This window comes from Flagellimonas algarum (assembly GCF_040513375.1).
In the GTDB taxonomy this organism is placed as follows: Bacteria; Bacteroidota; Bacteroidia; order Flavobacteriales; family Flavobacteriaceae; genus Flagellimonas_B; species Flagellimonas_B algarum.
The window spans coordinates 1,036,517-1,267,202 of the sequence record NZ_JBEVTG010000002.1 but is presented as its reverse complement, the minus strand read 5'-3'; the positions used below and the strand labels follow the sequence as shown (position 1 = coordinate 1,267,202).

The window sequence follows — 230,686 nt, the reverse complement described above, 5'->3', positions numbered from 1 at the left end:
TGATGGCCGAGGTGTTTTTACCCCGCTGATCCTATTCCTCAGCGACCGTAAACTCCCGAATGGTCTGATTGGGCTCCATAATGGTATAACCCTTCCAAAATTCCGGGTCATAACTGGGCATGTACGTAGCCTCGATCGACTTGTCGATTTTAGCCGCTTTATACTGTTCGGCATCGATCAAGGTATTTTCGTATACCACCAATTCCCATTTGTTCGTATTGGCCATGCGAAAATCGATATTCAATGAAAGTTCGTTCTGTTTGCGGCGTCCTTTGACGTTTTTGTTTTTCTCGATGACTTTCAAGGGCCGATCGAGACGGAACCAGCGACCAAAATTGAAGTCGGCGAATTTGATGGCATAGCGTCCATTTCCGAGCTTGGCGAACTGCATGCTGCCCTTGTACAAGGTTTCGCGATAGAAGATCCCCAACAATCGAAAATTGCGGAGGTTTTTCAAGTTTTCGAAATCAATTCGCATAACCGCAAAATCTTCGATGTTGATAAACAACCTTCCTTTGAAATCGGCCCCTCCCTTTGGTTCGAAATCCACCACATAAACCCCTGAATCATCGATTTCGGCATAACCTTTCAGTTCGAATCGGTATTTACGGGATTTATCGACCACATCCATTTTGGTGTCCTCTTCATAAAACACCTCGCCCAATAATTCCTTGAAGATCCATTTTTGGGAGTCTGCTAATCCAGAGGTGGTGTCCCGTTGTATCTCCTTTTCAACGATCTCTGCCTGTTCTTGGGTCGCTTCATCGGTTTCCATGTCTTCCAAAATCTCATCGACCTGGACTTTTTGACTGAAGATTCCCGATTTGATCTTCAAATAAGAATCGGGCTTGATGTTCTTTTTGAAAACGGTCTCCATGCGTTCACCGAGTTCTTCGAAAGAGCCAATGTCTTTTTTGTCATAAAGTTCGGCTGCCCTAAGCACGTTTACTTTATACTCGTTGTCGTTTTGGTAGAAATCCCCAAAGGTTTCGGTATAGTGGTGCGAGTTTTTTGGGATGGCACCGGCAATACTGTCGATCAAGGCTTTGTCTATTTCCTCAATAGTCGATTTCTCGAAACCGAAATCGACCTTTTGAATGTTCCCGAAAACCGATTGCCTTAGAAAATACCGTTGTTTTATCGGCTCATTATTAATGTTGCCAGGAAGTCGCTCCTTCATTTTGGTGACGATATCGTCGACTGAAAGTTCTTTGTCGAAAAGGTAGACCCCGCTCAATTCAATGGCCCTCGGACGTAATAAAACGATACTATCTTGCAATTGTTCAAGTGTAAACCCTTGCTTGGCATAACCCATACTGGAAATGTAAACCGAATCAAGCGCCGTCGGACTTGCGTCAAGTGAGAAGCTGAACCGTCCTTCCTCATTGGTAATCACCCCTTTGTTTTCACCATATTGAATGGTCGCATACGGTATCCCCTTTTTCGTTTTGGCATCAAGCAATTGACTGCTGAATTCTTGTGCTGCCAAGAAAAATGGGAAAAGACCCAAACATAAGGTGCATAGGTGACGGTAAATGTTTTGCATGTATTCTGATTTACTTATTTGTATTAGTGACGTTTTTTTTTGGTGAATGGTTGCTCGATAAGACGAATTATTGACGGTTTTGTTTCAACAGTCATGCCATGATCTAGGTTTCGGCGATGTTTTTGATCATTCCTCCGAAAATGAAATAATGAAAGGGGAGCACACTATACCAATAAAGTCTTCCTTTAAGTCCCCTTGGGCGAAAAGTAGCGGTTTGGTGTAAAACACCTTGTCTGTCGATCCTGAACTCTAGCCAGGCTTCACCTGGCAACCGCATTTCTGCGAAGAGAAGGAGTCGTTTGGCTTTTTTATCGGCCAGTAGTACCCGCCAAAAATCTAAGGAATCCCCTGCAAAAATCTTATCTGGGTGGGTACGCCCCCGACGAAGGCCCGGACCTCCGTTCAATTTGTCGAGTACCCCTCTTATTTTCCAAAGGAAACTACCGTAATACCATCCGGTTTCACCTCCGATTTTCCAAATGTTGTCCAGTGCGCGTTGTTCATCGGTCAAGCGGATTCTTTGTTTGTCTTTCAATACCCCATATCGCGGTACTTGGATGTAGCGCTCGAGGTTGTTGTTGAAATGTCCGCTGACCATGCTATCTTTCCAACTACTGATTACCGAATTCTGTGCGATTTTCTTGAAGGCCATTTGAATAGCTTCACGGTAAGAGTGGGGTTGTAAATCGAGCAATCGCTGCAGGCGGTCGTCTTCGGCTACGACTTCTATCTTCATGCTGTCGACCAAATTCAAGGCCAGTTTGTATGAAGTGGACGTTACGAAGTAGAGCCAGTAGGAAGATAGTTTGGGTGTCATCACCGGAACCGTGAAAATCCAGTTCTTGAAACCCCTTACTTCGGCATATTGTTGTAACATTTGTTTATAGGTCAAGACATCCGTGCCTGCGATATCGTAGGTTTCGTCAAAAGTGGCTTTATTGCCGATGACGCCCAACAGATAGTTAATGACATCGCGGATAGCAATGGGTTGGGATCGGGTCAATACCCACTTTGGGGTGACCATGACCGGAAGTTTTTCACAGAGATCCCTGATGATTTCGAAAGACGAACTCCCGGATCCGACAATGATCCCCGCTCGAAGGCTAGTCAAGGCAAAATCGCCCTTTGAAAGGATTTGCTCGACGTTTTTGCGCGACCAGAGGTGTTTTGAAAGATTCTTATCGTTAACGATGCCTCCCAAATAAACTACTTGCTTGATTTGGGTCCCATTCAAATGGGTGATGAAGTTTTGGGCAGCTTGGGCTTCCAGCGCATCGAAATCCTGGGTTGAGACGGTCATCAAATGGATTAAGAAAAAGGCGACTTCGATATCCTTTGGCAGGCTATCCGGTTTTGGGGGCTCCAAAAAGTCGATTTCTATGATGCTGACCTTTTTCTTCGTTTCCGGGTCAATGGACAGTCGTTTTTCATCACGTACCACACACACCACTTCGTGACCTTGATCTAAAAGTTTGGGCAGCAAACGCATCCCGATATACCCGTTGGCCCCTGTCAGTGCGATTTTCATGCTTTGCTGAGTTGGTGCATTTTATAAGTATACCATAGTGGAATGGTAATGATCAAGACGACCAAGGGTATGAAAAGCCATCCAATTCCCCAACCGTCATAGTCCATTGCCTTAATGATGACTTGAATGGATATTACCGTGAACAATAGGGCGACCCCGATGTTCAGCCATGCCATCATCCGAAACGACATGGCATATAATACCGGGGCATTTTGTTCGGTGACCTTGGTCGGATAGTTGTAGTTCCATGGAGGTACCTTTGTGGCGACCAATACCAAAATGGCATAGGTGAGCAAGTTGATCATCGGCAAAAACAAAAGAGTGGAACGACTCCCAAACCCGTCTGCTTCTCCATTGATATTGAAATGGATGGGCACGGTATCGGGTAATCGAACGTAGGCCGCCATCACAATAACGAAATTGGCGGCAACCAATACCCAACCAAAAAAACGTAGTTTACGATCGGTGGCCGTCGGTTTGATTTCTATTTTCGGTTGGTTTTTGAACATGGGTCATAAATCTTCGATAGCGGTCGGTGTGTTGTCGGCTTTGAGATCCAGCAACTTCTTGAAAAACTTTTGGATGGCTTTGGTGTCGGAACGCACTTTCACGAAATAGTGGTCTCGATAAACCGAGTAAACGGCCAAATCCCCTTTGTATATCGTGAGCTTGTAATAGGGGATGACCAGTGCATACGACTCCAGCAAGGAGCGGAACCCCAGTATGATGCCGTTCGGTCGAAGTTCGATATTGCAACAATCCGCGTTGTTATCGAGAATTAGCAGGTTCCTGATTTCGACACTTGCCTCGGTGATTTCAAGTTTAGGAGACCCCACACCGCCCATCTTCCACCGCTCTTTGAGGGTAAAAGGCCTGCCGACTTCGGCATCGATTTTTTGGGTAATCGCCTTGTCGGTATAGGAAACGTTCAGTAGCATGTTTAAAATTAATGAAATGCCACGGCTACATTCTTAAATCTACGCTAAAAGACTAAAAATACCGTAGTTTTGCAGCTTGAAAACCACTTTGAAATGGAGTTAAAACCCGTATTGGAAGCTAAGATCAAGGGCATCGCCCAAGAATTGTTCGAAGTCGCACTGCCCCATGTGGAGTTCCAGCCTACGCGGAAGGATTTCGAGGGGGACATTACGGTAGTGGTTTTTCCGATGTTACGCCACATCAAAGGAAATCCGGTGGCAATAGGAACCCGATTCGGGGAAGCCCTGGTCGCCGAATTGGATGCGATTGTGGCCTTTAACGTAGTGAAAGGGTTTTTGAACCTCGTTGTTTCCGATTCCTACTATATCGAATTCTTCAATGGAATCAGGGAAGATTCGGAATACGGTTATCAGACCCCGGGATCAAAACCGGCCATCATGGTCGAGTATTCATCGCCGAATACGAACAAGCCTTTGCATCTCGGTCATATTCGAAACAACTTGTTGGGCTACTCCGTGGCTGAGATTTTGAAAGCTGCGGGGCATAAGGTCTATAAGACGCAGATCATCAATGATCGCGGGATCCATATCTGTAAAAGCATGTTGGCTTGGCAACGTTTCGGAGACGGTGAGACCCCTTCGTCTACCGGTATGAAGGGCGACCATCTGGTCGGAAAGTATTATGTGGTCTTCGACCAAAAATACAAGGCGGAAATCGAGGCTATGACCGCAAAAGGCATCGACCCGAAAGAAGCCGGGAAAAAAGCGCCGATCCTATTGGAAGCCCAAGAAATGCTTCGAAAATGGGAAAGCGGCGACCCGGATACCGTTTCGCTATGGAAACAGATGAACGGATGGGTCTATGACGGCTTTGCCACGACCTATAAGAACCTTGGGGTCGATTTCGATACGCTCTACTACGAGAGCGACACCTATCTCTTAGGCCGTGATGTGGTTAAAAACGGTCTGGACAAAGGCGTGTTTTTTAAGAAAGCGGATGGCAGTGTATGGATCGACCTCACTGATGACGGCCTTGATGAGAAAATCGTATTGCGTTCGGATGGTACCGCCGTTTACATGACACAAGATATCGGTACGGCCATTCAACGGGTCACCGATTTCAGTGACATCAACGGCATGGTCTACACAGTAGGAAATGAGCAAGACTATCATTTTAAGGTCCTTTTCCTGATTTTGAAAAAGCTAGGGTATGCATGGGCCGAAAAGCTATACCATTTGAGCTACGGTATGGTCGATCTACCTTCGGGAAAGATGAAGAGTCGTGAAGGAACCGTGGTCGATGCTGACGATTTGATCGTTAATATGGAGCAAACCGCTGAGACGATATCACAAGAACTGGGAAAACTCGAAGGATATACGGAGAACGAAAAGCATCAACTTTATCGCACGATCGGTCTGGGTGCCTTGAAATATTATATCCTTAAAGTCGATCCTAAAAAACGGATTTTGTTCAATCCGGAGGAGTCGGTGGATTTTCAAGGAAATACGGGTCCCTTTATCCAATATACCTTTGCCCGGATCCAAAGTATATTGCGCAAGGCCGGGGCGTTGGCTTCGGAAGATGTCGACCTAAGCTTGGACTTGCATGTTAAGGAAAAGGAATTGTTGAAACAGATTCAGCAATTTCCAGAAAAAATCCTTGAAGCCGCTGACAGTCACAGTCCGGCATTGATCGCCAACTACACCTATGATTTGGTCAAAGAGTTCAATTCTTTCTACCAACAAGTTTCTATTTTAGGTGAAGAAGACGGTACGAAACGCATGTTCAGGATACTATTGGCCCAAAAGGTGGGTGAGGTCATCCGCTCGGCGTTTTTGGTGTTGGGTATCCATGTTCCTGAACGTATGTAATGGCCGGTCTCACGCCCACCGACATTTTTGCGTTCACCTGTCTATTTTGCATCGCGGCGTATTTGCTCTACATCGTTTACTATGCCATAGGGCTTTACGATTTCAATCCGCTCAAAAAAAAGATGCGGTTGACACCTTCCGATATAGCGTATGTAAAGACCCACGTGCCCGGTTTTAATGAACTTGGTCCGGAAGCTTCCGAGAAGTTCTTGGCCAGACTCACTTGGTTCGTGTTTAAAAAGCCGGTTGCATACAAAGGTCAAGTGGCCAACAAAAGAACCTTGAAGTTGCTTCTCGGAGCTGCCGCGATTTTCCTGAGCATGGGTATGCGACGGTTTAAGTACATTCGCTCCATCCGCCGCGTGATCATCTATCCGACCGCATATATCTCTGTTTTGAATAGAAGGCGTCATGTGGGGGAATACAATCCACGGTTACGGGCCATAGTATTTTCTGCGGATCGCTTACTGGCGGGATTCGAAGACGGTTCGGATAATATCAACTTAGCCATTCACGAATTCGCCCATGCGTTGTATTTCGAAACCAAAGGAAGACGGAACTGGGAGGCTAAGAGGTTTCAATGGGGATTTAGGAAACTGGAACGCTTTCATTCAGGACGGGAACTCCCCTTGGCTGAATTGGACCATTTGCGGGAGTATGCGAAGACGAACGTTTTTGAACTGTTCGCGGTTTTGGCCGAGCATTATTTCGAGAATCCTTCAGCGATGCAAACGAAGGCACCGACCTTATATAGCGTACTTCGTAAAATGCTTGGGTTTGAAGGTGCCTAAATGTAAAGCCCCGCGAATTGCGGGGCTTTACGTAACCAACTAAAAATAAACCTAAGACTTAGTCGTTGCCTTGAGATGCAACTGCGGCCGCATAAACGACCAAACCAAATCCTATTTTGTTAATGGCATCACCGATGTTGTAGATAACGTCCATAGCGAGACCACCAAACATGCCTTCGTACCATCCTGGTGTTCCGGCCATGTATCCGATAGGATAGATTGCCCAACCGACCAAAACGAACCAGCAAAGGGTCTTATGCGCCTTCAAAATGGAACCCCCTGCTTCTTGCGCCAATTTCTTGGCACCACCCAGCCAGATTTCATAGACGATGGCGAAATAAGCGACCCCTGAAATCAGACCCCAAATTTGGGCTTGGTCGCGATACACCGCTTCACCAAGGTATCCTGTGACCAACATGATCACGGAAAGGACGATCAAGCGCCACATCAACGATTTTTTGGCTCCGGCCACTTTCAAGATCAGGTAGAACTCAACGCACATCAGCGGTACGGTCAAGATCCAATCAACATACCTAAAGAAGGTCGGTGACTCTCCAACACCTGCCCAGTAATCGCGCATGTACCAGTAGTGTACTGCAGCGATGAAGGTAATCAAACCCGATACAAGGATGGAAGTTTTCCATTTCCTGTCGAAATTGTTCATCGATAGGAAGAAAAAGGCTGAAGCGGCCATCATGGCCATACAACCCACAAAAAAAGTGAAGCCCACGTAATCATCCGTGGCAATCTTCGAAACATCCGCCAATAAAGGCAAACCTAAGATTAAAGATTTCATATAAATAGAGTTAATTAATTTTGTTCAATGTAAATATAGATAAGTTAAACAGAATATCATAATATTTGTTTATTTATTTTATCATATCTTTAAACAGAATAAGTTTTTTTGCGAATATGAAAAATTGGATTATTGTAGCGACTTTCTTTAGCTTGTGGCTTAGTACCCAGTTCGATGTGCGCATTCAAGACTATCTTGCCTACGGCTTGATCCTGACCTTTGGGGTGCTTCATGGGGCCAATGACCTGGCCATAATTGGAAAATTAAGCGCTGAAAAACAAGGATATAGAAAGAAGTTGATGCGATACCTATTGGTGATTGCCCTGGTAACGGTGGTATTTCTCGTATCGAAACCTATGGCATTGCTGCTTTTTGTAGGATGTAGTGCTTATCATTTCGGTGAGCAGCATTATGGGCACGGTTTTAAGGTTTCATCCAATTGGAATCCCATACTGTACGTCAGTTACGGATTAGTGGTATTGTTTATGATATTTGTATTGCAGATAAACAAAGTTATATCTATAATCAACGAGGTAAGTGGATTTGCCATCCAAAGTCAGGAGTTGGTAACCGGGCTTTTTGTTTCGATTGGATGTTATATGCTAAGTCTGGGTCTCCTATATAAAAAGGGCGTGTTGGAAGTCAACTTGGTCAAAGAGGTATTTATGTTACTTGTTTTGGCCGTGGTGTTTTACCATGCGTCTTTGGCATGGGCGTTCTGCATTTATTTCATATTCTGGCACAGTTTGCCTTCGCTAATCGATCAGCTTGGGTATTTATATGGTGAAATTTCTTGGCGGAGTTTTCGTACCTATCTGCGCTCGTCGATACTCTATTGGTCGCTTTCCTTGGTGAGCATGGGACTGTTGTATGTTTTTTTGAAGGACGATTTGGATAGTTTTATCTCCCTTATCCTGTATTTGTTGGCTGCGATAACTTTTCCGCATGTTTTGGTCATGCGTAAATTGGAAACTTCTAAAAGCGCACCCTAAAACTGATGTTCGGGGTCAATCCCAGCGAAAAATTCTCGATCAGTTCAAGCTCGTCCATTTCATTGATTTGGTAATATCGGTTGAGGATGTTCCTGCGATCGGTGACGTTCAATACCGAGATACCTAAGGTAGCCTTGCCATTGTTTCCCAAATCGAATCCGTAGGTTGCCGAGGCATCCACGCGCAAGTACTCAGGTAACCTGCTGCTATTCGGTGCCTCATAATTGATCCGTGCCGGAAAAATGGTACGGTTCAGCGCAGCATCACCGGCCAGGGGTTCAGTGAATGGTTTGCCGGTTCTATAATTCAACCCGAGTCCGATTTTGAGCTTGCCGATATCATAAGTCGTAGCCACGGTTACGGTATGGCGTATATCAAGATTGTTGGGAAAGGTGCTGGGCACGATACTATCATAGGTGTAGTCGTTTTTATTATAGGTATAACTCAACCATGTGCTGTAGTTCTTTCCCTTTTGGTTGATCAAGAATTCAACCCCTTTGACTTCATAGCTCCCAAGTTCACCGTTGAATTGATTTTCACTTTGAAATCCCTGGGTCCGGGTACTGACCCCATCGACTTGCTTGTAAAAGGCCTCTAGCCCTAGATATAAAGCATTCTTTTCATAGTTCAGCCCAAAGGAGCCCTGCTTACTTTTGGTAATCGGTAACTGGTCTTCATCGGAAATCGTCCACCGTCGCTTTTCAATGCCCAAGAAATTCTGTTCCAAGTCAATGACCTGATTGGTCGATTGGCTTTTGAATTCACCTAAAATATTACCCCTGAGGTGTTTGGCCAACCTAAAATTCAAACTCAATCTGGGTTCCAACAAAAATTTTGTAAAGGTGCCGATGTTTTGGATCAGGTTCGCTCGTAGTCCGGCCTTTGCTATAAAACCTTTATCGTAGGATTGATAGCCCACTTCGGAATATGGGGCATGGATGCGCAAAACCCCTTTGACCTCACTTTGAAAATCAGGTTGGGTGACCAGGGTGAGGTTTTGTATGCCGGTCTCGATGAATTGGTACCCATTGCTCCAATACAACCGATCGGAAACGGTGTAGCGGGTATCCAATTTCAAGGCACTTTCCAATACCCGGTTGTTCTGTGTCAGTTCTTGGGCCGGATTGGCTGAAATACCCAAGGCTTCCAGATCATATCGAGTGACGTAAACGTTCAGGTTTGACGCGAAATCAGGGGTCCATTGACTTTGCAATTGAAGTCCGGCCGAAAGATTGGTCTGGTTGAGTTCACTCCTGGTGGTCTCATCGATATCGATTTGGGTTTCCCGGAAGTCGAGATCGTTGTCCATCCCTATAAAACTGAAACGCAATTTGTGGTCGTCATTGATGTTGTACAGTACCTTTCCGGTAAAATCATAAAAGAAGAAGTTCACCTCATTCTCAATGGCACGATCGACCAATTGGTTCTGTTGGTTGCTGATTTGGGAATCTTGAAAAACCCTTCGCGTAAAATTCTCATAAGTCGGAGTGTTCAAAAAGTCGGTGGTCGAGCGCCTTGCCGAGAACTGAAAAGCCAAATCTTCGCGAATCGGTATCTGGCCAAAAACATCGCCGCTGATGAAGTTGATGCCTGCACCTCCATGAAAATCGCCATCAATCGTGTTTTTGGTCTCCATACTGATCACACCGCTGACCCCGTCACCGAACTTGGGTGGGGTGCCGTTTTTGTATACGGTAACCTTATCGGTCAGATACGGATTGAAGGCCGAAATCAAACCGAAAAAATGCCCGGATTGGTACATTTTGATTCCGTTCCATAAAATGAGGTTTTGATCATTGGTGCCGCCCCTGATGTTGATGTCGGATACGGTTTCGTCGATACTCTTGATCCCTGGCAAGGCCTGAACGGTCTGCAACACATCGGGTTCTATGAGTCCGGGTAGGGTACCCAATTCCCCAGTGTTCAAACTGATGCTTCCATCTTCCTGCTTAACAATGCCCGAAGTCAAGAATTCGTAGACGATGACCTCTTCGAGTTTTTCGACATTCTGGGCTAAAAGCACGTTCGGACATCCGTTTTGGGAGAGCAGACGTTCGGCTTCGATGATTTTAGTAGCGTACCCCAAATAGCGTACCCGAAGTGCTGCTTTTCGAGGGATTTGGGATAGCCTAAAGGAACCGTCCATATCAGTGACGATGGCAATGTCACTCCCTAAAACCTCTACAGTGGCCGCAGGGATGTTGTTTTCGGCGAAGTTGTCGAGGACCCGCCCGCAAATATCGATCAATGTGCGTTGTACGAGGGCATAGTAGCGCTCGTTCAGTTTGTTGATCTTGATTTGGGTCTGACCTTCTATGGCTTGGATGAATCGGGCCAATCCATCAAAATCACCGACCTCCACCTCAAGGCCTTCAATGTCAGCATCGACATAAGAGAACTTGACGTCGAAACGACGTTCCAATTCAGACAAAACTACCGAAAGGGGTACGGCCTTGCCGACTTCCTGACTGAAAACACCCAGACTTGGCAAGAGGGTAAGACAGGAAAAAAGAAAAATTAAAAGGCTATGGTCGGTTCTCGGCATAGAAAAGCACGTTTTCTCCCTCCAAGGTATAACGAATTTGTGAAGGAGTACTTATACTTTCTAACGCTAAAGTTAAATCACTGTTACTGAAGGTGCCGGTAAAAAGCTGGTCGGTATCAACGTTTTCAACCTTGACCTTAACATCGAATTGACGTTCGAGTTCTTCAAAGACATAGTGTAACGGGATACTTTTGAACGAACTCTCATCATCCATCCATGAAGGGTTGACGGCGACGACCTGGTCTGAATGTCGTATCTCTCCTGCCACGGCGACAAAAGAACTTCCTGCGGGTAAGCGCTGCTCGGTACCGTTGAACGATACGCTTACCAATCCTTCATAACAGGTAACCTCGAAGAAACCATCGCGGTTCTCGACATTGAATTGGGTCCCTAACACGCTTACGGAACCTTGGGTGGTCGCTACCGTGAATTTCTTTCCTTTGGCGACTTTGAAAAACGCTTCCCCATCAAGGGTGATCCTCCGTTCGTTCTCCCAATTATCGGCACTGAACGATACTTTCGAATCGGCATTCAACAATACCTCCGATGCATCCGGCAATAACACTTGGGTGCGCTCGGCCAGCTGTGTCCTGTAGGTGTCGTCTAACGATTCCATATAAAAATAAGAACCGATCATCATAATGGCGATAACCGCCGCGATGCGTAAAAATTGTCTATAAGGTCGTAAAGGCACTACTTTAGGAGTGTCGGTCGAACGCTGTCCTTTCAATCGCTCCCATGCCTGGGTTTCGTCAAAATCAGGAGCCTCCAAGTTTTCGGAAGCCTTGCGGATCTTCGCATACGAAGCATACGCATCAGACTTCTTGAAGTCTGCCAGCTCTTCTTCGGAGAGTTCACCGTTGAGCCATTTTGCTAGGTAATTTTCTTGCATGATCCTATCATTTACGTATTTAAAACAACCATCGGATAAAAAACCCTACTTTTTTCCTAATAGGAATTCAAATGTCCCATGATATTAGATGCCATCGATTTGTTCCCTAAGGGTTTTCAAAGCCAAATGCATGCGCTTTTCAATGGCCTTCACACTTACTCCTTCCATTTCCGCGATTTCGGCATACTTCTTCCCATCGATGCGGTTCAATAAGAAGGTCGTGCGTTGGTTTTCCGGGAGGGCATCCAAAGCGTCATCCAATTTCTTTTGGAATTCCTTTTCTTCCAACACGTACTCGGGAGATTCGTTGGAAACGGAACTGGCATGTTTATCGGCGTGTTTCAGTCGGACCTTTTCGGCCTTGATTACATTCAAATAGGTGTTATTGGCGACGGTATATAAAAAGGACTTCGCTTTTTCAGGGGTCACCTTGGCACAATTTTCCCAAAGCTTTACAAATGCTTCTTGAACGGCGTCTTGCGCTTTTTCCTCATTACCGAACTTATAATATATGTAATTGAAGATCGTTTTTGAATTGGTCTTGAAGATCGTGCTGTACACTTCTTCTTCACAAACATCGGCCATGGAACATGCGCTTAGGTAGACCAAAGATATTTTAAAAAAATTAAGATTTCCAGTAGGGTATTTCCCAAATCGATTGTTTTAGGGTTGTACAACAACAAAAAAATCCAAATCGTTATGAAAAAGTTGATTAAAAACGTAGTGCTAGCGGGCTTGTTCGTTGCGGCACTTTCCTTTACTTCTTGCCAAGAAGAATTTGAAGAGATCAATGGGGGAACCGATGAGCAGGAGAATTTCGAGGCTGGTTCGAATACCGCCGAACTGATCATCAATACCACATCGAATGACGGCTCATTCGACAATATCGTCGATGGCGCCAGTTGTGTGGCGATCCAGTTTCCGTACACCGTAGATGTCGGAGGGATCCAAATTACCATTGATGCTCGTGAAGACCTGCATTTGATCGAAGAGATTTTCGATGAGTTCGATGACGACCTTGATGAGTTGGAAATCTTATTCCCGATTACCATTACGTTGGCCGATTTTACCGAAATCGTCATTGAGAACAAGGAACAACTGCGTGAACTTGCCGAACAATGTCTTGAAGGTGGGGGCGATGATGACATCGAATGTATTGATTTCGTTTATCCGTTGACCCTGTTCACTTTCGATATCAACGACCAACAGACCGGAACGGTAGAAGTAAATAGCGATAGGGAATTGCGTCACTTTTTCAATGGTCTTGAAGATGATCAAATCGTTAGTCTTGATTATCCGGTTACCTTGAAAAAATATGATGGTACTGAAATCGTTGTCAACAGTAATGCCGAATTGGCGGCTGCTTTGGAGCGTGCCAAGACCGAATGTGATGAAGACGACGATGATGATTTCAATGATGATGATTTTGATGAAGAGCGCTTCGATTTCTGTTTGACCGAATGTCCTTGGAAGATCGTTGAGGTCCGCAGGAATGCCATCGATCAAACCCCGCAATACGTAGGTTATGTTCTTGATTTCTTCGAGAATGGTGAAGTGAACGTAATCATCGAGGGTGATATGGTCGTTAGCGGTACTTGGTCAGTGACCTTTACCGATAGAGGGCCGTTGATGACCTTGGAAATCCCTGATTTGGTTGATTTCAATTTGGAGTGGTTGGTTTACGAAATCGGCGACCATACGATCAAACTGTACTCCGATGACGGAAACAAAATCATCTTGCGTCAGCTTTGTGACGATGATGAGAGCGGAACCGAACCCGATACCTTGAGGGAAATCCTAAAGGAATGTGAGTGGATCATCAAGCGCGTGAAACTTCAAGATGAGCCGATCCGCAGATTGCTAGGGTATGAATTCAAGTTCTTACCTGAAGGTGTTGCCACCTTGAGTAATGGCGATGTGGTTTCTGAAGGAACTTGGGAAATCGGTTATAATGAAGAACAAGTATTGGCTTTGCTGATCACTTTCGGAGATGAACCGGCAGTCAATTTCAACTGGCCTTTGCGCGAATTGAAAGACGATCGCTTGAAATTCGCCGTCGAGGAAATCGATTACGAATTGATCTTACAACGGGTTTGTGATGACAATAGTGACGATGGTGATGTGGTCGAGATTAGAAATATCATGATGGGCGGCGCATGGAATGTCGCCATGTTGGAAACGGTAACCAATGATGGAAGCACTGCCGTTGGTACCATGGAGTATACTGGTTACGATTTCTACTTCAACATGATGCACCAGGTCCAAGTTGACGAGAATGACAATCCGATCATTACCGGATTGTGGAGAGTGATACGCAACCATGACGGACATTTGGTCTTTTACCTCAATTTCGGTGACGATTCAGCACCCTTTGATGATTTGACCGAACCATGGTATGTCACTGAGGTTTCCGCAGACCGCATTGAATTGGTCTACGAAGATGAGAATATCCCTTCTAAGGTATTGGTCTTCGAAAGAAACAACGGATAAGCTTTTTTGCCCCAAGTTTTAGTTCAGGGACGGTGTTGTGGTAGACACCGTCCCTTTTTTTGTTCCCGTTCCGGTGCTTCCCAAGCGAACGGATGTTCGGTTTTTTCCTTCCTGGGCGATTGTAGGGGCGCATCCATCAGTATTTGCTAAATTTGTCCTTTCAAAATCCTACATCGCATGTTCGATAATTTAAGTGAGAAGTTAGATAAAGCGTTACACGTTTTAAAGGGACGTGGACAAATTACCGAAATCAATGTCGCCGAGACCCTCAAAGAGGTTCGCCGGGCCTTGCTCGATGCCGATGTCAATTTCAAGATCGCCAAGGAATTCACCAATAAGGTCAAAGAACAGGCCTTGGGTCAAAACGTATTGACGACCTTACAACCTGGCCAGTTAATGGTCAAGATCGTCAAAGACGAATTGACTTCGTTGATGGGAGGTGAAGCCGAAGGCATTGAACTTTCAGCCAACCCCGCTGTGGTTTTGATGTCTGGTTTGCAAGGTTCGGGTAAAACCACCTTTTCGGGCAAACTCGCCAATTACCTCAAAAAGAAGAAAACAAAGAAACCGCTTTTGGTGGCTTGTGATGTGTATCGTCCGGCTGCGATCGATCAGCTCCACATCGTGGGTGAGCAAATCGGGGTCGAAGTCTATTCGGATCGGGATAATAATGACCCCGTTGCCATTGCAAAAGCAGGTATCGCCCACGCCAAACAGCAAGGGTGTAATGTCGTCATTATCGATACCGCGGGTCGTTTGGCTGTCGATCAAGAAATGATGGATGAGATTTCAAACATCCATAAAGCGGTCAGCCCCCAAGAAACCTTGTTCGTGGTCGATTCGATGACCGGACAAGATGCGGTAAATACCGCAAAAGCTTTTAACGATATCTTGAACTTCGACGGGGTGATCTTGACGAAATTGGATGGTGATACCCGTGGTGGTGCGGCCATTTCGATCAAATCAGTGGTCGATAAACCCATTAAGTTCATCGGTACCGGTGAGAAAATGGAGGCTATCGACGTTTTCCATCCGGCTCGTATGGCCGATCGGATTTTGGGTATGGGAGACGTAGTTTCCTTGGTCGAACGTGCGCAAGAACAGTTCGATGAAGAACAAGCACGAAAGATCCAAAAGAAAATCGCCAAAAACCGCTTTGGCTTCGACGATTTCCTCAGTCAGATCCAGCAGATCAAAAAAATGGGGAATATGAAAGACCTCATGGGAATGATCCCGGGAATGGGCAAGGCCATTAAGGGATTGGATATCGATGACGATGCCTTCAAGCATATTGAGGCGATCATCCATTCGATGACACCCGATGAAAGGGCGAACCCCTCTAAACTCAATGCCAGTCGTAAAAAACGAATTGCCATGGGCAGTGGTCGTAGCATCCAAGATGTCAACCAGCTGTTAAAGCAATTCGACCAGATGAGCAAGATGATGAAGATGATGCAAGGGGGTCGAGGCAAACAAATGATGCAAATGATGCAAAACATGCGCTAATGGAAGTATTGGACGGAAAGAAAGTATCGAATCAAATCAAGGATGAAATCGCCCAAGAAGTCGCCCAGATGAAGGAGCGGGGAGAGAAAGTGCCCCATTTAGCGGCGGTTTTGGTCGGTAATGACGGTGCCAGCTTGACCTATGTAGGCAGCAAAGTACGCTCCTGTAAGAAAATTGGCTTCGAGTCCACTTTGATCCATTTACCGGAAGAAACCAGTGAGGAAACCTTGTTGGAACAGGTGCAAGCCTTGAACGCAGACCCAGAGATCGACGGGTATATCGTACAACTGCCTTTACCAAAACACATCGATGAAGAAAAGGTTTTGATGAGCGTTCACCCCGATAAGGATGTCGATGGATTTCACCCAACGAATTTCGGTAAGATGGCGCTCGATATGGAAACCTTCATTCCGGCCACCCCTTTCGGTATTATGGAATTATTGCGCCGGTACGAGGTGCCGACCGAAGGAAAACACACCGTGGTCATCGGAAGAAGCCATATCGTAGGTAGGCCGATCAGTATATTGATGAGCCAGAAGGGCAAGGCCGCCAATGCGACCGTAACCCTAACACATAGTAGGACCAAAGATCTAAAAAGCTTCACTAAAGAGGCGGATATCATTGTTTCGGCCTTGGGATCACCTGATTTCCTTAAAGCCGATATGGTAAAGGAAGGCGTTGTGATCATCGATGTGGGGATCACCCGGGTTCCTGATGCTTCAAAGGAAAAAGGGTATTACATCACCGGAGATGTTGATTTTGATGAGGTGGCACCCAAAGCATCGCATATTACCCCAGTACCAGGTGGTGTCGGCCCTATGACAATCGCCATGCTTTTGAAAAATACCTTGTTGGCCCGTAGTAGGCACAATGCCCGATAATCCTTCTTCGAAATCCCGCATATGGGGGATTTCACATTAAGTCCAAACCCTTAACTTTGAAGGAGTTGTCTCCCTTTATAGTTGTTGGATGTCAAGATTGAAAATTCGGATGCCGGGCAAGGTTTATTGTCGGTGTCTTCTCATGCTCACCCTGCTGCTGCAGGCCGGATGGTTATCGGCCCAAAGTTATGAGGTCACGCGGTATGCCGATGATAACGGGCTACCCTCCCGCATCGTTCTTGATGTTATCCAAGACTCGAAAGGATTTATTTGGGTCGGGGGTAACAATGGCCTGTATCGCTTCGACGGCCAACATTTCATTCCGTATCTGTCGGCCTTGAAAGATACCATCGGTTTACGGGATAATAAGATCAATACGCTCTTGGAAACATCGGATGGTAACCTTTATATCGGCACTCCAAAGGGTTTGCATGTGATGCGTTCCGGCACCATCAATTACATTCCCCTGAAGGCCCATGCGAATGACAGCGAGGAGTTCATCATCAATATATTTGAAGATCGGTCGAGCGGAATTTGGATTTCTACCTATGGCGGGATTTTTCAAATAGGTCATTCCGAACAACCGTTGCAATTGCTGCCAGACGAAAATTCAAAAGAGTCGGTGACCAAAGGAACGGTTTGGTCGATTACACAAGACGACCAAGGGGTGCTTTGGGCGGCAACCAACGATGGGCTATACAAAAATACCGTGGCCGCTGAGTTGGACTTCAAGAAGGCTGAGGTCATTTTGGATGTCGATTTGATCGGATACGACATCGGTTATTACAAAATACAGCAAATTAGGCCCGATCTTTTCATGATCGATACCAGTCATGGGTTGTTGAAAGGTACTATCAATGACGGCAAACTCTTGGTATCGAAGTTCAAAAATGCCGAAGGGGAGGTCACTGCCTTTGGGTATTCCATACAAAAGTCCATACAAGATGCGAAGGGTGATATCTGGTTGGCTACATGGAAAGCGTCGATTAAAAAGTTCAAACTGACCGATGATCGCTTGACCTCCCTTGACATCATCACCAAAAACGGATTTCAGGAACTTTCCGGAATCGACCACTCGGTTTTTGAAGACCGGCAAGGGAATATTTGGTTCGCCAATACCAATGGCCTTTATAAGTTCAGTGTCAACAAGACTGAAATCTCAAATTTCCCACCGTTTGATTGCTTGGTCGATTTTAAAGGGATCTATGCTATGGTCCTTGATCCATATGATCAAGTCTGGGTGACCACTCCTACAGCTTTGTATCGTTTTGATAAGAAAGATCTACTAGAGAACAATTGTCCTGGTGACTATTTAAAATTAGAAGTACCCGGAATGGAGCAGGTGCGAAATCTTTTCATCGACACCGAAAATCGATTGTGGCTAGGGTCTGATGGTGGTCTTTTCATAACCCAATTGAACGGCATGCAACACCCAGGTCCCTTCATTCGATATACTACGGCAGAAGGTTTACCCCATAACCACTGCTATGAGATACATCAAGAATCGGAAGATTCGTTTTGGATCGGAAACGATCATGGTTTGATACGAATGACACTCGAATCCGGAAACCTGAACAAGCCTTCCTTCGAAGTCTTGGCCGCTGATGAAAAAAGGGCCAATGGCTTGGTAAATTCCCAGGCTATGGAGATCGAAGAAGACACCAAAGGTGCACTTTGGGTAGGAACGTTCAGTGGTTTGAGTCGCATGCTGGATCCTAGCGGTACCGGTCGTTTTGCGAATTATAGCAGTAGCTTTGGCGAGCCGCTGGCCCTCAGTAACAATTCGATAAAAAAAGTATTGAAAGATAGTCGGGGCAACCTATGGGTAGCCACCCAACGCGGCCTTAATCTCTATCGGCCTGATTCCGACGATTTCCTGCAATTCGGTCACGATGAAGGACTACCCTCTGAATACGTACTTGGTTTAGCTGAAGACAGTAAAGAACAGCTTTGGATCGGAACGACCAATGGTGTATTGAAGGCGAAATTCGATGTTCCCGAACAACGACTTATTCCGTTAAACCACTACACCGTTCAAGACGGGTTGAAAGACAATATTCCTTATCGCAATGCGATGTTCATTGACAAGGGTGACAATGTGTTCATAGGAAGCAGGGACGGCATCAGTATGTTCTCAGGCTATGAACGGGCCAACCCCGATGAGCATGCCGTAGCGATTACCCTGACCGATGTTCAAGTCTTGCAAGATAAGAACGAAGGTTTCGTTTCCATATCGGAACGCCTCGACAACCATGAAATCAGCTTGTCTTACCTTTCTAATTCATTGAAAATCAATTATGTAATCCTGGATTTCACTAATCCGGACAACAACAAATACCGGCATAAACTACTGCCGGTCAATGAAAGTTGGATCGAAACCGGGACGAATTCCGAATTGTCGTATTACAACCTATCCCCGGGCGATTATGAATTCGTGCTCGACGCCAGCAATACGGGTGATCGGTGGACCGAGAACCCTATCCACCTCAAACTGACCATACGGCCGCCATTTTGGAAAAGTCGTTGGGCGTTTATACTCTATATCTTGTTGTTTGCCGCGCTGTTGCGTTTGTCCTACCTCATGCGGGTTAGAAAGAAAGAACATGAAATGCGACAAAAACTGCAGCTCGAACGAAAAATCGTCGAGGAACGTGAACTATTGCGACGCGAAAATGCAGCTGACTTCCATGATGAGTTGGGTTCGATGGTCACTAAGATCTCTATGTTCTTGACCATGGCCGAAAGACAATTCGAAAACCGGGAAGACCCCAGGCCGTTTTTAGAAAAAATAAGGACCAATGTCAAAGGGCTTTCCAATGGGTTTAGGGATTTACTTTGGGTGATAGACCCCCAGAAAGATAGTTTGGCGGATACGTTTCTTCGGTTGAAGGATTTTGGTGAGGATATGTTCGAAAAAGGACCGGTGGATTTCAGAACGACGAAGTTCGACCAAAAATTCGCATCGATTCGGTTAAACCCCAAAACAAAGAAACAGGTGATGATGATTTTCAAGGAAGCCATGACCAATTGTTTGAAATATGCCAAGGCCGATATGGTAACCTTCGATTTAAGGGTCGTTGGTGATAGTGTGCGCTTTGAATTGAAGGATAATGGCAAGGGCTTCGAATTGGAAGGCGTCGATAAGGGTAGGGGGCTCAATAACATGGAACGACGGGCTGCGAAAATCGGGGCAGGATTCACTATGATTTCAAATTCAGGCGGTACAACCGTCGTTTTAAGCAAAATACCCCATATGGTTGATGGCGGTTAGTAGCGAGTTGATTACCTTGTAATACAATGCAAACCAGCAATATACATATTGCAATTGTCGAAGACGACGACGAAATCAGACAAACCATGCAGTTGATCATCGACGGTACGCCTGGGTTTTTCTGCAAACAATCCTTCCCTGATGGTGAATCGGCCTTATCGACCTTATGCGAGGTGGATGTGGATATCGTTTTGATGGACATCAACCTACCCGGTAAATCAGGTATTGAGGTCACTCGGATCTTGAAGTCAAGAAAACCGAAACTCGATATCATTATGTTGACCGTTCAATCAGATGATGATTCCATATTTGAATCGCTTTGTGCCGGAGCTTCGGGGTATCTTTTAAAAGATACCAGCCCTGCCGACCTATTGGTCCATATAAGGGAAGTCCATGAAGGCGGTGCCCCAATGAGCGGTCAAATTGCCCGAAGGATCATCAATTCCTTTCGTATTATTGAAAACCCCCTTTCAACCCGAGAGACCGAAATATTGAAAATGCTAAGTAAGGGGATGAATTACAAAGAGATCGCAGAAGAAATTTTTCTTAGTCCCCACACCATTAAAACGCATATCAAGAACATCTACTCCAAGCTCCATGTCAACAATCGTGCAGAGGCCATTTACAAGGCCATAAAGCAGAAGTTGATTTAAAACTTCATTCCGACTTGAGAAATACCACGTATGGGTGATTGACGCAAAATGTTCTAAACCAGACATTTGGGTCGAATCAAAAATTTACAAACGATGGGAACACAAAGAATCTTACGAACGGCGGGCGCGGTGGCCATACTGTTCGTATTCGCAAATGTCAATGGTCAAAACGTTTTCAAACGTGTTAAAAAGAAGGTAGAGGATAAAGCCGTAGATATCGTCGATAATGAATTGAACGGCAACAAAAAGGAAGGGGAAAACCAAAAAAAGGAGGGCGATGGCGATACAATGACCTTGGGTAAAGCACAGGCGAATAAAATCGATCGCAATTTCATTGATCGGTCCAATTTGATCTTTTATGATGATTTCGATAAAGAACGGGTCGGTGAATTTCCCAAGAAATGGAAGCAAATCAGCGGCACGGTCGCCTGTGCGGGATTTTCAGTGAACAACAGCAACGAAGGGGTCGTTCAAATGGTATCGAACAAAAGCGCCATCAAACCGAACTTTGATACCGATGATTATTTAGGGGATTCGTTTAAAATCGAATTGGAACATTTCTTTTGGCAAAAAGGCAATGAAGCCTATATCATCGAATTATATGGATCGGCAAGTCCAAGACCTGCCTATTCTATCTATTTACGGAGTACCAATGTAGCTCCGGGTTCAGACAATGTGGTCTATATGGCCGGCAAACAATCCCCTGGTTGGTATACCTCCCAGATTTCCTTCAATCAAGGTAACCTTAAGGTAATCGTTAACGGGCAGCAATTGGTCAACAATCCAGATATCAAAATCCGTGAGCTAACCCATTTGGCCCTACGAACCCTTTCTCCTGGTTCTTCCAGTGGTGATGGATATACCAAGGCAAGGGTCAATCATTTCATGATTTCCAAAGGAGGTTTACCCCTTTATGATCGTATCGTAATGAGTGGCAGGGTGGTCGTGCGCGATATCTATTTTGATACGGACAAGTACGTATTAAAACCCCAGTCGAATGAGGCTTTGGATAAGATTGTAGCCATGCTTAAGGAGCATGAAGAAATGGAAGTGACCATTGAGGGGCATACCGATAGGAATGGCAGTGAGGCCTCCAACCTTATTTTATCAGAGAATAGAGCCAATGCCGTGCGTGATTATTTGGTACGGTCGGGGATCAAAAGGTCGCGGTTATCCACGGTGGGTTATGGCGAAGAAAAACCCATCGACCCCAACGACAATGAAAAAGCATGGGCCTTGAACCGTCGGGTCGAGTTTGTGTTGCGTTGATGGTTTTCTTTACTACTAAAGGAAGTTGGGAGGGGCGACCCTCCCTATCTTTATAGCATTAAAACATAGTAAATCATGAATTATCGTAAAACCATAACCATTGTCATCGCAATCGTCTTGTTCGCATTGGTGCCATGGGCATGTAAGGAAAAATCGACCAGTGAGCCCAAAGTCGAGGTCGAACAAAGTGATATTACAGATGCCGATACCGATTCCTTTGGATCCGAGTCGGTAGCGGATTGTGATGCGTTTTTAGAGCAGTACGAGGCTTGGTCGAAAGACTACATCGCGTTTTTAGGAAAATACAAGGACAACCCCATAAAGGCGGTTACTTCACCGGAATATTCTGAAATGATGTTGCAGGCGTCGTCTTGGTCTCAGGATTGGCTCGAACTTTCGGTATCCTGCGCCCAGAACAGCTCTTACAACGATCGGGTCAATGAAATTTCGGATAGGATGCAAAAAATGGCCGAAGAACTGGGATATTAGTCCTTTTTCGCGTCAAACTCCTGGCCATTGAGCAGCAGCTCATCTTCATCGGAAGGTGTCAACACGTCGAGGTCCTCGCCCTCGTCGTTGGTACAACTTCCAATGGCCATTCCCATAAATATCAAGGAAAGCAAGAGTAAAATAGTCTTCATTGTTCGGTAAAACTTGGGGTTCATACCTCAACTAACGTCAAATGCGGTATGAATAGTACCTTTTAAGCCGGGTTTTGGACGAAGTGCACCAGATAAGGACTTGATCGCCATGCTTTAACCCTATGGTATTCCTATAAGGCGTTTCGAATTTACGTATCTTCAAGAACCAATCCGAAATCATGAAAAACAGACTCTTACTTTTCGTTGTGGCCTTGGGCCTCATGGCTTGCAATTCGAAAACGAAAAATCCGCAGGTTACGATCTCTTTTGCCGATTCCCTTGATATGGAATCCCTCGATGGACGATTACTGCTCATGTTCGCTGATAATGACTTGAAGGAACCCAGGTTCCAGATCAATGCCGGGTTGAATGCCCAGCCAATATTCGGTAAGGATGTCAACGGCCTTCGGGCGGGTCAAGAAGTCCGATTCGATCGTACGGTCTTCGGATTTCCTTATGAAGGTTTAGATCGGTTGCCCCCAGGGGAATATTGGGTACAAGCCCTTCTACATACGTATGAAACCTTTAATTTGGCTACCGGTCATACGGTTCAATTGCCAATGGACAATGGCGAAGGACAACAGTGGAACCGTTCTCCAGGAAATCTGTATAGCACCCCGGTGAAGGTGACGATCGATGAAGAAGGCCCCCATGACCTCCATATCGTAATGGATCAAGTGATTCCGCCGATTCCGGAGCCTGAGGATACCGATTGGATCAAGCACATCAAGATCAAGTCGGAACGCCTGTCCGAATTTTATGGAAGGGACATGTACTTAGGAGCCCATGTATTGCTTCCTAAGGGTTTCGAATCCCACCCCGAAGCACAGTATCCGTTGATGATTTTCCATGGCCATTTTCCCAGCGATTTCGGTGGTTTTCGAACCGTACCCCCCGATGCCGATATGGAACCGGAATATTCGGCACGATTCAACGTAGAAGGCTATAATATCATCCAACAACAGGAAGCTTATGATTTTTATAGCCGCTGGAACGAACCGGATTTTCCACGCTTTTTGATCATCGAAATCCAACACCCCACACCTTACTATGACGATTCCTATGCCGTGAATTCAGCCAGCCAGGGTCCATATGGGGACGCCATTACATATGAATTGATGCCATATATTGAAAAAGAGTTCAGGGGTATTGGCGAAGGATGGGCCCGTTTTTTATATGGTGGATCGACCGGCGGATGGGAAGCCCTGGCCGTGCAGGTCAAGTATCCCGAAGCCTACAACGGATGCTTTGCCGCTTGTCCGGATCCCATTGATTTCAGGGCGTATTGTCTAACCAATATCTATGAAGACCGGAATGCCTATTACTACGACAGCGCCCACAAACGTATAGAGGTGCCCGCGCATCGCGATTACCTAGGCCAAGTACATACAACAATCAAAGAATACAACCATTTGGAACTTGTCTTGGGATCGAAATCGAGATCAGGACAACAATGGGATATTTGGGAAGCTACCTACTCGCCTCAAGGTGCCGATGGCTACCCCCAACGACTCTGGAACAAGATGAGCGGTGAAATCAACCCGGAAGTGGCTACCTATTGGAAAGAAAACTACGATCTCAAACACATTTTGGAACGTGATTGGGATGCATTGGGCCCTCAATTGAAAGGAAAAATCCATATCTATTGTGGTGATATGGACAATTACTATCTCAACAATGCGGTCTACCTTATGGAAGACTTTCTCGAAAGTACCACCGATCCGTATTATGAAGGTGAGGTCTTATATGGCGATCGGGCCGAACATTGTTGGAACGGTGATCCCGAGCTTCCGAACCATCTCAGCCGCTTGCGTTACAATAGCATGTACGTCCCAAAAATCATGGAACGAATCGCAAAATCAGCCCCGGCAGGGGCCGATTTGACCAGTTGGCGCTATCGATAAGAAAAACCCTAATCCCTTCATTTTCAATATACATCGGGAGCAAAACGTTCCAAGATGTAGCTTAAAAAGCGACCCAATACCTGTTTTGGGTCGACCGGCATCCCCGTTTTTGTGAAGTTTGATCCCATAAAATAAAAATCATGAAACAAGTATGCTGGTCATTATTGATGTTTGGTTTCCTGGGATGGGGACAGCAAGCATGGACCGATCGAAACAGGATCTATCCCGATAAATTGAAACAGCTCCCAGTAGCTTTAACCTTGTACCACACGCCCAACCCAGACCATCCGGAACCTTCCGACAGCGATGGCGTGGCCTATGAATGGGTGCACGAAACCTGTATCACTCCACTACGCTCCGATCTGCAAATCGTTGAAGTCGGCAGTTTCATTTGGACCAAGGCCAACGGCTGGATCCAAAATATGGAATTAGGAAAACGGGAATTCAAAAAAAGGTTCGGGGCTACGGCTTCTAAATTGATAAAAGGGAAAACGTATTGCTATCCGAAGAACACCCGACTGGGCAACGAATTGTTCGCCGGTGATGCCCTGTGGTATGTGCTGGCCGAAGACCAAGAAGGACAACGCTATAAAGGCGTGGGTATTATTGAAACGGAAGCCACATTGAAAATAGACGAACCATGAAGAAGCGCTATTGGATAACGGCACTTTGTTTGATGCTGACCTTGGTTTCAAAAGCACAATTCGAAGTAGTGGCCAAAAACAGTACGATACAATGGACCGGTTATGGAGCAATTGGCAACTACAGCCTCTCAGGGGATCTCATGATAAAAAGTGGTGCTTTTGAAACTTCAGAAGCTGGTGTGTTGAAACAAGGTTCGGTGGTTTTCGATATGAAAACCATTTCCCATGACAATAAGACCTTGGTCAAACACTTGAAGAGCGATGATTTTTTTGCGGTCAAACAATACCCAACGGCCCGTTTCGAAATAGATTCCGTAAATTCCCAAAACCTGATCGGGCGATTGACGATGCGGGGTATTACCAAGAACATCGAGGTTCCATATACTTTGGTGGGTGCTGGTGAAACGCTACTACTGAAGGGCAAGGTACTGGTCGACCGTACGGGTTTCGGCATTCGCTATAATTCATCAAGTTTTTTTAAGAACTTGGGGTCGAATGCCATAAAGAATGATTTCGAAGTGATCTTTGAATTGGAATTGACAGCGCGCTAACGGATGCAAATCGGCTTTGATTTTTTCGTGGTTTTTCTGGGGATGATCATTTCCTCCGGTATTTTTGCCGGTTCCCTGTTATTGATCAGTAAGACCAACGCCCTAGCCAATCGGTTTTTGGGATTGTTGGTCTTCGGATTCTCCTTATGGCTATGCGATTCTTTTTTTTCCTTGGCGGGGATCTATCGCCAGAATCCGAACTACTATTTTCTACCCATTTATTTTTCTTTGGGGTTCGGTCCGCTCATCTACTTTTATACCCGTTCGTTGGTCTTTGAAAGGCCGCCGTTTTCCCGTGTTGACCTGCTACATTTCGTTCCGGTATTCTTGCAGTTGCTTTTGTATTTGGTCTTACAAACGGGTGACTATGGCTTTCGAAGGTGGTTTTGGATGGAGGTCCACGAGCCCTATACGTACAACCTTGAGTTCAATCTCTCTTTGCTATCGTTGGTCATATATCTTTTCAAGTCGTATCGTTTGCTGGGCGGCTATCAAACCTGGATCAAAGACCAGTTTTCGGAAATTTCGAAAATCAACCTGGACTGGTTACGGAAGTTCTTTGTTGCGATGATCATTTTGAGCTTTTTCTGGTTTTTGGAAGCCTTTTTGCGCACCCTGTTCGATTACTTCCCGGATGCTATTTTTACGGCATTCCCGATGGGGATCCTGGTCTTGTTCCTCGCTGCCGGTGGCTTGCGGCAGCATCAGGTAGGCGGTACCTCAAAGATGGCCATAGATCCCGGAAGACCAATGACACCCCCCATCGATCAGCAGGTTTTGCAGTCGATAGTCGAAGCCATGGAAAAGCGCCGATATTTTCTAGATCCGGAGCTAAGCTTAAAGACCTTCTCGCAACAGGTCGGTCTGAATGACCGCGTGGTTTCGAATACCATAAATGGCGGATTGAAAATGCCCTTTATCGATTTTGTGAACAAGCATCGCATCGACACTTTTATGCAACTGTCGAAAACCGAAGAGGTCAATCGCTTGTCTTTGTTGGGGATGGCCCTCGAATCGGGGTTCAATTCGAAGTCGACTTTCAATCGGGTCTTCAAGAAAATGACCGGTGAGAGTCCATCACAACACCTGCGACGTCAAGCAGGTCAATCTAGGTAGCGAATAATTGGCCGATATCTTTGAAGGCCTTGAATTCCAGTGCATTTCCGGCGGGATCCAAAAAGAACATGGTCGCCTGCTCTCCAACTTCACCTTCGAAACGGACGTAGGGTTCGATCACAAACCCGACGCCTTTCGATTGCAACCGTTGGGCAAAACTTTCAAAGGTCTCCCAGGGCAATACGACCCCATAGTGGGGTACCGGCACGGCCTTGCCGTCGACAGCATTGGTATGCAGCGCTTCTTCTGATTTCGGTTTGTAATGGATGACCACTTGGTGGCCGAACAAATTGAAGTCGACCCAATGATCACTGCTACGGCCTTCGGAACATCCTAGGACCTCACGGTAAAAAATCCGGCATTCCTCCAGGTTGTGGACCGGTATGGCAACGTGGAACGGGGCTATTGTACTCATGCCCTAAAAATAAGCAATTTACCGCCTAGATGGCTTTCAAAGGTGCCGTCTCGTTCTGGGTCTTGAAACTGCCTTGTAAAAAAGAGACGATTTGATCATTGACTGCGGGTTGGTGCATCGAATGGCCGAGGCCTTTGGTCAAGACCAATTGGCTTCCTTTCCAATGTTCATGCACCTTTATAGATGCTCCTACAGGAACTTGCAGGTCGTCTTCATCGTGGAATAACAAGCCTTCTTTGGTGTTTTTCAACACGAAACGTGCACAAGAGAATTCGTTGAAATAAAACCCCAACCACTCCTTTAACCGTTTATTCATGGCTGCACGCACCCGGTCGTTGAAACCGAGTAAGGCTTGATAGTGTTCCATGAACTGCTCGAATTCACAGGGGGCACCCACAGTGACGATACGTTTTAGTGTCGATTCAGGGTCTAAAAAATGAGTGTAATGTATGGTCATGCCTCCCACCGAATGTGCCACGGCATGATCCGGTCGGTAGCGATCAAGGATCACACGGGTGACCTCGGCATATAGCGGAACATGGAGCCGTTTTCCACTAGAATATCCATGGCCTGGGGCATCAAAGGCATATATGGAAAAGTCGTGTTCCTGAAGTTTTTGAATGAGGTTGCGCCAGCGAAAAGTGTTGCTTTCCCAACCGTGCATCAATAGTATGGTTGGTCCGTTACCAGGCCAATGGTAGGTTTGGATCTCATGTCCGGCAGCCGAAATCCGCTCCAATTTCGCGGCGTCGAGATACGGGGCTTGTTTGGGTAGAATCCGTCCCTTGCGGATCGTACAAAAAACATCGAACGATTTCTTGGCGGCTCCTGTAGGGTCGATCAACACCCAGACGTTGAAGAGTTTACCATACGCCAATGGAAGATAGCGTGCTATGAATTTTTTCATTTTGGTAACTTTTAGTAACTTACTCTTTAATTGAAACTAAAAATACACCATTATTGGGTAACAAAAAAGAGGTGAATCGTTGAAAACCAAGTGCGCTTATGGAAACTGTTGTTGAAAATCAGAAACTTAGGACCGTAAAAAAGTTGGAAAAAATGTTTGGGCATATTGATTACAAGCATCCACCAGAACTGTGTCCGGTACGTGACGTCATGTCGGTCGCTTCCGATCAATGGAGCACCCTGATCTTACTTTGGTTGGGCTATTTCCCTGTATTGCGTTTCAACAAACTCAAAAAATACGTGTATGGCATATCGAACAAAGTGTTGAGCCAGCGCCTAAAGGTGCTTGAAGCCGATGGGTATATCCAACGTAAGGCTTATGCCGAAGTACCGATACGGGTCGAATACCGCCTGACCGAATTCGGACAGAGCTACGTGGAGCGTTTGTTGGAGCTCACCGAGTGGATGCAAAAGAACAGCCCCAAGGTTTTGGCCAATAGGGAGCGTTATGGTTTGGATTGAGGGGGATTGCGGTTCCAAATGTCCAAGAACATCTTCCATTGCCCATCTTCCTTTCGCCAAACGACTACGTACTTTCCTTTCCAACTATTGGTCGATCCGTCCGAAATTTTTGTTTTCCCCTCAAAATACCCATAGTCGTGGGCGTAGTTTCCGAAAAACTTAATGTATTCCGAAGTGATCTTATGATGGGTTACGGAGCCTCCGTTTTCCCGAGGCGTCCAATACAACTTGAGTTCCGCTCCACTTAAGATATCCCGGTTGTTGGGGAAGATTTTGGCGTCAGCGGTATACATGGCCATCATGCCTTCGACGTCTTTACTTAAGTAGGCTTTTGAAAAAGCGTCCGAGGCGGCCTGGATCGCTTCTTTTTCCGCGGCTATGTTTGTGGGGATCTTGCCATTGCTGCAATCGATCTTCCAGGTCGGGAAGACTACCGATTCCGTCTTGTCGACCCATTCACCTACCCACTTGAATCCGGTATCGGCGATATCGTAAAAACTCAATCGAAAATACCCTTCCATACCATTGGGAGCGGTCTGGTCGCGATACAATACGATTTTTCCATCAGCCCTCTTGGTTCCTTCCCAAGCGGGCAAGGTCGTACTCGGCGACCCTGAACTATAGTAATGCACGTACCATCGCGTACTGTCTGCGATAAACTGTCTGATGCTCCCCGAATGCCGACCGTCGGACTTCAAGGTTTCGTCTTGCACCCCCATACCGTTCATAATGTACTTGAAACGCCATTTCATTTTTTCTGGAGCGGCCCAGGTCTGATCGGGGTTTCGGGTCTCTGAAATACAATCGCATTCACCGATCATCGGTGCGAAATCCAAAAGTTCCTTTGGAGCTTCCGGATTGGGAAGTCCATAGGGGTGTTCGGAAGAAGGCTCATAGGGGTATTGGGCGAAAAGGCCAATGCTGCAAAGACAGCAGACCAAGGTGGTCATCTTATTCATTGGAGGTTGATTTTACCAAAAAATAAGGAAAGCGGACCGACCTAAGGTACTCCTTGGGAAGAAATTAACACGGCTTAGTCCCAGCCCACCATCAAAAATTTGATCTTGGCGGTTTCCGGTACCTGAACCGCTTCGATACGGCTGTTTGAATAGCGTAGATTCGCAGGTAATTGGTCTTTGTCAATGGTAAAATACAGTGGGCCGTTTTTTGGAAATACGACGATGCTATTGAAGGTGGTCACGATTTTTTTGATACCCAAGGTGGATTGTATGTCACCGAAAGTACTGCCCAAACCGATGCCGGATGCCGTTTGATAACGCTCGTCGTGGATTTGGATATTGCCAATGGTCAAGCTGCTATCTTGTTTTGGCGTAAGGGAAAGCAGCTTGTTGCCCCCTGTTTCGAATATCTGGATTTTCTTGGAAGCGATCAGTTTGGATGATGAGGTGTCGCGTACGATCGAATCGCCGACGAATAGCTGTGCTAATGCTTCGCTTGCCGAATTCGTTTGAAGCGGACCAACACTGGTTTCGGTAATCAAAAAAGTGGTGTCTTTTTCGGCACAGGCCGCAAGAAGTAGGAAGATGGCAAAAGCCATCGAAAATTTGGATTTTATCATGGATTAGGTTGTGTGTTAACGGATGACTTTCTTCAGGACCCCAAGTACCCCCCGGATAAAGGTGGCGCTGGTCAGAACCTTGACCACTGGATTCATTCGGGTGCTTCGGCTTCTACTCGAAGAGCGACTGCGGCTGCTGGCTTTTCTGGCAACTTCTTTCTCTGCCTCTTTTTCGGCCTTTTCGATTTTTTCGTTCAAAATTTCATACGCGCTCTCGCGATCGATGTCCTCGTTGTATTTTTTGACCAGTTTCGATTTACCGATGGCTGTTTTCAGTTCGGCGTCGGTCAAAACATCCATGCGGCTCATGGGCGCACGCAAAAGCGTAGCGGCTAAGGGGGTAGGCCGCCCTTTTTCATCCAAGGCCGAAATCAAAGCCTCGCCGATCCCTAAAGAGGTCAGCACCTCTTTGGTGTCATAAAATTCCGAATCGGGATAGTTCTCGGCGGTCAATTTAATGGCTTTGCGATCCTTGGCGGTGAACGCCCTTAGCGCATGCTGGACCTTTAGTCCCAATTGTGCTAGTACGGCGTCAGGCACATCGGTCGGGTTTTGGGTCACGAAATACAGTCCTATACCTTTGGAACGGATCAGTTTAACGATGCTCTCGATTTGATCGAGCAACGCTTTTGAAGCTTCTTTGAAGATCAAATGGGCTTCATCGATAAATAAAATCAACTCCGGACGGTCACTATCGCCCTGTTCTGGGAAGGTCGCATAGATTTCAGCCAATAAACTCAACATAAAGGTCGAGAACAGCTTGGGTCGGTCTTGGATGTCGGTCAATCGGATGATATTGATATAACCTCGGCCCTGGTCATCGATCCGGACCAAATCTTCCACATCGAATGATTTTTCGCCAAAAAACAGGTCGGCCCCTTGTTGTTCGAGTTCGATGATCTTTCGGAGGATGGTTCCCGTTGAACTGGTCGAAATCCTTCCGTATTCGGATTGAAATTCCTTTTTTCCTTCGCCGGTCGCGTATTGCAATACCTTTTTGAAGTCCTTCAAGTCGAGTAGGGGGAGTTTTTTATCATCGCAATACTTGAAAACAACGGCGACGATTCCTTCTTGCGTCACGGTCAAATCAAGGATCCGCGATAGCAAGGTCGGTCCGAATTCGGACACGGTGGCCCTCAGACGTACCCCATCTTGTTCGGAAAGGGTCAACATTTCGACCGGAAAACCCTTAGCTTCAAAAGGAAGGCCGATGGCCGCATGACGTTCATCGATTTTTGGATGACCGGGACTCGGCTGGGCAATACCACTCAAATCCCCTTTAAGGTCCATTAACAAGACTGGAATCCCCTTTTCGGATAAGTTCTCGGCAATGACTTGAAGGGTTTTCGTTTTTCCGGTACCTGTGGCCCCCGCGATCAAACCGTGTCTGTTCAAGGTCTTTAAAGGAACCTTGATGTACGCATTGGTCACTGCTTCCCCATCGAGCATCCCAGCACCCATGGTCAAAAATTCGCCTTTGGTGGCATACCCGGTTTCGATGTGTTCCATGAACCGTTCCTTGTCGCCCATACTACGTAGTTTGGGTTAAAAATAGGCAAATTCCCGAATCCGAAGTAACCGCCACCTATTGATTTCCGTTCATCTCTAGCGGTCGGTTCGATTGAATTGATGAACTTAGTGCTATAAAAACCCGAGTATGCAAACGAAACTTTCATTCCGATTTGTGGTGACCCTGATAACGCTGCTATGTTTGAGTAATTTATCCGCACAACAAGATTCCATTATTTTTCATGCCCCAGCAGATCCGGCTAGGGCCTCAGCACCCTTTAGCGAAGCCGTACAGGTTGGTAACCTCTTCTTTTTAGCCGGGCAGATCGGTATGGACCGCAGTGTCGGTAAATTGGCCGAAGGAGGTATCAAGGGGCAGACCGAACAGGCGATTCGTAACATTAAGGGCGTACTTGAACATCACGGCCTGAGTTTGGATCATGTGGTCAAGTGTACCGTTATCTTGGCCGACATTAACGATTTTAGGGCGTTCAATGAAGTCTATGTAAAGTACTTTCCCAAGAAACCGGCACGCACTACCTATGCAGCGGCGGGTCTGGCCGTAGGCGCCCAAATAGAAATCGACGTGATCGCTGTACAATGATCGATTCGATCGGTATTCGGATAATCTTCGAATCCGAACTATCTTTGCCGCATGGCAACGGAAGCAGTAATGGATTTGGTCGATAAAGGGTTGATGTTACCCTTAATGGAAGAGTTCTACACCATCCAAGGTGAGGGCTATCACAAAGGCACCGCCGCTTATTTTATCCGGGTCGGCGGTTGTGATGTGGGCTGCCATTGGTGTGATGTCAAGGAAAGTTGGAATGCCGAAAGCCATCCACCCACTGATATCGAACAGATCGTTTCCAATGCGGCCCGATATTCCGATACCATTGTTGTGACCGGAGGTGAACCCCTCACTTGGGATATGGGTCCTTTGACTTCGGGTTTAAAACAACAACGACTTCAGACCCATATCGAAACCTCAGGGGCCTATGCGTTGACCGGTACTTGGGACTGGATTTGCCTTTCACCCAAGAAGAACAAACTTCCTGTCGGTGACATCTACCAGAAAGCCCATGAACTCAAGGTCATCGTGTATAACAAACACGATCTGATCTTTGCCGAAGAACAGGCCGCTCAAGTTGGGGAAGACTGTATCTGTTATTTACAACCCGAATGGAGCGTTCGCGAAAAAGTCATTCCGATGATCGTCGACTATGTCATGCAGCACCCCAATTGGAAAGTTTCGTTGCAGACCCATAAATACCTGAACATCCCCTAATCCAAGAAATGGAGGTTGCCCGGTGTGTAGGGTGCTCCAGCACTTTTTAAGCGTTTTCTAAAAGCCTCGAATTTTTGGTTGACCAATACCTTGGTACGCTCATAGACCGGTGCGAATTCCTCTTTGGCTATGGCGAAGGTCTGGCGATGGGTCGCTGTCGGACTTCCGGTAGAGTTCGATTGTTCGTATAACAAATACCCGATCCGGCTGCCAATCGAAGGCGGGGTGCCACGATCAAGGCGGCTGGCGATGCGATCGCCGTTGATTTTTTTACGGATTTCGAAAATCTCCTTTTCCAACGCCTTCCAAGCTTTCAAAAGATCCCCATGTTCTTTTGGGGTCTGTTTTATCGCCGCTTTCATGTATTTCAGTTCGTTCGAAAGTTCGCCCAAGGTCGTCTGGACGCTTTCCACTTTTCCGGCCATTTCATTCACTTCTTGCTGGAAAAGGGCCAACGCTTCGCGATCTTCTGCCGGAAGTACGGTGTTGTTCAAGGCTACGACCTCAAAGCTAACCGGCCCACCGAGTGGCGTCTCGACTTGGTCTACTATTTTCGACATGCGAAGCGAATACCTACCGGGAGGTACTTTTGCTCCTTTGCTACCTCCACCAAAGGGATTATAAAACGGTGGTTTGCTGAAATCAATGGGCTCTTTTGAGGCATACCTAAGGTCCCAGTGCATCCGCTGTACTCCGGCTTTTGGGGTCGTAAATAGTTTTCGGACAAGGATGTCGTTGGCATCCGTAATGGTCAAGACCAATTGCGGGCCGGTTTCATTGGCCTCGGCCTCAAGGGTCTCATAAGAGGGATACGGATTGTCGCCCCCATCTTTTAACCGCTTATTTTCCGCTTCACGTCGCTGGTCTTTTTTGGTCTTGATTCCTTCTTTTAAGTGCCATGTCAAAATCGCCTCGGCCCCTAAGTTGTCACCGATGAAAAAGTTATCACCCATAAAGGCTTTATCGGGTAACCCAAGGGGATAGGCATCTTCGAACTGTAATGCATCACGGATCGGGAATAGTGTGGCCTGGTCTTCCATCGATGACGTGATATTCCTTAAGCTAGAATAGTCGTCCAAAACGTAGAACCCTCGGCCAAACGTGCCCAACACCAAATCGGTCTGATCTTCTTGGATTGCAATGTCACGCACGGCGATGGGGGGCAATCCACTTTTAAGCTGTTTCCACTCGTCCCCTTGGTTTGGTGAAAAGAACACCCCGAATTCGGTGCCGACGAATAACAGATCGGCATCGATATGGTCTTGCTCGAAGGCATAGGCCGATCCGCGTTCAGGCAGATTGTTCGCAATCGATTTCCAGCTTCGTCCTTTGTCGCTGCTTTTATAGACATAGGGTTTAAAATCCCCTTTTTTATGGTTGTTGAAACAAGCATACACCACATTTTCATCGTGCTTTGATGCAAATACAGCATTGACATAAGTGTCTTTCGGAACTCCGCTAAAGCCAGCCACTTTGCGCCAATTGGCACCACCGTCTTCGGTAATTTGGATCAAACCATCATCGGTTCCAACAAACAACAAATCCGGATTCAAAGGGGATTCCGAAAAAGAGACTATGGTACCGTAGGGTGATGTCGATTGGTTCTTCATAACGGCTTCGACACCCCAAACCCGGCCCATGACCGGAATGGTGTTTCGATCGATGTTTTGCGACAGGTCTTCACTGATCACCTGCCAGCTGTTTCCGTAATCATCACTTTTGAATAATTTGTTCGCGGCGAAATACAGCCGTCCCTGGGCATGGTGACTAACGGCCAATGGGGCGTCCCAGTTCCATCGATAGCTGTTTTCGCCTTTTCGTTCTTTGGGTTGGATGCCCTTTTCCTCACCGCTGCGTTTGTCATAGCGCACCAAATTGCCATATTGTGATTGGGCATAGACGATATCAGGATTATCGGGGTCGATCTGTGATTCGAATCCGTCACCGCCATGGGTGATGAACCAATCGAAATTATTGGGTCCGTTCGCACTGACCGTGCGCGAGGGTCCGCCCAGGCTGAAATTGTCTTGGGTACCCCCGTAAATGTTGTAAAACGGTTTGGCATTGTCAACGGCCACCTTATAAAATTGGGTGACTGGCAAATTGGGTTTGAACGTCCAGTGTTTGCCATTATCCCAGGATTCGTAGATGCCCCCATCATTGCCCGACAACAAGTGGGCCGTATTGTTCGGATTGATCCAAATCACATGGTTATCGATGTGTTTGAAGTCCTCCCCGACATAATCGAAGGTTTTACCACCATCATAGGTCACCCGCATCCAATTGTTCATGGCGAAGACCCGATTCGGATCGACGGGATCCGCAAAAATCTCTTGGTAGTAGTTTCCGCTAGTGGCATATCCTCCGCGTTTCTCCCACGAAGCACCGCGATTGGTAGATCGAAAAAAGCCGCCCTTGCCTTGTGCCGCTTCCACAATGGCATATAGATATTCGGGATCAGCCGGTGAAATCGCAAGGCCTATTCGCCCCAAAGTGGTTTTGGGCAGTCCTTTGTTGATTTTTTTCCAAGTGCTTCCACCATCCGTCGATTTGTGGATTCCCGAACCAGGTCCGCCACCGATATAGGTAAACACATGACGTCTTCGTTGAAAGGTCGAAGCATAGAGCACATCGGGGTTTCTTGGGTCCATGACCACATCGTTTACCCCGGTATGGGTATCGACCGTCAAAACGGCTTCCCAAGTAGACCCACCATCCACGGTTTTATAAAGCCCTCGTTCCCCACCAGCACTCCAAAGGGGGCCTATGGCGGCAACATAGACGATTTCAGGGTGTTCCGGATGTACGATGATCTTTCCGATATGTTCCGAAGTCTTGAGTCCTAAATGTTGCCAACTCTTTCCGCCGTCATCCGAACGGTATACACCGTCCCCGTATGAAACACTACGCTGGTTATTATTCTCACCCGTACCGACCCAAATGACGTTCGGATTGTTTGGGTCTAAGGTTACACAGCCAATGGAGTAACTTCCTTGACCATCGAAAATGGGTTGAAAGGTGTTCCCCGCATTCACCGTTTTCCATACCCCACCGGCCGAAGTGGCCACGTAATACTCGTTGAAGTTGTCGGGGTTGACGGCAATATCCGAAATGCGACCCGAGGTGAGGGCAGGACCCAAACTCCTGAATTTGAGACCGCTTAACCCGACTTCCGATAGGGGTGTGTCTTGGTCTTTGTCAGTTGGCTTTTTGTTGCGTTGGGCTTGACTGGTAAGCGTTGCTAAAATCAGTAAAAAAAGTAAGGGCTTTTTCATGGAAACAGGAATATTGATAGGCTGTAAGATAGCGAATATTCCTGTGCTCCTCCTTGGTCGCCGAATGAATTTACCTTCTCACGACCGGCCTAATTCTTGCAAAAGATATTGTAATTACCCATAGCTATCGCCCCCCGTTATTTTGCAAATCAAGAATACATTCTGGATCCAAATCTGGAACTACGGCCAGACCCCTTGCCGCATGCGATTCGAGGATGTTCATGATATGAAGGCCTGAAAGGGAGCAGGCGGATTGGATTTTCTGGGTGCCAAAGCCAATGGCTTGTCTTGACGATGGGGACCCGAACGTTAGTTCGGCCTGCATGAGGCAACCGTCGATCACACAATGGTTCAAGGCATTAGGGTCTTCGTGGTCATTGACCGGTACCGTACCCAAGTTGACCAAACCGAATAAATGGCCGAATTCGTGATTCAAGGTTGCGGTTTCAACATCGGCATCGGTAATGGTCAGACTTCGTCCGGCCAACGCTTGTACGGTTCGTTCGTAAATGACCATTGAGGTGTTGCGGTATACTGCACCTAGGGTGACTACACCTGAATCGAGATTGTCGCCCTCTGCCGAAGCGTCAGCGAAAAAGATATAGATCGCAATGGTGTTGCCATTGTTGTACGCTGTGCGGTTTTCAGTTTCAAGATTCGCGATTTCCTGTAGGGTGATTTCGGTACTACCCACACTTGGAATTTCAAGGAAATCGATATCGACCTGTTGTTTGAAGGTACGTTCCCGTAAGAAATTCTCGAAGTTCGTCATCGCCTCTGCCGTAGGACGAAAACCTTCCACAAAAGCGATTTCGACCTGAATCCGATCAAAGTTCGTATTGGAGAGGATGTCATTGGCCGAAGCGCCGGTCGCCAATAGGTTTTGGGAACGGTCTACCTGATCTGGGCCATCATCGACCGGATCCACATCATCGTTGCTGCTCGATCCAGAAGAACAAGCGGTAAGGCATATCAAAAACAGGGTGAACAGGAGGAAATTTATCTTTTTCATAGTTAGCAAACGTTTAATCGCGATGGTCTAGTATGGTTTTTCGGTCAATCTAGCTAAATAGTCGTAGTGTTCGCCTTCGCTTACAAGTTCGCAGTGCAAATCCACTTTTTGGCATGCTTCCGCCAAGGTATCGAAATCGACGTACAACCATGGAAACCAAGGACCACTTTCGTCATTATAGGTCATCTGGAATTCGACTTCCCCATAATAAGCCGGGCTTCCGGGTATCCAATATCCGCCATCGTCGTCTTGTTCGAACATGTAAATGATGTTACTTGAGTCCAACAAAATTTGACCATGGGGCCGCAACAATTTTCTAAAATGGTCCAAATAGACCGGCAATTTTTCCAATGTACCCACAATACCTATGCCATTCATGAGCAATAAAAGGGTATCAAAGGTGTTTTTTTCATATTCCAATACCTTACGGTGTTCCGTTCGTTCGATACCGCGTTGGCGACAACTTTCGATAGCACCCGCCGAACTGTCAAGTGCGGTCACTTCATGACCTTGTTCTTGAAGGTAAAGACTATGGCTTCCGGCGCCGCAGCCGATATCGAGAATGTGACCATGGCATTGATTAAGTGCCTTTTGCTCCAATTTTGGCATTTGCCCGTAGTTCCTGAACAAATAGGGCACTGGGATCTCATCTTCCTCATCCAAAGAAGAGCAAGTGGTGATTTTTCCGTCGGTTTTTCCGGCAAGATAGTCAAGCATCGCGGTTCCGAATATGTCGGGATGTGTTTGTTCCACCCCGCAAAAATGGGACTTTATTTTTAGTAAATGGTTTAAGCTTTTAAGTTTGTATTTATGAACGACCAGCTTCACGACCTTCCGGAACGTGCCCGGCAGAAAGCCCAAGAGAACAAGAAATTCTTCGCTAAATTGAAGAAACGCCCGCCCAAAAAATTAGACTATTTGATGGTCGAATTGCATGAGGCGGAGTTTGACCGTACCGATTGCCTTAGCTGTGCGAACTGCTGCAAGACGACGGGCCCCTTGTTCACGGATGCCGATATCGAGCGTATCGCAAAGCATTTTCGAATGAAACCCAAAGCTTTCATTGCCCAATACCTGCGGCTTGATGAAGATCGTGACTATGTGTTGCAAGAGGTGCCCTGTACCTTTCTGGGGGCTGACAACTATTGTTCCATTTACGAGGTACGGCCGAAGGCTTGTCGTGAATACCCCCATACCGATCGAAAGAAATTCCACCAAATTACCGATCTGACCCTAAAAAACCTTTCGATATGCCCAGCCGCATATAACATCGTCGAAGCGATGAAGCAGCGGTTGAAAAGTTGATGATTTCGTATTTTTGGGACTATGGAGCAACTTATTGATTACTTCGAACATATTCCCGCTTTGCACCGCAGTTTGATATTGGTGGGTGGGATCACGTTTTTTTGGATTCTGGAAGGGATCGTTCCCTTATTCAATGTCCGCTATCCGAAATGGCGTCATGCCATGCCGAATATCTTCTTTACGATAACAACGATTATCGTGAATTTTCCGCTGGCTTTTTTGCTGTTGCAAACTTCGGATTGGACGGTAACCAACGATTTCGGGATCATCAATTGGTTGCCCCAAATGCCGTTGTGGTTATATGTGCTTTTGGGAGTGTTGCTGCTCGATCTCATTGGGGCCTATACCGCCCATTTGGTCGAACACAAGGTAAAACCATTATGGATGGTGCATTTGGTACATCATACCGATCATAACGTCGATACGACCACTGCCAACAGACATCATCCGTTAGAAAGTATGATCCGCTATGCTTTTACTTTGATCGGGGTCTTTATAGTCGGTGCGCCCATCGGTATCATCATGCTATACCAAAGCCTTTCCGTTGTACTATCGCAATTCAACCATGCCAATATCAGCTTGCCCAAAAAAGTCGACAAAGCCCTAAGTTGGGTGATTGTGTCGCCTGACATGCACAAGGTACACCATCATTATGTGCTGCCGTACACGGATTCAAATTATGGGAATATCTTTTCAATTTGGGACCGTCTATTCGGAACCTATCAATATTTGGCACCCGAAAAAATAGTGTATGGGGTCGATACCTTTCCTGATGAAAAGGAAAATGCCAGTATCATGGGCCTTTTAAAGCAACCCTTCCACAAGTATCGAAAGCCTACGACCATGGCTACGGAAAGCGATGGTTAAGGCGCTGGACTCCCTTCATTCGTAAAGCAGATACTTGCTTCGAATTTTTTTGAAATCCTCTAGGTCTTGTTGCCAAGACGCCCTGATTTCTTTTTCTGGCATGCCCGACTCGATTTGTTGTTGTAAACGTGTGGTGCCCGCGTGTTTCGTGAACCCTTCTGTTTTGAAGACCTTCTCATGATCCGTACTGTGGGTGTAGGCCTCAATCAGCCAGGTTAAGGATACCGACTGCATTTTCGGATGCTTGGAAAGGTCTTTCCCAAAACAGGTATTCGCTTCTTCTTTGGGGTATTTCGCACCGAAATTCGGATGGGGTACATATCGGAAATCAAAATGGGTGCTGTCTAAAAAAGATGCCCCAAAGCGTTGGAATTGCCATTCGGTACCTCGACCGGCGTTGACGGCCGTTCCTTCGAACAATCCAAGGCTAGGATAGAGGTTGATCGCCTTGTCGTTGGGTAGGTTCGGTGAGGGTCGAACGGGTAGGGCGTATTCCATATCATGATCGTAATGAAGCAATGGAACGACCTTTAGGTCGACCGCTAGCCCTTTCGACAGCCAACCTTCACCATTGACCATGGCAGCATATTCACCGATGGTCATTCCATAGACCAGTGGAATGGGGTTCATGCCCAGAAAGGAACGGTGTTCCTTCTCCATAGTGGGGCCGTCGATATAGTGGCCATTCGGATTCGGGCGGTCCAGAACGATGACCGGTATCCCGATTTCGGCACAGGCCTCCATAACCAATTGCAGGGTCGCGATATAGGTATAAAACCGGACACCTACGTCTTGGATGTCGAAAACCACCACATCGATTTCGGTCAATTGTTCTTTGGTCGGTTTCCGATTTTTGCCATACAAGGAAATAATAGGCAGCCCCGTTGCGGTATCAACCCCGTCGCTGACTTTTTCACCAGCATCAGACTGGCCGCGAAAACCATGTTCAGGAGCAAAAACGGAAATAATATCCACCTCAAGGGAGAGTAAGGAATCGACGAGATGAATTTGGTGATCGTTTTTTGGGATTATGCTGGTCTGGTTCGCCACCACCGCCACCCGTTTCCCTTTCAGCCAGGGTAGGTAGACTTCGGTCCGTTCGGCACCGAGTAAGACCAGCTCATCCGTTTCGACCACTTTCGGCCTTGGGGTTTGTGCACAGGCCAATAAGATGCAGCTAAGCCATAAAACTGTACTTTTGAATTGAAAGAAAAAGGGCATCCGTTGAATTTAGAACTATTTATTGCCAAGCGCCTGATTACAGGGAAGGAACATAAAATTAGCATTTCCGCCCCGATAATTAAAATTGCCATTGCCGCCATCGCGATCGGAATCGTCATGATGCTCATAGCCATTGCAACCGGTGTCGGTTTACAACTAAAGATCCGGGAGAAGGTAGCGGCCTTTAATGGGCATGTTCAGATCTTCAATTATGACAACAATGCCTCTGAGGTTTCCTTGATACCGGTTTCCTTGAACCAGGATTTTTATCCGGAATTCACGAACATTTCAGGCATTGCACACGTTCAAGGGGTAGCGGTCAAAGGAGGGATCATTCGTACCGAAAAGACCTTCGAGGGCATTCTGGCCAAGGGGGTGGGCACCGATTTTAGATGGGATGCGTTCAATGAATTTCTGGTTGATGGGCGATTGCCCGATTTTACCGGGAATTTGAATGAGGAAGCCTTGATTTCGCGGATTTTGGCCAATCGGCTCGAATTGGCGGTAGGAGATGGGTTTTTTACGATTTTCCTGAAGGATGGCGACCCGTCTAAGACCCCGAACAATCGGAAGTTTACGGTAACCGGTATTTACGATAGTGGGTTTGAGGAACTGGATGCGAATTACCTTTTCGTCGATTTGCGCCATATTCAGCGCATGAACAAATGGGAAGTGGATGAAGTGGGCAATTTCGAGGTGTTCTTAGATGATTTTGACGAGCTCGAAACAAAAACGAATGAAATCTACGGCAAGACCCTATCCGACCTTGATACCCGGAACTTGAAGAACAAATACCTGAAGATTTTCGATTGGTTGGGCCTCTTCGATTTCAATATCGCTTTGATCATCGGGATCATGATCATTGTCGGCGGAATCAATATGATTACGGCCCTTTTGGTCTTGATTTTGGAACGGACCCCTATGATCGGTACCCTGAAAGCCTTGGGGTCATCGGATTGGACGATTCGAAAAGTCTTTTTGTACAATGCGGGTTATCTGATCTGTGTGGGCCTCTTTTGGGGCAATTTGATCGGATTGGGGCTTTTGGCGCTGCAGGAGCGCTTTCGTTTCCTGAAATTTCCCAACCCTGAAGAATATTATATCGACTACATTCCGGTGCATATCGAGCTATGGCATATATTGGCTTTGAACGTCGGGGTTCTGGTGCTCTGTCTTTTGATGCTGCTGGTTCCGTCTTATGCCATTTCGAAAATCTCACCGGTCAAGGCCATGAAATTTGAGTAGCGACTTCAGGGGTCGCTGCCGGGAATAAGCTTGTATTTTCTTTCCACTTCTGCTGCCATAAGGCTATTTTTGCAAGGTCTATGGAATACGCAAAAAACATACTCGAAACCATTGGGAATACCCCTTTGGTGAAACTAAATACCCTCACGGCCCAGCTACCCTGTTTGGTATTGGCCAAATACGAGACCTTCAACCCGGGCAACTCAGTCAAAGACCGTATGGCCCTGCAAATGATCGAAGATGCCGAGGCTGATGGTCGTTTGCAACCTGGGGGCACCATCATTGAGGGCACTTCGGGCAATACCGGAATGGGACTTGCCCTTGCGGCCATCGTGAAAGGGTATCGGATGATCTGTGTGATGAGTGATAAACAGTCTAAGGAGAAGATGGATATTCTAAGGGCGGTGGGTAGTGAAGTTCACGTATGCCCTACGGATGTTGCTCCTGAAGACCCCCAAAGTTACTATTCGACCGCACGACGCTTGGCTACTGAAATCCCGAATTCGTGGTATGTGAACCAATACGACAATCCGTCGAACGCCAAAGCCCATTATTTGAGTACGGGACCTGAAATTTGGGAACAGACCCAAGGAAAAATCACCCATTTCGTGGTCGGTGTAGGTACAGGAGGTACGATTTCAGGAGTGGGTAAATTTTTGAAGGAACAAAATCCCGAGGTCAAGGTCTGGGGTGTCGATACCTATGGTTCGGTCTTTAAAAAATACCATGAAACCGGAATTTTCGACGAGAATGAGATTTATCCCTATGTGACTGAAGGAATCGGGGAAGATATTTTACCTGAGAATGTCGATTTTGACATCATTGACGGATTTACCAAAGTAACCGATAAGGACGCCGCGGTCTACACCCAACGTTTGGCCAAGGAAGAAGGCATGTTTTTAGGGAACTCCGCCGGCGCCGCTATCAAAGGGGTGTTGCAACTCGAACAGCACTTTACCGAAGACGACGTCGTAGTTGTCCTTTTCCATGATCATGGCAGCCGATATGTAGGTAAAATGTTCAACGACGATTGGATGCGTGAGATGGGCTATATCGATTGACAAACCGCTTTTCGAAAGCATAACGAATAAACCGAACAGAAATGACCCGATTGCAGCTACAAAATCAAACGGTTACCATTGACCAAGGTGAATTGGTAGGCTATGTAGTGGCCGGACACCAGTTTATTCATCAAAAAGGCAGTCCTGGTTGGGGCAGTAGCGATACGGAAATGTTCCCGATCATCGGACCGGTCAATGAAGCGGGCTTTCAAGTACAGGTTCCTAAAGGGAGTGCGATTCAAGACCAACACGGTTTGTTGCGCCAATTCGGGTATACCTTGAAGGAAGCATCCGAAACTATGGCCGTGTTTACAAAATCCTACCGCGCGGGTACGCCGATAGCGAATTCGAAATATCCTGAAAAATCACCGAAGCAATGGATGGTTTGGCCCTATTCTTTTGAATTTGAAAAACACTTTCAGTTGACCACCAATGGATTGGAAATCACGTTTCTTATCAACGGTGAACGAGACATGCCTTTTATGCTTGGGTATCACCCCGCATTCAAATTGCATACCGATAGCCCTGTAATCCAGGCTGGGGAGCGACACATTACTTTGGATGAGGTATTGGCGGTCGGGAGCCGCGCCCTTGAGGTTTCCGATTGTTCGGAAATCACCTTGACCGATGGCGATCAACACCTGAAAGTGATCACCGAAGGGTTCGGCCACTTCATGTGTTGGACCGAGGTACCCAATATGGTCTGCATCGAACCCATTTCCTTTTATCCCTATGCGGTCCCGCAAAAACAACTTCATGAAGGCTTCGAATATCTAGCGGATGCCGTTCGATGTTCCGTTCGCATACAGCCGTATCGTTAAACAAAAATGTTAAGAAAATCACAATATTTTTAACATTTGAGCCGTTTTATTTCTTAAATTGGTAGTAATAATCGTACTAGTACGCAAGAATGTTTAAGGATTTTATTAAAAAGGTAGGCGTGATGAACTGCATTATGCTCCTTGTGGTGATATCCATCATAATTGTTTCAGAGACCCTTTTTCTCAGTGGGAAAAAGTTGGATGCTATTTTTATCGCATTTTGGGCGCCCACCATTTTGGGCTTTATGAATTATTTCAAACACAGAGAGTAATGGACTTTATATTGGTTTATTCCATAATCATAGCGGTGATCTTCATCGTGTGGTTCGTGTTTGTGGCCAAGATGTATAGGAAAATGCGTAAAAAGTCCTAGCTCACTCCCTTCAACCAGTTTTTGAATTCCTTTACCCGGTTTCGACTTACGATCAGATCGTTGCTCGATTTATGGGTGAGTTTGATCTTAAGGCGGTTGTTGAAGTAGTCTTCGATCGATTTCAAGAAGTTGATCGAGATGATCATTTTTCTGTTGATCCTAAAGAACTGACCGGGGTCAAGCATTTCTTCCAAGCGTTCTAGGGTAAAGTCGACGTGATGCTCGTTTTCCGATTCCTCGATCAAATACGTTTGCCCTTCTTCTGAGTAAAAACCCACCACTTGATCGATATGGATCAAGGTCAGTTTGTGGTTCTTTCGAACCAAGAAGCGCTTTTTGTAATTGGTGCCGATAAAGGAGGTCATCATTTTATCGATTCGAAGGAGGTAGTCTTCTTCTTCGACTTTTTGGAGCGAGCGGTATTTTTGGATCGCCTTCTCTATGTCAACCGGTTTGGCAGGTTTCAAGATGTAATCGATACTGTTGTATTTGAATGCCTGTACCGCATACATATCGAAAGTAGTACAGAAAATGATCGGTTTATCGACATCGACCGCATTTAGAATGTCGAAACAAGTTCCGTCGCCCAAATGGATATCCATGAAAATCAAATCGAAATCTACCTTTTGGGCAAAAAACGCCATGGCATCGGAAACCGAGTCTAGATTTTGTACGATATGATGGTCGACCCCGGTATCGCGGATCAATTTTTTCAAATATTCGCTAGAAATCGGCTCGTCTTCGACGATAACGATTCCCAGATTGTTTTCGTTTTTCATAGTTGGCTCCATTTACCGATAACATCACTGCTATCGTAATATGTCCTAAGACACCTTTTATTCGTACAGGTCACCTGTTCAACAGCGGTAGTTTCAAAATGAAATCCGAACTGTTGGTCTCGACTACGACTTCCCTATTGGTCAGCAAGGAATAGCGGTTCACGATATTCTTGAGTCCCAGACCCAAATGAGGTTCTCTGACCTCCCTTTTTTGCAGGTTGTTCTTGATGATCAAATAGTCGTTGGCCGTCGCAATGGCGATATTCAAGGGCTTTTTAATCGAAATGATATTGTGCTTGACCGCATTTTCGATACCCAATTGCATGGCCAAGGGTACGATTTTTTTCTTTCTTTCATTGGGAGCGATCTCGAAATCAACGGTCAAATTGGTCCCGAAGCGTTCAATGAGCAATTCGGTATAGGCATTGATGTAATTCAGTTCTTCCTTGAGCGTGACGAACTCCTTTTCGGACGATTCCAACACGCACTTATAGATATACGCTAGTTTATGTACGAATTCGATACCCTTATCCTTATCGGTATCGATAAGGTATACTAGGGTATTCAAGCTGTTGAAGAGGAAATGGGGACTGATCTGGTTTTGCAGACTGGCCAATTTGCTGGTCAGGTGTTCTTTTTTAAGCGTCTCTTCCTTGATTTTTGAATTTTTCAATTCGGTATACATATGGATGCCTTCGTATACCCCTATATCGAGCATGGTGATAATGCTTCCGGTAATCAATTCGATACTGATATGGGGCTCGGGATAACCGGGTACCATGATATTGAACAGCGGTCTGATGTAATACACGAACAATAAGGAGATACCTGCAAAAGGAATTAGGAAAAAAGGGATACGTACCCAACGTTTAACGCGATTGGAAGAACCGGGAAAACGTTTTACCAAAGCTAAGTACATGGCCCTCGTTACCAACCAAAGCACGGTTACGATCAATAAGAATTCGGACCATTTAAGGCAGTAGGTGAAAAAATCGGTCGTGAAAATGGAACCGGTATAGTATATCGCCATAGCACCGTGCGTGTTCAGTACGATACCGATGATGCAGATGATCCGGTCATCAAATCCGAGAATTTCCTTCGATGGGTTGAGCAACAACTTGATGCGTTTTTTGGTCCTTCTAAAACGAAAGTTAAGCAATTGAACTTAATCTTTTGTGTTTCAGGCCCCTTTTCAATGATGCGTGTATGATGCGCCGCGCTTCAATGGTGTTTTTTTGGGGGATGATATGGGCTTCCATGGCTTCGATCGAGTTGAGTTGCTCCGACTGGTCGATAAAGCCAAAACCACGGTAGGCCCCGTTTTGCACCAAAATCACCGCTTTTTCATGGGGATAACGTCCTTTTTCCTCAATGAACAGGTCTTCTTCACGCTGGTTTTTGAGGGTTTCGAGCGCCCGGTCGACCTTGCCATTATACGCGCCCGTGGTTTCGGTACCCTTGCAAATGCCTTCACAACATTGGGCCCTGTAGTGCGAACACGGACCTTGGGTCTGTTGCAAATGACAATATTTGGGACATAGGTTGTAGCGAGTACAGAGGTCTTCCAAAAACAATTGTGCTTCCGTACGGTTGGGAAAGGTCTCGATGGGATCCAAAACCGATTTGGCCGCTTCGATGGCCAGATGTTTGATTCCACCACGATCGGTGTAACTGAACAGCGCGTATTGTCGAATGGTCTTTTTTTGTGCCCTATTGAAAGGAGGGTAATGTTTTTTTATGGCCGCCGACTCCATAAGCAAGGCTACCAGTTCACTGCCTGACAATTCATGGTCGATGTCGGCCACCTCTTTGCAGAGTTTGATCTCGTGGTTGCTTTTGTGGTAAAAATGGCCAAGAACCCGTTTCTTCAAGTTGATGGCCTTGCCCACATAGATGATCTCGCCTTTGGCGTTCTTGAAATAGTACACGCCAGGTGCATTGGGCAAACCTGCTACTTTTTCACGGGACAACAATGGGGGTAGGGTGGCCTCTTGACTTCGGGCATTCAAGCTTTTTTCGATCAAGGCCTCAGCCTCCGGTTTCTGAAGAAGCATTTCGAACAGCCTTACCGTGGCTTCCGCATCACCCCGGGCACGGTGCCGATCACTGATGCCGATACCGAGACTGGAGCACAATTTGCCCAAGCTATAGGATTGCAGCCCCGGGATCAGTTTGCGCGAGAGCCGTACGGTGCACAATTTTTTACGGGAGAAGGTCTTGCCCAGTTGGCGGAATTCCTCTTTGATGACCCCATAATCAAAGTTCACGGCATGGGCGACGAAGGTGCAGTCTTTGGTTATCGCCTCGACCTTTTCGGCGATTTCGGCAAAGATCGGCGCATCACGTACCGTATCGTCATCGATGCCCGTCAACCGGGTGATGAAAAAAGGGATGGGGCATTCAGGGTTGACGAGGGAAGTGAACTCGTCGACGACCCGGTTTCCGTCATATTTGAAAACGGCGATTTCGGTGATTTTGTTCCCTTTGAGTCCGTTGCCGGTGGTCTCGATATCGATGATGGTGTAAAGCACACCGAAAATTACAAAAAAACCAAGCCCTTTAGGTTCATCGTTTTGACGCCTCCCCCAAGACATCGCCACGATTACTGATAAAGGGCGGGGAATGAAATTAGATTCGAATTCCGCTACTAACTAACTCAACACGGTGAAATTAGCTTAGGGGGTGGTAAGAAAATATCCCTACCAATAGGTATTTTGGAGGTTATCCCTAGTTTTTTTGCGGTTTTTCTGTAATGGCGAATGAAGATGAAAAAGTAATTTTCAATGCTTCAAGTCCCGAAAACTCTACTTAGCTGCTGCCTTTTTGGTAAAAATCCCTATGGGAGGGGATATCATTGATTAGGCTTTTAATTCACATTTGAAGAAACCAAATTCACTATAACAATGAAAAACTCAAAACAATTAAAAACAAATGCAAATTTTGAACCGCTTTATTTGAATCTTGATGTTACCAAAAAGGTTGATGCATATCAAATAATTTATGCTAGCCAACTTTATGGTACATTTTTCGCAATTGGGGCAAGATTCGAACTCAATGACGATTGTTCCGAAATTGAAGGAATCGAATTGACGCTGAACAATTATCGCGGGTTATATAATATCGGGATGCATTACAATACTGCAAATAACTGGGAAACGAAAGGGGATATTGGTGTTTTGAAATTACAATTGATGGCGTATAATGGCACCGATAATGATGATTTGGTAAAAAAATTGACAATGAACCTGAGTGAAAATATTCCTTTGTCCGATATCAAAGGCATATTTACCACAAGGGATTTGATTTCTTTTACCAAGGCAGACCCAATAGAGGACCATCTGGATGAACCGACATTTGATTCGGAATATTTCGAAAGAAACGGGAGATACATCAAAAGGAAGAAACGACTTGATAGTGTGCTGCCGGACGATCCCGATCAAATTGATTTGAAGAATGTTCCTGAGATTGCCGACCCTCAAGGAAATTGTATGAATACCTTAGCCATTTTGATTAAATAGTATTCAATTGAAACAACGGATTACTCGAATAGCAATTTTACTGGTATCCTTATGGGGTAATGTGTTTGATCTCGTTGCCGGTTCAGTGGATTTCTATTCGAGTGATCTTCAGCAGTATTTTTATCACTTAAAATCGTTCGACCTTGAAAAAGCAAGAGGAACGATAAATGAAGATTTGTCTCCTTTCAAATATGAATTGGCAGAATCCCTGTTGGACGTGTTGGCATATGATGGCTCCGATATAACAGTTGGGCAAAGTCAATTGGAATCGGTGGACGAACAAATTTTGTTTCACCTTCTCCAAGGCTATCACGCTTTCCAAAATAACGAAAACGCCTTACTCGCATATCAAAATTTTTCTGAGGCGATTACTTTGGCAGATGGCAAAAGAAAGATAGATGCCTTGAAATTTTCCTTGGTGAGTATGCTGAATTTGCTAAGAAAACAAAGCTTTTTTGGTGAAGAAAAGTTTTTGTTCTATTTGAACCGTTTTAGGGATATTGCGTCTGATGAAGATGACAAACGGATATGGTTGTTGTATGATATTGGTCTGAAATCCAATGAGGATGATGAGATGCAAAGTCAATTTCAAGGGTTTGAGAAGGTTTTACAATTGGATTCGCTATTTATGGATGTACCCGATGTTAGGCCGATCAAATCAAATTACTTATTTGAGACTGCCATTCAATTTAAGTTGGCAAAAAATTATGTGCAGGCCATGAAAAGATTGCATAAGGCATTTTATTATTCTAAGGATCAACCAACCAATAGGTATGTCATGGAAGCAGCTACATGGCATTTGTCAACCCTACACCTTTTACTGGGGAATAGGGATTCTGCTTTTGCGAAATGGCGTGAATCAAAACAATTGTCCAATAAATTGAGCAATCAATGGTACAATCAAAGACTGGCAGCATGGTTATATAATGACTCCAAAAAATATGATTCCGCCTACTATTACTTAAATCAATCCGTGAATACTGAATTTTTGATCGATGGCCGAGATGAACGTATTCAGTCAACTTTGTTGTCTATTGAAAACCAAACAGAAAAATTAAAGCAGGATAACCTAGAAAGCGAGAATCAAAGAAAAGCCAATCGCAATTGGTTGATTGCCGCAACCCTTGCCTTACTGCTGGGTTCAGGAATTGCCGTCCTCCTTCAAAAAAACAGCACCAAAAAGCGCCAATTGGCCGAGCAAGAGGCCCTACTCAAACAGCAACGGGTCGACAACCTCTTAAAGGAGCAGGAATTGATCAGCATCGACGCCATGATCGCCGGTCAAGAAAAAGAACGACAACGGGTGGCCGGTGAGTTGCATGATGATCTGGGCAGCCTCATGGCGACCATTAAATTGCATTTCGATAATGCCCAGGTCGATAAAAAAGATCCGGCCATGAAAAACGCCCAAAACCTCTTGGAAAAGGCCTATCAAAAAGTGCGCGGTATCGCCCATAGCAAGAATTCAGGGGTGATGAGCGATCAAGGGTTGCTGCCGGCCATCAAGAAAATGGCAAAGACCATTTCCGAAACCGACGCCCTAGAGGTCACGGTCGAAGATTTCGGTTTGGGGGAACGCATGGAGAATTCCTTGGAGCTCTCCATTTTTAGGATGATACAGGAGTTGGTGGCCAATGCCATCAAACATGCCGATGCCAGTAGCTTGAGCATCCAATTGACCCAGCACCAAGATAACCTGAACATCATTGTCGAAGACGATGGGAAAGGATTCGATCGATCACAAATGGGTAAGGCGTCATCCGGTATCGGGCTGGCCAACATCGAAAAACGCGTTGAACATTTGGAAGGCAATTTTACCATCGACAGCATAGCGGGTAAAGGCACTTCCATCTTAATCGATATCCCCGTATGATAACAATCGCCATAGCCGAAGACCACCAAGCCTTAATCGATGGGATGCTATCTTACGTGCGGTATGAAGACGATATTCAGGTATTGGGCCACGCCAATGATGGGGAAGCACTTTTGAAACTGGTGCGTTTGAAACAACCCAAAGTGGTGCTTTGCGACATCCGAATGCCTAAAATGGATGGTATCGAGGCGACCCGAGCCATATTAAAGGAGTTTCCCCATACCAAGGTCGTGGCCTTTACGATGTTCGACCAGACCGAGGCCGTACAGCAAATGCTCAAGGCAGGTGCCCAGGGGTATATTTTAAAGAACAGCAGCCTTGACATCGTGCTCGAGGCGATACGCACCGTGGCCAGGGGCAAAACGTATTACGACAAAAAAATCGTGTTGGAGCGATCCGATAAGAACAGTTCGAAAAGTGTGCTGTCGAAACGTGAACGTGAAATCTTGCAACACATCGCCAAGGGCCTTACCTCACATCAGATCGCCGATACCTTGTTTATCGGCAAGAGCACCGTTGACACCCATCGCAAGAACATGATCCGCAAATTGGGTTTGAGTGGTCCGGGGGAATTGTTGCGCTATGCGGTAGAGAAGAAATATGAGTTTTAACCATCAAATACGACCTGATGAATTTACAGCAGATTGAAAACCAAAGTTCGGCCTTTTTCGAAAAGGTGAACCACCTGGCGAAATTGGAACGATTGATCGCCATCTTGTTGATTTTCACCCCGTTGATCCTATTTCTTGGGGATATGGAACACCAAACGGAATTTCGTGATAGCATCAGCAATTATTTCTTCATGCAGGACAGCTACTGGTTCGGTAGCTTGCTTACCTTGGCCGCGGCCCTTTTCATTTACAACGGGGTCCAGCATATCAGTTATCAAAAGGATGTCGAATTGGCTTCGGTGGAAAATCGTTTCGGACGCGGGTATAACGTCATTTTCGGACTCGCGCTGTTTGGGGTTCTATTCTTTAACCACATCGATTACGTCTGGTTGCATTATTTCTTTGCCATTGCATTCTTTGGGGGCTGTGCCCTGGCCATGTTATTGACCAAGAAAACCGGATTAAAGCGGATCGGCGATGTATTGGGGTTATTGACCCTCGTGGTCTTGGGCGTCCATTTCCTATTGGAGTACTTCCTCATGAAAGGGGCCAATCCGTTTACCCTGTTGTGGGCCGAATGGGTCGGTCTGATCTTTATCGCGATTTACTTCGTGCTGGAGTCTTTCGAGCGGAATATCCGGGAAGTTCGGTATCAAGAACAAAAGCGCGCCGATAGGGGTGGGGGTGCCTCCCAGCCGTAAACCCAAGCGCTACTCCCCATAAGAGATACGCTCACGTATGCCACCACTGGCTCGATGGATGATCACATCGGACTTATACCGTTTGGCCAAGGTCTTCGCTTTGCGAATAGCGGTACTTTGCTTGCGGTGCTTGCTGGTGACCCGCTTGTTGCCTTCACGTCGAACCGCCCAACCGTCGTCATAAGGAACAACGTGTTGGTGCCACGTACGGCCTTTTTTACTGCGATTGGTGCTATCCAGAAAGACTTCTATAAGTTCGATAAGGGTGCGTAACCAAGACTTGCCTGTTGCCATGGAATGGGATTGATCGGTGGAAAGATACTAGGTTTCTTGGACTTCCCCGATAGCGGGGTTCAACTTGTCAGAAAAGCAAAAAAAAGCCACCCAAATTGGATGGCTTTCTGGGTATCGTGGAGCCGGAGGGATTAGAACCTATACTTTCAAATCCTAATTAATAAAGGATTTTAGCTTATTAAGAATTTATGCTCACCGAATAGGTGACTTTTCAGAAAAATTAATCAAAACTATAGGAAATCCGTAGTTTTTTTAAGGTTTTTGTGTAATTGTTTTTTTGTTTTTTTTGATAGCTTTCATCACTTATTCCCCTCCCCATATTATCAGGCTTATTAATACAAAAGGATTTATCCATTTATCGTCTAACTACGATTGCCTTGTGATTATTATAACCAAAACCAAGCTTAATGAAAAGAATCATATTTATTCCGTGCTTTTTGTTTTTGTTTTCTATCTCTAACCCTTTATTAGCGCAATTCCATGTAATGTTGGAGGTGCCGGAATTGAGGACTCCTGAGAAATTATTAGATAAAAACATTAAGGAAATTATAATAGTTGAGCAAGGCGATGAAAAATTTGAGACCATTAATTCTTCACAGGACGTTGCCAAAATTATTCAAATGCTTAGGGCCAACGAAAAAAATCTTACTTCTGAAGGTCAATTACTCTCAAAGTCCCTTGAATTTCATGAAAAATTTGATTTAGAATACGAGTTCTTACCTGCTATTCTGAATGAACCAGAAATCATTACTCAAGTTCAGAAATATAACGAAGAATTTAAGGTGACCAATGAAATTGTGCAATACTATATTTCAGAACATGCTATTAACGAATCTGCCTACGTGGACTTTCAAAACATGTTTTATGAATATCCATTTGAAGAGAATGTTTCTAGATATGAGTATGGAGGTATAAAATTACATATACCAAACCCCTTGATTTTATCGGATAATACAAGGATAGATCTCGAATTTAAGCGAACGACTTGTGATAATAGAAGAGCGAATCAACCTGTTGCCGATATATTAATTGAAACTTTAAGGGATTGTTTAAAACAAGCAAATGACAACCTTACAAGACTTGGCTTTGAAAGAATAAACAATATTACCATAACAAGCACAACTAATGGCCATTGTTCGCCAAAGCAAAGAAAGAGTAACCATCACAGTGGTACGGCTATTGATATATCAGCTATTAATGGCATAAGCATTAATTACACAGCAAAAAAGAACACTCGTCGGTATATTTTTGAACTTCAAAATGCTTTTAACCTTCACAAATATATTCGTGAATGTTATGGACCTTCATTTAATGACAAAACTGATTTTAAGACAAAGATTACTACTTCTATGGTCGATTCCTATTCGAGAATAATTAGACCTCATTACAACCACTTACACATTTCTGTAAGAAACGAATAGCTAAGAATAAACCTTTTGAGTTCCAGCAATTCAGGATTCTTTATGATAAAAATGGCCATTATTTCTGTAACCAATTTTAAACCAAACATTATGTTAACCAATAACTACAGAGCGTTTGCAATCATAATAATAAGCTGCTTTTCATTAAACTTGATTTGGGCGCAAAAGTCGGCTCCTGTTGCTGGTGACGCCGCTACTTTAATTGATTTGCTAAAAAAGGATTACACTACTTTAGATCCAGAAAATAGAGAACAAGATCTTAATAGAGATCGCGCAATTGTTATTTCTATTTTTAAGTCTTATTTGTCCAATACTTCAGTTATAGGTTCTTTGGCGGACCAAACAACTTTGTTAGATTCCATAATATCCGCTCAAACAGAGATTAAAACATTAGAAAATGAACTTAACAGTTTATTGCTAATAAACTCTAAAACATCTTCTTCCTCTTCAACTATTAAGAATAATAACAATAGAATAAACGATATATACCTTCAAATATCTAAACTTAAAAAGATTATCAGTCACAATAGTTATCTAATACATACTTCTGAATTAAATATTGTTGAAAACCAATATAAGGACAATGATTATTTAAAATATGTTCTTAAAGCTTTTAAGGACAAATATGAAAAACTTAACAAGGACCAAACTGACTTACTTGCGGAAATAAACTATCAATCTAGTATACAAAAATCTATTCCATTTTTCGGCGGTGATTTGGCTTTTGAAACCTTAATTGACGGACTAAGTAAGTTTCTTGCCAAACGAATTAAGGAAGAGTTGACCAATTATGTTATGGAAAATTTAAAGGAGCAACTCGAGAACCCCAAAGAAACAAGTTTATTAAATGAGCTTTTGGTACTCATGCCAAAAACGACGGATTATGTAAAACAGTTTAATGCAGATGAGATTTTAAACTTCACTAATGAATTTAAGCAGTACATAGAAAAAGATTTTAACAATTTGCTTGTTAATGCGGCTAACTTAAAATCAACACCACGTTTTAAAACATTAATAGATAATAATCCAGATTTAAACTTTGCATTTGAAGCACTTGAACTTATTCCAAGACTTTCAAAGGTAAAACGTCCGATAGACTATTTCGATATGCTAGAAAACAGTAAAACCTTAGCAACGTGGGATGATGAAAGTGCTAACGAACCAAGAAAATTTAACATAGTAAATTTTGTCAAACTGGCAACTATGTTAGCACATAGTATGATGGTTTTGGACAATAATGAATTAAGGTTCGCTTCCACTGACTTCATGTCTAATTATGGTTCCGAACCGGAGTTTATGCTTTTGTATCTGGGGTTTTTAAGTCAACAAAATTTGAAATATTATAACATAAAATTTCAAAACCAATCTAATACTGTAAAATCTATAGATTTTAAAGAGTTCATGACAAATGGTGTTACTCCAGATCAATTAATAAATGGAAATGCAGCAATTAAATCCATTCAAAGTTCGATAACCGCAATTACGAATAATGCTGAAAAACTATATCAGGAAGCTTTAGAAATAAAAAAAGCGAGCAAAGAAGATGGCAAGAAAGTCGATGCAGAAGTAGCTCATAATTTTGTATCTAGTTTTATTGCTCTTTTAGAAGAGGTGTTAAATTCTTCAGATAATTTTATAAGAATAGGTAAAAACAATGAATTAATAGATAGCTCATTAAGTCTTGATTTAAAAGATAAATTATTTCCTTTTATAAGTGTTGCAACAAGTGCTAACAATATTGTTTTAGATCTACATAAAAAAAGATATAGTAGTGCTTTGATTACCGCCATAGAAATACCCGCTAACTTTACAAACAAAGAGTTATCGGTAACAAAAATCTTAAGTTTAGAAAACACACTTAGTAACAGCCATGATATTAAACTTTTAAGGGAATTGTTAAACTTTAAAAAATCACCAAGTGAGAATGAAAGTTTAAAAAATTTACTTAGCAGTATTCATATATCATTATTAAGACAAGTTCAGAATCCAAATTTTATTTCAAAACGCGAGCTGAATAATATAATATCTGCAGTCGCAAGTATTAAAGCGTATGTAGAGGGCTCAAATCCAACTAAAAAACTTTTTAATGTCAAAATAAAAGCACTAACTAATGCTATTCAAAACTCTAATGCTTCTATCTTGGAATTGGCTGTGCCTAAAGAAAATTATAGGAACAAGATAGAGAGTATCATTAATAAAAAACCTGCCTTTTTAGGTTATAAAGCAACTATTTTGAAATACTATGATTCCTTTCATGAAGCAACCGTTAACAAAGTGCTTCTTGGAAAAGATGATAAGTATTTAGAGGTCAAGAATGACTTGGAAAGAAATTTAAGATCTTATTTACCTGAGTTGTTGGAAAATGTTTTCGTAATCAAAGATAGAAATGCTCTAAAAATTATTCACTTTGTTAATGACTTAGCTCTTTCAGAAAATGGCGAAGATGTTGAAAAAGCTTTAGATGCTTTCGCTTTACCAACAGGAAGTTATTCTGTCAAAAGAAAAGCGCGACAAAATGTTTCTGTTAATTCATACCCAGGCATATTAGGTGGTGTTGATTTTAGCAAGTTTAATAATGAAAAAGGCAGTTTTGGCCTTGGCTTTACAGCTCCTGTAGGCATATCTATTAATATTGCCTCGTGGGATGCATGGATACAAGGTTTACATTTATTTGTTCCAATTATAGATATTGCTGCTCCTGTTAGACTAAGGTTAGATGGAGAGAACGATACAAAGGCCCTACCTGAACTCAGTTTTAGAAATATTTTTACACCTGGGGTTTATCTAAGTTTTCCAATAAGAAAATCTCCGTTCGCATTTAATTTAGGAGCCCAATATGGTCCTCAATTGAGCTTTGAAGACAATGATAGTGATGGTAGTCCAATTGCCAATTTAAGTGAGGATTCATTTAGTATAAATCTTGGTTTCGTTATTGACATTCCATTATTCACTATCTACAATAAACCTAGAAAGAACTGATGTATTTCTTAAAAAAGAACATATGTTGCTTACTAACTTTTGGTATTTGTTTTTTACATGCCCAGGAAGGGAATGTTTTAAAAGATTCTATAAGTATTGAATTGCCATCAAACACATTGGATAAAGCAAAAGAGTTAATTGAAAAACAGTACAATGTCCAAGCCATAAAACGGAATATCTACGGGGAAATAGAATTGAACCAAAAGAATTATGATGCTGCCATAAATAAATTTATTCTAGAACAAGAGTTATTAAAAAAAGAAGATCAGGTTCAGGAATATAAGGAAGAGGATAAGTTTAGAATTCTTTTGGAAGAACGTATGATTTTTGATTTGAAAGAACAAAAGTCATTTTCTTCCCAAGACTTTAAAATCATTCAAGAAAAAAATCAATTTCAGGCGCAAGAAGTTTTTGTTGATGAACAAGAAGAACAGAAAACAGAGTCTAAAAGACCTACAATAGTTTTTAAGCCCAAAATTTTTGCAGACGAATTAGAAAAGGACAATCAGATAGATTCGTTATTCTTTGATGAATTTGAAGAGACTATTAATGTTGAGAGAAGGTTTAGAGGTCCTTCACAGTTTGATAGCAGATTGGAAATTGCAGACTTAAATCCAGAAAGGAATTTAGAGCTATTGATGTTAATTACTAGTAATTCGGTAGGAATGATTGTTGAAAAAGAAAAGCTTAATAAAATTTCCAGTGATTTTTATCAGATAGATATAGGCAATACATTACAATCACAGCTCAACCTTTGTGATAATGTGTCGTTTGGTACTCAGCCAAAAGTAGGGATAGGGTCTGCATTTGTCATAAATGATGATACTATGTTAACTGCAGCTCATGTCTTTCAGAGACCGATAGAAGAATACGTAGTTGTTTTTGGTTTTGAAATAAGTACAAAAGGGGGGGCAGTAAATCGAACCATTCATAAGTCGAATATTTTTTATCCTTCTCAGGACTATAAAAGAGTGAATGATTTAGATATAGTATTATTTAGAGTCTCCAAAATTATTAATAAACCCCGTCTGAGTTTAGGAGATTCAAGATCTCTGAAAGTCGGACATAAGATATATATGATAGGACACCCTTCGGGTTTGCCAAAAAAAATTGCTCTCAATGCCAGCATTTTGGATAATACACACCCGCAATACTTCTATACCAGTTTAGATGGTTTTCAAGGTAATTCCGGTTCACCCGTTTTGAATTTTAATACGAATCAAGTAATTGGAATATTGGTGTCCGGCGAAACAGATTATGTTTTTAATGGGAGTTGTTATACGGACAATATTTGTAGAGAACCTTATTGCAAAGGAGAAAAAGTAATACGAATAGAAAATATTTTAAAAGGCTTTTAGAGATTAAGTTCTTCAAAAAAAGAATATGAAAACAAAGCTCAAAATCTACATAGCACTTTTTTTTCTTTCTGTTAGCGGTTTGTCAGCTCAATATTTTGGCCCTAAAGTTTCCATTGATTCTTTGGTCAATTTCTCAAGACAGGATTCGCTACGTTTAAATGAGGAAATTGAGTTATTGGAAAACTTGGTACTGCAAAATCCAAATTTTTGGAATGATCTCAGACAGTGTGATTTCAAGTGCTCCAATCAATTGGTAATCAGAAAAAGGAGTGTCAACAAAAAGGGAACTTATCCTAAAAAAAATAAAAAACAAAGGTTTGTTAAGGACTATACCAACGATGAAATTTTTGATATGCTTTTTTTGGGTAATGATTTAATTGGTAATGCAAATGATAGTATTCTAAACCTAAACCTTAAACTGTATGAACGTGATACCAAATCAGATACTAAAGGAAGAACAAACGGATTCTATCAAATAATTAAATCTTACAGAAACAAAACCATTAACCAGGAAAAGGGGACTTATGCCGCTCATCTTTTACATGAGTACCTGCATTTGTTAGGTTTTGTTCATATTAGTCAAAGTGCTAAGAGGAATAAAAGAAAATGTAGAGGTTACGATGTCCCATATTCGATTGGGAAACTAGCTCAAAAGTATTTAAATCTTGAGGTTATTGGTGAAGAAGATTTGTGTGTTGATTAAAGACTTTTAGATGTTAATGATTCCTACTGACAGAAATAAATTGTAATACCGGATAACTAATTATTATGCTTCATTATAATCCTTCATATACAACATATCAAACGAACAATATGTAAAAGATGGACTTAAATCAAGATATTCTGCGGGTGCGCATTTGATTGATTTAGGTTTAAAAACAGTTGTAATTATCCATCATTAAATCTTAGAAACTATAAACTTTTATGGGAAAAGTTGAAGTTATAAAACTGTTCAACGAGTATATCGGTATAGCAGATGTTCAGAGTTGTATAGGACAAATAGAATCTTGTTTACGTCAAAATCAAGAAATTAAAGAAGAGAAGGAGAAGATAAAATCTTTTACAATTCTTGTAGAAAAAAAAATTCGCGAGTTCGATCCTCTCCTAATAGGCTATTTGACATTGTTTCTACAACGTGAAAAAGACATCCACATTACCATTAATTTTTCTAAAAATCCTAATTATAGAATCAAGGACGAAAATAGCTTCATATTCCAAATGCGACAATATCGGGTATATGCCTATATCAGCACGGGAGTCTATCCAGAACTGCAGTTTGCTGGTCAACCCGTTGGCTTGATATGGGGAGGGAAGTTCGTTAATAACACTTACGTTGCCTCTAGGAGCATTTTCCCACTTCTCTTTATATATAGCACAAGAGACAACGGGAGGGTTCTTGATTTTGAACTGCTCTTTACAAAAAGCTTGGAAGCACTTATTGATGGCCCTGACAATTTCAAAAAATTGGGAATAAAAAAGTTGAACGAATTGCCCACAGATGTCCCCTGGTATCGAAGTAACGAGAAAATGATGAAAGCGTACAATCGTAGCATTATTTCAAAAGTCAATCCTACGGACAGAAAAGCTTCAATGATTGGCTTAGCCAGGATGTATTTTAATTATGCCTTGGAAGAAGCAAAGATTGCACACCTTTACTTTAAGCGGGATTGGAATGACAAAAATTATAAAGCTAATTTGAAAGGCCTGCAAGCCGGGAACATAAAAAAATCAGAGGAGATAAAGGACTATTATGATAATATAAAAGGAGTTTTCGACGAGTTAGCCAAAAGTTCTATTCTACATCAGATTATTTATAGTACAGTTCTAAGCACTGTAATGTTGAAATCAAAAGGAGGCCGGGATGCGCTTACCAAAGACACAAAAAAAGACTATATAGATAAAATTATCGGTTTGTGGAAGTATACCACGGATGTTTGTGTTTGTTTAAAGGAGATGGCAAAAAACATTTCGGAGCATAGTACGAATGCCTCTGGAAATACGGCAAGACCCGGTGCACTGTCCATTAGGAGGTATAGTAAAGACGATTGGAAGCAACTTAGAAGCGCTGATAAGTTTTATGAGAATTACACATTAACATTCGGATCTGAGGTCAAGGGCATTCTGGAGGTCAACGCCTTCGATTTAGGTGAAATAGGAGTAATGAAGAAACTCATCACTGATACCCAGAGACTATATAAAAAGTACGAATCCAACTCTGTATTGAGAGCGCCTTTGCAGAAAGATCGAAATAGACTCGAACGAGGCGAAGTAAATTTGAAAGACTTGATAGATATGCGTTCTAACCATCTCAATTTTCAAGTCAAAAGGTCGATGGCCCATCTTGGTTTGTTGATTTTGTCAAAATTGGTTGAAGAAAATCAGGGTATGCTCTCTGTTGCTTCCTACGATCATAATGACTCAAAAGATAGAAGGACGGCCAGTACTGCCGCTACTGCGGACGATGTAGAATTTCCGATCAAAAAAGGAACTATTTTCAATATAAGCTTACCCATTAAGACAGGAGAAACTTTAAAGTCGGACTTACCAACAAGATTGAAAGTACCATCTGAAACCACGGCAATGGAAATTAAAGGGATTGAAGCTTTATTTAAATATAAAATAATTCAACCTGAAGAATTTGTAAAAGACTACAAAGCAGACCCCGATAAGATTTATGTTATTCGAATTTCCACAAAATTTCGCCAAGCCATTAGTGGGAGAGAGGATGAAGAGCTTTGGTTTAAAGAGATTCAAAACCAAATTGATTTATTGCCGGCACTAAAAATTTCAGGAAAATTTGTATTTCTCCTAAATTTTGAGGAATCAAAAGATTTGGATGAAAGCCATTTGTTTCGACTTTTGGGTAAAATGAGTCTTATCTATTCATCAGTTCCTCTAATAGTCTGCGGGCTTACAAATCAATTGTTTAGAAAGTTAATTAGGGTTAATGAGGTGTTTAACTCGGAAAAACCAAACAGCATATCATTTTGGAATGAAAATATGGCTACCCTGGTTTACAGTAGTACAAAAATAAATGAGGATACTTTTTACTTAATTGATGTGCTATGGGGAAAGGAAGAAAAAGACTTTATAGCCATCAATAAGATGGCCGATCAAGTATCTTTTAATTCTCTATTTCTTGGAAGTAACCCCGATTGGATACAAAGTAAAGATAAAGAATTACAGGAAAAGAGTTTAGAACGCCTAAATCCTGATAACCCACTTTTGTTTTACAACAAGAACCTACCACTTCCTTTTGACCTTATCCTTAAAGATGATGACGGGCGCACCTATTTTGAAAAAAACGCAACTGTGCTCCTTCAAAACCGCTTAAAAGCTTAGTAATGACTGTTCTAGAAGACAACATACAAAATATCCCAGGGTATAAGATTGAAGATTCTCATTTTAAAATTGGTTCCAAGATCCATGTGTCGCACTTTTATTACGCCAAGCGATTTTTTCAGAATGGCTTTTTCTCAAGTAGAATGGCATTTCTTCTTGCACAGGAGATTTGCGAGGCAATTGACGAAGACCTTTTAATTAGAATTAAGGAAAAAGGACTTACCATTCTTGGCTATGAAATGTATTCCGAAGTATTACTGAGTATGCTTAAAGGAATGCTCCGAAAGTTATGGGATTTGGATGAGGAAAAACTCAATCACAATTTATATGAAGATGCTCCTGAACTTCGGCTTATTAAAAAAGCCGAAATCCATCCCTATGTAATCATTGTTGTGCCAATTGCCACAACGTTTGGGACCGCACCAAAAATAGAGAATCAACTTAGAATTGAAGCCTCTGACAAATATGAAGTGCTGAGTCCTTTATTCAATGTTTTATACGTATCTGATGGCCCTATTGTGGATACAATGAGCGATTTGGAAAATAAGTTTGGCTGGGAAGAAAAAAGAACCAGTGCCAGACTTATAAGAATGAAGAGCATCTACGATTACGATGGTGAAGGTCGAAATCAAAAGTATCTTTTGTCCATACCATCTCAGTGGCATGATATCAAGAGTTGTAAGTTATGCTACCCTGGGGATAAAGAAGAACTTAGCTTAGAGAAACCCCTTTTTGATACTGATAAAACTAATGTGACACCAGCGGTGATTTTTGGATTCCCCAAGGGTAGAAAGTTTGATGAGGATGAAGTGGGAAGAATCTACGGGCTCTCGGAGGACATGATTTATTATGGCTACCATAAGCGCAATCATGCTCATTTTCTATCCTCAATTGATTCTGAGTATTTTCTTCAAGCTAATCAGAAAGAGGTGGGTAAATGGTTAGATGATTTAAAAGATCAGCTTGCCACGAATAAGGGCTATAAGGAAACAGATAAGGTAATTTTGATTTCTCCTAGTCACTATTCAAATGCAAAATTTATTGGAATGGTGAATGAGACACTTTTCAACGGATCGGGCAATATTTTGCATTATGACTCTACCAACGAGTACATCCAAAATTTTGATTTGATTTATGGAAAGGAAATCAAAGAAGCTCAATGGGTATTCTTTGTTGATGATTCACTCAAATCAGGAAGTGCTTTTTATAAAATTTTCAGGTTTATAGAGTCTGTAATGCCCAGAGGTACAACAAACTATCCGGTCAGTGGGGTAATTGTTCTATTAAATAAATCACAGCCCCATGTCTGGAACCATATAAATAACTTGTTACCCAAGGAATTTGACTTTGCAAAAGATTCAGGAACTAGAAAAACCATATTTTCTGGATTTGCCAACCTGCACTTTTACAATGCAATCAAAGATTATGAACATCCTCCAATTTTGCTAGAAAAGGAAAGGTACAAGGAGTTGCGGAAAAGTTCGAGCCTAGATGTTCTTAAAATACGTTTTGCTGAAAAAGTCAATAAAATTAGAGCGGTCGACCTGAGTAAGGAAGATAAGGAAAGAGATAAAAAAAAGAAGAAAAAACAACGGTTGTTGGTGATTGCATCACACAAAATTGTAGAATATTTTACAAGGGTGGATGAGCCACGTCTTACGGGATTTTATGATTTTATGAACCATCTCATTGAAAATCAAGAAAACCGGATTGAAGATTATCCCGTGCCATCTGAAATAGACAGTATAGAAGATGACTTTCCCAAATCCTTCCTCAAAGCCTTGACGCAGTTGCCATTTAATCAGTATAAGCCCCTTAGAGATGTGGTTTTTAGATGGACACTCGAATTACTTGATAATTCGATGGATGAAATAACAGCGACTTTGAGAAATAATGTACTCAGTTATGAACAGTTTGATACCCTGAGGTTCTTGATGCGAAGAGCCTGTTTGCTCAATTCCAATGCTTTAATATCTTCTAAATTTTTGAAGTTCGTGGCAAGATTGTATGGCACGCATGGTATTCCAGATATGGTGGCAATAACAGAGAACTTACTTGAGACCTTAGGGGAAGCGGAGAACCGGGAGAAGTTGGAAGAGATAAACACGCTTAAAACCTTCTTTATCTACTATGTTCTGCAAGTAAAAGAGCTTTTAAACAAAAATGAATATCGGAGTTTGGTGTTGGAAACCAACTTGAGTGAGATAAAGACCAGTAACAATCCATTTATTCAACAGCTCGTAAGGGTTTTGATAGAGGAAAATGTTTCCTTTATACAAGCCTATAAATATTTGGGACAGTTACAAAGCTGGAAAAGTGTTTGGAGAGAAGATAATGCAGATGATAATTATTATTCCAATGATAAGATTGAAAAAATACTGGATAGTGAAATTGTAAAGAACCATCCCCGATTCGTAGCATTAAATGAATACTTTCAAGTTACCAATCAAAAAACGATACCTAAAAATGAGACACTTAAAAATTTTTTATGGTTAGAGAATTTTTTCGAATATGAGCATAAAAAACCTCTTCAGCTCATAGAGAAAACGGAATATATTTTCTCCAAGTTCTTTGACATGTTCAAGGGGAACAATATTGATAAGATAGGTGCTTTTTTCGTGATTTTAAACAATAAAGAGCGCGGCTCTAATGACCTTTCACCATTGTCGGAAAAAAGTGAGCCATTTGTTGCATTTAACAAAGATTGTAATGGGTTTAAGGGAATTGACCTTTATAGCTTCAGGAAAGAGGGTAATCGGTTTTTAGACAGTTTTTTGTCAGGAAATCATTTTAGGAATCAAAATGATGAATTAAATAATGTTACTTACCGAAAAACAATTGCAGAACTGGAGCTGACCGATAAGGGATGGGAGAATTTATACAAAACACCATTTACCAAGGAAGATATTTTATTAGAAAAAAGTGAGCTCCCCGAAATAACAGGCGAGGATTTTAATCGCTTACTTTTAATTCAGATTGCCAAACCCAACAATCCAGAGGACGTTGCCCTAAGATCCCAAGGTTTATTGGGTTTTTATTATCGATTGGATGGTGAAGAGTTACTAAACCCATATTTAATACAGTATCTCCTTTTGCTTCGAAACTCCTTGAGCGCATTTATATCTAGGCATCACGAAAATGACGAATTCAGGGATTGGCAAATTGCAAGTATCAAACAGCGAACCTCGCTACTGACAGGACATGGCAGGGAGATGTTAATGCGCCTGGCACCAAGTAAACCGGAATTCAGGGGAATCATAGAAACTCTGCTACTGGTTCAGAGGTTTGTTATCGATAAAAAAGACGAAACCAAAATAGTAGATGGTAGCCAAAGTCAAGTTTCAAAGATTTTTGCCGAACACTTTGGTACTCGCTTGAATAAAGGTTCTCGGATTGATAAAACTTTTATCACAAAGGATTTGAAGAGAATGGCAAAATCGATTTATAAACTGGACAAGATTGAGAACAAGGAAAAAGTTAAGGTGCTAACGCCACAAAAGGATCTTGACAACCTAGATTTCAGATTTAATCGGAAAATATTAAAGATGATCTGCTTTGAACTTTTTTTAAACGCTAAAAAGAACCGCTGGATTTTTTTGAAGAATGGGAATGGGCAATGGTGCAAGGAAGAGGTATTCACTAAAAATAAGTTATGGATTGAAGCAAAACCAGTTGACCAAAATTTGAAATTGGTAATTCGGAATACCGGGCCCTGCTTTGATTTCAATGAGGAAAAATTAAATAATTGGCAAATAAAAGATTTTCAGAGCGCTTCGGGTATTGAACTGATAAAAGAACTATTAAAAGTGTTTAATTTAGGAAAGCTCCGATTTTTGAAGCCGGAGACCATGAACGATAATCATTTTGGAAAAATTTCGGTAGAACTAACCCTGTATCCGAATAAAGATAGAAGCCATTAAAATGACCGACGCCCAAAAAAATATTGATGGTAAAAGAGTTTTTGTTATAGAAAATCAGTACTACCATTTTAAGGAGATTTGGCAACGATTAAATGAAGAGGAATATGACATTTACCCTACTTGGAGTACTAATAGGAAACATGAAACATTTAAGGAGGTAATAGATTTGGTAAGGGTATATCTAAATCCGAGGTATATCAAAAGTATAAGGAAAAATGCTCTAGAGCAGTTAGAAACTACAATAAAAGATTTCAATCCTAACCTTTTTATCATTGATTACATACTTGTGGGCAATTATTATGGAGAGACCGGTTTGGATTTAGCATTAAAACTTAGAGAACTTGGGTTTCAACAACCAATTGTTTTTTTGAGCAATAGCGAAATGAAAAGTGCCAAAGTAATCGGAGATTATCCAAAAATTTCTGGTTCCAAAGATTGGATTTACAAAGGATTTGCTGGAAAAGTTGTACTTGAAAAAGAGTATTTTGAAAAGGAAATAATCCCAAGATTAAACGAGCTATTAAAGTTGGATGCTGCAAAGAGTGTTAATAGTGAAGTACCTGAATTAATTCAAAAGTTCGTTGGTGAATATGAGTTTTATTCTCAACTCTCAACAGAGTCACATACCGATGCCGCAAAGGGACTGAAGAGGTTAGGAATACTTATAGACTGGTTAAAAACCAATAAGGAAGAAGTTAAGAATGTAGATGATTTTAATGAGCTAATTGAAGTTTTAAATCGGGAAGGAATTACTTCCAATAAATTTATAAGACTATCCAATGAAAAACTTAATTAACCTAACCTCCAAAATTGGAAAGAAACTTAGTTGGATCCAAAACTTTTTATACGCCTTGTTTGGTACAGGTATAGTAGCATTAATTGGCCACATAAAAGATGGAACATTCACTGTTAATTTTGTTTTATTTTTTTTAAATACCATCTTTTTAATTTTGGGATTAATTTCTGTGACAAAGCTGATAGATAGGCATAGTTATTATTTAGCGGAGTTTCAAAAAAAGAGTAGTGTAAGCGGTGATTTCCGGGTTTTTTACGCTGAAAGACAAAATTTTTGGGATAAGATTTACCAGATATTGTTTTATATCTTTTTGTTGTTGTCTACAGCAATTTTCGCTATCACCCTTCTCAACGATTTGAAAAATCCAGATAAAGCTGAGGAGTTGAGTAAAGCTCTAAACAGGATTGAAAAGGATACGAAGTTATTATTGGATAAATCAGACGAAATAAAACTTCTGGTGAATGAAAAAGAGGGTTTGAATGATTCCATTTCTTCATTAATTGTTATCCTCAAAGAACAAAAATCTGTTATAGATTCCCTACAGAGGACAAAATAGCTGATTTTGTATAGTCCATTTTTTGTTTAATCTGGCGCTGAAAAGGATGATAAACTGATTGTGAAGGATGTATATAGACCAGAACCTAAATTTTAAATAGTATTATTTATTGGTGTTTCGGTATATTCGAAATTTGATACTCACCGAATAGGTCACTTTTGTTTGCAGATGGCAATTCTATCACTGAAACGTATTATTATGAACCTTCTGTTATGTTTTGAATACGCTGTTGTATAATTTCCATTCGTTCATCAGCTTGGTCGTAATATAAACTTCCTCGTATGGCGGTTAAGATAGTATTGTCATTTTTGAAGATTTTCAGTTTTTCCATCAAGAAGTCTTTTACTTCTTTTTCAGAGGCTAGAATCTGTTCGTCAATATCTGTGGTGTAATTGAATAAATAAACAATATCTTCCAAATCGTGACTGGCATACACATCTTTCATGCCCCTATCAAAAAAGGCTTCCATTTTGGTGGCTAAAAAATAGGGTAGTGGTAACACTTTGATGGTTACTTCATCCAAAATTGTGGAAATTGCTTTTTTAAAACCTTTAGCAAACCACAGGTTCGAAGGTGCCCAGCCCACGCTTTGAGTGGACATCACATCGACTTTTAAGTCTTCATATCTAAACCTGCAATTGACTGTGTCTTCTGCGTTTTGGGTAAATCCTTTTTCAATTAGCTTTTCTCGTAAGTCCTCTAATTCGGCAAAGGTGGCCACCTGAAAAGTGAGATCAAGATCTTTGGTAGGCCTAACATCTTCAGCAGCTGTGTCATCTATATAAAGGCTGACCATGGCCCCACCTACATAGACCACTTCTTTATTCAAATTTCCTAAAGCCAAGGCCACTTTTTTTGTGGCTGCTCTATTAATCAAAGTATTCTTTAACATATTTGTTTTTCCAAGAGTTCCAGTGCCAAGTTTTTTTCTCTTGCCCTCCCTACTCGTACTGCATCCATTAGAGCTAGTAACTCATATAGGTAATTATCCAGTATTACGGCTTTTGGTACTGTTGGATATAAAGGAGCAATAGTTTGGCCACGAGCTTTGCCTTTAGCATAAGGCCAAACATATTTTTCTTCGCTGACAATTTCTATATCCAAAGGCGGTGCACTATGGGCTGTTACCGTACCTCTTACTATGGCACCCGGATGTTGGGGGAATACTACTGCTAAGCCATATTTAATGAAATCAAAAAATAATTTTCGGTTCACTTCCCTACCCTTGTTCATAAGAAGCCCTGCGTATGTAGACCGGGATATTGAACTACTAATCTCTGACTGACTCATGTAAAGCATTTGAGACAACGACATCTGAGTGTATTCTGGGTCATTTATTGCAATTAGTTTTGTCAACACCACCAAATCCTGAGGTTTCATTTGTGGGATACTACTTTTCTTCATTATTATTGAATATCGCGATATGCAATAATAAAACATAAAACATTGTAAAACAAAATTATGAAAACAAATATCGCATATTGCGATACAAGATATTGAAAATTTTGATAATGCGCTTTACGCCAATTAGATTGCTTTTAGTGTAAAGCCCAAGATGAAAAGAACTGGACTTAACCCAAGTTTCGTTGAAATTGGGTTAAGTCCTACTGCCGTGCAGATAATCTACCTCACGAACCATTTTGAAGTTATCTGTTGGCATAACACAACATATGAAATGATAACAAAAAGATTTTTCATAGAATTTATGATTTCGTAAAATCTGGTTTGATTTGGTTGAATTTAATGGATTCAAAAAGCACGTAGTGTTTACATTTTTTGTCCTCTAGCGAGACCGGAAAGGTCAAACAAATAGCTGACGACAACCCTTCAATCAATATCTGATATAGAAGTGAAAAACAAAAAAAGCCACCGCAACGGTAGCTTTACCAGTGATGCCGGAGGGATTGTCTTGCGCCCGCCCATATACTCCAATGCTGCAAATAGACAGCCATTGTCTTTGCCTTTTCATTTTGCTCTAAACGTTGAGAAAGCCCAGTTTATCACCAAATAAAAAAGCCATCCATTTTGGATGGCTTTCTGGGTGTCGTGGAGCCGGAGGGATTCGAACCCTCGTCCAAACAAGCAATAACAATGCTTTCTACATGCTTAGTCCTGGTTTGGTTTTAGACATTCGACCGACCCAAGACGGCCTATCGAACGCTTAGCTTCTTTAGTTTAAAATCGCTAGCGAAGCCCTAACGATCCGGTGTTGACTTTTATGGTGCTCCAAAACGAATCGCCGTCAACAAGGGCTATTCAGGAACATTCAGCTTTCGCGCCTGGCGCGACTAGGCTAGGACTTACTATAATTCAGTCGATTAAGCAGCTAAAGCGTAGTTAGACTCGCCATTTAAAGGTGTGGGATATTGAATTAACGAGCATCAGTCCCATAGCTCGACATGCTTACACCGCCATTGGTCTCGCTGTCAAAACCGGTCGGCCCCAAATTTTTCAATGAACTTTTTCAGGGGGGTAAAGTTAATCAAATATCCGCCCTTGGCAGAAAAGTTTGTTTACCCCTTCCGATCCCCTTATTTTCGGCAAGAATTATACCATTATTTCATGAAGTTCGGAATCATAAGAGAACGGAAGAACCCTCCTGATAAACGCGTAGTGCTTTCCCCATCACTTTGCCAGACGGTCATGCAAAATCATCCTAGGGCACAAATTATCGTTGAACCTTCGCCCATTCGGGTTTTTTCCGACGATGAATATCGCGATGCAGGAATCGAGGTAGCGTCGAAAATGGAGGAATGTGATGTGCTGCTTGGTGTGAAGGAGGTACCTATCGATGCGTTGATTCCCAATAAGAAGTACTTTTTCTTTTCGCATACGATCAAAAAGCAGCCCTACAATCGCGATTTGCTTCGAGCCATTTTAGAGAAAAATATCGAACTCTATGACCACGAGGTCATTACCAACCCGAAAGGCCAACGATTGGTGGCTTTTGGCCGGTACGCCGGTATCGTCGGGGCATACAACGGCGTGCGGGCCTATGGTATGAAGTACGATACCTTTCAATTGCCCAAAGCCGAAACCTTGAAAGACCAACAGGCCTTGATCGATGCCTTGAACGGCATTCGATTGCCCGCAATCAAAGTCTTATTGACCGGTCGCGGTCGCGTGGGCAATGGCGCCCGTGAGATGATCGATGCCATGGGCATGAAGAGGGTGGGTGTAACCGACTTTCTAAACGAAACCTATGACGAGCCGGTGTATTGCCAAATCGATGCATCGGAATACAACAAGCGCAAAGACGGGGTACGTGGCAACAAGGCGGACTTTTTCGCCCGCCCTGAGGAATACCGTTCGAACTTCTTCCGTTTTGCCGAAGTGACCGATTTTTACATCGCAGGGCACTTTTACGGCGATGGTGCGCCGTATTTGTATACCCGGGAAGATGCCAAACATGCCGACTTCAACATCAAGGTCGTTGCCGATATCAGTTGTGACATCGATGGCCCGGTCGCGACTACGATTCGCCCCTCGACCATCGCGGATCCCATATATGGGTATGATCCGGAAACGGAAAAGGAAATCGATTTCAAGGCCCTGAACGCCGTAGCCGTTATGGCGGTCGACAACCTACCTGCCGAGTTACCACGTGATGCCAGTGATGGTTTTGGGGATGCCTTCGCCAAATATGTGATTCCGGCTTTCTTTAATCGGGATATGGACGGCATACTCGAGCGGGCCAAAATGACCGCCGATGGCCGATTGACCCAACCCTATGCCTACCTGCAAGACTATGTAGACGGCGAAGAATGAGGTTGTTCGTCCATTTTGTTTAAGCGGAAGCACTACATATTCATGAAATTGTATATATTGAAAGGCTTTTGTCCTTAAACAAAATGAAGTTTAACTGGAAGTTCCCTGGAAATCAAATGAGCGACGCGCTCAAAAAAGCCTGTATCGAGTTCGAATACGAACTCAGGCCCAAAATCACCAAATTCCTTATCGAACGGTTGGATTCCGAATCTTGTGAAGACCTGGGTTGCTTTTATTTTGATGTCGATCTCGATACCAAACATATTGGCATCGGGGCGAAGACCCCTGCCGCTTATGCCACTTTGATCCAAAGGGATTTTGATGCCGAATTCAACGGTACACTGAATTCCTCGGCCTACGCCTCCTAAAGTTTTTTCTACTGTACGCCTTTATTTTAAACGCCCTATAAGGGCATGGTCTACGATTAGCCTCCTTGTTTGACCCAATGTAAGGCGCGAACCACCAACCAGAGAAAAGTGCCGAAAGCCAGCGACAACATCCAAACCTTTGGGTGACCAAGCGCCGAGAGCGCATGGATCGCGACTTGCTTGGGTTTCAAAAGCGCATCCCAAGAATTGAATCTCAAGAATCGCCCTAAATACATGCCGTAACCGGTCAATAAACATATCGTAAACGTTAGGGCCCGCGCTACCTTTCCCCCGAAGCGGAGCCATAGGATGCCTTGCATATCGAGAATGGAAAGTGCTCCAAAGAAGAGTCCGGCGAGACCGAAAACGAAAACAGTAAAGAGATCAAACCATTTCCAATTCGAATGCGGGCTGTGCAGGTGTACCAAGTCGGTCATCAAATAAGGGGCATTGGGCAATAACAATAGCCAAATTATGAACAAAGGCATGCCAAAGCGTAATCTGCCATGCACCAGTCCGTTGCGCTTGATGATTTGACCCAGGGCATAGGGAAGCACGGCCAAAAAGAGGTTCCAGAGTAAAAAGGTATAGAACATGGTCGAAGTGATACAGACGCGCAAAAGGATGAGCACAACGGCGAAGGCCGTGAGCGCTAACAGTGGACCGTACCGATGGTATACAAAGTGCAAAAGTCGTTTCATGGTATGTATTAGAAAAGGCCCCATCCATCGAAAGATGGGGCCGGATCTTTTATGCGGTCAGGGGCCCTTTTTGGCCCGACCAGTCGATTTTTTTCGAGGTGAACATGATGATCGCCAAAATGACGAACAATCCGATGCTACCCACCAGAAGCGCATAATTTTCAAGCTGTATGATGACGAATATGAACCCATAAAGCGCGGTCATCGATCCGAAAATGAAAAGGGGGAATTTTCTGTTTTTCAATATGGTACGTGAATACAGACTGATGAGCAGCACCACCGAAATACCGGCGATCACATAGGCGATCAGGTAATTTTGGTGCTCCGAAATCGACAGTAGCAGGGTGTAGAACATCACCAAAGCCAGCCCGATCATCAAGTATTGGAAGGGGTGGATGTCTATTTTGCTGATGATTTGGATCATTAGGAACACGAACAGGGTCAAACCGATGATCATCAAGCCGTACTTGCTGGTTCGTTCCGTTTTTTGGTAATCGTCGATCGGTATGATCAGATCTGTGCCGAAGGCATATGAAGTGAGTTCGGGCAGCTCATCGAAAAACTGTTGCCCGTATTGCCGGTTGATCTCCAACACTTTCCAATCAGCCTTGAACCCGTCCGGACCGATACGTTTTGAACGGTCGTTGGGGAGGTAGTTACCCGTAAAACTTGGGGAATGCCAGTTCGAGGCCATCTGGGCCGTGGTTTCCTTACCGATCGGTACGAAACGCAAGCTTTCACTGCCGTTCACGCGCAAAGAGAGTGTGAAATCCATGGCCTTGCCTTCGGTTTTCGATAGCTGGTTGAGATACCCGCTTTCCAGCACACTGAGGTACTGCTTGTCGAATTTCGGTTTTAACGCCAAGGCTTGATTTCCGATAGCGATCTCTACCTCATCGTTGATGCCTTTGAGATTGGATGTTTTGAATTGCACAGTGGCCTTTTCCCAAAGAATGTCCTCAGCTGGGATTTCCTTACTGCTAAAATCAAAGGAAGAAAAACGGCCATCGATATCGATTTGGGAGGTAAAGACCACCGACTCGTAAATGCCACGTTCCAAAGGTTTGGTGTCGACGTCTGCCCTGATGCCCAGGGCATCCGGAAAGAAATAGGCCTCGTGCGGTATTTCCTCATAGGTCTTGATGTAGGTTTTGGTCTTGTCGTCAAAAGTGTGCTGTTCTTTATAGGTTTTATAAGGGATCTTGATGATGGGCCCGTAAAGCACCACCTCATTGCCCCACTTTTGATTGATTTCATGAATGACTTCGGCCTGGCGATGGCCACGTTCCCGAATGAGGTCTTTGACGAATCCCAAGGGAATCAACAGCACGATTAAAATAAACCCAACGACCAACATCCTTGCGGTGATCGATGTCCTGAACCAATTTCCGAATTTTTGTTTTTTAATGACTTCCATAATAATAGTTTAAAAGTACTTTGAAATACAAAGTAAAATGATAAAAAAATTTAACCTGATTTGATCAAGGCCTCCAGCGCCTCGATGTGTTTTTTGAACGCCGCTTTACCGATTTTGGTCGCTTTGTACTTGGTGTTGGGTTTGCGTCCGACGAAGGATTTTTCGATGACGATATAACTGGCGTTCTCGAGGGTCTTGGTATGGCTGGCAAGATTGCCGTCGGTCACTCCCAAGAGTTCCTTCAACCGATTGAAATCGACCGACTCATTGACCATCAGAATCGACATGATCCCCAATCGGATGCGATGGTCGAAAATTTTATTGATATTGTCTATGAGTCCCATTAACCCTTATTTCCTTCGCCAAAATAGATCAAACTTCCGTAAACGATGTGCAATATCCCAAAACCGATGACCCAAAACCAAAATCCATAGCCTGGTAAGGCGGCACAAAGCAATCCCAGAACGATTTCTGCCAGCCCCAGATACCGTACGTTACCGAGGGTGTATTTTGAAGCATTGACCAAGGCCATCCCATAAAAAATCAACATCAAGGAGGCGGTTAAGCCATAGTGCTGGCTTTTCAACTTGATCAAGATATAAATGCCCCCAGTAACCAAAGGAATCAAAAAATGGAACAACAAACGTCGCGTCGTGGCGCCCCAAACCTTTTCGTTGTTCTGCCGGGCCTTACGACGGGTCAAAATAAAAGCGGTCAAGGTGCTCAAAATAGCCACGGATAGCAATACGAAGACCGTCAACCTGAAATTCCAGCTGTCCAGCACCAAATACTCGCCCGTTTTGGGGAAAAGGAATACATAGGCGCCCCAGGCGCCGGCCAAGGCATAGATGCCGGCCAAAATCCCAGAAAGGCCACTCAATGACAAAAACCGCGAAGAACGGTTCATTAGTTCCTTGATTTCCGAGATATCGTCGATATACTTATTTGAGTCCATTTAAAAGTACTTTGAAATGCAAAGTAAATGAAAAATTTGATTGCCAGCTCGTTTTCATTGGATATTTTCGTGCTATGAATCCTGCAGAAACCTATATCATGCAATTGCCTGAAGCGTTGCGTGCGATCGTGTTACACGTAAAATCGACCATTGAAGCGGTCATTCCCGAAGTCAACATGAAGTACAAATGGGGCATTCCGTGTTTTTATGCGGGCAAACAACCGATCTGCTATGTCAACGTACCCAAAAACAAGGACTATGTCGATGTCGCTTTTTGGAATTCGGCCCACTTGACCAAACATATCGAATTGATGGTCTCCAAAGATCGGAAGGTGGTAAAATCGCTACGCTATAGCGCACTCGAAGCTATTGACGATACCGTTTTGGTCGATGTTCTCGAAGAAGCGTATGCCCTTCGGGCAAAAGGTTTTTACAAGCGTTGATTTGATCTCAAATCCTGCGAAATCGCAACAGCGTATTTTTTTGCAGGGAAACCGCCTGGGAATAGAGTTCTTTTAGAAGGGGGTAATGTTCCACTTCATGGTATACACGGTTAATCACCAAAAGATAGCGCACATTAACGGTTCCATTTCCCGCAGCACATTGGAATTCCAATGAACCACCATTGTTGGGCAAAACTATCTTCCGTCCTTCGGGTAATTCCTCTAAAGCGTAGTTCTCTGGTACTTTGAATGTCATGCCATACTCATACGTCCGGGCATAACCGAAGTCGACGGGAAAGCTTCTTTGTTGTTTGAGAAAAGGGTTTTTTTCAAAAAAGGGGACCAAAAAGGGGTTTAGATAAAGCTTGTCACCCGCGGTTTGGTTTTCTATAGTGAAGGAATACGATTGAACACTACGTTTGTCATTGCTTCGGTTGAGTTCAAAAACATAATTGTCAATACTGACGTCGGCACCCGAATTCGATTCCATGGCTTCTAGGTATTGCGATTCCTCCAAGGAAGCCAGATGACGGTATTTACCAATGGCCATATACCCTTCGTTGATTTCACGGAACTTACCTGAGACCGTTCCATTGGCTACATCGATTTCCGCATTCCCGCGTATCAATATCTTATTTTTTTTCTCCGCCTTGATATCGTACCAATAGCTATCTTCTTTAAAGTCCATCACCCGTCCATAATGGTTCAAACACCGGAAAGGGAGTATGCCAAAGGGCATTCGTTTATCCGTGGCGTCGAGTAAGTAGTCCTTACCATCGATGTTGACCTTGGCAATTACATAGTTGAAATCTGAGATAACCGGTTGGCTTTTTTTGGCCAGCCCATTCTTGCGAGTTGAAAGCAGCATCAAATTGGTCGAAATTCCGGCAGCTTTAAGCAGGTTGATCAATGAAATGTTGATCTCGCCGATGTTGCCGGTACCTTCATTAAAGGCCTGTTTGACCCTAATGTCTTTGTAGATGCCGAATTTGCCGTTCCAGGTAAAATGGTCTTTGACGAAGGCATAGATATTTTTGGCCTTGGTCAATGCATCCCCCTCGGTGAAAAGATGCTCTGGTAATTGTTTCGAAAAGAAGTAATTTTTGGCCAGTTGCCTACCGATATCCTTGTCTTTCTTGAACTCACGATCAACTGCATCCCATGACTTGGTATATTGTTTTTTTGTGCCATCATACCGGTAATGGGTAGCCAATTCGAATTCCAATCGAGCCATGTAGTTGGACGGGGCCAGCATGTAGGATTCGCTTTTGTCGAATGCGGGTACGTCTTTCATGGCATAGGTAATCACTTCGCAATCGACAACAGGATAACCGTACCCAACATTAAAGCATCGATTTTTTATTTCATTCACTTTGGTCGATAAAGGCAAGGAACCGAAAAGGCTTCGATTGTAGTAATAATTACCAGGAATCTCGGCGTTGAATTCGCTATATAACTTCGGAATTTCCGATTGGAAGTTCCATCCGTCAAGATTGAAAAAAAACGGGGATTTGATTTTATAGGTGTATTGTATGATCGCTCCTTCCTTTACGTTCGGTAAGGTGAACTTTTTGTACGACCAGTTCTCGTTCTCATCGGTGGTAAAAATTTCACTGGCCAAAAGTCCCGTTTTGGAAACGCCGTTATGCGTCATTCCCTTGATATCGTAGACTTTTTCAGTCCGATCTTCAGTGTGGTAATATGGTATGGAGACCGTAGCGTGTTCAAAACCTTGCTCGTTCAAAATTTTTAGTTCAACCTGATATTCTTTGATCAAATAGATATTTCGGTTGAACAGTTGGAATTTGAAATCCCCCTTTTCATAAAGTACCACGGCATTGGCTGTGGTATCTTTATCATAGCGTTCCATGTGGCGATGGTGCTCGTTAAGGAAACCGAATTTGAACTGTGAAAAGAGGGCCATTGGTACGAAGAATATGGCCAACGAGGTCAAAATAAACTTCATATTCAAGGTGCAAGATCAGCGATCACTTTTCGTATGGCGACCAAATCGGACAGCAGCTTTTCCAACAAACTTAGATCAAGCATATTCGCCCCATCACTTTTGGCATTGGCCGGATCAAAGTGCGTTTCCATGAACAGACCATCGACTCCGGCGGCGATTCCTGCCCGGGCCATGGTGCCGATCAAGGCGGGTCGACCTCCGGTCACCCCTGAAGTTTGATTTGGTTGCTGTAGGCTGTGGGTGACATCCAAGACGACTGGGGCAAACGCTTTCATGGTCGGTACCCCCCTAAAATCGACCACCATATCTTGGTAGCCGAACATGGTGCCCCTATCGGTTATCCACGCATGGTCATTGCCCGAGTCGGTGACTTTACGCACGGCATGTTGCATGCTTTCGGGACTCATGAACTGCCCTTTTTTCAAATTCACTAATTTACCGGTTTTGGCCGCGGCGACCACCAAATCGGTCTGCCGTACCAAAAAAGCCGGAATTTGCAACACGTCGACATATGCGGCGGCCATGGCGGCATCTTCCACCTGGTGGATATCGGTAATGGTGGGTACATCAAAGGTTTCCGAAACTTTCCTAAGGATCTTCAGGGCCTTTTCATCGCCGATACCGGTAAAGGAATCGATTCGGCTTCGGTTCGCTTTTTTGAAACTCCCCTTAAAGACGTAAGGGATGGCCAATTTGGTGGTGATCTCAACCACTTTTTCGGCGATTCGAAGGGCCATATCTTCCCCTTCAATCGCACAAGGGCCGGCCAGTAAGAAGAAATTGTCGCCGTCAGCGTGTTTTATTTTAGGTATCCCGGATAATGCCATGACTAAATTTTCGACAAAAATACTATTTTGAAATAGGATCGTTATAGATATACCCAAAGAACCTACGATGCATCGCCTTATACCCATTGCCTTTTTGCTGCATACCTTCTTGGCGTCGGCCCAATTCGGCAAGAATTGTGAATTGCGTCAATTCAAGATCAATGCGATCAGTCCGGGTTTTGAATACGAAATGGCCCTTGGGGTCAATTCAACCCTCGATTTCAGGGTGGCCCTAAAACCGTCTTTGGACCCTTTCACCGAGAACCCACTTGAGAATTATGAGCTGTTTCCGGCGATAACCGTACAAAACCGGTATTACTACAACTTTGGGAGCCGCGGGAGTCGCGGACACCAGATTTATGGCAATTCGGCCAATTATGTGGCCCCATCCGTCTCGATTTTGGAATCGGGCAGCCGTATCGTTGAAGGAGCCATGGCCGAGGGATTTTTCGCAACGGCAGGTTTGGTGACCGGCCTGCAGCGCAGTTACAATTCAGGCCTAAGTTTTTCTATTGACGTCGGGGCGGCTTATTTTCTAGGGTCCTTCGATGGTGGCATTTACCCAGTGGCCAATATCAGTCTCGGGTGGATCATCAGCGAAAAGCGCTGGTGTGTGGGCCGATAGTCTTTTCTGCTAAATTTTTGATAAAAGGACCCCTTAGCCAACGGGAAGGTGCTAGTTTTAGAAGAACAAACCTGACCAATGGGCCGTTACCTTTTTTTCGTATTCCCGCTATTTTTTTTAATGGGTACCCTATCGCAAGCGCAGTATATCCAAGAAAAGGGGGTGGGCATCATCAATTTGGAACGGCATCAACTGACCATTAACCTTTTAGGGCCTGGGTTGCGCTATGAATTGGGGCTGATCCGTAACGTCACTGTATCGACCAGTTTCACGCCCGGTCTGGCAAGCTATAACGAAGGCTATACCTTTGGGTATGCTTGGCACACCCGCATCCGGTACTATCACAATATCAAGACCCGATTGGATATCAACAAGAACATCGTCGGTAATTCGGCCGACTACGTGGCACCGGCGCGAAGCATTTTCTGGGGTCCGCTACAGTTGACCGACAATCTGGAGGGGCCTGATGATTTCGCAGTGGCCTTTTACGGAGGGGTCTATGGCATTCAACGCACCTACCGCAAGGGATTTAATTTCAATTTGGAACTGGGTTTCGGATACTATCGCGGTGATGGGGTGCCCAACGGGTACGGCCCACTATTCAATTTTACCTTCGGATGGGTGGCTACCAAGCGAAAAGTGCGGGACCTTTTCAAGAAATAAGCCCTAAGCCGTTATAACATGATTTTCTTTAAGGCATCCATATAGCCTCGACTCACTCGGACTACCTCACCGTTCAACAAGGTCACATCATAGCTTTTGCCATATTTGTTCAATTCTTTCACCTTATCCAAATTGATGATCGAAGAGCGGTGTACCCTTAGGAATTTTTTGGGGTCCAACTTTTCCTCTAAGGCCGAAATCCCAAAATTACTGAGGCATTGTTGGTCTCCGATATGCAGTTTTGAATAGTCTCCGAAGGCTTCCACCCATTCGATATCCTGCACCGATATGGTAATCAACTTCCGATTTTGTTGTACCAATACCCGCTCAGGGTAATCGGCTTTTTCCATGAGCAGGCTTTCGGTCAGATTGCCCAATTTTTCATGGGCGCCACCCAAACGTTGCACCGCTTGTTTGAACCGTTCCTTGGTGTAGGGTTTGAGCAAGTAATCGACGGCATGTACTTCAAAGGCCTTAAGCGCGAACTCATCATAGGCCGTTGAGAAGATGATATCCGGTATCTCTTCAAGGTAGGTCAATACCTCGAATCCGGTTTTACCGGGCATTTGAATGTCGAGAAATACCAAATCGGGTTTAAAACGATTGATTTCGGTAATGGCATCGACCCCGTTGTTCACTTCGGCGACGAGCACCAATTCCGGGTAGTCTTCCAAATATTCCTTGATCAAGATGCGACCCGCTTTCTCGTCATCGGCGATGAGTACTTTTTTCATAGGGTAAAACAAATTTTCAATCCTTGGGGATCGTTGTCCAAAATCTGCAGTTTGCTTTGATACATTTTTTGAAGGCGCAATTGGGTGTTGGTCAGACCGACACCTTTTCCGAGAAGTCCCTCCTTATCGTTAACGCCTTTCCCGGTATCGGCGATTTCGAATTTTAGCTTCCCGTTTTCCTTGAAAATGGAAATGGAGATCTTGCCCCCGTGCATGGAATTGGAAATGCCGTGTTTTACCGAATTTTCGACCAAAGGCTGCAGCAGCATGGGCGGGATTTTTTCCGATTTCAAGCTTTCGGCAACATCCACTTCGATTTCAAGTCGATCTTCAAAACGTGCTTTTTCAAGGTCGAGGTATTTTTGAACGAATTCAAGTTCCTCGGCCAGACTGACCACATCTTTCTTACTGGCCTTGAGTTGGTAGCGGAACAGATCGGCCAATGTGGCGATCAATTGTCTCGTTTGCTCTTGCTGGGGCGGTACGGAGGCGTTGATGGTATTGAAGACGTTGTATAGGAAATGGGGGTTGAGCTGGGCTTTGATGGCTGCGAGTTCGCTCTTTAAGGCCGCTTGCCGCAATTCCCCTTCGATGCGCAACTTTTGTTGGGCCATGCGATAATATTCATACGAATGGAAGATACCGAATTGAATGAGGTAGAACAGTCCGGGAATATACAGGTCCCAAACTTGGCCGGATCCCCGCAGGTGCACCCAGCCCATGGCCTCGCAAATGGTGTAGTAGCCTTCTTGGGCCAAAATGATGAAAATCGGTAATAAGAAGACATGCAAAAGGATGCGTTTGACCAAAGACCAGTGCTTCAATTTTTTGAATACCAACCACCAGATAGGTACGGTGAACAAGAAAAAAATCGAATATTGCAATCCACCCCCATCGATAATCGCTTTTAACCCCAGAAGCTGGGTGCGTCGTTCGGCGAAATCAGCCATACTATACCAGACGGTCAAGTGATAGAAGAAGGCCGAAACGGCATAGAACCCCAAGACCAAGAGCAGTTCCTTGACGGTGATTCCCCAAATGATTTTTTTGTCCATAGCGCATGACTTTAGTGAAAAATACGGCCAATTGCCACCATTCTAAAGCAATTCAAGTCGAAATGGCCTATAGATCGACGGATGGCCCTTCTCAAATCCATTACATTGCGAAACGGGCCTGTAGGTGTAACCATTTCATCGAATTCGAGTATATAAGAGGGATGGATACCCGGTACGATCCAGCGGCCTATAGGACCACTCATCGATAGCCGTTTTGAGGAGGTCATCCAAAATCGGAATTTCGGGTATCTATTAAAAACGAACATCATGAGAATCACAGCAGTCCTTTTCTTTTTATTCCTAGGCACCTTCGGTTTTGCACAAAGCATCACGGGTGAGTTGAAAACCGAATCCGGAGAAGCCATACCCTATGCGGCCATCACCTTGAACTCCCCCCTCGATTCAAGCCTAGTGAAGGCCACTATCAGTAGCGAAGAAGGTTTATTCGTATTAAAAGGGATGCCTTCAAGCGAATACCTATTGACGGTAAAGGCTTTGGGTTTTTCCGATTACCGAAAGAAAATCGAATTCTATGTCGAAAGTAATTTGGTATTGGGTGAATTGATCTTGACCTCCAATACCGAAAACCTGGAAGAGGTCACCGTAACGGCCGAAAAACCCATGGTACAGGTTTTGGCCGATAAAACGGTTTTCAATGTAGAGAATACGATCAATGCTACAGGTACCAGCGCTTTCGAATTGCTCCGCAAAGCCCCCGGGGTCATTGTTGACAACAATGGGGGTATTATCGTCGAAGGCAAGTCCGGTGTCCAAATTTTTATCGACGGAAAATTATCCGTCCTGCAAGGCGAAGACCTTACCAACTATCTCGAAAGCCTTCAGGCTACCGATGTCGAGGCCGTTGAGATCATTACCCAACCTTCATCAAAGTACGATGCGGCGGGCAATGCCGGAATCATCAACATCAAATTGAAAAAAGATAAAAGCCTAGGAACCAACGGCACCTTTACATCGGGCCTGACCGTTGGCGATTTCGGACGAAGCAATGCCAGCGTAAATTTCAATAACCGGGGCAAGAAGGGTAATTTCTACGGCACCTACAGCAATCGATTCGGGAAAAGTACCGGATTCATCAATTTATTGCGGACCCAATCCGAGACCCAGTTCGATGCGCGTACCTCGAGCATCTATGATCGAAACAGCAACAACGTCAAGCTAGGGTACGACTATTATGTCAACGAGAAACATACCATTGGGGCGATCGTCAACGGGAATTTCAACAACAGTTTTGCGTCGAACAATACGACCACCCCAATCCGTCCGGTCGCGGTTTCGGTATTGGACAGTATTTTGGTCGCCCAGAACGAGACCAACAACACCTCGTACAATATCAATGCGAACGTGAATTACCGCTATGCCGATACCTTGGGGTATTCGGTCAATGTCGATTTGGATTACGGACGCTATAATAGTGAACGCGATGCCTTTCAACCCAATACCTATTTGACGGGCGATGGGGACGCCGTTCTAAATGAGCGCATCACCTTTCAAGATACCCCGATCGATATCGATATCGCAACCATCAAATCCGACTATGAGCAGAATTTCCTTAAAGGGAAGTTGGGGCTGGGGTTCAAGGTCTCTTTGATCAATACCGACAACACCTTTGATTTTTTCAACCAAGAAAACGGGCAGAACATCCTTGACCCGACCCAAAGCAATCAATTCGAGTATCAGGAGAACATCAATGCCGCTTATGTGAACTTCAATCGCAAATGGGGCAAATGGAACTTGCAATTCGGGCTTCGGGTCGAAAATACCGATTCAGATGGGCAGCTCACCAGCCAACAACAGAATGACAACGAACGGGTGCAACGTAACTATACCGACTATTTTCCTTCTGGCGGTCTGACGTATCAGATGAACCGTAAAAACCAGTTTGCCTTGACGTACAGCCGACGGATCCAACGGCCCAATTACCAATCGCTCAACCCTTTTGAGTATAAACTTGACGAACTTTCGTTTAGCAAGGGGAATCCCTTTCTGCAGCCCCAGTATACCAACAACATCAAACTGTCACATACCTTCAACTACAGGTTGACCACTTCGATCAGTTACAGCTATGTTTCCGATTTTTTCGCCAGGGTTACGGTAGCCGAAGGGCAGAGTACCAACTTTTTGACCACCTTGAACGTGGCAGATCAAGAAGTGATCAATTTGGGTATTTCCTATCCTAAGAAAATTTACAATTGGTGGAACGTCTATTTCAGTCTTAATGCCTACATCAGTGACTTTAAGGCCACTAGTACGGAGTTTTTACCCATCCGCCAAGAAACCTTGAGCCTGTATGCCCAAAATACCTTCAACGTGACCAAGGGGCTGCGTATGGAAATATCGGGTTGGTATAGCTCCCCTTCGATTTGGGGCGGTACCTATCGCACCCAATCTTTAGGTTCTTTGAACCTGGCTTTCCAGCAAAAGTTCTTCGACGATCGATTTACCGGACGACTCTCGTTCAACGATATCCTGTACACGGTACCTTGGCGTGGAACTACCCAATTCGGTAATCTGTTTATTGATGGAAGTGGGGGTAGCGACAGCCGTCAGGTGGCCTTTTCGTTGACCTATGACTTCGGTCGCAATGAGATTAAAAAAGCGCGCAAGCGCAAAACCGGACTGGAAGACGAGAACAATCGAATCGGGAGTTAGTGTGGTCGGGTCGCTGATAAATACCACAATTCTGGCATGATCCTTGTTAGAATTTGTGGAAAAATCACTGACCATGAACGTAAAAACCATCGCCCTTTGCGCGATACTCCTAGCAGGGGTCGTTTCCGCCAATGCACAACAGACCGAAGACCATCAATTGACCGCGAATTTTTTGCTGCCCGGACTGATTTATGAAAAGGGGATTTCCGAAAATTCGACCTTGGCCGCTGAAGCGACCATTGGGTTCGCTTTGATCGACTGTTCGGGATGTGACGCCCAATTCGGTATATATCCGATCGGTAGGTTGCAATACCGACATTACTACAATTTTGACCGGCGTAATGATCGCGGCAAAAGGACCGCGGGAAATACCGGCAATTATATAGCCCCTACCTTCGCCGTTCAAGGAGGCGATGCCGTTATCGGCAACCTCGACTACGCTTCGAACCTTTTGGCCGGTGCTGGGGTGGTCTATGGCCTGCAACGAACCGCTCCACGTGGACTGCAGTTCCGGTTTGAAGTCGGCCCCGGTTATTTTTTCGACGAGTTCGATGAAGGTTTCAGCCTCTTTTTGGCGTTGAAATTGGGTTGGGTCGTTTCTAAAAGGAAAAAATAGGGCCTAAAAGGGAAATTACGCGTACCTTTGCAGCCTCAAAATCAGGCTCATGTCGAAAATCAAGAATATCGCGATCATTGCCCACGTCGACCACGGAAAAACCACCTTGGTCGATAAGATTATGTATCACTGTCGTTTGTTCCGTGAAAACGAGAATAAAGGCGACTTGATTCTCGACAATAACGACCTCGAACGCGAACGGGGCATTACCATTGTCTCAAAGAACGTTTCGGTACGCTACAAGGAAACCAAAATCAATATCATCGATACTCCGGGTCACGCCGATTTCGGGGGTGAGGTAGAACGGGTGTTGAACATGGCCGATGGTGTCTTGTTGTTGGTCGACGCTTTCGAAGGCCCTATGCCACAGACGCGTTTTGTTTTGCAAAAAGCCATCGATTTAGGCTTGAAACCCTGTGTCGTCATCAACAAGGTCGATAAAGAAAACTGTGATCCCGAAGCCGTTCATGAAAAAGTATTTGACTTGATGTTCGAATTGGGAGCCGAAGAATGGCAATTGGATTTCCCGACGGTCTATGGATCGGCCAAGCAAGGTTGGATGTCGGAAGACTGGCAACAGCCGACCGAGAACATCGCCCCATTGCTTGATATGGTCATTGACCATGTACCTGAGTTCAAAGCGGAAGAAGGATCTACCCAGATGTTGATCACCTCCTTGGATTTTTCATCCTTTACAGGACGGATCGCTATCGGGCGCTTGCAGCGAGGGACCCTAAAGTCAGGACAACAGGTGTCTTTGGTCAAACGTGACGGATCGGTTGCTAAAAGTAGGATCAAAGAACTGTTCACCTTCGAAGGATTGGGCCGCCAGAAAGTAGACGAGGTCACCGTTGGTGATATCTGTGCTATAGTAGGGATGGATGGGTTCGAAATCGGGGATACGATCGCAGACTTCGAAAATCCGGAGCAGCTGAAGACCATCGCCATCGATGAGCCGACCATGAGCATGCTCTTTACCATAAACGATAGTCCTTTTTTCGGGAAGGATGGAAAATTCGTCACTTCACGCCACATTAAGGAGCGTCTTGAAAAAGAATTGGAGAAAAACTTGGCCTTGCGCGTTGAGCCGACCGATAGCGCTGATAAATTCATGGTATTCGGACGGGGGGTATTGCACCTTTCGGTGTTGATCGAGACCATGCGTCGCGAAGGTTACGAATTACAGATCGGCCAACCCCAGGTGATCATCAAGGAAATCGACGGGGTTCAATGCGAACCGATCGAACAATTGACCATCGATCTTCCAGAGGAAGTTTCCGGAAAGGCTGTTGAAATGGTGTCCATTCGAAAAGGGGAAATGACCAGTATGGAAGCCAAAGGTGACCGTATGACCTGTGAATTCCTGATTCCTTCTCGCGGCATCATCGGACTGCGAAACCAATTGTTGACCGCCACTGCAGGTGAGGCCATCATGGCACACCGCTTTTTGGAATACCAACCCTTAAAGGGCGATATCGCCGGGCGGATCAACGGGTCTTTGGTGTCCATGGAAAATGGGACGGCTATTCCTTATTCGATCGACAAACTGCAAGAACGGGGTAAGTTTTTCATCGATCCAGGGGAAGATATTTACGAAGGTCAGGTCATCGGTGAAAACTCGCGCCAAGACGATATGACCGTGAACGTGACCAAGACCAAGAAATTGAGTAACGTGCGGGCAGCAGGTTCCGATGACAAAGCGAAGATCGTTCCTGCCATTAAATTCTCATTGGAAGAAGCTTTGGAGTACATCCAAAAAGATGAGTATGTCGAAGTCACGCCGAACCATTTGCGGTTGCGCAAGATCTACCTCAAGGAAGTCGATAGAAAGCGGAATAAAATCACTTAAGCTTTGCTGGTGAGCTGACCGTGGTGTTGCTCGCGCAAGCAGGCGATGGCTGCTCCGATAATACCGGCATGGTTCATCAACTCGGCTTTCACCACATCGGTCTCGATATCGATCAAGTGGCCGTACTGCGCCCATTTTTTTGAAATACCCCCACCTACGATGATGAGGTCCGGTGCGACCAAGATTTCAACATACTTCAAGAACTTGTTGAAACGCTTTGCCCATTTTTCATACGAAAGGTCTTCGCGTTCCTTGGCAGAAGAAGCCGCCCATTGTTCGATTTTATCGTATTTCTTATAGGGAATCTGACCCAACTCGAAATTCGGTAGCAATTGGCCGTTGTAAAACGCACCGCTACCCAGTCCGGTCCCCACGGTGATCATGACGACCAGGCCGTCCTTACCACGACCGACGCCATAATTCATGGAAGCATAGCCGGCTGCATCGGCATCGTTCAATACCGTGAACTCCTGGCCGGTCACCTCGGTGAACAGCTCATCGATATTGACACCTACCCAGCTTTCGTGCAGGTTGCCGGGAGAAATACAAACACCTTTCTTGACGATGGTCGGGAAACCACATCCGACAGGGCCCTTGTAGTCGAAATGATCGACGATTTGTTTGATAACCTGGGCCATATCATCCGGTTTGCGATCTGGAGGTGTCGGAATGCGGAATCGTTCGGTAAGCATCTCGCCGGTTTCGGCGTTGACCAATGCCCCTTTGATTCCTGATCCCCCAATATCTATCCCAAGTAGTTCCATAAACGGTCGTATTTGTGTTTTGGCAAAGAAACAAAATTCTTTTTGCGCTTGTCCATTGTAAAATGAACAATATCAACCAATTGTTAACGATTGGAATATGAACGAAAAAACCTACAATTTATTTTTGTTGTCCCGGGTCAGACGGCTTTTTGGATGACTTCGAACATTTTGTTGCCATCGCATTTGAGCGTTTTGTGGGGGTATTTCAGGATTAAGGCGTAGTCGTGTGTGGCCATGATGATGGTGCGCCCACTTTCATTGATTTCCTGCAGTACCTTCATGACTTCAACGCTGGTTTGCGGGTCGAGGTTTCCGGTCGGCTCATCCGCCAAAATGAGCTCGGGATCGTTCAATAGCGCCCTGGCAATGGCGATCCGTTGTTGTTCGCCCCCCGAAAGTTCATGGGGAAACTTAAATCCTTTGGTCTTCATTCCGACCTTATCAAGGACCTCCTCGATTTTACTGTCCATCTTGGCTGCATCGGTCCAACCAGTCGCTTTGAGGACAAACCGGAGGTTGTTGTTGATGTTTCGGTCTGAGAGCAACTTGAAATCCTGGAATACGATGCCTAGTTTTCGGCGTAGAAACGGGATTTCCTTTTCTTGGAGTGATTTCAGGTTGAAATCCACCACGGTGCCATACCCCTGTCTGAGGGCGAGGTCACCATAAAGGGTTTTCATAAAGCTGCTTTTACCGCTTCCGGTCTTACCGATAATGTAGACGAATTCGCCTTTTTTGACTTCCATGGTGACATGGTTGAGGATCAAGTTTTCGTTTTGGAAAACGGCTACATCTTGGAGTTTTACAATGATTTCGGCCAACTGATGGGTGCTATGGGTTCGTAACTTCGATTTTGGACTTCTTTACCCAAAAATACACAAGTTCATGCAGACCGATACCGCCAATGCCAAAAGCATTCGTGGAACCGAAATATACTTTGGCGCGAATTTTGACGTTATGGTATCATCAATCGAGAACCACGTAGAGCACTATGAATCGAAAGACCTTCGCCATTTTGGCCCTGATCTTCTTTGGCCTGGCACGAATCTCCGCACAGGAAACCCAAGTTTTTTTACACGACCAAAAGCAATATCAAGATGCGTTGACCCTGTATAACAATCAACAGTATCAAGCTTCACAAGCCCTATTCGATCGCATTAAGGAAACGACCACCGATGGCGAGATCGAAGCGAACGCCGCCTACTATTCAGCCAATGCGGCGATCCGTTTGAACCAACGCGGGGCGGATCAACGCATGGAAGCTTTTGTTGAACGGTATCCGACTTCAACCAAAAGGAATTCAGCCTTTTTAGACGTGGCCGATTATTACTTCGTTACCGGAAAATACCCCTACGCTTTGAAGTGGTATAAGAAGGTAGATCGCAGCTCCATGTCGCGAAAAGATGAGGAACGCTTTAATTTCAATAACGGATACGCACTTTACGCCTCCAAACGTCCCGGCGAGGCTGAACGTTATTTGAACAAAGTGACCAATTCGTCGACCTACGGGGCCCAAGCAAAATATTACCTGGGGTACATCGCTTATGAACAAGATGATTATGATGAGGCGAATGCCCGTTTTGATCGCATTGCGGATCCCACGGTCCTTGAAGAGAAATTATCGTACTATCAAGCCGACCTTAACTTCAAGTTGGGCAATTTTGAAAAGGCGATTGCCATGGCTGAAAAGCAATTACCCAAAGCGGATCGTCGCGAAGTTTCCGAATTGAATAAGATCATCGGAGAAAGTCATTTTAACTTGGAACGCTATGATGCCGCCATCCCGTATTTGAAAAAGTATCGTGGCAAGCGAGGCAAATGGAGCAATACCGATTTTTACCTGTTGGGATACAGTTATTACCAAACCGGTGATTTCGAAGCGGCCATTGGCCAATTCAACAAAATCATAGGCGGCACCAATGGTGTTGCCCAAAACGCCTATTACCACTTGGCCGAATGTTATTTGAAACTTGACAAGAAACCGGAAGCCTTGAACGCTTTTCGAAATGCTTCCGAAATGAACTTCAATGACGCCATAGAAAAGGATGCACTTTTGAACTATGCCCGACTGAGTTATGAGATCGGCAATCCCTATGAACCGGTTCCACAAGTCATGACCAGCTATTTGGAGCGGTATCCGAAAGACGAGCACCAAGAAGAGATCCAAGATCTTTTGGTCGACTCATTCATTACATCCAAGAATTTTGATGGAGCGATGAAGTTGTTGGAGGAGAATGCAGGCTATGCTACCCCTGAAACCTATCAAAAAGTGGCATTTTACAGTGGCATCGACCGGTTTGTAAATGCTGATTTCGAACTGGCTATCGACCGTTTTGAAAAGGCGATCCGAAAAAGTGGCGATCCGGCCATCAAGGCAAGGGCGATTTACTGGCAGGCCGAATCGGCCTACCGACTAAACCGTTTTGAAGAGGCCCTTTCGGGCTTTGAAACCTTTAAAGCCGATGCCAATGCGTCTCGTTTGGATGAAGCACGGGAACTCGATTACAATTTGGGTTATGCACGCTTCAAATTAAAAGACTACGATCGGGCGATAGCTTATTTTAACGCCGCTTCCACAGCAGGTGGTTTGGATGCCGAACGAAGGAACGACGCTTTGATGCGGTTGGGTGATGTGTATTTCGTGACCAGCAACTACAAGAATGCCATTTCAGCCTATGACAAAGCTTCAAAAATCAATGGCCCCGAACGGGATTATGCGACCTTCCAAAAGGCGATGTCGAACGGATTTTTAGGGAACAATAGTGCCAAAATCAGCGCCTTATCGAACTTCGTGGAGCGCTATCCCCGTTCGGCATTGCGTGACGACGCCCTTTACGAATTGGGCAACACCTACGTGAAGACCGGTGAAGCGACCCAAGGGTTACAGGTCTACGATCGCTTGATCGATCGGTTCCAACGAAGCAAATTCGCCCCACAGGCGATGCTGCGGCAAGGTTTGGTGCATTATAACGCCAATCGCAATGAAGCGGCCATTTCGAAATTGAAAGCTGTGGTCAGTTCGTATCCCAATTCCCCTGAGGCCCGTCAGGCCGTTGCTACGGCCAAATTGGTGTATGTCGATATGGGGCGGGTGGATGCCTACGCTGCCTGGGCCAAGGGCTTGGATTTCGTAGAGGTTTCCGATACCGAATTGGATGAGGCTAGTTTTGAAGCGGCCGATCGAAAAAATGCCGAGGGGCGCACCGAAGCGGCGATCAAAGGGTTTGAAGGGTATCTCAAACAATTCCCGAACGGCCTCCATGCCACCCAGGCCAATTTTACCTTGGCCCAATTGTATTTTTCGAAAGGGGAAAAAGACCGAGCGTTACCCTTTTACCAGACCGTAGCCGATAATGGGATCAATGAATACAGCGAACAGGCCTTGACCCGGGTTTGCGAAATATATGTGGGAAAACAGGATTATGCCAGTGCGATCACTTTTTTGGAACGCCTGGAAAGTACCGCGGAAATCGATCAGAACCGCACCTTCGCCCAATCGAATTTGATGAAAGGGTATTACGATCGCGAAGACTATACCCGAACCTTGGACTATGCCAAAAAAGTGCTGGCCGCGCCTAAGATCGACAATCGGATCAAAAGCGATGCGCAACTGATGATCGCGCGTTCGGCCATCGCATTGGGTGATGAGGCCTTGGCCGAAACGGCCTTTGGTGAAGTGAAGTCCATCGCCACCGGAGCCATAGCCGCCGAAGCATGGTATTACGATGCTTACTTCAAACAAAAGAACGGTGATTACGAAAGTTCGAACGTTTCGGTCCAAAAGTTGGCCAAGGACTTTTCGGCCTACAAAGAATGGGGTGGAAAAGGACTGGTTATCATGGCTAAGAATTTTTATGCCTTGGACGATGCTTTCCAAGCGACCTACATTTTGGAAAGCGTTATCGAGAACTTTGCCGAATATGACGATATCGTTGCACAGGCCAAAGGAGAACTAACCCTGATCAAACGCAAGGAAGCGGAAAGCAATTCATCAATCGACACCAATAAATAATAGCGAACACTGTTATGAAAAAAAGTTTTTTCACGGTCACTTGTACCTTTTTGAGCCTAATTGGGGGAATTCGGGCCCAGGAATCCGAAGATATAGGCACCGAAACGGTTACGGTGGTCAAGCCATATGCCCCAACCGTTTCGGATGCTTTTAAATTGAAATCGGTTCCACAATTGAACGATTCCATCGCTTTAAGTAAAAAGGCGGTCTCCTACACGATCAATTCCGTTCCCGTGGCTTCGACCTTTAGCCCGGCCAAAGCAAAAGCGGCCCGGGTCGAGAAAGTACCGCCACCCACCTTGTACAATTCCTATGCTTCGGTAGGTCTCGGAAATTTCAACAACGCCATGGTCGATTTCTATACCAGTCGGGAAATCGGGCGCGAAGAACATTTATTCGATGTCGGCCTCAGCCATCATTCGTCACGGGGTGATATCGATAGTACCCCGTTGGATGCGGATTTCTACAATACCGACCTCGATGTTTCGCTCTCGAAGAAAGACCGTGAAATGGATTGGGGCGTCAGTCTCGGATTGGACCATAGCCTTTACAATTGGTATGGATTGGAATCCGGTGCGTTTACCGATACCCAGGTGGCGGCCATCGATCCAAGTCAGAACTATTTCAATGCCCAATTGGAGGGCCGCCTTGAGTTAAAGGAGTCCTTTTTTAAACAAGGAAAAATAAAACTGCAACGGTTTTGGGATGGGTTGGATTCCGGTGAGAACCGGGCCGTACTTACTACGGCGTTTGAGGTGCCGTTGACAACCGAAACGATACAGGTCAAGACCAATATCGACTATTTGGGAGGAAGCTTTGGGAATTCCTCTTTGAATGCGACCACGAACACCACGGGGATCGACTATGGGCAGTTGATTTTGGGGGTCAATCCCGGTTTTGTAGTCCTTCGTGATGAGCTGACGCTGAACCTCGGGGCCAACTTCGTTTATGGTACCGATTTGGAACGGAGTAACGGGAGTTTTTTCATTTATCCGGCAGTCACGGCCTCCTATCGATTGAAGGGTGACGAAGTGATAGCGTATGGTGGTATCGAAGGTGATTTGCGTCAGAACAGTTACCATAGTCTGTTCCATACCAACAATTTCGTTTCCCCGACACTTGAACTGCAGCCTACGGATCAGCAATACGAAGGGTATCTCGGACTTAAAGGACAATTAGGCACCAACGTCGGATACAACATCAAAGGTTCGTACACCGCCGAAAATAGGAAACCACTCTTTCTGTTGAACCCGCAAAACCTTTTTAGGGGCGATGAGGGCTATGCTTATGGCAATTCATTCCAGGTATTCTATGACGACCTAAAGACCTTGGGCATCTTTGGTGAGATCAATGTAAACCTAAATAGGAATTTCACGCTTGGATTGAATGCGGAATACTTTAACTACAGCACCGAAACGGACAATCCTGCATGGAACCTGCCTGAGATCAAGGGATCTCTGTTTTTGGACTATCAAATCAACGCCCAATGGTATGCTGGGGCGAATTTGTTCTATATCGGAGAGCGTCAGGATCTGCAATCACAGGCGGTGCCCAACACACCGGCGAACTTGTTTCCTTCTACCATCGTGACCATCGATGGATTCTTTGATGCCAACGCCCATTTGGGATACCGTTTCAATGAGCAATTGTCTGTTTTTGCAAGGCTTTCGAACATCGCCAACAACAACTACGAGCGATGGTTCAATTTTAGGGTACAGGGCTTTCAAGCCTTGGCCGGTGTGGCCTACAAGTTTGATTTCTAAAGGCTCGATTTTGGCCTCACGCCCGAGGTTTGTTACATTAGGCCCGAATGAAACCGGTGCTGAACATCCTATTTTCGTTGATCGTCGGGGTAGTGGGAGCCCAAAACTTGGTGAAGAATCCCAGTTTTGAGGACTATAACGATTGCCCACAGACCTTAGGTGCTTTGCAAGATTTGGCCATACATTGGTCGATTCCCACGGAAGGCTCTACCGACTATTTCAACAGTTGTAGTACGGTCATGGGGGCGCCTGAAAATTTCAATGGGGTACAACAACCAAAGTTTGGCAACGCCTATGCCGGGCTCTACTTTTATGCTCCCGCCGATTACCGGGAATATGTGCAAGTCCGATTGACTCGAAAATTGGTCAAAGACCGGAAGTATGAGTTGTCGTTTTATATCAGTTTGGCCGAAGGGTCCGATTTTGCCGTCAAGGATTTCGGAACCGTTTTGAGTTATCGGCCAGTTGCGGTAGCGACTCGAAAGAACCTTTCTAGAAACAAGTTGTACGCCCAAAAAGGCAATAGGGTACACGCGTTCGAAATCAACCATCCCGAATTCCATGAGAACAAGACCGACTGGGTCAAAGTCACGGAGACCTTTACCGCCAAGGGTTTCGAAAATTATTTGATCATTGGAAACCTTCGTGACAACAAAGCGACTAGAACCGTTCAAACCCGGAGGAAAAAGTTGAAAAAGGGGGCGTACTATTATATCGACATGGTTCAATTGCACCAAGCGGGGGTATGGGGCGAGTCCTTGGAAGAAGCATATAGCGTTTCCAAAAACATCCATTTTGATTTTGATAGCTACCAATTGAGCAAGCGGAGTAATGAGGCCTTGAAACCGATTTATGAAACCCTGTTGGCCAAGCCTACTTATGTGGTCGAAATACATGGGCATACCGATGGCAAGGGCAAAGCCTCCTATAACCAAAGTCTCTCTGAGCAGCGGGCCCGTCATATTGCCACATTTTTGGTCGAGCAAGGAATTTCATCGGATCGTATCGCGATCTTCGGTCATGGTAGCCAAAAACCAGTGGCTGAAAATAATACGGAATCCGGAAGGGCTTCGAACCGAAGGGTAGAATTCGTATTTAAAAAGGGAACGGAATGAACTTACTGTTTCTTTGGCACCTGGGGTAAAGGTTTTTTGGGCCGATCCGTTGCATCGGTTTCGTGCAATACCTCGATCAATCCATCACCATATTCAAGAATGACATCACCGGCATTGCCCCCTTCGAGAACAAAATAAGTTTCGGGTTTGTATCCAGATGAAGCGATGTTGATTTTCCAATGGAAGTTTTTGGCACTGACCAATTCGAACATCCCCTCGAAGTCGGAATAAGTGACTTCCTTGGTTTGGTCGAGTTCTATGGTCGCCCGGTAAACCGGTAGGCCGAGTTCATCAACGATCCTTCCTGAAACCTTTTGCTGCGCCACAGTTGCCATGGGCACAACAACCAGTAAAAATACTGTGGTCAAGATGCGCATTCTAGTAAGATTTGGACTATTCTAACGAAAAAGGTTTCCGATTAGTATGTCGTTTTCAAACGGATGGTGTTAAAATAAGTGCGCTGAAGTACCATAAAACGTACAATAATCGATGAACTTCATCGTTTTTAAGCAGAGCGAGAACCATAAATCATTTCTAATGAATCGAATTGTTTCTCGCGTTGTATGCCTTGCTGTCTTGTCGACTTCCAGTCTTGTCTTCGGACAGAATCTGATCGTAAACCCAAGTTTTGAAGCGCACAAGGCCTGTCCAACCAACTTTGCCAGTGTCAATGCCATCTTAACGGATGTTTCACTTCCGACCGCCAGTTCGGGTGATTATTTCAATAGCTGTAGTGCGGAGGATTTCGGGGTACCCTTTAACTTCAAAGGCATTCAGGAAGCTTCGAGTGGAAATGGATATCTAGGGCTGTACTTTTACGCCTTGAATGATTATCGCGAGTATGCCCAATTGAATACCACCAAGACCCTAAGGGAGAAATACCCCTATAAATTGTCGTTCAAAGTGAGTTTGGCCGAAGCGTCGACCTTGGCACTTAAGCAGATGTCCATCGTAATGACCAATACCAAAGTACGCATGCCGAATAGTGCTACTTTGACTACTTCGAGAATGGATTTGGTCGAAGGACTTATGGTCCATGAAATACCGTTGAAGGCCGATCGATCGATGGCCGATAAAGACGGATGGATTACGTTGACCGCTGAGTTTGAGGCCAAAGGTTTTGAAAATCAGCTGCTCATCGGTAACTTCAACACCAACAACGACACCCAATTGTTGAGTAAAGGTTCAGCAGTGTTGTCTTCCGATTTCTCTTATTATTTCGTTGATGACCTCGCATTGGAGGAATTGCCTCGAATCAACTATGAAAAAGACAAGATCTATGTTTTGGAAAGTGATCCTTTTCAACCCAAAGGCTATGAATTGGATGCCAAAGCCATAGCTAGTGTCAAAAAGATCTTCAAATTCCTGAAAGAGAATGCCGAAGTGCAGATGAAAATTACCGGCCATTCCGATGATTCGGGTACGCCCGAGTACAACAAGTTCATCTCCTCGCTGCGTGCAAGGGCCGTTGCCATTTACCTTAAGAAGTTGGGTATCGATGACAATCGCTTGGTGTGGGAAGGCGTAGGTGATTCAAAACCTTTGCGAAATGGAAGGATCAAAGACCAATTGGCCAACCGAAGGGTCGAATTCGTCATGACCGAATTCGAAGATCAATAGGCAATGGTGTTCTCCGAACTTCCATCTTCTTGAAATACAATAATTTGCGATTTTAGACGTTCTTGGATTTAGGCTTTTGCCCAAACCAACATCAAAATTTTTATATGGCGTGTCCCAAACTAAAAATTTTGAGCACTATAGTATTTCTAAGCTTTCAAATGCCCTTGACCGCCCAGAACCTGATCAAGAACGGCAGTTTTGAAGAGACTTCGTATTGTCCGAACGCATTGAGTGAGTTGGCCAATACCGCATTGGGTATCAGTTCGCCTACCGCGGGTACTACCGATCTGTTTAGCAGGTGTGGAAAAGGCAAGGTCGCGGTTCCAAAAAACTTTAAGGGTAAACAAGATCCCCAAGACGGCGATTCCTATGCCGGGCTTTATCTGATGGCACCGAACGACTATCGGGAATATATCCAGTTCGAATTGTTGCAAACACTGGAGAAAGGAAGGTATTACGACTTTGAATTTTACCTCAACCTTGCCGAAACTTCCGAAGTGTACATCCAGCATCTCCAATTGTTATTGGTAGGAGGGCACGTGCAATGTGCCACGAGTAAGAACCTTTCTGCCGCCCGGGTAAGTCTTGAGGGGCTTGAAAAATTCAGCTTTATCAAATTACAACCCCGCGGCCTATTGAACGATCGATCGAATTGGGTGAAGGTCGTCGCAACCTTTAAGGCTGAGGGCTTTGAAAATCGACTGATCATCGGCAACTTTTCGAGCAATAAAGGGACGAAATTTTATCACTTGATGGGTGAAGTACCACGGCACAAACAATTTGCCTACTACTACGTCGATCATGCCCAATTGTATGGATCGGATCAGCAAGATTTCAAACTTGACCGGCCTTATGTACTCGAAGGGGTGAACTTCGCACTCGACGACCATAGGCTTGATGAATATTCGAAAAAGCAAATTCAAAAAGTGTATGCCCAATTACGCCAATTGCCGAATATCAAGGTGACCATTAATGGACATACCGATGATCAGGGTTCGAAAACCCACAATGATTTCCTCTCCTCACGCCGGGCAAGATCGGTCGCCAATTACCTCATTTCCCTCGGTTTTCCTGAAGAACGGATCATTTCAAAAGGGCATGGCGATACCCTGCCCTTGATCGAAAAAACCTCCGATAAGGCGCGTAGGGCGAATCGAAGGGTCGATTTTGTGATTACCGAGTTCGTGGATGAGTAATATGGAAGAACCCTTGCGTTTTCGTTATTTTTGGGAAAAGGCAAAAAAATGTTCAGAATATTCTTTGGGTTCCTGCTCCTCTCTTTAGCTGCTTGTTCAAGCAAACAACAGGCCGATTTGATCGTGGTCAATGCTAAAATTTACACTGTGGATTCCGAATTTTCAACGGCTTCGGCCTTAGCCGTCAAAGACGGATTGTTCATTGGAATCGACGATGACGCGGAAATCAAAAACGCCTTTGACGCTAAACGTGTGATCGATGCCCAAGGGCAGACCGTGGTGCCAGGTTTAATTGATGCCCATTGCCACTTTTACGGACTCGGTTTGACACAGCAAATCGTTGATTTGGTCGGTACGACGAGTTATCAAAACGTCTTGCAAAAGGTAAGCGAATTCCAGAACGAAAAACAGCTTGGTTTTATCGAAGGACGGGGCTGGGACCAAAATGATTGGGACATCAAAAAATTCCCGACCAAGCAGGCCCTTGATAGCCTCTTTCCGAAAACCCCGGTCGCGCTTGAACGTGTCGACGGCCATGCGTATTTGGTGAACCAGGCAGCCCTTGACCTGGCCGGGATCGACAGGGATACCCGAATCCAAGGAGGTGAGATCGTCAAGGATGCCAACGGTGACCTTACCGGTGTTTTGGTCGACAATCCGATGTGGTTGATCGATGCCGTCAAACCACAGCCGGATCTGGCCACCCAGATCAACGCACTCAAAGATGCCGAGACCATTTGTTTCGATTATGGGTTGACCACCGTTAATGACGCCGGACTGCACCAACCCACGATTGAATTGATCGATAGCTTGCAGCAAGCCGGTACGTTGCGTATGCGCATGTACGCCATGGTCAGTAATACTCCTGAAAATCTAGATCACTTTTTGGCCAAAGGCCCCTTGAAGACGGATCGATTGAACGTTCGTTCGATCAAAGTATACGCCGACGGGGCACTAGGTTCCCGTGGGGCGGCCTTGAGGACGCCTTACTCCGATAAAAAAGGGCATTTCGGTGCTTTGGTGACCCCCGCTGATGAAATCGAGGCTTTGGCTGGCCGTATCGCAGCCTCAGGGTATCAAATGAATACGCATGCCATAGGTGATTCAGCGAATATCGTCGTGCTACGGGCCTATAAAAAGGCTTTGGCCGATACTGCCGACAACCGATGGAAAATAGAGCATGCACAGGTGGTGACCGAATCCGATTTCGATTACTTCAGTGCAGGGATCATCCCTTCCGTACAACCGACCCATGCGACCAGCGATATGTATTGGGCCGAAAACCGTTTGGGCAAGGTGCGGATCAAGGGCGCCTACGCTTTTAAGACCCTTTTGGATAAGGCCGGACTCGTTGCCTTGGGTACTGATTTTCCGGTAGAACGGGTAAGTCCGTTCTTGACCTTTTATGCGGCCGTTGCCCGACAAGACCTAGATCGCTATCCGGAAGGTGGGTTTCAAATGAAAGATGCCCTCACACGGGAGGAAACCTTAAAAGGGATGACCATTTGGGCAGCCTATTCCAACTTCGAAGAGGAAGAGAAAGGGAGTATTGAAGTGGGTAAAATGGCTGATTTCGTATTTCTCAGTGATGATATCATGAACATGCCCGTTCATGACATTCCGGAACTACAGGCAGACAAGGTGTTTGTAGGGGGCGAACAGGTCAAATAAAAAAGCCCCGAAACCGGGGCTTATACTGTTTTGATCGTATGCTTCCTTACATGGTGATCGGAGTGGCTACACGGGTAGTACCCCATCCCATGACCAAGTGTGCACCACCATCGACCTCTTTGAAAGCGATGGAGAAGGCTTCAAGGCTATCACTATCGGTACTTGCAGTCGCGCTGACGCGTACGACATCGGCCCCTTGGTCGTATGAATAGGCACCCCATTGGTTGAGGTTGCTGTTCAAGATCACCGTCCATTCCCCATCACCGGGAATGGTAAATAAGGAGTACGTACCTGCCTTTACACTTTGTCCACCAAAATTGGCGTCTTTGTAAAAGGTGATTTCAGCACATTCATTGGCACCGGTTCGCCACACTTTGCCGTCAGGGGCAAGGTCTGATAGCGAACGGCCTTTGAGTTGCGGACGGCTATAGACGACCTTGACCGTTTTATCGGCCACGCGATAGCTGGTCGGGAATGATGCGATATCGGCTGGACTCTTGTCCAATCCACTGAATTTCTGGGCTTGGGTTTCTTGGGTGAAGACCAAAGCGAACATGAAGCATGTCAATACTAGGAGTTGTTTCATAACATTTGTTTTAGTTAACCCTCAAAACTACCTACTTAATCAATCTTTATTTGATAAAAATGAGTTAAAGTTTACAGGCTTTCATATTGTTTCCAGCATTGGGCATTCTTAGGTTGTTTTCTTATTTATAAGTAGTAAATGAAAAAAAAAAGTTTTTAATTGAAAGCATAATAGCATTTACTATTTAATATTTGAAATAATAAGAACAGATTTGTCCTATAATTTTAATGTTACCATTATGTGCGGAATCGTATGTGCGTTTGATTTAAAGGAAAGTAGTGAGGTGCTGCGCCCCCAATTGCTCGAAATGTCGAAAAAAGTACGACATCGAGGGCCCGATTGGAGTGGGATTTATGCGGATGGAAAGGCGATACTGGCCCATGAGCGATTGGCTATTGTCGACCCTGCATCAGGAAAGCAACCGTTGTTCAGTGCCGATGGCAAGTTGGTTTTGGCCGCCAATGGCGAAATATACAACCACCGTGAATTGCGGAAGCAGTTCGAAGGACGTTATGGGTTCAAGACCCAGTCGGATTGTGAAGTGATCTTGGCCCTATATCAGGAGAAAGGAGCTGATTTCGTTGACGAGCTCAATGGAATTTTCGGCTTTGCCATTTATGATTCCGAAAAGGATGACTATTTCATAGCACGTGATCATATGGGCATCATCCCACTGTATATCGGTTGGGATGCCAACGGTACTTTTTATGTGGCCTCCGAATTAAAGGCCCTTGAAGGTACCTGTACCAAAATAGAACTATTCCCTCCCGGGCATTACCTGCATAGTTCGACAGGGGAATTCGTACAATGGTACCAACGGGATTGGATGGATTACGAGGCTGTCAAAGAGAACGAAACCAGCATTCGCGAAGTAAGGGAAGCCCTTGAGGCCGCCGTACACCGCCAATTGATGTCGGATGTACCGTATGGCGTCTTGTTGTCAGGTGGATTGGATTCATCGGTCACCTCGGCCATTGCCAAGAAATATTCACAGAAACGCATTGAATCGGACGATACCAAGGAGGCTTGGTGGCCCCAATTGCATTCGTTTTCGGTCGGTCTCGAAGGCTCGCCCGATTTGGCCGCTGCCCGGCTGGTCGCCGATCATATCGGTACGGTGCACCACGAGATCAAGTTCACCATTCAGGAAGGGCTCGATGCGATACGTGATGTGATCCATAACCTCGAAACCTACGATATCACCACGATACGCGCTTCGACGCCAATGTATTTAATGGCCAGGGTCATCAAATCGATGGGCATCAAGATGGTCCTATCCGGTGAGGGGGCCGACGAATTGTTCGGGGGGTACCTGTATTTCCATAAAGCGCCGAGTCCGAAGGATTTTCATGAAGAAACCGTGCGCAAACTCGATAAGTTGCACATGTACGATTGTTTAAGGGCCAACAAATCATTGGCGGCCTGGGGTATTGAAGGAAGGGTTCCGTTTTTGGACAAGGAATTCATGGATGTCGCCATGCGCATCAACCCCAAAGACAAGATGATCAATGGGGAGCGTATGGAAAAGTGGGTGGTTCGCAAGGCCTTTGAGTCCTACCTGCCCGAGAGCGTCGCTTGGCGTCAAAAAGAGCAGTTTTCGGACGGGGTCGGATACAGCTGGATCGACACCTTGAAAGCATTGGTCGAGCAAGAGGTCAGCGATACCCAATTGAAGAACGCCAACTACAGGTTTCCGTTGCAGACCCCGACCTCCAAAGAAGAATATTATTACCGTTCGATTTTCGAATCGCATTTCCCATCCGATGCGGCCGCTTTGAGCGTCCCACAGGAACCGTCGGTCGCGTGCAGCACCAAGATCGCATTGGAGTGGGATGAAGCCTTCAAAAATATGAACGATCCATCAGGCAGGGCCGTGGCAAACGTGCACGAAGATGCCTATGTAAAGTAAACTTGTTTTCATTTTAGGTAGGAAAGCAGTTTTTTATTCATTTTAATTAGTCCAGAGGAGCACCGTGATCGCGGTGCTTCTTTTGTTGCTGTCGTTTTCTTCAAAAAAAGAGGGTGTTTTCCCGCGATCTCCAAGGCCGAAAACCCCCTATAATTTTCCACAGTCCTTTGTTAATAACTCAAGGGTGTGAAGACAGGGTTAGGCCTTAATTCCACTGGGTATTTCGTATATTTGTAAGATTTGAAATTTGCCAAAATAATTACTAGAAATATATGAGCGAGGAAGCCAAAAAAAACCAATATTCAGCCGATAGTATCCAGGCGCTGGAGGGGATGGAACACGTCCGCATGCGCCCATCGATGTATATTGGTGATGTGGGCACCAGGGGTCTTCACCACCTAGTGTACGAAGTCGTCGATAATTCCATTGACGAGGCCATGGGTGGGCATTGTGATACCATCGAGGTCACGATCAATGAAGACAATTCGATAACCACCAAAGACAACGGTCGGGGTATTCCGGTAGGCTTACATAAAAAAGAGGGGGTATCGGCCCTTGAGGTCGTCATGACCAAAATCGGTGCAGGGGGTAAATTCGATAAGGACTCCTACAAAGTATCCGGTGGTCTACACGGGGTCGGGGTTTCCTGTGTAAATGCCCTTTCAAGCCATTTGAAAGCCACCGTGCATCGTGAAGGTAAGGTTTGGGAGCAAGAGTACGAGCGCGGTAAGACCTTGTATCCGGTCAAAAGTACCGGTACGACCAAAGAAACCGGTACCATCGTCACCTTTATGCCCGATGATACCATTTTCACCCAAACCACCGAATACAGCTACGAGACCTTGGCCAATCGTATGCGGGAGCTCGCCTATTTGAACAAGGGGGTCACCATCACGATGACCGATCGCAGGAACAAGGATGAGAAAGGGAATTTCATTACGGAGACCTTCCATTCCGAAGAAGGTTTGAAAGAATTCATCCGTTTCTTGGATGAGACCCGGGAGCCCTTGATCCAAAGTGTGATCTCCATGGAAGGGGAGAAGAACGGCATTCCCGTTGAAGTGGCCATGATCTACAACAATGGGTTTTCCGAAAACCTCCATTCCTATGTCAACAATATCAATACCCATGAAGGGGGCACCCATTTATCGGGCTTCCGAAGGGGGTTGACCACGACTTTGAAGAAGTATGCCGACAATTCGGGCATGCTCGATAAATTGAAGTTCGAAATTTCGGGTGATGATTTCCGTGAAGGCCTGACCGCCATCGTTTCGGTCAAAGTGGCCGAACCCCAATTCGAAGGGCAGACCAAGACCAAATTGGGGAACCGTGAGGTGACCAGTGCGGTCAGTCAAGCCGTTTCCGAAATGTTGACCGATTATCTCGAAGAACATCCAGACGATGCCAAACAAATCGTCGAGAAAGTAAAACTGGCGGCCCAAGCACGCCATGCCGCGGCAAAAGCCCGCGAAATGGTTCAGCGAAAGAACCCCATGACCGGTGGGGGGCTACCTGGTAAATTATCCGATTGTGCGGATCAGGATCCCGAGAATTGCGAATTGTTCCTTGTGGAGGGAGATTCGGCGGGAGGAACCGCCAAAATGGGCCGTGATCGTAATTTTCAGGCCATCTTACCGCTTCGGGGCAAGATCTTGAACGTGGAGAAGGCCATGCAGCATAAAGTCTTCGAAAACGAAGAAATCAGGAATATGTATACCGCCCTCGGGGTCACCATCGGTACCGAAGAGGATAGCAAGGCCCTGAACCTTGAAAAATTGCGTTACCACAAGATCGTCATTATGTGTGATGCCGATGTCGATGGAAGCCATATCGAGACCTTGATCTTGACCTTTTTCTTCCGCTATATGCGCGAGTTGATCGAGAACGGTCATGTGTATATCGCTACGCCTCCCTTGTATTTGGTCAAGAAAGGTTCGAAGAAGCGCTATGCCTGGAACGATAAGGAACGCGATGAAATCGTCGAAAGCATGAAGGGTGGTGCAGGTATCCAGCGCTACAAAGGTCTGGGTGAGATGAACGCCGAACAACTTTGGGATACCACCATGAACCCAAAGTTCAGGACGCTGCGTCAGGTGACCATAGAAAATGCCACCGAGTCGGATCGGATTTTCTCCATGCTTATGGGAGATGAAGTACCGCCTAGACGTGAATTTATCGAGAAGAACGCGGTCTATGCCAACATAGATGCGTAGATAAGGCATTGATATCCATAGTTTCACAACAAAAATCCTGAGTCGCCCTCAGGATTTTTTAGTTTTAAGAAAAATTTGACATTATGCGAAGAATTCTTCTTTTATGCTTGTTGTGTTGCAGTGGTTTGGGCTTTTCCCAAAGCAACCTGAACGATCTTTTGGCTGCTGGCCTCAATGATGCCGAGCGCTATACCAATGCGTACCTGGCCCCGGTATCCGAAGCGGCCATCTACAGCATGTCGAACGGATGGTACAATTCCGCCGATGCCAAGCCCCTGGGAGGGTTCGAAATTTCCATAGTGGGGAATTTTACGGGTTTTAAGAATAAAGATGACAAGAAAGCCTTCACTTTGAATACGGCCGATTACGAAAACCTTCAATTTGTTGATGGGAGTACGTCGCGTCAAGTTTCGACCGCTTTGGGTGATATCGAGGGCGTCCGGGTTTTCGTTGCTGATGAGAATGGCCTATTCAGGGAAGAATTCGAACTGCCTTCCGGTTTGGCCTCTGAAAATTTCAATTTCGTTCCGTCAGGATACATTCAAGCCAGTGTGGGCCTGATCAAGGGCTTGGAGGTCAAGGCACGTTTCTTGCCAAAGATCAAATTCGATGACGATGCGCAAATCGGGCTCTTCGGGGCCGGGCTGCAATATGATTTTACCAAATTATTGCCTGCTGATAAATTGCTTCCCGTCGCCATATCCGCCGTAATCGGGTACACCAATTTGAACGGGGAGTACGATTTCACGAATACCGACATCATCGCTGGTGAAAACCAACGGATCGATGCGAACTATTCCACTTGGAATTTCAGTGCGGTCGTTTCGACCCGCAAAATCCCGGTCATTAACTTTTACGGGGGTATCGGGTATATTACGGGCAAGTCCGATATCGATATCCTGGGCACCTATGAAGTGACCTCAGGCCCGGTACAGGCGACCTATGTCGATCCGTTTTCAGTGGCTACCGACGTCAGTGGCGTAACGGCCAACATCGGTACCAAACTCAAGTTGGGCTTTTTCAGACTCAATATCGACTACAATATTGCCGAGTTCAGCACGCTGACCGCGGGGCTTAATTTCGGGTTCCGTTAGATAGACAACAACCTTAACCAACCAAAAAAGCCCGGTCTATGCCGGGCTTTTATTTTCATATAGTATTTCGAGAAGGCTATTCCCGGTAGGCGAAAACCTCACCGTTGGTATACTCCAACTGCTCGATTTTCTCTTGAGCGTTCAAAACGATACTGGCCGTTGGGATATCGGTTCCTTTGTAGGTGACCGTATACATCCCATCCGTTTCCGACCAACTAAAATCGGTGTAGAACGTAAGTTCGTTGTCAACATAACGCTGGTACCTGCCTAAAAAGGCATCGTTGAAGATCCATTCCTCGCGTTTGTTGGTGTCTTGGGCGGCAATCGCCGATTTGGCCCAAATGCCCAAGACGGGATCGTCATTTTCGGGAACTTGGGTACAATTACTGACAGCAATAAGGGTAATAATAGCCAAAAATGAAAAGAACTTTTTCATAAGTAGGTTATTAATTTGATTTGGGACTATGACAACGGAAAAAGCGAAGGGACTATTGCAATTATTCGACGTATGACACTGCCAAGGGTCGGAACTTCGTTGAAATCCCTGTTTTTTTAACATTTTATGGGAAATTCTTGCTGAAATCGAGAAAGAAGAAGGATGATTTGGTAAAGGATTGGGTCAAAAATTACCTATTTTTGAGGCCGCAAAAACACATAAAACTAAGTAGAATGAAAGTTACCGTAGTAGGAGCCGGAGCAGTAGGGGCAAGCTGTGCAGAATATATTGCCATTAAGGATTTCGCTTCTGAAGTCGTTTTGTTGGACATTAAGGAAGGCTATGCCGAAGGCAAGGCCATGGATTTGATGCAAACGGCCTCATTGAACGGTTTTGACACCAAAATCACCGGCACTACCAGTGACTATGCGAAGACCGCGGGAAGCGACATCGCCGTCATCACTTCCGGGATTCCAAGAAAGCCCGGCATGACCCGTGAGGAGTTGATCGGGATCAATGCGGGCATCGTCAAGTCGGTAGCCACCAGCTTATTGGAACATTCACCGAATACCATCATCATCGTGGTCAGTAACCCGATGGATACCATGACCTATTTGGTCCACAAATCAACCGATCTTCCGAAACACCGTATTATCGGTATGGGTGGTGCTTTGGACAGTGCCCGTTTCAAATACCGTTTGGCCGAAGCGTTAGGGGCGCCGATCTCTGACATCGATGGCATGGTCATCGGTGGTCACAGTGATAAAGGCATGGTGCCTTTGATCGGTCATGCCACCCGAAACAGCGTGAAAGTATCCGAATTCTTGGATGGCGATAAAATGGATTGGGTCGTTCAGGAGACCAAGGTGGGCGGTGCCACCTTGACCAAACTTTTAGGCACTAGTGCTTGGTATGCCCCAGGGGCAGCCGTTTCCGGATTGGTACAGGCCATCGCCTGCGATCAAAAGAAAATGTTCCCTTGTTCGACCTTTTTGGATGGGGAATACGGTTTGGACGATATCTGCATCGGCGTGCCCGTAATTTTAGGGAGAAACGGAATCGAAAAAGTCGTTGAAATCGAATTGAGTGACGCTGAGAAAGCCAAGATGCAAGAGAGTGCCGAAGGGGTGAAAAAGACCAACGGCCTATTGCAACTGTAAGCGCCAGGCGCTTTTGAAATCAAATGCCATTTTGATGTTTCGGTGGCGAATTTATGGGTGATCTGTCGTCCAAAGATTCGAAATCGGCCTCGAAATGGCGTTTTTTGTTGGGTCGTATGGCCGACAATTGGCGAAATTCTATTGGCAAATCCTATTTGAAATGATATATTTGCACGCTGTTTAAGAAAAATTCCAAAAATTTAGTAATCCATGCAAAATAAAGGACTTATAAAGCTTTTTGCACTGCTCTTCGGCTTGGTGAGTATTTATCAGCTTTCGTACACTTTTATCACAGGAAAGATCGAGGGTGATGCCGAAACCTATGCCGTTGGCCAAGTTTCCGAAGCGGAAGAGGACTATGTGTCGAAACGGGAAGCTTTAGAGGCATCCTATTTGGATTCCATCGGTGGCAACCCTGTATTGGGTTACACCAGCTACGATGATGCCAAGACCAAAGAATTGAACAAAGGGCTTGACTTGAAGGGAGGGATCAATGTGACCCTTCAGATTTCCGTTCGGGATATCCTTCAAGGACTCGCCAACAATACCAAAAACCCTGTTTTCAACAAGGCGCTCGATGATGCCGATGTGGCTTCAACGGATAGCGATGACACCTATCTAGAGTTGTTTTTCGATGCCTTCGACAACATCAAGGGGGACACCAAATTGGCCTCCCCGGATATCTTCGCGAACAAGGGCTTAAGCGATGCCATCAATTTTCAGATGACCGATGATGAGGTCAAACCCATCATCCGAAGAAAAATCGATGAATCCGTCGTTTCGGCTTTCGAGGTATTGCGGAAACGTATCGATGGTTTTGGGGTAACCCAACCGAACATCCAAAGGGAAGGCAATTCAGGTCGTATCGTCGTTGAACTACCTGGAGCACGCGATATCCAAAGGGCACGTGACCTCTTGTCAAGTACCGCCCAATTGGAATTCTGGGAGACCTATCCGCAGAGCAACCAAAGTCTTGGGCAATTCTTCGTTAGTGCGAATGAGCGCCTTCGTGCGATTCTAGAGCCTGTAGAAGAAGCCGAGGAACCGGCGCCGACTTCGGAAATCGATTCGTTGCTTTCCGATGTGGCACAAGATTCCTTGGACCTGGCCACGCAATCGAACCCCTTATTGGGCAAGCTGATTCCAGCATCCCCTGGCAGCAATGCCATTGCCCGTGTAGCGGTATCCGATATCGCCGAATTGGAATCGTATTTCGCCATGCCCGAAATCCGACGCTTATTACCGGCCGACATCCAGTTTACCAAATTCGCTTTCGAGAAACCTCCGAAAGATTCCGAAATCGCCGAATTGTACGCCCTAAAATCGAATAGGGACGGTACGCCACGGATCAGCGGTGATGTGGTTTCGGATGCACAAGATACTTTCGATCAATTCAATAAGCCCGCGGTCAGCATGACCATGAATACCAAGGGTGCCCGTGAATGGGAGAAATTGACCGGAGATGCTTTTAACAATCAAACCGGAATCGCGATCGTTCTTGACAATCGCGTCTATACGGCCCCTGGGGTTTCTTCAGGACCTATTTCAGGTGGGCGTTCCGAAATCACCGGGGCCTTCACTATAAATGAGACCAAGGATATCGCCAACGTATTGCGTGCTGGTAAGCTACCTGCATCTGCCGACATCATCGATTCTTTCGTAGTCGGACCTTCATTGGGGCAAGAAGCGATCGATAGCGGCTTTATGTCGTTTATGATCGCCATGGCGTTCGTGTTGTTGTGGATGATTTTTTACTACGGCAAAGCAGGGATTTTCGCCGACATCGCCTTGGTATTGAACATTGTATTGATTTTCGGTGTTTTGACCAGTTTGGGTGCGGTATTGACCTTGCCCGGTATCGCGGGTATCGTATTGACGATCGGTATGTCGGTCGATGCGAACGTACTGATTTTCGAGCGGATCAAAGAGGAATTGGCTCGAGGAAAGGGTAAGGCCCAAGCGGTTGCCGATGGTTTCAGCAATGCCTTGTCATCCATTCTCGATGCGAACATTACCACCGGATTGACCGCGATCATTCTTTTCGTTTTTGGATCCGGCCCGATCAAAGGGTTCGCGACTACCTTGATGATCGGTATCGTGACCTCCTTGTTTACCGCCATTTTCATCACCCGATTGTTGGTTGATTGGTATATCGCCAAAAAAGGGAGGGAGCTGCAGTTCTCGACCTCGATTACCAAGAACCTGTTTACCAACATGAACATCAACTTCTTGTCGAAAAGGAAAGTAGCCTACATCGTATCGGTTGTTTTGGTGGGTGTGGGAGCCTTCTCGCTCTTTACGAAAGGATTGCAGCCTGGAGTTGATTTTGTTGGGGGACGGAATTACCAAATCCGTTTCGAACAAGCGGTAAGTCCATCGGAAATCACTTCCGAGCTATTGCCGGCTTTAGGAAGCGCTAATGCGAAAACCTTCGGGGAAGCCAATCAGATCATCGTGACCACGAATTACAAGGTCGATGTTCAGGGCAATGAAGTTGATGATGAAATCATGGACATCTTGTTCAACACGCTTCAAAAATACTACCCGGACGGAACGACCTTCGATGATTTCAAACCAGGAGGTTCGAACGACGATATCGGGGTATTGAAATACCGTAAAGTCGGACCGACCATTGCGGATGACATCAAGAACAATGCCGTTTGGGCCATCTTCGGTTCCTTGGCGGTCGTCTTCCTATACATTTTATTGCGATTTAGAAGATGGCAATTCTCATTGGGTGCCGTTATCGCGGTATTCCACGACGTGATGATCGTTTTGGGGATCTTTTCTTTGACTACCGAGATCATGCCTTTCAACATGGAGATCGATCAAGCCTTTATTGCGGCGATCCTTACGGTAATTGGATATTCATTGAACGATACTGTGGTCGTGTTCGACCGCATCCGTGAGGTGGTGAACCTTAAGGGATGGAAAGATGGCGACCATATCAATGAGGCCTTGAACAGTACCTTAAGCCGTACATTGAATACGTCATTGACGACCTTGATCGTACTCTTGGCCATTTTCGTCTTTGGTGGTGAAAGCTTACGTGGCTTTATGTTCGCCATGATCATTGGGGTGTTGATCGGTACTTATTCATCGGTCTTCATAGCAACACCGATCATGTTCGACGCCTTGCGATCTAAGATCAAAGCTTCTTCCAAATAAGGAACTACATATAACCCATTAAAAAAGCCGCTTTAAAGCGGCTTTTTTGTTTCTATCAGGGATGCCCCTCCGGTTTAGGAAGCCTTTTGATTCAGATTTTGGGCGACATCCCGTATGACTTCCAATAAGTAGTCCGAGGTCTGTTCCGTTTTACGGTGGTTGATCAAGCAGGCGCGAATGGCATAGGTGCCCTTTAGATCCGTCCCCATAATAAAGACCCTGCCGTCTTTTTCGAGTGCGGGCATCAAGGCTTTATTGAATTGGGTAATGGCCTTTTCACCTTCCAGACCTTCGATATAGCGAAAGCAGGATACGGCCAACTTTGAATCGGCCACCAATTCGAAATCACTTGATTCGTTCACCTTGCGGTTTAAGTAATCGGTCAGGTCGATGTCTTTCTGTATCATCGCTTTGAGCCGCTCCATACCATAAGCCTTGATCGACATCCAAACTTTGAAGGCTTTGGCATTTCGCGACAGTTGGAAATAATGCTCGTTATATTCCAAGCGATTGCCATCATCGGCAAGCTCGGTATCGAGATAGGCTGCTTTTTTGAAGTAGGTGCGTTTGAGTTTGTCCCAGCTGCGCACCAAAGTGCAACCCCCTTCAAAGGGTTGGTACAGCCATTTATGGAAGTCGATCGCGATCGAATCGGCACGCCCCATGCCTTTGTATTCGGCCCGTAGTGAGTCGAGAATACCCGCCAAAGCACCGTAGGCGCCATCGATATGGTACCACAGCCCATATTTTTCCGAAAGGTCGGCCAAGGCATCCAGATCATCGATCGCCCCGGTATTCACCGTACCCGCGTTGCCTATGATACAAAATGGTTGTAAGCCGTTGGCCCTATCGAGTTGGATCTGCTTTTCAAGAATAGCAAGATCGATTTGGTAGCCTGCATTGGTCGGTATTTTTCTCAAATAGTCACTGCCTATCCCTAGGAGCTCGACACTTTTGTCGACACAGCTGTGCACTTCTTGGGAAGCATAAACGACGAATGGTTTTTGACCGAACAACCCGGTCTTGCGAATGCCTGAATTCTCGAAATGGATATTTCGGCCAACTGTCAAACCGGTGAGATTGGCCGCCGATCCCCCGCTGACCAAAACTCCGCCTGAATCTTGCGGAAACCCTAAAAGTTCGGCGGTCCATGCCACCACCCTTTTCTCAATTTCGTTCATGGCGGGTGCCAGGTGCCATTTGGTCTGGTTTTGATTGATGGTCGTGGCCAATTTCTCCGCTAAGATGGCTACTTGGTTGCCTCCTGACATGACATAGGCATACATGTGCGGGCCCAGGTTTCCCGTGGCCGTATCCAAAACCTTTTCTTCGACGAATTCCAAAAGTTCGGAGACGTCCATTCCTTTTTCGGGTAGTGGTTCCATGAACCACCCTTCCACTTCCGATTGGGAATGGTCATGATATCCCTTTTGCGAATCAAGGGTTTCGAATTGCCTTAGTACCATGGAATTGGTGTGGTTCAAAAGCGACTCAAAAGCTTCGTTTGAAAGATCTAAACTATCGTTCATTGGTAGCGAAAAATGTTTCGCTAAAGGTACGTGATTTTACCCATCGACCCTGATTCGGTCGGCACCAATTCCATTTGTTGTTTTGGAACAAGACCGGGCTCTTCGTGATGGGTAACGAACAGCACACAAGAATTGCTTTGATGGGCATACTGGTTGACCAATTCGACGAAAAAGGCCGCACTTCGGTCGTCAAGTCCGATGGTCGGTTCATCCAAAAGGAGCAAAGGGGGGTGTTTGATCATTGCCCTGGCGGTCATGAGCAATCGCTGTTGTCCCATACTCAAATTCTTGAATGGTTTGTTTGGGATAGCAAGCAGTTCGAGCCATGCCCGGGCCAATCGTTTAGCTTCATCGGAAGGACGGAGATAGAGGCCTACCGAATCATACAGACCCGAGATGAGCATATGCTCCGCATAGCTATAACCATTGAATCTTTGGATCATGGCCGGCGTGAAATATCCGAGCTGTTCCTTGATGTCCCAAACACTTTCGCCACTGCCTTTTCTTTTTCCAAAAAGCCGTAGGTCTTGACCATACCCTTTATGACTGTCGCCGGTGATCAATTGGATCAGGGTAGACTTACCACTTCCGTTGGGTCCTTTCAATTGCCAGAACTCACCTGCCCGTAGGCACCAATCGATACCATGGAGTACTTGTTTGTCATGGAAGGATACGTTCACACCCTTGAATTCGACTAAGGGATCGTGTTGCGGATGCCAGGGTTCAAGTGGTCTGGGAATATCCGTTATGACGTGGGGTACATCATTCACCCTTTGCGAATCGTGATGGGTTTTGAATTGCCCATCCGAATAGTGGTAATGTGCTCCTTGGAGGTCTAAAAATTCGTTGGTTCTTGTAGATAAATGGAAAAGGCTGCAATGGGCCGCGGTATGTTTCAAAAGTTCCTTGAGGGCTTTTTGGGAAGCGGTATCCAGATTTTCAAAGGGATTGACCAAGACAAGGTAATCGGGTGCCTGATCCATCAAATATCGCAACAAGGCCTTTTTTTGTTCCCCGCTGCTCATGCTCGCCAAGGACTGTTCGCTTTCCGGCATCAAAACCCGCTGCTCATGGCGTTCTTCTTTTTCAATGAAGCCTTTTAGTGTTGTGTGGGAAAAAAGAAAACCAAGGGCGTTGTCTGGCAAATCGAAGCCAAATCGATTCGGGTCTGCAAGCAATTGCCGTGCTAGGCCATTGGGGTCGGTTGCGGTGCGATAGCTGATTTTAATGTACATCGGGTTCATTGATGTACCCTAAAGATATGAACTGGATTGGCTTTGTAGGTAGTTTGTTTCTCGAGAAGCATGCCATTTTTCAAGGCTACTTTTCGCGAAGGGAGGTTGTCGATATGGATGATCGAAATCAACGAATCCGCTAAACGATGATCAAAGGCGAATTGTTTGCAGGCCCTTGCGGCTTCAAAAGCATAACCTTGTTTCCAGTAATTCGGTAAGACCGAATAGCCGATTTCCAATTCCTGTATGCCATCGACTTCTTGGATCAAAAGCCCGCAGAGGCCAATGAGCGTATTCGTGTTTTTGTGGATCAATGCGTTCATCCCACCCAATTGAAGTTCATACCGCTCGAAGATACGATCGAACTGTTGTTGGCAAGCGGTCTCAGGAGCTGGAGGAATCCCCTCCCAATATCGCGTGGATTCGGGATTTTGATAAAACGGAAGCCAGGCCGCAAAATCAGTGGGTTCGACCTTGCGATACCGTAGCCGTTCGCTTTCGTGCTCGTGGAGTAGGTAGTCGCTCATTGTTTTTGGGTTTCGGCCTACTGGCGCTTGAAAGAAACGCGGTCTCCGATGGCCAGTCCCAATTGGGAGCTCAGTCCGCCGTTGATTTCCAACACATATTTGATGGGCTCCACTGACGAAAGTCCGGCTTCGTTATACGGTTCGGTGTTTTCTTGCATACTCACGATGGTCATTCCTTCATTAATAAACAGGATATCCAACGGAAACTGGGTGTTCTTCATGTAGAAAGAATGCACGGCCACATCAGGAAAAATGAACAACATAGCTTCTACGTTCCGCATCGATTCGCGGTACATCAATCCGGTCTGTGTCTCATATTCCGACTCGGCGATTTCAATGGCGAAGGTCGTCCTTAGCGAATCCCCGGGCATTGCGAACACCTGAAGTTCCCCTTCTTTGGTAAAGGTGATCGCTTCGGTTTTCAAGGCCGATTTGGGTTCCGATTTACAGGCGCCGAAAAGGAATAGGATACCGAAAAAGGCTCCGATGGCTTTTGGGTTACGCATGGTTGGTATCGCTAGGTCTGAACATCAAATACAAGCCCAATAATACGAAGGGAATACTCAACCACTGACCGGTGCTAAAGGTGCCCCAAGTCTCTTCAAAACCGCCTTGGCTTTTCTTGTAATATTCCAATACGAAGCGTACCGTCCACATACTCACCATCCAGAATCCGAACAAAAACCCTGCTTTCGCTTTTTTGTTGGTGTTCTTATAAATGAAAAACATGGCGATAAAGATCAAAAAGTAACAGATGGCTTCATACAACTGTACCGGATGCCGGTACGGAATGGAATCGAGCACACTGGCGAAATCCGGATTGTTCTCAATGGCCTTATAGGCAGCACTAGCCGTTTTTTCCTTGGTCAATTGTAGGGCGCGATAGGCTGGCATATCATCGGAATCCCGAACGAATTTCACGGCAAAGGCAAAGGTTTTATCAACGATGTTGCCGTTGATCTCTGAGTTGAAAAAGTTTCCGACCCGAACAAGGCCGGCGCCCACCAAACTGGCCATGGTGACTCGGTCGAGCAACCAAAGAACGCCCATATCCTTATATTTTCTCGAGAACAGGAACAAACCGATGATACCCGCAATGGCGGCCCCATGGCTGGCCAAGCCCGTGAAGCCCGTGAACTCATAGCCGTTGATAAAGCCGAACAAACTGCCGTCATCGCTTTCCCGTATCGGCAAAAGAATCTCCAATAAATGGTTTTTGTAATAGGCCCAATCATAGAAAAACACATGGCCTAACCGTGCACCCAGCATGATCGAAACCACTCCGTAAACAAACAGCGAATCGAGCTTTTCGAGTGTTTTGTTCTCTTTTTTGAAGACCCACTTCATGACGTAAAAGCCGACCACAAAGGCCAAGATCCACATGAGGTTGTAATATTTGATCTGGAGGAATCCGATTTTAAATAGGGTATCGTCAGGATTCCATAGGATGGCGGAAAAAAACATGTATGCTATTTTGGGCTAAGATAAATAATAGAAGTAAGAACCCTTTGGATTTTGTAAGTAGATTTTGGTCGTATCCGGGTCAATGAAAGGGCGGTAATCCATGGATTAAGGAACAGGGTCATACCCCTTGCCACCCCATGGATGACAGCTTGAAATACGTTTGATGGCCAACCAGCCCCCTTTGAAAAGTCCGTGCTTGCGCAAGGCTTGAATGGTATAGGTCGAACAAGTAGGGGAGTAGCGGCAGGTAGCCGGGGTGTAGGGGGAAATAAGGTATTGATAGGCTTTGACCAAAAATATGAAGGGGGCAATGGCCCATTGCCTCCATTTAGTTGATGCTGTACGAGGTGCCTTCTTTTCCATCTTTAAGTTGTACGCCTAAGGCGTTCAATTCGTCCCTAATTTTATCAGAGGTGGCAAAGTCCTTATCCGCCCGGGCATTTTCGCGAAGATCGATGAGCAATTGCATCACACCGTCCAAAACATTTGAATCAGAGGCGGCTTCTTGCTGGTCTTCAAGCCCCAGTACCTCTACTACAAAGGCCTGCATGGCCTGTTGCAATAACAATAGGTCATCCGCGCTTATCGATGCTTTTCCTTCTTTGATCAAGTTGATTTGTTTGACAGCTTCGAACAATTGGGCAATCAATATCGGGGTATTGAAATCATCGTTCATGGCCTCATAGCATTTAGCTTTCCAAGCAGCGACGTCAAAATTGCCGGCCGAACCAGTTTTCAAACCGTCTAGGGTTTTGATGCCTTCCATAAGACGGTGGTACCCTTTTTCAGAGGCCAACAACGCATCGTTACTCAAATCGAGAATACTGGTGTAGTGGGCCTGCATCATGAAAAAGCGGACAACGGCAGGTGTAAATGCCTTGCTGAGTATGGTATTATCACCACTGAATATTTCGGATGGATAGATGTTATTATCGGTCGACTTCGACATCTTTTTCCCATTCAGGGTCAACATATTCGCATGCAGCCAATAATTCACCGGGGTCTTGCCATTGCAAGCCTCGGCTTGTGCGATTTCGCATTCGTGATGGGGGAACTTCAAATCCATACCCCCGCCGTGAATATCGAAATTCTCACCAAGGTATTTGGTGCTCATGGCCGTACATTCGAGATGCCACCCAGGAAAACCGTCGCCCCATGGTGATGGCCAGCGCATAATATGCTGCGGCTCCGCTTTTTTCCAGAGGGCAAAATCTTGGGGGTTCTTCTTTTCGTCTTGTGCGGCCAGCTCTCGCGTATTGGCGATCATGTCTTCGAGTTTCCTGCCGCTTAGCTTGCCGTAATCGTTTGACGCGTTGAACTTGACCACATCGAAATACACCGATCCATTGATTTCGTAGGCATAACCTTTATCCAAGATTTCCTTGATGATTTCGATCTGTTCGATGATATGGCCGGTAGCGGTAGGTTCGATACTGGGCGGCAAAAGGTTGAGCTTTTTGATGGTCTCATGAAAATCGACCGTATAACGTTGCACCACCTCCATGGGCTCGATTTGCTCCAATTTTGCTTTTTTGGCAATTTTATCCTCCCCATCATCAGCATCGTTTTCCAGGTGCCCGGCATCGGTAATGTTGCGAACATAACGCACCTTATAGCCCAAATGCTTCAAATACCTGAAGATCATATCGAACGACATAAAGGTGCGGCAGTTTCCGAGGTGCACGTTGCTGTAGACCGTTGGCCCACAGACATACATGCCGACATAGCCCTCCTCAATGGGTTTGAAAACTTCTTTTTTTCCGCTAAGTGAGTTGGAAACTTTTAAAACGTTGTTGGTGAACAAGTGCATTAAAATTCAGTATCGAGATTGATGTATTCCAAAAATTCCCTTCGTACCGCTTCCTCCTTGAATTTTCCACCGTATTCGGCGGTTACGGTACTGCTTTCGATATCACGTATCCCACGTGAATTGACACAAAGGTGTTTCGCATCGATAACGCAGGCCACATCTTCGGTACCTAGTACCGTTTGGAGCTCCTTGACGATCTGGATGTTCAATCGTTCCTGAACTTGCGGTCTTTTGGCGTAGTAATCAACGATCCGGTTCATTTTCGATAGGCCGACTACGGTACCGTTCGAGATATAGGCCACATGGGCCCTTCCTACGATGGGTAATAAATGGTGTTCACAGGTCGAATAAAGGGTGATGTTCTTTTCGACCAACATTTCGCCGTATTTGTACTTATTCTCGAAGGTCGAGGCTTTGGGTCGGCGATCGGGATGCAATCCCCCGAAAATCTCTTTCACGAACATTTTGGCGACCCGTTTAGGGGTCCCCATCAAACTATCGTCATCCAAATCCAGCCCTAAGGTGAGCATGATCTCTCGGACACTATCTTGTATTCTGGCGATTTTTTCATTGTCGTCCAATACAAAAGCATCTTCGCGCAAAGGCGTGTCGGATGAGGATCCGATATGGTCGTTTCCCCGCTCGTCGTACTGTTCTTCCAATGTTTCTTCGAATTTCATGGGTCGCTTGAATAAGGGCACAAAGATATACAATATGGCCTTATTAACATCTGAATTGGGGGCTTTGACAACATAAATTATTGTTAAGTAGGGCATCCACCTAATTTTATAAGTTACAAATCCATAGTCACTTATGTGCAAAACCGTGTTCGTTGTTTTCGTTGCGGCCTTTGTCGGCACTTTCGCCATGGCACAGGTTTCACCCGATTGCGTTTCGGCCATCCCGATCTGTGACAATACCCCCGTCAACGCCGGTACCGATGGCTACGGGGTCGATGATTTCAATGGTGCGTTTTCTTCGGGATGTTTGGAGCAGACGGCCACGGGTGCGATCGAATCGAATTCGGCCTGGTACCGATTTAGGACCGGTGCCTCCGGTCAATTGGGATTCAATATCGAACATCAAGACAATGAAGACTGGGATTTCGCCCTGTACTTGTCCGACGATTGCGATGACCTTGGTGAACCGGTACGCTGTAATTTCTTTGATAACCGCGATAGAAACTCCTATATCGGGGTCGGGGAAGATCCGACCGGGGCCAATTCGGTCCAGTACGAAGAATGGCTGATGGTCGAACCAGGGCAGGATTATTATTTGCTGATCAACAATTTTAGTAACATCAATTCAGGGTTTTCAATTCAATTCTCAGGCCAGATTTTCGTGACCAACCCCTACGACGCCTTGGATTGCTCGATAATCGATAACCTCCTTGGGCCACCGATCGCCGCTTGTGACGGCGATTTCGTGACGCTTGATGCAACTACCGAAGATGCCTTGGGGTATGCTTGGTTTGCAAATACCGGAAACGGATTCGAACCACTTCCTTCGGTTTCGCAAGCCACAATCGATGTGACTTCTGAGGCGGTTTACCGTGTACAAGTGAGCTTGCCCATGGGAACGACCTTGATCAGCGACGTTCAGGTATCCTTTACCCCAACACCGATAACCAACCCGATCGGCGATGTCACCAATTGCTATGAACTGAATGCTACTTTCGATCTTTCCGTTAAGGATGTTGAGGCTTTAGGTGCACAAAATGATGACGACTTTATGGTAAGTTACCATTTGACCTTGGCCGATGCCCAGAACGGATTGCTGCCGGTCGACAAGGATTTTCCGTTGTCATCGGGTTCCCAAACGATTTTTGTGCGAACGACATCAATGGCCAACCCGGATTGCTACGATGCCGGAGAACGATTTGAGATCCAGACGGTTTCAAGTCCGGTGATGGACTTTGAGACCGCCATCAGCATTTGTGATGATGGCAGTTCGGCGGTAATCGGCCCACAACAACAAGATCCGACTTTTACCTATGAATGGGATTCCGGTGAGACCACGCCTTCGATTACCGTAGATGAGGCAGGGAGTTATACCCTAACGGTAACGCACAGTGCCCATGGGGTCGAATGCAGCAGTCAACGCACTGTTGAGGTCTCCTATTCCTTGACCCCGGCCATCGCAAGGGTCAGGATCAACGACCTGCAATCGAACAATACGGTCACGATCGAGACCGACCAAGAAGGGGACTTCGAATACCGTCTTGATGAAGGTGTCTTTCAATCGGACAATACGTTTGAAGGGGTATTGCCCGGTACCCATCGGGTTACGGTACGTGACACCTTTGGTTGCGGGGAAGTGACCGATGAAATCGTCGTTGTCGGTTTTCTAAACCATTTTTCCCCCAATGGGGATGTAATGAACGAAAATTGGCATATCGAGGGACTCTCGTACCTACAGGATGCAGTGGTGACCATTTACGATAGGTATGGCCAACTGATTACCCAACTCACCGAATTCACTAGCGGTTGGGACGGTACCATGAACGGACAGCCCTTACCGGCAACCGATTATTGGTTCAAGATTTCATACGTCAACACGGACGGAAACCGGACTTATGCCAAATACCTTCAAAACCATTTTTCATTGCGACGCTAAAGTGCCTGGCGTGCATTTTATCGATTAATGGGCATATTTTTCCGATAAACGTATAATAAAGGTAGGGTTTCAAAAGTTATAGGTGTTATAACAAAGACAATTGCCCCAATAACCATGCGAACACTATTTTGCGCTTTCTGTTGTTTGTTCTTTACCTACTTTGCTACAAACGCCCAAAATTCCAATTCACCTGACTGTAGGACCGCCATACCGGTTTGTGCCGATGCTCCGATCATGGCATTCGCCGATGGCAATGGGGATATCGATGATTTCGATCCCGATGTGATCCGTCAGACCGGATGTTTGGAAAAAGGAAGTGTCTCTTCGGCCAATGTTGAGAACAACACCTCTTGGTTCGTGTTCCGTGCCGGAACCGATGGTCAAGTAGGTTTTGATATCCAGGCGCTACCGGCCACTGCTGGTGGACCAATAACCGCTGAGTGGGATTTTGCCTTGTATGGACCCGATTCCGATTGCGCGTCGATCAGTAACGGTACCGCCCAGCCCATCCGTTGTAACTACGAGGTCAACGATACCGACTATACCGGTATAGGGGTCAACCCTGAGAATGGCCAAGTGGGGGCACCCAACGTTACCGGAAGCCAGAATACCTATGATGAATATATCGATGTGATCGCAGGTGAGATCTATTACCTGTTGATCAACAACTTCAATACGAATTTTGACGGCAATCCGGAGCCCTTTATGCTCACTTTTACCGGAAACTCGGTGGATGCCGACCAAAATACCGCCTTGGATTGTACCCTTCGTGACGAGTTTTTGGGCTTGGATATCATCGCCTGTGAAGGCGATCCCGATATCGTGTTGAGTGCGCTGAATTCGCCTGCTGGTTCGGATATCGGAAGTATCGAATGGTCTGTGGATTACGATGACGATGGAACCATCGACGATATATTGACCGGATCTGGGCCATTTGGGGCCGAATTGGTAGTGGCCAGTCCGAATTCAGGACGGTACTTCGCTACGATCACAACGGCTTCAGGAACTCCCCCAACGGTACTGGACCCCGGCGGGATTTTGATTACCTTCTTCGGGATACCGGAACTGGATGAGGTTCGTATCATCGATGATTTCTTGAATAGCGACCAAACGGACCCCTACAATATCGAAATCGTCGCTTTGGGCGATGGGGATTATGAATATGCGATTAATGGTGGAGAGTTTCAAGACGATCCCGTCTTTTTGGATGTGCCTCCAGGAACCAATACCGTTATCATCAATGACAAGAACGGATGCGGTACCACCGAGCCCATTGAGTTCGTCGTTGTCGGATTTCCTAAGTTTTTTACCCCGAACGGCGACGGGATCCACGACAACTGGAATGTTTTGGGTATCGATCAATTGACCGACCCTGCCGTTTTCATCTTCGATCGTTTTGGTAAGTTGCTAAAGCAGTTGGATGAAACCGCCATAGGTTGGGATGGAACTTTCAATGGCCAAGACCTGCCTTCGTCGGATTATTGGTTCCGATTGGACTATTCCCGCGATGAAAGTGGGGTGGTCGTGGCCCGACAGGTACGACGGCATTTCTCCTTGGTACGCTAAAAAAAAAACCGGCGATCAGCCGGTCTCTTCTTTTTCTTTTCTACCTATTTCAGAACTTCAAGGTGTAGCTTAAACTCACATTGGTATTGGTGCGGTTTAGTTGTGCCGAATTCGTGACCCCAGAATCGAACAGCAATTCGTTGACATCCTGTTCAGTGCGGTTTACCGCCAAATCCAGACGGCTACCACCGAAATCGAAACCGATACCTCCTGAATAACCTTCAAGATCACCGATGGTACCCCCATCTTCGAACGGACTCTCCTCATAGCGGTATCCAGCGCGTAAGCTTACCCGATCGAAGCGGTATTCCCCACCGACACGATAGCTGTTTACCGCTCCCAATTGGTCGGCGATAGTTTGGTTCTCTAAGGTGAAACTGGGGTCTGTAGCAGGGCGCAATTCGGCTTGTGACATATCTTGGTAGCCATAATCAAAGCTTAGCAAGCCCTCTTTACCGAAAATCACGGCCACGCTGCCCGTCAATTTCGAAGGGGTCTTGATGCGATATTCATCGAAAAGGTTCACAATGTTGAAGTCTAGAAACCCGATATCATCATCGGCCAAATCGGTATTGATCCGTTGTGAGGTATCGTCGGTCAATTCATACCAGGTAGGAGACTGGTAACTCGCTCCGACACGCAGGTTGTCGTTCACTTTGGCAATGGCACCGAGGTTGAACGAAAAGCCGTTTCCTTCGGTATGCAAGAAGTTGTCGAAAGTGGTAAACTGTATTTCAGAGGTTGGGTCGTAGCCGCGCTCTTCGAACAAGGTCACGCGATCGTAAAAGACCGAGTGGAAGTTCAAAGACGCTCCGATATACAGGTTCTCTTGGTACTGTCCAGAGAAATTCATGGTGAATTTGCTGTTGTAGCCACTAGTACTCTGGATATAGGTTTGATCGACACTCGTATATTGGGCATTGCTGATGTAATCGGTATTGGTGTCGTCATTGGTCACCGGATCGATAACCCCACCGAAATAACCCAAGAAGGCTTGCTGGTCGGCAAACCCCTGTTGGGCACCGATCCGCAAATAGGCTTCTTCCAGAAACTCATTTTGCCCGATCAACAGATTGCCAAAGGGAACCCCTTGGGCAAAATTCAAAAAGTAATTGTCGATCCCTTGGGTAGAATTTCCTGAGGCAACGAATTCATTGTCGAAGTTCTCGGCCAGGTCATAATTGATGGCCAGGGCGATTTTCTTCCAAGGCGAGTTGTTCGATTTGAAAACGAAAACCCCTCCGGCCTGGTTCAACTCCAACGAATTCAGATCAGCGTTACGGGTACTGCTTCCATACAAGGCCTCGTTGTTCCGGTTGTAGTTCGAACCCGTGACCGTGAATTGGCTGTAATTGAATACTGCCGAACCCGCTGGGTTCACATTGATGGCCGACAGATCGCCCCCAAGGGCACCAAAAGCCCCGCCCATGGCTTGGAACCTTGCCGTTCCTTGTAGATCTTCCGTACTGTATCGAAGCACATCGTTGATGTTTTGGGCGCTTAGGCCCAGACATGACATGCCTATGATGAAAGCAAATACTTTTTTCATTTTCAAGAATTTATTCGGTAAATTAATTTGGATTTAGTTTCGTCTTCCTCCGCTGCTACGACCGCCACTGCGGGCTCCTGAAGATCGGCCTCCCGAGCTTCTGCCTGAACTCCTGAAGCTGCCTGAGCTTCTCGAACGACTGCCCGAACTTCTAAAGCTTCCACTGCTTCGTGAACTTCTTGACGGTGCGCTCCGATAGCTCCGTGAACTGTTGCTGCTACGAGAGCGGCTATACGAACTGGTTCGCGGCGCCGTGCGACCCGATGATTGGTAACTGCGGGTACTTCTTCCTGCTGATGAGCGGTAACCCGAGCTTCGATTCGCTGCGGATCCCCTGTTGTAGGAACTCCTTCCGGCCGCGCTGTTGTATGAACGTCCGCTACGCGAAGCTCCGTTATATCTCGGTATCGAACGTGTGCTGCGACTTTGTCGGTAATTGCGGTTTCTGGCAATGGCATCGGCACTGACCGAACGTCTTGCCGTCGAATTGCTTCGATAGCTTCGCGCACTGCGTGAGGTCGTACCCCTAGATATATTCGATCGACCGCTATTGGCCCGTGATCTGACCCGGGAATTCGTTGCGGTACGCCCATTGAGGTTCGATCGGCCGCGTAAGGCATTGCTGGCGATTGTTCCGTTTCTTCCGTAACCTCTACGTCCTCTGGTGAACCCGACATTTCGGTTGTAGTATCCGGCATAGCCTGCTCGACCGTAGCGTCCGCCCCAGCCCCAATAGCCGCCGGCATAACCCCAGCCTAAGCCGTAGCCACCCCAGCCCCATCGGTTCCAACGCCATGGGTTGTTCCAGCCCCAGCCGAAACCACCGCCCCAGCCCCAGCCGTTCCAGCCCCAACCATAGCCGTAGCCGCCCCAGCCCCAGCCGTTCCAACCCCAGCCATTCCAAAGCCAAGGATCGTTCCAGCCCCAGCCACCCCAGCCGCCCCAGCCAAAGCCTCCGTTGCCGTAGACATTGATGCTGACGCTGGTCGGGTTATCACCCCAACCCGGGTTGCCGGTATAGGTATTGTTGTCGGCGAAGTAATCGGTCTGTTCGCCCAAGATGCTATCGTTCTCGACGCCTCCGTAGTAATCGTCGACATCGGTAAAGATTTCAGAATCCAATATGTCACTGTATTCTTGTGCCTTTTGCCCAAAATATTCCCCATAGATATCGTCTTCGACCTGCTGCGTCCTGACGGCTTCGGCAGATCTTTTTTCAACACGTACTTCCCGTGTTCCGCTCGCATAGATGCCATCATCGTCATAATAGGAAGCCTGTTGGTAAGAACCACAGGAACCCATGAGGATCGCAATAAGGGCCAAGAAAGAAAAGGGGAGAAATTTTTGGCGGGGTAAAGTAAGGCTCATCTTCTAAAATTTATTGTTTGACAATGTAAAAAATAGTTAGTTTTACCGCACTATTTTGTCGAACAAGTCACAAGTTTTGTGCCAAACTGAATTTAATGGGTAAAAATTTAACAAGTAGGGCCGAAGATTATTCCAAATGGTACAATGAGTTGGTGATCAAGGCCGACTTGGCCGAAAACTCAGGGGTACGGGGCTGTATGGTCATCAAGCCTTACGGTTTTGCCATTTGGGAAAAGATGCAGGCAGGACTCGATAAGATGTTCAAGGATACCGGCCACCAAAATGCCTATTTCCCTTTGTTCATTCCCAAGTCGTACTTGAGTAAGGAGGCCAGCCATGTCGAAGGTTTTGCCAAAGAATGTGCGGTGGTCACCCATTACCGTTTGAAGAACGCGGAAGATGGCAGCGGTATCGTGGTCGATGAGTCGGCAAAACTGGAAGAAGAATTGATCGTTCGGCCGACGTCGGAGACCATCATTTGGGATACCTATCGAAAATGGATCCAGTCGTATCGAGACCTTCCCCTTCTACTGAACCAATGGGCCAATGTGGTGCGTTGGGAAATGCGGACACGCCTCTTTTTAAGAACAGCGGAGTTTTTATGGCAAGAAGGCCATACGGCACATGCGACGGAAAAAGAAGCCATCGAAGAAGCCGAAATGATCATGCACCTTTATGCTGATTTTGTTGAAAACCATATGGCGGTTCCGGTGATCAAGGGTACGAAAACCGAAAGTGAGCGTTTCGCCGGTGCGGTCGAAACGTATTGTATCGAAGCCTTGATGCAAGATGGGAAGGCCTTGCAAGCCGGTACCTCACACTTTTTAGGGCAGAATTTCGCCAAGGCCTTTGATGTAAAATTCGCTACCAAATCAGGTCAGCAAGAACATGTATGGGCCACATCATGGGGGGTATCTACCCGGTTGATGGGTGCCTTGATCATGACCCACAGCGATGATAACGGTCTGGTACTGCCACCGAAACTGGCCCCGATCCAAGTGGTCATCGTACCTATCTATAAGGGCATGGAGCAACTCGAAGCGATTTCGGAACGGGTCAAACCCCTAGTTGTCGAACTCCGTAAATTGGGCATATCGGTCAAATACGACGATCGCGATACCCATAAACCGGGCTTTAAGTTCAATGAGTATGAATTGAAAGGCGTTCCGGTCCGATTGGCCGTTGGGCAACGTGATTTGGCCAACGGAACCTTCGAGGTGGCCCGACGCGATACCTTGGAAAAACAGACCGTAGGAGCCGATGAGATCATCGACACGATAACCGGACTCTTGGAAGATATACAGCAAAACATCCATGACAAGGCCTTGACCTATCGTGATGCCCACATCACCAAGGTCGATAGCTATGAGGAATTCAAAGCACAGCTAGAAAAGAAAGGCGGATTTTTCGCGGCGCACTGGGATGGAACTACGGAAACCGAAGACAAGATTAAGGAAGAGACCAAGGCAACGATACGATGCATCCCCATCGATACGGACCAGGAAGCCGGAGCCTGCATGGTGACCGGAAAACCCTCACCTTATCGGGTTCTTTTCGCCAAAGCGTACTAAGGATTCCAAAAAATCAAAATAGCTATTGCAATACTTAAAAATAGTTGTATTTTTGCGTCCGCAATTATGCGACCTTATGGCCCGTTCGTCTAGGGGTTAGGACGCCAGGTTTTCATCCTGGTAACAGGGGTTCGATTCCCCTACGGGCTACAACGTATTGGAAGTTAATTTATTGACGGCCCGTTCGTCTAGGGGTTAGGACGCCAGGTTTTCATCCTGGTAACAGGGGTTCGATTCCCCTACGGGCTACTAACAAAGTAATTGAAATGGCAAATCATAAGTCAGCATTAAAGAGAATCAGAAGAAACGAGGCTGTTCGTCTACGTAACCGTTACCAACACAAAACGGTCCGTAACGCGATCAAGAAGCTTCGCAATGAAGAAGACAAGAAGGCAGCGGAAAAGCTTTTGCCTAGCGTTGTCGGAATGATCGATAAGTTGGCCAAGCGCAACATCATCCATTCGAACAAGGCTGCTAATTTGAAAAGCAAATTGATGAGCAAAGTGGCTGCTATGTAAGCTGATGATGCCCTAAAAAGATAAGGCCCTTCATATGAAGGGCCTTTTTTGTTTCTTCTTTATAGCAATTGCTTTTTTATTGACTGGCTTTCAAATTCCCGGCATTGCGATATCCGGCGTTGTCTTTATACCAGTCGTTGTATTGGGTGCCTCCCGAAGTGGCCCAGGTATTAAAGAAATTATAAGCCTGGTTGACGGGTACCCGTTCTTTCGGTACTTTAAAATCATGTACGATGTTGATGGCCCAAGGCAATCTCGAATCGGTTTGGTAGTTGCCATCGGGGTCTTGGTTAATGCCCTCGATATCGAGATTGTTTTCCCCAAGGGTGGTACGTAAGCGATTTGGCAGGTGGATTTCACGGCCACGATCCCTATTGACGATCAAGAAAGAGTTGAACGGCGCGATACCCAATTGAGCCACCGATAATGGTGTTGTAAACCGCACATCGACGCGACTGGGTACATTCAACATGGTCTCATTGTTATCGAACAAGATGACCACGGCCCGATCTTGGCCTTCTTCGACCCCATTGGCCGCCACATTGATATAGCCTTCGGTCAAAACCGTACCGGTCACCGATTCCACCTGGTTAGGGGCGATACTTTCGAATTCGATGCCAAAGGCATTGGTCAAGCCCGCACCATCGGAGGTTACTTCGAAGTGGATTTCCAACTGTACAGCTTCATTTTGGGCGTTCAAGATGGCCACGAAACGGTAGTTGATTGCCGTATCGTTAAAGTCGTAGTCCCCCATAAAGGGCCACAGGTCTTCAAAGGCGACCGTACCCCATCCGTACTTACTTGGGGTGAATTGCTCAAAGGCCTTTTCGGCATCCTCCGGGTATTCATCCTCACTGTCTTTAATACCATCCCCATCGGTATCGGGATCTTCGGCTTCTACGTCATTATAGGTGAAAGTGGTCAAATCGTTGATGGTTCGATTGAAATTGATACCTGAATCCGAATTGGGGCCGTAAATGTACTCCCATCCCCCGGTCACGGTATCCATAATGATCAAATCTGAACTTGAGCCGTTACTGGCCAACCACAGTTCACCATTGGAATCAAAGGTCATAGAGGTCGGGGTGAAGGGCAGGTTATCGGCACTGATCCGGGTGGCCTGATATACGTTGTTGTTGTCAAGGTCCAAACGGTACAAGCCCCCGAAACTACTCAAGAACAGGGTGCCGTCTTCGGCAAAGGCCAAATCGCCTCCGGCGGTCACGTCCAAGTTGTTGATATCCCATGTGGAAAGCACGGTGGCATTCGTTGGGTCGATGGTGTAGACTTTGGCTCCTGTTGAAAAATACAACAGGCCGTCTTCTTCACGAAAATCAAGACGAGGTCCACCCATGCCGACATTGCCTACGGTCGACCAGGAATCATTGATCATATCATAGCGCATCAGCGGATTGCCACTGTTCTTTCCAATGGAATACAGGAACATATTATCGTGGTCGATGGCAGCGGTGTAACTACCCAAAGGCATCGCGGCCAGATTCGTCAGGTTTCCATTCAACGGATTGACCGTAAACAATTGGCCCGAACCGTTGACACAGAAGAGCGAGTCGATTTTGATGGCTGAGTTTCTGGCATAAGAAAGTCGTCGTTGTGATTTGAAACGGGCCACTTCGGCTTGCCGTGCTTTGCCCGACATGTCGCTGTGGGTATAGGTAGCCGTTCCTCCAGCCATATCGATGATTTCGGAACTGAACACATTGCCTTCCTTTCGGCGCACGTACAGCTGTGTGTAGTACGAGGGTGTCGGTATGGTGTATACCAATTGGCCGCCGACCGGGCGCCCTGTAAAAAGGACTTGGTTCAATTCATCGGTATCGAATGAAAACTCGGTATCGGGTTCCCCCTCATCATTGGTCACGTTGCGCTCCGTAGGGTTGAATTGGGCGTTGTTATAGGCATAGACCGTATAAATCGCGTCCGGAGAAGCATCGTTGATCGTGATGGTCGTGTTCGTCGAAGTGGCGAATTCAAATCCTTCCGGAATTACCAAATTCACTATGGCCGACTCGTCAAAGTCATCTTCTTGGTCATCTTCCTCTTCTTGAACGGTGTCATCGACCACATCTTCGATGGTATCCTTGACACAGGCGTTCAACCCGATCAATACGACGAATAGGAACAGTGCTTTACAAACAAATTGGTGCTTTTTCATAGCTGTAGTTTTCCACAAAGTTGTGCGTACAACCTTGTTTTATAGGTTAATTATATATGGGACTCTATTAAGTATCGCTGAATTGCAGCATTGCTTCGATAAACCAACAATTCAGTAAAAACAACAACAAAAGAACGAATATTCTTACTTTATAATATATTTTACCGATGAACGGCAGGGTAATGTTGTGAAAATGGTCTGGGTTGTGGTGAAGTGGTGCGGACTTAGCGAAACGCGGCCCGTTTAGAAATGAAGAAGCCCAGGGTGAACGTACTATACATCACCGATATGACCCCCCAAAGCACCTGTCTTAGGTGGTAGTCCAAGAAAAAATCGACATTTAGGTATCCGTTTAGGATATAGAAAGGAAAGTAGAGGTTGAACAAAAAGAACCCTGCCCCAAAATAGACCATTAAGTTGTGTGAATTGGCGGCTCTACTGTATTTTGATAGTTCCGAAAAATGACACCCGATGACGATCACCATGGATATCGAACATAGAGTATCCGCATAGTACAGGTTTGAATGCAGGGGGTCTTGAAAAAAGAGGGATACCCCATAGGCCATTACCGTCATTGCCACCAGTCGTTTGAACCATGTAAGATGCTTCCGGTTTTTCAAAAGTTTGAAATACACCCAGAAAAGGTAGGCGTGGAAAATGATATGGTAAATATTGTAAATGATCACATTGTGCCAATGATAGGCCTCGTCTTCGAAGAACGAGAATTCTTCGAAATGCATGATGAAATAACCCAACAATTCATTGAAAAAAGTATAAGCGATAAAAATCGGGAACAAGCGCAAGGGGGTGTCGAAGAAACGTCGGTAAGTAACCATGGAGGCAATCAAAGCCAACGCGTAAAATCCTAAAAAGTACTGCCCCAAAATGATAAAATTAATGAAAGTTCCTTCTACTGCTCAACACAAAACCGATGCTGAACAATACGTACATAAGTACAATGAAAATTTTGTGTACGGTTCCTAAGTGAAGGATTTGATAAAGATCTTTGTTTAGAAAATTAAGTAAGAAGATGATGGGGAAAATGGAATAAAAACCGAACAACCCAATCGACACCCAGGTCATCAGATTGTACTTTTCGGTGCGCCATTGCCAATGGCTCCTTTTATCCAACCAATAAAATACGACACAGAGGGCCAAAACGAAGGATGCGAAACACAGGGCATAGAATAGGACCTTAACCAATGGATTGTAGATAAAGGCATTGACCAGGTAGAAAGCCAATGCCAATACCGACAAGATTTTGATCCATGATCTGTAGTTTTCGTTCTTCACTAGTTTCCAATAAACAAAGTAGAAAAAAGGAAAGAAAATCAAGGTGTATATGTTGTAAATCAGGTCATTGGCCGATTTGAATTTGGCAAAAAAGGCAAAATCGTCCGAAGTGCCGATGAGATACCCTAACAGTTCACTAAAAAAAGTATAGGCGATGATGATGGGAAAAAATCGCAAAACCGTATCGAAATATTTCCCGTAATACCGCACGGAGAACACCCAGGCAATCCCATAAACGATTAAAAAATAATTCCTTGATAAAAATTCAATCATGGATCAAGAGCGATTTTAAAAATCACCATTATTGGGAGGACAACAATGACCAAAATTCAAAACCAAACTCCCTCCGTTGTAGAGATTGGTGTTTAGGCTAGGAAACATAGAGGCCTCTGATTTAGGTTCGCTTTGACCATTGCCCTTTCCATGAAAATAAGTGGTCATCAATTGGGCCTGCCCTTCCTCATCGATGTAGATACCGCCGTATCCGGCCTTTGTTTGGGCCGCAGGTACGATGAATACGGTGTTATGCCGGTCATTTGCTCCGTCAACCTCACCATAATTCCCCAAATAAATGCGAAGGCTATCGATTTTTGCCCCACCTTTTTCCCCTTCTTGTTCTACATAGGCGATGTATTGTTTGACCACCTCCAAATCAAAGGAAACGAAACGGGTCGGTTCGAAGGCCTCGGCATCCGATTCTTGTTTGGTATTTTCGAAAGCTACGATGGCCTCGGTCCTTCGTTGCGAATAGTTGACGAACAAGGAGTCGGCCGCATCAAGATCGATGATTTCTTTTGGTCTTTCGATGGTTACGACTTGGGTAGAGGACGCTGCTTCGGATTCCGGTTTGGGTTGTTCTTGGCAAGCAAAAACCAGTAATGCGAGGCAAGCGCTGATAAATGGGATTCGGTTACTGTTTTTCATGATGTTTTCTTTAAATGAACTTCGATTTTTGGGGGATATCAGCTTAAAGATAGGGTTTTGTGGCAACACGATTAAAAAAAAACCCCAAGAGCGATGCCCTTGGGGTTTAAATCTATGCTTTGAGGGTTGTTGACTGACCTACTCGTTCATGGTCATCAAAAACTCTTCGTTATTTCGGGTCTGCTTCATACGTTGCTCCATGAACTCCATGGCTTCTACCGGGTTCATGTCGGCTAGGTATTTTCGCATGATCCACATCCGTTGAATGGTGGTCTCGTCCAACAAGAGGTCATCGCGTCGTGTCGATGAAGAGATCAAGTCAATGGCCGGGAAGATCCTACGGTTCGAAATTCGACGATCCAACTGCAGTTCCATATTACCGGTACCTTTGAATTCTTCGAAAATCACCTCGTCCATCTTAGAACCGGTTTCGGTCAAGGCCGTGGCGATGATCGATAAAGAGCCTCCGTTTTCGATTTTACGGGCCGCCCCGAAGAACCGTTTCGGTTTGTGCAAGGCGTTCGCATCGACCCCTCCTGATAATACTTTACCGGAAGCGGGTTGTACGGTGTTGTACGCTCGCGCCAAACGGGTGATCGAATCCAACAAGATAACCACATCATGACCGCATTCTACCAAGCGCTTGGCTTTTTCAATGACGATATTCGCTACCCGCACGTGCTCGGTCGCTTCTTTGTCAAAAGTTGAGGCCACGACTTCACCACGAACATTTCGTTGCATATCGGTCACCTCCTCCGGACGCTCATCGATCAAGAGAATGATCTGGTATACCTCGGGGTGGTTGGCCGCAATGGCATTCGCGATATCTTTCAACAACATGGTCTTACCCGTTTTGGGCTGGGCGACAATCATGCCCCGTTGGCCTTTACCAATAGGAGAGAACAAATCGATGATCCGGGTCGAGAGCGTGCTCTGGCGATCGGCCACATTGAATTTCTCTTTCGGGAAAAGGGGCGTCAAATGCTCAAAGGCCACACGGTCACGTACCACTTGGGGATCAAGACCGTTGATTTTGTTCACTTTGATCAGCGGGAAGTACTTTTCACCCTCCTTCGGGGGGCGGATGTTCCCAAGGACCGTATCTCCTGTCTTCAGGCCGAACAATCGGATCTGCGATTGGGACACGTAGATATCGTCAGGTGATGATAGGTAGTTGTAATCGGAAGAACGCAAGAACCCATAACCGTCTTGCATGATGTCGAGTACGCCTTCACTTTCGATGATGCTGTCGAACTCAAACTCAGGTTCTTTGTACCTGTTTTTAAGGTCTTTGTCAAAGTTGCTGTTCTTTTTGTCTTGGTTGTGGCGTTGGTTAGGGGTATTGTGCTTGCGGTTTTGATGTTTTTGTTGACCGTTTTGTTTGTGTTGGTCTTTTTTTTGACCCCCGTCTTTTTCTTTTTGTTGGGGGTTCGATTCCGCTTTCGGGGCGTGGCCCGTTTTCTTTTCAGGGGCCGGTGCCGCTTGACGCTCTTTTTGCGCCTTTGGTGCTTTGGGTGCCTTTGGTGCTTTGGGTGCTGCAGGAGCCGAAGAGATAACGGCCTTGGGGTTTGAAGCCTGAACATCCAAAATCTGATAGACCAAATCCAATTTTTTCATGGACTTGAATTTTGGGACGCTCAATTCTTTGGCAATCTCCTGCAATTCAGGAAGCTTCTTAGCTTTTAGATCTGAAATCTCAAACATTAAATAAGGGATACGTTAAACTTGAAAATCTTTGAAGTACGCTGTTATTTGGAATTACGGTGGGATGAACTCCCGGGGTAAGTGTCATGCTAATAACAGTACAATGATACAAATTATTTTTAAAGAAAGCAGCTTATTTGTCGAAAAGAGGCGTATTTTTGCTGCCCCTAGCGAGAAAAAGACAATGATTCAACGGATCCAATCGTTTTATTTGTTTTTGGTGCTGGTTTTGGCCGGTGTACTGCCTTTTTTCCTAAAGGTTTGGACCACCCCTGACGCAACTGCCGTGTATGCCGAAAGCCTCATGGTGGTATTGATCGCCTTTATGGTTTCGGCCGGGTTGGCGGTAATCAGTATCGCGCTGTATAAGAACAGGCAACATCAATTTGTTTTGAACAGGTTGAATATGATATTGAATCTTTTTTTACTAGGATTTTTCGTTTACCGGTCCCTAAACTTATCCGGAGAAACCGAAGTTTCTGAGAAGGGTATTGGGATGCTGATTCCTGTATTTTCTATCGTTTTTCTGGTTCTGGCCAACAGAGCCATCAAAAAGGATGAAGATCTTGTAAAATCTGTGGATCGTTTGCGTTGAACCTAACATCTTAGTAGTATTAGTGCGTAAAGCCCCGATGGAAACATCGGGGCTTTTACATTATAAATGGAAACGATCTCCGAATCGGGCTACTTGAAACCCCTTCTCCCTGACGGTCCGCGAGGCTTCGCTATTGGCGTCCAACAAGGGGTTGGTGTGGTTTAGGTGGATGAAATGGATCTTGGCCCGTTCTTCAGGCGATAGTTGTTCGAACAGGGCCATGCTTTCAATGACGAAAGGATGGGGAATCTCAGAGATATCACGATGGTTGATTTCTTCGCCATCGTAAAAGGTCGCGTCCAAAAACGCAAAATCGACCTTGGCGATTTCAGCGATGATCTGCTTGTCCCATTTGCCCCACTTATCGATATCAGGAATGAAAAGTGCCGTTTTGTTCGGGCCGCTGATCTTGAATCCGACCGTTTCGGAATATTCGTCACGATGGGGTACCAAAAAGGGGGTCACCTCCAGTCCCGGGCCAAGGGATACCGTTGTTTCGTTCCGCAATGGTCTAAGTGCGATATTGCCCAATTTCACCAGCTGGTCCCATGGGCCATTGTTCGTTAAAAAAGCCGCCATTTTGGGCATGGCATATACCGGGGCACCTTTAGCCCCTAGGGCTTCCCTCCCAAAATACATGAGGCCTGAATAATGGCCGATATGGGCATGGGTCAAAAATATGCCGTCAGGGACTTCATGGGGTACCGCACTTTTGGTGCGCAACATGCGCAGTTGTTCGGGTAGGTCGGGAGTCGCATCAAAGAGATAGGTTTTGCCCTGGGCGGAATTATAAAGGCCTAAAGACACCACTTTGCGCGTGGTATCGGGTGTTTCGAACAACGAACTGCAGCAGCTTTTTTCACACCCGACATGTGGACTGCCGGCATCCTGTACCGTGCCCAATACGATGATTGAAGCCCCGGTTTCCTGACCCCAAAGTGATAAACCCGACCAAAAAAAGGCCATTAGGGCCACCCTAAAAAAGATGTTGTTCGTGCGTTGCATTATCGTGTTCCGAGCTCTACGACCTCTAAATTATCTATTTTTTTCCCGTCTATGGTGAACCGAAGCATGGTACGTATGCGATGGAACCCTTGCTTGCCACAGGCCCCGGGGTTCATATGCAGCAGGTCAAGGGCCTTGTCGTTCATTACCTTAAGAATGTGCGAGTGTCCGCAGATGAAGAGTTGGGGCGGGTTGTTTTTGATTTCGGCGCGGGTCCGTCCGTTGTATTTTGGAGGGTACCCCCCGATATGGGTGATCCAAACATCAACGGATTCGCAAAAAAAGCGTTGGTGTTCCGGGAATTCCATTTGAACACGATGGTCATCGATGTTGCCATAGACCGCTTTTAGCGGTTTTCCCTCGGCCAAAATACGATCGGTGACCGAAAGATCCCCGATGTCGCCAGCATGCCAAACCTCATCGGCCAAGGCTACGTATTTGAGTATGGCGTTATCGATATGGCCATGGGTGTCGGAAAGCAAAAGGATTTTCGTCACTACGCTAAAAATTTCCTAAAATGTCTGGTTTCGCAAGGCGTTGTTGCGCTTTAAAGTATCTTTAGAAACTCAAAAATAGCTGATTCGCTTGAGATATTTCATCCAGCTTTCGTATTTCGGAAAAGCCTACCACGGCTGGCAAAACCAACCCAATGCCATTTCGGTGCAGCAGGTACTTGAAACGGCTCTTGGCACCTTGTTGCGTACCGAAATCGCCATCGTAGGGGCGGGTCGTACCGATGCCGGGGTGCACGCAAAGTGCATGTATGCCCATTTCGACCATAGTACCATAGCTGACCATGATCACTTGATCCATCGACTCAATGCCCTTTTGCCTGAGGATATCGCCGTACAAGCGCTTCGAAAAATGAACGAAGGGGCCCATGCCCGGTTCGATGCGGTTGAACGTACTTACGAATATTGGATCAGCCTGGGCAAAGATCCTTTCTTTACCGATCACGCCCATGTGATCCACCGCCCTTTGGATGTGGATGCGATGAATCAAGCGGCGGCATTGCTCCTGGAATATGACGATTTCGAGTGTTTTTCCAAATCGAATACCGATGTAAAGACCTTTATCTGTTCGGTACGTCACGCCGAATGGGAGTTTAAGAACGGACTTTTGGTATTCACCATCAAGGCCGATCGGTTTTTACGCAATATGGTCCGCGCCATCGTCGGTTCGCTCTTGGAAGTCGGATTGGGGAAAATCGAGGTCGAAGCCGTCCGATCGATCATTGAAAGCAAAGACCGTGGCCAAGCAGGGGCCTCCGTGCCCGCAAAAGGCTTATATTTAACAGACGTGCGATATCCAGAAACCATATTTGAATGAGTGAGGAAAAAGAAATAGGCAAAGCGTTTGACTTCAAGCTGTTCACACGGGTATTCCGCTACACCAAACCCTATCGAAAGATCTTTTGGTTGGTGGCTTTCGTTGCGATTTTTCTAGCCGCTTTTGCCGTGTTGACGCCCGTGTTGGTCCGTGAGATCATCAACAAAGCCTTGACCGAACGTGATCTCGATCTATTGACCGTCACCGTTTGGATCATGGCGGCGGTGCTTTTCGGTCAGGTGTTGTGTCAGTTGACCTTCAATTACTTCGCGAATTTGTTGGGTGAATCGGTCATTAAGGATTTACGCGTCAAGTTGTTCGAAAAAATGATGGCCTTCAAGATGACCTATTTCGACAATTCGTCCATTGGGGTCTTGGTGACCCGCGCCGTTGCCGATATGCAACGGATCGGTGAGATATTCAGCCAAGGGTTTTTCGTAATCGTTTCCGACCTTTTGAAAATGTTGGCCGGGGCTGGGGTGATGATCGTCATCAATTGGAAATTGGCCTTGATCGTTTTTGCCATCCTTCCGATTATTTTGATCGCCACCCGCTTGTTCCAACGCGCTATGAAAGTAGCCTTTGTCGAAGTGCGCACCCAAGTCGCTAATTTGAATTCCTTTGTACAGGAACGGATTGCGGGTATGAAAGTGGTGCAGCTATTCAATCGGGAAGCCATTGAAAAGGAAAAGTTCAGGGAAATCAACGAGAAACACCAGAACGCATGGCTCAAAACCGTTTGGTACAATTCGATTTTCTTCCCGATCGCTGAAATTTCCTATTCCATCGGAATCGGCTTGGTCGTGTATTTCGGGGTCATACAAAACATCAACGATGTCGGCTTGAACGATACCGGATCGATATTCGCTTTCTTTTTTCTGATGGATTTGTTGTTTCGTCCGCTTCGCCAAATCGCCGATAAATTCAATACGCTGCAAATGGGTATGGTGGCCGCAAACCGGGTCTTTACCATTTTGGATACGGATAGCCATATCCCCGATACCGGGTCATTGGAACAGGAAACGATCAAAGGGACCCTGGCTTTTGAAGAAGTTCATTTCAGTTATATCCCTGAAGAGCCGGTATTGCATGGAATTTCCTTCGAGGTCAATGCCGGTGAAACCGTGGCCATCGTTGGGGCGACGGGTGCGGGCAAGTCAACCATCATCAATTTGCTCAACCGTTTTTATGAGATCGATTCGGGCAACATCCGAATTGATGGAATCGATATCAAGGAATTTACCTTGCGATCCTTGCGCTCCCATATCGCGGTGGTTTTGCAAGACGTCTTTCTGTTTGCCGATACCATTGCGAACAACATCTCACTGCAAGAAAGTTCGGTAAGCGAATCGCGAATCGAAGAGGCCGCCAAGGAAATCGGGGTGCACGAATTCATCTCCAGTCTGCCCAATGGCTATCAATACAATGTAAAGGAACGGGGTACCATGCTGTCTAGCGGCCAACGACAACTCATCGCTTTTTTACGGGCCTATGTTAGCCAACCGAGTATTTTGGTGCTTGATGAAGCCACTTCATCGGTCGATACCTATTCAGAGCAGTTGATTCAACAGGCTACGGCCAAGATCACCGAAGGACGTACTTCGATCATCATCGCACATCGCTTGGCGACGATCAAAAAGGCGGATAAGATCATTGTCATGGACGCCGGTAAGATCGTGGAAGTGGGCAGCCATACCGAATTGTTGGCCAAGGACGGTTACTACAGTGACCTTTATGAGGCGCAATTCATGGCCGAAGAGGTGGCCTAGCAAGGTTTATTTCGGAGGTGCGAAATCCTGTAGGCTCAGGGCTCCTGTCAGTAAGCCCACAAGGATCAATACTATTCCGATAAGTACCATTACAAAGACCATAAGGAACAAATACCCCAAACCCCGGAAGAAGGTACTCATGAATCCGGTTTTATGGATCCTGCCGAACACATAGAATTGGTAGATGACCGAAACTACGATAAACAGCCAATTAAAAATATCGTATTTGACGTTGAAAAAACCGAATAAGGGTACCGACACCAAGAATTGGAAGAAAGAAACCTGCCCTGTAGTAAAGGCATTGGCCACCAAATGTTCCGTATAATTCAATTTTTTGATATCGATGAACAAGAGCCAGGTGATCAAGGCATAAATCGGTGTAATGAGATACGCCATAATGCCCTGATAATCAAAAACGAATTCCATGTTGGGGGTTTTCGCATCGCTCAAACTGTTTTCCAGTAAGTTGACATGGTATACGTTGCGCAAGAGAAAAAACAACAGTCCCGAAAGGGTAATCGCGATCGCGAAAAAACTGATCGGGTTCATGTATTTTTTTCGCGCCCCTTGGATATAGCTTTCAACGACCGCTTCTGGTTTCGTGATGAGGTGTCTGATGGTCTTGAAGAGGGTATTGTCCAAATTGAACACCTGAAACGTCAAGTCTTGCCAGACGTTTTTTAAGGTCAAACGGTTTCGTATGATCTTCGCCCCGCAGTTTGGGCAATAACTGAAATCGGATCGAAGGCTGCTGCCACAAGTCTTACATTCCATTAAGCAAGGTCTTTTTTAAGCATTTGGTTCAATTCTTCGAGGCTTTTGTACAAAACGAATTCCCCATTTTTGATGTAAGAGATCAGTCCGGTCTCTTCACTCACCACCAAACAGATCGCATCGGTCTTTTCAGTGATGCCGACGGCCGCGCGATGCCTGAGACCAAAACGGAGGGGTATGGTGCGTTCGTTAGAAACCGGTAAGATGACCCGTGTTGCCGTGATGTAATTGTCTTGAACGATGGCCGCCCCATCATGTAGGGGACTGTTTTTGTAAAAAATACTTTCGATGATCGGTTGGGTGATCTCAATGTTCATTTTGTCACCACTTGACTTAATGAAATCAAGGCTATTATTGCGTTCAATGACGATGATCGCCCCGGTTTTACTGATGCCCATTTTTTCACAGGCTGAAACGATGGCATCAATATCGGTATCGGTGGGCATCCCTTCTTGTCTCAAGAACTTGAAATGCTTGATGAAATTGCGTTTCGACGCGAAATTGGTCGATCCGATCATCAAGAGGAACTTACGGATTTCTTGCTGGAAAACGATGATCAAGGCGATCAGACCGATGTTCATAAAGCCTCCGACCACGCTGCTGATCATTTTCATTTGCAGCAATTCAGTAAGCTTCCAAAGGGCCCAGACCATGACGATACCTATGAAAATATTGATGGCCACGGTGCCTTTGACCAGTTTGTAAATGTAATAGAGCAATACGGCCACCAAAATGATATCGATGATATCGGTGATCTTGAATTCAAGAAAGTTGAGGAAATCCAAAGGCCGTGTTTTTGTAAAAGTAAAAAAAATAGGGTTAGTGTTCCGGATCATGTGGCGGAACCAGGCAGGCATGTAAACGAACACATTCCATGGCCTCTTTCACATCATGGGCCCTCAAAATGGAAGCCCCTTTGGTCAAAGCGATCATGTGTAGTGCCGTAGTACCGTTCAAGGCGTGTTCAGAAGCGATATCCAGCGTTTTGTATATCATCGATTTTCTGCTCAGACCGACCAATAGGGGGCGGCCCAAATGCTGGAACACATCAAAATGGTTCAAGAGTTGAAAATTTTGCGCTGTAGTCTTCGAAAAACCGAATCCAGGGTCGAGAATGACATCATTGATCTTCAAGGCCTCGATCTTGCGCAAACGTTCTGAAAAGTAGTGGATGATGTCCTGCTCAAGGTCTCCGTAATCCGTTTGTTGCTGCATGGTCTGGGGGGTACCGCGCATATGCATCATGATGTACGGCACCTGATGGGCGGCGATGGTCTCCAGCATGCCGGGATCAAGATGGCCGGCCGAAATATCATTGATCATCGCGGCTCCGGCCTCCAAGACGGCCTCGGCCACGGTACTTCTGAAGGTATCTATGGAGAGCAAGATTCCGGGAAATTCACGGTATAGTGCTTCCGTAATCGGCAAAACCCTTCGAAGTTCTTCCGCTATGGATACCTCTTGGGCATTTGGGCGTGAGCTGTATCCACCTACATCGATGAATGTCGCTCCTTCGTTCAACATGGTTTCTACTTGACGGAGCACATCCAAGGCATCTTTCAGCCTTCCCCCATCGTAAAAGGAATCCGGTGTAACGTTGACGATTCCCATGACTTTGGGTGTTGAAAGATCGATTAGAAGTCCGTTGCAGTTTATGGTCATAAAGCCGAGGTGCTTTGTTCGGTTTCGTTATCTTTGGCCCTGTGGCAAAAACCGACTATCGGTGTCGAAATTATAACAATTCAAGCAGTTTATGCAGCAAACCTCAAGCCAATATGATGCGGTCATCCATTCGTGTCGCGAGCTCTTCAAAAAGAAGACCATCGATTACGGTACGGCATGGCGGATATTAAGGTTGCCTTCTTTGACCGATCAGCTGTTCATCAAAGCACAGCGCATACGTGGTCTTCAGGAAAATGAAGTACATAAGGTCGATGAAGGAGAGCAATCCGAATTCATAGGGATCGTCAACTATGCGGTCATGGCTTTGGTCCAAATTGAATTGGGTATTGCCGAACAGGCCGATTTGTCTGCTGAGGAAGCTTTAAGGCACTATGATGCCAAGGTGTTGGAAACCAAAACCCTAATGCTCGACAAAAATCATGATTACGGCGAGGCATGGCGTGATATGCGTGTTAGCTCACTAACCGACTTGATTTTGCAGAAGTTGCTTCGCGTCAAACAGATCGAAGACAATGAAGGGGCAACCCTCGTGAGCGAAGGTATTGACGCCAACTACCAAGACATCATCAACTACGCCGTTTTTGCATTGATACATTTAAGTGAGGCCTAATGAAATACCTAGTCGCATTTTCAAGAGTCGTTGTGGGAGTCCTTTTCATCATCAGTGGACTCATCAAATTGAACGACCCGGTCGGTTTCTCCTTTAAACTTGAGGAATACTTTGGCCAAGGCGTTCTCGATCTTCCTTTTTTGATGCCGTTGGCATTGGCCATCGCCTTGGTGTTGGTGATCGTTGAAGTGCTGTTGGGCATCATGTTGTTGACCGGTTTCAAACCCAAGCTAACCGTTTGGAGCCTTTTGGGCATGATTGTCTTTTTCACCTTTCTGACCTGGTATTCGGCCTACTTCAACAAAGTGACCGATTGTGGGTGTTTTGGCGATGCGGTCAAGTTGACCCCCTGGGAATCTTTTACCAAAGACGTGATTTTACTTGTGTTGATCGTCATATTGGTATTAGGAATCAAACATATCAAACCGCTGTTTTCAGCAAAGGTGGGTTGGGTGCTTCACGGCATCGCTTTGATAGCCTGTGTGGCATTCGGCTATCATGTATTGAACCATTTGCCGGTTAAGGATTTCAGGCCTTATAAGATCGGGGCCAATATCGAGCAAGGTATGGTGGTGCCCGAAGACGCGCCAAAACCTATTTATGAATACGCATGGAAGTTCAATACTCCCGAAGGCGAAAAGGTCGTGGTGACCAACGGTGACTACCCAACGGTCGAGGGGGAGTTCGTCGGTGTGGAGACTGAAGAAATCCAAAAAGGCTATGAGCCACCGATACACGATTTTACCATAGAACAGGAAGGACAGGATTTTACGACCGAATTCATGGCCGAAGAACGCTTGGTTATGGTCATTGCCTATGACCTGGCAAAAAGCGATCTCGCCGCTTTCGAAACGGTCAAAACCCAAACCGATGCTGCCATCCGCAATGGATATAAGGTCATCGGCATGTCGGCCTCAAGTGCCGAGCTGGGTTCCGCCATTGTTGGGGAATACGACTTGAACTTCGAGTTTTATTTCACCGATGAGACGACCCTTAAGACTATCGTCCGTTCGAATCCGGCCATTTTGGTGGTAAACAAAGGGACGATCGCGCAGAAAGAACACTTCAATGATTTCGGATCTTTGAAATTCGAAACCCCTGAAAATGGGATATACTTTGACCTCGCCCTCAAAAAGCAATTGGACAGTATTTTGGAACTCGACCAAAAGTACCGGAAGAACCCATCGATGGACGATTGGGGTCTGCAAATGGAAATTGACAGCTCCAATATGGCCTTCATTGCCGATATCATGGCCCGATATGGGTATCCAGGAAAAAGTATGGTCGGGAAAAGGGCAGGGATTGCTGCTTGGTATGTCATCCAACATTCGAATCGCATTCCAGAGTACCTTGGGCTGATGGAGCAGGCCGCTGAAGCGGGAGAACTTCCGTATCGCTTGTACGCCATGATGTTGGATCGGTATTTGATGGGGCAGAACAAACCGCAACGTTATGGTACCCAAGGGTCGAGTTATTATATCGGCTCCCCGAAAGCGATCGACTTCATTTGGCCCATAGCGAATATGGATTCAGTGAACATCCTACGAGAGCAAGCCGGATTCGATGATGACGTCATTGCCAATGCGAAGCGGATCTTTGGTGAGGATTTCGAATTCAAGGCCTATACCATAGAAGAAATCAACCGATTGATACCAGAAACAAAAAACTAACAACAATACTATGAGAACCCAAATTGTCGCAGGAAATTGGAAAATGAACAAGAATCTTGCCCAAACCGAAGCCTTGCTTTCCGAATTGGCCGCCAAGCTGCCCGATACCGAGGCTGAGGTCATTGTGGCTCCCACTTTTGTCAATCTTTCGCAAAGTGTCAAAAGTCTGGAGGGTTCGGTAATACAAGTGGCTGCCCAAAACATGCATTTTGCCGAAAATGGCGCCTTTACCGGTGAAATTTCAGCGGATATGCTCCTAGATATCGGGGTAGATACGGTGATTTTGGGGCATTCCGAACGCCGTTCGCATTTTGGGGAAACCGATGCATTGCTCGCCCAAAAAGTACAAGCCGCCGTTGCGAAATCAATGAAGGTTATTTTCTGTTTCGGGGAAGAGTTGGAAGACCGACAATCAGGAAACCATTTCCAAATCGTCGAATCGCAATTGAAAAACGGCTTGTTCGATTTGGCCCCGGAGGCCTGGTCGCACATCGTTTTGGCTTACGAACCGGTATGGGCCATTGGTACGGGTGAAACCGCAAGTCCGGAACAAGCACAAGAAATGCATGCCTTTATCAGAAAGACCATTGCCGCTGGCGTTTCAACCGAAGTGGCCGAAAAAGTCACCATTTTATATGGCGGTTCGGTGAAACCGGGCAATGCGAAAGAGATATTCTCGAAACCCGATGTTGACGGCGGCTTGATCGGTGGTGCTTCTTTGAAGTGCGACGATTTCGTGGCCATCATCAGGGCCATTTGACCCCAACTTAAATCACTGAGCTGTTGGATTACCTTGAATTTCGATTTCAATTGGATCCCGTTGAACCGACTACGGGCATTGTTATAGCCCACTTGGCCGAGATCGGGTTCGAAAGTTTCGTAGAGAACGAAGAGGGCTTATTGGCTTATATCACGGAACCGCAATTCGATGTCGCCCGATTCGATGCCTTGCCCATATTTGAAAATTCCGGGTTCAAACTCCAGTGGAGCAGGAAAACCATCCAGCAACAAAATTGGAACGCCGAATGGGAGAAGCAATTCGAACCGATCCACGTCGGTGATTCGTGTACGGTCAGGGCCCCGTTTCATGGATCCTTCGGAAAGCGATTTGAAATCGTGATCATGCCCAAGATGAGTTTCGGCACCGGCCATCACGAAACCACCTTTATGATGTTGGCCCAAATGCTCGAAATCGATTTTTTAGGCAAACGCGTGCTTGATATGGGCACCGGAACCGGGGTTTTGGCGATTATGGCCGAAATGCGCGGCGCACAAACCGTCGACGCCATTGACATTGATGCTTGGAGCTATGAAAACGCCCTGGAAAATGTCGAGCGAAACGCTTGCAAGAAAATCAAGGTATATCAAGGGGATGCTTCGACCCTCTCGCAATCACGCTATGATATCATTCTGGCCAATATCAATAAAAACATCTTACTCCAAGACATACCCACCTATATCGAACACATGGAACGGCCAGGAATGCTATTGCTGAGCGGATTTTACGAAAACGATGTCGTAGACCTCAATTCCCTGTGCCAAAACCTGGGTGGGGAATTCCGAAAAAAAATGGAAAAGAACGATTGGGTAGCGGCAAAATATGTATTTTAGAAACGTATAGGAGCTGTACCATGGGTATTCAGGAAAAATATTCCGAAGAATTACTTGTCGAAGAGGAAGTCGTAAAGCAAAACGAAATCGTGCTCTTCAATGATGACGTGAACACCTTCGATCACGTCATCACCACACTGATCGATGTTTGTGAACATACCCCTGAACAGGCCGAACAATGCTCTTTGATCGTGCATTATAAGGGCAAGTGTACGGTAAAGACCGGGGAGTACGATGACTTGAAACCCCGTTGTACCCGGTTGTTGCAGGCAGGTTTGAGTGCCGAGATCGTATGATCGGAGGTCCTTTCTCCCTGAAGCGCCCTATGCCTTAAGATTTTGAACTCCGTATGTTGAAGTATTTCCCCCTGATTTTGCTTTTGCTAGCGCAGGTGACCGTAGCGCAGGAAATTCCACCTCTTCACAATTATGCCCCGTCCGAATACGGTGCCGAGAACCAAAATTGGGCCATCTCACAAGCCCCTGGCAAACTGATCTATGTCGCGAACAACAATGGGTTGCTCCAATATAATGGGGCCGAATGGGCCTTGTTTCCCTCACCGAATGAAACGATCATGCGATCGGTCATGGTTATCGGCTCGAAAATCTATACCGGTTGCTACATGGAGTTTGGGTATTGGGAAATGAATGGGGATGGCAATCTGGAGTATACGTCCCTTTCAAAAAACAGTAAAGAACAATTGTTGGAAGACGAGGAATTTTGGCACATTATCAATGCCGAAGGAAAGGTCCTTTTCCAATCCAAAAAACGCATCTATGTCTTTGATGAGGCCTCAGGAGCGCTAAGTTTCGTTCCTGCCGATAGTTCGCTACCACGAATCTTCGAAACGCAGCTCGGTATCGTCTTTCAAGTTGCCGGCCAAGGCCTGTTTCGGTTCGAGGGAGGGAGCAAGGTCTTGATTCATGAAGGGACTCCGCTCAAAGAAGATGAGATCATCAATGTATTCGACATAGCCGATGGTGTGTTGATCTTGACCCGTCATCAAGGATTTTTTACCCTGAAAGATGGCGATTTGCAACGATGGAACATACCTGCCGATTCCATCTTGGACCGCAATAGTATCTACAGCGGGATTCGGTTACGGAATTCCGATTTCGCGTTGGGTACCGTATCGGGAGGCTTTTTGATCCTTGACGGTGAAGGCCGGTTCAAGAACCGCATCGATCAAACCAAAGGATTGCGAAATAATACGGTGCTGTCGGTTTTCGAGGATATGGACTCCAAGGTTTGGTTAGGGTTGGATAATGGGATCGGCTACGTAGATCCCGGTTCGCATTTTAAGGTGTACAATGACAATAGTGGGGCGATCGGTAGTGTTTACGCCTCGGCAAAAGTTGGGGAATACCTTTATTTAGGGACTAATCAAGGCCTGTTCTATAAAAAACTGGATGAAGCTCCAAGGTTTCGATTGATTCCCGGTACCCAAGGTCAGGTATGGTCGCTTAACAACATCGATGGGACCCTTTTTTGTGGACACCATACAGGAACCTACACCATTTCAGCGGGTCGGGCGACCAAAATCGCCAACATTCCCGGTACGTGGAAAATTGGGACGATCCCCGATCGAAACGACCTTATTTTACAAGGAAATTACCAAGGCCTGTACATACTTGAATCTCAAGGGGGGCAATGGAAGGTCCGCAACAAAATCGAAGGATTCGATAATTCGGCCCGGTATTTCGAGGTTTTGGGCACGGTGGTATTCGTCAACCACGAGTACAAAGGGGTTTTTGAAATCAAGGTCGATGCCGATTTTAACGCTGCCCTTGATGTGAAAGTGGATTGGCTAGAGCCGGGTTTCAATTCGGGGATCGCGAGATTCGGCAATACACTGTATTATGCGCACCGACTGGGGATAATGAGGTACGATACCACTAGTGCCGGCTTCGTTCGTGATAGTGTATTAAGTACCGCCTATACCGAGGGCGATTACGTATCGGGAAAAATGGTGGTCGATGGCGAGAATGATAACCTGTGGGTGTTTTCACGGAACTATTTGAACCGGATCGCACCGGCCAAATTCAACGACGGTTTTATAATTGAAAAAATACCCTTGCATGAAAACGCCAGGGATGGGGTCATCGGCTATGAAAGCATCGCCCTTCTTGAAGGGAATACCTATCTCTTGGGTACCAGTTTCGGATACATTACGCTGGATCTCGATAAATTGGAAGAAAAGCAAGTAGAGGTACGTATCGGAGGAATCCGCCAGTTATCCAGGGAACAGTCGGCCGACCCGATGATCGATGTGGCACTCGATGAAGAAGGCAGCTTTGCCTTTGATAAGAACAATCTGAAAATTTCCTTTTATACCCCGAATTATAATAATTACGAACCGACCAAATACCAATATCGGCTTGAAGGATACTATTTGAATTGGAGCGACTGGTCTGAAGAGGCTTCGGCGACCTTCGAGAACCTACCACATGGGGAATATACCTTTGACGTCAGGGCTAAAATAGGGGACCAGGTTTCCGCAAATACGGCTTCCTATACCTTTACCATCAACAAGCCTTGGCAGTATTCGAACATGGCCATTTTAGGGTATGTGGTGCTTGGTATCCTGTTTTCATTCGCAGTGCATAGCTCATATCGCAAGTATTACCGAAGAAGGCAGCGCAAGTTGATTGAAATGAACGAGCGCAAAATGGAGTTGGCCAAAGCTCAAAATGAAAAGGAGATCATCAAGATCAAAAACGAACAACTGCGCAAAGAATTCCGTAGCAAAAGCAATGAACTTGCCGCCTCCACTTTGAGTATCATCCGCAAAAACGAATTACTGACCCAAGTGAAGAACGAATTGGTCTCCGGTGGCGAACGAAAAGACTTTACCAGACCCATCATCGATATTATAGATAAGAATCTAAACAAGAACGACGATTGGGAATTATTCAAGGAGGCGTTCAACAATGCCGATCGAAAGTTCTTGAAAAAGTTGAAAAAGTCACATCCGAACTTATCACCGAATGATATCCGATTATGTGCGTATCTCAGACTCAATTTGTCGTCTAAGGAAATCGCCCCTCTTTTGAACATTTCAGCGCGCAGTGTGGAGATAAAACGGTACCGCTTGCGAAAAAAAATGGATCTTTCGCACGATCACAACCTTGTCGACTACATTTTGAAGCTCTAAGAACTTAACACTTTTCCGAAAACACCTCAACATTACCACAACATGAGGTGAAACTGAGCCTTTCCATATTGAACATGCCAATTATAACTATCTGGCAATCAATCGTTTTGATGATTTGATAAAATTGACCGGTTTTTTTTGCCATGTATGTTTTTTGTTGAGGTGGATTTTAAGGAATTCCTAATTTTTTAAGATATGTTTAACCTTGATGGAAGTGCCGAAAGCCTTCTTCAACTGAATTCAAACTTTAACTGAACTATTATGAAAAGAATTTTACTGGGCGTATTGCTCTTGTTCTTCGCGACCGGTTTGCAAGCACAGGCCGACAAAGTCGCCGTCGTAGATGAAGGGCAAGGACCCAAGTTGGTCGTAAACGGTCAAGAGTTTATGATCAATGGTATGAACTGGGATTACATACCTATTGGTACCAATACGGTAAACGCCGGTTTCTGGAAAAAGTCAGACGATATCATCAAGGCAGGCCTTGATACGGAAATGTCGCTGCTCAAGAACATGAACGTGAATGTGATCCGACAGTACACCGGGGTGCCCGCTCGCTGGATCCGTTACATCTATGAGAATTACGGTATTTATACCATGCTCAATGATTCTTTCGGACGGTACGGGTTGACACTCGATGGAGTATGGACGCCGGTGACCGATTATAACGATCCGCGAACGCAAGAGTATTTGCTTTCGGAAGTGGAGGCCTTGGTCAAGGAGTATAAGAACACTCCCGGTTTATTGATGTACCTGTTGGGGAATGAAAACAACTACGGTTTGTTTTGGGCCGGTGCCGAAACGGAGGATTTTCCTGATGGCCAGGAAAAAATCGATGCCGTTGGCGAATTGCGGGGGCGTCCGATGTATCGCTTGATGAACGAGGCCACCAAAAGAATCAAGGCTTTGGATGATTCCCATCCTGTGGCCATCTGTAATGGTGACGTACTGTTCATCGATATCATCGCCGATGAGTGTAAAGATGTCGATATCTATGGAACCAACACCTACCGCGGGGTTTCTTTCGGTGATATGTTCGAAGTGGTCAAGGAGAAGCTGAACAAGCCTATCATGTTCACTGAATTCGGGGCTGATTCCTATAATGCCGTCAAAAATGCCGAAGACCAGAAAATGCAGGCCTATTATATGGTCAACAACTGGAAGGAAATTTATGAGAATGCCGCCGGAATGGGCAAAGCCAACAATTCGATCGGTGGATTCACTTTCCAGTTTTCAGATGGCTGGTGGAAAGCCGGTTTCGACAAACGTAAGGATGCCGATACCCAACAGACCGAAGCCACTTGGAACGGTGGGGGGTATACCTTGGACCTTGCCTATGAAGGTGCGAACAACATGAACGAAGAATGGTTCGGGATCTGTGCCAAAGGGCAGACCGATTCCCGAGGTTTATACCAGCTCTATCCTCGTGCTGCATACTACGCCTTGAAAGATGCCCACCAGTTGAATCCCTACACACAAGGGGTCGACCTTGATTTCATCTCCAATCATTTCAACAACATCAACTTGATGGCCGCCGAGCTTCAAGCACGAGGTGATAAGGCCGCTTTGAACGGAGAGCAAGGAAAACTACTACGAATCAGTAACCTTCAAGCGAAATTTGCCACCTTCAATACCGGAGGTAGTTTGATTACCACCCCTGATACCGCTGACCCCGACGATCCGAATACCTTTCCGAACCAACTCGGGTTCGATCATATGGAATCTTATTTCATCGGAATAGAAGGGAATCCGGCCTCGAACATGCGGGCCGAAGTGAATTTCAACGTTGTCGGTAACGTCGCACAGAACCCGATCAACGAGATTTTCTACGAGAACAATTCAAGGCCTTTGGAAGTCAACACCGACCAAGGCAATGTATTGGTCCAGGATGTCAACCGGATTCGGGTCTATCAAGCCGAGTTCGAATGGAGGGCAAAGGAGTTCGATATCAGAGGTTTTTATCGTACAGGCCACTACCACTGGGGGTATGAAGGCGATTTCTTCGGCTTTTACCCAGAGGCCAACTACGGCCCGAACCTCGACATTTATAATGGTGAGATCCTTGGGGCCGAAATCGACGGAAAAGGTCCGTTGAAAGGATTGAAAGTGGCTGTGGGGCCACAACTATGGTGGGGTGCGAACCCAACCATGCTTTTCAAGTATAAAAGACATTTCGGTAAGTTCGACATTACCGGTATCTACCACCGCGATTTCGAAACCGATGTCGTGTTGGATGAGAACGGAAGACGGGTTCTCGATATCAACCAAGTCCGTAGTGGTGTGATTCCACCATGGCCGACCGAAAGGGCCGCGTTGGTTATTGAAAGGGAATTCGGAAAATTCGGTGTGGAACTTGGAGGTATTTGGTCTGGAAGCCCCCTGAATGGGATTTCCTTCCAAGACGTTACCGGAACCCCGGGTAATTATACCGTATTCGAAGACCGCATCCAATCCAGTGATAACTGGGGGGGTAAAGCGAAGATCACCTATGAAGGTGGAAGGTTCAATTGGTACGGACAAACCGCTGCTATGGGACTTATCGCCAATGGTGGTGCCGATCAGACCTTGACCTTTACCGGATGGAGATTAAAGGACACCGGAAGCGGCAACGTGGTCAATGTCCTATCCGGATTCACTTACGCTACCGGAAAATTCCAGATCGCGCCGAACTTCATGTGGCAAAAGCCCATCGTGGATGCCATGCCACAAGATGTACAAGGTCCTGGGCGACTTCGTAACATCATCGATGATCCATTCGCCGTTAGGGCCAATAGGGAGACTACGGCAGGGGAGCTTTTGATTACGTATGATCCCACTCCGGGTACTTGGATGTACGAATGGGACAACGATCGTGCCGAAGACGCCAAGTTCGCGATGAACCTTGGTTTTGTCTACCGTCACTTGCCGACCACAATGGATGCGCATATCGGTTTCTTGGCCAATCGTACCTTTTTCGCATTCCCGACCTCAGCACCAGCCCAAGACTTATGGGAAGTGCATTCGAGAATGGTATCGAAGATCGGTCCTGATTTCGGCCTCATCGGTAACTTTTACTATGGAAACGGTCAGGGTAACGGGGATTCCGATCGCTTGATCAAGCGATTCGGAGGCGATATCCGAATGATCTATAAGAACTTCAAACTGCGGTACCAACAAAAGATCAATGATTGGGGGCCGTATGATTACCACCGTGACTTCAACTTGACCTTCCCGGTTCAGTTGATGTTGGATATTTCGACCACCTTGGGCAAACCGGATTGGTTCATTTTACCAAGTACCCAAATCGGGATCCGCGGAACGTGGAGGTCTTTGAACGAATTCTCACCAAGGTATTTGCCGAACGCTGCGGCTCCGTTCTCCAACGAGCCGACCATCAGTCCGGTCGGTTTCGATAACGGAAACGAGTGGGAGATCATGACATATGTACACATCAATATCGGGAAATAAAAAATTGCGTTATGAAGAATTATAATAATATCAGAGTATTAGCGGTCTTTTTCTTATCACTGGGGGTTTTGGTATTCTCAGCATGTGAACGGGACTTTTCAGATGATGTGGAATTCGCCACCTTCCCACCAAATGGGGATGTATTCTTGGACGCCTTCTCAGCAGGATTGGATTATTTCCCCTTCGTTGGAGCGGGAGCCGATCCCGAAGCCTTCAGCGTTGAAACCGATGAAGTCTTTTTAGGCGATGCCTCCATGCGTTTCGATGTACCGGCCTTTGGTAACGGTTTCGTTGGGGCGACTTTCAACACTACGGCCTTGCGCGACCTTTCCGGTTTCGATGCCCTGACCTTTTATGCCAAGGCGTCACAAGCGGCCAGTATTAATTCGATCGGTTTCGGGATCAATGAAGGGACCGGAAACCGTTACATTACAACGGTCAATGGACTGAACGTCAGTACCCGTTGGGAGAAATATGTGATTCCGATTCCGGAATCCACCAATTTGACTAGTGAATTGGGGTTGTTCTGGTTGGCTGAAGGGGCCTCTTTCGAGGGTGATGAAGGCGGTTATGTCCTGTTCTTCGATGAGGTACAATTCGAGAAATTGGGCAATGTCGCCCAAGCACAACCTTCCATTTTCAATGGTGAGGATCGCGTCGAGACCTCGTTTATCGGATCGAGCATTACGGTAACCGGATTGAGTCAGACGTTCAACTTGGCTTCAGGTGAAAACCAAACCGTTGAACCAGCGCCGGCATATTTTCAATTCAGTTCAAGTGATGAGAGCGTAGCGATCGTCAGTGAATTGGGCGTTGTTTCCATCGTAGGGGCGGGAACCGCCGAGATATCGGCACAATTGGCCGGTGTAAGGGCCCAAGGTTCCTTGACCATTGAATCACAAGGGGAGTTCGTCGCAGCTCCGGCACCGACTCGTGACCCAGCGAACGTCATCTCGATTTTCAGTGATAGTTATGCCAATGTTCCGGTGAACTTCTTCAACGGCTTTTTTGACGGCCAGTCTACCGAGGGTGGAGCCTTAACTATTGGTGATGGGATCAACATCCTACAATACACCAATTTGGATTTCGTAGCGACCGAATTTACCAACCCAACGGTCGATATTACCCAGATGACGCATATCCATGTCGATATCCAAGTGAGCGAATTGCTCCAAGGAGGTGATAACCTTGTTATTGAACTCGTTGATTTCGGAGGCAACCAAACCTTTGATTTCGGTGGTGATGACAGTGCTGGATCAGCTACGGTCAATGGATCGGATTTGGCTACCAATAGCTGGGTCGGTTTTGATATACCGATTGCCAGTTTTACGGGCCCGGCAACAGGTGGGGCCTTTAGTGGAGGTCCTAATGGAGCCAACCTGGCACAAATCGTATTTGTCTCCGGTTCCATTTCAGATATCCTTGTCGATAACATCTATTTCTACAGGGAATAAAAAATAATATGAACAAGAAAACGAAATTGAAGATGAACCGATTAGAAAATCAATTGAATAAAAAGCGCTTCTTCGCTTTCCGGAAGATCGCTCGAAATATCGCGGTTTTAGGGATGCTGTTATTGGTACCCATGGCCTGCGAGGAAGACGACCAACAAACGGTTGCGAATTTCACCACTTTGGTAATGCAAGATGAATTCGATACCGAAGGGGCACCCAACAGTTCGATCTGGACCTATGATATCGGTACCGGTGTCAACGGCTGGGGTAACAATGAATTGCAGTATTATACGGATCGAACCGAAAACGTCACCGTTGAAAACGGGGTGCTTTTGATCACAGCCCAAGAAGAAGACTTCGAGGGTTCTGCCTATACTTCGGCGCGTTTGTTGACCAAAGATCTTTTTGAACAACAGTATGGCCGTTTCGAAGCGCGGATCCGTTTGCCATTCGGCCAAGGAATTTGGCCGGCATTTTGGATGTTGGGTGCTGATATCGATGAGAATCCTTGGCCAGCGGCCGGTGAAATCGATATCATGGAATATCGGGGTCAAAACCCGACCGTATTGATCGGTAGTGTCCACGGACCAGGGTATAATGGAGGCAACGCCATTTCAAAGGAATACACCTTGGAAAACGACCGCTTCGACACCGGATTCCACATATTCGGAATCGAATGGGGACCTGATTTTGTCAACTTTTACGTCGACGATGTCCTGTACAACCAGATTACCCCTGAAGATGTGACCGGACCTTGGGTCTTTGACAAACCCTTCTTTATTCTAATGAACCTTGCCGTTGGGGGATCTTTCGTAGGGTCACCGAACAGCGAGACCCAGTTTCCCCAAACCATGATCGTAGACTACGTAAGGGTATATGAGAACGACAATGTAAACTGAAACTAACTAACTCCACGATACAATGAAATTTTTATTGAAAAAAACCAAGATTATAGGACTACTGGTCCTGTTGATTTCCTTTTTAGGATGTGAAGAAGACGATGAGGGCAATGTGTTGCCGGCCGTTGTTTCCGGCTTTACACAGACCATAGTCGAGAATACGGGAACCGTTCGGTTTTTGAACATTTCCGAAAATGCCGATTCGTTCGCCTGGGATTTCGGCGATGGAACCACCTCGACCGAGATCAGCCCGATCAAAATATTCGAGAACGGTACGTTTACGGTGACTTTGACCGCGTCCAACGTGGCCGGGGCGACCGATGTGTTCGAAGATCAAATCACGATCTCGATTCCAGAACAGGTGGCTTTACCGATTACCTTTGATAATGCACAGGTCAGTTATGATGCCACCATTTTCGGTGGTGCCGCCTTTGCGGTTGTGGCCAACCCAGCGCCTGGGGGGTCCAACAACGTCGAATCGCAAGTGGGTGAGATCACCAATAGCGGTGCAGCCTTTGAGGGTATTTTCTTTGACCTAGGTGCACCCCTTGATTTAAGCGAGGACAAAACGGTTCAAATGAACTTTTGGTCTGAAACCGCCGTCGATGTCTTGATGAAATTGGAAGCCGGTACCGGTGCCGATGTCGAGGTTTCGACTGCCCATGGAGGAACCGGATGGGAGTTGATCAGCTTTGACTTTACTTCCGATGCCAGCTTTGCCCGATTGACCTTGTTCGTCGATGGGCCTGGAACTACCGCTGGTACCTTCTATATCGATGATGTGGAACAAGTGGCTACCGCTGATCCCGGATTTGATGATGGTCTTTTGACCAACGGGGATTTTGAAAACGGTGGTGAAGGATGGATTGGAAACGGCCTTAACGTCGTGACCGAAAACGGCAACAGTTTCAACCAAGTGAATGTGGAAACCGCCGGGAATCCATTCGACGTCAATTTGAGCCAAGTCGTTGAGATCGTACAAGGAACCAATTATATCTTGACCTTTGACGCCTCTTCGGACGTAGCGCGTACCATGCTTGCAGGTATCGGATTGAACGAAGCACCTTTTACCAATGACAGCCAGTCGGTAAACCTGACTACCGAAACCCAGACCTTTAGCTTGCAGTTATCGGCTGCCGATTTCGGTGGTGCCAATAGCAGGATCCTATTCGATATGGGGGCTGAAACAGGTTTGGTGACCATCGACAATGTTTCGTTGGTCGTTGATGACAATACCGGAGGGTTCGATAGCGGACTATTGACCAACGGTGACTTCGAGAACGGAGCGGCACCTTGGATCCAAGGCGTCGATGACAACAATCCTGCCCCATTAGGGAGCGAAAATGGCAATACGTTCTATTCGGTCGATGTGATGGCAGCAGGCAACGCTTTCGATGTGAACTTGAGCCAGAAATTGGAGATCGTACAAGGGGAAACCTATACGCTGACCTTTGATGCATGGTCGAATGTTTCGCGTTCGGTCATCGCGGGTATCGGCTTGAGCGGTGGTGATTTTTCGAACACTACGGAAACCATAGCCATTACCACTGAAAGACAAACCTACACCGCGGTCTTGACCGCTGCAGGTTTCGGAGCCCCTGATGCCAGGGTACTCTTTGATTCAGGAGCGGAAATCGGGATTGTTAATATCGACAACGTTTCGTTGGTCTTGGGCAATACCGGGGGCGGTGATACCGTAGCACCGGTAATCACCCTGAATGGGGATGCCACGATCAACTTGACCGTCGGAGATACCTTTACCGATCCTGGAGCAACTGCTACCGATGATGTCGATGGTGACATTTCGGCCAATATCGTTGTTGGTGGTGACACCGTAGATACCGACACGGCGGGCACCTATACCATTACCTATGATGTGAGTGACGCAGCTGGCAACGCCGCTGCTCAGGTGACCCGTACGGTCAACGTCGAAGCTGCTTTTGACGATGGTCTCCTCACCAATGGTGATTTTGAAAACGGGGCCGCACCATGGATCCAAGGGGTCGATGACAACAGCCCGGCACCCGTGGTCACTGAAAATGGAAATTCCTTCTATTCGGTCAATATCACTAGCCCAGACCCAGGAGCACCTTTTGCGGTGAACTTGAGTCAAAAACTGGAGATCATTCCGAACGAAACCTATATGTTGACCTTCGATGCTTGGTCTGATACCAATAGAAGTATCATCGCCGGTATCGGTTTGAGCGGTGGCGATTTCTCGAACACTTCTGAAACCGTGAATATTACCGACACGAGAGCCACTTATATGTTGACCTTGACGGCCAATGGATTTGGTGATGCCACTTCAAGGGTACTCTTCGACGTGAATGGAGAGGCCGGTTTGGTCAATATCGATAATGTTTCCTTGGTCATTGATGGTGGTGGCGGATCCGGCGATACCGTAGCACCGGTAATTACCTTGAACGGTGATGCCACAGTCAATCTAACGGTCGGTGATAGTTTTACCGATCCAGGGGCAACGGCTACCGATGATGTCGACGGAGACATCTCGGCCAATATCGTCGTTGGTGGTGATATGGTGGATACCAATACCGCAGCTACGTATACGATTACCTATGACGTAAGTGACGCGGCTGGTAACGCTGCTGCACAGGTGACCCGTACGGTCATCGTTGAAGCTGCTTTTGATGACGGTCTGTTGACCAATGGTGATTTCGAAAACGGGGCGGCACCTTGGATCCAAGGGGTGGATGACAACAATCCGGCACCCGTGGTAACCGAAAATGGAAATTCCTTCTATTCGGTCAATATCACTAGTCCGGATCCAGGGGCACCTTTTGCGGTGAACTTGAGTCAAAAATTGGAGATCATCCCCAACGAAACCTATGTGTTGACCTTCGATGCTTGGTCTGATACGAATAGAGGTATCATCGCCGGAATCGGTTTGAGCGGCGGTGATTTCTCAAACAACTCCGAAACCGTAAACATCACGGCGACCCGTGCCACCTACATGTTGACCTTAACGGCCAACGGATTCGGTGATGCCACCTCAAGGGTACTCTTCGATGTGAACGGCGAAGCCGGTTTGGTCAATATCGATGACGTTTCATTGGTCATTGATAGTGGCGGCGGTTCTGGAGGAGGATCCGGAAGCAGCGGAATAGCAACGAACGGAGACTTTGAAACTGGTGATGATACAGGTTGGATGCTCTTCCAAAACGGAGGGACTGCAACCATTGACAACTCGCTCAGCAATGGCGGTATGTGGTCAGGTAGATTGACCGTAGGGGATACCGGCGGCAACCCAGCCTTCAAACAAGAACGTATCGGGGCCGGAACCGTTGCGGCAGGCGATACCGTGCAGATCCAATTCGATCATATCGGATCGATCATGCAGCCCGGAGCTGCGGTCAATGTGATCCTTTTCGGTGAAAGCCCAGGAGGGGTCACCTTTACCGAAGTATTGTCACCCGGACCGGTTCTTGGTGGATCTTGGACGACCTATACAGGCTCCTATACGATTCCAGGGGGTACCGATGTTTCAGACGGGGTTTCGATTTTGATCGAAACGGTTTGTGGTGCCGTTGCAGGTTGCAGCGTAACCATGAATATCGACAATGTCTCGGTGACCTTGAATCCATAAACCGAATAGTGGATCAAGATTTGATGACGGATTATTTGAATTAGGAAATATATCATGAGGTAGGCGATCGGCTGGGTTCGGTCTGGTCGTCTACTTTTTTTAGAACAGCTTGATTCGCCTTGAGCGGGTGGAGGGTACTTCTTCCTGATAATTCCCGAATCACAAAAAAAACTGGCCTTCGGGCCTTTAATGTCCAAATCAACTTACAATAAAGAACGACTTCATGGATTATGTCCAGATACAGAATGAAGGATATTTCAAAATAGCCGATAGCGACGCGTTAAGGCCATTTTTTATGAGCATTGTCAGTGATTCGAATCACTGGATGTTCATTTCAAGTAATGGCGGCTTGTCGGCAGGGAGAAAAAATGCCCAATACTCCCTATTTCCCTATTATACCGATGACAAGATCACCGAATCCAACGAGGTGACCGGTAGCAAGACCATTCTAAGGGTCAAAAAAGACGGTAACCCGCAGGTCTGGGAACCATTCTCAGACCGTAATAGGGATCGTTACCAAATCACCCGAAACCTTTATAAGAACATACACGGCAACAAGATCCTTTTCGAAGAACGGAATGAAGATCTAGGGTTGACCTTTAGATACCACTGGAATTCGAGTAATGAGTACGGCTTTGTCCGAAAATCCTGCTTGATCAACCATGAGACCAGCCCGGTAGAAGTGGCCGTTCTCGATGGTATCCAAAATATCGTACCCCATGGGGTCGGTAGTGATACCCAAAACCGGTCAAGTAACCTAGTAGATGCCTACAAACGAAGTGAACTCGAACCTAAGTCCGGACTCGGAATTTATGCGTTGAGTGCCATCATAGTCGATAAGGCCGAACCTAGTGAAGCCTTGAAAGCCAATGTGGTTTGGTCATTGGGCCTTCCTGAGGCATCGCATTTGCTTTCTTCGCTACAATTGGACCGGTTTCGTATCGATGGATCCCTTGATCCTGAAACGGATATCAAAGGGGAAAAAGGGGCGTATTTTCTGTATGATACCATAACCCTTCCCGCCAACCGGGAAAAAGAGTGGGTCATTGTAGCGAATGTCAACCAAAACCATTCCGCTATCGTGGCACTATGCAACGAATTGGCCAACCCCACTGCCTTGCGAATCAAATTGGCCGATGACATTGCCTTAGGTACCAAGCGATTGATCGAATTGAACGCGGCTTCTGACGCGATGCAGTGTACCGCCGATGATTTAAAGGATGCACGCCACTTTTCGAACACATTGTTCAACATCATGAGGGGTGGAATTTTTGATGATAACTATCGCATTGAACGTACCGACTTTTCAAAATATTTGGCCAAAGCGAATAAAAACGTCTACAAGGCCCATCGCGAGCGCATCGAGGGCCTGGCCGAAATCGTATCGTTACAAGAGATCAAGGCAATGGTAGAAGGCACTTCAGATGCCGATTTCGAACGATTATGTTTGGAATACCTGCCCTTGAAATTCAGTAGACGGCATGGAGATCCAAGCCGCCCATGGAATATTTTCTCGATCAACACCCATAGTGAGGTCGATGGGTCGAAGATCCTCGACTATGAAGGCAATTGGCGCGATATTTTTCAAAACTGGGAAGCCTTGGCCTACGCCTATCCTGAGTTTATCGACGCCATGATATTGAAATTCTTCAATGCCTCCACATTCGATGGCTATAACCCGTATCGGGTAACGAAGGATGGATTTGATTGGGAGATCATCGAACCCGATGACCCATGGTCGTACATCGGGTATTGGGGCGACCACCAGATCATCTATTCTTTGAAGTTCTTGGAATTCATCCAAGCACACTATCCCGAGCGCTTGGAAGCCTATTTCGAAAAGGATATTTTCGTCTACGCCAATGTGCCGTATAAGATCAAAGGATATGCCGATTTGCTGGCCAATCCGAAGGATACTATTGAGTTCGATTTGGAACTGGATGAGGCCATACGTGAAGAACGCGGGGTGATCGGTGCCGACGCGGCCCTGATCAAAAACCGCGATGGCGAACTGCATCATGTCAATTTCATCGAGAAAATGTTGGCTTCGGTGCTTTCCAAACTATCGAATTTCATTCCTGAAGGAGGTATTTGGATGAATACCCAACGGCCGGAATGGAACGATGCGAACAATGCCTTGGTGGGCAATGGGGTTTCGATGGTAACCTTGTATTATCTAAGACGTTATCTCAAGTTTTTCGATACCTTATTCGAAGGGGCCGAGACTAGGAAATTCCCGATTTCAAAAGAGTTGTTGGATTGTTTCCACGGTATCTTTTCCACTTTTCAATCTAGTGAAGCACTCTTGAAAGGGAGCTTTGATGATCATCAGCGACGCACCGTCCTTGATGGTTTGGGTGAAGCGGGTGATCGCTTCCGTACCAGTGTGTACAACAATGCCTTCTCAGGCAAAAAGCAGCAACTATCATCCGCGACCCTCAAAGAGTTCTTTGGATTGGCCCTCGGCTATATGGAACATGCCATAGAGGCCAATCTGCGATCCGATAAACTATACCATGCCTATAATCTGATGTCGGTCGAAGCGAACGGTGGGGTATCCATCGCGTACTTGAGTGAAATGTTGGAAGGGCAGGTTGCAGTGCTAAGTTCGGGGTATTTGAACGGGCGACAGGCGGTAGACGTTTTGGACGGCTTAAAGGCCAGTTCCCTTTTTAGGGAAGATCAATACAGCTATATCCTATATCCGAATAAGGAGTTGCCCAAGTTTTTGGATAAAAACACCATTCCATCGGAAAGCGCACGTAGCTCTACCTTGCTTAGCAAGTTGGTCCAAGAAGGTTATCGTCAGATCATCGAGGAAGACGCCAACGGCACCTATCATTTCAATGGGAATTTCAAGAACGCCAATGATGTTGAAGAAGCCCTTGATGCCCTCGAATTGGTCGTCAACGCAGACGCGAAGAAAGAGGTCCTTGATATTTTCGAAAACGTATTCGATCACAAGTCGTTTACGGGTCGTTCAGGTACCTTTTTCGGCTACGAAGGTTTAGGATCGATTTATTGGCATATGGTCTCCAAACTGTTGTTGGCCGTAAAAGAATGTTGCTTAAGCGCTATCGCACATGGGGAAAACGAAGAAATAGTAGGTAGATTGATCGCCCATTTCTATGAAATCAATGCCGGAATCGGTGTGCATAAGGCTCCAAGTTTGTACGGTGCCTTCCCTACGGATCCCTATTCACATACCCCATTCGGAAAAGGGGCACAACAACCTGGGATGACCGGTCAGGTCAAGGAAGACATTCTCAGTCGCTTCGGCGAGCTCGGTGTAGGGGTCGACCATGGGCAGATCAGCTTTGACCCACGCCTGTTACGGGCAACCGAATTCGTGGGTGAACCGAAACCCTTCCGCTATGTCGACGTTACCGGTGCGCATAAAGAAATGATACTCGAGCCTGGCACTTTGGGCTTTACTTATTGCCAAGTTCCCGTAATCTATGGGAAGGCGGATACACAAAAAATCGAGATCGTCCATAAGGATGCATCCAGAACCTTGATCGAAGGGAAGACTTTGAACAAAACGATCAGCCAACACCTTTTCGAAAGAAACGGTGAGATCGTGCAAGTCAACGTTTCGGTCAAAAATAGTCTGACATGAAAAAATCAAGTATTGTTGTAACAAGTTTAATCGTATTGATCACCAGTTTTGGTTGTAAGGAAATGAATACAGAAAAAGAATTGACAGCTGCTGAAATCTTAGGGAATCCTGCTTATCAGGCCATTTCATACGGAGGGTATCGCCATATCGATCATGATATCGAACCGACGATCGAGGAGTTAAAGGAAGATATGAAGATCATGGATGCCATGGGGATCAAATTGCTCCGTACCTACAAAGTACACCTGCCCCATGCGTCCAATGTATTGAAAGCTATTCGGGAATTGAAAGAGGCCGATCCCGATTTTGAAATGTATGTGATGTTGGGAGCCTGGATCGATTGTAAGAACGCATGGACGGGTTTGGAACCCGATCATAATGTGGAAAGCGAGCGCAACGCTGAAGAAATCGCGGAAGCGGTTCGCTTGGCCCAAGAATACCCGGATATCGTCAAGGTCATTGCCGTCGGTAACGAGGCCATGGTCAAATGGGCTGCCAGCTACTATGTGCAGCCAGGGGTCATCTTAAAATGGGTGAACCACCTGCAAGGACTTAAAGCCTCCGGCGAACTTTCGAAAGACCTATGGGTAACCAGTTCCGATAATTTCGCTTCATGGGGTGGCGGAGAAGCCGAATACCATGTAGAAGATCTGAACGCCTTGATCGCGGCGGTCGACTTTTTATCCGTGCACACCTATCCGATGCACGATACCCATTACAACCCCGATTTTTGGGGCAACCTTGAAGATGAGGCCGCCTTATCGGATGCAGGCAAGATCGAAGTCGCCATGGAACGGGCGCAAACCTATGCCCAGACCCAGTATGGCAATGTGGTCAACTACATGAAAAGCCTGGGTATCGATAAACCGGTACATATCGGTGAGACCGGCTGGGCAAGTTTTTCGAACGGTCATTACGGAAATGAAGGGTCACGGGCAACTGATGAGTACAAAGAAAGCTTGTTCTACCATGGTATGCGAAAATGGACCGATGCCGATAGCATTTCCTGTTTTTATTTCGAAGCCTTTAATGAACCCTGGAAAGATGCTGCGAACCAAGGGGGTTCCGAGAACCATTTCGGTCTGTTCACCGTTGACGGCAAGGCGAAATACGTGATTTGGGATTTGGTGGACGCCGGAACCTTTGAAGGCTTGTCGCGAGGTGGAAACGCCATTACGAAAACCTATGGAGGCGATAAGGATAGTTTGATGATCGAGGTCAAATTGCCGCCGATGAAAGAAGCATCAATGGCCAGTAATTAAGCTATGAAAAGCACGCTTTCATATGGAATTCTATATCTGATGGTCTTCATGTACAGTGCTAATGGTCAACAACCGGCTTCGTTGCAATTCGAAATTTTTGAGACTTCGGCCCAAGGCAACAAATTAACGGCACTGGAACCAAGTGCCTCGGCGCCAAGAGCGGTGAAGTTCGTCTTGAAACCTGATGAAGAATACCAGACCATTACCGGCTTTGGGGGGTCGTTTACCCAAGCATCGAGCCATTTGCTGAACCAATTGGGCGAAGCGAACCGCGAAAAGATCATTGCAGCATATTTCGGTGCGGACGGGGCTCGTTATTCCTTGACGCGAACCCATATGAATTCTTGCGATTTTTCAACACATCAATATTCCTACGCGCCTATTGCCGAAGATACCGCTTTGATACATTTTTCAATCGATGAAGACAAAAAAGCGGTCATCCCTTTTATAAAAAGTGCGATGCGGCATTCCCAAGAAGGTTTCAAAATCGTGGCTTCACCTTGGACGGCCCCACCTTGGATGAAAGATAACAACAATTGGAGAGGGGGCAAGTTACTGAAAGCGTATGAACCAAGTTGGGCGTTGTTCTTTGCAAAGTACATCGATGCTTACAAAAGTGAAGGAATCGATATCTGGGGCCTGACCGTCGAAAACGAACCACTCGGAAATGATAACAATTGGGAGAGTATGCATTTCTCACCAAAAGAGATGACCGATTTTGTCGAAACCCATTTAGGACCCACTTTGGAGAAACAAGGCAAAGCGGATATAAAAATTTTGGGTTACGATCAAAACCGTGAACATTTAGGGGAATGGGTAGACGAACTGTTTCGTTCGGAGGCCTCATCGAAATATTTCGACGGAACTGCCATCCATTGGTATGCCAGTACCTATGAGGTCTTTCCAGAGGCCTTGCAATACGCGCACCGAAAAGCACCGGACAAACATCTGATCCAATCGGAAGCATGTGTCGATGCCGAAGTGCCGAAATGGAAAGATGATGCTTGGTATTGGTCGAAAGAAGCCACGGATTGGGGGTGGGACTGGGCTCCTGAAAAGGACAAACCATTACACCCGAAATACGCCCCGACCTTTCGGTATGCCCGCGATATTATCGGCTGTTTGAACAATTGGGTCGATGGGTGGATCGATTGGAATATGGTCTTAGATCGTCAAGGAGGCCCCAATTGGTTCAAAAATTGGTGCGTGGCCCCTGTCATCGTTGATGTAGCGTTGGATGAAGTCTATGTCACGCCCCTTTATTATGTCATGGCACACTTCAGTCGCTACATTCGACCCGGTGCCAAACGCATCGGTTTCGAAATCGAAGACAGTAGCCTTCAGGTGACCGCTGCCAAGAACCCCAATGGCGAATTGGTCGCCGTGGTCTTCAATCCGGAAGCGGCCGAAAAAACCTTCGTCATTGCTGCAGGGACTGTCTCTGAAACAGTGACGATAAGCGCGAAAGCGATTCAAACGATTGTAATTAACTAACTAAATAACTAAGTATGGGTCAAGTAAAATCAATTTCAAAAGATAAGGTGCCTTTGGGGCAAAAAGCGGCCTTTGGGGCCGGACACTTGGTATTGAACTTGTATCCCGGTGCCTTGGGGTTCTTTATGTTCTTCTTACTCACCGCTTTTGGTATGGATCCGTTCCTTGCAGGTTTACTGGGGGGGTTGCCAAGATTTTTCGATGCGATAACCGATCCCATTATGGGTTTTATCTCCGACAATACCAGTTCGAAATGGGGAAGAAGACGGCCGTATATTTTGGTCGGAGGGATTATTAGTGCCATCACTTTTGTATTGCTTTGGCAACTCGATGAGAACAATTCAGCGGATTACAACTTTTGGTATTTTTTGATCATGTCAATGGTATTCTTGATCGGAAACACCATGTTCGCGACCCCGTTGGTCGGCTTGGGATATGAAATGACCTCCGATTATAACGAGCGGACCCGATTGATGGCATTTTCGCAGACGGTAGGCCTGTTGGCCTGGGTCATCGTACCTTGGTTTTGGGTTATTATCGCCGACCCGGATATCTTTAGTAATCAGGCAGAGGGGGTAAGAACCATGGCACTTTATGTTGGCGTTGCTTGTTTATTTCTCGGTTTATTACCTGCCATCTTTTGCAGGGGTATCGACTCAGCCAATATGGGCAATCGAAAGAAATTGACCTTGAAAACGGTATTTAGCAACCTTAAGGACCTGTTCAGTAGTATCAAAGAAGCGGTCAAAAACAAACCGTTCATGAAATTATGTGGAGCGACCTTTTTGGTGTTCAATGGATACCAGATAGTGGCTTCCTTCAGTTTTTTTATTTTCGTTTTTTACATCTTCAATGGAAGCTATGAAGCAACCGCCACTTGGCCGGCTTGGTTCAGTTCGATTGGGGCATTGGTCTCGGCCTTTTTGGTCATTCCGATTGTTTCCGTTATGGCGACCAAATGGGGCAAGAAAAAGGCGTTCATTATTTCAACAGCACTTTCGATAGTGGGTTACGCATTGAAATGGTGGGCTTTTACTCCCGATAACATTTGGCTTTCTTTCATCCCGATTCCTTTGATGTCATTTGGTTTGGGTAGCTTGTTCACTTTGATGATGAGTATGACGGCCGATGTTTGCGACCTCGATGAATTACACAACGGCATGCCAAGAAAAGAAGGTACCTTCGGGGCTTTGTACTGGTGGGTGGTTAAACTGGGTCAAGGCTTGGCGCTTGTTTTAGGTGGACTTGTACTTAAAGTAATCGGTTTTGATGGAAATGCGGCCACCCAGACCGCTGAAACCTTGACCAAATTGCGACTTGCGGATATTATCATTCCAGTGGTAACCGCCGGTTTGGCGATATGGGTTATGTGGAAATACAGCCTTTCCGAAGAACGTGCAAAAGATATCAAAGCCCAATTGGAAGAACGAAGGGGCGTGCTTTAAGAATCAATTAAATAGAGAAGTAGCTTAAAAAATCTAGCAAAATGTCGACAAAAATATTAGTCTTAACAATCGGGGTAGTGCTTTTACTGATCGCCATCATCGGCAATATTAAAAAAAGCTCGGGAAGTAGATTGCTCAATTCAAAAATCGTGGTTCCATTAGGGGTTATCGGGATCTTGATGATGATCTATGGAAGTTATTCGTCCGAATTGGTGAATTACAATACGCAAATGGAACAAGTTTCCATTGGGAACAAATTAAAGATCGATGGGGAAGTTGATCGAGTTAAGGTGGTTTCTCCCATTGACAAAGATTCCGTCGATTGTCGGATATTGACCATGGGCGTCTATCCTGATGGCCATCAAAAGGATATCTGGGTGGTTATCCGACCCACTGACGACAGGTATTATCCTCAATCCGATCATACCAATACGTCGTATAAGAGGGACGGTGAATGGCAAGTCGTCACCCGCTTCGGTGGAGAACAGGGAGAGGCCTATGACCTTATCATCTACGAAGCGGATGATGCCGCTTCGGAGTTTTTCAGTTCAACCATTTCAAAATGGAAAGAAGCTGATGATTACCCTGGCTTGCAGTTGGCAGAACTACCGCCTGGCTCAAAGGAACTTGACCGCATTGTGATCTACACCAAGAAGAATTGCCGAGGGGTGTTTTGAACCTATGGAGTTAGAAAGGAAGTACAAGTATAATCCCAATAAATTTTCATGAGGCAGACTACGCAAAAGGCAACAGTTCCACTTAATCAAAAAATCGCGTTCGGAATCGGAATGTTCGCGAACCAAATGTTTCCTGCGATTCTTTCGATATTTATGGTCGTATTGGTGCAGTCTTTGGGATTCAATGGCTGGCTATGGTCTCTACTTTACTTTTTCCCGAGGATTTTCGATGCGATTTCCGATCCCATAATGGGTTATGTTTCCGATAATACCAAATCGAAATGGGGAAGGCGCAAACAGTATGTTTTGATCGGAGGGATTTTGATGGGTGTTGCTTTTATAATGATGTGGCAGTTATACGCGGAAAATTCCCTTCAATACAATTTTTGGTACTTCTTTTTGTGGTCCATTATATTTTATTTGGGATTGACGCTGTTCAGTGTGCCCTATGTAGCAATGGGATATGAAATGAGCAATGACTTCCATGAGCGTACGAATATCATGGCCATTGCGCAATGGATTGGCCAGTGGGCTTGGGTAATAGCCCCATGGTTTTGGGTAATCATGGATGACAAGGATTGGTTCCCGTCTTCCGATGTCGCCGTGCGCGAATTGGCGGTTTGGGTCGCCATACCCTGTGCATTGTGCGCTACCGTTCCTGCGATATTCATCAAAAGCAAACCCACATTGGATGAAGATTATGAACCTCTCAATATGGCGAACATCGGAGGCAGTTTGAAGAAAATCGCCTATAGCTTTAAGGAGGCCTTCAAAATCAAGGAATTCAGAAAGTTGTGTGGGGCAACATTTTTGATATTCAACGCCTTCAATACGGTTGCAGCCCTGACCTATTTCGTCATTGTCTATAAGCTGTTCAATGGGGATGCTGGAGCGACCGGGATTTGGGTCGCTTTGTTCGGCTGTCTTGGGGCCTTGGGCACCACCTTTATCGTTATACCCACGGTTACTTGGATGTCTCGCAAAATGGGCAAGAAAAAAGCATTTATGCTATCTCAATCCATTTCTATAGTAGGCTACATCATGCTCTATTTCTTGTTCGTTCCAGGAAAGCCCTGGCTTTACATTGTTGCATTGCCCCTGTTCTCTTTTGGGATCGGGAGTTTGTTTACGATCATGATGTCGATGACGGCCGATGTAATCGATATTGATGAAATGAACACCGGAAAAAAACGCGAAGGTATTTTTGGGGCCATTTATTGGTGGATGGTTAAGGTCGGCTTTGCCATTGCCGGGGCCCTGAGTGGCATTATCATCGGTATCGTCGGGTTCAATCCTGATTTGGCTACCGTCGACCAGCAAGGGGCCGTTGATGGGTTACATGCCTTCTTTTGCTTCTTTCCCATGGCAGGCACCATCGTGGCCATGCTGATAATGCGTACCTATGGTATAGATGAAGAAAGGGCGAATGAAATAAGGGCCGAACTCCTTAAAAGAAAAACTGCGAATGCATAAATTTGACTTCGTCAATAAACACATTTGAATAATACTAAAAAATTGAACTACTGATATGTCATCATCAAGATCCGAGAAGTTTTTATCACTCGCATCCATAGATTATGCGGGAATGTCATCCCAAGAAATAAAGGATATGTGCCGCGAGGCTTTGGAAGCCGGCATGCACGGGCTTTGCTTTAGCCCTTATATGGAAAGCCAATCACCCGGCGATCAAATCAGCGATGAACAGATCCGAAGGAGGATGGAGATCATCAAACCCTACACCAAATGGATCCGTTCCTTTTCTTGCACTGATGGCAATGAGAACATTCCGAAGATCGCCAAAGAATATGGTATCAAGACCCTGGTAGGGGCATGGCTCGGTGACGATCCCGAGATCAATGAACGCGAAATGCAGGGACTGATCGAACTTGCCAATGCCGGTTACGTCGATATCGCCGCAGTCGGTAACGAAGTGATGTATCGTGGTGATTTGACCGAAGATGAGCTATTGGCGTTCATGCATCGGGCCAAAGAGGCCATTACCGATGTGCCGGTAGGCTATGTCGATGCCTATTACGAATTCAGGGAGCGCCCAAGGATCACTGAAGCTTGTGATGTCATTTTGGCGAATTGCTATCCGTTCTGGGAAGGCTGTGACCAAGATTATTCCTTGTTGTATATGAAAGACATGTTCCGACAGGCAGAACGTGCCGCAAAAGGTAAAAAAGTGATCATTTCCGAGACCGGTTGGCCTAGTCAGGGTACGAATTTGGAAGGGGCGTATCCTGGGTTGGAAAACTTCATGAAATATTTTATGAACACCCAAAAATGGTCCAAAGAGGAAGACATCGAGATTTTTTATTTCTCTTCCTTCGACGAATCCTGGAAAGTAGGGGCCGAAGGGGATGTCGGAGCTTATTGGGGACTTTGGGATCGAGATGAGAACCTTAAATTCTGAGCGAGGTTAAGCCGCAACTGTAGACAAATGTAGCATCGGCCCATTGATAACGACAACATAACACCAATTCCATATTCGGTTTGATGGATCCCTTATTTTTGGGGACGAACGAATCCGGGAACCGAAATCCTTATTTTAGAATGAGCGCGTTTTTTAAAGCCGAATTAAAAGACAAGTTTTTGAGATATGCCCTGGCCAGGGAAGACTACTTTGAATTGCAGTTGCTCTTTGACGAATTCTTGAAACCTAATTATTCGATTGAATTTGTTGGGGATTTGGTGGAGGAAATCGTTTCCTATGATCCGAACCTAGTCGATATCATGAGCGGCAATGGGCAAAGGATATTCATGCTGTCGGCCACCGGTTACACCCAGGGGTTTTTGGATGAAGGAGGCTTTCGGGCATTGTTCGTCAATGAAGAGGAGAAATGGGATACCTTCTTCCAACAGCTATCCGATGTCCGCCATCGCGATTCGGCTATGCAACCCGTCAACACCGCTTTCAAAAAACCTGCTGCAGCCAAAGAACGTCGTTTGCTTTGGATGTTGATCTCAGCGGTGATCTTCAGCTTTTCGTTCGCGGTCATTAGCTTATTGGTCCTTTTGATGCGCGATCGACCGGCGACCCAAAACGAATTGCACGCAGAGTCCCAATCCCTCCGTAAAGAGTTACAAGCACAAAAAGAAACAACGGAGGCTGAAATGCAGGAACTCGAAGCCCGCATCCAACGATTGGATTCCGCTCAAGTGGCCCAATGAGTTATTGGCGGCGGTACACAATGGAGTCGATGCCCGGCAATACTTCGCCTACGGTAATTACAAGATCATCACCTTCAAGTTGAAAACGGATGGTAGTCGTACCGGATAAGGTCAGGGTGGTCCCTGAAAAGCTCCAAGAACCACTTCGGGTGAACACATCGCTACAGCTGACATTGTAAAGATCATTCGTAATGGGGGATATCAATTGGGGCAAGACCTCACTGAGTTGATAGGTGAAATCCGGGGTCAGCGTCAGGGTTCCGGTCAGACAAGGTACTTCGGTCAAGAGGTTGGAACTGGTGTTTTGGTCGTCATTGACATCGATGGGTTCGCTGACATTGACTTCTGCCAGAGCCCAATTCCCAGCCAAGGCGGCTCCTTGATTGACTTCTTCTTGGCCTCCGCCATCATCGGAGGAGCAAGCGAATTGAACAAAGGCTACAAGCGAAAGAAGGACAGCGAATTTTAAGGTGCGCAGCATGGCATTTTTTTCTGAATTTACATATTAAGTTTAACTTCTCAAATCAAGTGTCGGGTATTTTCATATATTCGGCCTTGTAATCGGAATCGATAGCTATACCCAAAGCCTCATTGAAATGTTTCGTTAAATATTTCATAAATATGAAAGGCCGATGGCACGATAGCCACAAAGTATTGATTAATTGCATAGTTTTCACCTATGCTTATTAATTTTAAATAAAAATGACAGCAGATTTACTTGACAAAGCGACCGAGTTTGAAAATAGGACCTTGAGCCATATGTCAACAAGCGATCGTGTTGCGGCTTCTCGTGAAGCGAAACAGTTGATACTCGACATCAACGAAATATATAAGAAGACCAAGGATTCCAACTTGATGGATATCATGAAAAGACTTACTGAAAAGAAAAAGAAAATTGAAAAACGATTGAAGGGTACCCCTTTGGTCTAACGATACCTATGGTTGAAAAAAGCCCATCAATTTCAATTGATGGGCTTTTTTTTATGCTTTCGATTCAAGGGCACGGTATCCTTCAGGTTTCCAGTTCGCTAAGGAGGTTGTTCAAGTCAAGTCGTTTGGTATAGATGTCTATTCCACCATCTTCCGTTTTTGGCCAAGTATCCTGAGGCCGATCCCAGTATAGTTCCACCCCGTTTTCATCAGGGTCGTTCAAATAGAGCGCTTCTGAAACCCCGTGATCCGCTGCTCCGGTAAGTGCTTGACCATGGTCGAACAGCCGTTGCAAAATCGTCGCCAGATCTTTACGGGTAGGATACAGGATGGCCAAATGGAACAACCCGGTACTTTTTGGTGGGGGAGGGGAACCGTTCTTGCTTTGCCAGGTGTTCAAACCGATATGGTGGTGGTATCCTCCCGCTGAAATGAACGCGGCCTGATCCCCCATACGCGAAATCACTTCGAACCCTAAAAGGTCTTGGTAAAATTCCAAAGAACGTTGCAAATCGGATACTTTCAAATGCACATGGCCGATTTTGGTTTGCGGAGGGAGTTGGTAGGTACTCATGGTATTTCGAATTAGGGTCCGGATATGTTCTTAACGGGGAATAGGATAATGATGGTCTCCGAACAAGTATCGGTCAACCGGTTTATAGGACCGATACGAAGATAGGGTTTTGATATTTTGCGTTATGTCAAAGCCCTTTTTGGTCCGCGCTTCGATAGGCCATGTCGTTTCCTTATTTCATCAAAATGAACTGATGGGAGTTTTTGAGGATTTCGGGATCCATACCTAGATTCGCTTTTTGGAAGACCTCGAATTCTTCCCTGCTGTTCCATTGGGAAAGAAAGAGAATATCCGGATCGTATTCGTAGCCTGCCGGTGATTTGCCATCGACGAGAGTGATTTTGATGGTGCCGTTGGAATGTTCAAGACCAGTTTTCCAATCGGAAAGAAAGTTGTCAAAGGCCTGTTCAGAAACCTGCTTTTTCCAAATAGCGGTGGCAACGATCACCTTGTTGGGGTCGAGGCGTATGGAAAGGTCTTTTTGGATTTCATAGTAGGTCACGTTGAATACGGACCAAATTTCCTTTCGCAGCCCATGGAATTCAGGAACACGATCTTCGATTACGTCCAAAAATCCTTCGCGTTGCGCTAGGCTTGTCCAACTTCCGAAAACCACCCCTTTAGGTTCGAAGGAACCCTGCACGACCTCTTCAATAGTAAAACCAGGTAAAAAAGAATACCCCATTTCGACGGCTACCGGAAAGGCCTTTTCGCGATAGGTTTTAAAGGCCTCCTTACTGCCCTTCTTGGTGGTGACCATCAAGACATCGAATACCTGGCCTTTTTTGAGGTCATATTCGACAGGAGGTTTCTGACCGAAAGCGGTCCACATAGAAAATAGGGTGTACATAGCGATGGGAATTCGGATTGACGTACGCATAATTGTTGTTTTGGATTAGGATTTATAAAAAGCGATCTGCTTTGATATTGCTATTTCGTTTTCGCCGGGAACGCGATGTCAGTTTACCTCCCATTCGATAGGAGAGTCCAACATACAATTGCTGGGTATCCCTCAGGAATTTCCCCTCTTGGAATACGGTTCGGAAGGTTCGAAAGGCAAACCGACGACTCCCAAGGACATCGTTGAAATTCAAACTTAAGCTGCCCTTTCCTCCTGCGAAGCGGTATCGCAAACCCATATTGAAGTAGGTATTCGATTTCAATTCATACTGCAGGATCTCCTGAGGTCCACTATGGAATGCAAATAACGAAGCACTGAAGGAATCACTCAAACGAAAATTCTGGGTCCATTTGACGTTGACTAGACCGTTTCGCACTGATACCGGTTCTTCAGCAATAAGACCGCGTTGTTGTCGGGTATACAATTCGATGTTGAGAGAACTACGCCACCAACTCGTCAAGCTCGTGCTACCACCGAATTCAGCGCCAAAAGCTTGATTGTTGTCGAAATTGTCATAGCTCAGCCTCAATAAATTAGGGTCGTCTTGATCGAATATGCCGATACGGTTGATTTCATCCTGGATATACCGATAGAAGAGTCCCATGCTGAGAGATCCTTGGGTAAAGGCATACCGATAGTTCGCTTCTAGGGTATTGCTGAATTGGGGCAGTAGTTTCATGTTTCCTGTGGCCAAAATTTGAGGTGTCGTGGTCTGCCGTATGGGGTTGACCTGGTTGAACGACGGGCGTTCGATGCGTCGTCCAAAACTGATTTGATAGGAATGTGGACTATCTTGATGTCTTTGATATCCCAAGAACAAGGATGGAAAAACACTGATCAAGTTTTGGTTGAAACCCGCAGATGCGGAAAATTCTTGATCCAATTGTGCACGTACTTGATATTGTTCGAACCGCGAACCGATGTTCATTTGGAACGGACCTAAGGCTGTGGTTAACGTAAAGTAAGAACTGAGGATATCCCTATCGTAGATGAAGTTTGAGTTTTCCAAGGCGTCGAAGTTGGTTTCATAGCCATTTTCGATTCGGTTGATTCGACTTTCTCCACCTAATTCGAGCGAAGTATCTTTTCCTAGGGGTACACGGTAATCAATATTAAAGGTCCAAATGGATCGTGCGTCATCGATGAGCTCTTGGTACGAAGGAATCGTGGTATTCCCCGAAAAAATGAAATCATTGGCTTTATCGCTTTGGTATCGGTTGTAGTTGGTTTCGAGTTGGAGGTAATGACTTTCACCTTCGATAGCCCATTTGAAATCAGCATTGTAACTCTGGGTCAGATCGTCTCGAATCAAAAAATCGTCTAAACTGAAATCATTTTGAGGGGATGTCGTAAAGAAGACATCTTTTTGACCGTCGTATTCGGCATTTTGGAAGTTCTGTTGGGTCGCCAAAGAAAGGAAGGTTTTTTCGGAAGGACGGAAGTCAACTCCCAAACCCAAGAAATGGGACTCTCGGTTATTGTTGTTGCGCGTGAGTTGCTGAGAATCCAAATCGAACCGATTCACGTTCCCGTCCGTAATTTGATCTCCGAATCCATTGCTGTACTCAAAGGTAATGTTGGTTGTATTGGGGCGATAGGTAAGGGCGATGTTGCTGTTATAACGCTCGCGTTGTGCCAATATCGAATTGGCACCGAACACCAAACTCCATCCTTGCCGGGCATTCTTCTTAAGAACGATATTGATCATACCGTTGAGTCCATCCGGATTGTATTTTGCCGAAGGATTGGTGATCAGTTCGATCTTGTGAATGGTATTCGTTGGAATTTGCTGTAAGATTTCGGCCGGATTCTCCAGATTGCTCAATTTGCCATCGATCAAGATGCGCACATTCTCGCTGCCACGAAATGAAATGGTTCCGTCAGATCCGATGGTTACTGAAGGAAGGTTGTTCATCAATTCGATGGCGGTCGCCCCTTGGGCTGCGAGTTCTTCACCAATGGTCACCACCTTTCTGTCGAGCCGTTGTTCGATAGCCGGTTGAATGCCCCTGATCGTTACTCCTTCAAGACTTTCGACGGCTTCATAAAGCGATATGGGCGGTAGCATGACGTCCTTGTCCTTTAGGGTAATGGGTAGTTGCTGTGGGCCGAATCCGATAAATTCTACTTCCAAAACATACGCTCCCAAAGGTGCCGTTATTCGAAAGTTACCCTTGCCATCGGTTACGGTTCCTGTAAGCAACGAACCCGTCTCATCAGACAACACTACCGTAGCAAACGCCAAGGGCTGGCCATTTTGCCCATCTAAGACGGAACCGCTCAGGGAGGCGTTTTGCTGGGTATGTAGTGGTAAAGCGAAACATAGGGTCAAAAAGAGAAAAGTTAAGCGCATGGGTATGTCATTGATTTGCTCAAAACTAAAAACCCAGTCTGTTGATTATCCGTCTTGGAGACCAATGGGTGGATTCTGCATAACAAAAGGTCATTCTGGCACAAGAAACCTGAAAACGATGGTCATGTGACCGTTCGTACGCGAAAAGGGCTTCTTCGTCACCGCATTATCGGAATCTTCCGAATTAGGATTATCTTGGTGTAATGCTAGCGATTGCCTCAATTTCAAAGCGAATTACGAACCCTACCCGTGAGTTCTTGTTGCATGCGCTGTTTTGGGTTTGCGTTTTCGCTTTCTCTACGGCAAGTGCGAATTGGTATTATGCCGAACCCCGACAATTATTTGAGGTATATGGGTTCCGTGTTGCTTTACAAATGGGTGTGGCCTATACGACCATCGGACTTTTGGTGCCCCATTTTCTGAACAAAAAAAGGGTTCCACTCTTTTTTCTGACCATACTGCTCTCATTCGTCGTAGTGCATGCGCTCTGTACCCTTTTTCTGTTGGAGTATCTGATTCCAAACTACCCAACTTCGTATGAAGTGTATTTGAAAAGGTTTACGAGCTCGACGTTTCATGGTATTTTTTTCAATTTCAAGGAGTTCTTTTCCAAATCTTTGTACTATGCCTATCCGGGAGCTATCCTCATGGCCATTTTGTTTTATCGCGAACGCCAAGCTTTGCTACTGTTGTATGAGAAAAAACGGGAGGCCGAATTGAATGCACTAAAGAACCAGCTCAACCCGCATTTCCTTTTCAATACCTTGAACAGCCTCTACCTGCTGGCTTTGAAGAAATCCGATAAAACGGTGCGGGTCATTGAGAACCTCTCGCATATTCTTGACTATATGCTTTATCGTTGTGATACCAAATATGTGTCCTTAAAGGACGAATTGTTGCTGATCAATAAATACATTGAGTTGGAACAGATCCGCTATGGCAAGCGGGTAAGTATTTCATTCGACGAATCGGTGACAGGTGAAGAGCACATCGCTCCATTACTTTTATTGACCTTTGTTGAAAACGCTTTTAAGCACGGGGTGTCCGAGGCGATCGACAATGCAGAGATTACGATATCCGTTGTGAATCGGGACCGAAAATTGCATTTTGAATTGTGCAATTCCAAACCCAAGTCCAAACCGCAAGATGTCGATCGCAAGTCCTTGGGACTTACTAACATCAAACAACAATTGGAACTATTATACCCGAATAAGCACCAATTGAACATCGTCGAACGGGCCGATACGTATACCACAGAATTGGAACTGAGCTTATGACCTATACCTGTTTGATCGTTGATGATGAGCCTTTGGCCCAAGAGCTTATCCTGGAGTACGTGTCGAAAATTCCGGAACTACAGGTTTCGGCAACTTGTGACAATGCCCTTCAGGCCTCTTCTTTTTTAGCCAAAAACCAGGTGGATCTGCTTTTTCTGGATATCAACATGCCCGTACTCAAAGGGGTCGATTTTTTCAAGAACCTCGTTCATAAACCCCAGGTCATCTTCACTACGGCCCATCGCGATTATGCCGTGGAGGGTTTTGAGCTCAGTGCCTTGGATTATCTGTTGAAACCTATTGTGTTCGAACGATTTTTTATGGCGGTCCAGAAGTTCTTCGCCCATATGGACCGAAGTGGCCTGTCGAACGAAACCGCTGCTGCCCATGCCACGGTATATATCCGAAAAGGGCATAAAAAAATCAAGTTGGAAACGCAAAAGCTGATCTATATTGAAAGTTTCAAAGATTATATCGAGATCCACCAGCCTTCGAAAATGATTCGGGTCAAGCTCAATATAGGCGCCTTTGAAAAGGAATTGGGCCCTGACTTTCTGAGGATACATAGGTCGTACATCATCAACAAACACTATATTCAAGGGTATTCCAAAAACGAGGTGGAGCTGAATGGTATGGAATTGCCCATCGGTTCCAGTTATCGAGAACAGGTGCTGGGGTACTTAGACCGAACATTTTAATACGGCCCTTTCGCAATTCATTTGCCCGGGCTGATAAACAACCTAGTATGTCTTTGAACGAATGGCTGAAGTACTTCGCGATCATGGCTTTGGCGACTCTAGTGACCTTTTTTTTCCATGAAATGAGTCATTGGGTGGCCTATGAACTGCTGGGCTATCAAGCAGGGTTTACCTTGAACGGGGCTTCGGCAAAAGATCCCGATTTGGAATTGCCGACCATTCATCGGATGATCACAAGCGCTGCCGGTCCGGTGTTCACGATACTGCAGGCCGTCGGTTTTTACTTGCTTCTGAAGCAGTATCGCAGGGTTTGGCTCTACCCGTTTCTATTCTTGCCATTTATCATGCGATTAGGGGCAGGTTGGGCCAATCGATTTAAGCCCAATGACGAGGGTAGGATCAGTTTGGAGCTCGGCTTGAACGTGTATGCGATATCAGCTTTCGTGGTTGCCTTTCTACTGTATTTAGTGGTAAAGACCTCCCGACGAAATGGATACTCTTTGGTGTTCAACCTCTTGACGTTTTTGATTGCCGGGGTGCTTTTGTTCGGTTTGGTATTTTTGGATTCGAAATATAAATTACGGATCGTATAGTCACGGTCAAGGCCAACGAGTTTTGAATTGTATTGATCTTGGTCAATTTGTTAACTTTCCGGAACAACTCCTACACCACCACCGATGCTTGATTATCTGTTGTCCCATAATTTTATTTCCGCTGAAGAAGGGAACCGCATCATTCGTTATTTCGAAAGACTTGCAATAAAGAAAAAGCAATACCTATTGAAGCGGGATGAAATGGCCCGTCGAGTGTATTTTATCCAAAAGGGGTGTGTCCGTTCGTTTTTGACAGATTATCATGGCAAGGAGCAGACCTTTCTTTTCGGTACCGAGGGATATTGGATGGGCAATTTGCAAGGATTTTCGGAAGGTGCCCGATCGACCTATAATTACCAGGCTATTGAAGATTCGGTAGTGTTGGCGATCGATAAGGGTTCATGGGATGAACTGCTTCGTTCCGAACCTGTTTTTATGAGGTTTGTAAGTGACTTGTTCCGAAACGCCCTAATCGTACAAGAAAAGCGTATCGTTGAATTATTTACACTTTCTGCAGAAGAACGGTATGAAAGTCTCTTGAACGACAGAAGGGATATTTTAAACAGGGTGCCCTTAAAGTACATTGCAAGTTACATCGGCATTACCCCGGAGTTTTTCAGTTTGATGCGCAAACAACGGCTCAAGTAGTTTTCAGTTACAATTTCAAATACTACATCACGCGGCTTTCTTAACCTACCTTAAGTTTTTTACAAAGGCCGTTTCGGAATTTCGTCAAAAAGCCGATGATCGATAGCATACGGTGTTCAGGGTTGGATATGTTTTTGTCCGCCATAATTGCAGCATTGGTATTGGTTGGGGTCATCGAAAATAGAACACTCGAAATGAAAGAATCAATTCTCAATGAGCTGCCGAAACGTGATGGTGGTCGACCCTTGACAACGAATACCAATCCACATTCACAACTTGAACAACAACCGAAAGACCTTTCTTTTGTCAATGAACTGCGTGATTGGGCGTTTCAACTTGAATTTATCGAGCAAAGGCCTAGTGCGATATCCGTTCCAGGGGCCTTGGCCATGTGCATGGACGAAGACCGAAAGTGCACTGATTGCAATGCCTTTATGATCGGCACTGAGTTCGCCCATTTCCATCCCCATCCTGATTATAGTCTTCATTTAGGATTGTCGACCAAGGATGCCGAAATCACCATTGCAAAAGGTTGGGGCGAGTGGCATCCCTTGATTGAACAGGGATATTTACCACCGAACATCATTATGCTTTATGCACCACGTAATGAAGAGGAACTGGCTGCTGCCAAAATCATTCTGGGCCGCTCCTATGACTATGCGAAAGGAAAAATCAAATAATCAAAACAATCGTTTAACCATGAAAAAATACATCATTTGCATATTAGGCATTTTACTAAGCAACCTTATACAGGCCCAAAAATATCAAGGCTCGGCGAGTATTGAAATTGAAAACCGATCTTTGGAAGAACTCTATAAAGCCGCCTTGGAGGAGGGCGGGGAATTCGTTTTGCGTGCCGGTGGGGATAAGTCCGACCAGATCGATTACTACCTTGACATGTTCAAGGCTCGATTTCCTGATTTAAAGGTGATCCATAGCGTGGATGTAAGTATCAATCATGCCCCGCGTTATGACAATGCAAGAACGATCGGGGATCTTGAGAACATCCCCGATGTCATCCAATTCCAGACCTTACATCGCTTTACGTACTATACGGAACAAGGCTTCCTCGATACGTATAAACCTAAAAACTGGGATAAGGTCTTTCCGGATTATAAAGATCCCCATGGGCATTGGACCGGACTATATGGGGTGACCTTTTCCAATTTTGTCAACACTGGGATGGTTGGGGAGGATAACATCCCCCGTGATGCGCTGGATTATCTTGACCCTGCTTTGAAAGGGAAGGTGATATTGACCTATCCCCATGATGATGACGCCGTTCTATACCAATTCTGGAACCTCAAGGAAATGTATGGATGGCAGTACCTGTTGGATTTGGTGGCCAGTGAACCCGTTTGGGTGCGGGGTACGGCTATGCCTTATGTCGCCATCAATAAGGGTTGGTATGCCGCCAGTTTTACCACGTTTTGGGCTTTCGCACCCATGCCAGGTTCCGACACCCGTTTCGTATTGCCGAGCAAAGACTATTTTCTGACCTGGTTCCAGGCGGCCGGAATTCCCAAGGAAGCCCGACATAAGGCCGCGGCCAAACTCTACTTGAATTGGATGCTATCTGAGGAATTTCAAGGAAAGTGGTTGCAGTTTCCGGTCAGAAGGGATGTAAAGGCTCCCAATGGGTATCAAAGTGTGCACCACCACAACACTTCTCCTGCGGATTTTCATCGATGGTTATTGAAGCGCGATATCGTAGAACGGTTTAGGATGCAAATGTTGCATTTGATCGGACCGGTTCAAGGACCAACCCCTATTGCAATCGACTATACCATCAAACCGGAATGAAGGGTTGCCAAAGAATTGTATCATGATGTACCTCTCATGTCACCGGGTAAAATCGCCTACTTTTAGCTTGAAATGGCCGCAGCTAGAGTACCTCACTGCGTTCGGTTTTCCTGCCAGCCCCGTAGTCTAAATAAAAAGCGCTCCAAACCTACGGCTTGGTTCTTTTTCCGTTTTCACTCTGGCAATCGAGCAAGCTCGTTGCTACGCTCAAACGAAAAAAGCCCGCCTTGGGGCGAGCTTTTCATTCTTAAGTGACCGCGGCAGGATTACCTCACTGCGTTCGGTGTTCCTTAGCGCTACACGCTGAAAATCAAAAACCTCCAAAATCAAAAAAGCAAGCTTTATGATTTAGCTTGCTTTTCGATTTATTCGTGACCGCGGCAGGATTCAAACCTGCAACCTTCTGAGCCGTAATCAGATGCGCTATTCAGTTGCGCCACGCGGCCATGTTTTAAGGGCTGCAAATATATTTCTTTTTAAATTTATCACAAAACCCCTTATCCAATAATTTAATGGATTTAAACAGCTACGTGCGCGATGTGCCCGACTTTCCGAAACCGGGAGTGGTCTTTAAAGACATCACCCCCTTGTTGAAATCACCCCAAGCCTTGATGGCCGCCCTTGATGGCCTTTGCGATTTGGTGCCCAAAGGGGATGTCGATTTGGTGGTGGGCGTCGATAGCCGGGGTTTTATTTTCGCCCCGATGATGGCAAGCCGCCTGGGGGCTGGATTCATACCCGTACGAAAAAAAGGAAAATTACCACATACCACCTTGTCGCAATCCTACGATTTGGAATACGGTACCGATACCCTTGAAATCCACGCTGATGCGATTCGCAAGGGTGATAAGGTCTTGGTGCATGATGATGTGTTGGCGACCGGAGGCACGGCAAAAGCGGTCTGTGACCTTGTAGAACGCTCAGGCGGTATCATCGTGCAATGCAATTTTTTGATCGAACTCGATTTTCTTCAAGGGTCCCGTAAGCTAGGGGCGCTGCCCGTTGGGGCCTTGCTGCATTATTGAATCAGTCCAATGCCCGGGTGGTCACATAGTAGCGCCAGCCGATAATCGCCAATTGCCATTTCTTGGCCTTGGCGGGGTCGAGACGTCTTTTGGTGAAAGAGGGCAATAACAGCTTGTTGAGTTTCGCCAGGAATTTGAACATTAGCGTTTGATTTCATGCAAAATACAATAAAAAAGCCCAACATCATGTTGGGCTTTCGCTGTTCGATTTTGATTGTTTTCGGTTTCCCGATTTTGATTTGATGAATATAGCAACAGCCAACCGTTGGGCTGCACCAACGGTGAATTCCCATTCACCCCTATACCGGTTATAAGATAAAAGTAACCAGGGTTAACAGCAGGGTCAAAAGGAATTTTACCAAAGTGATCATTGTCTTGTTTTTTTTAGTGACTGTTCGTGATTTGATGATTGTTTTCGTAATTCTTGTTTGAATATAAAATGAGAATCGTCATACTTCCAAAGAATCATAGCGGAATTAATGAAATTGAATACGAAATAGTAAGTAAAAAAATGAAATATGTCACAATTATGATGTGACCTCCTTGCTCATTGTTTTAAATTGAAATAGCATAAAACATTTTACTTGTTCAACTGTTAGAATTGTAGGGGGTTTTTTGGCCTATTTTCGAAAACCAAGGGGGGAATTTGCTTAAAAATGGCCAAAATTGACGTTTTCGTTTCTTTTGGTGACAAAAAAACCGGCTGGTGTGGCCAACCGGTGTTTTGACTCAAAGCGACTGAATGGGGTCGCTATTAATTCTTTTTGGTGGTGATTTCGACCACACCGTTGGCTGCTTTTGCGCCATACTTTTTGTCCGCTGCTTCCCCTTTCAGCACATTGATGGTCGCGATTTTGCTCGGTGAGAGTTTCTTGACTTTCTTTGCCGAGGCTACCTTGCCATCGATGACGTATAAAGGACCTTCCTCGCCGTCGGTATCGACAAAGAAGAACCCACCATCGGAACTGATGACCTCGACATCCTTGTCATTATCGCTATCGCGCATAATGAAAACGTTTGAATCGCCCTTCTTTCCATCTTTATACCGTTTGACCTTAACGCTTTTATGCTTACTCTTCTTACCGTCTTTACTCAAGTGTATTTTGACTTCTTCATCGTCATCATCGGTGACAAAGACATTGTATCCGTATTCGTGTAGATCATCCTTATCCACTTCATCACCATCGACATAGATTTTATCTTCACCATCGACTTCCTTGATGATGATCTCTTTATGGCCGCTACCCCGACTGACCCAGACCCGGTCGTCATCCGTCGAAATTTTGGTGACGTTCTGATGGTAGGTGCCTTTGGATCCAATGGATACCCTATTGTTTTCACGATCGATATAAATGACCAAGGGCTGGATGCCGTTGTTGTCGGATGAATTATAGGAATTCTTGAACGATGCCCCGTTTTTACCGGTGCCGGAAACTTCGACGGCGATATCGATGATTTCCTTTGCCTCATTGTGAACCACCGTATAGGAGAAGTCAATGGCATCTTCGGCCAATTCCCGCTTCATTTTAAGAAGTTCGCTATCCGAGGTGTTTTTATTGATGATCAATTCGATCGATTTATAGGAATTCGCTACGGCATGGTCGTCATAGCGATACTCCTTGTCGGTGTTGAAGCCGACCAAAAAGAGCCCCAATAACGGAAGGATCAATAAGACTTTCAAACTGTTCGTTTTTTTCGATTGATTTTGATTTAACATGACGATTCGTTTTTTGATTAATGAATTATAAAATGAATTGGTCAAGGCGAGGGTGTCTTGCCCGACCGCTTGTCGCAACATTAGGTATTGATAGGTTTTCTTGTCGAAGGCCTTACAAGTCTCGGCATCCGCGATGAATTCGAGATTTTGCTTGATACTCGTCTTGTAGAGCCATACGACAGGGTTGAACCACAGCAGAATACAGCACAGTTCCAATAAGAGCACATCAAGGGAGTGGTACTGTTTGGCGTGTACCTCTTCATGGGCAATGACCGAATCGAGTTCTTCCGTCTCGAATTGTCGTGGATTGTAATAGATGTATTTGAAAAAGGAAAATGGGGCGATGGTTTTTTTCGTGCGTACGTGATAGAACGGAACGACACGCTCGATTTCAGACCGCGATGCCAATTGCCCGAGGGCCACCAGCTGGATGAGAAAACGGAGCAACAATACCGCCGCAACGGAACCGTAGAGCAGTCCGATCCAAAACCACCAATCGATAGGGGTCGGAGTGTCTAAAGCGGTTGCCGTCGGTATGAATTCCCCCGTGGCCAGGTTGGGTAGTGCGGGTATGATCACGGTTTGTTTGATTTTGTAAAAGGGGAGCAAGAGGCTGGTAAGTAAACCCAGGGCCAAGAACCAGCGGTTTTCAGTAAAAAGGGTCTCTTTTTTCAGAAAGAGCATATAGCTCCCATAGAATAGGAATAAAATGCCCGATGATTTAATGAGGTGTAGGATGATGTCTTGCATTACTTCCGGTTTTCGATGGTGGCGATGATTTCCTTTAATTCATCGACCGATATTTTTTCTTCCTTGGCGAAAAACGATACCAGGCTCTTGTACGAATTACCATAGTAATCGGCGATGGTGGCGTTGATATAGGTTTTTCGATAAGTTTCTTTGCTGACTTTCGGGAAGTAGCGATGGGTATTACCGAATACTTCATGTCCTACGAAGCCCTTTTCCTCAAGATTGCGAATGATGGTCGATAAGGTGTTATAATGTGGCTTTTGGTCGCCCATTTCGGTCATGACCTCTTTGACGAAGGCCTTTTCCAATTGCCATAGGATCTTCATGACGGCCTCTTCCTTATTCGTTAGTTTTTGCACGATATTCAATTTTGTCCGTCAAACATACTCTTGTTTTTTTAGTTGTACAACTATATTTATAGTTATTTAACTATTTTTTTAGTTTTTAATTTGGGGAAACGTGTCGTGGTGATGAATGATAGTTGGTCTATATTTGCCAAAAATGCCGCCTGTGTTGAACCTTCTTTTTATTTTGGCCGGCCTGGCCCTGCTTATCTTCGGGGGAAACTGGCTGTTAAAATCGGCCGTTGCGCTCTCGTTGCGGTTAGATATCCCCAAGATCGTTATCGGCATGACGGTGGTTTCTTTTGCAACTTCGGCTCCGGAGTTGATCGTGAGTGTCAAAGCCGCCCTTGATGGTTCTCCCGATTTGGCTTTGGGCAACGTGGTCGGTTCGAATATTGCGAACCTCGGCTTGGTTTTGGCCGTAACGGTGCTACTGGGAAGCATTGATGTGCGCAAAAGTTTTTATTCTACCGATTGGCCGGTGATGATGATGGCCTCCCTGTTATTTACGGTATTCATCTATTTCGATGGCGTATTGGTGCGTTACGAAGGTATCGCCATGGTCACCTTTTTGTTTTTGTTCTTGGTCTACCTCTTGCGATTTCAAAAAACGGCGGTCGTTGACGAAATGCCCGAAGACGATGAGGCGATGGCTTGGCACAAACTGGTTTTGCTATTGGGGATAGGTGGGGCGGCCCTTTGGGGTGGTTCCGAGTTGTTGATAGCAGGGGCCAAGAATATGGCCGGTGCCTTGGGGGTCAGTGAACGGGTCATCGGGATTACCGTCGTTTCCGTTGGTACCAGCATTCCGGAGTTAGCAGCTTCTATTATTGCGGTCTTAAAGAAGGAAAAAGCGATTTCGTTGGGCAACCTGATCGGTTCGAACATTTTCAACTTGTTGGCCGTGTTGGGCATCACCTCGATCATTACCCCGATTCCTGTAATTGATGAAGGGCTATTGACGAATGATATTTTTTGGATGCTAGGGATTTCCTTTTTGATCCTGCCCTTGGTTTTTATCCCGAAAGGATTGCGTTTGGGATGGCGCGATGGGCTTATCTTGATCGGCCTATACGTTGTTTTCGTATACACCACTATCAATTAAAAAAGCCATCCCGATGTGGGATGGCCCTTTCTTATAAGCAACAACTAATTTATAGTCTTATTAAGCGGATTTCACCGTTTTGATGATACGGGCAGCCACCTTGTATGGATCGGCGTTCGAAGCAGGTCTACGGTCTTCCAACCATCCTTTCCAACCACTTTCGACCGTGGCGATCGGAATTCGGATCGAGGCTCCACGATCGGATACCCCAAAGCTGAATTCATGGATCGATTGGGTTTCATGCAGACCGGTCAAACGTTGGTCGTTGAATTCCCCATAGACTTCGATATGCTCTTTGGTCACAGGACGGAAGGCTTCACAGATCTTATCATAGGTCTCTTTGTTGCCCGCGGTTCGCAAAGTGCTGTTCGAGAAGTTGGCGTGCATACCCGAACCGTTCCAATCCCCTTTGATCGGTTTCGGATGGTATTCGATGTAGAAACCGTACTCTTCGGTCAAACGATCCAAGAGGTAACGCGCGGCCCAAACTTGGTCTCCGGCATTCTTGGCACCTTTGGCGAATATTTGGAACTCCCACTGCCCACAGGCAACTTCTTGGTTGATCCCTTCAAAATTGATTCCGGCCTCAAGGCACATATCGGCATGGCGCTCGACCAAGTCCCTTCCGTGGGTGTTCTTTCCACCAACGGAGCAGTAGTACATTCCTTGTGGACCAGGATACCCTCCCATTGGGAAGCCCAAAGGCAATTGGGTCTCGGTATCCATGATGAAGTACTCTTGTTCAAAACCGAACCAGAAATCCCCATCCTCATCATCGATGGTCGCCCTTGAATTGGAGGCGTGTGGTGTGCCATCGGAGTTCAAAACCTCGGCAATGACCAAGAAACCGTTATGACGGGCAGGGTCTGGATAAATAGCGACGGGTTTCAACAAACAGTCGGATGAACCGCCCTCGGCCTGTTGGGTAGAACTACCATCAAACGACCAAATAGGACAATCTTCAAGCTTACCGCTAAAGTCTTTTTCAATTTTCGTTTTACTTCTCATATTGGCGGTAGGCTGATAGCCATCCAACCAGATGTATTCTAATTTTGATTTGCTCATAACACGTGGCTATTTTTTGGTTTAAACAAGTAGCAAAAGTATTGATTCAAACAAATAATTATATTTTTTTTGGGGGTAAAATTCAAAAAGTTATCCATAATTTCATTAACCCCCATGATTTTAGGGGTTCATTGAAAAAATTGTAATATTTGCGGTCAATTTTATTAAATTGTTAATAATTACCCCCATCCAAAAGAGACATCCATGCCAAAAATGAGATTTGACGCCTTGGCCGATAGCCACAAACGACGGGCCATTGAAATTGAGGAAATGGGCAAACGCTCCGATTTGTTCGCGAAATACGTCTTCAACGACGATAAAATGCTGCAGTTTTTGACCGATGAAGCTTATAAAAAGGTGAAAGCCGCTATTTTTTCAGGGAGCAAGATCGATCGCAAGATCGCCGATCAAGTGGCCGAAGGTATCAAAGCCTGGGCCCTTTCTATGGGGGCTACCCACTATACCCACTGGTTTCAGCCCTTGACAGGACAGACCGCTGAAAAACACGATGCTTTTTTCGACCTATTGGCCGATGGTCGTGCGATAGAAAAGTTCGGAGGTGGGCAGCTGGTGCAACAAGAACCCGATGCCTCCAGTTTTCCTAGTGGGGGCCTACGGAATACCTTTGAAGCACGCGGGTATACGGCATGGGATCCTACCTCACCGGCATTTATTTACAAAACCACGCTTTGTATACCGACCATCTTCGTTTCCTACACCGGAGAGGCCTTAGACAATAAAGCCCCCTTGCTTCGAGCGCTACATGCGGTAGATCAGGCGGCCACGGCCGTTGCCCAGTATTTCGATAAGAATGTGAGAAAGGTCAATGCGACCCTGGGCTGGGAACAAGAGTATTTTTTGGTCGATAAGGCCTTGGCACAATCACGCCCCGACATTTTGATGACCGGGCGTACTTTGATCGGTAATTCAGCAGCCAAGGGGCAGCAATTGGATGATCATTACTTCGGCGTCATCCCCAGTAGGGTGTTGAGCTTCATGAGCGAGCTGGAGCAAGTTTGTACCGGGTTGGGTATTCCGGTGAAGACACGGCATAATGAAGTCGCCCCGAACCAATTTGAATTGGCCCCGGTTTTCGAGGAAGCCAACCTATCGGTCGATCATAACCTTTTGTTGATGGATGTGATGGATGAGATAGCCGATGCCCATGGGTTCAAGGTATTGTTCCATGAAAAGCCCTTCGCCGGAATGAACGGATCGGGCAAACACAACAACTGGTCATTGGCCACCGATACCGGTACCAATTTATTGAGCCCCGGAACAACCCCCATGAAGAACCTCCAATTCTTGACCTTCTTCGTGAATACCATCAAAGCGGTCGATAGTTATGAGGAACTGCTACGTTCTTCGATCGCTTCGGCCAGTAACGACCATCGCCTCGGTGGGCATGAAGCGCCTCCGGCGATCATATCGATTTTCATCGGCAATCAACTGGGCGATGTACTTGATGAATTGGAGGGGGTATCCAAAGGAAAGCTGTCGCCCCAAGAGAAAACCGAACTCAAATTGAACGTCGTAGGGAAAATCCCTGAGATCCTTTTAGACAATACCGACCGCAACCGTACCTCACCATTTGCCTTTACCGGCAACAAATTCGAGATCCGCGGGGTCGGGGCAAAGATGAACTGCGCCAAACCCATGACGGTTTTAAATACGATCGTGGCCCAACAATTGACGGATTTTAAAAAGGAGGTCGACGCCTTGATCGACAAAAAGAAATTGAAAAAGGATGAGGCGGTCTTCAATGTACTTCGAGAGTATATCAAAACCTCGAAACGGATCCGTTTCGATGGTGATGGCTACAGTTTCGAATGGCAGGAAGAAGCCAGAAGAAGAAAACTGAGCAACAACAAATCGACCCCCGAGGCCCTTCAGGTACTGACTTCGAAAGAAAGCATCGCCTTGTTCAAGAGCATGGCGGTGATGAGCGAAGTCGAACTCTCGGCCCATCAAGAAGTTGAATTGGACAATTATGTTTTCCATTTGCAGATCGAAGGGCGCATTTTAGGCGAACTGGTCTACAACCACATCCTACCTTCAGCGGTCAAGTACCAGAACCTGTTGCTGCAGAACGTGACCGGCCTTAAAGAGGTCTATGGGGCCGCACACAAGACGATGACCGAACCTCAATTGAATATCCTGGAACAAATCGGGGAGCATTTGGTGGCCATCAAAAAGTTGACCGATAGCATGATCGAAACCAAGGAACGGGCCGAGAATATGGCGACCATTGCGAAAAAGGCCCAAGCCTATTGCAACAATGTCAAGCCCTTTTTCGATAAGATTCGCGAACATGCCGATGGCCTTGAACGGGTGGTGGCCGACGACCTCTGGCCGTTGACGAAATACCGTGAGCTATTGTTCGTAAAATAGGGGAATAGGTTGTGCTTTTTTGGGTGGATGCTTACTTTTGGGAATGCAATTGACCCTTCAAGACCTCGAGGCTGCTAAACGGCGCATCGACCCGTTTATCAACAAGACCCCGATATTCACTTCATCATTGCTCAACGACTGGTTGGGCCATGAGATTTTCTTTAAATGTGAGAATTTTCAGAAAATAGGGGCCTTTAAGGCGCGAGGGGGTGTCAATACCGTAGCTTGGCTTCAAGAAACTGGTCAGACCCCACAACATATCGTGGCCAATAGTTCGGGCAACCATGCCCAGGCCGTAGCCTTTGCCGGGAAACAATTCGGCATCCCGACGACGATTTTCATGCCCGAATATTCCTCCCAAGTAAAGATCCAAGCGACCCGGTCTTATGGTGCCGAAGTGGTGTTGAGTAAAGACCGTGACATTACGGATGCCTTGGTCCGTGAGGCCGCCGAAAAAGACGGAACGTATTGGATACCGCCCTTCAATCATGAACAGGTCATTTGCGGTCAGGGAACCGCGGCCTTGGAAGCCTTGGGTGAACTGCAGCATATCGATGCCGTTTTTACACCTTGTGGTGGTGGTGGACTTACTTCAGGCACCTTGATCGCAACCAGGGCCTTGAATCCGAAGGCTGAAATGATCGGGGTCGAGCCCTTGAATGCCAACGATGTGGCCGAATCCTTGCGTACCGGAACCATACAGCGACTGCCGGGTGTGCCCGATACCTTGGCCGATGGTGCGATGACCATGGCCACCGGTGAAATAACCTTTGAATACCTCAAGCAATTGGATGGGTTTTACGAAATCGAGGAAACCTACCTTTTGTATTGGACGCAATGGTTGACCCATTTGTTGAAATGCCGCATCGAACCGACCTGTGCCATGCCCATGGAAGCCATACGCCGGTGGTTGAAACCCAAGACATCGAAACAGCGGGTGTTGATGATCATTTCCGGGGGAAATGTGGATCAGCCGACCACCCAAAAGATCTGGGCGAAGGACTTCCTGAACGACCGGCCCTCACTTTAACTCGGGATTTCCCGGATCTTCATGTTGCGGAACCATACCTCGAAATACCAATTCTGTAGGGCTATTTTCCCTTTGGTGGCCTGTCCGTAGGCCGGGAACCTCGAAAACCCGTTGGCATCGACCTTGGCCTTCCATGAGGCACTTGAAAAGTCTTCGGTAGCGGTCAGTTTTCCGTTCAGGTAAAACTCGATCTTTCCTTGCCGTTGCACGATCCGTGAGTGGTTCCATTGTCCTGCCGGATTGGCCTCTACCGTATTCAGCTGTTCCGAAAACCCATAAAGGCAACCGGGTCGTTTTACCCCGACATCGGTGTCCATATGCGAAGGTTCCAGCAATTGGTATTCCGGGCCGGTCTGGTAGGCCGTGGCGTACTCCGGTGCTTCCTGTACATTGATGAAAATACCGCTATTGCCCCGGGTGGCGATTTTCCAATCAAAGGCCAGTTCGTAATCTTCGAAATCTTGATCTGTCACCAAATCCCCATGAACTCGGTTTTCATCAGTGGCATTGCAGAATAGCATGCCGTCACGTACCTCCCAAGCGGCATGGGCCGTAGAATCGGCCTTGTTGTACAAATGCCAGCCATCAAGGGTCTCCCCATCGAACAACAACTGCCAGCCTTGTTCTTTTTCGATGGCGAACAACTGGTTGTGTGCCTTGTTGGCTTCGGCCAATTTCTTGGTTTGCCAACGGGTTTCGGTTTCTTTTCCTTGCTCTTTACAGGAAGCAAGGGTCATGAAAACCAAAAGGAAGATGGAGGTTCTGTACATTTTTTGATGGAATTGGAATTCGATTTAAAGGTATTAAATTTCCAAAACGCAAAAAGCAATTTCCTATTTTTGCGCAAAATCGGACTATGGCCTCAGCAACGAGTAAACGGTATGCCCAACGAGGGGTTTCGGCAGCAAAGGAAGATGTGCACAATGCGATCAAAAACATCGATAAGGGCCTTTTCCCCAAAGCGTTTTGCAAGATCGTGCCCGATTACCTGACAGGGAGCGATGCCCATTGCCTGGTCATGCATGCCGATGGGGCCGGCACCAAGTCGTCCTTGGCGTATATGTATTGGAAGGAAACCGGTGATCTTTCGGTTTGGAAAGGCATTGCCCAAGACGCTTTGATCATGAACATCGATGATCTTATCTGTGTCGGAGCCACCGATGACATCTTGTTGTCGTCGACTATTGGCAGAAATAAAAACCGCGTTCCCGGCGAAGTCATCTCCGCGATCATCAATGGTACCGAAGAATTGATTTCCGACTTGAAACGACACGGGGTCACTATCCATTCAACCGGAGGGGAGACGGCCGATGTAGGCGATTTGGTCCGAACGATCATCGTCGATTCGACCGTGACGGCCCGAATGAAGCGTGAAGACGTTATCGATAACGCGAACATCCAAGCTGGCGATGTGATCGTCGGTTTGGCCTCTTATGGCCAGGCCAGTTATGAATCCGAATACAACGGAGGTATGGGGAGCAACGGCCTGACCTCGGCACGCCATGATGTGTTTTCAAAATATTTGGCCACGACCTATCCGGAAAGCTTCGATGCCGAGGTTCCTGAAGATTTGGTCTATTCGGGTCAAAAGCGATTGACCGATACGGTTCAAGATGCGCCGCTCGATGCCGGCCGCCTGGTATTATCACCGACGCGTACCTATGCCCCGATCGTTAAAAAAATCCTTTCGAAATATTCCGCCGATACCATCCATGGTATGGTGCATTGCAGTGGAGGCGCCCAAACGAAAATCCTGCATTTCGTCGACGATGTGCATGTCATCAAAGACAACCTACTGCCCGTACCACCCCTGTTCCGCTTGATCCAAGAGCAATCCGGAACCGATTGGAAGGAAATGTACCAGGTCTTCAATTGTGGCCATCGATTGGAGCTTTATGTGGATCCAAAGAGCGCCGACGACTTGATCACTATTTCCAAATCCTTTGGGGTCGATGCCCAGGTCATCGGTAGGGTGGAAGCCCATGCTGCGAAAAAATTGACGATCCGTAGCGAGTTCGGCACTTTCGAATATCAATAACCGCCTGCTTCGAAACTCTACCGCTGTTGGTATCTTTACTGGGGTTTCCATACGAAAATCCCATTGTTAGCGTTTAAAGGTAAACCCCAAATGAAAACGCTATGGAAAGAAAACAATTCCTAAAAAGTCTTGGAGCCGGAGCCGCTTTCGCGGTCACCTTCCCTTGTTTACATGGATGTTCGACCGATAGTGAGGAACTGGAGACCTTTCCGATTCCCGAAGGTGTCGATTTCACTGTGGATTTAACTTCAGCCGAAGCTGCCCCCCTTGCCGAAAACGGTGGGTTCATCCGAACGAATTTCGTCGTCATTGCCAGAAACTTACAGGGTGAGTTGGTCGCTGCCAGTCAGATTTGCAGTCACCAGCAGACCGAAGAGGTTCGTTTTACTACCGAAGAAGGAGGTATTTTCCTTTGTTCGACCCACGGATCGCGCTTCGATCAAAACGGAACCCCGATAAACACCATTACCAGCAACCCTTTGAAGATCTTCAATGTGGAGCAAAATGGTGACATCCTTCGCATTTTTGAATAATCTACCATGCGAAGAGGGGCCCTTTTACTTTTCGGATTGCTTTGTGCTGCACAGGTATTGACCGCACAAGAATGGACCAGCAGCTATGAAGAAGCCTTGCAACAGGCCGAGACCCAAGACAAGCCATTGATTTTGGTCTTCTCGGGCTCTGATTGGTGTGCCCCGTGCAAACGGTTGGAACGTGAGGTTTGGCAGTCGGACACCTTCAAGCAATATGCCCAAGACCATTATGTGTTGTACAAGGCCGATTTTCCCCGAAAAAAGAAAAACCAGTTACCTTTAGAAACGCGCAATGCCAACAAGTCCCTGATCGAACGATTCAATACGAAAGGGTTCTTTCCTTTGGTCGTGGTCATGGATGGTGGTGAAAACGTCTTGGGGAAGACAGGCTATCAGCGCATGAAACCCGACAAATACATCAAATTGTTGAATTCGTATACGAATCGGTGAAAAGAGCGGTCTTTCTTTGTTGTCTCGTCCTCGCTGGTCTGTGTCACGCACAGCAGCGGTTGGTGACGGTCAAGAAGACCCTCAAACTCATGGGTACGCGTTTCGAATTGACCGTGGTGGCCTCTTCAGAGGAAATCGGGTACATCAATATTGATGAAGCCGTTGCCGAAATCACGCGTATCGAACGGATGATCTCCTCTTGGGATCCCGATTCCGAAACTGCGAGAATCAACGAAAATGCGGGCATCCGTCCGGTGAAGGTGAGTCCGGAACTTTTTCAGTTGATCGAAAGGGCAAAAAATATCTCAGAGATTACCGGCGGTGCTTTTGACATCAGTTATGCTTCTATGGACCGACTTTGGAAATTCGATGGCAGTATGACCCAAATGCCCAGTGAAGATGCCATTAAGGCCAATATTGCCAATATAGGATACGAAGCCATTGAACTCGATCCCGATGCCATGACCGTTTTTTTGCGGCGCAAAGGAATGAAAATCGGGTTTGGTGCTATCGGAAAAGGCTATGCCGCCGATAAGACCAAAGAGCTGCTCGTTTCCAAAGGGGTGCCCGGTGGGATCATCAACGCTTCAGGCGATTTAACGACCTGGGGTACCAAGGCGACAGGAGAGAAATGGATGGTCGGCATCGCGAACCCTATGGGCAAGAATCGGGTGTTCAGTTGGTTGCCGGTGGTCGAATCGTCAGTGGCCACCTCGGGCAATTACGAAAAATTCATCGAATTCGATGGCAAAAGGTACTCACACATAATCGATCCCCGCAGCGGCTATCCGACACGGGGTATCCGTAGTGTGTCCTTGTTTTCAAAAAGCGCGGAACTTTGCGACGCATTGGCTACGGCGGTTTTCATTATGGGCAAGGACAGTGGCATCCATTTGATCAATCAGATCGAAGGTACCGAAGTCGTGGTCGTCGACAGCAACAATAAAATCCATAAGAGTTCAGGTATCGTATTCGATACCTCAAAATAGACCGGTATGAAAAGAATAATCCCAATAGTGCTTTTACTCGCAATGGCCTCCTCCTGCGTCGCGGTTCGTGAATATGACAAGGTGTATCTCAATGATGCCGAAATGAAGCTCAGCTTGAAGGGAATGGAGCGTTTCGAGACCACCTTTCAAATTTACCGCGAGGGTGCTTCAGGGGCGAATGGTGGTAAGACGGGTGGTGGTTGTGGATGCAATTAAAAAAGATAAGTGATCCAACGCTTGACCATATTATTTGTGATTTTGCCCCTGTTGATACAGGGGCAACAGACCAATACGTCTTATCAAAAAAGGGTTTTGGAACAGGGTGAACTCGATGTGTTGTTCAGCTACTACAGTCAAGATGGCCAGAACGCAGCGGTCAGCGGTGGTGAAGGTACTGAGGAGTTGACCGATGCCACTTCGACCATTGTTCTTCGAATGCCTTGGGGCCAAGACGGAATATTGACCGTTGATGCCGGGGTGTCGGCCTATACCTCAGCCTCGTCAAGCAATGTCGACCCTTTTGATGGGGGTGGCACGGCCAATCCGTTCGACGCCTCCTCAGGGGCTTCGCGAAAAGACCTGTTGGCGTATTTCAATCCCGGGTATAGCCACAGTTCCAAAGACCGCAACGAAATCGTTGGGGTAAATGCTTATGTCTCGGCGGAATACGATTATTTTTCCATTGGTTTCGGTGGCAGCTATGCCCGTTTGTTCAATGAAAAGAACACGGAGCTGTCGGTGAGTGCCCAAGCTTATTTCGATTCCTGGAATGCACAATACCCCATTGAACTCAGAAACGGGTTTAATACCGGTGTGGTGGGCTACGACCCCGACTTTACGCGATTCGCCGATCTGGGGAGGAACAGTTACTCGTTGGGATTCGTGTTTTCACAAATCCTGACCAAACGTATGCAAGCTTCCTTATCGCTCGATTTGGTTGTTCAGAATGGCTTATTGAGCACCCCGTTTCAACGGGTGTATTTCGGTGATGTAGCTGACTTTTTCCTAGAGGACTTCCAACTTGCCGATGACGTGGAACGCCTGCCCGACAGTCGTTTTAAGATACCCTTGGGGGGGCGTTTGAACTACTACCTCAATGATGCGGTCGTGCTTCGATCTTTTTATCGTTTTTATTATGACGATTGGGGCATTGTTTCCCATACTTTGAATATGGAACTCCCTTTGAAGCTCAGCGATAGTTTTACCCTCTATCCCAGTTATCGGTACTACACCCAGACAGCTGCCGATTATTTCTATGAAAAGGAAGCCGCCTTATCAAGTTTCGAATTTTACACCTCCGATTTCGATCTTTCGAACTATTCGGCCAATCAGTTCGGTTTTGGATTGCAATACCGCGATATCTTCACTCGGACCAAGCTGTTGTTGTTCGGTCTTAAGGCTATCGATCTGCGCTATGCCTATTACCGCCGAAGCAATGGCCTTGATGCATCCATCATTACCCTAGGCACCTCCTTCGTGATCGATTAAGACTGTTCGCGTCCACCTAAATTATCGTAAATTCGCTGCATATACGACGATTGAGATATGCTTGACAAACTGAATATCATTAAGCAGCGATTTGACGAAGTTGCCGACCTGATTATCCAACCCGATATCATTGCGGATCAAAAAAAATACGTAAAGCTCAACAAGGAATACAAAGATCTTAAAACCCTTGTCGACAAACGGGACACCTACATCCAACTGACCGATAACCTGAAAGAGGCCGAAGAGATCATCGCCGATGGCAGCGATCCCGAAATGGTCGAAATGGCAAAAATGCAGCTTGATGAATCGAAAGAGGCCTTACCGGCCTTGGAAGAGGAAATCAAATTCCTATTGATCCCCAAAGATCCGGAAGATGAGAAAGACGTGGTCATGGAAATCCGAGCCGGAACGGGTGGTGATGAGGCCAGTATCTTTGCCGGCGATTTATATCGTATGTATGCGAAATATTGTGAAGGAAAGGGCTGGAAAACTAATATCATCGACCTGAACGAAGGAACGGCAGGCGGGTATAAGGAAATCCATTTCGAGGTCAGTGGTGAGGACGTGTACGGAACCCTAAAGTTCGAGGCAGGGGTGCATCGGGTACAGCGGGTACCCCAAACCGAGACCCAAGGTCGGGTGCATACCAGTGCGGCCACGGTGATGGTCATTCCCGAAGCGGAGGATTTTGACGTGCAGATCGACCCTAAAGAGGTGCGGATCGATTATTTCTGTTCCTCTGGTCCAGGGGGGCAATCGGTGAACACTACCTATTCGGCGGTACGCTTGACGCACTTGCCCACAGGATTGGTCGCCCAATGCCAAGATCAAAAGTCGCAGCATAAGAACAAAGAAAAAGCCTTCAAGGTCTTGCGTTCCCGCTTGTACGACCTCGAGTTGGCCAAAAAGCAGGAAGAAGATGCCGCCAAGCGGAATTCACAGGTGAGTAGCGGTGACCGATCGGCCAAGATACGGACCTACAACTACCCTCAAGGGCGGGTGACCGACCACCGTATCGGCTTGACGCTCTATGACCTTCAGAACATCATCAATGGTGATATCCAAAAGGTGATCGATGAGCTGATGTTGGTCGAGAATACCGAAAAATTGCGTGAAGCCTCTGAAATTTTTTAATACATGACGAACGACGAATTGGTAGGCCACATTAAAAGGAAACGATCCTTTTTGTGCGTAGGATTGGATACCGACCTTGAAAAAGTACCGCCACACCTATTGGATACCGAAGATCCGATTTTTACCTTCAACAAGGCCATCATTGACGCTACCCAAGCCTATTGTGTGGCTTACAAACCCAATATCGCATTTTATGAGGCCTATGGTTTGGAGGGATGGAAGTCCTTGGAGCGCACTATGGCGTATTTGAATGAAAACTACCCGGATCAGTTTACGATCGCCGATGCCAAACGCGGAGATATCGGCAACACCTCGTTACGTTATGCCAAGGCTTTTTTCGAAACCCTCGATTTCGATTCCATAACCATCGCACCTTACATGGGCAAAGATTCGGTCGAACCTTTTCTGACCTACACGGACAAGCACGCCATTCTTTTGGCTTTGACATCCAATCAAGGGGCATTTGATTTTCAAATGGAAGCGGGTAGTGGCGCGGAACTCTATAAAAAAGTACTTCGGGTTTCGACCGCCTATGCAGGGGCCGAACGCTTGATGTATGTCGTTGGGGCTACCAAAGCGGACTATTTACGTGAAGTGCGCAAAATCGTACCGGAACACTTTCTTCTGGTGCCAGGTGTCGGAGCCCAAGGCGGGAGTCTCGAAGAAGTTTGCCACAATGGGATGAACGACCAAGTTGGCTTGCTGGTCAATTCCTCTAGGGGAATTATCTATGCTTCAAATGGAACGGATTTTGCCGAAGCAGCGGCAACTAAGGCCAAAGCCTTACAAAATGCCATGGCAAAGGAAATGGATGCGTATTTCGGTGCTTAGACCAAGCCTTCCAAAGTCGTTTTGATGCTTTTCGCCTTTGATTCGAAGAATTCGCCTAAACGTTTATCGATGTTTCCCATCTGTGAGGCTTTTTCCAAGAAATCCTGATAGCGATACTCTAAAATGGCCACGGCATGTGCCCCGCTCGTAATCGGGGTAACCGCACCTACCTTGCAATATTGATTTTCCATGATAACTAAGATTTGTTACACTAAAAATACGTCCAAAAACAGCTTCTGGATGTAAGAAGTCGTTGTATACTCTTAAAAATCAGTTGATTCGACCTTTTTTAACGTAGATTTGGCAAAAAGGCCCAACCGGTAACGGTTTGCTGGCTTTTTTTTAACGTACTTTTATTAAAAATATTCTCTTGCTCCATTACACCAAATACGTTCATGAATCTTCGACCGAATGGGTCACCTTTGTGCATGGGGCAGGGGGTAGTTCGACCATCTGGTTCAAGCAGCTGCGCGATTTTAAAAAGCACTTCAATATCCTGTTACTCGATTTAAGGGGGCATGGCAATTCAAAACCGAATATCAAAGATGCCTTCAATGATCGTTATACCTTCGACTCAATTACGGGCGATATCGTTGAGGTGATCGATCATGAAGGGATCGAAGCCTCCCATTTTATAGGAATCTCCTTAGGAACCATCCTGATTCGCAATCTGGCCGAAAAGCATCCGCAAAAAGTCAAAAGTATGATCATGGGCGGGGCGATCATGAAGCTCAATTTCAGATCCCAGGTACTGATGCGTTTGGGGAATGTCTTTAAAAGTATCGTTCCCTATTTGTGGCTGTATAAGTTTTTCGCCTTTGTCATCATGCCCAATAGGAACCACAAAGAATCGCGATCACTTTTCGTACGCGAAGCCAAGAAACTGTATCAAAAAGAGTTTTTGCGATGGTTTCGATTGACTTCTGAGATCAATCCGCTGTTGCGGTTCTTTCGACAGGTCGACATCAAGATCCCGACCTTGTACGTGATGGGCGAGGAAGACTATCTCTTTTTACCGACCATCAAAAAAATCGTCAAGGCACATTCCAATTCTGAACTACATGTCATTGCAAATTGTGGGCATGTGGTGAACGTCGAACGCCCGATGGTCTTTAACGAAGAGGTCATTGGCTATCTGCAGCGGTTGCCCTAAACCCAGCAAGTTTTATTGAAAACGGCCCTAGGGTATTGATGACTAATTCAAATGATTCCTAAAAATGAGACGTAATTTTTTAGTGAAGGACACTAGGACCGTTTTACGCAATAAAATCAATCCTTAACAAGGTAAGTTAAGGCGCCTTAAATCAGGGTATTGCCTATAAACCCTTACTTCATCACCGATGAATGGTTACCGGACTTCTTTTGAATACTGGTTTTCGATACTTGATCGGATGAACTGGGTTGGGGTCAGGTTGGTGTCTTTTTTAAATGCCTTGTTGAAGGTGACCTTATTATTGAACCCCACCTCATACGCGATATCGATGATATTAAGGTGCTTTTGGTTCTTGGTCATGAGCATTTGCTTCGCTTCTTTGATTCGATAACTGTTGACCAATTCATGGAAATTCGCATCGAAATGCTCATTGATGATTTGGGAGGCGTTGTGACGTGTGGTGTTCAATTTGGAGGCGACCATCTCAAGGGTCAAATCGTTGCGACGATAGAGTTTGTCTTCGGCAAAAAGGCGGATCAAGGTCTGTTTCAATTCTTGTGAGAGGCCGTCGGTCAAACCCGATTTGACGTATTTCGGGAACAGGCGGTTGGTGTACTTGTAAATACCACTGAATACATCAGGTTGCAAATTGGCCACATAACCGACATAGAGCACCATGATGGCCATTGCGATGGTGGGCACGTGGTAAAGGAAACCCGAAACGATACTGTTGGTGATCAAGACCCCATAAAAACAATAGGTAACCACATAGAGCACATGGATGTGATAGATGTTCTTTTGCCAGATCAGGTTCTTGCTCTGCAACAGCTTTTTTGATTTGGAGCGTTGATAGACCTTGTGGATGTAGACAGCATAGATCGCCAATGAGAGGGCTTTAAGGATGACCAATAACAACAACTTGCTCGAATCTTGCGGACTAACCCCTTGTTGAATGCGATCGAGCATCAAGACGACCTTGTCGGATGCGGTCATCCAGTAGACCGACGGGATCATGTAAATCAGCAGCCCCAGGGTTGGAAGCAGGTGCAGTAGGTCTTGCCGCCGAAACCCGTATTTTTCGGTGATCCTTCTAAAATAAAAATACAGTAATGGCCCATAGAGGAAGGAAGACCAGGTCGATATCAAATAGGCATGTGGGAATTCGAATAGGTAATTCGAATTGTTGATGCTGATATTGAGGATAAAGAGCGAATGGATGAAAATGAAACCGGAGATCAACCAACGTGCCGTCTTATCGATTTTCTTATTGCTGACCACCGAACCGACGACGTAGAATCCGATCAAGGCCACGAAAAAATACAACAAGGCCCAGACCGTAAGTTTCGGAACCACACGATTCGAAATACGTTCGAACGGTGCTGAGGCCCGTATGGGGTCGAAGCCTTCATGGGATAGGAACGAAGGATCGAAATCGACTTTCAGGAATTCGTTGATATAGGTAGAAGCCTCCTCAGGGTGTGCAATGGCCGCTTCGCTTAATGCGAGTTTCTTTAAGATCTTGGTTTTACCGGTTCCCGCGTTTTCGAGATTTTTTTGGTAGAGGTCGATAGCCTTTTCATAGCGGTGTACGTTGTAGTAATAATCCGCCCAATCCAAAGAGTCTTGGAAAACCAGGTTATATGGAGACAAAGCAGTACCCGCATGCCCTTCCTTCCCAAAAAGCAGGAAACCTTGGAGCACGGCCAAGCCCAGGACAACACAATGGCGGAATTGTCTCATTTTTGATTGATGAATTAGTACTGTTAACAAGTTATAAAATCGACCCGCCGAAAATGTTAACGAAACCTTAAAAACAGTTAATCCCGATAAGAACTTACCTCCGTTTAGCCAAAATAACAGCAAAATTTCAAGGGGTATGGATCGAAATCGAATGTTGGGGAATGCAAAAGGCCGGTGACTAACCGGCCTTTTTAAACTAACTAACTCAAAAAAATGCTAACTCAGATAACTTGTACAAAATTCAATTATAACGATTTACTTGATGTTAAAATAACTTTAGCAATAGGTTATAATTGCCTTGTTCTGATAGGATTATAACGCCCATTGCAAGGGAATATTGCAAGGGGGAAAATTAAATTTTCGTTAATCCTGTAGCGCGAAGACACGTTGCAATAAGGTGGTGGTCCTTGAGCTTACCTTTGACCGTATCGCATTCTCTTCGATTTCGACCATGGTATAGACCCCATCGAGTGCTTCAAGGGTGACATATTCCGTCAAATTGGGGTCAACGGTCTTGGTAAAGGGTATTTTGTTGTACTCACTGATCAAGGACGCCCAAATCTTATCGGCCCCCACTTTTTTGAAGGAGGAATCGATAATGGGTTTGAACTTGTCGTACAAGAGGGTCTCCGTACTTTGCTGTAGGTAGTTGGTGGCCGCCCCATCACCCCCCAACAAGATCTGCCTGGCGTCTTGAAAGGAAATGTTGCGAATGGCATTTCCGAATATCGGAATGGCTTCACCTACCGCATCTTCGGCGGCCCTGTTCATTACTTTCAACCCTTCATCGGCCAGTTTACCCAAACCGACTTTGCGCAGGGCATTATCCACTTTCTTCAACTCCTCGGGCAACAGTATCTTGACCAATTCATTTTTGAAAAAACCGTCTTCCAGCGCCAGTTTACCGACCTGTTTCTCAATACCCATTTGAAGGGCTTCTTTTAGTCCGGAAGCGATCTCAGCATTGCCTATCGAGCCTTGGGGCAATTGATTGACGACTTGTTGCAATTCGTTGCAGGCCACGAATAGAAAGGCCAAGGCGATAATGGAAATTTTTCTCATGGAAAGTGTTTTAAAGCATTATGTAAAAATAACGGTCTTGTTATTGTATACCATCGTTTTCCGCTCGATGTGCAGCTTAACCGCACGGGCCAAGACGATTTTCTCAAGATCCCTTCCTTTCCCAATAAAATCCCCGATACTATGGGTATGGGAAACAGCGGTGACATCTTGTTCTATAATTGGACCCTCATCAAGCGCTTCGGTCACATAATGGCTGGTGGCGCCGATGATCTTCACCCCTCTCTTATACGCGGCATGATAGGGCTTGGCCCCGGCGAAGGCCGGGAGAAACGAATGGTGGATGTTGATGATCCTATTGGTAAACCGGTCGATAACGTTTTTTCCCACGATTTGCATGTATCGGGCCAAGACGATGAAATCGATTTGGTGGCCAAGCAACAACTCCAGTTGCGCGGCCTCACCTTCGTCTTTGATCTCGCGGGTGTATGGGATATGGTGAAACGGTATTTCGAATTGCTCCGCCACATAGCGCAGATCGTCATGGTTGCTGATGATGAACGGAATGGTTACTTCGAGCTCCCCCGAGCGATAGCGGCTTAATAGATCATAAAGACAGTGATTGTACTTGGATACGAACAGCGCCATTCTTGGTTTGGCACCCCCGATGAACACCTGCCAATGCATGGCAAACGTACCAGCGATCGCGGATTGGAAATCGCTTTCTAACGCTTCCAGGTCGACTGCCTTGGCAAACTCCGCTTCAAGGCGCATAAAAAACACCCCGGCATCTTTGTCGACATGTTGATCGAGATACACCACATTTCCGCCATTGATATGGATGAAATTGGTTACGGCACTGATAATACCGACATCGTCATTGCAATGGATAAGGAAGGTCGTTTTCAAATCAATAGGATTTAGCCCATAAAATTATTCTTTTCTGAAAAAGGGGACCGCTTATCGATATTATTTTGTAAAATTCTAACTATAACCGATATTTTATTGCATTTTTCGTAAATTGCAGTCCCAATTTGGGCCTTATTTTGACAATGGAACAAATCAAAGCGTACGTACCGAAAAACAAAATACGCATCGTCACCGCCGCATCCTTGTTCGATGGGCATGATGCAGCGATCAATATCATGCGGAGGATCATTCAATCCACCGGGGTCGAAGTGATCCATCTCGGACATGACCGAAGTGTGGCCGAAGTAGTCGATTGTGCGATACAGGAAGACGCGAATGCCATAGCCATGACATCATATCAAGGCGGACATAACGAGTATTTCAAATACATGTACGACCTGCTCCAAGAAAAGGGTGCCGGTCATATTAAGATATTCGGTGGCGGAGGCGGGGTTATTTTGCCGGAAGAGATCAAGGCTTTGATGGACTACGGTATCGAACGGATCTATTCCCCTGACGATGGTCGTGAGATGGGCCTGCAAGGCATGATCAATGATTTGGTTGAAAAGAGCGATCGTCCTGTTCCACCCTTACCCGAGGCAACGTCCAACGCGTTACAAGAACAACTGCACAACAAGGAGGTCGGTGCCATTTCCCGTTTGATTTCCTTGGCCGAGAATAGGCCCTATGAATTCCATATGCATTTTGATACGCTCAAAGGCGAACGTTCGGTTCCCGTATTGGGGATTACCGGAACTGGTGGTGCGGGAAAATCCAGTTTGGTCGATGAGCTGATCCGAAGGTTTTTGAACGAACACCCTGACAAACATATCGGTGTGGTTTCGGTAGACCCTTCGAAGCGAAAGACCGGGGGGGCGTTATTGGGTGATCGTATCCGTATGAACGCCATACACCATCCGAGGGTGTATATGCGCTCCTTGGCCACACGGCAATCGAACTTGGCGCTTTCAAAATATGTAAAGGAAGCCGTTGAGGTATTAAAAGCGGCATCGTTCGATTTGATCATTTTGGAAACCTCGGGCATCGGACAGTCCGATACCGAGATTTTGGAGCACAGTGATGTTTCGCTATACGTGATGACCCCTGAATTCGGGGCGGCCACCCAATTGGAGAAGATCGATATGTTGGATTTCGCCGATTTGGTCGCCATCAATAAATTCGACAAACGGGGCGCCCTTGATGCCTTGCGCGATGTCAAGAAGCAATATGTACGAAACCACGGATTGTGGGAAGCTAAGGACCACGAGCTTCCCGTATTCGGTACCATAGCCTCACAGTTCAATGATGGCGGGATGAACCGTTTGTACCGTGCCATTATGGAACAGCTGACGGCACAAGCTTCGAATGGGTTCGAAGCTCCCGAGGCCAAAGGCGATGAAGTTTCTGAAAAGCTGTTCGTGATTCCACCAGCGAGGGTCCGTTACCTCTCCGAAATCGCCGAATCGAATCGGGATTATGATCTTAAGGCCAGAACGCAACGCCAGGTAGCCCAGCGCTTATATGGCGTCTATATGACCTTGATATCGCTGGTCGGGATCGAACCGGATTCGGATTCCGCCCATGCTGTTTTATTGGCTACGGGGGTAGATGCCCAAGCCCTTCGCGAAAAGGCCCAGGGTGAACAGACTGAATTTCTTGAACTGTTGTTGACCCAATTCGAGACCATTAAAAAAGACCTGGATCCCTATCATTGGGATGAAATCCTCAATTGGCAACAGCAAGTTAAGCGCTATGGGGATCCCGTTTATTCCTTTAAGGTCAGGGATAAGGAAATCAAGATAGAGACCACCACCGAATCGCTTTCGCATTTGAGGATCCCGAAAATCGCCCTGCCGAAGTACCGGGCTTGGGGAGATCTCTTGGGGTGGATGCTGCAAGAAAACCTCCCAGGACAATTTCCGTACACTGCTGGAATCTATCCATTCAAACGCACAGGCGAGGATCCTACGCGTATGTTCGCAGGTGAAGGTGGCCCCGAACGCACCAACCGTCGCTTTCATTACGTAAGTCTTGGCATGCCGGCAAAACGGCTTTCGACCGCTTTCGATTCGGTGACCTTGTATGGCCACGATCCAGGGCATCGCCCCGACATCTATGGAAAAATCGGAAATGCAGGGGTCTCGATATGTTGTTTGGATGATGCCAAAAAACTGTATTCAGGTTTCGATTTAAGCGATCCCATGACCTCGGTCAGTATGACGATCAATGGCCCGGCACCGATGCTACTCGGGTTTTTTATGAACGCCGCTATCGATCAAAATTGTGAAAAGTATATTTCAGAGAACGGCTTGACTGATGAAATCGATCGAAAGATCGAGGCGATTTTCAAAAAGAAAGGCATTGCGCGACCTCGATACAACGGCGCCTTGCCCGAAGGTAATGACGGTTTGGGCTTGATGCTATTAGGGGTGACCGGTGATCAGGTATTGCCCCAAGACGTCTACGATACCATTAAGGCCAATACCCTGGCCCAGGTCAGGGGAACGGTACAGGCCGATATCCTTAAAGAAGACCAAGCGCAGAATACCTGCATCTTCTCTACGGAGTTCGCCTTACGATTGATGGGTGATGTGCAAGAGTATTTCATCTCCCAGAACGTGCGCAACTTTTATTCGGTCTCCATTTCAGGATACCATATCGCCGAAGCAGGGGCGAATCCGATATCGCAATTGGCGTTCACCTTGTCGAACGGGTTCACCTATGTCGAGTATTACTTGAGTCGGGGTATGGACATCGATAAATTCGGACCGAACCTGTCGTTCTTCTTTTCGAACGGTATCGATCCAGAATATGCGGTTATCGGTCGCGTGGCACGCCGTATCTGGGCCAAGGCCATGAAAATGAAATACGGGGCAGGTGCGCGGGCGCAAATGCTCAAGTACCACATCCAGACCTCAGGAAGGAGCCTTCATGCCCAAGAAATCGACTTTAACGATATCCGAACGACCTTACAGGCCCTTTACGCTATTTACGACAATTGCAATTCCTTGCATACCAACGCCTACGATGAAGCGATAACCACGCCGACCGAAGAGTCGGTTCGTCGGGCAATGGCCATACAGTTGATCATCAATCGTGAACTCGGTTTGGCCAAGAATGAAAATCCGCTACAGGGTTCCTTTATTATTGAAGAATTGACCGACTTGGTCGAAGAGGCCGTTTTGATGGAATTCGATCGGATTACCGAACGCGGTGGGGTATTGGGGGCTATGGAAACCATGTACCAACGATCGAAGATCCAAGAAGAAAGCCTGCATTACGAAACCTTAAAGCATAACGGCGCCTACCCGATCATCGGGGTCAATACTTTTTTGAGCTCGAAGGGGTCGCCGACTATTTTACCCGCCGAGGTCATCAGGGCCACCGAGGAAGAAAAAATGCTTCAGATCCAGACAGTCACCGATTTGAACGAGGGAAACCGATCGGTTTCCGATCAATTGCTTCGATCCTTGCAGGATACCGCCGTAGCCAACGGGAATCTTTTCGAAACCTTAATGGAAGTCACCAAATATTGTTCATTGGGGCAAATCACCAAGGCGCTCTTCGAAGTCGGTGGGCAATACCGAAGGAATATGTAGACAGGGTAGGGCTTCTACTCTAGAAAAGAGGATCGCCACTGTTTGAAATACGTTCGGAAAGAGTAAATCTCCTTGCGCAAAAGTCCGACATATTCGCGTTCGCGGATGCCGTCTTTTTCCAAGCCATTACAATACGAAAGGATATTTTTGGTGATGGTATTCACAAAGGCAACATGGTGACGTAGGGTGCGGATCGAATCGGAAGTTTGCACCTTCCGCAAGGTTGCAGGAAGCAACAGGGCATCGGTGGCAATGGAATTGGCGATGTCATCGCGTAATGCGGCCGTGCGTTTGCGCTTGAACACATCGTTCTGTTTCGAAAAATAGCTCGCCACTGCCTGGCTCAGGTCACAAAGGGCCTGGGACTTTTGGTGTATGGACGGCGCATTGGGATTCAACATCTTTATCCTAGCAATTAAGTAGACATAAAATTACATAAGAAATAAGGTATTTTACTTAATATATTTAGGCTTAAATTAAAAAATACCTTTAAATTTAAAAAAATATAAGAAATTGCTATGGAATTTAAAGTTGATGATATCAATATGCAGATTCTTGGGCTTTTGCAGCAAAATGCCCGCGCCACCTTTTCCGATATCGGTCGTGAAATCGGACTGACCTCACCTGCCGTGGCCGAGCGCATCAAGAAGATGGAAGATGTGGGGATCATCCAAAAATACCGTACCGAGGTCTCCCATGCCGCGTTGGGTTTCCAACTTAGGGCCATGATCACCCTTAGGGCCTTCGTAGGCAAACTCAAACCGTTCCTGAACAGTGTCGGGACCTTTGAGGAGGTGGTCAATTGCTACCGCATCACCGGTAATGAAAATATCATCATGGAGGTCGTACTTCGGGATCAATTCCATTTAGAACGCTTTATCGACCGGCTGATCGCTTACGGTGAAACACGCACCCACATCGTGCTTTCGAATGTCATTTCGAATGCGACCCTACCAAATACGATGGAAAAATGACAATGATTAGGCTAGATTTTGTTTTTGGCCGGATTTTTGATGTAATTGCAATATGGTAAAAAAATATCTTGTAGTCTGCTTCTTCATTGTAGCTAGCCAGCCATTCTTCGCGCAAGATATCAACCTCAGAAAGGGGACGATCATTGATTCCGTTCCCATATCCGAAACTTCAAAAGAAAGTTTTTCCTTGTTCTTGCCAACGAAATTCGAGCCGAATAAGAACTGGCCGATTTTGTTCCTTTTCGATATGTATGGCCAAAACAGGCGGACTATGTCGATGTTCCTACAAGCAGCCGAAAATCGCGGTTTCATCTTGGCCTCCCCAAACCAGGTGCACGATTCCGTTTCCCTTTCCAATAATGTGCTGATCGCCCAACGAACCATAGAAAAAGCTACGGGTCTCCTACCTGTCAATAGCAGTCGGATATACACGGGAGGACATCAAGGGGGTGGCCGGTTCGCCAACCTTTTGCCCATATTGATCAAGAATATCGAAGGGGTGCTTTCGATCAACGCTTCTTTGGCCAATACCGAATTGCTCACCGGTAAGGTGCGCTTTCAACATGTGGTTTTGGTCGACCCGTCGAATTATACCTATCCTGATGTATTGCAAGATGCCAAGATATTGAACAAGCTGCGCATCCCGAATTTCATTTTGGATTTCAAGGGTTCGGGAGGATGGCCCGGACATGCCGACCTGGAGAAAGCCCTATGGTATTTCGATTTGGCCGCAGTCAAGAAACAATCCGTCCAAATAGACAAGACAGAGATCGAAGCCCAGTACAAGGCCGAAATGGACTTGGTCCGTTCCTTAAGGGATTCGGGCAACTATCTGATGGCAGAACAAGAAACCATGGCGATGATCAAGGCCTATCGCCTCCTTGTCGATACCGATAGTTTGCGAGAGCACCAAAAGCTACTTAAAAAGGAGCGGGGCTATCGCAGTGCCAAACGAAATGAAAATGCGGCCTTCTTCAAGGAATCTTTGCTACGCGAAGATTATGTGTATTATTTGGAAGAAGACCTGTTGACCTACAACTTCAATAATTTGGGATGGTGGAGCTATCAAATGCAACAGATCAAGGGATTCAAGAAAGGGGATACCCAGGCAGAGCGCCGTATGGGTGAACGTCTTGATGGTTTTGTCAATGCCCTGGTCGACGACAATATCGATGTTGTCAAATCCGATAAATCAGTAAACGAAGAGGCGCTGGTGCTGCTTTTGATGCTGAAGACGATTACCGAACCCGGTGAGATGGATCACTACCTCAAGGTCGTTTCCTTGGCTGCTAAAAACGAAGACTATGGTACGGCACTTTTTTATTTGGAAGAAGCGTTGAAAAACGGATTCACCGATGCCGAAAAGCTATACCGTCTAGAACATACCGCCTTGTTCCGGATCACGCCCGAATTCAATACCCTGGTGACCAAGTACCTGAAAGACGCCAGATACAACCTCAAGGACGAATAACCTCATGGGCGACCTGATCAAGGTCCCAATCAATGACCAGACCCTTGGCCAGGGATCTTGCGATTTCCTTTCCGTACAATACCTCTGCGAGATAGAGTGCCGCTTCGAAGCTTTTGGCCCCACCGGCCGAAGTAATGTATTTGCCGTCGTGTACGAACAGCAGACTGTCGCGCACTTGCAATTGCGGAAACCTTTCTTTATAGGTTTCGATGTCACTAGGAAAGGTAGTCGATACCGAACCGTCTAAGAGTCCTGCTTGGGCCAATACAAAAGCCCCATCACAATGGGAGGTGACGTAAAGGGCCTCGCGATCAACCTGTTTCACGAAATCGATCATCACCGTATCTTTCAAATCGGAATCTAAATGATGTTCGGCACTGGGAACGACCAAGATGTCGATTCGCGGAAGCTCGTCTTGGGTGTAATCGAAATCCGGTAGGATCCGGATTCCTTCGAAACTCGTAATGGGATCTAAGGTATTGGCAACGGTGAAGGTATTCATTGCCTTGATACCCTCACGGAATTGGGTGTGCTGAAAAATATCAAAGGGGGCCGTGAACTCGGTGTTGTACACCCCGTCCATGATCAAAAAGGCGACATTGTACCGTCCTGACGGCAGTGCTGTGGGTGTCGGGGATTTTTCCGTGTCCGGAGGGGTAGGCTTACATCCAGTTAGACATAAAACAATACAAAAGGCCAAGGCTTTTTTCATGGAAATCGGTTTTGAACGACCAAAGTACGATGAACCAACTGAACCAATACGCTTTTGGTCGTATTTTTGAGCATGCGGAAAAAGCTTCTCTTTTTGGTCGTGGTTTTGATTTTGGGATGCAAACAGCCCAAACGCTATCATGAAGCGGTCGTTGAACCCCAAGGTGTTCCTGAAAAAATCAAGGCGATTTTACAGCATCGAAAAGACCTGAATGCCGAGTTTTCCGATCCTGAAGCATCCCCGCTGCCCGATCGATACCGCAAGGATTTCATAGGGCTCGATTTCTTTGAACCGGATACCACTTATGTGGTCGAGGCGCGGTTCGAACGTACCCCTGATGCCCAACCTTTTTTCTTGGCGACCAATACCGACCGCAAGACCGAGGAAGTGGTCTTTGGTGTCGCCTATTTCGAGTTGAACGGGGCATCCCATCAATTGGAGGTATACCGCAGTTTGGATTTGATCGGGGAGGAGGGTTATGAAGACTACCTTTTTCTTCCCTTTGCCGATGACACCAATGGGGAAAGTACTTATGGCGGTGGGCGCTATATCGATTTGACCATTCCCGAAGGGGAGGTTTTGGTCATTGATTTCAACTTGGCGTACAATCCGTATTGCGTTTACAATAAAAAATACTCCTGCCCCTTAGTGCCAAGGCAAAATTATTTGAAAACTAAGGTGAAGGCAGGAGTAAAGGACTTTAAAAAATAGCAAATCCCCCAACGTAAATCAGGGGATCCGCCATTTGAGTCAGCATTAAAGTGGTTTCTTTAATCGAAAGAGTATACCGCCGCCACCAAGAAGGAGGCAAGACTTGATGTTGGATCCAAATCGTTGTCGATAAAGGCATCTTCCGAAGCACTATCCAATCGGATTTCCGGAATGATCGTCAAATCACCTACCGTTGCGTTTCCGGTCAAGGTCAAGGCCAAGACGCTGGCATCCCCATCGGCATCGACGGCACCGATGGCACCGAATGAATCGGTTTCGGTGAAGTACTCAGCACGCAGTCCGATCGTAAAGTTTTCCGAAGTTTTGTATTGTGGGTACAATGCGGCACCGGCAAAGCTTCCGCCATCGTCCTCAAGGCTAAAGTAGGCTGCGTTGATTCCCAAAAAGAAGTCGTCCGAAAGATCGAACCCACCCGTGTAGTCGATTTCGAATCCACCCTGGCTATACAAAAGGTTCAAGAATTGACCCGAATACCCCAATTGGGCCCCAACGGCATAGTCACCGGTTGGGTTGAACTCGGTGATGTCGGTCGGGTTCATCACGGCCAACATGGCACTCCACTCGTTACCCAGGTCAAAATCCGCTTTCAAGCCGGTATGGCTGAAGGGTCCGTAAGAGAACAAGTAGCTGGTACTGTAGTTGAAATTTCCAGCAGGGGAGATGACCTCGTATCCTAAGAAAGTGTTGAAATTCCCCAAGGTCAAGGTCACCGATTCACTGACGTTCCAATAAGCATACAGCTGGTTGATGATGTCACCGGTCGCCGAGTAAAGTGGTGAGGCGAAAATCGCATCGGTTCCCCTTGGGCCGAAAACAAGATCGGCAACGAAACCTACTTTCTCACCTTCATAACTGGCGATGACGTTGGCCATACCCAAAGAAAATCCGGGTAGGTTGGCAAAGGAAGAGCCAGGGGCAATGGCATCCTCATCGTTCGGGGCGGTCAAGTTCGCACGGTAGTAGACATCTACGGTACCGCTGATATCGAATTTGCTTTTTTCTTCTTCCTCTTCTTGGGCCATCAATGGTGCGGCCATCAAAGCAAGGGCGAAAATTCCTAAATTTTTTATGTACTTTGTATTGATAATCGTTTTCATATTTCAAAAGGTTATGACCCCTATCCAAAGGGTGTCGTTTATTGATTAATTGAATGTTTAAAAGTGGAAAAGGTTATTTAACGGAGCGTTCTGCCAAACGCTCCGTTTCCTTTATATGGATTTTAGTGTTGGTTCATCCTGAAATCGGCATAGGCATCCATACCGTGTTCGTGTAGATCGAGCCCTTCCAATTCTTCCTTTTCCGAAACGCGGAGTCCGGAAACTTTTTTAATGGTGAACAGGATGATGAACGCCGTGAGCGAACAAAACGCTGCAGCGGCCCCTACACCTGCCAATTGGATCAAGAATTGGTCAAAGCTTGCCATGGCTCCGAAGATCCCGACGGCCAATGTTCCCCAGATACCACAGATCAAGTGAACGGCAACGGCACCTACAGGGTCATCAAGTTTCAATTTATCGATCAAGGCCACACCCAATACGATGATGACCCCAGCCAGTAAACCGATGATGACGGCTTCGTTCGGTGACATTTGATCGGCACCTGCGGTGATTCCGACTAGGCCTCCCAATATACCATTCAAGAACATGGTCAAGTCGTAATTTTTATACATCAAGGTCGACGTCAAGAATGCGGCAACACCTCCGGCAGCGGCTGCCAATGAAGTGGTGACCAAGACCAAAGAGGTCAGTTCCGGATCGGCCGAAAGCACGGAGCCGCCATTAAATCCGAACCATCCCAACCAAAGGATCAGTACCCCTGCCGCGGTCAGTGGTAGGTTGTGACCGGGAATCGCCTTGGGTTTTCCATCCTCACCGAATTTACCGATACGGGCACCCAAAAGGTAGATGGCGATCAATGCCCCCCATCCTCCAACGGAGTGTACCAATGTCGAACCTGCGAAGTCGTAGAATCCAAGACCATCTAACCATCCGCCACCCCATTTCCAGGCGCCGACGATTGGATAGACCAATCCGACATAAACGATGGTGAAGATCATGAACCCTCCCAATTTGATACGTTCCGCAACGGCACCCGATACGATCGTGGCCGCTGTAGCGGCGAACATCCCTTGAAATAGGAAATCCGTCCACCAAGTGTATCCGCCGTCGGCATAGTCAGGGGTCATGCCCCCTTCAGGCGCGGCGATACCGAATCCGGCGAATTTCAAGAACCCACCGTCCCCATCTTCAAAGCCTGGGTACATGAGGTTGAATCCGCCAATGTAGTAGAGCAAAAGACCTACACATATAATGAATACATTCTTGAACAGAATGTTGACTGTATTTTTCTGTCTGGTCAACCCGATCTCCAAAAAGGAAAATCCGAGGTGCATGAAGAACACCAAACCGGTGCACACCATCATCCAAACATTGTTCGCTGTAAATAATCCTGCTTCCATATTTCTATTCTTAAGTTGGTTGGTTTTTAGTTAATTGCGTCTGAACCGCTTTCTTTGGTGCGAATACGATAGGTTTCCTGTACATCGGAAACGAAGATCTTTCCGTCACCGACATTTCCTGTGGCCGCAGACCCTAGAAGGGTTTCTATGGTCTTATCCAAAAAACTATCGGATACCACAATGACCAAATACCTTCTTTGGATATCGGTCGTACTGTACGAAATGCCACGGTAAACGTGCCCTTGTTTCTCATTGCCAACTCCGGTCACATCCCAGTAACTGAAGAAGTTGACCTCAATTTCGTGAAGTGCTTTTTTCACTTCATCGAATTTTGATTTTCGAATGATTGCCTCGACTTTTTTCATAATTGAATTTGTTAGTTAACGGCCAAATATATATCAATTTGAAGTTGAGGGTATCAGAAAAAATAGGGTGGATCGTCATTTTTATCAGTTTAAAAAAAATACCCCCTATTGTTTAGGGGGTATTATTATTTTGTTAAATAAAAATGAAGAATTCTCAATGTTCAACAATAAAACGAGAATTTACATTGTTGATTTTATAACAATTAACACATTTTAAGAAAAATAATGCAACAATTTATGGAAAAGCCAATCAAGACAGCATTTTGGCCAGCCATAGGCCTAAGGCCACACAGGCAATACCGACAATGATGCTGGCCCCAAGATAAAGGGCAAGTTGTACGAACTGTCCTGATTGTAAGAGGGAATGTTTTTCGAAAGCGAAGGCAGAAAAAGTAGTGAAGCCGCCGCAGAATCCCGTAGCCAAAAGTAGTGATTGGTCATTCGAAAGTACCTGTTGTTTGATACTTAGCCCCAAAATGACACCGATAAGCAAACTGCCTAGGATATTGGAAGCGAAGGTACCTAAGAAAAAATTTTGGATTAGGGGGTTGAAAGCCTTGGTCAGGTAGAATCGCAGTACGCTTCCTGCGCCACCACCTAAAAAAACGAGCAAAGCCTGTTTCATACCTTAAAGGTACGTACTAAACGGCTTTTTTGTACTCCGTATTCGAATATTCCTGGGGGAACAGCTGTGGAATCGTCGGGTCGGAGATTTTCCTGTTTGATTTTTTCATCTTTTCAGATGCTCCGTTAACGCTAAAAATCAGCAACATAGCGTTGAGAACAAGCAAAGAGATGAAAATGGTTAAGAGTGTTGTCATTGTTTATTTACTGTCCGCTACAAAAGTACGTCTTTTCCTATATTACGCGAACGAATGTTGCTAAATGCCGGATTTTTGTGGTGTAAGTAAATAATCTGTTAATTTTTGAGAAAGTATTTAATTCCGAAGAGGAATATTAAGAAAACCATAAAGATGAGTAACACCCAAGTCGCTCCCCGGTAATTGGCCAGATGTAGTTTCTTATCCTTGCGATATTGTAAGAAGATCACAATGGTGAAGGTGATAATGAAAAGTGCCGCAAAAATCAATTGTCCGGTGGATAACATCTTGGATTTCCTATTTTTATGCAAAGCTAAAGTAATTGTCATTTTAATGGAAAATAAATTGAAGGCGGTCGAGCTGTTCCACAATGCGTTCGGCCTAGGCGTAAACCAAACCCCTGTTGCGGATCTCGGTAAGGAAAAGAACACCTTGCGATTCAATCTTATGGATGAGGAGAACAAGGAATATTTCGAAGCTGCCAGTACCGGGGATCTGGTCGAAGTCGCTGACGCCTTGGGCGATATGCTCTATATTCTATGCGGTACCATACTCGAGCATGGCATGCAATATAAAATCGAAGAGGTTTTCGAAGAGATCCAACGCAGTAACATGAGCAAATTAGGGGGCGACGGCAAACCGATTTACCGTGAAGATGGCAAAGTCCTGAAAGGACCCAACTATTTCAAACCGGATATCGCCACGATCTTGGGGCAATGATCCACAACGATTTGGACTAGTCGACCTTGAATCGCCAACCGTATTTGTCTTCGACACGGTTGTATTGGATGTCCGTAATCCGTTGTTTTAAGAAACTGGCATATGAATTTTCGAGTTCAGGCAATTCATAGTCCGTTCCCTGATACCCAAATGCGGCGATCGGTGAGACCACTGCAGCGGTTCCTGCCCCGAAAAGTTCTTTCAAGCTACCGTTGTTCGCAGCCGCTACGATTTCACTTACACTGATTTTTCGGACTTCGGTGGTGATGCCTTCATCTTCGGCGATTTGCAAAATGCTTTTTCGGGTAATACCATCCAAAATCCTGTCATTGGTAGGGGCGGTGATCAGGGTGTCCCCGATACGTACGAAAATGTTCATGGCACCGGCCTCCTCAATGTATTCATGGGCATTATCGTCGGTCCAAATGACCTGGTGATAGCCTTTTTCAACGGCGAGCTGTGTCGGGTAAAACTGCCCGGCATAATTTCCACCGGCCTTGGCGTATCCGACGCCGCCATTGGCAGAACGCGAATATTTTTGTTCGATAAGTACTTTGACTTTCCCTGAAAAATAGGCGCCTGACGGGGCACAGGCGATGATGAACTTATAGGCATCGGCAGGTGACGCGTGGAACCCGTTTCCGGATGCCAATATGAACGGACGGATGTACAATGAGCTCCCAGGGGTGTTGGGTATCCAGTCGTTTTCCAACTTCAATAGCGCGACCAGACCATCCATAAAGTACGATTCCGGCAGTTCCGGGATCGCCAAGCGTTTGGCCGAGATGTTGAGCCGTTTTTGGTTGTCGAGTGGCCTGAATAACCATGCTTGGCCGTCGGCATCCTTGTAGGCCTTCATCCCTTCGAAAATCGACTGTCCGTAGTGAAAGATCTTTGCCGAAGGCTCCAGTACCAAAGGTTGATAAGGGACGATCTTGGGGCGTTCCCATTGGCCGTTTTTGTAATCACAAACAAGCATGTGGTCGGTGAATACGCTGCCGAAAGCCAGGTTGTCAAAATCGACCTCCTTGATTTTCGTATTTTCCGATCGCTCGATAACGATGTCTTTCACTTGTACTTCCATATCGTTAAATTTCGAAATAAAAGTAGCTAATTCCCCAGAGTTTTGCTCGATTTGTTAATTTTAAATCCATGTTACTGTTAACGAAAATCCCTTTTTTTGGTACTATGAAAACTTTTAACATTTTAGTTGCCATATTCGCAAGTTTGCTGGCCACCTCGGCCATGGCGCAATCAAGCTCCGACAGCAATGAAACCGCTGAATTCGGAACCGTATTCGAACGTGACGCCACAGCGGCAAATGGGCATTTGGCCTATGCCGATATCAAAGGCGGGACCCGCCTATCCACACAGCTGACAGGTACGGTCACTTCGGTATGTCAGGCGAAAGGGTGTTGGATGGAGGTAGCCCTGCCCAATGGGGAAACCGTGATGGTCAAGTTCAAGGATTATGGGTTTTTCGTTCCGACCGATTCCGCAGGAAAGGAAGTGCTCGTCAACGGTATGGCCTTCGTAGAGGAAATGGATGTCGAAGAACAACGGCATTACGCTAGTGATGCAGGCGCTTCCAAGGCCGATATCGCCAAGATAACCACCCCAAAACGCACCTTGCGTTTCGAAGCGAGTGGGGTGCAGATCCAACAACGACCTTGAAGCGAAAAATCGTCAAGACGGCCGACGGTTCGCATACCATCCACCTTGAGGATTGGGACGAACACTACCATTCAAAGCACGGGGCGATACAAGAGGCCTATCACGTTTTTATCAAGAACGGATTGGATCATTGCCAACAAAAGTCGCTTTCCATTCTAGAAATGGGCTTTGGTACCGGACTCAACACCTTCATTACCTACCTCGAAGCGCAAAAGCGCGGTTTGACCATCGATTATGTGGGCATCGAGGCCTTTCCGGTGCGACATGCCGAAATCAAGGTGCTGAACTACGTCGCACAATTACAGGCAGAGGCACATGCGGCTGATTTTGAGTTGATCCACGAAGCAACCTGGGGGCGCAAAGAGGCCATCCGACCCGATTTTGAACTCACCAAGCGAAAACAGCTCTTCGATGAGCTGGCTGACCGTGATTTGTTTAACCTGATCTATTTCGATGCCTTCGGGCCTCGGGTGCAACCCGAGTTGTGGACCGAAAAGCAATTCCAAAAAATGCATACAGCCTTGAAATCAGGTGGTGTATTGGTTACCTATTCCGCCAAGGGCAGTGTCAGACGGGCGATGCAAGCGGTCGGATTTACGGTTGAACGACTGCCCGGACCTCCGGGGAAACGCGAGATGTTGCGGGCAACTAAGTAGGGAATTACGGACCTCCTTTTCGAATATTTTACAACTACGTACCATAGCTGATCTTATTAAGGTTGAACAATTGTGTTAAACCTTTTTTAAGCTCTCTTTATCAGTATTTTAAAGCCGTATTTTTGTTTAAAATTGGAAGTATGCGGGTGTTGGTTACCGGTGCCACTGGTTTAGTGGGTAAGGCGTTGGTCAAAGAATTGCATCGAATGGACATTGCGGTCAGTTACCTGACCACCAATCGAGACAAACTGGAAGATGGGGCGAACTACCAAGGGTTCTATTGGAATCCGAAGGAAGGCCAGATCGATACGGCTTGTTTCGAAGGGGTAGGAGCGGTCATTAATTTGGCCGGGGCTACGATTTCGAAGCGATGGAGCGACAGCTACAAAAAAACGGTGCTTGAAAGTAGGATCGACAGCATCAATACCTTGCACAAAGGGATGGTCGAATTTGGGCCCGATGCGATACAGCAGCTCATCTCCGCTTCGGCAATCGGTAGGTATCCCTATTCTTTGACCGAACTCTACGAAGAAGATGAAAAGGCCGTTGACGATAGCTTTCTCGGTGAAGTCGTCGCTCAATGGGAAGAAGCTTTGGATATCTTCAAACCCTTAAACTGTACCGTAGCCAAAATCAGGATCGGCATCGTTCTGTCAACCGATGGGGGTGCTTTACCGCAGATGATCGCCCCGATAAAAATGGGTATGGGGGCTGCTTTCGGCTCGGGACTACAATGGCAATCTTGGATACACATCGATGATTTGGCCAAACTCTTCACCTTCGTGCTAACCGAAAAATTGAAAGGGGTCTACAATGCCGTTGCCCCAAATCCGGTCACGAACAAAAAGTTGACCCGGCAGCTTGCCAAAACCTTACGAATGCCACTGTTCTTACCAAACATCCCAAAATTCGTCATGTCGGCCACCCTTGGTGAAATGGCCTACTTGTTGTTCGCTAGTCAGCGCGTGAGCAGCAAACGTATCGAAAAGAAAGGATTTGTCTTCAGCTACCCGAATATCGATATGGCCGTAGCCCAACTATTAAAACCTGATGCGGTCAGCCCCGAACCAAATTCTTCGGCTACTGCCCAAAAGAAATACGCTTAAACGAATCCGTCTCCTAAGCCGTTCTTGACCGTAAGGCGTACATTTTCAACAAATATTAATGACATTTTGACATTTTTGTGCAATTGGCAGTACTTTTGCCTGCTTTAGAGCGAAACAAATTAGGAAACGACAATGAGCAAAAAGAGTAAGGTTCAAGACCCGGAGGCTGAAACGATTCAAGATGGTGAGGTGATCGATGAAACCCCAGAACAAGGGATTGCCGGTGATACGGCCATCGAAGAACCCGAAATATCGGAAGAAGAGCGTTTAACTGAGGAATTAGCCAAGGAGAAGGACAAGTTCTTGCGTTTGTTCGCTGAATTTGAAAATTTCAAAAAGCGGACTTCGAAAGAACGGATCGAGATGTTCAAAACCGCCGGTCAGGAGGTCATTCAATCCCTTTTGCCGATTCTGGATGATTTCGATCGCGCGTTAAAGGAAATTTCCAAGGCCGAAGACAACGAACTGTTCAAAGGAGTCGGCTTGATCAATAATAAGTTGCGGGAAACCCTCAAAAGCAAAGGCTTGGAAGAGGTTGAGGTAGCCCAAGGCGATACGTTCGATGCCGAGGTGCACGATGCCATCACCCAAATTCCCGCTCCTGACAAGAAATTGAAAGGAAAGATCATCGATGTGGTCGAAAAAGGATTCAAACTCGGAGATAAGATCATCAGACACCCTAAAGTGGTGGTCGGTAACTGATAGCGGATATGAAAGAGGATTACTACGACATATTAGGACTTTCGAAAGGCGCGTCTGCTGCTGAGATCAAAAAGGCGTATCGCAAGAAGGCCATTGAGTTCCATCCCGATAAGAACCCTGGCGATGCCAAGGCCGAGGAGATGTTCAAGAAGGCGGCCGAAGCCTATGAGGTGTTGAGTGACCCCGATAAAAAAGCCAAATACGATCAGTTCGGTCATGCGGCTTTCGAAGGAGGTGGTTTCGGTGGAGGCGGGATGAACATGGATGATATTTTCAGCCAATTCGGCGATATCTTCGGAAGTGCCTTCGGGGGCGGTTTCGGTGGTTTCGGCGGCTTCGGGGGTCAGCGAAGGGTGAAAGGCAGCAACCTTCGGATCCGTGTAAAGCTGAACCTCGAGGAAGTGGCCAACGGCGTTGAGAAAAAAGTCAAGGTACGGCGTAAAGTCCAAGCCGAAGGCGTGACCTACGCTACCTGTCCGACGTGTAACGGTACCGGTCAAGTCACCAAGATCACCAATACCATTTTAGGCCGTATGCAAACTGCGGCCACCTGTACCACCTGTGGCGGTGCGGGCAAGGTCATTGAAAACCGGCCCAAAGATGCCGATGCACAAGGACTCAAGCTTGTTGAAGAAACGGTATCCATCAAAATACCTTCCGGTGTTGAAGAAGGGATGCAATTGAAAGTATCGGGCAAAGGAAACGGAGCACCCGGTGACGGCATTCCCGGAGATCTCTTAGTCGCCATTGAGACCTTGGAGCATGAAACGTTGAAGCGCGAAGGCGATAACCTGCATTATGACCTATACATCAGTCTTTCCGAAGCCGTTTTGGGCAGTTCGCGTGAAATCGACACCGTCGGTGGGAAAGTCAGGATCAAATTGGAAGCCGGCATCCAATCCGGAAAGATCCTGCGATTACGCGGTAAAGGCATTTCCAGTTTGAACGGTTATGGCAGTGGGGATCTGTTGGTACATGTCAATGTTTGGACCCCAAAGGAATTGAGCCGTGAGCAAAAGGAATTTTTCGAGCGCATGCGAAACGATGATAATTTTGCCCCGCGACCCGAAAAATCGGATAAATCATTTTTTGAAAAAGTGAAGGACATGTTTTCGTGAATCGGCCCGATAATAAGGCCGAAACCGCGAAAATGTGAAGGTTAAACAAAATATCCCGTTTGTTTAAGGAAAAAACGTATATTTGACTTTGATACTGTCTGACAGTATCTAATTTTCTTTTTCATAGCAATTTTTTTCCCATCCTTGACGCAAGTCGGGGGTGGGTTTTGTCTTTTAGGGCAAACCCCAATGAAGAAGGGCATTTTGAGATTGTTATCTTTGCAAAAATTTGTTGAATGGACCACATTCTTGTTGCTGAAAATGTTTCCAAACATTTTGGAGACCATGCTGCCCTGAGCAACATTAGCCTTGAAATCCCCGAAAACTGCATCTACGGTCTGTTAGGCCCTAACGGGGCAGGAAAAACCACCCTTATCCGTATCATCAACCAGATTACCTTTCCCGATCATGGAAAGTTGTACTTCAATGGCAGGCCATTGGCCCCTGAGGATGTCTACGCGATAGGATACCTGCCTGAAGAAAGGGGATTGTACAAAAGCATGAAGGTTGGGGAACAGGCGTTGTATCTGGCCCAATTGAAAGGGCTTTCACGTTTTGAAGCCAAACGTCGCCTAAAATACTGGTTCGACAAGTTCGAGATCGGGGATTGGTGGAACAAGAAGATCCAAGAGCTATCCAAAGGGATGGCCCAAAAAATCCAATTCATCGTAACCATTTTACATGAACCCAAACTGCTTATTTTCGATGAACCTTTTAGTGGGTTCGATCCCATCAACGCCAACAGGATCAAAGACGAGATCCTTGAACTGAAGGAGAAAGGCACTTCGATCATTTTTTCAACCCACCGCATGGAGTCCGTCGAGGAACTTTGTGAATACATCGCCTTGATCCATCAGTCCAAAAAGCTGTTGGAAGGCAAACTTTCCAAAATAAAGAAGGAGTACAAAAACAATATTTTTCAAATCGGGGTAAACGTCAATGGCAATTCGGAACAGTTGCTTCAGGGGCTGAATTCGAACTTCCAAGTGTTGACTTCCTCCTACGACGAAGAAGAACACCAACTCGACTTTTCAGTACGATTGCAATCGGAAGGAACTGGTGAATTGCTTGGCTATTTGGCCGAAAGATCCAACATCAACCACTTTGAGGAGACCGTACCATCGGCCAATGATATTTTTATTCAAACCGTGCAATCGAAGCAGTCATGAGCAAATTGAAGTTGATCATTCGAAGGGAGTATTTGGCCAAGGTGCGTAACCGTTCTTTTGTCATTATGACCTTTCTCAGTCCGATTCTCATGGTGGTCATGATCATTCTGATCGCCTACCTGACCAAGATGAACGACAATGAAAGCCATGTCGTTGCCATCCATAATGAAAGCGGGTATTTCGGAAGGGCCTTCAATCCGTCCGAATCGATTTCCTTCTTGGATCTGGAAGGCATGTCATTGCAGGAGGCCAAAGATTCCACCTTGGCCATGGGGTACTATGGATTGCTGTATATACCCGAAGGTGAAGATCTCGAGACCGTAGCCGAGCATAGTATTTTTTATTCGGAAGACAGTCCGGCCAGCGAGGTGTTGAACAGACTCGAACGGGTGTTCCAGAATAATTTACGGGCCTCCCGGCTACAAAATTTGGGGGTGTCGAATGACGACTTTACCAATATCGAACGCGGGTATGCCATCAAAACGACCACTTTTGATGGTGAAAAGACCCTGAAGGACCTCAATATCATCAGGGCCATGGTCGGAGGGGCTTTCGGGTACCTCATCATGATGTTCATTATCATCTATGGGGGCTTTGTAATGCGCAGTGTCATTGAAGAAAAGACGACGCGGATCATCGAGGTCATCATCTCTTCGGTCAAACCTTTTCAGCTCATGTTGGGCAAGATCATCGGAACCTCTTTGGCCGGTATTACCCAATTCAGTATCTGGATCGTATCGGCTTTGATTTTGTTGGTTTTGGCGTTGATGTTCTTTGGTATCGATCCAGCCATCTTGGTCGACCGATCAGACATCAGGGCAATGACCGCTGGAGCGGCGAAGGATCTATCGCCCGAGACTTTTGAGCAGATCAAATCGATCGGGCGGGAAGTATTGCGTATTCCGTGGGTGACCCTGATCAGTTCGTTTTTGGTCTATTTTATCCTAGGGTATTTGATTTACAGTTCGATCTATGCGGCCATCGGGGCTGCCGTAGACAACGAAACCGACACCCAGCAGTTCATATTCCCCATCATCTTACCTTTGATATTGGCGATTTATGTTGGGTTTTTCTCCGTGTTCAACAATCCACATGGTCCGATTGCGGTCGGCTTTTCATTGTTTCCCTTGACATCACCGATCGTGATGTTGATGCGACTGCCCGGGGGTATCGGTGAAGGCGGTGTTCCATTTTGGCAACTGGCGACCAGTATCCTCCTATTGATCACCACTTTTTTGGGTATCGTTTGGCTTGCGGCCAAGATCTACCGGGTCGGTATTTTGACCTATGGCAAAAAACCCAGTTATCGCGAATTGGCAAAATGGCTTAAATATTGAGGCATGGTTCAGCAAGATGGTAGTGAATTGAAAGACATCATTGAAGAAGACGTATGGGGCTCCATCAAGGAGTTTTTGAATTGGGGCCTGCACTTAGGAGAGGGTGAGCATTCGATCCATGTGACCATCGGTCTTTTGCTTTTGGTAGGGGCCGCGTTCTTCGCGACCAGTGTCGTTATGAAGCTGTTGCGCAACCTCTTGACCCGAAAAATGCAGCTCGAAGACCGTCAGAAGTTCTTTAGCATATTCAAGTTCATCAAATACGTGGTCTACCTTATCGTGATTTTGGCGACCATGAGTGCGGCCGGTATCAATGTTACGGTGATCCTTACGGCTTCGGCCGCCTTGTTCGTCGGTTTGGGATTGGCCCTACAGGAGTTGTTCCAAGACATCATCGCCGGTATACTGATCATGATCGATAAGTCACTGAGTGTCGGTGATATCGTAGAGGTCGACGGGAAAGTAGGCAAGGTATTCGAGATCAAGCTCAGAACGACCCGGGCGATTACACGTGATGACAAAGTGCTGGTCATTCCGAACCACAAGTTTATCAGCGATGTGATTTTCAATTACACCCAAAACCATCGCATTACCAGGGAACAGGTTCGCGTAGGCGTCGCCTATGGGAGTGACACTGCCATGGTTACTGAGTTGCTTTTGGAATTGGCAGGTGAGCACAACGGTATTCTCAAAAACCCGAAGCCCTTCGTCCTTTTTGAGGATTTCGGTGATTCGGCGCTACTGTTCTCCTTGAATTTTTTCTTGAAAGACAGTTTCAACGATCCCCGGATTAAAAGCGATCTTCGCTACCGTATCGATACTAAATTCAAGGAACACGACGTTACCATTCCGTTCCCACAGCGTGAAGTGCACCTTTTTCAACGGCCGCCTTCGAATAAAAACGATTAGACCCTATGTTTCGACTATCCGTTTCCTCTTTTTGCTTGTTGGTGATTTTACTCACCCTTGCATCGGGCCATGCCCAGAGTACGGATATCCTTCGTGTGGAGTATCTGCGGATCCCTGAAAACGATACTGGGATCGAGACTTCGCGCTATCGCTTTGCCTTGAACCTGCCGATCAAGGTGGGATGGGACAAATACCTGGTCGCCGGAGCTGAGTACAACCGTTTGGATGTCGGGTTCTCGCAAACCCTGCCTTTTGATTCCAGTGAATTGAACCGCTTGCATATCGTCGACCTTAATGTGGGCTATATCACCAAATGGAATGACAATTGGAGGCTCATCGGTATCATTACCCCGAGATTCGCATCCAATTTCACCGATGGGGTGGTTACCGAAGATTTTTTCTTCAATGCCACGGCCACCTTTTTGAAAGAGAAAAGTGATGTGCCCAAGCCCTTCCGGATCGTATTGGGACTTTCCTACAATAGTACCACGGGTTTACCGGTACCGCTGCCCTTGGTCAGTTATTACAAAAGGTTCCATCCGAAATGGTCGTACACGATCGGTATCCCGAGGTCGAACTTCAAATTCCATCCCACCGATAAACATACCTTTCAATTCCTTTTGGCCCTTGATGGATATTTTATCAATATCCAGAACGATGTCTTGCTTCCCGATAACCAGTTGGGTTCGAAGATTTCGCTATCCGCTTTGGTCGGTTCGTTGGGTTATCAATACAACTTCACCAAAAGGACCTCTTTTTACGCCATGGTCGGTCGATCGATCGAACAGACCGGCAATTTAAGGGATAACAAACGTCGTGAGGTTTTGCTATTGAATGATGAAGCAAATGTTTACATTAGGACTGGATTTAAAATTTCAATTTTTTAACACATAAACGGGGATGTCAAGAATTTTGGTTATCGAAGATGAGGCCGCCATACGCCGGGTGCTCGTCAAAATATTGAGTGAGGAAAGCGACACCTATGAGGTTTTCGAAGCGGAAGACGGATTAAAGGGGCTGGAGACCATCAAAAAGGAAGATTTCGATTTGGTATTGTGTGATATCAAAATGCCTAAAATGGACGGGGTCGAAGTACTGGAAGCGTCGCGCAAGATCAAACCGGAAATCCCGTTTATCATGATTTCGGGCCACGGCGATCTTGATACCGCTGTCAATACCATGCGCCTTGGTGCCTTCGACTACATTTCGAAACCGCCGGATCTGAACCGCTTGTTGACCACGGTTCGCAATGCGTTGGATCGAAAGGAATTGGTCGTCGAGAACAAGATTCTGAAAAAGAAGGTCAGCAAGAACTATGAAATGATCGGTGAAAGTGAAGCGCTGGAAGTGATCAAGGATATGATCGAAAAGGTCGCCCCTACCGACGCCAGGGTATTGATTACGGGGTCGAACGGTACGGGTAAGGAATTGGTCGCCCATTGGATCCATCAGAAAAGCCAACGGTCGGCGGCACCTTTTATCGAGGTGAACTGCGCCGCCATCCCTTCCGAATTGATCGAAAGTGAATTGTTCGGTCATGTCAAAGGGGCCTTTACATCAGCGGTCAAAGATCGGGCCGGTAAATTCGAAGCCGCCAACAAAGGGACCATTTTTTTGGATGAGATCGGTGATATGAGCCTGTCTGCCCAAGCCAAAGTATTGCGGGCTTTACAAGAAAACAAGATATCCCGGGTCGGTACCGATAAAGACATCAAAGTCGATGTTCGGGTTGTGGCAGCGACCAATAAGGATTTGAAAAAGGAAATCGCCGATGGCAAGTTCAGGGAAGACCTCTACCATCGCTTGGCGGTGATACTCATCAAGGTACCGGCCTTGAACGACCGCAGGAACGACATTCCGTTATTGATCGCCCACTTTGCCGAGAAAATCGCCCATGAACAGGGTACGGCGGCGAAGGCGTTTTCAAAAAAGGCGGTCGAGCAGCTACAGGGCTATGATTGGACCGGAAATATCAGGGAATTGCGCAATGTGGTCGAACGCCGCATTATTTTGGGAGGCAAAGAGGTCACCGAGAAGGACGTGGCCCTTTTTGCGAGTAAGTGATTACTTGGTCTTACAGGTATTCAGTTCCAAAAGCCCTTCGTAGGCGATTTTCTTGATTTCACTATGATAATACCGTTGGGCTTCCGATAAAGTCTCCTTGGCCAATTCAGCATCTGACTTGGTCACGATCTTGCTGATGAAGTTGAAGGCATCTTCACAATCGACATAGGCCACAACTTGATCCAATGAAGTTTGGAAGCGTTCAAGACTGTCCTCGATTTTCAAGCGGGCCTTATCGCTTTCAGGAACGATGATGCCCCCTTGTTCACTGATGGTCCCTTTGGTGTTCATGACCAAAAGTTCATCGCTATACGCACTGCGGTTTATTTTTTCGAAAGCATCGAGTTCGGCCCGGCTTATTTTCGAACTGTTCATGGCAATGGTCAGAAATGCCTTAGCGTCTGCCAAGGTATTCGCTTTCACGGCCTCCTTTAGGTTTTCTTCGGCTATGGTGAAACTGCGCATGGCCTCTTCACAGGCGCAATCCTCAAAATTCTCTTTGGTCTTCGAGACCGACTTCAAGGCCTTGAAGCCATGGTATTTTGCCATTTGTAAGGTAGTAGCACCGAGGGCGAGGCCGGTCTGTTCGACGACGAGCCCCGTATTTTGATTGGCGAACTTACAAGCGTTGTAATTTCCAAAGGATGAGAAGAGCAGCAAACAGAGCGCACCTTTGGCCATAGCAACGTACAGTATGCGTTTTAAGTAGGTCATTTTTGGGTCAATTCGGTCTTTTAAAGGTACGATAGGGGGCGCTTTGTAGTCAAATTCCTTCGCCGAATGGCGCATTTTGCTCCATGAAATGAAAAAAAGTGGATTCCGATCGACGAAATGCACCACCTTCGATTTCGCGGATATACCAAGTATTTACGTATTTTCAGGCTATGGATACCATAGAAAACAGCACTTACCAGGCCACCGGATCGATTTCGTTATCTGAACGAGCGACATATTCGGATCTCGGGGCCTCAGAAAAAGAACTTAAAAAAGAACTCGAATCGCTACGTGAGGATCTCGGCAAATTCCAAGATACCCTTTATGCCCATGGGAAATACGGGGTGTTGGTCTGTTTGCAAGGGATGGATACCGCAGGAAAAGACAGCCTGATCCGCGAGGTGTTTAAGGATTTCAATGTACGCGGTGTGGTCGTGCATAGTTTCAAGGTGCCCAGTTCCAAAGAGCGCAGCCATGATTATATCTGGCGTCATTACATCGCCCTGCCCGAACGCGGCAAGTTCTCCGTATTCAACCGCACCCACTATGAAAACGTCTTGGTGACCAAAGTGCACCCGAGCTATATCTTAGGGGAGAACATCCCGGGTATCGACAGTGTCGCCGATATCGATGCTGAATTTTGGGAGAAGCGCTACCGACAGATCAACGATTTTGAACGGCATATCGCCGAAAACGGCACCCTGGTCTTCAAGTTTTTCCTGCACCTTTCAAAAGAAGAACAACGCCAGCGGTTGTTGCGTCGGCTGCGACTTAAGGAAAAGAATTGGAAATTCTCGCCCGGCGATTTGAAAGAGCGCAAATTATGGGACCAATACCAAGAGTGCTACGAAGAAGCCATCAATAAGACTTCCAAAGCCCATGCCCCTTGGTTCGTGATTCCGGCTGACAATAAAAAAGCGGCCCGGGTTATCGTCGCAAGCATTCTGTTGCAAGCGTTAAAAAAATACAAAGATGTGGTAGAACCCGAGCTCGATGATGAAATAAAGGCTAATTTAGAAAGCTTTAGAAACGAACTCGAAAAAGAACACGAATGAGATCACTCCTCCTCATGACCCTGTTATTGGTCGCTCCATTGACCGTTGCACAAACCGAAGATGAGCAACAGTTGAAAGCCATTTTCGATATGTCGTTGACCGACGGCAAGGCCTACGATTGGTTGAACTATTTATCGAACCAAATCGGCGGCCGACTTTCCGGATCGGTACAAGCGGCACAGGCCGTTGATTATACGCGGACCCAACTGGAGATGTTGGGTCTCGATCGCGTCTGGTTACAACCGGTTATGGTGCCCAAATGGGTGCGGGGTACCCCTGAATTCGCGTATATCGAAACGGCGCCTGGAATTACGACCAACGTGCCGATCTGTGCCTTAGGGGGGTCGGTGGCGACACCTGACGGGGGCTTGAAGGCCCAGGTGATCGAAGTGAATGGGGTCGAGGAACTCGAAGCCCTAGGCCGTGAAAAAATAGAAGGGAAGATCGTCTTTTATAACCGCCCGATGGACCCGACCCTGATCAGTACCTTCCAATCCTATTCCGGATGCGTCGATCAGCGGTATTCCGGGGCCGCCGAAGCGGGCAAATACGGGGCGGCCGGGGTGATCGTACGAAGTGTGAACCTCCGCTTGGACGATTATCCGCATACCGGTTCGATGAGCTATGGCGACACCCCTGTTTCCGATCGTATCCCGGCGGCGGCAATCAGCACCAAAGGGGCGGAGTTGCTCAGTACGACCTTGAAACTTTCACCCGAGATCAAGTTTTTTTTCCGACAGAACTGCAAGCAGTTTCCTGATGTCGAGTCCTACAACGTAATCGGTGAAATTCGCGGTAGCGAATTCCCAAACGAAATCATGGTCGTCGGCGGTCATCTCGATTCTTGGGACCTCGGTGACGGATCTCATGACGATGGGGCCGGCGTCGTACAGAGCATGGATGTGTTGCGACTGATCAAAGCCAGTGGCTACACCCCTAAGCGAACCATACGGGTGGTGTTGTTCATGAATGAGGAAAACGGGCTACGCGGTGGCAATAAATACGCTGAAGTGGCCAAGCAAAAGAACGAAGACCATGTCTTCGCCCTTGAAAGTGATGCCGGAGGGTTTACCCCAAGGGGATTCTCCTTCGATTGTGACGATGCCAATTACGAAAGGATCCGCTCGTGGATTCCCCTGTTCGAACCATATTTGATCCATCTGTTCGTCAAAGGGGGAAGTGGGGCCGATATCGGACCGCTGAAAGATGAAAATTTGGTTTTGGCCGGTCTTCGACCGGATTCGCAGCGATATTTCGACCACCATCATGCTGAGAACGACACTTTTGAGCATGTCAATAGAAGGGAATTGGAATTGGGGGCGGCCACCATGGCCAGCTTGGTGTACCTTGTCGATAAATACGGTACCGTGCGACCGAATAAGGTGAAGGGTTAGTCCTCCTTCCCGCTTGCTTTTTCCCGTGCCTGAAACAAACGGATCGCTTCGAGGTAGTTTTTCGCGCCGGTTTCCGTTTGATCGATGATGAATCCGTCCAATTCCGGATGGTGCGCGTCCATCCAATCCAAAAACGCCTTACGGTTCCGGCTAAAAACGACATCGTCGAATTGCAGGTAAGTGACAATGGCCACACTACGGATTTTTCCGTCCTTGAAATCCAAACGCTCTTTGGTGATGCTGGGACCTTCGAGTAAAAAATCAAGTCGGGTATCCGTCTTCTTGATTTCGGCAACAACGGTTTGGTCCGCTATGGCAAGGGAAAGGATTTCATAATTGGGGTCAAAAGCGGCATCCCATCGTAGGAAGACCTCAAAACCCGCTTTGGAGTATTCCATGACATACTCCCCTTCTTTCGAGATGATACTGTCTCCGATCAGGCGATCCAAGGCCTGGTAATCGTGTTCGTTTAGGGTTTGGTAGTAGGCACGGGCCTGTTGCAAGCGTTGCTGCTTCACATCTTGATGGCATGAAGTGATTCCCCCCCAAATAAAAAGGAGGCAAACTACGATAGAAATGGATCGGTTATAACGCATGGCTTTTCAAAAATACAGGCAATTTATAAAACAGGGTCAGCCGACGGGTATGTCACTTGTAAAAAGCAGTAATTCGTCCTTTTCGACCGGATGCAGAACGGTTCCGTTAGGATGGAGTCCCAATTTGGTCAATACTTGTTTGGAACCGTGGTTGGTGGCCGTGGTAATCGCCAGGATTGTTGTAAAACCAAGTTGTTCCCGACCATAGGCCATCATAGATCGGCCTGCTTCGGTGGTATAGCCCTGTCCTTCGAATTCGGGTGAGATGGCGAAACCGATATCAGGATGCTCCAAATAATCGCGTTGTAAAAAACCACAGAGTCCGATAGGCGTCTGGCCGGTCTTTTCGATCATAAGGTAGAGACCGAATCCCAAGTCGGTATAGGAAGCGATCAGCTGATTGTCGATATAGGCCTTGGCGTCCGATAAGGTGCGAATACCGCGGTCGCCTATGTATTCCAACCAGTTGGCACTGTTCAGTAGCTCAAAGATAAAGTCGGTATCGGCGGCGACGGCTTCCCGAATATACAGTCGCGGTGTTTCTAATTTCCAATCTTGGCCCATCATAAGGTCTTCACGATTTTACACGGGCTACCCACGGCCAAAACATTGCTGGGGAGGTCTTTCGTCACGACACTTCCGGCACCGATGGTCACATTATCACCAATAGTAACCCCGGGGCAGATCACCGAATTTCCACCTACCCATACGTTGTCACCCAAGACCACAGGACGTGCCGAGGTCACATAGTGGGTGCGATCAGCGGTCTGTACGATGCGTTCTTCGGCCTTCAACGGGTGGTTGGCCGTGTAAATCTGTACATATGGTGCCAGAAGACCGTTTTTTCCTATGGAAATGGTATGGTTGTCCAAGAGCATGCAATTGACGTTGATGAAGGTATTGTCACCGATGCTAATGTTCGATCCGTAATCACAAAAGAAAGGGGTTTCGATCCAAACACCGTTTCCTTGATGGGCGAACAGATCGTTGAACAAGGCATGTCGTTCCTCAATGGCCGTCGATTCAAGTTGGTTCAATTGCTTGAGAAGGGCGCGTGCCCGATGGTACTGATCAAGCAACTCGGGATCCCTTGAATCGTAAGGGAGGCCTGAAAGCATTTTTTCCTTTTCGGTCATAACATCGGTGTTTCGGTCGCACGAACGGCTTCCGTAACGATAAGATACGACACCTGGTCGAAATGGCATGTAAAAATGGAAACATCCGGTGTAGCACCCCTTAATTGAAAACCCGATCGCCCCAATATCGAAAGGAGGGATCCATAGCGGTGATATGCTAAGAAACACCTACCTTTGCGGCCTTAAATCAGTATATTATGCAAGAGGGTATTTACGCGAAATTCAATACCACCAAAGGGGAAATCTTGGTCAAATTGACCCATGACAAGACACCGGGAACGGTCGGCAATTTCGTCTCCTTGGCCGAAGGGAATATGGAGAACGATGCCAAGCCGCAAGGCAAGCCGTATTATGACGGTTTGAAGTTCCATCGTGTCATCCCCGATTTCATGATCCAGGGCGGATGCCCGCAAGGAACGGGTACCGGAAGCCCGGGATACCAATTCGATGACGAGTTCCACGATGATTTGGTGCACGATGCCCCTGGGGTACTGTCGATGGCCAATGCGGGACCGGGTACCAATGGAAGCCAATTTTTCATCACCCATGTACCCACACCATGGTTGGATGGCAAGCATACCGTTTTCGGTCATGTTGCCGCAGGCCAAGAAGTCGTCGACGCGATCGCCCAAGGCGATGGTATCGAAAGCCTTGAGATCGTTCGGGTAGGTGACGCTGCGGAACAGTGGAATGCCATCGAGGCTTTTCGGGTTTTCGAAGGGGCACGTGAAAAGCGCATCGCCGAACAAAAGGCCAAGGCCGAAGCGGAACTTGATAAGGTAGCAGCCGGATTCGACAAGACCGAATCGGGCCTACGCTATAAAATGATCAACAAAGGGTCTGGTGCCCAAGCCGAGAAGGGCAAGACCGTTTCGGTACATTACGAAGGCAGCCTTACGAACGGACAAGTATTCGATTCGTCTTTCAAAAGAAACCAACCCATAGATTTTACCTTGGGTATCGGTCAGGTCATTGCCGGATGGGATGAAGGTATCGGGTTGTTGAAAGTAGGGGATAAGGCGCGTTTCGTCATTCCCTCGCATTTGGGCTATGGTAGTCGTGGTGCCGGAGGTGTGATTCCACCGGATGCGACCTTGGTTTTCGACGTTGAACTTATGGACGTCAAATAAGGACGGCTATCCGTATACAATCGAAAAGCTCCTCTCGTAGGGGCTTTTTTATTTAGCCCTATTGACGCTGGTCAGCAACAAAGCCAGGTTCAGCACCAACAGGAATAGTAAAATGGAAAAAAATGTATTCATCGGTTATGGTCATTTCGCGTGTTCAGCGCTTTTCTGTATAACAAACCAACGGATGAAAACCCTACTTTAGTATACTGTTAAAGTTACAACAGCGGGTATTCGAGGTCTAGGTTTGCTTTAGGTCGTTATTCGTAAGACCCCGAAAACGCAAAAAAGTTGCCGAAACCGATCAATAGTTATCAACAAAAAAACCCTGATGTGAAATCAGGGTTTTTCTATGCTGGAAAAGCGAACTTATAAGACGCGTACGTTCACGGCGTTCATTCCTTTTTTTCCTTGCTGCAATTCGAATTCAACAACATCACCTTCACGAATCTCATCAATCAAGCCGGAAAAATGGACAAAGTGATCTGTGTTTGAACCATCTTCAGTGATAAATCCATATCCTTTGGAATCATTGAAGAATTTTACTGTTCCTTTACTCATGTTATATTTTTATGTGAAGCGCGAAAGTACTCGTAATTCGTGTGTCTTTGGATGTTTTTTCATCTTATTTTTGAATTAACTTGAATTTGGATAGTATTTAAACACCATTTTTATGACTCCTGAACAACTTGAACAGCTTCGATACCCCATTGGTAAATTTGAAGTTCCCACCTCCATTTCAGACGTGCAACTGCAAGAATGGATCACCATCTTAGAACACTTGCCCGAACGCTTCGAGGCCATGGTCACTTCACTCAGTGAAGACCAGTTGGAAACACCCTACCGCCCTGGAGGCTGGACGGTACGGCAGGTCATCCACCACGTTTCCGATAGCCACCATCATAGCTATATCCGCTTCAAATGGGGCTTGACCGAAGACAATCCCACCATCAAACCTTATTTGGAAAAAGAATGGGCCAAGCTCTTCGATACCCGAACGGCACCCATTGCCCTCTCGTTGGCCCATCTAAAGGCGGTTCATGCGAAATTGGTGTATTTGTTGAAAGGCCTCTCTCGGGAAGATCTCGAGCGTAAGTTTACCCATCCTGAGGGCAATGAAGAAACTACCTTAGCGGTGAATGTCGGCCGCTATGCCTGGCATGGCGGTCATCATTTTGCGCATATTGCCAACTTGATCGAGCGGGAGGGCTGGTGATCATAGGGGCTTGCCCATGACCCACATGGCTTTTTCCACCTCCAAAATACCGTGCAGCCTGACTTCCGACTCGGCAAGGATCTTGAAGCCATTTTTTTGATAAAAACCCAGCGCGGGCCCTTTCTGCATACACAGCAACCAAAGGTAGGTCCGCTTATGTTTTTGGGCGAACTGGGTCACGAAGGCCAAAGCGTCAGATCCAATACCCCGACCGGCAAACGCCTTGACGAGGTAGATCTTATTGAGTAACACATTGGATTTGGGCAAGGCGAAGCGTGCCCCGGCATCCAAGGTGAGTTTTAAGATGCCTACGGCTTGCCCATCAGCGCGGATGATGAACAGTGATTGTCGGGCGTCCTTTAATGCCTTGAGCACCGGGGCTTCGGTCAGGTTTTCTTCGAAAAAGGCCGAGGCATCGCCCTGGTTCCAAAGATGGAGGTAATGGTCGTTGTACGCCTGAAGCCCGACCTTGAGGTAGGTCGGTAGGTTCGAAAGGGTCAAGGGGTGGTAAGCAATTTCCATGCACTTAGGCCTTTTCCCCACCCTGTGGTCCGTAGAAGAAGACCCAGGTGGCAAAGTCCGCACTGAATTCGATGAAACGATGTTCCCTTCCAGCCGGAACGAACAAAAAATCCCCGGTCTTGAAGGTGACGGTCTCCGTTCCATTTTGAAAATGTCCCGATCCCGAGATGATCACATAAATCTCATCACGATCATGGGGTTGTTGCAGGTCGGCCCCTTCGGGACGATAGACTTCGACCGAAAGGGATCCGTGTTCGAATAAGTTCAAAAAGGGGCTATCGACCTGGTTCAAGGCCTGTAGTGCTTTTTCGGAATCTAGTTTCATGGGTGTTTTTTTCGGCCTAGGCCGTTTTCCATTTGATGTTGCAACCGATGCTAGGCTTTTGATCGACTGTTTGGTCTTTGCCGTCAAGCAAGGCATCCATGGCCTCGCGAAGGTCGTCACCGCTTAAAGGGATGCCATTTCCAGGTCGCGAATCGTCCAATTGCCCGCGGTATACCAAAGCATCTTGGGCATCGAATAGGTAGAAATCGGGGGTGCAGGCAGCATCATAGGCCTTGGCCGTTTCTTGGCTTTCGTCATAGAGGTAAGGAAAGGTATAGCCTTCCATCTGTGCCGTTTTGGTCATTAAGTGCGGTGCATCTTGGGGGTAATTCTCCACATCATTGCTCGAAATCGCGATAAAACCGATCCCTTTTTCCTGATACTGTCGCCCTAACTCGGCCAATTGCGGATTGACATGTACCACAAAGGGACAATGATTGCAAATGAACATGATCACCGTGCCTTTCCGTCCTTTCATTTCCGAGAGTCCCAGGGTCTGGCCACTAACAGTGTCGAATAGCGAAAAATCAGGGGCTTTGGTGCCCAAGGGAAGCATGTTGCTAGGTGTACGTGCCATGGGTTTCGATTTAAGCTTTAAAATTAGGGCAAAATATTCAAAATGGGGTTGGGGAGTGCATCCGAAAAAGAAAAGCTATCTTGAGGCTCAAAGCCTCGTTTTTGGATTCCGTCATCGATACTGTCCATATCAATTTCGATACCCAGTCGCTTTGGGTGCTCAATGTAGCCCTTGCCTTGGTGATGTACGGTATTGCGCTGGAAATCGATCTATCCGATTTCAAGGCCTTGTCCAAAAAACCGAAATTGGTCTTGACCGGGGTCTTTAGCCAGTTCGTGGCCCTACCGGCCGTTACCTTCGCCCTGGTTTGGATGGTCGAACCCCAAGCCAGTATGGCCATGGGAATGTTCATGGTCGCCGCCTGCCCAGGAGGCAACGTTTCCAATTTCTTTACCCATTTGGCCAAGGGCAATACCGCTTTATCGGTCACCTTGACCGCGATCGCTACCTTGTTGGCCGTGGTCATGACGCCCTTTAACCTGGGCTTTTGGGGAAGTCTCTATCCCCCTTCTGCCGAAATTTTACAACAGGTTTCCATTGCCCCGGCCGAAATGATCCGATTGGTGGCCTTATTGCTTGGCGTACCCTTGGTATTGGGAATGGTAGTCAACCGCTATCGACCACGCTTGGCCGCCCGCATGGCGAAGGGTTTCAAGATCGGTTCGCTGCTGTTCTTTATCGCCCTGGTTTTTTTGGCCTTGCACAAGAACCGCGACATTTTCCTTGACTATGTCTTCTACGTCTTTTGGTTGGTGTTGTTGCACAACCTGGTGGCCTTTTTGACAGGCTTTTCCTTGGCAAAGTTCATGGGCTTTAGCAAGGATAATGTGCGCTGCATCACCATGGAGACCGGGATTCAAAACTCCGGTTTGGGCCTATTGCTGATCTTTACCTTTTTCGATGGTTTGGGGGGAATGGCCCTCTTGACCGCATTTTGGGGGATATGGCATTTGGTCTCCGGGATGGTTTTGGGCAGTTTTTGGGGCTACCGCCCCCTTGAAAACAAAGAACTGGTCTGATGCGCTTGGGGTATGCTTTCGTCAAATTATGGGTACGGACCGGACTGTTTTGTTATTACCGACGCGTTCGGATCCATGGCCATGAACAAGTCCCCAAAGACCGCGCCCTCCTCTTTTTGTCGAACCACCAGAATGCCCTGATGGATGTGTTGCTTTTGGCCACGAGTTGTGGTCGTGACCCCTGGTTTCTGGCCCGGGCCGATATCTTTCAAAATGCCTTTGGCAGCCTATTCAAAAGCCTCCATATGATCCCGATCTATCGTATTCGGGACGGAAAACAGAACCTGGCCAAGAACAATGCGATTTTCGATCAATGCGGGGCGCTATTGAAAAAAGGGGAAGCGATTTTGATCTTCCCAGAAGCCAACCACAGTTTAAATCGCCGGATACGTCCCTTGAGCAAAGGCTTTACCCGCATCGCTTTCAACGCCCTGGAAACCGACGCCGACCTCGACATCGTTTTGGTACCGGTAGGGCAGAATTACCGTCATCCGACCCAAGTGGGCGATAGCGCCGCCCTGCATTTCGGAACACCGATCGCCGTACCCAATACCCCGGAGCCGAAATCGGCCAAAGTCCTCACGGAACGCGCAACACAAGCTTTGCGAGAATTAACGGTTCATATTCCTGAGGAACGGGATTATGAGGCCGCCTTGGCGCAAATCGAAACCCAAGGATGGGATGTGCTGCAGCCTCAGCAAGTGAACGCTGCCTTAGCAAAGAACGGGACCGCCCAACGGGCCAAGAAAACGGATTCTTCACCATCCCCAAAGCCCGCCAAGTGGCTCTTTGATTTGATCAATCTGCCTTGGGTGCTGCTTTGGCGGTTGCTGGTACGACCCTTGGTCCCTGAACCGGAATTCAAGGCTACCTTTCGTTTTGTTTTTGCGCTATTGGCCTATCCGATCGGTTATGGGGCCGCTTTATTGCTCCTTTCGCAGAGCTATTCGCTTGAACTGGGCCTAATCGTCCTAGCCGGCCATGTTTCGGCCAACCTGTTTTTGGTCAAAGTGGTCGGACTTACATGATCTGACCAAAGAATATCGCATTCATCAACAGCTTGTTGGTACCATACCAAAAGGCCCTGAAATTGGTGTTGTCGGTAAACAAGATCACCCGGCCCTTGCCCATACGTTTCACCTTAAACGGTACGCTGTTTTTGATCAGTTCGGCATTCTCTTCCGAGATGTAGCCGCTCTGTAGCGGATCGTTGGTGTATTGTATCGGGTTGTTGAAACTGTCCTTCTCGGGTTTCAAGTAGATGTTCGTATTCCGGAACAGCGAAATACGGTCGTTCTTATAGCCGTAATTGATGGGATGCGAACGGTCTTGTTTCGCCTCGAAGATCGCCCCTCCGGTCACTTGTGCCCCGAAGTAATCGCTGCGTTGGTCAAAACGTACGTTTTTGGCCTTCATGCTGTCTTTTTTCATTTCGAGTTTCAAGAACTCGTTCTTTTTGAACCAATTGGCCACATTGCGGTAGCCGATGACCGTGCCGCCGTCGCGAACCCAGGCCTTGATTTTATCGGCCCCTTTTTTGTTGAGCATGTTGCTGCCCCATCCGCTGGGGAGGATCAGGTCGGTATAGCGATCCAAGTCGACCGACGCGAAAGATCGGGTGTCGAGCTTGGTGATCTTCATGTCATAGCGGGTATCGAACAAATGCCAGATTTCACCCGCATCGTAAGAGCGCACGCCGTCGCCGACCAAAATGGCCACTTTTTGTTTTTTGATCGGATCGAAATCATTGCTTCCCAAATCGATACCCTTGGTCAATCCCGTTCCAACGGCAGTGATGGTGATGTTGTTTGCTTCAGCCAAGCCCGTTAGGAGTTTGTGGATCTGGTCGGCATTCCATTTTTGGTTTTGAACGGGTACCATGATCGTACCGTAATCATAGGATTTGCCTTCCAAGCTAAAAGGCGATTTGGCCACTTTGGCCCGAAGGCCTTTGTTGACGATGGCATTCAACACCTTGGGGGTGTAATAGCCATGCCATTCGAACAAATAGGCATAGTTGCTCTTTCCGGAAACACTGCCTTTCAAGGGTTGGAAATCGCTGATCACATC

At 46.2% G+C, this 230,686-nt stretch carries 206 protein-coding genes, 3 tRNA genes, 1 other RNA gene and 1 pseudogene (2 of these 211 cut by a window edge); 123 read left to right on the top strand and 88 right to left on the bottom strand.

Annotated elements, in window-relative coordinates; translation table 11 throughout:
• Nucleotides 1-29, top strand: partial view of a citrulline utilization hydrolase CtlX gene (gene ctlX / locus ABV409_RS13065; RefSeq protein ID WP_353878036.1) — the 3' end only. The gene continues 898 nt to the left of window position 1, outside the view; only the last 29 of its 927 coding nucleotides appear in the window; its start codon lies off the left edge, out of view; the stop codon is at nt 27-29.
• A gap of 2 nt (nt 30-31) precedes the next feature.
• On the opposite strand, the gene ABV409_RS13060 is transcribed toward ctlX, so the two are convergent.
• The 4 genes from ABV409_RS13060 to ABV409_RS13045 form a co-directional block, all read right to left on the bottom strand.
• Entirely contained in the window at nt 32-1,546 is a 1,515-nt protein-coding gene (locus tag ABV409_RS13060; protein WP_353878035.1) for a peptidase associated/transthyretin-like domain-containing protein, read from the bottom strand.
• A gap of 103 nt (nt 1,547-1,649) precedes the next feature.
• The gene (locus ABV409_RS13055; RefSeq protein ID WP_353878034.1) at nt 1,650-3,074 is read right to left on the bottom strand and encodes an SDR family oxidoreductase; all 1,425 of its coding nucleotides are present in this window, start codon (nt 3,072-3,074) and stop codon (nt 1,650-1,652) included.
• Nucleotides 3,071-3,583, bottom strand: a complete 513-nt coding sequence (locus ABV409_RS13050; protein ID WP_353878033.1) for a DUF1648 domain-containing protein — start codon at nt 3,581-3,583, stop codon at nt 3,071-3,073. The genes ABV409_RS13055 and ABV409_RS13050 overlap by 4 nt, the downstream gene beginning before the upstream one ends.
• 3 nt (nt 3,584-3,586) lie before the next feature.
• Nucleotides 3,587-4,012, bottom strand: a complete 426-nt coding sequence (locus ABV409_RS13045; protein ID WP_353878032.1) for a hypothetical protein — start codon at nt 4,010-4,012, stop codon at nt 3,587-3,589.
• A gap of 93 nt (nt 4,013-4,105) precedes the next feature.
• Here ABV409_RS13045 and argS point away from each other — a divergent pair, with 93 nt between their 5' ends.
• Both argS and ABV409_RS13035 read left to right on the top strand, forming a co-directional pair.
• Nucleotides 4,106-5,884 carry an arginine--tRNA ligase gene (gene argS, locus ABV409_RS13040; RefSeq protein WP_353878031.1) on the top strand — a complete coding sequence of 593 codons (1,779 nt, stop codon included), beginning with the start codon at nt 4,106-4,108 and terminating at the stop codon, nt 5,882-5,884.
• Nucleotides 5,884-6,675 (top strand): zinc-dependent peptidase, encoded by a 792-nt coding sequence (locus tag ABV409_RS13035; RefSeq protein ID WP_353878030.1) that lies wholly within the window; start codon nt 5,884-5,886, stop codon nt 6,673-6,675. The genes argS and ABV409_RS13035 overlap by 1 nt, the downstream gene beginning before the upstream one ends.
• Before the next feature lie 58 nt (nt 6,676-6,733).
• Here ABV409_RS13035 and ABV409_RS13030 read toward each other — a convergent pair whose 3' ends face one another.
• A complete protein-coding gene (locus ABV409_RS13030; protein WP_353878029.1) occupies nt 6,734-7,471 on the bottom strand; it encodes a bacteriorhodopsin-like in 738 nt (245 codons plus the stop codon).
• A gap of 116 nt (nt 7,472-7,587) precedes the next feature.
• Here ABV409_RS13030 and ABV409_RS13025 point away from each other — a divergent pair, with 116 nt between their 5' ends.
• The gene (locus ABV409_RS13025; RefSeq protein WP_353878028.1) at nt 7,588-8,463 is read left to right on the top strand and encodes a Brp/Blh family beta-carotene 15,15'-dioxygenase; all 876 of its coding nucleotides are present in this window, start codon (nt 7,588-7,590) and stop codon (nt 8,461-8,463) included.
• Here the strand turns inward: ABV409_RS13025 and ABV409_RS13020 are convergent.
• The 3 genes from ABV409_RS13020 to ABV409_RS13010 form a co-directional block, all read right to left on the bottom strand.
• Nucleotides 8,447-11,008 carry a TonB-dependent receptor gene (locus ABV409_RS13020; RefSeq protein ID WP_353878027.1) on the bottom strand — a complete coding sequence of 854 codons (2,562 nt, stop codon included), beginning with the start codon at nt 11,006-11,008 and terminating at the stop codon, nt 8,447-8,449. The genes ABV409_RS13025 and ABV409_RS13020 overlap by 17 nt on opposite strands.
• On the bottom strand, nt 10,989-11,900 hold the full coding sequence (locus tag ABV409_RS13015) for a FecR family protein (protein WP_353878026.1): 912 nt from the start codon (nt 11,898-11,900) through the stop codon (nt 10,989-10,991). Before ABV409_RS13015 ends, ABV409_RS13020 begins: the two co-directional genes overlap by 20 nt.
• A gap of 84 nt (nt 11,901-11,984) precedes the next feature.
• Nucleotides 11,985-12,485: an RNA polymerase sigma factor gene (locus ABV409_RS13010; protein ID WP_353878025.1), complete on the bottom strand. Its 501-nt coding sequence runs from the start codon at nt 12,483-12,485 to the stop codon at nt 11,985-11,987.
• A 114-nt stretch (nt 12,486-12,599) separates the two neighbouring features.
• Between ABV409_RS13010 and ABV409_RS13005 the strand changes: the two genes are divergently transcribed.
• The 7 genes from ABV409_RS13005 (at nt 12,600) to ABV409_RS12975 (ending at nt 22,459) form a co-directional block, all read left to right on the top strand.
• Nucleotides 12,600-14,390, top strand: coding sequence for a hypothetical protein (locus ABV409_RS13005; protein ID WP_353878024.1), 1,791 nt, complete (start codon nt 12,600-12,602; stop codon nt 14,388-14,390).
• A gap of 177 nt (nt 14,391-14,567) precedes the next feature.
• A complete protein-coding gene (ffh, locus tag ABV409_RS13000; protein ID WP_353878023.1) occupies nt 14,568-15,896 on the top strand; it encodes a signal recognition particle protein in 1,329 nt (442 codons plus the stop codon).
• Nucleotides 15,896-16,777, top strand: a complete 882-nt coding sequence (gene folD, locus ABV409_RS12995) for a bifunctional methylenetetrahydrofolate dehydrogenase/methenyltetrahydrofolate cyclohydrolase FolD (RefSeq protein ID WP_353878022.1) — start codon at nt 15,896-15,898, stop codon at nt 16,775-16,777. The genes ffh and folD overlap by 1 nt, the downstream gene beginning before the upstream one ends.
• 142 nt (nt 16,778-16,919) lie before the next feature.
• Entirely contained in the window at nt 16,920-20,048 is a 3,129-nt protein-coding gene (locus ABV409_RS12990; protein ID WP_353878021.1) for a ligand-binding sensor domain-containing protein, read from the top strand.
• Between the two features lie 26 nt (nt 20,049-20,074).
• The gene (locus tag ABV409_RS12985; RefSeq protein WP_353878020.1) at nt 20,075-20,701 is read left to right on the top strand and encodes a response regulator; all 627 of its coding nucleotides are present in this window, start codon (nt 20,075-20,077) and stop codon (nt 20,699-20,701) included.
• A gap of 93 nt (nt 20,702-20,794) precedes the next feature.
• Nucleotides 20,795-21,970, top strand: coding sequence for an OmpA family protein (locus ABV409_RS12980; protein WP_353878019.1), 1,176 nt, complete (start codon nt 20,795-20,797; stop codon nt 21,968-21,970).
• Nucleotides 21,971-22,045: 75 nt separating this feature from the next.
• Nucleotides 22,046-22,459 carry a hypothetical protein gene (locus tag ABV409_RS12975; protein WP_353878018.1) on the top strand — a complete coding sequence of 138 codons (414 nt, stop codon included), beginning with the start codon at nt 22,046-22,048 and terminating at the stop codon, nt 22,457-22,459.
• On the opposite strand, the gene ABV409_RS12970 is transcribed toward ABV409_RS12975, so the two are convergent.
• The gene (locus ABV409_RS12970) at nt 22,456-22,611 is read right to left on the bottom strand and encodes a hypothetical protein (protein ID WP_353878017.1); all 156 of its coding nucleotides are present in this window, start codon (nt 22,609-22,611) and stop codon (nt 22,456-22,458) included. The genes ABV409_RS12975 and ABV409_RS12970 overlap by 4 nt on opposite strands.
• A 179-nt stretch (nt 22,612-22,790) precedes the next feature.
• Between ABV409_RS12970 and ABV409_RS12965 the strand changes: the two genes are divergently transcribed.
• The 4 genes from ABV409_RS12965 to ABV409_RS12950 all read left to right on the top strand — a co-directional run bounded on the left by ABV409_RS12965 (nt 22,791) and on the right by ABV409_RS12950 (nt 26,826).
• Complete coding sequence (locus tag ABV409_RS12965; protein ID WP_353878016.1) at nt 22,791-24,515, top strand: alpha/beta hydrolase-fold protein; 1,725 nt, start codon at nt 22,791-22,793, stop codon at nt 24,513-24,515.
• Between the two features lie 140 nt (nt 24,516-24,655).
• Nucleotides 24,656-25,159, top strand: coding sequence for a hypothetical protein (locus tag ABV409_RS12960; protein ID WP_353878015.1), 504 nt, complete (start codon nt 24,656-24,658; stop codon nt 25,157-25,159).
• Nucleotides 25,156-25,710, top strand: a complete 555-nt coding sequence (locus ABV409_RS12955) for a YceI family protein (RefSeq protein WP_353878014.1) — start codon at nt 25,156-25,158, stop codon at nt 25,708-25,710. Before ABV409_RS12960 ends, ABV409_RS12955 begins: the two co-directional genes overlap by 4 nt.
• 3 nt (nt 25,711-25,713) lie before the next feature.
• Entirely contained in the window at nt 25,714-26,826 is a 1,113-nt protein-coding gene (locus ABV409_RS12950; protein ID WP_353878013.1) for a helix-turn-helix domain-containing protein, read from the top strand.
• Here ABV409_RS12950 and ABV409_RS12945 read toward each other — a convergent pair.
• Together ABV409_RS12945 and ABV409_RS12940 are read right to left on the bottom strand one after the other, a co-directional pair.
• Nucleotides 26,819-27,241, bottom strand: coding sequence for a VOC family protein (locus tag ABV409_RS12945; protein ID WP_353878012.1), 423 nt, complete (start codon nt 27,239-27,241; stop codon nt 26,819-26,821). The genes ABV409_RS12950 and ABV409_RS12945 overlap by 8 nt on opposite strands.
• Before the next feature lie 25 nt (nt 27,242-27,266).
• Nucleotides 27,267-28,148, bottom strand: coding sequence for an alpha/beta fold hydrolase (locus ABV409_RS12940; RefSeq protein ID WP_353878011.1), 882 nt, complete (start codon nt 28,146-28,148; stop codon nt 27,267-27,269).
• A 152-nt stretch (nt 28,149-28,300) separates the two neighbouring features.
• Between ABV409_RS12940 and ABV409_RS12935 the strand changes: the two genes are divergently transcribed.
• A complete protein-coding gene (locus tag ABV409_RS12935; protein WP_353878010.1) occupies nt 28,301-28,669 on the top strand; it encodes a winged helix-turn-helix transcriptional regulator in 369 nt (122 codons plus the stop codon).
• Here ABV409_RS12935 and ABV409_RS12930 read toward each other — a convergent pair.
• The 3 genes from ABV409_RS12930 to ABV409_RS12920 all read right to left on the bottom strand — a co-directional run bounded on the left by ABV409_RS12930 (nt 28,654) and on the right by ABV409_RS12920 (nt 31,778).
• Nucleotides 28,654-29,628, bottom strand: a complete 975-nt coding sequence (locus ABV409_RS12930; RefSeq protein ID WP_353878009.1) for a YybH family protein — start codon at nt 29,626-29,628, stop codon at nt 28,654-28,656. The two genes, ABV409_RS12935 and ABV409_RS12930, sit on opposite strands and share 16 nt — an antisense overlap.
• Before the next feature lie 74 nt (nt 29,629-29,702).
• A complete protein-coding gene (locus tag ABV409_RS12925) occupies nt 29,703-30,248 on the bottom strand; it encodes a hypothetical protein (protein WP_353878008.1) in 546 nt (181 codons plus the stop codon).
• Between the two features lie 15 nt (nt 30,249-30,263).
• Nucleotides 30,264-31,778, bottom strand: a complete 1,515-nt coding sequence (locus tag ABV409_RS12920) for a helicase HerA-like domain-containing protein (protein WP_353878007.1) — start codon at nt 31,776-31,778, stop codon at nt 30,264-30,266.
• Between the two features lie 127 nt (nt 31,779-31,905).
• Between ABV409_RS12920 and ABV409_RS12915 the strand changes: the two genes are divergently transcribed.
• Together ABV409_RS12915 and ABV409_RS12910 are read left to right on the top strand one after the other, a co-directional pair.
• Nucleotides 31,906-32,361, top strand: a complete 456-nt coding sequence (locus ABV409_RS12915) for a Rid family detoxifying hydrolase (RefSeq protein WP_353878006.1) — start codon at nt 31,906-31,908, stop codon at nt 32,359-32,361.
• 51 nt (nt 32,362-32,412) lie between these two features.
• A complete protein-coding gene (locus tag ABV409_RS12910; RefSeq protein WP_353878005.1) occupies nt 32,413-33,045 on the top strand; it encodes a 7-carboxy-7-deazaguanine synthase QueE in 633 nt (210 codons plus the stop codon).
• Here the strand turns inward: ABV409_RS12910 and ABV409_RS12905 are convergent.
• The 3 genes from ABV409_RS12905 to ABV409_RS12895 form a co-directional block, all read right to left on the bottom strand.
• Nucleotides 33,042-36,320 (bottom strand): glycosyl hydrolase, encoded by a 3,279-nt coding sequence (locus ABV409_RS12905; protein ID WP_353878004.1) that lies wholly within the window; start codon nt 36,318-36,320, stop codon nt 33,042-33,044. The genes ABV409_RS12910 and ABV409_RS12905 overlap by 4 nt on opposite strands.
• Nucleotides 36,321-36,444: 124 nt before the next feature.
• Nucleotides 36,445-37,332: a hypothetical protein gene (locus tag ABV409_RS12900; RefSeq protein WP_353878003.1), complete on the bottom strand. Its 888-nt coding sequence runs from the start codon at nt 37,330-37,332 to the stop codon at nt 36,445-36,447.
• 27 nt (nt 37,333-37,359) lie between these two features.
• Nucleotides 37,360-38,085 (bottom strand): class I SAM-dependent methyltransferase, encoded by a 726-nt coding sequence (locus ABV409_RS12895; protein ID WP_353878002.1) that lies wholly within the window; start codon nt 38,083-38,085, stop codon nt 37,360-37,362.
• Nucleotides 38,086-38,142: 57 nt separating this feature from the next.
• On the opposite strand from ABV409_RS12895, the gene ABV409_RS12890 reads away from it, so the two are divergent.
• Nucleotides 38,143-38,637, top strand: a complete 495-nt coding sequence (locus ABV409_RS12890; protein WP_353878001.1) for a YkgJ family cysteine cluster protein — start codon at nt 38,143-38,145, stop codon at nt 38,635-38,637.
• Between the two features lie 21 nt (nt 38,638-38,658).
• On the top strand, nt 38,659-39,504 hold the full coding sequence (locus tag ABV409_RS12885) for a sterol desaturase family protein (protein WP_353878000.1): 846 nt from the start codon (nt 38,659-38,661) through the stop codon (nt 39,502-39,504).
• 15 nt (nt 39,505-39,519) lie between these two features.
• Here the strand turns inward: ABV409_RS12885 and ABV409_RS12880 are convergent, their stop codons facing one another.
• Nucleotides 39,520-40,725: an exo-beta-N-acetylmuramidase NamZ family protein gene (locus ABV409_RS12880; RefSeq protein WP_353877999.1), complete on the bottom strand. Its 1,206-nt coding sequence runs from the start codon at nt 40,723-40,725 to the stop codon at nt 39,520-39,522.
• Between the two features lie 3 nt (nt 40,726-40,728).
• Here ABV409_RS12880 and ABV409_RS12875 point away from each other — a divergent pair, with 3 nt between their 5' ends.
• The 3 genes from ABV409_RS12875 to ABV409_RS12865 all read left to right on the top strand — a co-directional run bounded on the left by ABV409_RS12875 (nt 40,729) and on the right by ABV409_RS12865 (nt 43,852).
• On the top strand, nt 40,729-41,970 hold the full coding sequence (locus tag ABV409_RS12875; protein ID WP_353877998.1) for an ABC transporter permease: 1,242 nt from the start codon (nt 40,729-40,731) through the stop codon (nt 41,968-41,970).
• Nucleotides 41,971-42,050: 80 nt separating this feature from the next.
• Nucleotides 42,051-43,031 carry a PLP-dependent cysteine synthase family protein gene (locus tag ABV409_RS12870; RefSeq protein ID WP_353877997.1) on the top strand — a complete coding sequence of 327 codons (981 nt, stop codon included), beginning with the start codon at nt 42,051-42,053 and terminating at the stop codon, nt 43,029-43,031.
• A 41-nt stretch (nt 43,032-43,072) separates the two neighbouring features.
• Nucleotides 43,073-43,852, top strand: coding sequence for an aldose epimerase family protein (locus ABV409_RS12865; protein WP_353877996.1), 780 nt, complete (start codon nt 43,073-43,075; stop codon nt 43,850-43,852).
• Between the two features lie 369 nt (nt 43,853-44,221).
• Here the strand turns inward: ABV409_RS12865 and ABV409_RS12860 are convergent, their stop codons facing one another.
• From ABV409_RS12860 to ABV409_RS12850, 3 genes are all read right to left on the bottom strand, one after another.
• Entirely contained in the window at nt 44,222-45,004 is a 783-nt protein-coding gene (locus ABV409_RS12860) for a LytR/AlgR family response regulator transcription factor (protein ID WP_353877995.1), read from the bottom strand.
• Between the two features lie 70 nt (nt 45,005-45,074).
• The gene (locus ABV409_RS12855) at nt 45,075-46,163 is read right to left on the bottom strand and encodes a sensor histidine kinase (RefSeq protein WP_353877994.1); all 1,089 of its coding nucleotides are present in this window, start codon (nt 46,161-46,163) and stop codon (nt 45,075-45,077) included.
• Nucleotides 46,156-47,535 carry an exonuclease domain-containing protein gene (locus tag ABV409_RS12850; RefSeq protein ID WP_353877993.1) on the bottom strand — a complete coding sequence of 460 codons (1,380 nt, stop codon included), beginning with the start codon at nt 47,533-47,535 and terminating at the stop codon, nt 46,156-46,158. The genes ABV409_RS12855 and ABV409_RS12850 overlap by 8 nt, the downstream gene beginning before the upstream one ends.
• Before the next feature lie 372 nt (nt 47,536-47,907).
• On the opposite strand from ABV409_RS12850, the gene ABV409_RS12845 reads away from it, so the two are divergent.
• The 5 genes and pseudogenes from ABV409_RS12845 (at nt 47,908) to ABV409_RS12825 (ending at nt 51,707) form a co-directional block, all read left to right on the top strand.
• Nucleotides 47,908-48,522 (top strand): hypothetical protein, encoded by a 615-nt coding sequence (locus ABV409_RS12845; RefSeq protein WP_353877992.1) that lies wholly within the window; start codon nt 47,908-47,910, stop codon nt 48,520-48,522.
• Between the two features lie 424 nt (nt 48,523-48,946).
• A pseudogene (locus ABV409_RS12840) lies at nt 48,947-49,438 on the top strand (hypothetical protein); the annotation flags it as partial.
• A 192-nt stretch (nt 49,439-49,630) separates the two neighbouring features.
• Nucleotides 49,631-50,395, top strand: coding sequence for a sensor histidine kinase (locus ABV409_RS12835; RefSeq protein WP_353878177.1), 765 nt, complete (start codon nt 49,631-49,633; stop codon nt 50,393-50,395).
• Nucleotides 50,392-51,006, top strand: coding sequence for a response regulator (locus ABV409_RS12830; protein ID WP_353877991.1), 615 nt, complete (start codon nt 50,392-50,394; stop codon nt 51,004-51,006). Before ABV409_RS12835 ends, ABV409_RS12830 begins: the two co-directional genes overlap by 4 nt.
• A gap of 17 nt (nt 51,007-51,023) precedes the next feature.
• On the top strand, nt 51,024-51,707 hold the full coding sequence (locus tag ABV409_RS12825; RefSeq protein WP_353877990.1) for a DUF7103 family protein: 684 nt from the start codon (nt 51,024-51,026) through the stop codon (nt 51,705-51,707).
• A gap of 9 nt (nt 51,708-51,716) precedes the next feature.
• On the opposite strand, the gene ABV409_RS12820 is transcribed toward ABV409_RS12825, so the two are convergent.
• Nucleotides 51,717-52,001 carry a DUF2188 domain-containing protein gene (locus ABV409_RS12820; protein ID WP_353877989.1) on the bottom strand — a complete coding sequence of 95 codons (285 nt, stop codon included), beginning with the start codon at nt 51,999-52,001 and terminating at the stop codon, nt 51,717-51,719.
• Between the two features lie 407 nt (nt 52,002-52,408).
• Between ABV409_RS12820 and ABV409_RS12815 the strand changes: the two genes are divergently transcribed.
• The 8 genes from ABV409_RS12815 to ABV409_RS12780 all read left to right on the top strand — a co-directional run bounded on the left by ABV409_RS12815 (nt 52,409) and on the right by ABV409_RS12780 (nt 66,373).
• Nucleotides 52,409-53,422, top strand: a complete 1,014-nt coding sequence (locus tag ABV409_RS12815) for a hypothetical protein (RefSeq protein ID WP_353877988.1) — start codon at nt 52,409-52,411, stop codon at nt 53,420-53,422.
• A 90-nt stretch (nt 53,423-53,512) separates the two neighbouring features.
• On the top strand, nt 53,513-56,401 hold the full coding sequence (locus ABV409_RS12810) for a hypothetical protein (RefSeq protein WP_353877987.1): 2,889 nt from the start codon (nt 53,513-53,515) through the stop codon (nt 56,399-56,401).
• Entirely contained in the window at nt 56,401-57,759 is a 1,359-nt protein-coding gene (locus ABV409_RS12805) for a trypsin-like serine peptidase (RefSeq protein ID WP_353877986.1), read from the top strand. Before ABV409_RS12810 ends, ABV409_RS12805 begins: the two co-directional genes overlap by 1 nt.
• A 25-nt stretch (nt 57,760-57,784) precedes the next feature.
• Complete coding sequence (locus ABV409_RS12800) at nt 57,785-58,462, top strand: hypothetical protein (protein WP_353877985.1); 678 nt, start codon at nt 57,785-57,787, stop codon at nt 58,460-58,462.
• A gap of 221 nt (nt 58,463-58,683) precedes the next feature.
• Entirely contained in the window at nt 58,684-61,101 is a 2,418-nt protein-coding gene (locus tag ABV409_RS12795; protein ID WP_353877984.1) for a hypothetical protein, read from the top strand.
• Between the two features lie 2 nt (nt 61,102-61,103).
• Complete coding sequence (locus tag ABV409_RS12790) at nt 61,104-65,021, top strand: hypothetical protein (protein ID WP_353877983.1); 3,918 nt, start codon at nt 61,104-61,106, stop codon at nt 65,019-65,021.
• Nucleotide 65,022: 1 nt separating this feature from the next.
• The gene (locus ABV409_RS12785; protein ID WP_353877982.1) at nt 65,023-65,817 is read left to right on the top strand and encodes a response regulator; all 795 of its coding nucleotides are present in this window, start codon (nt 65,023-65,025) and stop codon (nt 65,815-65,817) included.
• The gene (locus tag ABV409_RS12780; RefSeq protein WP_353877981.1) at nt 65,801-66,373 is read left to right on the top strand and encodes a DUF3450 domain-containing protein; all 573 of its coding nucleotides are present in this window, start codon (nt 65,801-65,803) and stop codon (nt 66,371-66,373) included. Before ABV409_RS12785 ends, ABV409_RS12780 begins: the two co-directional genes overlap by 17 nt.
• Before the next feature lie 196 nt (nt 66,374-66,569).
• Here ABV409_RS12780 and ABV409_RS12775 read toward each other — a convergent pair whose 3' ends face one another.
• The 3 genes from ABV409_RS12775 to ssrA all read right to left on the bottom strand — a co-directional run bounded on the left by ABV409_RS12775 (nt 66,570) and on the right by ssrA (nt 68,817).
• Nucleotides 66,570-67,265: a nucleotidyl transferase AbiEii/AbiGii toxin family protein gene (locus tag ABV409_RS12775; protein ID WP_353877980.1), complete on the bottom strand. Its 696-nt coding sequence runs from the start codon at nt 67,263-67,265 to the stop codon at nt 66,570-66,572.
• A complete protein-coding gene (locus tag ABV409_RS12770; RefSeq protein ID WP_353877979.1) occupies nt 67,259-67,777 on the bottom strand; it encodes a hypothetical protein in 519 nt (172 codons plus the stop codon). The genes ABV409_RS12775 and ABV409_RS12770 overlap by 7 nt, the downstream gene beginning before the upstream one ends.
• A 640-nt stretch (nt 67,778-68,417) precedes the next feature.
• Nucleotides 68,418-68,817: a transfer-messenger RNA gene (gene ssrA, locus ABV409_RS12765) on the bottom strand.
• Nucleotides 68,818-68,935: 118 nt separating this feature from the next.
• On the opposite strand from ssrA, the gene ABV409_RS12760 reads away from it, so the two are divergent.
• Both ABV409_RS12760 and ABV409_RS12755 read left to right on the top strand, forming a co-directional pair.
• The gene (locus ABV409_RS12760; protein WP_353877978.1) at nt 68,936-70,141 is read left to right on the top strand and encodes an NAD(P)-dependent oxidoreductase; all 1,206 of its coding nucleotides are present in this window, start codon (nt 68,936-68,938) and stop codon (nt 70,139-70,141) included.
• An 83-nt stretch (nt 70,142-70,224) separates the two neighbouring features.
• On the top strand, nt 70,225-70,509 hold the full coding sequence (locus tag ABV409_RS12755; RefSeq protein ID WP_353877977.1) for a hypothetical protein: 285 nt from the start codon (nt 70,225-70,227) through the stop codon (nt 70,507-70,509).
• Between the two features lie 56 nt (nt 70,510-70,565).
• Here ABV409_RS12755 and ABV409_RS12750 read toward each other — a convergent pair whose 3' ends face one another.
• From ABV409_RS12750 to ABV409_RS12735, 4 genes are read right to left on the bottom strand one after another with little or no spacing between them, the layout of a single operon-like run.
• Nucleotides 70,566-71,210, bottom strand: coding sequence for a DUF1361 domain-containing protein (locus ABV409_RS12750; protein WP_353877976.1), 645 nt, complete (start codon nt 71,208-71,210; stop codon nt 70,566-70,568).
• Between the two features lie 49 nt (nt 71,211-71,259).
• Nucleotides 71,260-72,627 (bottom strand): cell envelope integrity protein CreD, encoded by a 1,368-nt coding sequence (gene creD, locus ABV409_RS12745; protein ID WP_353877975.1) that lies wholly within the window; start codon nt 72,625-72,627, stop codon nt 71,260-71,262.
• Between the two features lie 50 nt (nt 72,628-72,677).
• On the bottom strand, nt 72,678-72,971 hold the full coding sequence (locus ABV409_RS12740; RefSeq protein WP_353877974.1) for a winged helix-turn-helix domain-containing protein: 294 nt from the start codon (nt 72,969-72,971) through the stop codon (nt 72,678-72,680).
• On the bottom strand, nt 72,971-73,582 hold the full coding sequence (locus tag ABV409_RS12735) for a hypothetical protein (RefSeq protein ID WP_353877973.1): 612 nt from the start codon (nt 73,580-73,582) through the stop codon (nt 72,971-72,973). Before ABV409_RS12735 ends, ABV409_RS12740 begins: the two co-directional genes overlap by 1 nt.
• A 74-nt stretch (nt 73,583-73,656) precedes the next feature.
• Here ABV409_RS12735 and ABV409_RS12730 point away from each other — a divergent pair, with 74 nt between their 5' ends.
• Nucleotides 73,657-74,025: a DUF1801 domain-containing protein gene (locus tag ABV409_RS12730; protein WP_353877972.1), complete on the top strand. Its 369-nt coding sequence runs from the start codon at nt 73,657-73,659 to the stop codon at nt 74,023-74,025.
• A gap of 7 nt (nt 74,026-74,032) precedes the next feature.
• On the opposite strand, the gene ABV409_RS12725 is transcribed toward ABV409_RS12730, so the two are convergent.
• On the bottom strand, nt 74,033-75,991 hold the full coding sequence (locus ABV409_RS12725) for a DUF3858 domain-containing protein (protein ID WP_353877971.1): 1,959 nt from the start codon (nt 75,989-75,991) through the stop codon (nt 74,033-74,035).
• A gap of 2 nt (nt 75,992-75,993) precedes the next feature.
• Nucleotides 75,994-76,818: a 3-deoxy-8-phosphooctulonate synthase gene (gene kdsA, locus ABV409_RS12720; protein ID WP_353877970.1), complete on the bottom strand. Its 825-nt coding sequence runs from the start codon at nt 76,816-76,818 to the stop codon at nt 75,994-75,996.
• 67 nt (nt 76,819-76,885) lie between these two features.
• On the opposite strand from kdsA, the gene ABV409_RS12715 reads away from it, so the two are divergent.
• Both ABV409_RS12715 and ABV409_RS12710 read left to right on the top strand, forming a co-directional pair.
• Nucleotides 76,886-77,443, top strand: coding sequence for a hypothetical protein (locus tag ABV409_RS12715; RefSeq protein ID WP_353877969.1), 558 nt, complete (start codon nt 76,886-76,888; stop codon nt 77,441-77,443).
• A 120-nt stretch (nt 77,444-77,563) separates the two neighbouring features.
• Nucleotides 77,564-78,106 carry a hypothetical protein gene (locus ABV409_RS12710; protein ID WP_353877968.1) on the top strand — a complete coding sequence of 181 codons (543 nt, stop codon included), beginning with the start codon at nt 77,564-77,566 and terminating at the stop codon, nt 78,104-78,106.
• 11 nt (nt 78,107-78,117) lie between these two features.
• Here ABV409_RS12710 and ABV409_RS12705 read toward each other — a convergent pair whose 3' ends face one another.
• Nucleotides 78,118-78,840, bottom strand: coding sequence for a LytR/AlgR family response regulator transcription factor (locus ABV409_RS12705; RefSeq protein WP_353877967.1), 723 nt, complete (start codon nt 78,838-78,840; stop codon nt 78,118-78,120).
• Entirely contained in the window at nt 78,837-79,895 is a 1,059-nt protein-coding gene (locus tag ABV409_RS12700; protein WP_353877966.1) for a sensor histidine kinase, read from the bottom strand. The genes ABV409_RS12705 and ABV409_RS12700 overlap by 4 nt, the downstream gene beginning before the upstream one ends.
• 267 nt (nt 79,896-80,162) lie before the next feature.
• On the opposite strand from ABV409_RS12700, the gene ABV409_RS12695 reads away from it, so the two are divergent.
• The 3 genes from ABV409_RS12695 to typA all read left to right on the top strand — a co-directional run bounded on the left by ABV409_RS12695 (nt 80,163) and on the right by typA (nt 85,030).
• On the top strand, nt 80,163-82,565 hold the full coding sequence (locus ABV409_RS12695) for a TonB-dependent receptor domain-containing protein (RefSeq protein WP_353877965.1): 2,403 nt from the start codon (nt 80,163-80,165) through the stop codon (nt 82,563-82,565).
• Between the two features lie 73 nt (nt 82,566-82,638).
• Complete coding sequence (locus tag ABV409_RS12690) at nt 82,639-83,181, top strand: hypothetical protein (protein WP_353877964.1); 543 nt, start codon at nt 82,639-82,641, stop codon at nt 83,179-83,181.
• Between the two features lie 49 nt (nt 83,182-83,230).
• The gene (typA, locus tag ABV409_RS12685; protein ID WP_353877963.1) at nt 83,231-85,030 is read left to right on the top strand and encodes a translational GTPase TypA; all 1,800 of its coding nucleotides are present in this window, start codon (nt 83,231-83,233) and stop codon (nt 85,028-85,030) included.
• Here typA and ppgK read toward each other — a convergent pair.
• Both ppgK and ABV409_RS12675 read right to left on the bottom strand, forming a co-directional pair.
• Nucleotides 85,027-85,794 (bottom strand): polyphosphate--glucose phosphotransferase, encoded by a 768-nt coding sequence (ppgK, locus tag ABV409_RS12680; RefSeq protein WP_353877962.1) that lies wholly within the window; start codon nt 85,792-85,794, stop codon nt 85,027-85,029. The two genes, typA and ppgK, sit on opposite strands and share 4 nt — an antisense overlap.
• 137 nt (nt 85,795-85,931) lie before the next feature.
• Nucleotides 85,932-86,615 (bottom strand): cell division ATP-binding protein FtsE, encoded by a 684-nt coding sequence (locus tag ABV409_RS12675; RefSeq protein WP_353877961.1) that lies wholly within the window; start codon nt 86,613-86,615, stop codon nt 85,932-85,934.
• Between the two features lie 170 nt (nt 86,616-86,785).
• Here ABV409_RS12675 and ABV409_RS12670 point away from each other — a divergent pair, with 170 nt between their 5' ends.
• The 3 genes from ABV409_RS12670 to ABV409_RS12660 are packed head-to-tail and all read left to right on the top strand — an operon-like array spanning nt 86,786 to nt 92,684.
• Nucleotides 86,786-89,806: a tetratricopeptide repeat protein gene (locus ABV409_RS12670; protein WP_353877960.1), complete on the top strand. Its 3,021-nt coding sequence runs from the start codon at nt 86,786-86,788 to the stop codon at nt 89,804-89,806.
• 14 nt (nt 89,807-89,820) lie between these two features.
• Complete coding sequence (locus ABV409_RS12665) at nt 89,821-91,569, top strand: TonB-dependent receptor (RefSeq protein WP_353877959.1); 1,749 nt, start codon at nt 89,821-89,823, stop codon at nt 91,567-91,569.
• 47 nt (nt 91,570-91,616) lie between these two features.
• Nucleotides 91,617-92,684, top strand: coding sequence for an OmpA family protein (locus ABV409_RS12660; protein ID WP_353877958.1), 1,068 nt, complete (start codon nt 91,617-91,619; stop codon nt 92,682-92,684).
• 2 nt (nt 92,685-92,686) lie between these two features.
• Here ABV409_RS12660 and ABV409_RS12655 read toward each other — a convergent pair whose 3' ends face one another.
• Nucleotides 92,687-93,061, bottom strand: coding sequence for a peptidase associated/transthyretin-like domain-containing protein (locus ABV409_RS12655; RefSeq protein WP_353877957.1), 375 nt, complete (start codon nt 93,059-93,061; stop codon nt 92,687-92,689).
• Nucleotides 93,062-93,221: 160 nt separating this feature from the next.
• On the opposite strand from ABV409_RS12655, the gene ABV409_RS12650 reads away from it, so the two are divergent.
• The 3 genes from ABV409_RS12650 to ABV409_RS12640 all read left to right on the top strand — a co-directional run bounded on the left by ABV409_RS12650 (nt 93,222) and on the right by ABV409_RS12640 (nt 97,171).
• Entirely contained in the window at nt 93,222-94,304 is a 1,083-nt protein-coding gene (locus tag ABV409_RS12650; RefSeq protein WP_353877956.1) for an OmpA family protein, read from the top strand.
• A 128-nt stretch (nt 94,305-94,432) separates the two neighbouring features.
• The gene (locus ABV409_RS12645; protein WP_353877955.1) at nt 94,433-95,500 is read left to right on the top strand and encodes an OmpA family protein; all 1,068 of its coding nucleotides are present in this window, start codon (nt 94,433-94,435) and stop codon (nt 95,498-95,500) included.
• A gap of 48 nt (nt 95,501-95,548) precedes the next feature.
• Nucleotides 95,549-97,171, top strand: coding sequence for an amidohydrolase (locus ABV409_RS12640; protein ID WP_353877954.1), 1,623 nt, complete (start codon nt 95,549-95,551; stop codon nt 97,169-97,171).
• Nucleotides 97,172-97,217: 46 nt separating this feature from the next.
• Here ABV409_RS12640 and ABV409_RS12635 read toward each other — a convergent pair whose 3' ends face one another.
• A complete protein-coding gene (locus ABV409_RS12635; protein WP_353877953.1) occupies nt 97,218-97,757 on the bottom strand; it encodes a DUF2911 domain-containing protein in 540 nt (179 codons plus the stop codon).
• A 238-nt stretch (nt 97,758-97,995) separates the two neighbouring features.
• On the opposite strand from ABV409_RS12635, the gene asnB reads away from it, so the two are divergent.
• From asnB to ABV409_RS12620, 3 genes are all read left to right on the top strand, one after another.
• Nucleotides 97,996-99,666 carry an asparagine synthase B gene (asnB, locus tag ABV409_RS12630; RefSeq protein ID WP_353877952.1) on the top strand — a complete coding sequence of 557 codons (1,671 nt, stop codon included), beginning with the start codon at nt 97,996-97,998 and terminating at the stop codon, nt 99,664-99,666.
• A 272-nt stretch (nt 99,667-99,938) separates the two neighbouring features.
• A complete protein-coding gene (gene gyrB / locus ABV409_RS12625) occupies nt 99,939-101,879 on the top strand; it encodes a DNA topoisomerase (ATP-hydrolyzing) subunit B (RefSeq protein WP_353877951.1) in 1,941 nt (646 codons plus the stop codon).
• Nucleotides 101,880-101,962: 83 nt separating this feature from the next.
• A complete protein-coding gene (locus ABV409_RS12620) occupies nt 101,963-102,973 on the top strand; it encodes a DUF6588 family protein (RefSeq protein WP_353877950.1) in 1,011 nt (336 codons plus the stop codon).
• A gap of 76 nt (nt 102,974-103,049) precedes the next feature.
• Here ABV409_RS12620 and ABV409_RS12615 read toward each other — a convergent pair whose 3' ends face one another.
• The gene (locus ABV409_RS12615; RefSeq protein ID WP_353877949.1) at nt 103,050-103,409 is read right to left on the bottom strand and encodes a hypothetical protein; all 360 of its coding nucleotides are present in this window, start codon (nt 103,407-103,409) and stop codon (nt 103,050-103,052) included.
• Nucleotides 103,410-103,642: 233 nt separating this feature from the next.
• Here ABV409_RS12615 and mdh point away from each other — a divergent pair, with 233 nt between their 5' ends.
• Both mdh and secDF read left to right on the top strand, forming a co-directional pair.
• Entirely contained in the window at nt 103,643-104,569 is a 927-nt protein-coding gene (gene mdh, locus ABV409_RS12610) for a malate dehydrogenase (protein WP_353877948.1), read from the top strand.
• A gap of 210 nt (nt 104,570-104,779) precedes the next feature.
• Complete coding sequence (gene secDF / locus ABV409_RS12605) at nt 104,780-107,737, top strand: protein translocase subunit SecDF (RefSeq protein WP_353877947.1); 2,958 nt, start codon at nt 104,780-104,782, stop codon at nt 107,735-107,737.
• 74 nt (nt 107,738-107,811) lie between these two features.
• On the opposite strand, the gene ABV409_RS12600 is transcribed toward secDF, so the two are convergent.
• From ABV409_RS12600 to folE, 8 genes are all read right to left on the bottom strand, one after another.
• Nucleotides 107,812-109,266 (bottom strand): pyridoxal phosphate-dependent decarboxylase family protein, encoded by a 1,455-nt coding sequence (locus ABV409_RS12600; protein WP_353877946.1) that lies wholly within the window; start codon nt 109,264-109,266, stop codon nt 107,812-107,814.
• Nucleotides 109,267-109,286: 20 nt separating this feature from the next.
• Nucleotides 109,287-110,501, bottom strand: a complete 1,215-nt coding sequence (locus ABV409_RS12595; protein ID WP_353877945.1) for an ATP-binding cassette domain-containing protein — start codon at nt 110,499-110,501, stop codon at nt 109,287-109,289.
• A gap of 5 nt (nt 110,502-110,506) precedes the next feature.
• The gene (locus ABV409_RS12590; RefSeq protein ID WP_353877944.1) at nt 110,507-111,028 is read right to left on the bottom strand and encodes a GNAT family N-acetyltransferase; all 522 of its coding nucleotides are present in this window, start codon (nt 111,026-111,028) and stop codon (nt 110,507-110,509) included.
• A gap of 17 nt (nt 111,029-111,045) precedes the next feature.
• The gene (locus tag ABV409_RS12585; RefSeq protein WP_353877943.1) at nt 111,046-111,534 is read right to left on the bottom strand and encodes a DUF192 domain-containing protein; all 489 of its coding nucleotides are present in this window, start codon (nt 111,532-111,534) and stop codon (nt 111,046-111,048) included.
• A complete protein-coding gene (gene lgt / locus ABV409_RS12580) occupies nt 111,527-112,492 on the bottom strand; it encodes a prolipoprotein diacylglyceryl transferase (protein WP_353877942.1) in 966 nt (321 codons plus the stop codon). Before lgt ends, ABV409_RS12585 begins: the two co-directional genes overlap by 8 nt.
• 105 nt (nt 112,493-112,597) lie before the next feature.
• Entirely contained in the window at nt 112,598-112,855 is a 258-nt protein-coding gene (gene yidD / locus ABV409_RS12575) for a membrane protein insertion efficiency factor YidD (protein ID WP_353877941.1), read from the bottom strand.
• Nucleotides 112,821-114,302, bottom strand: a complete 1,482-nt coding sequence (gene cysS, locus ABV409_RS12570) for a cysteine--tRNA ligase (protein ID WP_353877940.1) — start codon at nt 114,300-114,302, stop codon at nt 112,821-112,823. The genes yidD and cysS overlap by 35 nt, the downstream gene beginning before the upstream one ends.
• A complete protein-coding gene (gene folE / locus ABV409_RS12565) occupies nt 114,302-114,982 on the bottom strand; it encodes a GTP cyclohydrolase I FolE (RefSeq protein WP_353877939.1) in 681 nt (226 codons plus the stop codon). The genes cysS and folE overlap by 1 nt, the downstream gene beginning before the upstream one ends.
• A gap of 133 nt (nt 114,983-115,115) precedes the next feature.
• On the opposite strand from folE, the gene ABV409_RS12560 reads away from it, so the two are divergent.
• On the top strand, nt 115,116-116,918 hold the full coding sequence (locus tag ABV409_RS12560; protein WP_353877938.1) for a T9SS type B sorting domain-containing protein: 1,803 nt from the start codon (nt 115,116-115,118) through the stop codon (nt 116,916-116,918).
• A 114-nt stretch (nt 116,919-117,032) separates the two neighbouring features.
• The gene (locus tag ABV409_RS12555; RefSeq protein ID WP_353877937.1) at nt 117,033-118,484 is read left to right on the top strand and encodes a T9SS type B sorting domain-containing protein; all 1,452 of its coding nucleotides are present in this window, start codon (nt 117,033-117,035) and stop codon (nt 118,482-118,484) included.
• Between the two features lie 49 nt (nt 118,485-118,533).
• Here the strand turns inward: ABV409_RS12555 and ABV409_RS12550 are convergent, their stop codons facing one another.
• Nucleotides 118,534-120,033, bottom strand: a complete 1,500-nt coding sequence (locus ABV409_RS12550) for an OmpP1/FadL family transporter (protein ID WP_353877936.1) — start codon at nt 120,031-120,033, stop codon at nt 118,534-118,536.
• A 33-nt stretch (nt 120,034-120,066) separates the two neighbouring features.
• Nucleotides 120,067-121,401: a hypothetical protein gene (locus ABV409_RS12545; protein WP_353877935.1), complete on the bottom strand. Its 1,335-nt coding sequence runs from the start codon at nt 121,399-121,401 to the stop codon at nt 120,067-120,069.
• 95 nt (nt 121,402-121,496) lie between these two features.
• Between ABV409_RS12545 and proS the strand changes: the two genes are divergently transcribed.
• From proS to rpsT, 4 genes are all read left to right on the top strand, one after another.
• On the top strand, nt 121,497-122,972 hold the full coding sequence (gene proS, locus ABV409_RS12540) for a proline--tRNA ligase (RefSeq protein ID WP_353877934.1): 1,476 nt from the start codon (nt 121,497-121,499) through the stop codon (nt 122,970-122,972).
• Between the two features lie 78 nt (nt 122,973-123,050).
• Nucleotides 123,051-123,122 (top strand) — tRNA-Glu (locus tag ABV409_RS12535).
• A gap of 27 nt (nt 123,123-123,149) precedes the next feature.
• Nucleotides 123,150-123,221, top strand: a tRNA-Glu gene (locus ABV409_RS12530).
• A 17-nt stretch (nt 123,222-123,238) separates the two neighbouring features.
• Nucleotides 123,239-123,490: a 30S ribosomal protein S20 gene (gene rpsT / locus ABV409_RS12525; RefSeq protein WP_353877933.1), complete on the top strand. Its 252-nt coding sequence runs from the start codon at nt 123,239-123,241 to the stop codon at nt 123,488-123,490.
• 76 nt (nt 123,491-123,566) lie between these two features.
• Here rpsT and ABV409_RS12520 read toward each other — a convergent pair whose 3' ends face one another.
• The 5 genes from ABV409_RS12520 to rho form a co-directional block, all read right to left on the bottom strand.
• Nucleotides 123,567-125,663, bottom strand: a complete 2,097-nt coding sequence (locus ABV409_RS12520; protein WP_353877932.1) for an LruC domain-containing protein — start codon at nt 125,661-125,663, stop codon at nt 123,567-123,569.
• Between the two features lie 224 nt (nt 125,664-125,887).
• On the bottom strand, nt 125,888-126,547 hold the full coding sequence (locus ABV409_RS12515) for a hypothetical protein (protein ID WP_353877931.1): 660 nt from the start codon (nt 126,545-126,547) through the stop codon (nt 125,888-125,890).
• Between the two features lie 10 nt (nt 126,548-126,557).
• Complete coding sequence (locus tag ABV409_RS12510) at nt 126,558-127,229, bottom strand: hypothetical protein (protein WP_353877930.1); 672 nt, start codon at nt 127,227-127,229, stop codon at nt 126,558-126,560.
• 15 nt (nt 127,230-127,244) lie between these two features.
• The gene (locus ABV409_RS12505) at nt 127,245-127,880 is read right to left on the bottom strand and encodes a hypothetical protein (protein ID WP_353877929.1); all 636 of its coding nucleotides are present in this window, start codon (nt 127,878-127,880) and stop codon (nt 127,245-127,247) included.
• A gap of 138 nt (nt 127,881-128,018) precedes the next feature.
• Nucleotides 128,019-129,584 (bottom strand): transcription termination factor Rho, encoded by a 1,566-nt coding sequence (gene rho / locus ABV409_RS12500; RefSeq protein WP_353877928.1) that lies wholly within the window; start codon nt 129,582-129,584, stop codon nt 128,019-128,021.
• Nucleotides 129,585-129,768: 184 nt separating this feature from the next.
• Between rho and ABV409_RS12495 the strand changes: the two genes are divergently transcribed.
• The gene (locus ABV409_RS12495) at nt 129,769-130,179 is read left to right on the top strand and encodes a DUF4293 domain-containing protein (RefSeq protein ID WP_353878176.1); all 411 of its coding nucleotides are present in this window, start codon (nt 129,769-129,771) and stop codon (nt 130,177-130,179) included.
• A 60-nt stretch (nt 130,180-130,239) separates the two neighbouring features.
• Here ABV409_RS12495 and ABV409_RS12490 read toward each other — a convergent pair whose 3' ends face one another.
• Together ABV409_RS12490 and ABV409_RS12485 are read right to left on the bottom strand one after the other, a co-directional pair.
• Nucleotides 130,240-131,184, bottom strand: a complete 945-nt coding sequence (locus ABV409_RS12490; RefSeq protein ID WP_353877927.1) for an MBL fold metallo-hydrolase — start codon at nt 131,182-131,184, stop codon at nt 130,240-130,242.
• On the bottom strand, nt 131,184-131,681 hold the full coding sequence (locus ABV409_RS12485) for a metallophosphoesterase family protein (RefSeq protein ID WP_353877926.1): 498 nt from the start codon (nt 131,679-131,681) through the stop codon (nt 131,184-131,186). The genes ABV409_RS12490 and ABV409_RS12485 overlap by 1 nt, the downstream gene beginning before the upstream one ends.
• A gap of 88 nt (nt 131,682-131,769) precedes the next feature.
• Between ABV409_RS12485 and truA the strand changes: the two genes are divergently transcribed.
• Together truA and ABV409_RS12475 are read left to right on the top strand one after the other, a co-directional pair.
• Nucleotides 131,770-132,513, top strand: a complete 744-nt coding sequence (gene truA, locus ABV409_RS12480) for a tRNA pseudouridine(38-40) synthase TruA (protein WP_353877925.1) — start codon at nt 131,770-131,772, stop codon at nt 132,511-132,513.
• Nucleotides 132,510-134,282 carry an ABC transporter ATP-binding protein gene (locus ABV409_RS12475; RefSeq protein WP_353877924.1) on the top strand — a complete coding sequence of 591 codons (1,773 nt, stop codon included), beginning with the start codon at nt 132,510-132,512 and terminating at the stop codon, nt 134,280-134,282. The genes truA and ABV409_RS12475 overlap by 4 nt, the downstream gene beginning before the upstream one ends.
• A 6-nt stretch (nt 134,283-134,288) precedes the next feature.
• Here the strand turns inward: ABV409_RS12475 and ABV409_RS12470 are convergent, their stop codons facing one another.
• Genes ABV409_RS12470 through folP form a run of 3 tightly spaced genes read right to left on the bottom strand, consistent with a single transcriptional unit; the run spans nt 134,289 to nt 136,718 of the window.
• Nucleotides 134,289-135,056: a DUF3667 domain-containing protein gene (locus tag ABV409_RS12470; protein ID WP_353877923.1), complete on the bottom strand. Its 768-nt coding sequence runs from the start codon at nt 135,054-135,056 to the stop codon at nt 134,289-134,291.
• Complete coding sequence (gene cdaA, locus ABV409_RS12465; protein WP_353877922.1) at nt 135,056-135,841, bottom strand: diadenylate cyclase CdaA; 786 nt, start codon at nt 135,839-135,841, stop codon at nt 135,056-135,058. The genes ABV409_RS12470 and cdaA overlap by 1 nt, the downstream gene beginning before the upstream one ends.
• A gap of 34 nt (nt 135,842-135,875) precedes the next feature.
• Nucleotides 135,876-136,718: a dihydropteroate synthase gene (gene folP / locus ABV409_RS12460; protein ID WP_353877921.1), complete on the bottom strand. Its 843-nt coding sequence runs from the start codon at nt 136,716-136,718 to the stop codon at nt 135,876-135,878.
• 91 nt (nt 136,719-136,809) lie between these two features.
• Here folP and ABV409_RS12455 point away from each other — a divergent pair, with 91 nt between their 5' ends.
• From ABV409_RS12455 to ABV409_RS12370, 18 genes are all read left to right on the top strand, one after another.
• On the top strand, nt 136,810-137,349 hold the full coding sequence (locus tag ABV409_RS12455) for a DUF1599 domain-containing protein (RefSeq protein WP_353877920.1): 540 nt from the start codon (nt 136,810-136,812) through the stop codon (nt 137,347-137,349).
• Nucleotides 137,349-139,019, top strand: coding sequence for a BT_3928 family protein (locus ABV409_RS12450; protein ID WP_353877919.1), 1,671 nt, complete (start codon nt 137,349-137,351; stop codon nt 139,017-139,019). The genes ABV409_RS12455 and ABV409_RS12450 overlap by 1 nt, the downstream gene beginning before the upstream one ends.
• A 10-nt stretch (nt 139,020-139,029) precedes the next feature.
• Nucleotides 139,030-139,779, top strand: a complete 750-nt coding sequence (gene tpiA / locus ABV409_RS12445) for a triose-phosphate isomerase (protein ID WP_353877918.1) — start codon at nt 139,030-139,032, stop codon at nt 139,777-139,779.
• Nucleotides 139,780-139,802: 23 nt separating this feature from the next.
• Nucleotides 139,803-140,630 carry a 50S ribosomal protein L11 methyltransferase gene (gene prmA, locus ABV409_RS12440; RefSeq protein ID WP_353877917.1) on the top strand — a complete coding sequence of 276 codons (828 nt, stop codon included), beginning with the start codon at nt 139,803-139,805 and terminating at the stop codon, nt 140,628-140,630.
• 20 nt (nt 140,631-140,650) lie between these two features.
• Complete coding sequence (locus ABV409_RS12435; RefSeq protein WP_353877916.1) at nt 140,651-140,926, top strand: ATP-dependent Clp protease adaptor ClpS; 276 nt, start codon at nt 140,651-140,653, stop codon at nt 140,924-140,926.
• A 53-nt stretch (nt 140,927-140,979) separates the two neighbouring features.
• Nucleotides 140,980-143,784 (top strand): helix-turn-helix and ligand-binding sensor domain-containing protein, encoded by a 2,805-nt coding sequence (locus ABV409_RS12430; RefSeq protein WP_353877915.1) that lies wholly within the window; start codon nt 140,980-140,982, stop codon nt 143,782-143,784.
• Between the two features lie 261 nt (nt 143,785-144,045).
• Nucleotides 144,046-147,231: a glycoside hydrolase family 2 TIM barrel-domain containing protein gene (locus tag ABV409_RS12425; RefSeq protein WP_353877914.1), complete on the top strand. Its 3,186-nt coding sequence runs from the start codon at nt 144,046-144,048 to the stop codon at nt 147,229-147,231.
• An 11-nt stretch (nt 147,232-147,242) separates the two neighbouring features.
• Nucleotides 147,243-148,685 carry a carbohydrate-binding protein gene (locus ABV409_RS12420; RefSeq protein ID WP_353877913.1) on the top strand — a complete coding sequence of 481 codons (1,443 nt, stop codon included), beginning with the start codon at nt 147,243-147,245 and terminating at the stop codon, nt 148,683-148,685.
• A 32-nt stretch (nt 148,686-148,717) separates the two neighbouring features.
• Nucleotides 148,718-149,584: a glycoside hydrolase family 16 protein gene (locus tag ABV409_RS12415; RefSeq protein ID WP_353877912.1), complete on the top strand. Its 867-nt coding sequence runs from the start codon at nt 148,718-148,720 to the stop codon at nt 149,582-149,584.
• A 22-nt stretch (nt 149,585-149,606) separates the two neighbouring features.
• Nucleotides 149,607-153,188 (top strand): immunoglobulin-like domain-containing protein, encoded by a 3,582-nt coding sequence (locus tag ABV409_RS12410; RefSeq protein ID WP_353877911.1) that lies wholly within the window; start codon nt 149,607-149,609, stop codon nt 153,186-153,188.
• A gap of 223 nt (nt 153,189-153,411) precedes the next feature.
• Nucleotides 153,412-156,807, top strand: coding sequence for a hypothetical protein (locus ABV409_RS12405; RefSeq protein WP_353877910.1), 3,396 nt, complete (start codon nt 153,412-153,414; stop codon nt 156,805-156,807).
• Between the two features lie 62 nt (nt 156,808-156,869).
• Nucleotides 156,870-158,069 carry a glycosyl hydrolase family 17 protein gene (locus ABV409_RS12400; protein ID WP_353877909.1) on the top strand — a complete coding sequence of 400 codons (1,200 nt, stop codon included), beginning with the start codon at nt 156,870-156,872 and terminating at the stop codon, nt 158,067-158,069.
• Between the two features lie 3 nt (nt 158,070-158,072).
• Nucleotides 158,073-159,563: a glycoside hydrolase family 30 protein gene (locus tag ABV409_RS12395; RefSeq protein WP_425590005.1), complete on the top strand. Its 1,491-nt coding sequence runs from the start codon at nt 158,073-158,075 to the stop codon at nt 159,561-159,563.
• A gap of 14 nt (nt 159,564-159,577) precedes the next feature.
• Entirely contained in the window at nt 159,578-161,008 is a 1,431-nt protein-coding gene (locus ABV409_RS12390) for an MFS transporter (RefSeq protein WP_353877908.1), read from the top strand.
• Nucleotides 161,009-161,049: 41 nt separating this feature from the next.
• Entirely contained in the window at nt 161,050-161,685 is a 636-nt protein-coding gene (locus ABV409_RS12385) for a hypothetical protein (RefSeq protein ID WP_353877907.1), read from the top strand.
• A gap of 48 nt (nt 161,686-161,733) precedes the next feature.
• Nucleotides 161,734-163,158: an MFS transporter gene (locus ABV409_RS12380; protein WP_353877906.1), complete on the top strand. Its 1,425-nt coding sequence runs from the start codon at nt 161,734-161,736 to the stop codon at nt 163,156-163,158.
• Nucleotides 163,159-163,213: 55 nt separating this feature from the next.
• Nucleotides 163,214-164,101: a glycoside hydrolase family 17 protein gene (locus ABV409_RS12375; protein ID WP_353877905.1), complete on the top strand. Its 888-nt coding sequence runs from the start codon at nt 163,214-163,216 to the stop codon at nt 164,099-164,101.
• A gap of 140 nt (nt 164,102-164,241) precedes the next feature.
• Nucleotides 164,242-164,859 carry a hypothetical protein gene (locus ABV409_RS12370; RefSeq protein WP_353877904.1) on the top strand — a complete coding sequence of 206 codons (618 nt, stop codon included), beginning with the start codon at nt 164,242-164,244 and terminating at the stop codon, nt 164,857-164,859.
• A 1-nt stretch (nt 164,860) separates the two neighbouring features.
• On the opposite strand, the gene ABV409_RS12365 is transcribed toward ABV409_RS12370, so the two are convergent.
• Nucleotides 164,861-165,340, bottom strand: coding sequence for a hypothetical protein (locus ABV409_RS12365; protein ID WP_353877903.1), 480 nt, complete (start codon nt 165,338-165,340; stop codon nt 164,861-164,863).
• Nucleotides 165,341-165,561: 221 nt separating this feature from the next.
• Between ABV409_RS12365 and ABV409_RS12360 the strand changes: the two genes are divergently transcribed.
• Nucleotides 165,562-165,789, top strand: a complete 228-nt coding sequence (locus ABV409_RS12360; protein ID WP_353877902.1) for a hypothetical protein — start codon at nt 165,562-165,564, stop codon at nt 165,787-165,789.
• Between the two features lie 82 nt (nt 165,790-165,871).
• Here ABV409_RS12360 and ABV409_RS12355 read toward each other — a convergent pair whose 3' ends face one another.
• From ABV409_RS12355 to ABV409_RS12345, 3 genes are all read right to left on the bottom strand, one after another.
• Nucleotides 165,872-166,363 carry a VOC family protein gene (locus tag ABV409_RS12355; RefSeq protein WP_353877901.1) on the bottom strand — a complete coding sequence of 164 codons (492 nt, stop codon included), beginning with the start codon at nt 166,361-166,363 and terminating at the stop codon, nt 165,872-165,874.
• 172 nt (nt 166,364-166,535) lie between these two features.
• Entirely contained in the window at nt 166,536-167,243 is a 708-nt protein-coding gene (locus ABV409_RS12350) for a hypothetical protein (RefSeq protein WP_353877900.1), read from the bottom strand.
• A 22-nt stretch (nt 167,244-167,265) separates the two neighbouring features.
• Complete coding sequence (locus ABV409_RS12345; RefSeq protein WP_353877899.1) at nt 167,266-169,617, bottom strand: TonB-dependent receptor; 2,352 nt, start codon at nt 169,615-169,617, stop codon at nt 167,266-167,268.
• Between the two features lie 203 nt (nt 169,618-169,820).
• On the opposite strand from ABV409_RS12345, the gene ABV409_RS12340 reads away from it, so the two are divergent.
• From ABV409_RS12340 to ABV409_RS12315, 6 genes are all read left to right on the top strand, one after another.
• A complete protein-coding gene (locus tag ABV409_RS12340; protein ID WP_353877898.1) occupies nt 169,821-170,894 on the top strand; it encodes a sensor histidine kinase in 1,074 nt (357 codons plus the stop codon).
• The gene (locus ABV409_RS12335) at nt 170,891-171,592 is read left to right on the top strand and encodes a LytR/AlgR family response regulator transcription factor (RefSeq protein ID WP_353877897.1); all 702 of its coding nucleotides are present in this window, start codon (nt 170,891-170,893) and stop codon (nt 171,590-171,592) included. The genes ABV409_RS12340 and ABV409_RS12335 overlap by 4 nt, the downstream gene beginning before the upstream one ends.
• A gap of 47 nt (nt 171,593-171,639) precedes the next feature.
• Nucleotides 171,640-172,185, top strand: a complete 546-nt coding sequence (locus ABV409_RS12330; protein WP_353877896.1) for a hypothetical protein — start codon at nt 171,640-171,642, stop codon at nt 172,183-172,185.
• 84 nt (nt 172,186-172,269) lie between these two features.
• Nucleotides 172,270-172,833 carry a Crp/Fnr family transcriptional regulator gene (locus ABV409_RS12325; RefSeq protein ID WP_353877895.1) on the top strand — a complete coding sequence of 188 codons (564 nt, stop codon included), beginning with the start codon at nt 172,270-172,272 and terminating at the stop codon, nt 172,831-172,833.
• Between the two features lie 194 nt (nt 172,834-173,027).
• Nucleotides 173,028-173,513, top strand: coding sequence for a luciferase domain-containing protein (locus ABV409_RS12320; protein ID WP_353877894.1), 486 nt, complete (start codon nt 173,028-173,030; stop codon nt 173,511-173,513).
• A gap of 19 nt (nt 173,514-173,532) precedes the next feature.
• Nucleotides 173,533-174,636 carry an ABC transporter substrate-binding protein gene (locus ABV409_RS12315; RefSeq protein ID WP_353877893.1) on the top strand — a complete coding sequence of 368 codons (1,104 nt, stop codon included), beginning with the start codon at nt 173,533-173,535 and terminating at the stop codon, nt 174,634-174,636.
• Between the two features lie 372 nt (nt 174,637-175,008).
• On the opposite strand, the gene ABV409_RS12310 is transcribed toward ABV409_RS12315, so the two are convergent.
• A tRNA-Arg gene (locus ABV409_RS12310) sits at nt 175,009-175,082 on the bottom strand.
• A gap of 66 nt (nt 175,083-175,148) precedes the next feature.
• Here ABV409_RS12310 and ABV409_RS12305 point away from each other — a divergent pair.
• Nucleotides 175,149-175,661, top strand: coding sequence for an adenine phosphoribosyltransferase (locus tag ABV409_RS12305; protein ID WP_353877892.1), 513 nt, complete (start codon nt 175,149-175,151; stop codon nt 175,659-175,661).
• 1 nt (nt 175,662) lies between these two features.
• On the opposite strand, the gene ABV409_RS12300 is transcribed toward ABV409_RS12305, so the two are convergent.
• The 3 genes from ABV409_RS12300 to ABV409_RS12290 all read right to left on the bottom strand — a co-directional run bounded on the left by ABV409_RS12300 (nt 175,663) and on the right by ABV409_RS12290 (nt 178,487).
• Entirely contained in the window at nt 175,663-175,803 is a 141-nt protein-coding gene (locus ABV409_RS12300; RefSeq protein ID WP_353877891.1) for an SsrA-binding protein, read from the bottom strand.
• A 612-nt stretch (nt 175,804-176,415) separates the two neighbouring features.
• Nucleotides 176,416-178,128 (bottom strand): M56 family metallopeptidase, encoded by a 1,713-nt coding sequence (locus tag ABV409_RS12295; protein WP_353877890.1) that lies wholly within the window; start codon nt 178,126-178,128, stop codon nt 176,416-176,418.
• A complete protein-coding gene (locus ABV409_RS12290) occupies nt 178,128-178,487 on the bottom strand; it encodes a BlaI/MecI/CopY family transcriptional regulator (protein WP_353877889.1) in 360 nt (119 codons plus the stop codon). Before ABV409_RS12290 ends, ABV409_RS12295 begins: the two co-directional genes overlap by 1 nt.
• 151 nt (nt 178,488-178,638) lie before the next feature.
• Here ABV409_RS12290 and ABV409_RS12285 point away from each other — a divergent pair, with 151 nt between their 5' ends.
• Nucleotides 178,639-179,577: a calcium/sodium antiporter gene (locus ABV409_RS12285; RefSeq protein ID WP_353877888.1), complete on the top strand. Its 939-nt coding sequence runs from the start codon at nt 178,639-178,641 to the stop codon at nt 179,575-179,577.
• Between the two features lie 60 nt (nt 179,578-179,637).
• On the opposite strand, the gene ABV409_RS12280 is transcribed toward ABV409_RS12285, so the two are convergent.
• Nucleotides 179,638-180,642, bottom strand: coding sequence for a glutamine synthetase beta-grasp domain-containing protein (locus ABV409_RS12280; protein ID WP_353877887.1), 1,005 nt, complete (start codon nt 180,640-180,642; stop codon nt 179,638-179,640).
• Nucleotides 180,643-180,846: 204 nt separating this feature from the next.
• On the opposite strand from ABV409_RS12280, the gene ABV409_RS12275 reads away from it, so the two are divergent.
• The gene (locus ABV409_RS12275) at nt 180,847-183,033 is read left to right on the top strand and encodes a glutamine synthetase III family protein (RefSeq protein ID WP_353877886.1); all 2,187 of its coding nucleotides are present in this window, start codon (nt 180,847-180,849) and stop codon (nt 183,031-183,033) included.
• A gap of 43 nt (nt 183,034-183,076) precedes the next feature.
• Nucleotides 183,077-184,063 (top strand): serine/threonine dehydratase, encoded by a 987-nt coding sequence (locus tag ABV409_RS12270; protein ID WP_353877885.1) that lies wholly within the window; start codon nt 183,077-183,079, stop codon nt 184,061-184,063.
• Here the strand turns inward: ABV409_RS12270 and ABV409_RS12265 are convergent.
• Nucleotides 184,060-184,833: a 3-keto-disaccharide hydrolase gene (locus tag ABV409_RS12265; protein WP_353877884.1), complete on the bottom strand. Its 774-nt coding sequence runs from the start codon at nt 184,831-184,833 to the stop codon at nt 184,060-184,062. The two genes, ABV409_RS12270 and ABV409_RS12265, sit on opposite strands and share 4 nt — an antisense overlap.
• An 86-nt stretch (nt 184,834-184,919) precedes the next feature.
• Between ABV409_RS12265 and ABV409_RS12260 the strand changes: the two genes are divergently transcribed.
• The 8 genes from ABV409_RS12260 to pyrF all read left to right on the top strand — a co-directional run bounded on the left by ABV409_RS12260 (nt 184,920) and on the right by pyrF (nt 191,526).
• Entirely contained in the window at nt 184,920-186,101 is a 1,182-nt protein-coding gene (locus ABV409_RS12260; protein ID WP_353877883.1) for an AIR synthase related protein, read from the top strand.
• 101 nt (nt 186,102-186,202) lie between these two features.
• Entirely contained in the window at nt 186,203-186,634 is a 432-nt protein-coding gene (locus ABV409_RS12255; RefSeq protein ID WP_353877882.1) for a QcrA and Rieske domain-containing protein, read from the top strand.
• Nucleotides 186,635-186,640: 6 nt separating this feature from the next.
• Nucleotides 186,641-187,084, top strand: a complete 444-nt coding sequence (locus ABV409_RS12250; RefSeq protein WP_353877881.1) for a thioredoxin family protein — start codon at nt 186,641-186,643, stop codon at nt 187,082-187,084.
• Complete coding sequence (locus ABV409_RS12245; protein WP_353877880.1) at nt 187,081-188,073, top strand: FAD:protein FMN transferase; 993 nt, start codon at nt 187,081-187,083, stop codon at nt 188,071-188,073. The genes ABV409_RS12250 and ABV409_RS12245 overlap by 4 nt, the downstream gene beginning before the upstream one ends.
• A 6-nt stretch (nt 188,074-188,079) precedes the next feature.
• Nucleotides 188,080-188,289 carry a DUF4266 domain-containing protein gene (locus ABV409_RS12240; protein WP_353877879.1) on the top strand — a complete coding sequence of 70 codons (210 nt, stop codon included), beginning with the start codon at nt 188,080-188,082 and terminating at the stop codon, nt 188,287-188,289.
• 12 nt (nt 188,290-188,301) lie between these two features.
• Nucleotides 188,302-189,561: a DUF3570 domain-containing protein gene (locus ABV409_RS12235; protein WP_353878174.1), complete on the top strand. Its 1,260-nt coding sequence runs from the start codon at nt 188,302-188,304 to the stop codon at nt 189,559-189,561.
• Nucleotides 189,562-189,618: 57 nt separating this feature from the next.
• Entirely contained in the window at nt 189,619-190,695 is a 1,077-nt protein-coding gene (prfA, locus tag ABV409_RS12230) for a peptide chain release factor 1 (protein WP_353877878.1), read from the top strand.
• A 3-nt stretch (nt 190,696-190,698) separates the two neighbouring features.
• A complete protein-coding gene (gene pyrF / locus ABV409_RS12225) occupies nt 190,699-191,526 on the top strand; it encodes an orotidine-5'-phosphate decarboxylase (protein WP_353877877.1) in 828 nt (275 codons plus the stop codon).
• On the opposite strand, the gene ABV409_RS12220 is transcribed toward pyrF, so the two are convergent.
• A complete protein-coding gene (locus ABV409_RS12220) occupies nt 191,523-191,717 on the bottom strand; it encodes a hypothetical protein (protein ID WP_353877876.1) in 195 nt (64 codons plus the stop codon). The two genes, pyrF and ABV409_RS12220, sit on opposite strands and share 4 nt — an antisense overlap.
• Before the next feature lie 179 nt (nt 191,718-191,896).
• Here ABV409_RS12220 and ABV409_RS12215 point away from each other — a divergent pair, with 179 nt between their 5' ends.
• Nucleotides 191,897-192,679, top strand: coding sequence for an alpha/beta fold hydrolase (locus ABV409_RS12215; protein WP_353877875.1), 783 nt, complete (start codon nt 191,897-191,899; stop codon nt 192,677-192,679).
• A 195-nt stretch (nt 192,680-192,874) separates the two neighbouring features.
• Here the strand turns inward: ABV409_RS12215 and ABV409_RS12210 are convergent, their stop codons facing one another.
• From ABV409_RS12210 to purU, 3 genes are all read right to left on the bottom strand, one after another.
• A complete protein-coding gene (locus ABV409_RS12210) occupies nt 192,875-194,419 on the bottom strand; it encodes a helix-turn-helix domain-containing protein (RefSeq protein WP_353877874.1) in 1,545 nt (514 codons plus the stop codon).
• Nucleotides 194,420-194,782: 363 nt separating this feature from the next.
• Nucleotides 194,783-195,481: a DUF4197 domain-containing protein gene (locus ABV409_RS12205; RefSeq protein WP_353877873.1), complete on the bottom strand. Its 699-nt coding sequence runs from the start codon at nt 195,479-195,481 to the stop codon at nt 194,783-194,785.
• An 18-nt stretch (nt 195,482-195,499) separates the two neighbouring features.
• Entirely contained in the window at nt 195,500-196,348 is an 849-nt protein-coding gene (purU, locus tag ABV409_RS12200) for a formyltetrahydrofolate deformylase (protein WP_353877872.1), read from the bottom strand.
• 143 nt (nt 196,349-196,491) lie between these two features.
• Here purU and ABV409_RS12195 point away from each other — a divergent pair, with 143 nt between their 5' ends.
• The gene (locus ABV409_RS12195; RefSeq protein WP_353877871.1) at nt 196,492-199,947 is read left to right on the top strand and encodes a methylmalonyl-CoA mutase family protein; all 3,456 of its coding nucleotides are present in this window, start codon (nt 196,492-196,494) and stop codon (nt 199,945-199,947) included.
• A 14-nt stretch (nt 199,948-199,961) separates the two neighbouring features.
• Here ABV409_RS12195 and ABV409_RS12190 read toward each other — a convergent pair whose 3' ends face one another.
• Entirely contained in the window at nt 199,962-200,348 is a 387-nt protein-coding gene (locus ABV409_RS12190; RefSeq protein WP_353877870.1) for a hypothetical protein, read from the bottom strand.
• A gap of 117 nt (nt 200,349-200,465) precedes the next feature.
• Between ABV409_RS12190 and ABV409_RS12185 the strand changes: the two genes are divergently transcribed.
• Complete coding sequence (locus tag ABV409_RS12185) at nt 200,466-200,921, top strand: Lrp/AsnC family transcriptional regulator (protein ID WP_353877869.1); 456 nt, start codon at nt 200,466-200,468, stop codon at nt 200,919-200,921.
• A 271-nt stretch (nt 200,922-201,192) separates the two neighbouring features.
• A complete protein-coding gene (locus ABV409_RS12180) occupies nt 201,193-202,392 on the top strand; it encodes an alpha/beta hydrolase (RefSeq protein ID WP_353877868.1) in 1,200 nt (399 codons plus the stop codon).
• Here the strand turns inward: ABV409_RS12180 and ABV409_RS12175 are convergent.
• The gene (locus ABV409_RS12175) at nt 202,379-203,104 is read right to left on the bottom strand and encodes a DJ-1/PfpI family protein (RefSeq protein ID WP_353877867.1); all 726 of its coding nucleotides are present in this window, start codon (nt 203,102-203,104) and stop codon (nt 202,379-202,381) included. The genes ABV409_RS12180 and ABV409_RS12175 overlap by 14 nt on opposite strands.
• Before the next feature lie 72 nt (nt 203,105-203,176).
• Between ABV409_RS12175 and ABV409_RS12170 the strand changes: the two genes are divergently transcribed.
• Nucleotides 203,177-203,815, top strand: a complete 639-nt coding sequence (locus tag ABV409_RS12170) for a DUF1684 domain-containing protein (protein WP_353877866.1) — start codon at nt 203,177-203,179, stop codon at nt 203,813-203,815.
• A gap of 59 nt (nt 203,816-203,874) precedes the next feature.
• Here the strand turns inward: ABV409_RS12170 and ABV409_RS12165 are convergent, their stop codons facing one another.
• From ABV409_RS12165 to crcB, 4 genes are all read right to left on the bottom strand, one after another.
• On the bottom strand, nt 203,875-204,933 hold the full coding sequence (locus ABV409_RS12165; RefSeq protein WP_353877865.1) for a porin: 1,059 nt from the start codon (nt 204,931-204,933) through the stop codon (nt 203,875-203,877).
• Between the two features lie 122 nt (nt 204,934-205,055).
• The gene (locus tag ABV409_RS12160; protein ID WP_353877864.1) at nt 205,056-206,294 is read right to left on the bottom strand and encodes an ammonium transporter; all 1,239 of its coding nucleotides are present in this window, start codon (nt 206,292-206,294) and stop codon (nt 205,056-205,058) included.
• A 26-nt stretch (nt 206,295-206,320) separates the two neighbouring features.
• Nucleotides 206,321-206,659 (bottom strand): P-II family nitrogen regulator, encoded by a 339-nt coding sequence (locus tag ABV409_RS12155; RefSeq protein WP_353877863.1) that lies wholly within the window; start codon nt 206,657-206,659, stop codon nt 206,321-206,323.
• Between the two features lie 250 nt (nt 206,660-206,909).
• On the bottom strand, nt 206,910-207,284 hold the full coding sequence (gene crcB / locus ABV409_RS12150) for a fluoride efflux transporter CrcB (RefSeq protein ID WP_353877862.1): 375 nt from the start codon (nt 207,282-207,284) through the stop codon (nt 206,910-206,912).
• Nucleotides 207,285-207,813: 529 nt separating this feature from the next.
• Here crcB and ABV409_RS12145 point away from each other — a divergent pair.
• A complete protein-coding gene (locus ABV409_RS12145; RefSeq protein ID WP_353877861.1) occupies nt 207,814-208,200 on the top strand; it encodes a pyrophosphohydrolase domain-containing protein in 387 nt (128 codons plus the stop codon).
• A 16-nt stretch (nt 208,201-208,216) separates the two neighbouring features.
• Here the strand turns inward: ABV409_RS12145 and ABV409_RS12140 are convergent, their stop codons facing one another.
• Nucleotides 208,217-209,284, bottom strand: a complete 1,068-nt coding sequence (locus ABV409_RS12140; protein WP_353877860.1) for a branched-chain amino acid aminotransferase — start codon at nt 209,282-209,284, stop codon at nt 208,217-208,219.
• A gap of 104 nt (nt 209,285-209,388) precedes the next feature.
• Here ABV409_RS12140 and ABV409_RS12135 point away from each other — a divergent pair, with 104 nt between their 5' ends.
• The 10 genes from ABV409_RS12135 to ABV409_RS12090 all read left to right on the top strand — a co-directional run bounded on the left by ABV409_RS12135 (nt 209,389) and on the right by ABV409_RS12090 (nt 218,935).
• Nucleotides 209,389-209,874, top strand: a complete 486-nt coding sequence (locus ABV409_RS12135; RefSeq protein ID WP_353877859.1) for a DUF4920 domain-containing protein — start codon at nt 209,389-209,391, stop codon at nt 209,872-209,874.
• Nucleotides 209,871-210,530 (top strand): tRNA (5-methylaminomethyl-2-thiouridine)(34)-methyltransferase MnmC2, encoded by a 660-nt coding sequence (gene mnmC2, locus ABV409_RS12130; RefSeq protein WP_353877858.1) that lies wholly within the window; start codon nt 209,871-209,873, stop codon nt 210,528-210,530. The genes ABV409_RS12135 and mnmC2 overlap by 4 nt, the downstream gene beginning before the upstream one ends.
• A 140-nt stretch (nt 210,531-210,670) precedes the next feature.
• On the top strand, nt 210,671-211,636 hold the full coding sequence (locus ABV409_RS12125; protein WP_353877857.1) for a TIGR01777 family oxidoreductase: 966 nt from the start codon (nt 210,671-210,673) through the stop codon (nt 211,634-211,636).
• 132 nt (nt 211,637-211,768) lie between these two features.
• Nucleotides 211,769-212,338 (top strand): nucleotide exchange factor GrpE, encoded by a 570-nt coding sequence (locus ABV409_RS12120; protein WP_353877856.1) that lies wholly within the window; start codon nt 211,769-211,771, stop codon nt 212,336-212,338.
• 8 nt (nt 212,339-212,346) lie between these two features.
• Nucleotides 212,347-213,456 carry a molecular chaperone DnaJ gene (dnaJ, locus tag ABV409_RS12115; RefSeq protein ID WP_353877855.1) on the top strand — a complete coding sequence of 370 codons (1,110 nt, stop codon included), beginning with the start codon at nt 212,347-212,349 and terminating at the stop codon, nt 213,454-213,456.
• Nucleotides 213,457-213,692: 236 nt separating this feature from the next.
• Complete coding sequence (locus tag ABV409_RS12110; RefSeq protein ID WP_353877854.1) at nt 213,693-214,625, top strand: ABC transporter ATP-binding protein; 933 nt, start codon at nt 213,693-213,695, stop codon at nt 214,623-214,625.
• The gene (locus tag ABV409_RS12105) at nt 214,622-215,962 is read left to right on the top strand and encodes an ABC transporter permease (RefSeq protein WP_353877853.1); all 1,341 of its coding nucleotides are present in this window, start codon (nt 214,622-214,624) and stop codon (nt 215,960-215,962) included. The genes ABV409_RS12110 and ABV409_RS12105 overlap by 4 nt, the downstream gene beginning before the upstream one ends.
• A gap of 3 nt (nt 215,963-215,965) precedes the next feature.
• Nucleotides 215,966-216,871 carry a mechanosensitive ion channel family protein gene (locus ABV409_RS12100; RefSeq protein WP_353877852.1) on the top strand — a complete coding sequence of 302 codons (906 nt, stop codon included), beginning with the start codon at nt 215,966-215,968 and terminating at the stop codon, nt 216,869-216,871.
• A 5-nt stretch (nt 216,872-216,876) separates the two neighbouring features.
• Complete coding sequence (locus ABV409_RS12095) at nt 216,877-217,758, top strand: DUF6268 family outer membrane beta-barrel protein (protein WP_353877851.1); 882 nt, start codon at nt 216,877-216,879, stop codon at nt 217,756-217,758.
• 13 nt (nt 217,759-217,771) lie between these two features.
• Nucleotides 217,772-218,935 (top strand): sigma-54-dependent transcriptional regulator, encoded by a 1,164-nt coding sequence (locus ABV409_RS12090; RefSeq protein WP_353877850.1) that lies wholly within the window; start codon nt 217,772-217,774, stop codon nt 218,933-218,935.
• Here ABV409_RS12090 and ABV409_RS12085 read toward each other — a convergent pair whose 3' ends face one another.
• Entirely contained in the window at nt 218,936-219,649 is a 714-nt protein-coding gene (locus tag ABV409_RS12085; RefSeq protein WP_353877849.1) for a hypothetical protein, read from the bottom strand.
• A 170-nt stretch (nt 219,650-219,819) separates the two neighbouring features.
• Between ABV409_RS12085 and ABV409_RS12080 the strand changes: the two genes are divergently transcribed.
• On the top strand, nt 219,820-220,704 hold the full coding sequence (locus ABV409_RS12080) for a PPK2 family polyphosphate kinase (protein ID WP_353877848.1): 885 nt from the start codon (nt 219,820-219,822) through the stop codon (nt 220,702-220,704).
• A complete protein-coding gene (locus tag ABV409_RS12075) occupies nt 220,701-222,098 on the top strand; it encodes a M20/M25/M40 family metallo-hydrolase (protein ID WP_353877847.1) in 1,398 nt (465 codons plus the stop codon). Before ABV409_RS12080 ends, ABV409_RS12075 begins: the two co-directional genes overlap by 4 nt.
• Here ABV409_RS12075 and ABV409_RS12070 read toward each other — a convergent pair.
• The 3 genes from ABV409_RS12070 to ABV409_RS12060 form a co-directional block, all read right to left on the bottom strand.
• Nucleotides 222,095-222,616 (bottom strand): hypothetical protein, encoded by a 522-nt coding sequence (locus ABV409_RS12070; RefSeq protein WP_353877846.1) that lies wholly within the window; start codon nt 222,614-222,616, stop codon nt 222,095-222,097. The two genes, ABV409_RS12075 and ABV409_RS12070, sit on opposite strands and share 4 nt — an antisense overlap.
• Nucleotides 222,617-222,730: 114 nt before the next feature.
• Nucleotides 222,731-223,261: a GNAT family N-acetyltransferase gene (locus tag ABV409_RS12065; RefSeq protein ID WP_353877845.1), complete on the bottom strand. Its 531-nt coding sequence runs from the start codon at nt 223,259-223,261 to the stop codon at nt 222,731-222,733.
• Nucleotides 223,258-223,830 (bottom strand): sugar O-acetyltransferase, encoded by a 573-nt coding sequence (locus ABV409_RS12060; RefSeq protein WP_353877844.1) that lies wholly within the window; start codon nt 223,828-223,830, stop codon nt 223,258-223,260. The genes ABV409_RS12065 and ABV409_RS12060 overlap by 4 nt, the downstream gene beginning before the upstream one ends.
• 197 nt (nt 223,831-224,027) lie before the next feature.
• On the opposite strand from ABV409_RS12060, the gene ABV409_RS12055 reads away from it, so the two are divergent.
• Complete coding sequence (locus ABV409_RS12055; RefSeq protein WP_353877843.1) at nt 224,028-224,960, top strand: peptidylprolyl isomerase; 933 nt, start codon at nt 224,028-224,030, stop codon at nt 224,958-224,960.
• 366 nt (nt 224,961-225,326) lie between these two features.
• Here the strand turns inward: ABV409_RS12055 and ABV409_RS12050 are convergent, their stop codons facing one another.
• Entirely contained in the window at nt 225,327-225,518 is a 192-nt protein-coding gene (locus ABV409_RS12050; protein WP_353877842.1) for a cold-shock protein, read from the bottom strand.
• A gap of 112 nt (nt 225,519-225,630) precedes the next feature.
• Here ABV409_RS12050 and ABV409_RS12045 point away from each other — a divergent pair, with 112 nt between their 5' ends.
• Nucleotides 225,631-226,173 (top strand): YfiT family bacillithiol transferase, encoded by a 543-nt coding sequence (locus ABV409_RS12045; RefSeq protein ID WP_353877841.1) that lies wholly within the window; start codon nt 225,631-225,633, stop codon nt 226,171-226,173.
• Here ABV409_RS12045 and ABV409_RS12040 read toward each other — a convergent pair whose 3' ends face one another.
• The 3 genes from ABV409_RS12040 to ABV409_RS12030 are packed head-to-tail and all read right to left on the bottom strand — an operon-like array spanning nt 226,174 to nt 227,597.
• Nucleotides 226,174-226,695, bottom strand: a complete 522-nt coding sequence (locus tag ABV409_RS12040) for a GNAT family N-acetyltransferase (protein WP_353877840.1) — start codon at nt 226,693-226,695, stop codon at nt 226,174-226,176.
• 4 nt (nt 226,696-226,699) lie between these two features.
• Complete coding sequence (locus ABV409_RS12035) at nt 226,700-227,020, bottom strand: cupin domain-containing protein (protein WP_353877839.1); 321 nt, start codon at nt 227,018-227,020, stop codon at nt 226,700-226,702.
• Nucleotides 227,021-227,036: 16 nt separating this feature from the next.
• On the bottom strand, nt 227,037-227,597 hold the full coding sequence (locus tag ABV409_RS12030; RefSeq protein WP_353877838.1) for a thioredoxin family protein: 561 nt from the start codon (nt 227,595-227,597) through the stop codon (nt 227,037-227,039).
• Between the two features lie 80 nt (nt 227,598-227,677).
• Here ABV409_RS12030 and ABV409_RS12025 point away from each other — a divergent pair, with 80 nt between their 5' ends.
• Nucleotides 227,678-228,616, top strand: coding sequence for a bile acid:sodium symporter family protein (locus ABV409_RS12025; RefSeq protein ID WP_353877837.1), 939 nt, complete (start codon nt 227,678-227,680; stop codon nt 228,614-228,616).
• On the top strand, nt 228,616-229,644 hold the full coding sequence (locus tag ABV409_RS12020) for a lysophospholipid acyltransferase family protein (RefSeq protein WP_353877836.1): 1,029 nt from the start codon (nt 228,616-228,618) through the stop codon (nt 229,642-229,644). The genes ABV409_RS12025 and ABV409_RS12020 overlap by 1 nt, the downstream gene beginning before the upstream one ends.
• On the opposite strand, the gene ABV409_RS12015 is transcribed toward ABV409_RS12020, so the two are convergent.
• On the bottom strand, nt 229,637-230,686 hold the end of the coding sequence (locus ABV409_RS12015) for a M14 family metallopeptidase (protein ID WP_353877835.1). It continues 1,479 nt past the right edge of the window; only the last 1,050 of its 2,529 coding nucleotides appear in the window; the start codon falls outside the window, past its right edge; its stop codon occupies nt 229,637-229,639. The two genes, ABV409_RS12020 and ABV409_RS12015, sit on opposite strands and share 8 nt — an antisense overlap.

Bases quoted from the DNA above. Each gene is read 5' to 3' on its own strand.
- ABV409_RS12545 (WP_353877935.1), bottom strand. From the start codon at position 121,401: ATGAGCCTTACTTTACCCCGCCAAAAATTTCTCCCCTTTTCTTTCTTG.
- ABV409_RS13010 (WP_353878025.1), bottom strand. From the start codon at position 12,485: ATGGCCGATGTTTGTGAAGAAGAAGTGTACAGCACGATCTTCAAGACC.
- ABV409_RS12755 (WP_353877977.1), top strand. From the start codon at position 70,225: ATGAAGTTTAACTGGAAGTTCCCTGGAAATCAAATGAGCGACGCGCTC.
- ABV409_RS12240 (WP_353877879.1), top strand. From the start codon at position 188,080: ATGAAAAGAATAATCCCAATAGTGCTTTTACTCGCAATGGCCTCCTCC.
- secDF (WP_353877947.1), top strand. From the start codon at position 104,780: ATGCAAAATAAAGGACTTATAAAGCTTTTTGCACTGCTCTTCGGCTTG.
- ABV409_RS12925 (WP_353878008.1), bottom strand. From the start codon at position 30,248: ATGATAAAATCCAAATTTTCGATGGCTTTTGCCATCTTCCTACTTCTT.
- ABV409_RS12055 (WP_353877843.1), top strand. From the start codon at position 224,028: ATGCAAGAGGGTATTTACGCGAAATTCAATACCACCAAAGGGGAAATC.
- ABV409_RS12100 (WP_353877852.1), top strand. From the start codon at position 215,966: ATGGTTCAGCAAGATGGTAGTGAATTGAAAGACATCATTGAAGAAGAC.
- ABV409_RS12020 (WP_353877836.1), top strand. From the start codon at position 228,616: ATGCGCTTGGGGTATGCTTTCGTCAAATTATGGGTACGGACCGGACTG.
- ABV409_RS12375 (WP_353877905.1), top strand. From the start codon at position 163,214: ATGTCATCATCAAGATCCGAGAAGTTTTTATCACTCGCATCCATAGAT.
- ABV409_RS12175 (WP_353877867.1), bottom strand. From the start codon at position 203,104: ATGAAAAAAGCCTTGGCCTTTTGTATTGTTTTATGTCTAACTGGATGT.
- ABV409_RS12900 (WP_353878003.1), bottom strand. From the start codon at position 37,332: ATGAAAAAGATAAATTTCCTCCTGTTCACCCTGTTTTTGATATGCCTT.
- ABV409_RS13035 (WP_353878030.1), top strand. From the start codon at position 5,884: ATGGCCGGTCTCACGCCCACCGACATTTTTGCGTTCACCTGTCTATTT.
- ABV409_RS12820 (WP_353877989.1), bottom strand. From the start codon at position 52,001: ATGGCAACAGGCAAGTCTTGGTTACGCACCCTTATCGAACTTATAGAA.
- ABV409_RS12165 (WP_353877865.1), bottom strand. From the start codon at position 204,933: ATGAAAACGATTATCAATACAAAGTACATAAAAAATTTAGGAATTTTC.
- ABV409_RS12775 (WP_353877980.1), bottom strand. From the start codon at position 67,265: ATGTTAAAGAATACTTTGATTAATAGAGCAGCCACAAAAAAAGTGGCC.
- ABV409_RS12305 (WP_353877892.1), top strand. From the start codon at position 175,149: ATGGATTTAAACAGCTACGTGCGCGATGTGCCCGACTTTCCGAAACCG.
- ABV409_RS12205 (WP_353877873.1), bottom strand. From the start codon at position 195,481: ATGAGAAAAATTTCCATTATCGCCTTGGCCTTTCTATTCGTGGCCTGC.
- ABV409_RS12810 (WP_353877987.1), top strand. From the start codon at position 53,513: ATGTTAACCAATAACTACAGAGCGTTTGCAATCATAATAATAAGCTGC.
- ABV409_RS12885 (WP_353878000.1), top strand. From the start codon at position 38,659: ATGGAGCAACTTATTGATTACTTCGAACATATTCCCGCTTTGCACCGC.
- proS (WP_353877934.1), top strand. From the start codon at position 121,497: ATGGGTAAAAATTTAACAAGTAGGGCCGAAGATTATTCCAAATGGTAC.
- ppgK (WP_353877962.1), bottom strand. From the start codon at position 85,794: ATGGAACTACTTGGGATAGATATTGGGGGATCAGGAATCAAAGGGGCA.
- ABV409_RS12145 (WP_353877861.1), top strand. From the start codon at position 207,814: ATGGAAAATAAATTGAAGGCGGTCGAGCTGTTCCACAATGCGTTCGGC.
- rho (WP_353877928.1), bottom strand. From the start codon at position 129,584: ATGTTTGAGATTTCAGATCTAAAAGCTAAGAAGCTTCCTGAATTGCAG.
- ABV409_RS12490 (WP_353877927.1), bottom strand. From the start codon at position 131,184: ATGCAACGCACGAACAACATCTTTTTTAGGGTGGCCCTAATGGCCTTT.
- ABV409_RS12670 (WP_353877960.1), top strand. From the start codon at position 86,786: ATGAATCGAAAGACCTTCGCCATTTTGGCCCTGATCTTCTTTGGCCTG.
- dnaJ (WP_353877855.1), top strand. From the start codon at position 212,347: ATGAAAGAGGATTACTACGACATATTAGGACTTTCGAAAGGCGCGTCT.
- ABV409_RS12660 (WP_353877958.1), top strand. From the start codon at position 91,617: ATGAAACCGGTGCTGAACATCCTATTTTCGTTGATCGTCGGGGTAGTG.
- ABV409_RS12385 (WP_353877907.1), top strand. From the start codon at position 161,050: ATGTCGACAAAAATATTAGTCTTAACAATCGGGGTAGTGCTTTTACTG.
- gyrB (WP_353877951.1), top strand. From the start codon at position 99,939: ATGAGCGAGGAAGCCAAAAAAAACCAATATTCAGCCGATAGTATCCAG.
- ABV409_RS12210 (WP_353877874.1), bottom strand. From the start codon at position 194,419: ATGAGACAATTCCGCCATTGTGTTGTCCTGGGCTTGGCCGTGCTCCAA.
- ABV409_RS12890 (WP_353878001.1), top strand. From the start codon at position 38,143: ATGAACGACCAGCTTCACGACCTTCCGGAACGTGCCCGGCAGAAAGCC.
- ABV409_RS12740 (WP_353877974.1), bottom strand. From the start codon at position 72,971: ATGGGACTCATAGACAATATCAATAAAATTTTCGACCATCGCATCCGA.
- ABV409_RS12315 (WP_353877893.1), top strand. From the start codon at position 173,533: ATGAAAAAATACATCATTTGCATATTAGGCATTTTACTAAGCAACCTT.
- ABV409_RS12985 (WP_353878020.1), top strand. From the start codon at position 20,075: ATGCAAACCAGCAATATACATATTGCAATTGTCGAAGACGACGACGAA.
- ABV409_RS12750 (WP_353877976.1), bottom strand. From the start codon at position 71,210: ATGAAACGACTTTTGCACTTTGTATACCATCGGTACGGTCCACTGTTA.
- ABV409_RS12965 (WP_353878016.1), top strand. From the start codon at position 22,791: ATGAAAAACAGACTCTTACTTTTCGTTGTGGCCTTGGGCCTCATGGCT.
- ABV409_RS12550 (WP_353877936.1), bottom strand. From the start codon at position 120,033: ATGAAAAAAGTATTTGCTTTCATCATAGGCATGTCATGTCTGGGCCTA.
- ABV409_RS12110 (WP_353877854.1), top strand. From the start codon at position 213,693: ATGGACCACATTCTTGTTGCTGAAAATGTTTCCAAACATTTTGGAGAC.
- ABV409_RS12955 (WP_353878014.1), top strand. From the start codon at position 25,156: ATGAAGAAGCGCTATTGGATAACGGCACTTTGTTTGATGCTGACCTTG.
- ABV409_RS12600 (WP_353877946.1), bottom strand. From the start codon at position 109,266: ATGAACGATAGTTTAGATCTTTCAAACGAAGCTTTTGAGTCGCTTTTG.
- ABV409_RS12160 (WP_353877864.1), bottom strand. From the start codon at position 206,294: ATGGAAGCAGGATTATTTACAGCGAACAATGTTTGGATGATGGTGTGC.
- ABV409_RS12825 (WP_353877990.1), top strand. From the start codon at position 51,024: ATGAATTTACAGCAGATTGAAAACCAAAGTTCGGCCTTTTTCGAAAAG.
- ABV409_RS12860 (WP_353877995.1), bottom strand. From the start codon at position 45,004: ATGAAAAACGAAAACAATCTGGGAATCGTTATCGTCGAAGACGAGCCG.
- ABV409_RS12990 (WP_353878021.1), top strand. From the start codon at position 16,920: ATGCTCACCCTGCTGCTGCAGGCCGGATGGTTATCGGCCCAAAGTTAT.
- ABV409_RS12350 (WP_353877900.1), bottom strand. From the start codon at position 167,243: ATGCGTACGTCAATCCGAATTCCCATCGCTATGTACACCCTATTTTCT.
- folD (WP_353878022.1), top strand. From the start codon at position 15,896: ATGGAAGTATTGGACGGAAAGAAAGTATCGAATCAAATCAAGGATGAA.
- ABV409_RS12030 (WP_353877838.1), bottom strand. From the start codon at position 227,597: ATGGCACGTACACCTAGCAACATGCTTCCCTTGGGCACCAAAGCCCCT.
- ABV409_RS12340 (WP_353877898.1), top strand. From the start codon at position 169,821: ATGCTAGCGATTGCCTCAATTTCAAAGCGAATTACGAACCCTACCCGT.
- ABV409_RS12300 (WP_353877891.1), bottom strand. From the start codon at position 175,803: ATGTTCAAATTCCTGGCGAAACTCAACAAGCTGTTATTGCCCTCTTTC.
- ABV409_RS12585 (WP_353877943.1), bottom strand. From the start codon at position 111,534: ATGCGTAACCCAAAAGCCATCGGAGCCTTTTTCGGTATCCTATTCCTT.
- ABV409_RS12270 (WP_353877885.1), top strand. From the start codon at position 183,077: ATGCAATTGACCCTTCAAGACCTCGAGGCTGCTAAACGGCGCATCGAC.
- ABV409_RS12590 (WP_353877944.1), bottom strand. From the start codon at position 111,028: ATGAGCGACTACCTACTCCACGAGCACGAAAGCGAACGGCTACGGTAT.
- ABV409_RS12760 (WP_353877978.1), top strand. From the start codon at position 68,936: ATGAAGTTCGGAATCATAAGAGAACGGAAGAACCCTCCTGATAAACGC.
- ABV409_RS12655 (WP_353877957.1), bottom strand. From the start codon at position 93,061: ATGCGCATCTTGACCACAGTATTTTTACTGGTTGTTGTGCCCATGGCA.
- ABV409_RS12390 (WP_353877908.1), top strand. From the start codon at position 159,578: ATGGGTCAAGTAAAATCAATTTCAAAAGATAAGGTGCCTTTGGGGCAA.
- ABV409_RS12190 (WP_353877870.1), bottom strand. From the start codon at position 200,348: ATGTTGAATCCCAATGCGCCGTCCATACACCAAAAGTCCCAGGCCCTT.
- kdsA (WP_353877970.1), bottom strand. From the start codon at position 76,818: ATGGCATTATCCGGGATACCTAAAATAAAACACGCTGACGGCGACAAT.
- ABV409_RS12090 (WP_353877850.1), top strand. From the start codon at position 217,772: ATGTCAAGAATTTTGGTTATCGAAGATGAGGCCGCCATACGCCGGGTG.
- rpsT (WP_353877933.1), top strand. From the start codon at position 123,239: ATGGCAAATCATAAGTCAGCATTAAAGAGAATCAGAAGAAACGAGGCT.
- ABV409_RS12560 (WP_353877938.1), top strand. From the start codon at position 115,116: ATGTGCAAAACCGTGTTCGTTGTTTTCGTTGCGGCCTTTGTCGGCACT.
- ABV409_RS12970 (WP_353878017.1), bottom strand. From the start codon at position 22,611: ATGAAGACTATTTTACTCTTGCTTTCCTTGATATTTATGGGAATGGCC.
- ABV409_RS13055 (WP_353878034.1), bottom strand. From the start codon at position 3,074: ATGAAAATCGCACTGACAGGGGCCAACGGGTATATCGGGATGCGTTTG.
- ABV409_RS12980 (WP_353878019.1), top strand. From the start codon at position 20,795: ATGGGAACACAAAGAATCTTACGAACGGCGGGCGCGGTGGCCATACTG.
- ABV409_RS12435 (WP_353877916.1), top strand. From the start codon at position 140,651: ATGGGTATTCAGGAAAAATATTCCGAAGAATTACTTGTCGAAGAGGAA.
- ABV409_RS12665 (WP_353877959.1), top strand. From the start codon at position 89,821: ATGAAAAAAAGTTTTTTCACGGTCACTTGTACCTTTTTGAGCCTAATT.
- ABV409_RS12395 (WP_425590005.1), top strand. From the start codon at position 158,073: ATGAAAAGCACGCTTTCATATGGAATTCTATATCTGATGGTCTTCATG.
- ABV409_RS12195 (WP_353877871.1), top strand. From the start codon at position 196,492: ATGGAACAAATCAAAGCGTACGTACCGAAAAACAAAATACGCATCGTC.
- prfA (WP_353877878.1), top strand. From the start codon at position 189,619: ATGCTTGACAAACTGAATATCATTAAGCAGCGATTTGACGAAGTTGCC.
- ABV409_RS13005 (WP_353878024.1), top strand. From the start codon at position 12,600: ATGAAAAAGTTGATTAAAAACGTAGTGCTAGCGGGCTTGTTCGTTGCG.
- ABV409_RS12035 (WP_353877839.1), bottom strand. From the start codon at position 227,020: ATGAAACTAGATTCCGAAAAAGCACTACAGGCCTTGAACCAGGTCGAT.
- ABV409_RS12220 (WP_353877876.1), bottom strand. From the start codon at position 191,717: ATGGAAAATCAATATTGCAAGGTAGGTGCGGTTACCCCGATTACGAGC.
- ABV409_RS12880 (WP_353877999.1), bottom strand. From the start codon at position 40,725: ATGCCCTTTTTCTTTCAATTCAAAAGTACAGTTTTATGGCTTAGCTGC.
- ABV409_RS12405 (WP_353877910.1), top strand. From the start codon at position 153,412: ATGGATTATGTCCAGATACAGAATGAAGGATATTTCAAAATAGCCGAT.
- ABV409_RS12510 (WP_353877930.1), bottom strand. From the start codon at position 127,229: ATGATTGAATTTTTATCAAGGAATTATTTTTTAATCGTTTATGGGATT.
- ABV409_RS12105 (WP_353877853.1), top strand. From the start codon at position 214,622: ATGAGCAAATTGAAGTTGATCATTCGAAGGGAGTATTTGGCCAAGGTG.
- ABV409_RS12065 (WP_353877845.1), bottom strand. From the start codon at position 223,261: ATGATGGGCCAAGATTGGAAATTAGAAACACCGCGACTGTATATTCGG.
- ABV409_RS12830 (WP_353877991.1), top strand. From the start codon at position 50,392: ATGATAACAATCGCCATAGCCGAAGACCACCAAGCCTTAATCGATGGG.
- ABV409_RS12785 (WP_353877982.1), top strand. From the start codon at position 65,023: ATGACCGACGCCCAAAAAAATATTGATGGTAAAAGAGTTTTTGTTATA.
- ABV409_RS12905 (WP_353878004.1), bottom strand. From the start codon at position 36,320: ATGAAAAAGCCCTTACTTTTTTTACTGATTTTAGCAACGCTTACCAGT.
- cysS (WP_353877940.1), bottom strand. From the start codon at position 114,302: ATGCACTTGTTCACCAACAACGTTTTAAAAGTTTCCAACTCACTTAGC.
- ABV409_RS12320 (WP_353877894.1), top strand. From the start codon at position 173,028: ATGAAAGAATCAATTCTCAATGAGCTGCCGAAACGTGATGGTGGTCGA.
- ABV409_RS12805 (WP_353877986.1), top strand. From the start codon at position 56,401: ATGTATTTCTTAAAAAAGAACATATGTTGCTTACTAACTTTTGGTATT.
- ABV409_RS12950 (WP_353878013.1), top strand. From the start codon at position 25,714: ATGCAAATCGGCTTTGATTTTTTCGTGGTTTTTCTGGGGATGATCATT.
- ABV409_RS12425 (WP_353877914.1), top strand. From the start codon at position 144,046: ATGAAAAGAATTTTACTGGGCGTATTGCTCTTGTTCTTCGCGACCGGT.
- pyrF (WP_353877877.1), top strand. From the start codon at position 190,699: ATGACGAACGACGAATTGGTAGGCCACATTAAAAGGAAACGATCCTTT.
- ABV409_RS12505 (WP_353877929.1), bottom strand. From the start codon at position 127,880: ATGAAAAACAGTAACCGAATCCCATTTATCAGCGCTTGCCTCGCATTA.
- ABV409_RS12650 (WP_353877956.1), top strand. From the start codon at position 93,222: ATGAATCGAATTGTTTCTCGCGTTGTATGCCTTGCTGTCTTGTCGACT.
- ABV409_RS12260 (WP_353877883.1), top strand. From the start codon at position 184,920: ATGGCCTCAGCAACGAGTAAACGGTATGCCCAACGAGGGGTTTCGGCA.
- ABV409_RS12380 (WP_353877906.1), top strand. From the start codon at position 161,734: ATGAGGCAGACTACGCAAAAGGCAACAGTTCCACTTAATCAAAAAATC.
- ABV409_RS12620 (WP_353877950.1), top strand. From the start codon at position 101,963: ATGCGAAGAATTCTTCTTTTATGCTTGTTGTGTTGCAGTGGTTTGGGC.
- ABV409_RS13045 (WP_353878032.1), bottom strand. From the start codon at position 4,012: ATGCTACTGAACGTTTCCTATACCGACAAGGCGATTACCCAAAAAATC.
- ABV409_RS12295 (WP_353877890.1), bottom strand. From the start codon at position 178,128: ATGCAAGACATCATCCTACACCTCATTAAATCATCGGGCATTTTATTC.
- ABV409_RS12935 (WP_353878010.1), top strand. From the start codon at position 28,301: ATGTTTGGGCATATTGATTACAAGCATCCACCAGAACTGTGTCCGGTA.
- ABV409_RS12410 (WP_353877911.1), top strand. From the start codon at position 149,607: ATGAAATTTTTATTGAAAAAAACCAAGATTATAGGACTACTGGTCCTG.
- ABV409_RS12495 (WP_353878176.1), top strand. From the start codon at position 129,769: ATGATTCAACGGATCCAATCGTTTTATTTGTTTTTGGTGCTGGTTTTG.
- ABV409_RS12780 (WP_353877981.1), top strand. From the start codon at position 65,801: ATGAAAAACTTAATTAACCTAACCTCCAAAATTGGAAAGAAACTTAGT.
- ABV409_RS12960 (WP_353878015.1), top strand. From the start codon at position 24,656: ATGAAACAAGTATGCTGGTCATTATTGATGTTTGGTTTCCTGGGATGG.
- ABV409_RS12430 (WP_353877915.1), top strand. From the start codon at position 140,980: ATGTTGAAGTATTTCCCCCTGATTTTGCTTTTGCTAGCGCAGGTGACC.
- ABV409_RS12080 (WP_353877848.1), top strand. From the start codon at position 219,820: ATGGATACCATAGAAAACAGCACTTACCAGGCCACCGGATCGATTTCG.
- ABV409_RS12360 (WP_353877902.1), top strand. From the start codon at position 165,562: ATGACAGCAGATTTACTTGACAAAGCGACCGAGTTTGAAAATAGGACC.
- creD (WP_353877975.1), bottom strand. From the start codon at position 72,627: ATGGAAGTCATTAAAAAACAAAAATTCGGAAATTGGTTCAGGACATCG.
- ABV409_RS12815 (WP_353877988.1), top strand. From the start codon at position 52,409: ATGAAAAGAATCATATTTATTCCGTGCTTTTTGTTTTTGTTTTCTATC.
- ABV409_RS12120 (WP_353877856.1), top strand. From the start codon at position 211,769: ATGAGCAAAAAGAGTAAGGTTCAAGACCCGGAGGCTGAAACGATTCAA.
- ABV409_RS12415 (WP_353877912.1), top strand. From the start codon at position 148,718: ATGAACCGATTAGAAAATCAATTGAATAAAAAGCGCTTCTTCGCTTTC.
- ABV409_RS12705 (WP_353877967.1), bottom strand. From the start codon at position 78,840: ATGAAAAAAGTACTCATCGCCGATGACGAGAAAGCGGGTCGCATCTTG.
- ABV409_RS12180 (WP_353877868.1), top strand. From the start codon at position 201,193: ATGTCGATGTTCCTACAAGCAGCCGAAAATCGCGGTTTCATCTTGGCC.
- ABV409_RS12940 (WP_353878011.1), bottom strand. From the start codon at position 28,148: ATGAAAAAATTCATAGCACGCTATCTTCCATTGGCGTATGGTAAACTC.
- ABV409_RS12945 (WP_353878012.1), bottom strand. From the start codon at position 27,241: ATGAGTACAATAGCCCCGTTCCACGTTGCCATACCGGTCCACAACCTG.
- ABV409_RS12365 (WP_353877903.1), bottom strand. From the start codon at position 165,340: ATGCTGCGCACCTTAAAATTCGCTGTCCTTCTTTCGCTTGTAGCCTTT.
- lgt (WP_353877942.1), bottom strand. From the start codon at position 112,492: ATGTTTTTTTCCGCCATCCTATGGAATCCTGACGATACCCTATTTAAA.
- ABV409_RS12870 (WP_353877997.1), top strand. From the start codon at position 42,051: ATGGAATACGCAAAAAACATACTCGAAACCATTGGGAATACCCCTTTG.
- ABV409_RS12370 (WP_353877904.1), top strand. From the start codon at position 164,242: ATGAGCGCGTTTTTTAAAGCCGAATTAAAAGACAAGTTTTTGAGATAT.
- ABV409_RS12265 (WP_353877884.1), bottom strand. From the start codon at position 184,833: ATGTACAGAACCTCCATCTTCCTTTTGGTTTTCATGACCCTTGCTTCC.
- ABV409_RS12865 (WP_353877996.1), top strand. From the start codon at position 43,073: ATGACCCGATTGCAGCTACAAAATCAAACGGTTACCATTGACCAAGGT.
- ABV409_RS12520 (WP_353877932.1), bottom strand. From the start codon at position 125,663: ATGAAAAAGCACCAATTTGTTTGTAAAGCACTGTTCCTATTCGTCGTA.
- ABV409_RS12125 (WP_353877857.1), top strand. From the start codon at position 210,671: ATGCGGGTGTTGGTTACCGGTGCCACTGGTTTAGTGGGTAAGGCGTTG.
- ABV409_RS12135 (WP_353877859.1), top strand. From the start codon at position 209,389: ATGAAAACTTTTAACATTTTAGTTGCCATATTCGCAAGTTTGCTGGCC.
- folE (WP_353877939.1), bottom strand. From the start codon at position 114,982: ATGAAATTCGAAGAAACATTGGAAGAACAGTACGACGAGCGGGGAAAC.
- crcB (WP_353877862.1), bottom strand. From the start codon at position 207,284: ATGAAACAGGCTTTGCTCGTTTTTTTAGGTGGTGGCGCAGGAAGCGTA.
- ABV409_RS12975 (WP_353878018.1), top strand. From the start codon at position 22,046: ATGAATTATCGTAAAACCATAACCATTGTCATCGCAATCGTCTTGTTC.
- ABV409_RS13060 (WP_353878035.1), bottom strand. From the start codon at position 1,546: ATGCAAAACATTTACCGTCACCTATGCACCTTATGTTTGGGTCTTTTC.
- ABV409_RS12800 (WP_353877985.1), top strand. From the start codon at position 57,785: ATGAAAACAAAGCTCAAAATCTACATAGCACTTTTTTTTCTTTCTGTT.
- ABV409_RS12910 (WP_353878005.1), top strand. From the start codon at position 32,413: ATGGCAACGGAAGCAGTAATGGATTTGGTCGATAAAGGGTTGATGTTA.
- typA (WP_353877963.1), top strand. From the start codon at position 83,231: ATGTCGAAAATCAAGAATATCGCGATCATTGCCCACGTCGACCACGGA.
- ABV409_RS12790 (WP_353877983.1), top strand. From the start codon at position 61,104: ATGACTGTTCTAGAAGACAACATACAAAATATCCCAGGGTATAAGATT.
- ABV409_RS12795 (WP_353877984.1), top strand. From the start codon at position 58,684: ATGGGAAAAGTTGAAGTTATAAAACTGTTCAACGAGTATATCGGTATA.
- ABV409_RS12735 (WP_353877973.1), bottom strand. From the start codon at position 73,582: ATGGACTCAAATAAGTATATCGACGATATCTCGGAAATCAAGGAACTA.
- ffh (WP_353878023.1), top strand. From the start codon at position 14,568: ATGTTCGATAATTTAAGTGAGAAGTTAGATAAAGCGTTACACGTTTTA.
- ABV409_RS12255 (WP_353877882.1), top strand. From the start codon at position 186,203: ATGGAAAGAAAACAATTCCTAAAAAGTCTTGGAGCCGGAGCCGCTTTC.
- ABV409_RS12595 (WP_353877945.1), bottom strand. From the start codon at position 110,501: ATGTACATTAAAATCAGCTATCGCACCGCAACCGACCCCAATGGCCTA.
- yidD (WP_353877941.1), bottom strand. From the start codon at position 112,855: ATGGAAAAGAAGGCACCTCGTACAGCATCAACTAAATGGAGGCAATGG.
- ABV409_RS12690 (WP_353877964.1), top strand. From the start codon at position 82,639: ATGAACGTAAAAACCATCGCCCTTTGCGCGATACTCCTAGCAGGGGTC.
- ABV409_RS12635 (WP_353877953.1), bottom strand. From the start codon at position 97,757: ATGAAACAACTCCTAGTATTGACATGCTTCATGTTCGCTTTGGTCTTC.
- ABV409_RS12450 (WP_353877919.1), top strand. From the start codon at position 137,349: ATGAAATACCTAGTCGCATTTTCAAGAGTCGTTGTGGGAGTCCTTTTC.
- tpiA (WP_353877918.1), top strand. From the start codon at position 139,030: ATGAGAACCCAAATTGTCGCAGGAAATTGGAAAATGAACAAGAATCTT.
- ABV409_RS12250 (WP_353877881.1), top strand. From the start codon at position 186,641: ATGCGAAGAGGGGCCCTTTTACTTTTCGGATTGCTTTGTGCTGCACAG.
- ABV409_RS12640 (WP_353877954.1), top strand. From the start codon at position 95,549: ATGTTCAGAATATTCTTTGGGTTCCTGCTCCTCTCTTTAGCTGCTTGT.
- ABV409_RS12725 (WP_353877971.1), bottom strand. From the start codon at position 75,991: ATGAAGTTTATTTTGACCTCGTTGGCCATATTCTTCGTACCAATGGCC.
- argS (WP_353878031.1), top strand. From the start codon at position 4,106: ATGGAGTTAAAACCCGTATTGGAAGCTAAGATCAAGGGCATCGCCCAA.
- ABV409_RS13030 (WP_353878029.1), bottom strand. From the start codon at position 7,471: ATGAAATCTTTAATCTTAGGTTTGCCTTTATTGGCGGATGTTTCGAAG.
- ABV409_RS12060 (WP_353877844.1), bottom strand. From the start codon at position 223,830: ATGACCGAAAAGGAAAAAATGCTTTCAGGCCTCCCTTACGATTCAAGG.
- ABV409_RS12040 (WP_353877840.1), bottom strand. From the start codon at position 226,695: ATGGAAATTGCTTACCACCCCTTGACCCTTTCGAACCTACCGACCTAC.
- folP (WP_353877921.1), bottom strand. From the start codon at position 136,718: ATGACCATAAACTGCAACGGACTTCTAATCGATCTTTCAACACCCAAA.
- ABV409_RS12420 (WP_353877913.1), top strand. From the start codon at position 147,243: ATGAAGAATTATAATAATATCAGAGTATTAGCGGTCTTTTTCTTATCA.
- ABV409_RS12470 (WP_353877923.1), bottom strand. From the start codon at position 135,056: ATGGAATGTAAGACTTGTGGCAGCAGCCTTCGATCCGATTTCAGTTAT.
- ABV409_RS12920 (WP_353878007.1), bottom strand. From the start codon at position 31,778: ATGGGCGACAAGGAACGGTTCATGGAACACATCGAAACCGGGTATGCC.
- ABV409_RS12475 (WP_353877924.1), top strand. From the start codon at position 132,510: ATGAGTGAGGAAAAAGAAATAGGCAAAGCGTTTGACTTCAAGCTGTTC.
- ABV409_RS12615 (WP_353877949.1), bottom strand. From the start codon at position 103,409: ATGAAAAAGTTCTTTTCATTTTTGGCTATTATTACCCTTATTGCTGTC.
- ABV409_RS12355 (WP_353877901.1), bottom strand. From the start codon at position 166,363: ATGAGTACCTACCAACTCCCTCCGCAAACCAAAATCGGCCATGTGCAT.
- ABV409_RS12695 (WP_353877965.1), top strand. From the start codon at position 80,163: ATGAGAATCACAGCAGTCCTTTTCTTTTTATTCCTAGGCACCTTCGGT.
- ABV409_RS12095 (WP_353877851.1), top strand. From the start codon at position 216,877: ATGTTTCGACTATCCGTTTCCTCTTTTTGCTTGTTGGTGATTTTACTC.
- ABV409_RS12335 (WP_353877897.1), top strand. From the start codon at position 170,891: ATGACCTATACCTGTTTGATCGTTGATGATGAGCCTTTGGCCCAAGAG.
- ABV409_RS12455 (WP_353877920.1), top strand. From the start codon at position 136,810: ATGCAGCAAACCTCAAGCCAATATGATGCGGTCATCCATTCGTGTCGC.
- ABV409_RS12275 (WP_353877886.1), top strand. From the start codon at position 180,847: ATGCCAAAAATGAGATTTGACGCCTTGGCCGATAGCCACAAACGACGG.
- ABV409_RS12185 (WP_353877869.1), top strand. From the start codon at position 200,466: ATGGAATTTAAAGTTGATGATATCAATATGCAGATTCTTGGGCTTTTG.
- ABV409_RS12085 (WP_353877849.1), bottom strand. From the start codon at position 219,649: ATGACCTACTTAAAACGCATACTGTACGTTGCTATGGCCAAAGGTGCG.
- ABV409_RS13050 (WP_353878033.1), bottom strand. From the start codon at position 3,583: ATGTTCAAAAACCAACCGAAAATAGAAATCAAACCGACGGCCACCGAT.
- ABV409_RS12330 (WP_353877896.1), top strand. From the start codon at position 171,640: ATGTCTTTGAACGAATGGCTGAAGTACTTCGCGATCATGGCTTTGGCG.
- ABV409_RS12555 (WP_353877937.1), top strand. From the start codon at position 117,033: ATGCGAACACTATTTTGCGCTTTCTGTTGTTTGTTCTTTACCTACTTT.
- ABV409_RS13015 (WP_353878026.1), bottom strand. From the start codon at position 11,900: ATGCAAGAAAATTACCTAGCAAAATGGCTCAACGGTGAACTCTCCGAA.
- ABV409_RS12845 (WP_353877992.1), top strand. From the start codon at position 47,908: ATGAAAAACTCAAAACAATTAAAAACAAATGCAAATTTTGAACCGCTT.
- ABV409_RS12915 (WP_353878006.1), top strand. From the start codon at position 31,906: ATGCAAACGAAACTTTCATTCCGATTTGTGGTGACCCTGATAACGCTG.
- ABV409_RS13020 (WP_353878027.1), bottom strand. From the start codon at position 11,008: ATGCCGAGAACCGACCATAGCCTTTTAATTTTTCTTTTTTCCTGTCTT.
- ABV409_RS12045 (WP_353877841.1), top strand. From the start codon at position 225,631: ATGACTCCTGAACAACTTGAACAGCTTCGATACCCCATTGGTAAATTT.
- ABV409_RS12325 (WP_353877895.1), top strand. From the start codon at position 172,270: ATGCTTGATTATCTGTTGTCCCATAATTTTATTTCCGCTGAAGAAGGG.
- ABV409_RS12170 (WP_353877866.1), top strand. From the start codon at position 203,177: ATGCGGAAAAAGCTTCTCTTTTTGGTCGTGGTTTTGATTTTGGGATGC.
- mdh (WP_353877948.1), top strand. From the start codon at position 103,643: ATGAAAGTTACCGTAGTAGGAGCCGGAGCAGTAGGGGCAAGCTGTGCA.
- ABV409_RS12770 (WP_353877979.1), bottom strand. From the start codon at position 67,777: ATGAAGAAAAGTAGTATCCCACAAATGAAACCTCAGGATTTGGTGGTG.
- ABV409_RS12050 (WP_353877842.1), bottom strand. From the start codon at position 225,518: ATGAGTAAAGGAACAGTAAAATTCTTCAATGATTCCAAAGGATATGGA.
- ABV409_RS12280 (WP_353877887.1), bottom strand. From the start codon at position 180,642: ATGAGCAAATCAAAATTAGAATACATCTGGTTGGATGGCTATCAGCCT.
- ABV409_RS12400 (WP_353877909.1), top strand. From the start codon at position 156,870: ATGAATACAGAAAAAGAATTGACAGCTGCTGAAATCTTAGGGAATCCT.
- ABV409_RS12155 (WP_353877863.1), bottom strand. From the start codon at position 206,659: ATGAAAAAAGTCGAGGCAATCATTCGAAAATCAAAATTCGATGAAGTG.
- ABV409_RS12140 (WP_353877860.1), bottom strand. From the start codon at position 209,284: ATGGAAGTACAAGTGAAAGACATCGTTATCGAGCGATCGGAAAATACG.
- ABV409_RS12715 (WP_353877969.1), top strand. From the start codon at position 76,886: ATGCATCGCCTTATACCCATTGCCTTTTTGCTGCATACCTTCTTGGCG.
- asnB (WP_353877952.1), top strand. From the start codon at position 97,996: ATGTGCGGAATCGTATGTGCGTTTGATTTAAAGGAAAGTAGTGAGGTG.
- ABV409_RS12730 (WP_353877972.1), top strand. From the start codon at position 73,657: ATGAATCCTGCAGAAACCTATATCATGCAATTGCCTGAAGCGTTGCGT.
- ABV409_RS13025 (WP_353878028.1), top strand. From the start codon at position 7,588: ATGAAAAATTGGATTATTGTAGCGACTTTCTTTAGCTTGTGGCTTAGT.
- ABV409_RS12930 (WP_353878009.1), bottom strand. From the start codon at position 29,628: ATGAATAAGATGACCACCTTGGTCTGCTGTCTTTGCAGCATTGGCCTT.
- ABV409_RS12700 (WP_353877966.1), bottom strand. From the start codon at position 79,895: ATGGACAAAAAAATCATTTGGGGAATCACCGTCAAGGAACTGCTCTTG.
- ABV409_RS12345 (WP_353877899.1), bottom strand. From the start codon at position 169,617: ATGCGCTTAACTTTTCTCTTTTTGACCCTATGTTTCGCTTTACCACTA.
- ABV409_RS12710 (WP_353877968.1), top strand. From the start codon at position 77,564: ATGGGTACCCTATCGCAAGCGCAGTATATCCAAGAAAAGGGGGTGGGC.
- ABV409_RS12075 (WP_353877847.1), top strand. From the start codon at position 220,701: ATGAGATCACTCCTCCTCATGACCCTGTTATTGGTCGCTCCATTGACC.